General features: G+C 58.1%; 189 protein-coding genes, 6 tRNA genes, 5 pseudogenes and 1 riboswitch (2 of these 201 cut by a window edge). Of the genes and pseudogenes, 116 read left to right on the forward strand and 84 right to left on the reverse strand.

Features of this window, described 5'->3' with window-relative positions:
• Positions 1-92: the final stretch of a hypothetical protein gene (locus tag ICA16_RS06700; protein WP_042560686.1), read on the forward strand. 151 nt of this gene lie to the left of the window's left edge; only the last 92 of its 243 coding nucleotides appear in the window; its start codon lies off the left edge, out of view; its stop codon occupies positions 90-92.
• A 4-nt stretch (positions 93-96) separates the two neighbouring features.
• Here ICA16_RS06700 and ICA16_RS06705 read toward each other — a convergent pair whose 3' ends face one another.
• From ICA16_RS06705 to ICA16_RS06735, 7 genes are all read right to left on the reverse strand, one after another.
• Positions 97-726 carry a flavin reductase family protein gene (locus tag ICA16_RS06705; RefSeq protein WP_210700268.1) on the reverse strand — a complete coding sequence of 210 codons (630 nt, stop codon included), beginning with the start codon at positions 724-726 and terminating at the stop codon, positions 97-99.
• A gap of 238 nt (positions 727-964) precedes the next feature.
• Positions 965-1,219: a hypothetical protein gene (locus tag ICA16_RS06710; RefSeq protein WP_210700269.1), complete on the reverse strand. Its 255-nt coding sequence runs from the start codon at positions 1,217-1,219 to the stop codon at positions 965-967.
• A 311-nt stretch (positions 1,220-1,530) separates the two neighbouring features.
• The gene (locus ICA16_RS06715) at positions 1,531-2,850 is read right to left on the reverse strand and encodes an MFS transporter (RefSeq protein ID WP_150601687.1); all 1,320 of its coding nucleotides are present in this window, start codon (positions 2,848-2,850) and stop codon (positions 1,531-1,533) included.
• Between the two features lie 272 nt (positions 2,851-3,122).
• Entirely contained in the window at positions 3,123-4,451 is a 1,329-nt protein-coding gene (locus ICA16_RS06720; RefSeq protein WP_210700270.1) for a sigma-54-dependent transcriptional regulator, read from the reverse strand.
• The gene (locus ICA16_RS06725; RefSeq protein ID WP_210700271.1) at positions 4,451-6,211 is read right to left on the reverse strand and encodes an ATP-binding protein; all 1,761 of its coding nucleotides are present in this window, start codon (positions 6,209-6,211) and stop codon (positions 4,451-4,453) included. Before ICA16_RS06725 ends, ICA16_RS06720 begins: the two co-directional genes overlap by 1 nt.
• A gap of 69 nt (positions 6,212-6,280) precedes the next feature.
• Positions 6,281-10,771: a SpvB/TcaC N-terminal domain-containing protein gene (locus ICA16_RS06730; protein WP_210700272.1), complete on the reverse strand. Its 4,491-nt coding sequence runs from the start codon at positions 10,769-10,771 to the stop codon at positions 6,281-6,283.
• A gap of 314 nt (positions 10,772-11,085) precedes the next feature.
• Complete coding sequence (locus tag ICA16_RS06735; RefSeq protein WP_042560679.1) at positions 11,086-12,609, reverse strand: fumarate hydratase; 1,524 nt, start codon at positions 12,607-12,609, stop codon at positions 11,086-11,088.
• A 533-nt stretch (positions 12,610-13,142) separates the two neighbouring features.
• Here ICA16_RS06735 and ICA16_RS06740 point away from each other — a divergent pair.
• The 3 genes from ICA16_RS06740 (at position 13,143) to ICA16_RS06750 (ending at position 16,184) form a co-directional block, all read left to right on the forward strand.
• On the forward strand, positions 13,143-14,249 hold the full coding sequence (locus ICA16_RS06740; RefSeq protein ID WP_150616188.1) for a GGDEF domain-containing protein: 1,107 nt from the start codon (positions 13,143-13,145) through the stop codon (positions 14,247-14,249).
• A complete protein-coding gene (locus tag ICA16_RS06745; protein ID WP_210700273.1) occupies positions 14,242-15,177 on the forward strand; it encodes an iron-sulfur-binding ferredoxin reductase in 936 nt (311 codons plus the stop codon). Before ICA16_RS06740 ends, ICA16_RS06745 begins: the two co-directional genes overlap by 8 nt.
• 257 nt (positions 15,178-15,434) lie before the next feature.
• A complete protein-coding gene (locus tag ICA16_RS06750; protein WP_210700274.1) occupies positions 15,435-16,184 on the forward strand; it encodes an enoyl-CoA hydratase-related protein in 750 nt (249 codons plus the stop codon).
• 204 nt (positions 16,185-16,388) lie between these two features.
• On the opposite strand, the gene pyk is transcribed toward ICA16_RS06750, so the two are convergent.
• Positions 16,389-17,840: a pyruvate kinase gene (gene pyk, locus ICA16_RS06755; RefSeq protein WP_150601679.1), complete on the reverse strand. Its 1,452-nt coding sequence runs from the start codon at positions 17,838-17,840 to the stop codon at positions 16,389-16,391.
• Positions 17,841-18,012: 172 nt separating this feature from the next.
• Here pyk and ICA16_RS06760 point away from each other — a divergent pair, with 172 nt between their 5' ends.
• Together ICA16_RS06760 and ICA16_RS06765 are read left to right on the forward strand one after the other, a co-directional pair.
• On the forward strand, positions 18,013-18,399 hold the full coding sequence (locus ICA16_RS06760; protein WP_210555055.1) for a tetratricopeptide repeat protein: 387 nt from the start codon (positions 18,013-18,015) through the stop codon (positions 18,397-18,399).
• A 240-nt stretch (positions 18,400-18,639) separates the two neighbouring features.
• Positions 18,640-18,999, forward strand: coding sequence for a PilZ domain-containing protein (locus tag ICA16_RS06765; RefSeq protein ID WP_150616184.1), 360 nt, complete (start codon positions 18,640-18,642; stop codon positions 18,997-18,999).
• Between the two features lie 94 nt (positions 19,000-19,093).
• On the opposite strand, the gene ICA16_RS06770 is transcribed toward ICA16_RS06765, so the two are convergent.
• Positions 19,094-19,471, reverse strand: coding sequence for a DUF6124 family protein (locus ICA16_RS06770; protein WP_150601676.1), 378 nt, complete (start codon positions 19,469-19,471; stop codon positions 19,094-19,096).
• Between the two features lie 457 nt (positions 19,472-19,928).
• On the opposite strand from ICA16_RS06770, the gene ICA16_RS06775 reads away from it, so the two are divergent.
• The 5 genes from ICA16_RS06775 to ICA16_RS06795 all read left to right on the forward strand — a co-directional run bounded on the left by ICA16_RS06775 (position 19,929) and on the right by ICA16_RS06795 (position 35,759).
• Entirely contained in the window at positions 19,929-23,024 is a 3,096-nt protein-coding gene (locus tag ICA16_RS06775; protein ID WP_210700275.1) for a hypothetical protein, read from the forward strand.
• A 140-nt stretch (positions 23,025-23,164) separates the two neighbouring features.
• Positions 23,165-26,860, forward strand: a complete 3,696-nt coding sequence (locus tag ICA16_RS06780) for a Tc toxin subunit A (RefSeq protein ID WP_210700276.1) — start codon at positions 23,165-23,167, stop codon at positions 26,858-26,860.
• 50 nt (positions 26,861-26,910) lie between these two features.
• Positions 26,911-30,984, forward strand: a complete 4,074-nt coding sequence (locus tag ICA16_RS06785) for a Tc toxin subunit A-related protein (protein WP_210554159.1) — start codon at positions 26,911-26,913, stop codon at positions 30,982-30,984.
• Positions 30,977-34,714: a hypothetical protein gene (locus tag ICA16_RS06790; protein WP_210700277.1), complete on the forward strand. Its 3,738-nt coding sequence runs from the start codon at positions 30,977-30,979 to the stop codon at positions 34,712-34,714. The genes ICA16_RS06785 and ICA16_RS06790 overlap by 8 nt, the downstream gene beginning before the upstream one ends.
• Positions 34,715-34,781: 67 nt before the next feature.
• Positions 34,782-35,759 (forward strand): hypothetical protein, encoded by a 978-nt coding sequence (locus ICA16_RS06795; protein ID WP_210700278.1) that lies wholly within the window; start codon positions 34,782-34,784, stop codon positions 35,757-35,759.
• A gap of 195 nt (positions 35,760-35,954) precedes the next feature.
• On the opposite strand, the gene ICA16_RS06800 is transcribed toward ICA16_RS06795, so the two are convergent.
• The 6 genes from ICA16_RS06800 to ICA16_RS06825 all read right to left on the reverse strand — a co-directional run bounded on the left by ICA16_RS06800 (position 35,955) and on the right by ICA16_RS06825 (position 42,793).
• Positions 35,955-37,286: a DUF58 domain-containing protein gene (locus ICA16_RS06800; RefSeq protein ID WP_210700279.1), complete on the reverse strand. Its 1,332-nt coding sequence runs from the start codon at positions 37,284-37,286 to the stop codon at positions 35,955-35,957.
• Positions 37,287-37,401: 115 nt separating this feature from the next.
• Complete coding sequence (locus ICA16_RS06805) at positions 37,402-38,403, reverse strand: AAA family ATPase (RefSeq protein ID WP_210700280.1); 1,002 nt, start codon at positions 38,401-38,403, stop codon at positions 37,402-37,404.
• Entirely contained in the window at positions 38,400-39,563 is a 1,164-nt protein-coding gene (locus tag ICA16_RS06810; RefSeq protein ID WP_210700281.1) for a DUF4350 domain-containing protein, read from the reverse strand. Before ICA16_RS06810 ends, ICA16_RS06805 begins: the two co-directional genes overlap by 4 nt.
• The gene (locus ICA16_RS06815; protein WP_210700282.1) at positions 39,560-41,107 is read right to left on the reverse strand and encodes a DUF4129 domain-containing protein; all 1,548 of its coding nucleotides are present in this window, start codon (positions 41,105-41,107) and stop codon (positions 39,560-39,562) included. Before ICA16_RS06815 ends, ICA16_RS06810 begins: the two co-directional genes overlap by 4 nt.
• The gene (locus tag ICA16_RS06820) at positions 41,094-42,071 is read right to left on the reverse strand and encodes a stage II sporulation protein M (protein WP_210700283.1); all 978 of its coding nucleotides are present in this window, start codon (positions 42,069-42,071) and stop codon (positions 41,094-41,096) included. The genes ICA16_RS06815 and ICA16_RS06820 overlap by 14 nt, the downstream gene beginning before the upstream one ends.
• The gene (locus ICA16_RS06825) at positions 42,068-42,793 is read right to left on the reverse strand and encodes an RDD family protein (protein WP_210554152.1); all 726 of its coding nucleotides are present in this window, start codon (positions 42,791-42,793) and stop codon (positions 42,068-42,070) included. The genes ICA16_RS06820 and ICA16_RS06825 overlap by 4 nt, the downstream gene beginning before the upstream one ends.
• Before the next feature lie 181 nt (positions 42,794-42,974).
• Between ICA16_RS06825 and sbcB the strand changes: the two genes are divergently transcribed.
• Complete coding sequence (sbcB, locus tag ICA16_RS06830) at positions 42,975-44,405, forward strand: exodeoxyribonuclease I (protein WP_150616171.1); 1,431 nt, start codon at positions 42,975-42,977, stop codon at positions 44,403-44,405.
• 97 nt (positions 44,406-44,502) lie between these two features.
• On the opposite strand, the gene mvaT is transcribed toward sbcB, so the two are convergent.
• A complete protein-coding gene (mvaT, locus tag ICA16_RS06835) occupies positions 44,503-44,880 on the reverse strand; it encodes a histone-like nucleoid-structuring protein MvaT (RefSeq protein ID WP_007933316.1) in 378 nt (125 codons plus the stop codon).
• Between the two features lie 338 nt (positions 44,881-45,218).
• On the opposite strand from mvaT, the gene purU reads away from it, so the two are divergent.
• Together purU and ICA16_RS06845 are read left to right on the forward strand one after the other, a co-directional pair.
• Positions 45,219-46,067, forward strand: coding sequence for a formyltetrahydrofolate deformylase (purU, locus tag ICA16_RS06840; RefSeq protein ID WP_042560661.1), 849 nt, complete (start codon positions 45,219-45,221; stop codon positions 46,065-46,067).
• 102 nt (positions 46,068-46,169) lie between these two features.
• Positions 46,170-46,346, forward strand: a complete 177-nt coding sequence (locus tag ICA16_RS06845; RefSeq protein ID WP_210554150.1) for a hypothetical protein — start codon at positions 46,170-46,172, stop codon at positions 46,344-46,346.
• An 89-nt stretch (positions 46,347-46,435) separates the two neighbouring features.
• Here the strand turns inward: ICA16_RS06845 and ICA16_RS06850 are convergent, their stop codons facing one another.
• The 5 genes and pseudogenes from ICA16_RS06850 to ICA16_RS28400 all read right to left on the reverse strand — a co-directional run.
• Positions 46,436-47,431 carry a glucosaminyl phosphatidylglycerol flippase gene (locus ICA16_RS06850; RefSeq protein WP_150601665.1) on the reverse strand — a complete coding sequence of 332 codons (996 nt, stop codon included), beginning with the start codon at positions 47,429-47,431 and terminating at the stop codon, positions 46,436-46,438.
• Positions 47,428-48,204: an N-acetylglucosaminyl phosphatidylglycerol deacetylase gene (locus ICA16_RS06855; protein ID WP_210700284.1), complete on the reverse strand. Its 777-nt coding sequence runs from the start codon at positions 48,202-48,204 to the stop codon at positions 47,428-47,430. The genes ICA16_RS06850 and ICA16_RS06855 overlap by 4 nt, the downstream gene beginning before the upstream one ends.
• Positions 48,197-49,288 carry an N-acetylglucosaminyl phosphatidylglycerol synthase gene (locus ICA16_RS06860; RefSeq protein ID WP_210700455.1) on the reverse strand — a complete coding sequence of 364 codons (1,092 nt, stop codon included), beginning with the start codon at positions 49,286-49,288 and terminating at the stop codon, positions 48,197-48,199. Before ICA16_RS06860 ends, ICA16_RS06855 begins: the two co-directional genes overlap by 8 nt.
• 219 nt (positions 49,289-49,507) lie before the next feature.
• The gene (locus tag ICA16_RS28395; protein ID WP_390896373.1) at positions 49,508-50,272 is read right to left on the reverse strand and encodes a methyl-accepting chemotaxis protein; all 765 of its coding nucleotides are present in this window, start codon (positions 50,270-50,272) and stop codon (positions 49,508-49,510) included.
• Positions 50,273-50,365: 93 nt separating this feature from the next.
• A pseudogene (locus ICA16_RS28400) lies at positions 50,366-51,397 on the reverse strand (HAMP domain-containing protein); the annotation flags it as partial.
• Between the two features lie 188 nt (positions 51,398-51,585).
• On the opposite strand from ICA16_RS28400, the gene ICA16_RS06870 reads away from it, so the two are divergent.
• Positions 51,586-53,073, forward strand: a complete 1,488-nt coding sequence (locus ICA16_RS06870; RefSeq protein ID WP_210554147.1) for a helicase HerA-like domain-containing protein — start codon at positions 51,586-51,588, stop codon at positions 53,071-53,073.
• 104 nt (positions 53,074-53,177) lie between these two features.
• Here ICA16_RS06870 and ICA16_RS06875 read toward each other — a convergent pair whose 3' ends face one another.
• Positions 53,178-53,633, reverse strand: coding sequence for a DUF721 domain-containing protein (locus tag ICA16_RS06875; RefSeq protein ID WP_042560657.1), 456 nt, complete (start codon positions 53,631-53,633; stop codon positions 53,178-53,180).
• A 306-nt stretch (positions 53,634-53,939) separates the two neighbouring features.
• On the opposite strand from ICA16_RS06875, the gene secA reads away from it, so the two are divergent.
• The 4 genes from secA (at position 53,940) to ICA16_RS06895 (ending at position 59,881) form a co-directional block, all read left to right on the forward strand.
• The gene (gene secA, locus ICA16_RS06880; protein ID WP_150601660.1) at positions 53,940-56,675 is read left to right on the forward strand and encodes a preprotein translocase subunit SecA; all 2,736 of its coding nucleotides are present in this window, start codon (positions 53,940-53,942) and stop codon (positions 56,673-56,675) included.
• Positions 56,676-56,796: 121 nt separating this feature from the next.
• Entirely contained in the window at positions 56,797-58,014 is a 1,218-nt protein-coding gene (argJ, locus tag ICA16_RS06885) for a bifunctional glutamate N-acetyltransferase/amino-acid acetyltransferase ArgJ (protein WP_210700285.1), read from the forward strand.
• A gap of 293 nt (positions 58,015-58,307) precedes the next feature.
• Complete coding sequence (locus ICA16_RS06890) at positions 58,308-58,940, forward strand: glutathione S-transferase family protein (RefSeq protein WP_150616164.1); 633 nt, start codon at positions 58,308-58,310, stop codon at positions 58,938-58,940.
• Entirely contained in the window at positions 58,937-59,881 is a 945-nt protein-coding gene (locus ICA16_RS06895; protein ID WP_210700286.1) for a Nudix family hydrolase, read from the forward strand. Before ICA16_RS06890 ends, ICA16_RS06895 begins: the two co-directional genes overlap by 4 nt.
• Before the next feature lie 131 nt (positions 59,882-60,012).
• Here the strand turns inward: ICA16_RS06895 and ICA16_RS06900 are convergent, their stop codons facing one another.
• The 3 genes from ICA16_RS06900 to ICA16_RS06910 are packed head-to-tail and all read right to left on the reverse strand — an operon-like array spanning position 60,013 to position 63,600.
• Entirely contained in the window at positions 60,013-60,597 is a 585-nt protein-coding gene (locus ICA16_RS06900; protein WP_210554143.1) for a cob(I)yrinic acid a,c-diamide adenosyltransferase, read from the reverse strand.
• 3 nt (positions 60,598-60,600) lie between these two features.
• On the reverse strand, positions 60,601-62,637 hold the full coding sequence (locus ICA16_RS06905; protein WP_150601655.1) for an ATP-binding protein: 2,037 nt from the start codon (positions 62,635-62,637) through the stop codon (positions 60,601-60,603).
• A 45-nt stretch (positions 62,638-62,682) separates the two neighbouring features.
• Complete coding sequence (locus ICA16_RS06910; protein WP_210700287.1) at positions 62,683-63,600, reverse strand: putative 2-dehydropantoate 2-reductase; 918 nt, start codon at positions 63,598-63,600, stop codon at positions 62,683-62,685.
• Positions 63,601-63,739: 139 nt separating this feature from the next.
• On the opposite strand from ICA16_RS06910, the gene ICA16_RS06915 reads away from it, so the two are divergent.
• The gene (locus ICA16_RS06915) at positions 63,740-64,225 is read left to right on the forward strand and encodes a YajQ family cyclic di-GMP-binding protein (protein ID WP_042560649.1); all 486 of its coding nucleotides are present in this window, start codon (positions 63,740-63,742) and stop codon (positions 64,223-64,225) included.
• A gap of 72 nt (positions 64,226-64,297) precedes the next feature.
• The gene (locus ICA16_RS06920; protein ID WP_210554140.1) at positions 64,298-65,140 is read left to right on the forward strand and encodes a mechanosensitive ion channel family protein; all 843 of its coding nucleotides are present in this window, start codon (positions 64,298-64,300) and stop codon (positions 65,138-65,140) included.
• Positions 65,141-65,366: 226 nt separating this feature from the next.
• On the opposite strand, the gene ICA16_RS06925 is transcribed toward ICA16_RS06920, so the two are convergent.
• The gene (locus ICA16_RS06925) at positions 65,367-66,692 is read right to left on the reverse strand and encodes an OprD family porin (protein WP_150616159.1); all 1,326 of its coding nucleotides are present in this window, start codon (positions 66,690-66,692) and stop codon (positions 65,367-65,369) included.
• Between the two features lie 884 nt (positions 66,693-67,576).
• Here ICA16_RS06925 and ICA16_RS06930 point away from each other — a divergent pair.
• Together ICA16_RS06930 and ICA16_RS06935 are read left to right on the forward strand one after the other, a co-directional pair.
• Complete coding sequence (locus tag ICA16_RS06930) at positions 67,577-68,002, forward strand: HIT domain-containing protein (protein WP_210700288.1); 426 nt, start codon at positions 67,577-67,579, stop codon at positions 68,000-68,002.
• A gap of 3 nt (positions 68,003-68,005) precedes the next feature.
• Positions 68,006-68,212 carry a SlyX family protein gene (locus ICA16_RS06935; RefSeq protein WP_150616157.1) on the forward strand — a complete coding sequence of 69 codons (207 nt, stop codon included), beginning with the start codon at positions 68,006-68,008 and terminating at the stop codon, positions 68,210-68,212.
• Between the two features lie 71 nt (positions 68,213-68,283).
• Here ICA16_RS06935 and ICA16_RS28280 read toward each other — a convergent pair whose 3' ends face one another.
• Positions 68,284-68,886 (reverse strand): cold-shock protein, encoded by a 603-nt coding sequence (locus ICA16_RS28280; RefSeq protein ID WP_150616156.1) that lies wholly within the window; start codon positions 68,884-68,886, stop codon positions 68,284-68,286.
• A gap of 311 nt (positions 68,887-69,197) precedes the next feature.
• On the opposite strand from ICA16_RS28280, the gene ICA16_RS06945 reads away from it, so the two are divergent.
• From ICA16_RS06945 to nadA, 19 genes are all read left to right on the forward strand, one after another.
• Positions 69,198-69,668, forward strand: coding sequence for a Dps family protein (locus ICA16_RS06945; protein WP_042560644.1), 471 nt, complete (start codon positions 69,198-69,200; stop codon positions 69,666-69,668).
• Positions 69,669-69,849: 181 nt separating this feature from the next.
• The gene (locus ICA16_RS06950) at positions 69,850-70,188 is read left to right on the forward strand and encodes a ribbon-helix-helix domain-containing protein (protein WP_210700289.1); all 339 of its coding nucleotides are present in this window, start codon (positions 69,850-69,852) and stop codon (positions 70,186-70,188) included.
• A 131-nt stretch (positions 70,189-70,319) separates the two neighbouring features.
• A complete protein-coding gene (locus tag ICA16_RS06955; protein WP_042560642.1) occupies positions 70,320-70,541 on the forward strand; it encodes an FmdB family zinc ribbon protein in 222 nt (73 codons plus the stop codon).
• 108 nt (positions 70,542-70,649) lie between these two features.
• On the forward strand, positions 70,650-72,425 hold the full coding sequence (gene aspS, locus ICA16_RS06960; protein WP_210700290.1) for an aspartate--tRNA ligase: 1,776 nt from the start codon (positions 70,650-70,652) through the stop codon (positions 72,423-72,425).
• Between the two features lie 133 nt (positions 72,426-72,558).
• Positions 72,559-73,305: a YebC/PmpR family DNA-binding transcriptional regulator gene (locus ICA16_RS06965; RefSeq protein WP_150598218.1), complete on the forward strand. Its 747-nt coding sequence runs from the start codon at positions 72,559-72,561 to the stop codon at positions 73,303-73,305.
• Positions 73,306-73,455: 150 nt separating this feature from the next.
• Positions 73,456-73,983 carry a crossover junction endodeoxyribonuclease RuvC gene (gene ruvC / locus ICA16_RS06970; RefSeq protein ID WP_007912737.1) on the forward strand — a complete coding sequence of 176 codons (528 nt, stop codon included), beginning with the start codon at positions 73,456-73,458 and terminating at the stop codon, positions 73,981-73,983.
• Positions 73,984-74,098: 115 nt separating this feature from the next.
• A complete protein-coding gene (ruvA, locus tag ICA16_RS06975) occupies positions 74,099-74,707 on the forward strand; it encodes a Holliday junction branch migration protein RuvA (protein WP_042560639.1) in 609 nt (202 codons plus the stop codon).
• Positions 74,708-75,769, forward strand: coding sequence for a Holliday junction branch migration DNA helicase RuvB (gene ruvB / locus ICA16_RS06980; protein ID WP_150592864.1), 1,062 nt, complete (start codon positions 74,708-74,710; stop codon positions 75,767-75,769).
• Between the two features lie 127 nt (positions 75,770-75,896).
• On the forward strand, positions 75,897-76,364 hold the full coding sequence (ybgC, locus tag ICA16_RS06985) for a tol-pal system-associated acyl-CoA thioesterase (RefSeq protein ID WP_064119107.1): 468 nt from the start codon (positions 75,897-75,899) through the stop codon (positions 76,362-76,364).
• Positions 76,354-77,049, forward strand: a complete 696-nt coding sequence (tolQ, locus tag ICA16_RS06990) for a protein TolQ (protein WP_008080223.1) — start codon at positions 76,354-76,356, stop codon at positions 77,047-77,049. The genes ybgC and tolQ overlap by 11 nt, the downstream gene beginning before the upstream one ends.
• Positions 77,050-77,072: 23 nt before the next feature.
• A complete protein-coding gene (gene tolR / locus ICA16_RS06995) occupies positions 77,073-77,525 on the forward strand; it encodes a protein TolR (RefSeq protein WP_187679779.1) in 453 nt (150 codons plus the stop codon).
• Entirely contained in the window at positions 77,525-78,604 is a 1,080-nt protein-coding gene (tolA, locus tag ICA16_RS07000) for a cell envelope integrity protein TolA (RefSeq protein WP_150616154.1), read from the forward strand. The genes tolR and tolA overlap by 1 nt, the downstream gene beginning before the upstream one ends.
• A gap of 17 nt (positions 78,605-78,621) precedes the next feature.
• Positions 78,622-79,902, forward strand: coding sequence for a Tol-Pal system beta propeller repeat protein TolB (gene tolB, locus ICA16_RS07005; protein WP_210554172.1), 1,281 nt, complete (start codon positions 78,622-78,624; stop codon positions 79,900-79,902).
• A gap of 52 nt (positions 79,903-79,954) precedes the next feature.
• Entirely contained in the window at positions 79,955-80,452 is a 498-nt protein-coding gene (gene pal, locus ICA16_RS07010; protein WP_003178634.1) for a peptidoglycan-associated lipoprotein Pal, read from the forward strand.
• Positions 80,453-80,458: 6 nt separating this feature from the next.
• Positions 80,459-81,295 (forward strand): tol-pal system protein YbgF, encoded by an 837-nt coding sequence (gene ybgF / locus ICA16_RS07015; RefSeq protein WP_047302758.1) that lies wholly within the window; start codon positions 80,459-80,461, stop codon positions 81,293-81,295.
• A 178-nt stretch (positions 81,296-81,473) separates the two neighbouring features.
• A complete protein-coding gene (gene queE, locus ICA16_RS07020; RefSeq protein ID WP_047302757.1) occupies positions 81,474-82,121 on the forward strand; it encodes a 7-carboxy-7-deazaguanine synthase QueE in 648 nt (215 codons plus the stop codon).
• A gap of 1 nt (position 82,122) precedes the next feature.
• Entirely contained in the window at positions 82,123-82,815 is a 693-nt protein-coding gene (queC, locus tag ICA16_RS07025) for a 7-cyano-7-deazaguanine synthase QueC (protein WP_150601643.1), read from the forward strand.
• Positions 82,816-82,877: 62 nt separating this feature from the next.
• Positions 82,878-82,953 (forward strand) — tRNA-Lys (locus ICA16_RS07030).
• Positions 82,954-83,224: 271 nt separating this feature from the next.
• Positions 83,225-84,283: a quinolinate synthase NadA gene (gene nadA, locus ICA16_RS07035; protein WP_210700291.1), complete on the forward strand. Its 1,059-nt coding sequence runs from the start codon at positions 83,225-83,227 to the stop codon at positions 84,281-84,283.
• An 84-nt stretch (positions 84,284-84,367) separates the two neighbouring features.
• On the opposite strand, the gene ICA16_RS07040 is transcribed toward nadA, so the two are convergent.
• The 12 genes from ICA16_RS07040 to arcD (ICA16_RS07095) form a co-directional block, all read right to left on the reverse strand.
• Positions 84,368-84,856 (reverse strand): RDD family protein, encoded by a 489-nt coding sequence (locus ICA16_RS07040; RefSeq protein ID WP_210554138.1) that lies wholly within the window; start codon positions 84,854-84,856, stop codon positions 84,368-84,370.
• 97 nt (positions 84,857-84,953) lie between these two features.
• Positions 84,954-85,166: a cold-shock protein gene (locus tag ICA16_RS07045; RefSeq protein WP_003227496.1), complete on the reverse strand. Its 213-nt coding sequence runs from the start codon at positions 85,164-85,166 to the stop codon at positions 84,954-84,956.
• Between the two features lie 403 nt (positions 85,167-85,569).
• Positions 85,570-86,694, reverse strand: coding sequence for a glycine cleavage system aminomethyltransferase GcvT (gcvT, locus tag ICA16_RS07050; RefSeq protein WP_210700292.1), 1,125 nt, complete (start codon positions 86,692-86,694; stop codon positions 85,570-85,572).
• A 102-nt stretch (positions 86,695-86,796) separates the two neighbouring features.
• Positions 86,797-88,173, reverse strand: coding sequence for an L-serine ammonia-lyase (locus ICA16_RS07055; protein ID WP_150616151.1), 1,377 nt, complete (start codon positions 88,171-88,173; stop codon positions 86,797-86,799).
• 203 nt (positions 88,174-88,376) lie between these two features.
• Complete coding sequence (gene gcvP / locus ICA16_RS07060) at positions 88,377-91,229, reverse strand: aminomethyl-transferring glycine dehydrogenase (RefSeq protein ID WP_210700293.1); 2,853 nt, start codon at positions 91,227-91,229, stop codon at positions 88,377-88,379.
• 11 nt (positions 91,230-91,240) lie between these two features.
• Complete coding sequence (gene gcvH / locus ICA16_RS07065) at positions 91,241-91,624, reverse strand: glycine cleavage system protein GcvH (protein ID WP_042560627.1); 384 nt, start codon at positions 91,622-91,624, stop codon at positions 91,241-91,243.
• A gap of 417 nt (positions 91,625-92,041) precedes the next feature.
• Positions 92,042-93,550 (reverse strand): sigma-54-dependent transcriptional regulator, encoded by a 1,509-nt coding sequence (locus tag ICA16_RS07070; RefSeq protein WP_047302747.1) that lies wholly within the window; start codon positions 93,548-93,550, stop codon positions 92,042-92,044.
• Positions 93,551-93,759: 209 nt separating this feature from the next.
• Entirely contained in the window at positions 93,760-94,122 is a 363-nt protein-coding gene (locus ICA16_RS07075; protein WP_150601636.1) for a DUF5064 family protein, read from the reverse strand.
• Between the two features lie 62 nt (positions 94,123-94,184).
• Complete coding sequence (gene arcC, locus ICA16_RS07080) at positions 94,185-95,114, reverse strand: carbamate kinase (protein WP_150601635.1); 930 nt, start codon at positions 95,112-95,114, stop codon at positions 94,185-94,187.
• Positions 95,115-95,291: 177 nt separating this feature from the next.
• Positions 95,292-96,302 carry an ornithine carbamoyltransferase gene (locus tag ICA16_RS07085; RefSeq protein ID WP_150601634.1) on the reverse strand — a complete coding sequence of 337 codons (1,011 nt, stop codon included), beginning with the start codon at positions 96,300-96,302 and terminating at the stop codon, positions 95,292-95,294.
• Between the two features lie 69 nt (positions 96,303-96,371).
• Positions 96,372-97,628: an arginine deiminase gene (gene arcA, locus ICA16_RS07090; RefSeq protein ID WP_150592878.1), complete on the reverse strand. Its 1,257-nt coding sequence runs from the start codon at positions 97,626-97,628 to the stop codon at positions 96,372-96,374.
• A gap of 34 nt (positions 97,629-97,662) precedes the next feature.
• Complete coding sequence (gene arcD, locus ICA16_RS07095) at positions 97,663-99,090, reverse strand: arginine-ornithine antiporter (RefSeq protein WP_150592879.1); 1,428 nt, start codon at positions 99,088-99,090, stop codon at positions 97,663-97,665.
• Positions 99,091-99,679: 589 nt separating this feature from the next.
• Here arcD (ICA16_RS07095) and arcD (ICA16_RS07100) point away from each other — a divergent pair.
• Positions 99,680-101,107: an arginine-ornithine antiporter gene (gene arcD / locus ICA16_RS07100; RefSeq protein WP_150601632.1), complete on the forward strand. Its 1,428-nt coding sequence runs from the start codon at positions 99,680-99,682 to the stop codon at positions 101,105-101,107.
• A 156-nt stretch (positions 101,108-101,263) separates the two neighbouring features.
• On the opposite strand, the gene ICA16_RS28405 is transcribed toward arcD (ICA16_RS07100), so the two are convergent.
• From ICA16_RS28405 to gap, 8 genes and pseudogenes are all read right to left on the reverse strand, one after another.
• Positions 101,264-102,019 carry a methyl-accepting chemotaxis protein gene (locus tag ICA16_RS28405; protein WP_395599692.1) on the reverse strand — a complete coding sequence of 252 codons (756 nt, stop codon included), beginning with the start codon at positions 102,017-102,019 and terminating at the stop codon, positions 101,264-101,266.
• A gap of 102 nt (positions 102,020-102,121) precedes the next feature.
• A pseudogene (locus ICA16_RS28410) lies at positions 102,122-103,477 on the reverse strand (methyl-accepting chemotaxis protein); the annotation flags it as partial.
• 316 nt (positions 103,478-103,793) lie between these two features.
• Positions 103,794-104,189 (reverse strand): YbaN family protein, encoded by a 396-nt coding sequence (locus ICA16_RS07110; protein ID WP_210554130.1) that lies wholly within the window; start codon positions 104,187-104,189, stop codon positions 103,794-103,796.
• A gap of 149 nt (positions 104,190-104,338) precedes the next feature.
• Positions 104,339-104,935, reverse strand: coding sequence for a biliverdin-producing heme oxygenase (locus ICA16_RS07115; protein WP_150616145.1), 597 nt, complete (start codon positions 104,933-104,935; stop codon positions 104,339-104,341).
• 112 nt (positions 104,936-105,047) lie between these two features.
• Positions 105,048-107,606 carry a TonB-dependent receptor gene (locus ICA16_RS07120; protein WP_210700295.1) on the reverse strand — a complete coding sequence of 853 codons (2,559 nt, stop codon included), beginning with the start codon at positions 107,604-107,606 and terminating at the stop codon, positions 105,048-105,050.
• Positions 107,607-107,728: 122 nt separating this feature from the next.
• Positions 107,729-108,694, reverse strand: a complete 966-nt coding sequence (locus ICA16_RS07125) for a FecR family protein (RefSeq protein WP_210554127.1) — start codon at positions 108,692-108,694, stop codon at positions 107,729-107,731.
• A gap of 101 nt (positions 108,695-108,795) precedes the next feature.
• Positions 108,796-109,323: an RNA polymerase sigma factor gene (locus tag ICA16_RS07130; protein ID WP_150601626.1), complete on the reverse strand. Its 528-nt coding sequence runs from the start codon at positions 109,321-109,323 to the stop codon at positions 108,796-108,798.
• A gap of 229 nt (positions 109,324-109,552) precedes the next feature.
• A complete protein-coding gene (gap, locus tag ICA16_RS07135) occupies positions 109,553-110,554 on the reverse strand; it encodes a type I glyceraldehyde-3-phosphate dehydrogenase (RefSeq protein WP_047300149.1) in 1,002 nt (333 codons plus the stop codon).
• Between the two features lie 220 nt (positions 110,555-110,774).
• Between gap and edd the strand changes: the two genes are divergently transcribed.
• The 11 genes from edd (at position 110,775) to ICA16_RS07190 (ending at position 124,683) form a co-directional block, all read left to right on the forward strand.
• On the forward strand, positions 110,775-112,601 hold the full coding sequence (edd, locus tag ICA16_RS07140) for a phosphogluconate dehydratase (protein WP_150601625.1): 1,827 nt from the start codon (positions 110,775-110,777) through the stop codon (positions 112,599-112,601).
• Positions 112,598-113,557, forward strand: coding sequence for a glucokinase (locus tag ICA16_RS07145; protein ID WP_210700296.1), 960 nt, complete (start codon positions 112,598-112,600; stop codon positions 113,555-113,557). The genes edd and ICA16_RS07145 overlap by 4 nt, the downstream gene beginning before the upstream one ends.
• Before the next feature lie 179 nt (positions 113,558-113,736).
• Positions 113,737-114,468, forward strand: a complete 732-nt coding sequence (locus ICA16_RS07150) for a response regulator (protein ID WP_042560610.1) — start codon at positions 113,737-113,739, stop codon at positions 114,466-114,468.
• Positions 114,458-115,927 (forward strand): ATP-binding protein, encoded by a 1,470-nt coding sequence (locus tag ICA16_RS07155; protein ID WP_150616140.1) that lies wholly within the window; start codon positions 114,458-114,460, stop codon positions 115,925-115,927. The genes ICA16_RS07150 and ICA16_RS07155 overlap by 11 nt, the downstream gene beginning before the upstream one ends.
• A gap of 174 nt (positions 115,928-116,101) precedes the next feature.
• A complete protein-coding gene (locus tag ICA16_RS07160; protein ID WP_210700297.1) occupies positions 116,102-117,361 on the forward strand; it encodes a D-mannose isomerase in 1,260 nt (419 codons plus the stop codon).
• A gap of 119 nt (positions 117,362-117,480) precedes the next feature.
• Complete coding sequence (locus ICA16_RS07165; RefSeq protein WP_210554124.1) at positions 117,481-118,782, forward strand: ABC transporter substrate-binding protein; 1,302 nt, start codon at positions 117,481-117,483, stop codon at positions 118,780-118,782.
• A 242-nt stretch (positions 118,783-119,024) separates the two neighbouring features.
• A complete protein-coding gene (locus ICA16_RS07170) occupies positions 119,025-119,933 on the forward strand; it encodes a carbohydrate ABC transporter permease (RefSeq protein ID WP_042560606.1) in 909 nt (302 codons plus the stop codon).
• Complete coding sequence (locus ICA16_RS07175) at positions 119,926-120,771, forward strand: carbohydrate ABC transporter permease (protein ID WP_150616137.1); 846 nt, start codon at positions 119,926-119,928, stop codon at positions 120,769-120,771. The genes ICA16_RS07170 and ICA16_RS07175 overlap by 8 nt, the downstream gene beginning before the upstream one ends.
• Before the next feature lie 2 nt (positions 120,772-120,773).
• Complete coding sequence (locus tag ICA16_RS07180; RefSeq protein WP_210700298.1) at positions 120,774-121,934, forward strand: ABC transporter ATP-binding protein; 1,161 nt, start codon at positions 120,774-120,776, stop codon at positions 121,932-121,934.
• 192 nt (positions 121,935-122,126) lie between these two features.
• On the forward strand, positions 122,127-123,476 hold the full coding sequence (locus ICA16_RS07185) for a carbohydrate porin (protein WP_210700299.1): 1,350 nt from the start codon (positions 122,127-122,129) through the stop codon (positions 123,474-123,476).
• A gap of 352 nt (positions 123,477-123,828) precedes the next feature.
• Entirely contained in the window at positions 123,829-124,683 is an 855-nt protein-coding gene (locus tag ICA16_RS07190; protein WP_210554123.1) for a D-hexose-6-phosphate mutarotase, read from the forward strand.
• Between the two features lie 147 nt (positions 124,684-124,830).
• On the opposite strand, the gene ICA16_RS07195 is transcribed toward ICA16_RS07190, so the two are convergent.
• Positions 124,831-125,691: a MurR/RpiR family transcriptional regulator gene (locus ICA16_RS07195; protein ID WP_171057240.1), complete on the reverse strand. Its 861-nt coding sequence runs from the start codon at positions 125,689-125,691 to the stop codon at positions 124,831-124,833.
• Between the two features lie 226 nt (positions 125,692-125,917).
• On the opposite strand from ICA16_RS07195, the gene zwf reads away from it, so the two are divergent.
• From zwf to ICA16_RS07215, 4 genes are all read left to right on the forward strand, one after another.
• Entirely contained in the window at positions 125,918-127,384 is a 1,467-nt protein-coding gene (zwf, locus tag ICA16_RS07200; RefSeq protein ID WP_210700300.1) for a glucose-6-phosphate dehydrogenase, read from the forward strand.
• Complete coding sequence (gene pgl, locus ICA16_RS07205; protein ID WP_210700301.1) at positions 127,371-128,084, forward strand: 6-phosphogluconolactonase; 714 nt, start codon at positions 127,371-127,373, stop codon at positions 128,082-128,084. The genes zwf and pgl overlap by 14 nt, the downstream gene beginning before the upstream one ends.
• Before the next feature lie 17 nt (positions 128,085-128,101).
• Entirely contained in the window at positions 128,102-128,767 is a 666-nt protein-coding gene (locus tag ICA16_RS07210; RefSeq protein ID WP_150616133.1) for a bifunctional 4-hydroxy-2-oxoglutarate aldolase/2-dehydro-3-deoxy-phosphogluconate aldolase, read from the forward strand.
• A gap of 312 nt (positions 128,768-129,079) precedes the next feature.
• Positions 129,080-129,805: an intradiol ring-cleavage dioxygenase gene (locus ICA16_RS07215; protein WP_210554121.1), complete on the forward strand. Its 726-nt coding sequence runs from the start codon at positions 129,080-129,082 to the stop codon at positions 129,803-129,805.
• Between the two features lie 5 nt (positions 129,806-129,810).
• Here the strand turns inward: ICA16_RS07215 and ICA16_RS07220 are convergent, their stop codons facing one another.
• On the reverse strand, positions 129,811-130,992 hold the full coding sequence (locus ICA16_RS07220; RefSeq protein ID WP_210554120.1) for an aminotransferase class V-fold PLP-dependent enzyme: 1,182 nt from the start codon (positions 130,990-130,992) through the stop codon (positions 129,811-129,813).
• A 31-nt stretch (positions 130,993-131,023) separates the two neighbouring features.
• A complete protein-coding gene (locus ICA16_RS07225; protein ID WP_003227425.1) occupies positions 131,024-131,260 on the reverse strand; it encodes a DUF3820 family protein in 237 nt (78 codons plus the stop codon).
• A 204-nt stretch (positions 131,261-131,464) separates the two neighbouring features.
• Between ICA16_RS07225 and ICA16_RS07230 the strand changes: the two genes are divergently transcribed.
• Positions 131,465-131,932, forward strand: a complete 468-nt coding sequence (locus ICA16_RS07230; protein ID WP_150601613.1) for a PA2169 family four-helix-bundle protein — start codon at positions 131,465-131,467, stop codon at positions 131,930-131,932.
• Between the two features lie 87 nt (positions 131,933-132,019).
• Here the strand turns inward: ICA16_RS07230 and ICA16_RS07235 are convergent, their stop codons facing one another.
• Positions 132,020-132,490, reverse strand: coding sequence for a MaoC family dehydratase (locus tag ICA16_RS07235; RefSeq protein WP_003227420.1), 471 nt, complete (start codon positions 132,488-132,490; stop codon positions 132,020-132,022).
• A 42-nt stretch (positions 132,491-132,532) separates the two neighbouring features.
• Positions 132,533-133,477: an alpha/beta hydrolase gene (locus ICA16_RS07240; protein WP_210554119.1), complete on the reverse strand. Its 945-nt coding sequence runs from the start codon at positions 133,475-133,477 to the stop codon at positions 132,533-132,535.
• Between the two features lie 199 nt (positions 133,478-133,676).
• Here ICA16_RS07240 and fadD2 point away from each other — a divergent pair, with 199 nt between their 5' ends.
• Both fadD2 and fadD1 read left to right on the forward strand, forming a co-directional pair.
• Positions 133,677-135,365 (forward strand): long-chain-fatty-acid--CoA ligase, encoded by a 1,689-nt coding sequence (gene fadD2 / locus ICA16_RS07245; protein WP_210554118.1) that lies wholly within the window; start codon positions 133,677-133,679, stop codon positions 135,363-135,365.
• Positions 135,366-135,713: 348 nt separating this feature from the next.
• Positions 135,714-137,411 (forward strand): long-chain-fatty-acid--CoA ligase FadD1, encoded by a 1,698-nt coding sequence (fadD1, locus tag ICA16_RS07250; RefSeq protein ID WP_150601610.1) that lies wholly within the window; start codon positions 135,714-135,716, stop codon positions 137,409-137,411.
• A gap of 220 nt (positions 137,412-137,631) precedes the next feature.
• On the opposite strand, the gene ICA16_RS07255 is transcribed toward fadD1, so the two are convergent.
• Positions 137,632-138,009 carry a hypothetical protein gene (locus ICA16_RS07255; protein WP_150601609.1) on the reverse strand — a complete coding sequence of 126 codons (378 nt, stop codon included), beginning with the start codon at positions 138,007-138,009 and terminating at the stop codon, positions 137,632-137,634.
• A gap of 195 nt (positions 138,010-138,204) precedes the next feature.
• Between ICA16_RS07255 and ICA16_RS07260 the strand changes: the two genes are divergently transcribed.
• The 3 genes from ICA16_RS07260 (at position 138,205) to def (ending at position 140,053) form a co-directional block, all read left to right on the forward strand.
• The gene (locus ICA16_RS07260; protein ID WP_210700302.1) at positions 138,205-138,396 is read left to right on the forward strand and encodes a CsbD family protein; all 192 of its coding nucleotides are present in this window, start codon (positions 138,205-138,207) and stop codon (positions 138,394-138,396) included.
• A 164-nt stretch (positions 138,397-138,560) separates the two neighbouring features.
• The gene (locus ICA16_RS07265; RefSeq protein ID WP_150601607.1) at positions 138,561-139,511 is read left to right on the forward strand and encodes a YihY/virulence factor BrkB family protein; all 951 of its coding nucleotides are present in this window, start codon (positions 138,561-138,563) and stop codon (positions 139,509-139,511) included.
• 2 nt (positions 139,512-139,513) lie between these two features.
• Complete coding sequence (gene def / locus ICA16_RS07270) at positions 139,514-140,053, forward strand: peptide deformylase (protein ID WP_150616128.1); 540 nt, start codon at positions 139,514-139,516, stop codon at positions 140,051-140,053.
• A gap of 82 nt (positions 140,054-140,135) precedes the next feature.
• Here def and ICA16_RS07275 read toward each other — a convergent pair whose 3' ends face one another.
• Positions 140,136-140,552 carry a GNAT family N-acetyltransferase gene (locus ICA16_RS07275; protein WP_210700303.1) on the reverse strand — a complete coding sequence of 139 codons (417 nt, stop codon included), beginning with the start codon at positions 140,550-140,552 and terminating at the stop codon, positions 140,136-140,138.
• A 279-nt stretch (positions 140,553-140,831) separates the two neighbouring features.
• Entirely contained in the window at positions 140,832-143,741 is a 2,910-nt protein-coding gene (locus ICA16_RS07280) for a hypothetical protein (RefSeq protein WP_210700304.1), read from the reverse strand.
• A 594-nt stretch (positions 143,742-144,335) separates the two neighbouring features.
• Between ICA16_RS07280 and ICA16_RS28415 the strand changes: the two are divergent.
• Together ICA16_RS28415 and ICA16_RS28420 are read left to right on the forward strand one after the other, a co-directional pair.
• Positions 144,336-145,109: pseudogene (locus ICA16_RS28415) on the forward strand (PAS domain-containing protein); the annotation flags it as partial.
• Positions 145,110-145,229: 120 nt separating this feature from the next.
• Positions 145,230-145,655 (forward strand): annotated as a pseudogene (locus ICA16_RS28420) (methyl-accepting chemotaxis protein); the annotation flags it as partial.
• 122 nt (positions 145,656-145,777) lie between these two features.
• Here ICA16_RS28420 and ICA16_RS07290 read toward each other — a convergent pair.
• Positions 145,778-146,218, reverse strand: a complete 441-nt coding sequence (locus ICA16_RS07290; protein ID WP_150601600.1) for a PACE efflux transporter — start codon at positions 146,216-146,218, stop codon at positions 145,778-145,780.
• A 122-nt stretch (positions 146,219-146,340) separates the two neighbouring features.
• On the opposite strand from ICA16_RS07290, the gene ICA16_RS07295 reads away from it, so the two are divergent.
• Complete coding sequence (locus ICA16_RS07295; protein ID WP_150601599.1) at positions 146,341-147,213, forward strand: LysR family transcriptional regulator; 873 nt, start codon at positions 146,341-146,343, stop codon at positions 147,211-147,213.
• A gap of 222 nt (positions 147,214-147,435) precedes the next feature.
• Here ICA16_RS07295 and gntR read toward each other — a convergent pair whose 3' ends face one another.
• The gene (gntR, locus tag ICA16_RS07300; RefSeq protein ID WP_210554114.1) at positions 147,436-148,467 is read right to left on the reverse strand and encodes an HTH-type transcriptional regulator GntR; all 1,032 of its coding nucleotides are present in this window, start codon (positions 148,465-148,467) and stop codon (positions 147,436-147,438) included.
• Positions 148,468-148,683: 216 nt separating this feature from the next.
• On the opposite strand from gntR, the gene ICA16_RS07305 reads away from it, so the two are divergent.
• The 3 genes and pseudogenes from ICA16_RS07305 to ICA16_RS07315 all read left to right on the forward strand — a co-directional run.
• Positions 148,684-149,217, forward strand: a complete 534-nt coding sequence (locus ICA16_RS07305; RefSeq protein WP_150592911.1) for a gluconokinase — start codon at positions 148,684-148,686, stop codon at positions 149,215-149,217.
• 82 nt (positions 149,218-149,299) lie between these two features.
• A complete protein-coding gene (locus ICA16_RS07310) occupies positions 149,300-150,652 on the forward strand; it encodes a GntT/GntP/DsdX family permease (RefSeq protein ID WP_042560582.1) in 1,353 nt (450 codons plus the stop codon).
• 218 nt (positions 150,653-150,870) lie between these two features.
• A pseudogene (locus tag ICA16_RS07315) lies at positions 150,871-151,017 on the forward strand (GntT/GntP/DsdX family permease); the annotation flags it as partial.
• 177 nt (positions 151,018-151,194) lie between these two features.
• Here ICA16_RS07315 and alaC read toward each other — a convergent pair.
• Entirely contained in the window at positions 151,195-152,412 is a 1,218-nt protein-coding gene (gene alaC, locus ICA16_RS07320) for an alanine transaminase (RefSeq protein WP_150616125.1), read from the reverse strand.
• A gap of 139 nt (positions 152,413-152,551) precedes the next feature.
• Here alaC and ICA16_RS07325 point away from each other — a divergent pair, with 139 nt between their 5' ends.
• The 3 genes from ICA16_RS07325 (at position 152,552) to ICA16_RS07335 (ending at position 154,581) form a co-directional block, all read left to right on the forward strand.
• Positions 152,552-153,214, forward strand: a complete 663-nt coding sequence (locus ICA16_RS07325) for a LysE family translocator (protein ID WP_210554112.1) — start codon at positions 152,552-152,554, stop codon at positions 153,212-153,214.
• A gap of 68 nt (positions 153,215-153,282) precedes the next feature.
• The gene (locus ICA16_RS07330; protein WP_210700306.1) at positions 153,283-153,768 is read left to right on the forward strand and encodes a GyrI-like domain-containing protein; all 486 of its coding nucleotides are present in this window, start codon (positions 153,283-153,285) and stop codon (positions 153,766-153,768) included.
• 324 nt (positions 153,769-154,092) lie between these two features.
• The gene (locus ICA16_RS07335) at positions 154,093-154,581 is read left to right on the forward strand and encodes a GNAT family N-acetyltransferase (protein ID WP_210554110.1); all 489 of its coding nucleotides are present in this window, start codon (positions 154,093-154,095) and stop codon (positions 154,579-154,581) included.
• Between the two features lie 161 nt (positions 154,582-154,742).
• Here ICA16_RS07335 and ICA16_RS07340 read toward each other — a convergent pair whose 3' ends face one another.
• Positions 154,743-155,348, reverse strand: coding sequence for a pyridoxamine 5'-phosphate oxidase family protein (locus ICA16_RS07340; RefSeq protein WP_210700307.1), 606 nt, complete (start codon positions 155,346-155,348; stop codon positions 154,743-154,745).
• 18 nt (positions 155,349-155,366) lie between these two features.
• Entirely contained in the window at positions 155,367-155,852 is a 486-nt protein-coding gene (locus ICA16_RS07345; protein WP_150616121.1) for a GNAT family N-acetyltransferase, read from the reverse strand.
• A gap of 141 nt (positions 155,853-155,993) precedes the next feature.
• Here ICA16_RS07345 and ICA16_RS07350 point away from each other — a divergent pair, with 141 nt between their 5' ends.
• The 3 genes from ICA16_RS07350 to ICA16_RS07360 are packed head-to-tail and all read left to right on the forward strand — an operon-like array spanning position 155,994 to position 158,041.
• Entirely contained in the window at positions 155,994-156,419 is a 426-nt protein-coding gene (locus ICA16_RS07350; RefSeq protein WP_210554108.1) for a YybH family protein, read from the forward strand.
• Between the two features lie 40 nt (positions 156,420-156,459).
• Positions 156,460-156,804, forward strand: a complete 345-nt coding sequence (locus tag ICA16_RS07355) for a YciI family protein (protein WP_008081988.1) — start codon at positions 156,460-156,462, stop codon at positions 156,802-156,804.
• Positions 156,797-158,041, forward strand: coding sequence for an RNA polymerase sigma factor (locus tag ICA16_RS07360; protein WP_210700308.1), 1,245 nt, complete (start codon positions 156,797-156,799; stop codon positions 158,039-158,041). The genes ICA16_RS07355 and ICA16_RS07360 overlap by 8 nt, the downstream gene beginning before the upstream one ends.
• Positions 158,042-158,172: 131 nt before the next feature.
• Here the strand turns inward: ICA16_RS07360 and ICA16_RS07365 are convergent, their stop codons facing one another.
• A complete protein-coding gene (locus tag ICA16_RS07365; protein ID WP_210700309.1) occupies positions 158,173-159,027 on the reverse strand; it encodes a LysR family transcriptional regulator in 855 nt (284 codons plus the stop codon).
• Positions 159,028-159,116: 89 nt separating this feature from the next.
• On the opposite strand from ICA16_RS07365, the gene ICA16_RS07370 reads away from it, so the two are divergent.
• On the forward strand, positions 159,117-159,554 hold the full coding sequence (locus ICA16_RS07370; RefSeq protein ID WP_150616117.1) for a multidrug/biocide efflux PACE transporter: 438 nt from the start codon (positions 159,117-159,119) through the stop codon (positions 159,552-159,554).
• 249 nt (positions 159,555-159,803) lie between these two features.
• On the opposite strand, the gene ICA16_RS07375 is transcribed toward ICA16_RS07370, so the two are convergent.
• Positions 159,804-160,562, reverse strand: a complete 759-nt coding sequence (locus ICA16_RS07375; RefSeq protein ID WP_210700310.1) for an SDR family NAD(P)-dependent oxidoreductase — start codon at positions 160,560-160,562, stop codon at positions 159,804-159,806.
• Positions 160,563-160,683: 121 nt separating this feature from the next.
• On the opposite strand from ICA16_RS07375, the gene ICA16_RS07380 reads away from it, so the two are divergent.
• Positions 160,684-161,580 carry a LysR family transcriptional regulator gene (locus ICA16_RS07380; protein ID WP_210700311.1) on the forward strand — a complete coding sequence of 299 codons (897 nt, stop codon included), beginning with the start codon at positions 160,684-160,686 and terminating at the stop codon, positions 161,578-161,580.
• A 112-nt stretch (positions 161,581-161,692) separates the two neighbouring features.
• On the opposite strand, the gene ICA16_RS07385 is transcribed toward ICA16_RS07380, so the two are convergent.
• On the reverse strand, positions 161,693-163,306 hold the full coding sequence (locus tag ICA16_RS07385) for an inorganic phosphate transporter (RefSeq protein WP_210700312.1): 1,614 nt from the start codon (positions 163,304-163,306) through the stop codon (positions 161,693-161,695).
• Between the two features lie 179 nt (positions 163,307-163,485).
• On the reverse strand, positions 163,486-164,508 hold the full coding sequence (locus ICA16_RS07390; RefSeq protein ID WP_210700313.1) for a transporter: 1,023 nt from the start codon (positions 164,506-164,508) through the stop codon (positions 163,486-163,488).
• A gap of 274 nt (positions 164,509-164,782) precedes the next feature.
• Here ICA16_RS07390 and ICA16_RS07395 point away from each other — a divergent pair, with 274 nt between their 5' ends.
• Positions 164,783-166,405 carry a methyl-accepting chemotaxis protein gene (locus ICA16_RS07395; protein ID WP_210700314.1) on the forward strand — a complete coding sequence of 541 codons (1,623 nt, stop codon included), beginning with the start codon at positions 164,783-164,785 and terminating at the stop codon, positions 166,403-166,405.
• Positions 166,406-166,514: 109 nt separating this feature from the next.
• Positions 166,515-166,949: a hypothetical protein gene (locus ICA16_RS07400; RefSeq protein ID WP_210700315.1), complete on the forward strand. Its 435-nt coding sequence runs from the start codon at positions 166,515-166,517 to the stop codon at positions 166,947-166,949.
• Positions 166,950-167,255: 306 nt separating this feature from the next.
• Here ICA16_RS07400 and ICA16_RS07405 read toward each other — a convergent pair whose 3' ends face one another.
• Both ICA16_RS07405 and ICA16_RS07410 read right to left on the reverse strand, forming a co-directional pair.
• Positions 167,256-167,561: a PepSY domain-containing protein gene (locus ICA16_RS07405; RefSeq protein ID WP_150592925.1), complete on the reverse strand. Its 306-nt coding sequence runs from the start codon at positions 167,559-167,561 to the stop codon at positions 167,256-167,258.
• A gap of 151 nt (positions 167,562-167,712) precedes the next feature.
• Positions 167,713-168,840, reverse strand: a complete 1,128-nt coding sequence (locus ICA16_RS07410; protein WP_210700316.1) for a glycerophosphodiester phosphodiesterase — start codon at positions 168,838-168,840, stop codon at positions 167,713-167,715.
• Positions 168,841-169,062: 222 nt separating this feature from the next.
• On the opposite strand from ICA16_RS07410, the gene ICA16_RS07415 reads away from it, so the two are divergent.
• A complete protein-coding gene (locus ICA16_RS07415) occupies positions 169,063-169,389 on the forward strand; it encodes a DUF2025 family protein (RefSeq protein WP_210700317.1) in 327 nt (108 codons plus the stop codon).
• 133 nt (positions 169,390-169,522) lie between these two features.
• Here the strand turns inward: ICA16_RS07415 and ICA16_RS07420 are convergent, their stop codons facing one another.
• Positions 169,523-169,828: an antibiotic biosynthesis monooxygenase family protein gene (locus ICA16_RS07420; RefSeq protein ID WP_210700318.1), complete on the reverse strand. Its 306-nt coding sequence runs from the start codon at positions 169,826-169,828 to the stop codon at positions 169,523-169,525.
• A complete protein-coding gene (locus tag ICA16_RS07425; RefSeq protein ID WP_210700456.1) occupies positions 169,828-170,526 on the reverse strand; it encodes a CTP synthase C-terminal region-related (seleno)protein in 699 nt (232 codons plus the stop codon). The genes ICA16_RS07420 and ICA16_RS07425 overlap by 1 nt, the downstream gene beginning before the upstream one ends.
• Before the next feature lie 184 nt (positions 170,527-170,710).
• Here ICA16_RS07425 and ICA16_RS07430 point away from each other — a divergent pair, with 184 nt between their 5' ends.
• Positions 170,711-171,589: a LysR family transcriptional regulator gene (locus ICA16_RS07430; protein WP_338049913.1), complete on the forward strand. Its 879-nt coding sequence runs from the start codon at positions 170,711-170,713 to the stop codon at positions 171,587-171,589.
• Here ICA16_RS07430 and ICA16_RS07435 read toward each other — a convergent pair whose 3' ends face one another.
• From ICA16_RS07435 to ICA16_RS07445, 3 genes are all read right to left on the reverse strand, one after another.
• Positions 171,590-172,120, reverse strand: a complete 531-nt coding sequence (locus ICA16_RS07435; protein ID WP_210700320.1) for a DUF1003 domain-containing protein — start codon at positions 172,118-172,120, stop codon at positions 171,590-171,592.
• Positions 172,121-172,303: 183 nt separating this feature from the next.
• Positions 172,304-173,623, reverse strand: coding sequence for a methyl-accepting chemotaxis protein (locus tag ICA16_RS07440; RefSeq protein WP_210700321.1), 1,320 nt, complete (start codon positions 173,621-173,623; stop codon positions 172,304-172,306).
• A 304-nt stretch (positions 173,624-173,927) separates the two neighbouring features.
• Positions 173,928-174,536: a TetR/AcrR family transcriptional regulator gene (locus ICA16_RS07445; protein WP_210700322.1), complete on the reverse strand. Its 609-nt coding sequence runs from the start codon at positions 174,534-174,536 to the stop codon at positions 173,928-173,930.
• 217 nt (positions 174,537-174,753) lie between these two features.
• Between ICA16_RS07445 and ICA16_RS07450 the strand changes: the two genes are divergently transcribed.
• Positions 174,754-175,809, forward strand: coding sequence for an MBL fold metallo-hydrolase (locus ICA16_RS07450; RefSeq protein ID WP_210700323.1), 1,056 nt, complete (start codon positions 174,754-174,756; stop codon positions 175,807-175,809).
• 140 nt (positions 175,810-175,949) lie between these two features.
• Here the strand turns inward: ICA16_RS07450 and ICA16_RS07455 are convergent, their stop codons facing one another.
• Positions 175,950-176,267, reverse strand: coding sequence for a helix-turn-helix domain-containing protein (locus tag ICA16_RS07455; protein ID WP_210554092.1), 318 nt, complete (start codon positions 176,265-176,267; stop codon positions 175,950-175,952).
• A 60-nt stretch (positions 176,268-176,327) separates the two neighbouring features.
• A complete protein-coding gene (locus ICA16_RS07460; protein ID WP_210700324.1) occupies positions 176,328-177,128 on the reverse strand; it encodes an AraC family transcriptional regulator in 801 nt (266 codons plus the stop codon).
• A 112-nt stretch (positions 177,129-177,240) separates the two neighbouring features.
• Between ICA16_RS07460 and ICA16_RS07465 the strand changes: the two genes are divergently transcribed.
• The 3 genes from ICA16_RS07465 to ICA16_RS07475 all read left to right on the forward strand — a co-directional run bounded on the left by ICA16_RS07465 (position 177,241) and on the right by ICA16_RS07475 (position 180,108).
• The gene (locus tag ICA16_RS07465; protein ID WP_210700325.1) at positions 177,241-178,056 is read left to right on the forward strand and encodes a sulfite exporter TauE/SafE family protein; all 816 of its coding nucleotides are present in this window, start codon (positions 177,241-177,243) and stop codon (positions 178,054-178,056) included.
• 48 nt (positions 178,057-178,104) lie between these two features.
• The gene (locus ICA16_RS07470; RefSeq protein ID WP_210700326.1) at positions 178,105-178,779 is read left to right on the forward strand and encodes a DUF6933 domain-containing protein; all 675 of its coding nucleotides are present in this window, start codon (positions 178,105-178,107) and stop codon (positions 178,777-178,779) included.
• Between the two features lie 132 nt (positions 178,780-178,911).
• Positions 178,912-180,108, forward strand: a complete 1,197-nt coding sequence (locus ICA16_RS07475) for a hypothetical protein (protein WP_210700327.1) — start codon at positions 178,912-178,914, stop codon at positions 180,106-180,108.
• Between the two features lie 3 nt (positions 180,109-180,111).
• On the opposite strand, the gene ICA16_RS07480 is transcribed toward ICA16_RS07475, so the two are convergent.
• The 3 genes from ICA16_RS07480 to ICA16_RS07490 all read right to left on the reverse strand — a co-directional run bounded on the left by ICA16_RS07480 (position 180,112) and on the right by ICA16_RS07490 (position 182,692).
• Complete coding sequence (locus tag ICA16_RS07480; RefSeq protein ID WP_210700328.1) at positions 180,112-181,101, reverse strand: hypothetical protein; 990 nt, start codon at positions 181,099-181,101, stop codon at positions 180,112-180,114.
• Positions 181,102-181,373: 272 nt separating this feature from the next.
• The gene (locus tag ICA16_RS07485; RefSeq protein WP_210700329.1) at positions 181,374-181,883 is read right to left on the reverse strand and encodes a BRO-N domain-containing protein; all 510 of its coding nucleotides are present in this window, start codon (positions 181,881-181,883) and stop codon (positions 181,374-181,376) included.
• A gap of 389 nt (positions 181,884-182,272) precedes the next feature.
• The gene (locus ICA16_RS07490) at positions 182,273-182,692 is read right to left on the reverse strand and encodes a very short patch repair endonuclease (RefSeq protein WP_210700330.1); all 420 of its coding nucleotides are present in this window, start codon (positions 182,690-182,692) and stop codon (positions 182,273-182,275) included.
• Positions 182,693-183,074: 382 nt separating this feature from the next.
• Here ICA16_RS07490 and ICA16_RS07495 point away from each other — a divergent pair, with 382 nt between their 5' ends.
• The 5 genes from ICA16_RS07495 (at position 183,075) to ICA16_RS07515 (ending at position 192,320) form a co-directional block, all read left to right on the forward strand.
• The gene (locus tag ICA16_RS07495) at positions 183,075-184,559 is read left to right on the forward strand and encodes an ATP-binding protein (protein ID WP_210700331.1); all 1,485 of its coding nucleotides are present in this window, start codon (positions 183,075-183,077) and stop codon (positions 184,557-184,559) included.
• Positions 184,549-187,296 (forward strand): Z1 domain-containing protein, encoded by a 2,748-nt coding sequence (locus tag ICA16_RS07500; protein WP_210700332.1) that lies wholly within the window; start codon positions 184,549-184,551, stop codon positions 187,294-187,296. Before ICA16_RS07495 ends, ICA16_RS07500 begins: the two co-directional genes overlap by 11 nt.
• Complete coding sequence (locus tag ICA16_RS07505) at positions 187,289-188,257, forward strand: PD-(D/E)XK motif protein (RefSeq protein WP_210700333.1); 969 nt, start codon at positions 187,289-187,291, stop codon at positions 188,255-188,257. Before ICA16_RS07500 ends, ICA16_RS07505 begins: the two co-directional genes overlap by 8 nt.
• On the forward strand, positions 188,250-190,313 hold the full coding sequence (locus ICA16_RS07510; protein WP_210700334.1) for an AIPR family protein: 2,064 nt from the start codon (positions 188,250-188,252) through the stop codon (positions 190,311-190,313). The genes ICA16_RS07505 and ICA16_RS07510 overlap by 8 nt, the downstream gene beginning before the upstream one ends.
• A gap of 300 nt (positions 190,314-190,613) precedes the next feature.
• Complete coding sequence (locus tag ICA16_RS07515; protein WP_210700335.1) at positions 190,614-192,320, forward strand: DNA cytosine methyltransferase; 1,707 nt, start codon at positions 190,614-190,616, stop codon at positions 192,318-192,320.
• A gap of 96 nt (positions 192,321-192,416) precedes the next feature.
• On the opposite strand, the gene ICA16_RS07520 is transcribed toward ICA16_RS07515, so the two are convergent.
• The gene (locus ICA16_RS07520) at positions 192,417-193,667 is read right to left on the reverse strand and encodes a ribonucleotide-diphosphate reductase subunit beta (protein ID WP_150604290.1); all 1,251 of its coding nucleotides are present in this window, start codon (positions 193,665-193,667) and stop codon (positions 192,417-192,419) included.
• A 550-nt stretch (positions 193,668-194,217) separates the two neighbouring features.
• Positions 194,218-194,478: a DUF2790 domain-containing protein gene (locus ICA16_RS07525; protein WP_150604289.1), complete on the reverse strand. Its 261-nt coding sequence runs from the start codon at positions 194,476-194,478 to the stop codon at positions 194,218-194,220.
• A gap of 449 nt (positions 194,479-194,927) precedes the next feature.
• On the opposite strand from ICA16_RS07525, the gene acs reads away from it, so the two are divergent.
• The 7 genes from acs (at position 194,928) to argR (ending at position 202,951) form a co-directional block, all read left to right on the forward strand.
• Positions 194,928-196,883, forward strand: coding sequence for an acetate--CoA ligase (gene acs / locus ICA16_RS07530; protein ID WP_150604288.1), 1,956 nt, complete (start codon positions 194,928-194,930; stop codon positions 196,881-196,883).
• Between the two features lie 685 nt (positions 196,884-197,568).
• Positions 197,569-198,342, forward strand: coding sequence for an ABC transporter substrate-binding protein (locus tag ICA16_RS07535; protein ID WP_150604287.1), 774 nt, complete (start codon positions 197,569-197,571; stop codon positions 198,340-198,342).
• Between the two features lie 91 nt (positions 198,343-198,433).
• On the forward strand, positions 198,434-199,123 hold the full coding sequence (locus ICA16_RS07540; RefSeq protein ID WP_007912702.1) for an ABC transporter permease: 690 nt from the start codon (positions 198,434-198,436) through the stop codon (positions 199,121-199,123).
• Positions 199,120-199,818 carry an ABC transporter permease gene (locus ICA16_RS07545; protein WP_042560548.1) on the forward strand — a complete coding sequence of 233 codons (699 nt, stop codon included), beginning with the start codon at positions 199,120-199,122 and terminating at the stop codon, positions 199,816-199,818. Before ICA16_RS07540 ends, ICA16_RS07545 begins: the two co-directional genes overlap by 4 nt.
• A gap of 1 nt (position 199,819) precedes the next feature.
• Entirely contained in the window at positions 199,820-200,932 is a 1,113-nt protein-coding gene (locus ICA16_RS07550; RefSeq protein WP_210700336.1) for a M14 family metallopeptidase, read from the forward strand.
• 27 nt (positions 200,933-200,959) lie between these two features.
• Entirely contained in the window at positions 200,960-201,724 is a 765-nt protein-coding gene (locus ICA16_RS07555; RefSeq protein ID WP_042607206.1) for an ABC transporter ATP-binding protein, read from the forward strand.
• A 246-nt stretch (positions 201,725-201,970) separates the two neighbouring features.
• On the forward strand, positions 201,971-202,951 hold the full coding sequence (gene argR / locus ICA16_RS07560) for a transcriptional regulator ArgR (RefSeq protein ID WP_042560546.1): 981 nt from the start codon (positions 201,971-201,973) through the stop codon (positions 202,949-202,951).
• A gap of 16 nt (positions 202,952-202,967) precedes the next feature.
• On the opposite strand, the gene ICA16_RS07565 is transcribed toward argR, so the two are convergent.
• Positions 202,968-210,737, reverse strand: a complete 7,770-nt coding sequence (locus ICA16_RS07565) for a dermonecrotic toxin domain-containing protein (protein ID WP_338049914.1) — start codon at positions 210,735-210,737, stop codon at positions 202,968-202,970.
• A gap of 307 nt (positions 210,738-211,044) precedes the next feature.
• On the opposite strand from ICA16_RS07565, the gene ICA16_RS07570 reads away from it, so the two are divergent.
• From ICA16_RS07570 to astE, 7 genes are all read left to right on the forward strand, one after another.
• Positions 211,045-212,265, forward strand: coding sequence for an aspartate aminotransferase family protein (locus tag ICA16_RS07570; protein WP_150604284.1), 1,221 nt, complete (start codon positions 211,045-211,047; stop codon positions 212,263-212,265).
• A gap of 237 nt (positions 212,266-212,502) precedes the next feature.
• Positions 212,503-213,522, forward strand: coding sequence for an arginine/ornithine succinyltransferase subunit alpha (gene aruF, locus ICA16_RS07575; RefSeq protein ID WP_042560545.1), 1,020 nt, complete (start codon positions 212,503-212,505; stop codon positions 213,520-213,522).
• Positions 213,523-213,574: 52 nt separating this feature from the next.
• A complete protein-coding gene (gene astA / locus ICA16_RS07580) occupies positions 213,575-214,600 on the forward strand; it encodes an arginine N-succinyltransferase (RefSeq protein WP_150604283.1) in 1,026 nt (341 codons plus the stop codon).
• Positions 214,597-216,066, forward strand: a complete 1,470-nt coding sequence (astD, locus tag ICA16_RS07585) for a succinylglutamate-semialdehyde dehydrogenase (RefSeq protein WP_210700457.1) — start codon at positions 214,597-214,599, stop codon at positions 216,064-216,066. Before astA ends, astD begins: the two co-directional genes overlap by 4 nt.
• Positions 216,067-216,229: 163 nt before the next feature.
• On the forward strand, positions 216,230-217,576 hold the full coding sequence (gene astB / locus ICA16_RS07590) for an N-succinylarginine dihydrolase (protein ID WP_150604281.1): 1,347 nt from the start codon (positions 216,230-216,232) through the stop codon (positions 217,574-217,576).
• Between the two features lie 57 nt (positions 217,577-217,633).
• A complete protein-coding gene (locus tag ICA16_RS07595) occupies positions 217,634-217,924 on the forward strand; it encodes a topoisomerase II (protein WP_150604280.1) in 291 nt (96 codons plus the stop codon).
• 12 nt (positions 217,925-217,936) lie between these two features.
• A complete protein-coding gene (gene astE / locus ICA16_RS07600) occupies positions 217,937-218,947 on the forward strand; it encodes a succinylglutamate desuccinylase (protein ID WP_210700338.1) in 1,011 nt (336 codons plus the stop codon).
• Between the two features lie 179 nt (positions 218,948-219,126).
• Here astE and ICA16_RS07605 read toward each other — a convergent pair whose 3' ends face one another.
• The gene (locus tag ICA16_RS07605) at positions 219,127-219,636 is read right to left on the reverse strand and encodes a 6,7-dimethyl-8-ribityllumazine synthase (protein WP_210700339.1); all 510 of its coding nucleotides are present in this window, start codon (positions 219,634-219,636) and stop codon (positions 219,127-219,129) included.
• Between the two features lie 103 nt (positions 219,637-219,739).
• Positions 219,740-219,912, reverse strand: a riboswitch (FMN riboswitch).
• Positions 219,913-220,110: 198 nt separating this feature from the next.
• Here ICA16_RS07605 and ltaE point away from each other — a divergent pair.
• The 8 genes from ltaE to ICA16_RS07645 all read left to right on the forward strand — a co-directional run bounded on the left by ltaE (position 220,111) and on the right by ICA16_RS07645 (position 226,224).
• Positions 220,111-221,115 (forward strand): low-specificity L-threonine aldolase, encoded by a 1,005-nt coding sequence (gene ltaE, locus ICA16_RS07610; protein ID WP_210700340.1) that lies wholly within the window; start codon positions 220,111-220,113, stop codon positions 221,113-221,115.
• Between the two features lie 146 nt (positions 221,116-221,261).
• Positions 221,262-223,880 (forward strand): alanine--tRNA ligase, encoded by a 2,619-nt coding sequence (alaS, locus tag ICA16_RS07615; protein WP_150616090.1) that lies wholly within the window; start codon positions 221,262-221,264, stop codon positions 223,878-223,880.
• Between the two features lie 92 nt (positions 223,881-223,972).
• Positions 223,973-225,214: an aspartate kinase gene (locus ICA16_RS07620; RefSeq protein WP_042560536.1), complete on the forward strand. Its 1,242-nt coding sequence runs from the start codon at positions 223,973-223,975 to the stop codon at positions 225,212-225,214.
• A gap of 187 nt (positions 225,215-225,401) precedes the next feature.
• Positions 225,402-225,590 carry a carbon storage regulator CsrA gene (csrA, locus tag ICA16_RS07625; protein WP_002554426.1) on the forward strand — a complete coding sequence of 63 codons (189 nt, stop codon included), beginning with the start codon at positions 225,402-225,404 and terminating at the stop codon, positions 225,588-225,590.
• 62 nt (positions 225,591-225,652) lie between these two features.
• Positions 225,653-225,743 (forward strand) — tRNA-Ser (locus ICA16_RS07630).
• Positions 225,744-225,850: 107 nt separating this feature from the next.
• Positions 225,851-225,927 (forward strand) — tRNA-Arg (locus tag ICA16_RS07635).
• A gap of 71 nt (positions 225,928-225,998) precedes the next feature.
• Positions 225,999-226,075, forward strand: a tRNA-Arg gene (locus ICA16_RS07640).
• A gap of 72 nt (positions 226,076-226,147) precedes the next feature.
• Positions 226,148-226,224: transfer RNA gene (locus ICA16_RS07645), tRNA-Arg, on the forward strand.
• Between the two features lie 19 nt (positions 226,225-226,243).
• On the opposite strand, the gene ICA16_RS07650 is transcribed toward ICA16_RS07645, so the two are convergent.
• Positions 226,244-226,762: a cell envelope protein SmpA gene (locus ICA16_RS07650; protein WP_210700341.1), complete on the reverse strand. Its 519-nt coding sequence runs from the start codon at positions 226,760-226,762 to the stop codon at positions 226,244-226,246.
• A gap of 320 nt (positions 226,763-227,082) precedes the next feature.
• Between ICA16_RS07650 and mgtE the strand changes: the two genes are divergently transcribed.
• Complete coding sequence (mgtE, locus tag ICA16_RS07655; RefSeq protein WP_150592956.1) at positions 227,083-228,525, forward strand: magnesium transporter; 1,443 nt, start codon at positions 227,083-227,085, stop codon at positions 228,523-228,525.
• Positions 228,526-228,647: 122 nt separating this feature from the next.
• On the opposite strand, the gene ICA16_RS07660 is transcribed toward mgtE, so the two are convergent.
• Positions 228,648-228,974 (reverse strand): Arc family DNA-binding protein, encoded by a 327-nt coding sequence (locus tag ICA16_RS07660; RefSeq protein ID WP_003178899.1) that lies wholly within the window; start codon positions 228,972-228,974, stop codon positions 228,648-228,650.
• A 388-nt stretch (positions 228,975-229,362) separates the two neighbouring features.
• Here ICA16_RS07660 and phnN point away from each other — a divergent pair, with 388 nt between their 5' ends.
• Positions 229,363-229,932 (forward strand): phosphonate metabolism protein/1,5-bisphosphokinase (PRPP-forming) PhnN, encoded by a 570-nt coding sequence (gene phnN / locus ICA16_RS07665; RefSeq protein WP_210554078.1) that lies wholly within the window; start codon positions 229,363-229,365, stop codon positions 229,930-229,932.
• Here the strand turns inward: phnN and ICA16_RS07670 are convergent.
• Together ICA16_RS07670 and ICA16_RS07675 are read right to left on the reverse strand one after the other, a co-directional pair.
• The gene (locus tag ICA16_RS07670; protein WP_042560533.1) at positions 229,907-230,086 is read right to left on the reverse strand and encodes a PA3371 family protein; all 180 of its coding nucleotides are present in this window, start codon (positions 230,084-230,086) and stop codon (positions 229,907-229,909) included. The two genes, phnN and ICA16_RS07670, sit on opposite strands and share 26 nt — an antisense overlap.
• A gap of 20 nt (positions 230,087-230,106) precedes the next feature.
• The gene (locus tag ICA16_RS07675; protein WP_210554077.1) at positions 230,107-230,343 is read right to left on the reverse strand and encodes a hypothetical protein; all 237 of its coding nucleotides are present in this window, start codon (positions 230,341-230,343) and stop codon (positions 230,107-230,109) included.
• A 295-nt stretch (positions 230,344-230,638) separates the two neighbouring features.
• On the opposite strand from ICA16_RS07675, the gene ICA16_RS07680 reads away from it, so the two are divergent.
• A tRNA-Arg gene (locus tag ICA16_RS07680) sits at positions 230,639-230,686 on the forward strand; it runs 29 nt beyond the window's last position.

A 230,686-nucleotide genomic window follows, 5' to 3' on the forward strand; every position in this document is an offset into this window, starting at 1 on the left:
TCTTCCCCGGCGCCATCGCAGCCGATGAGGCCGCCATCAATGAGCTGGACCGCCTCAAGGGCGTCACCGAAGACGCCGAGTTGATCTGGTAAGTCGTTACTTCGCCGCGCCCGGACGCCACATCTTGAACAGGGCTTCAGGCCCCAACTGGAAATAATCCGCCGGCCCGCCGCCGCGCAGAATCGGTTCTGCCGCGGCGGTGTCGTAGACCCCGTCTTTCAACAGCCACTTGGCGATATGCACGGCGACCACTTCGCCGAGGATCAGCCAGCTCGGTACTGTCTCGCCATCAGCGCGCTGCAATTGAATGATCTGCGTGACCTTGCACTCGAAGGACACCGGGCTTTCGGCGACGCGTGGCACGGAAATCACTTTCGACGCCACGGTCGTCAGGCCTGCCAGTTCAAACTCGTTGACCTCTGGCGCGACCATCGCGCAGCTCTGGTTCATCTGCTCGGCCAGCGGGCGAGTGGCGAGGTTCCAGACGAATTCGCCGGTCTGCTCGATGTTGTTGAGGCTGTCTTTGCGCCCCACGCTGGAGAAGCCAATGATCGGCGGAATGTAGTTGAAGGCATTGAAGAAGCTGTACGGCGCCAGGTTCAACCGGCCGTTGGCATCCTGCGAGGAAATCCAGCCGATGGGGCGCGGGCCGACGATGGCGTTAAACGGATCGTGCGGCAGGCCGTGGCCGTTGGCGGGTTCGTAGAAGTGGATGTCATCGGGCATGGCGTGTGTTCCTGAGGCTGGATTTTTGAATGAAGCCATAGTGCAAGCCTGCACCGCGCATTTCCAGTCAGAAGAAGATCCCGTGTAGGAGCTGCCGCAGGCTGCGATCTTTTGATCTTGTTTTTTACAAGCAAAGTCAAAAGATCGCAGCCTGCGGCAGCTCCTACAGAGGGCATTTAAGCGGCTCTAGAAATGACTAAGCCCGGCCGAAGCCGGGCTGTGCGCTTTACAGCGGCGCTTAACTGATGGAAGCGGATTGAGTACGGTCGTAACCGTCGGCAGCGAAAGTCGCGGAACCGGTACGGTCATAGCCATCTTCAGCAACAGTGGCGGAACCAGTGCGGTCGTATCCGTCAGCAGCAACAGTAGCGGAGCCAGTGCGGTCGTAACCATCGGCGGCAACGGCCGAGCCGGTGCGATCAAAACCGTCGGCAGCAAAGGTGTTGGCGGCCAGTACGGACAGGGTCAGGGCGAGGATCAGTTTGGTTTTCATGTTCGTTACTCCAGATTCGTTGGCGGGTGTGTCTTGCATGGGGTTCATGCTACGCCAACTAAATTGATTAAAAAGCGCAAAATAATGCTAAAAACTATCGATTAACTAGATGTTAAGGGCGACGCATTTAATGGCTTCCATCATCAGGAGCGAACGTCGCGCAGGTAATCGACCAGGTAGGCACAGGATGCCGAGGCAGAATTAACCGGTGATTAATCGCCGGAAACAAAAAAATCGCAGCCTCCGACAGCCCCTGTAGGAGCTGCCGAAGGCTGCGATCTTTTGATCTTGCGTGACGTTCAGTCAGTCAATCAGTCAGTGACGATCCGCGAATGCTTCTGGGTGTCCTTCATGGTGATGTACACCAGCAACGACACAGCGATGCACGCCGTCACATACCAGTAGTAACCGGTTTCCATGCCAATGCTCTTGAACCACAGCGCAATGTATTCGGCGGTGCCGCCGAAGATCGATACGGTCAGTGCGTACGGCAGGCCGACGCCCAGGGCGCGGATTTCAGTCGGGAACAACTCGGCTTTGACCACCGCGTTGATCGAGGTGTAACCGCTGACGATGATCAGCGCCGCCATGATCAGGAAGAACGCGCCCCACCAGCTCTGGATGGTGTGCAGAGTCATCAGGATCGGCACGGTGAAAATCGTGCCCAGCACACCGAAGGCGATCAGGATCGGACGACGACCGATCTTGTCCGACAGGCCACCGATGATCGGTTGCAGGCACATGAACAAAAACAGCGTGGCGGCAGAAATGGTCGTCGAGTCGGAGATGCTCATGCCGACGGTGTTCACCAGGTATTTCTGCATGTAGGTGGTGTAGGTGTAGAACGCCAGCGTGCCGCCCATGGTCAGGCCGACCACGGTTGCCAGTTCCTTGGGGTGACGCATCAAGGTGCGCATTGCGCTTTCCTTGGACTTCTCTTTCTTGGTGAACGACTCGGTTTCTTCCATGCCGCGACGCAGGTACAGCGCAACCACTGCGCACAGCGCGCCGATGGCAAACGGAATGCGCCAGCCCCACGCGTACAACTGCTCGGTGGTGAGTGTCTGCTGCAGCACGATCAATACGCCGAGGGCGATGAGCTGGCCGGAAATCAGGGTCACGTACTGGAAGCTGGAGAAGAAGCCGCGACGCTCCTTGGTCGCCATTTCCGACAGGTAAGTAGCGGAGGTGCCGTACTCACCGCCGACCGACAGGCCTTGCAGCAGGCGGGCGAAGATCAGCAGGATCGGTGCGCCGATGCCGATGGTTGCGTAGTTGGGGCTCAACGCGATGATCAGCGAGCCGAAGCACATCAGGTACACCGAGGCCATCAACGCTTTCTTGCGCCCGACTTTGTCGGCGTACAGGCCCATCAGCCAGCCCCCAATCGGGCGCATCAGGAAGCCCACGGCGAAGATCGCAGCAGTGTTCATCAATTGTGCGGTGGAGGAGCCAGCAGGGAAAAAGCTCTTGGCGAAGTACAGCGAGAAGGCGGCATAGACGTACCAGTCGTACCACTCGACCATGTTGCCAACGGAACCGCTGAAGATCGATTTGATCCGGCTGGCGGTGGTTCTTTCTTTGGCCGGCGCGGCAGCCGACCCAAGTGGCAGGGCGTTGGAGTTATCCATTGAAGGATCCTTCATTTAATTGTTTTTGTGGAGCGCGTTAAAACGCAGCCTGCGGGAGCTATAGCAGGAGCTGTGCCAACGGGGAGAGGGGCGGTTTAGAAGGGGTAGCGGGTTTTGATGAGCGAAAATCCGCTTATGTTGGGTGGGTGTTGAGCGGATTTTCGCTTAAAAGATCGCAGCCTGCGGCAGCTCCTACAAGTTCAGTGTCATGCGCAAATGATGCGGACACCGGAGCTCTGTAGGAGCTGCCGCAGGCTGCGATCTTTTGCTCTTCAAGGGCCGACAAACATCTCCCGACTCAACCCATGCCGCTGCATCTTTTCATTGAACGTACGCCGCGGCAGTTGCAGCTCTTCAAGCACTGCTTTCACATCACCCTTGTGCCGCGTCAGTGCCGCGCGCAAGCACTGCGCCTCGAAAGCTTCCTGCTGCGCCGCCAGCGACTGCCCCGGATCAATTCCCGGTGCCGGTTCATCCAGACCCAATACCTGACGCTCGGCGACGTTGGCCAGTTCGCGCACATTGCCCGGCCAGTCATGGCACAGCAGATGACTCAACTGCGCCCCGGTCAACGGTGGAAAGCTGCGACCCAGACGCTGCGCCGCACTCTGGGCGAATGATTCGAACAGCAACGGAATGTCTTCGCGGCGTTCGCGCAGCGGCGGCAAGCGCAGTTCGGCAACGTTGAGGCGATACGCGAGGTCTTCGCGAAAACGCCCGGCACGCGCCTCGTCGAGCAAGTCCGGTTTGGTCGCCGCGACAATCCGCAAATCCACGCGAATGCTCTGGTTCGACCCCAGTCGTTCAAGCTTCTGCTCTTGCAATACCCGCAGCAATTTCACTTGCTGGGCCAGCGGCATGCTTTCGATTTCATCGAGAAACAGCGTGCCGCCATCGGCGTATTCCAACTTGCCGATACGCTTGCCGGAGGCGCCGGTAAACGCGCCGCTCTCATGGCCGAACAGTTCGGCTTCAAACAGCTGTTCAGGGATCGCCGCGCAGTTGAGCGCCACGAATGGTTTGTCCGCACGGGGGCCGAAGTCATGCAGGCAGCGCGCAACCAGTTCCTTGCCGCTGCCGGTCTCGCCACGGATCAACACATTGACCGGCAGCGCGGCCAGATCCAGCACCTGCCGGCGCAAAGTCTGCAAGCCACGGGACACGCCGAGCAACGTCGAATCGAGTTTGGCGCGGTTGTCGGCCTGCTCGTGCAGGGCGCGGTTTTCCAGGACCAGTCGGCGTTTCTCCAGCGCCCGGCGCAGGCTGCCGAGCAAGGTCTCGGGGCTGAACGGTTTTTCCAGAAAGTCGTAGGCGCCGTCGCGCATCGCTTCGACCGCCATCGGCACATCGCCATGACCGGTGAGCAGAATCACCGGCAGATCGGCGTCGCGGCGCTGCACCTCGGCCAGCAGTTCCAGGCCACTAAGGCCGGGCATGCGCACGTCGCTGAGGATCACCCCGGGAAAATGCGCGGGCAGGGCGACGAGGCATTCTTCGGCGCGGCTGAACAGCTGCACCTCGAATCCCGACAGGCTCAGCCACTGCTCGACAGCACTGCGAATGCTGCTTTCGTCATCGACCACCATCACCGAGTTGAGCATCAGATGTGTGTCTCCAGATCAATCGGCAAAGTCAGGGTGAATGCCGCACCGCCGTCGCCGTTCTCGACGCTCAGACGACCGCCGGATTCGTGCACGATGGCAAAAGATACTGCCAGCCCCAGGCCAAGGCCGTCACCTACAGGTTTAGTGGTGAAGAACGGGTCGAACACCTGCCCCAGATGTTCTTCGGCAATGCCGCCGCCATTATCGATGACGCTCAGACGCCACAACTGCTCGTCGGCTTGCAGACGAATTTCCAGGCGCTTGCACGGTTTGCCCTGCATGGCATCGAGGGCGTTGCGCAGCAGGTTGATCAACACCTGTTCGAGACGGATCGCATCACCGCGCACCCATGCCGGGCGGGTCAGGTGCAGCACCAGGCTGACCTGCTCGTCACGCAGGCGAGCGTCGAGCAATTGCAGCGATTGATCGACCACCGTCGCCAGATCCAGACGCTCGCGCAAACCACCGGGGCTCTTGCGGGCGAAAGTTTTCAGGTGGCCGGTGAGGGCGGCCATGCGCGTGAGCATCTCGTCCACCGGTTTCAGGGCCTTGTAGGCGTCATCGACGCGGCCATGGTCGAGCAGCAGGCGCAGTGTCGCCAGTTGCATGCGCTGAGCGGTCAGCGGTTGGTTGATTTCATGGGCCAGGGCGGCGGACATCTGGCCGAGGGCGGCGAGTTTTGCCGACTGCACCAAGCCTTCTTGCGCAGTGCGCAGTTCGCGGGTGCGTTCTTCGACCAGTTGTTCGAGTTCTTCGCGATTGCGTTGACGGACCTTCGACAGGCGCCAGCGCTGATTGAGGAACAGCAACAGAAACACCAGCGCCAGCCATACGCCGGCAGCCGCGAGGCCAGCGTTGCGCAGGTCTTCGAAAGCCACTTGCGGGTGGCGCAGCAGATGCAGGGTCCAGCCTTCGGTGGTCAGTGGCAGCGACTCCCACAGATAATCCGCCGTCCCTTGCGGGCCTTCGACGCGGCGCAGATCGCTGTTGTCATCGAAGCGGCGCAGCGACAGATGGGTCAGTGGCGTCAGCGACTGTTTGTCGTATTGGCGCGTCGTCTTGATCTCGGCCTGATCGCTGGCACTCAAGGGGCGCAACAAGCGATAGCGCCAGCCGGGCTGATTGGCGATAAAGACGATGCCGCGCGCATCGCTGACCAGCAAGGTGTCGTTGCCCTGGCTCCACTCGCGCTCCAGTTCGGGGAACTCCAGTTTGACCACCATCGCCCCGAGGAACTGGTCGTTGTCGCCCAGCACCGCACTGGAGAGAAAGTAACCGGGAATGCCGCTGGTCACGCCCACCGCGTAAAAACGCCCGGTGCCCTGGGTGCGGGTCTGGCTGAAGTACGGCCTGAAGCCGTAATTGTGGCCGACGTAGCTGCTGGGCAAACGCCAGTTGCTCGCGGCTACGGCGAGGCCGGTGTGATCGAGCAATTCAAGGGTCGAGGACTGCGCCGCACCGTTGATCTTTTCCAGTTTCAGATTCAGCGCCGTTTGTACCTGGGCATCAACGGGGCCGGCCAGTGCCGAACGCAATTGCGGGTCCAGCGCCAGTACGGCGGGGAGGGCGCGATAGCGGTCGATCAGGGTGTGCAGCGAATTGGCATAGAGCGCCAGTTGCTGGTTGGCCCGGGCCGCGTCCTCTTCCAGCGCCTGACGTTCGGCGTGGCGGATGGCAAGCGTTGCGGCAAGCGCAGCGCCGGCGACGATCAGCAGTGTGTACAACGACAGACGCAGGGTACGGGAAGTCGGCGGCATGCTGGGCAGATGGATGGCTGGTCGGGCCGGCACGATAACACGCGGCCATACAGGTTTCAGTGCTTGCGGTCACGACCGTAATGATCGTTTTGGCGATACTGACTCAGCGGTGTCGTTGAAGTCTTCGCTGGTGTGATACCAGGGATGGTAAGCCTCGCGGGAGAAATCGCCTTTGGCGTTGATCAGTTTGATCGGACGGCCCAGCGGGTCGTAGAACAGTTGATCGAAGTAGCCCAGTTCGTGCAGCGACTGGTCGTTGACGTAACCGTGGGTATCGGCAAAGTACGGTCGGAACTGGCGAATCGGCAAGCCCTTGTTGTTGTATTCGACCCGCTCGCTGATTCTCCACCGTGAGTCGGCGTACACCTCGACATACTTGCCGTCTTCAATGACGAGCGAACCATCCACCACCTTGTACGCCATCCCCGGGTCAACCAACTGCTGGGTTTGCAGCGCGCGGCCAAAGCCGTCGACACAGGTCTTGATGATCTGGATTTGCGCCTTCACCTCGTCGTCTGGATAGCGGTCGGCGCTGAGCACGACGCTGTGCACCGGCTCGCGTCGGACACTGGCGATGGCTGAGCGCAACGCTTGTTCCGCCGTGGTCAGTGTGTTTAACCGGGCCAGTCGCCGACGAGCGCTGGCACGAATATGGCCGCTGGGCAGCAGATAACCGCTGGCGATCCATTCGTCGCTGGAGCTGTCGCCGACGGGGAGCTGCCCCATCCAGCTGAACAGGTCTTTGCGCAGGGTACTGGCCGCTTTTTGTATGGCCACTTCAGGATCTTCGATAGCCGGATCAGGGCGATGATCCTCGGGGCGCCGGTATTCGCTCAACGGTGCGAAACCCACCGCCAAGCCGTTTTCAGTGCCGTGGAAACTGGTCGCCAGCGGCTGGCCGGAGGGTTCGTAAATCACTTCTTCGATATTGTCGTTGGCATCGACGATGCGCATCGGTTGCAGCGCGTGATAGTCGTAGGTGATTTGGGTGGTGCAGCCATCCGGCAGCTCGACGCTGGTGACTGCCAGTCGATAATCGTCATATACCGCGTGGGTCACGCCATGGCTGGGCGTTTCGTTGTAATCGCGCACTTGATAAAAACCGCGGAGGTCAGCGTACCGGGCGTAACCGAACGACGACGACCACAAGTTCTCTTCAGCATCGACCGACGGTGAGGGCTCAAACAGCAGCGGCATGGCCGTGTAGCCGATCTTTCGCAGCTCGTCACGGATGTTGAAAGGCGCCGGCAGCACGTCGTATGCGTCCAGTGCGGTCTTGTCCAGCTGCGCCATTTCCAGCGGGCCAGCCAAGGCTTCGAAGCTGGCATCTCCTTCGTCCAGCAGCGTCCCGTCGACCGTCACATAGCGTTGCACCGATTGCGTCGTAAGCACGCGTTGAGTCTGCCAGTGTGCGCTGTCCTGATGCGTTGTCAGCGATTCGAATGACACCTGCTCAGGATCAAGGCCAGTCGGCAGCGTGCCTTTGGGCAATACCAGTGCGTTGCTGCGTTGCTGATAAGGCAAACCCAGGCGCCAGTGCTGTGGATCGGTATCCAGATCGATGAAAGCGGCGCGGGTTTCGCTGATGTAAAACGACTGCTGCGCTTCGTCGTGAGCGTCGCGCCACCACTGTTGCTCATCAGGATCGGCAAACGGCGGCGTGTCCTCGCCGGTACGCCTGCGTGCGTAGCTCACCGTCATTGCGTGGGTTGGCAGACCGAAAGCGTTCCAGCGCAAGTTGAGGTCGTGACGGCTAAGCGGATCATTGATGATGCGGTCGTACTGGTAGCTGATTGTTTCCACCACCAACGGCAGCAACACGGCCGCCGCGTATTGGCCCTGAGGCCTGACCTCACGCACCAGATAGCGCAACTCTTCAACCGCATAGGGCAGGGCGTCGGTAGAGGCGAAATCCGCATCGGCATAAGTTTCGATGCGGGTGATCGAGCCGACCAGCGCTCGCGAAATCTGGTATTCGCTCTCGGAATTGTGTGGCGGTATCGGCTCATCCTGTTCGTCGGCAGCGTGGTAGCGGCTGAACAGGGTTTTACCCAGCGCAATCGCCTCGGCGTCCCGATTGAAATAGTGGTCGCGGGGGCGATCCAGCGCTTGTCCGGTGTGAAACCAGCTACACACCCGCACTGGCGCACTGAACCCGACGTCGTCATCGCCGCTTGCACTCTCGCTGTCGGTTTGCTGCAAGTAACCGAAGCCGCGGAACTCGCGTTCCTTGCCGTCGTAAACACCCTCGCGCCAGACGAACGCCTGAGTCAGGCAGTTGCCGGTGATTTCATCCAGCTGTTGTTGTTTTTTGACCACAGCCACCGGGAAGGGCAAGTGCGAAATCGGCAGCCGATTCAGCTTGAGTACCTGCTGTTTCTCATCCAGCCATTCCTGCGCCGAACCGCGATAGACCACGCTGGTGCTGCAGCCCATGTTGTTGTTACTGGCCGTCAGCAGATACGGTTTGGCTGTGACGAAATCGTAGCGCCAGTGCTGCGGCTTTGTGTGCGTTACGGTGAGTATCAGGCTGGCGCAACCCAGCCCTTGCAAATCGGCGAAGCTCACCTGGCTTAAACGGTCGTAACGCACACCTTCGGGCCATGGCACGCTGATTGGCGCTTGCTCCAGGCCGTTGCCGCCACGGTTCAGATAGATCTCGAAAACATCGCTTTTGAGGTAGATCAGCGCCGATGCGCCGGAGCCGTCGAGGTCGGCGAGACGCACTCGCGAAGAATCGAATTGCTCGTAGGCGAAGGGCAGGTCACTGATCTTGCGGCCTTCACCAAAACGGCCGTGACCGAGATTGGGCCAGCAGCGGATTTCGTTGTGTCGAATGCGGCACAGCTCGGGCATGTCACTGCCCAGCAGATTGCCGAGCAGCACCAGTTCAGTGGGCGTGTTGCTGAACAGCGGCAAGCGGTCATTGGCCGGTTCGTGCGGCACTTCTTCGGCCGGGGCGAAACCCTGTTCGCGTCGGTTGGCGTAAAGCCTCACCGAGTTCGGGCCAATCATCGCAATCGAATCCAGACCATCACCACTCAGGTCGCCCAAGGTCGATAGCGTGTGGAAAAACTCCAGGGGAAAGGCATTGAAGGTAAGGTAGTTGGCGAATTTCCCCTTCTCATCAAGCGTGCGGAAACCGGCGCTTGCGGGCTGTGCAGTGACCCAGTCGAGGCGCCCGTCGCCCGTCAGGTCGGTGAGCAGTTGCTGCACCGCGCTGTTGCGATTGGCCACCGGAATCTTCTCCAGCGCCGTCCACGGGCCATAGCCGATTTCATCGCCGCCCGCTTCCGCGCGCAGCGGTTCGCGGTAGTACCAGCTCTGGTCATAGCGGCACAGAAACCCCGGGACGCCTTCACCATAGAGGTCTACGCACTGATAAAAACCGTCGTCTTCAATTCCCGGTTGGTGATCGTTCTCAAGCAGACGTGTAGGGATTTTGTTGATCTTGAACGATGAATAATCGAACTCCACCGGCGGGGTGTTTTCCACCATGCCACTGGCATCGAAGGCCTGGTAGTGCGCGGCACAGATCTGGCTGAACGACCAGTGCGCAGTGACGTCGCTGTGTTCCAGCAGCAGACGTCGCACCAGTACCGGTTTATCCCCTTGGCTGGGCGGGAAGTGATGAAACATCAGCATTTGCCGACAGAGACGGCGGGTACTGATTTCAAAGCCCTGGCCGTAGGTCGAGAAGAGATCTACCCGCGCGGGCCACGGCTGTAGCGTTTCGCCGTCGTAGGCCGGTACCTCGGTTAGCGAGGTGGTTCGCTCACCGTAGTCGAACAGCAATTGGAAATGCCAACCCGGATCGGCGAGGTTTTCGACTGTCCAGGCGTAAAGGTCTTTGCTCGCCGTAAAATTGCCGTAGCACACCCGCTCCACATAGCGCTGGGCGCGGAAATCGTTTATCGGGTCGGGATCCTGGTCGTCAGCCTTGTAGACATAAGCGATGTGCTCGCCGCGCGCGTTCATGCTTTCGCACAGCAGCCAGGCGCTAACGCGTAGCGGATCATCCGGATCGGCAAGACGTGAAGCCGGGGTTTTGCCGTAGAGGTGCAGCGAGCCATCCGCGCCATGCACCAGCCAGAAAGGTGGTTGGTCGCTCGTCGACTGCCAGCGCTCACGCAGGGCAAAGTCGCTTTCTACTCGCGGCCAGTAGCGCACCACGTTGTGCGGGCCAATGGCGACGCCGTCGTAAGTGGATTCGAGGCGCGACTTGATACTCCCGTCCGCCTTGAGCTCGGGCATCCACACCTCGCCGTCGGCCCCGACGATTTCGTCATGCTCGGTATAACGCGGCACGCCCTTGTGAGTGCGCAGGCTGATCTGACTCAGGCCCAGGCTCCAGCCGACACCGAACGGCCCGTTACCGGTCTGGCTGCTGTAACTAAGGGACAGTTGAGGGGCCCAACCTCGCCCGGCGGAAAGCGGGATTGGCAGCTCGAACGATGCGGCTCCGGTCGGGCCGACGCTGCCCCAACTCTTGCCGATGGTGGCGATCGTCGCGCTTTTGGCGATGGACGGAGTAACGATGCTCAGTTCTTGGTCAGCCATGATTGCGTCCGGTGCAGTTGCAGTGGCGTAGGTGAATCGACGCTACCAACAATGGCTCGGGGCGTAACCTGTCAGATGTGACAGGTGCACAAGATCGATTTGTGTGCTTTGCCAGGATTCTTATCGCGATACCACATTCGCAACGTGCAGGAGCTGCCGAAGGCTGCGATCTTTCGACCTGATTTTTTTCAGGCAAGATCAAAAGATCGCAGCCTTCGGCAGCTCCTGCAGGGGGGAGGCGGATACAGGGGCGGACACAAAAAAGGCCGGCCCGTCGTATGACGGGCCGGCCTCTCTTTACAGCGGTAAAGCGCTTACTGCACTTCTACTGCCAGGCTCTCGCTGATCTTCTTTTGCCAGATCGCAGGACCGGTGATGTGTACCGACTCACCTTGGCTGTCCACCGCAACGGTGACCGGCATGTCCTTGACCTCGAACTCGTAGATCGCTTCCATGCCCAGCTCGGCGAACGCCAGTACCTTGGACTTCTTGATCGCCTGGGCGACCAGATAAGCGGCGCCGCCGACAGCCATCAGGTACACGGCTTTGTTGTCCTTGATCGCTTCGATCGCGGTCGGACCGCGCTCGGACTTGCCGATCATGCCCAACAGGCCGGTCTGCTCAAGGATCTGACGGGTGAACTTGTCCATCCGCGTGGCAGTGGTCGGGCCAGCCGGGCCAACCACTTCGTCACCGACCGGATCAACCGGGCCGACGTAGTAGATGAAGCGACCTTTCAGGTCTACCGGCAAGGTTTCGCCCTTGTTCAGCATCTCGACCATGCGCTTGTGCGCAGCGTCGCGACCGGTGAGCATCTTGCCGTTGAGCAGGACGGTTTCGCCCGGCTTCCAGCTCTGCACGTCTTCCGGGGTCAGGGTGTCGAGGTTGACGCGACGAGCCGAAGGGCCGGCTTCCCAGACGATTTCCGGGTAGGCGTCCAGCGGTGGCGCTTCCAGCGAGGCCGGGCCGGAACCGTCGAGCACGAAGTGCGCGTGACGGGTGGCGGCGCAGTTCGGGATCATGCACACCGGCAGCGAGGCCGCGTGAGTCGGGTAGTCCATGATCTTCACGTCGAGCACGGTGGTCAGGCCACCGAGGCCCTGGGCGCCAATGCCCAACTGGTTGACCTTCTCGAACAGCTCCAGACGCATTTCTTCAATGCGGTTGGACGGGCCACGCTTGATCAGCTCGTGAATGTCGATGGATTCCATCAACACTTCCTTGGCCATCACCGCTGCTTTCTCGGCGGTGCCGCCGATACCGATGCCCAGCATGCCCGGTGGGCACCAGCCGGCGCCCATGGTCGGAACGGTCTTGAGTACCCAGTCAACGATCGAATCGGACGGGTTGAGCATGGCCATTTTCGACTTGTTCTCGGAACCGCCGCCCTTGGCCGCCACGTCCACTTCCACGGTGTTACCCGGGACGATGGAGTAGTGAATAACGGCCGGGGTGTTGTCCTTGGTGTTTCTACGAGCGCCCGCCGGGTCGGCGAGGATCGAGGCACGAAGGACGTTTTCCGGCAGGTTGTAAGCCTGGCGCACGCCTTGGTTGATCATGTCGTCCAGGCTCATGGTGGCGCCATCCCAGCGCACGTCCATGCCTACACGTACAAACACGGTGACGATGCCGGTGTCCTGGCAGATCGGGCGGTGGCCAGTGGCGCACATGCGCGAGTTGATCAGGATCTGTGCCATCGAATCACGGGCCGCTGGCGATTCTTCGCGCAGGTAGGCTTCGTGCATCGCCTGGATGAAATCCACCGGGTGGTAATAGGAAATGAACTGCAGGGCGTCGGCAACGCTCTGAATCAGGTCGTCTTGCTTGATCACGGTCATGAGTCGCGCTCCTCTATAAGACGGGAACATTCAATAAGGTGCCCGCGGCTTGGGTGTCTCGGTCGGTCGCAGACACCTTTCAAGGCACGCCGGGGCTGCTGGCGCGACGCTAAAAAGGCGCGGCAGTATACCGCGCCTCGGTGGGGCATACACGCGCCGGCAGTCATTCGTTGGTCGCATGGGTGGGCGGGTTGACGAGGATTGTATTTGCAACTTGAAATCCTTTCCCCCTCACCCCAACCCTCTTCCCCAAGGGGGAGAGGGGGAAAGGGAGCCGATCTATGCGGTTTCAACGTTTGAGTTCGGCTCGGTATTTCAGGTCGGCGCAGCGTGTGAGAACAACGCGGTCAGTTCCCTCTCCCTCTGGGAGAGGGCTAGGGTGAGGGCTTCTGGCGATGCATGCAGGCCACACTTTTGACGTCAAATTTCGAGCCCGAAAATCGGTGGTCATTTATCGACTACGCCACTAAAGTGGCAGCCGGTCTGTAGGGTAGGACACTCGGTCAGCCTCCAATCGCACGGTGAGTCAACGATTGACCCATAACGCCATTCAACGTCTTTTGCTCAAACGCTTTGCCCTCGCTGCAGCCACCTACGGATTGGCTTTGCTGCTGCTGTGGCTGGCGTTTTTCACCGGGCATTACGACCAATCCTTGAGCACTATTGCTGTCGGCAGCGCGCTGGTAGTCATCAGTCAAGCCATCCTGTTTGGCCTGTTCTGGTCGGGTTGCAACCAGCGTTTTGACGATCCAAGCCTGACCGAAACGCAAGTGCTGCTCGGACTCGGTTGGCAGACCTGGCTGATCGCTCATCTGGACGAAGCGCGCGGCGCCTTTCTGGTGTTCTACGTGCTGATCCTGCTGTTTGGACTGTTTCACCTGAGCCGGCGGGCGTTCATCCGCTGTGCGTTGCTGGTGTTCTTCAGCTTCTGTGTTATCACCCTGTGGGATGCTTACCACTTGCGCTTGCCGGAGCCTGCGCTCGCGGCTTTACAGGTGTGTATTCTGGCGATGGTGCTGGCGTGGCTGGTGCTTTACGCGCGTTTCGTTCAGGTGTCGCGCCAACGCATGCGTCAGCGCCGGTTTGCCTTGCAGGCGCATCAGGACACCCTGCGCGGAATGATGCGTCAGCTCGAGGATCTCGTGGCCACAGACGAACTGACCGGCCTGTTCAACCGTCGGCACTTCCTGCGTCTGGCCTCGCGTGAACTGAACGCGATGGACAGTGATGCCGTGCACGGTCTGGCGCTGATCGACCTCGACCACTTCAAACGCATCAACGACTTCTACGGGCACGCTGCTGGCGATCAGGTATTGCAGGCGTTCGCCGGTGTCGCCCAGGCGTGCCTGCGCGACGGCGATGTGCTGGCGCGCTATGGTGGCGAGGAATTCGTCGTCTTGCTGCCCGACTGCGACGCCGAGCGTCTGACGGCCTGCTGTGAACGTCTGCGCGTTGCTTTTACCGATGTTGAACTGGTTGGCCTGAATGTGCGTAATCTCAGTCTGTCGGCTGGCATGACGCTGCTGGCCTTGGGTGATGACCTCGATGACGCCCTGCACCGTGCCGATCAGGCGCTTTATCGGGCCAAACGTGACGGACGCAATCGCTGTGCGGCCGCGTGGGAGAACGTCGATGCCTGAACTTCGCGTCGGTGACCGGCTATGGTCGGTGGCGGCGGGCAGCAATTTGCTCGACGCCCTCAACCAGAACGGCGTGGCCGTGCCCTACAGTTGCCGCGCCGGCAGTTGCCATGCGTGCCTGGTGCAGTGCGTCCAAGGCTTGCCGGCGGATAATCGCCCGGACGCCTTGAGCGCCGAGCAGCGCCAGCAAGGTTGGCGGCTGGCGTGCCAGTGTCAGGTCACCGAGGATTTGCAGGTGCATACCTTCGATCCTCTGCTGGATGGCCGGCCGGCCGTCGTCGAAGCGTTGGACTGGCTCAGTGACAACGTTCTGCGTCTGCGCCTGACTCCGCAACGGCCGTTGCGCTACAGCGCCGGACAACATCTGGTGCTGTGGATCAATCACATCGCGCGGCCGTATTCGCTGGCCAGCCTGCCGGAAGAGGATCGCTTCCTCGAATTCCACCTCGATTGCCGTCAGCCCGGCGAGTTCAGCGATGCGGCGCGACGCCTGCACATCGGCGACCCGATCCGCCTCGGCGAATTGCGCGGCGGTGCGTTGCATTACGACGCCGACTGGCACAACCGACCGTTGTGGTTGCTGGCCGCCGGTACGGGGCTCGGGCCATTGTTTGGTGTGCTGCGCGAAGCCTTGCGCCAGGATCACCAAGGCGCCATCCGCGTCATTCACCTGGCCCATGACGCCAGCGAGCACTATCTGGCCAAACCCCTGGCGGCGCTGGCTGCCCAGCGTGAAAACCTCAGCGTCGACCTGTGGACGGCGGCCGAGTCAGCCGCCGCTTTGGCGCAACTGCGCCTTGTTTCCCGGCAAACCCTGGCCTTAGTCTGCGGCTCAGCGACCAGCGTCGACGCCTTCGCCAAGCGTTTGTACCTGGCCGGACTGCCGCGCAATCAACTGCTGGCCGATGTGTTTGTGTCACGCGGTTGAGTGCAGATTTTCATTGGTTCGAAGATCTTTATGATGAAAGGATTCTTGGGGTGAAAGGATTTCAGAGCTGAGCGGAACTCTGTGGCGAGGGGATTTATCCCCGATGGGCTGCGCAGCGGCCCTAAAAGTTTGTGAGCGCTGCGCACTCAGTCGGGGATAAATCCCCTCGCCACAAATAACCATCACTACACAGTCCTTTCATCACAGAACCCCTCACCACAGTTGTTCTTCGTGAATCGACACTGCTGAGACCCACCATGACCGAAGCCATCCTGCTGGAACGCGAACGCGGTCTGCTGACCCTGCGCCTGAACCGTCCCGACAAGAAAAACGCCCTGACCCGGGCGATGTACAGCCGTCTCGCCGAGGCGTTGAAGCAGGCCGACAGCGACCCCGAAATCAACGCCGTGCTGATCACCGGCAGCGCCGAGTGCTTCACGGCCGGCAACGACATCGCTGACTTTATCCAGCAGCCGCCTGGCGATCTCGACAGCCCGGTCTTCCACTTCATGCTCAACCTGCTCGAATGCCGCAAACCGGTGATCGCTGCAGTGGCGGGGGCGGCGGTGGGGATTGGCACGACACTGTTGCTGCATTGCGATCTGGTTTATGTCAGCCGCGATGCGCGACTGCGCATGCCGTTCGTCAATCTTGGTTTATGCCCCGAGTTCGGTTCCAGCCTGATTTTGCCGCGTATGCTTGGGCACGCAAAAGCGTCTGAACTGCTATTACTCGGCGAAGGGTTCAGCGGTGAACAGGCCGCCGACTGGGGCATCGCGACAGAGGCGCTGGGCAGTGGCGCGGCCGCACTGGCCAAGGCTCGGGAGATGGCGTCGCGCTTTGAAGAGCTGCCACCGGAAGCAGTGCGCATCAGCAAGCAATTGATGCGGGCGCCGGATCGCGAGTTGATCCGTAAAGTGATCGAGGAGGAGGGCGCCTTGTTCACCCAGCGGCTGCGTTCGCCGGAAGCGTTGGCGGCGTTGACCGGGTTTATCAAGCGGCATTGAAATTTCGCTGCCCTGGCCGGCCTCATCGCTGGCAAGCCAGCTCCCACAGGTTCTGTGTTGGCCATTCATATTGTGAAAAACACCAAATCCTGTGGGAGCTGGCTTGCCAGCGATGGGGCCCGACAGCCACAACACCTGCTGGATCAGAATGTAAAAAGCCCCGCCATTCACATGGCGGGGCTTTTTATTTCAGCGCCTGAGCACTCAGACCTGCGGGTCGCCCACGTGCAGGATCTTCATGCCGTTGGTGCCGCCGGTGGTGTGGTAGCTGTCGCCCTTGGTCAGGATGACCCAGTCGCCTTTCTCCACAACGCCGCGCTTGACCAGCTCGTCGATCGCCTTCTGGCTCACTTCGTGCGGCGGTAGCGATGCCGGGTCGAACGGCACGGTGTACACGCCACGGAACATGGCCGCGCGGGCCTGGGTTTCGCGGTGCGGGGAGAACGCGTAGATCGGCACCGAAGAACGGATGCGCGACATGATCAACGGCGTGTAGCCACTTTCGGTCAGGGCGATGATCGCTTTGACGCCCGGGAAGTGGTTGGCGGTGTACATGGCCGCCAGCGCGATGCTCTGGTCGCAGCTTTCGAACACTTTGCCGATGCGGTGGCTGGAGGTCTTGCCGGTCGGGTGCTTTTCAGCGCCGACGCAGATACGCGCCATCGCCTGCACAGCTTCCAGCGGATACAGACCGGCAGCGGACTCGGCGGACAACATCACGGCGTCGGTGTAGTCGAGCACGGCGTTGGCCACGTCGGACACTTCGGCGCGAGTCGGCATAGGGTTCTGGATCATCGACTCCATCATCTGGGTCGCAACGATCACAGCTTTGTTGTGGCGGCGTGCGTGCAGAATGATTTTCTTCTGAATGCCTACCAGCTCGGCGTCGCCGATTTCCACACCCAGGTCACCACGGGCAACCATTACCGCGTCGGAGGCCTGGATCAGACCGTCGAGGGTTTCGTCGTCGGCCACGGCTTCGGCGCGTTCAATCTTCGCCACCAGCCAGGCAGTGCCGCCGGCCTCGTCGCGCAGTTGACGGGCGTAGTTCATGTCGGCGGCGTCACGTGGGAAGGACACCGCGAGGTAGTCGACTTCCATTTCAGCGGCGAGCTTGATGTCGGCCTTGTCTTTTTCAGTCAGGGCCGGTGCGGTCAGGCCGCCACCGCGACGGTTGATGCCTTTGTGGTCGGACAGCGGGCCGCCGATGGTCACGGTGCAGTGCAGCTCGGTGGCAGTGGCGGTATCAACGCGCATCACCACGCGGCCGTCGTCGAGCAGCAGCTCGTCGCCTACGCCGCAGTCCTTGACCAGATCCGGGTAGTCGATACCGACCACTTGCTGGTTGCCTTCGGTCAACGGATGGCTGGTGGAGAAGGTGAACTGGTCACCGATCTTCAGCTCGATCTTCTTGTTGGCGAATTTGGCGATACGGATTTTCGGGCCTTGCAGGTCACCCAGCAGGGCGACGAAACGGCCGTGCTTGGCAGCGAGGTCACGCACCAGCTTCGCGCGAGCCTTGTGCTCGTCGGGGGTGCCGTGGGAGAAGTTCAGACGGGCAACGTCCAGACCAGCCAGAATCAGCTGTTCGAGAACTTCCGGCGAGTTACTGGCCGGGCCAAGGGTAGCGACGATTTTGGTACGACGGACGGACATGCAAAGACTCCTGAGTTCAAGCGCAGGCAGAGGCTACTATGCTCCGAGGGTGTAGTCATTGTTCGTTTGCACTACTTATTGTTTTCTTTATTGAACCCGGCAACTTTGGGACAAACGCACCTGAAGATTTCCGACCATGGGTCGATACAGAGCTCAAGACAGGAGAACCCCCATGCGATTGTTGCCCATTGCCGCCCTTGCCCTCAGCGTCCTCGCCGTGACGGGCTGCACCCGTTGGTCGATGAACCATCATTTGAACAACGCCTACAGCGCCTATGACCGGGGCAATTGCGAGCAGGTGATGCTCGAACTGTCCAAGGTCGAACGCGCCAGCCGTGCCCGCCCGTATGTGTGGCCGGAAGTGTCGATGATGCGCGGCCAGTGCCTGGAACGACAAAAAATGTTTGTCGACGCGGCGCAGACCTATCAGTTCATCATCGCCTCGTACCCCTACAGCGAATATGCCTACCGCGCCCGTGCGCGCCTGGAAACCCTGCAGAGTCTGGGCCACTACCCGACGCGCAGTGCGGCAGCCGTGGTGCGCCCAACCCGTTTCTGATGGTAGTTGTCATACAAAATCTGGCCGGTTGTACAGCCTGAGCTATAGTCGAATGATCCGGTTTTAGAGCCGAGTCTCTATTCCGGGGCAACACCTGCGACTGGTCAGTTGTAAGGTGGCGGCGATGTAGCGACCGTCACACCGGAAGCGGGGAGAGCGCGCCTGTGTCGTATCTGTCGTACGGCGCGTTCCGAAGCAAAAGTGCGGCTCTGTGATGGAGCCTTGCATGGCGAACTGCGCATGTTTACCGACCGCCGGATCGAACGGCATCAACTGCCGTATTTCCTCAGAGTGTTCAACAGCATCACCGACAAACCCATCGGCTTTCTCGGCAATGTGTCCGCAGACGGGCTGATGTTGATCAGCCAGTTACCGATGATGATCGGCGTGGATTTCAATCTGCGCCTGAAAATCCCCGGCTGCGATGGCTGCCAACAGGTGATCGACCTCACCGCGTGTTGCCTGTGGTGTCACGAAGACGCGACACCGCTGCACTACGACGCTGGCTTCAGCCTGCATCGACCGCCGCCGGAATACGGGCAACTGGTTGAGGCGCTGCGCCAGTACTTCAGTTTTCAGCCGTTGCCGGCCTCGGCCTGAACCTCAATAGCAAAAGATCGCAGCCTGCGGCAGCTCCTACACGGGATTGATGTTCATTCTGTAGGAGCTGCCGCAGGCTGCGATCTTTTGATCTTCAGCCAGAAATACTGATAGCCCGCTCGTTATCCAGCGCCTTCTCCGCCAGCAACAACCCCATCTCGCTCAACTGATAAATCGCCATCGCCAGATGCCGCGGTTTGTCTTCGAGGCTGTCCGCCAGGTCGAGCAACAGAATGTTCACCGACGAAAACGTCTCGTACGTCTGAATGGCCACGGCTTCGGGATTGAGATCGGGGGCGATCATGAACATCTGCATGCCGCGATCCACGGAATTGCGCGAGGGCGGCGCTGCGGGTTTGAGGTAATGGTCGAGGGCTTTTTCGGCAGCCTCGTGGAGTTTTTTTGAATCGGCGGATTCGTAGGGGGAAACCGAGTCGCCGGTTTCGGGGGGATTTGGGGTGTCCTTGAACATGATCGCGTTTCCTTTTAATGGGGCTGCCACCGTCTCGCGACTAAACGAAGGGGGTGGCGGCTGAACGCAGGTTAGTCGACCGGGAGGAACACGAAAAAACCGGCGCGCCCGAGGGCGCCCTGCGCACAGCCACCATCGAGTGCGGGGATAGGGAGTACCCGACTTGATGACGCTTATGCACCTTCGTATACCTACCGGGCGACTAAACCCGACCACTGATTGGCAGCGGCACGGACCAAGTTACGGGGCATCAGCAAAGCGCACAAGCCGGCGGATTCTGAGGGATGTGTAGGCAAAGGCGCAAGGCAACGTAGCCGCGTTTTTGTAGCTGAAGGACGCCGCCGGATTGTGTTGTGGGAATAGTTACCGTTGGTCGGGACTGTCAGATTTTACAGGTAGGAATTGCGAGTGGGAGCAATGTAAAAAGTGAAGGGCAGACATTGAGAGGATAACGGCTGTGGATAATAACGATGACGAAAGGCGAGCACGGGACACTAACTCACACTCCGCTGCTCCTGAGCTGAGAGCGGTGCTGAATTCCGAAGAATCGCAAGACGCCAAGGGGCCGGCTGCTCCCACTTTCCCCTCTTCATTTGCGGACTCCGCGCAAAAACTTCCCTTCAAGGTTCAAATGACATTTCCTTTCTCAGCGAACGGAGAGTGGTGGGCTACGCTTAAAAATCCTCCCGTCCCCAATCAGTGGGAGTATCACGGCAGACATTCAGGCCATTGGTATGAGGTTGAAATAGGCAGTGCTGCTGGAGTCGAGTGTCGTTTAACGACAGCCTACACAGCAACTGGTTACGGCTCGGATCATGCCTCCGCCCGTTTTTACGCTGTTCAGAAGCCATTGATCACTAGTCGCGGACTATTTTTCGGACTTACCCCCACCATTGAAGGAGTCGGTGCCGTTCCAAATGCGCAAGTGACGCTGTACAAAAATGGCACGCAAACTTCTTACGGTACGAAGAGTGCCGGCCCCGATGGTAAATGGAGTATTGAATCTCAGGGTATGACGCTTGGTGAGAACACTTTGACTTGTCGACAGACATTCAAAAACGTGACATCCGATAATGCGGATCCCGTGAAAGTAATACTTCTTCCACCTGCAACTATCTTGTCGCCTTCAAATAATGCAGTGATCTTTCCTGCGGATTTGCTTTTCAACGGTACTTGTCAGCCAGGCTCTTCCATCATCGTGGTTAATGCGCAGGACCATTATGTTGAATATAGCGAGCGCGAGACCTTTCAAACCGATAATTGGCAACTTTCACTGAAGACGGGAGCGACATTATCCAGTGGGTCCTTGACGATTGAGGCACAGTACCTGTTTCCGGACGTGCCTCATGGTTACTCGCCACCGGTTACCTTTCATGTGCTGGGCCTTCCTCTCATAACCGCACCTGCCGGGTCTTCAATTCAGGATCGAACCTTTACCCTTAAAGGTAATAACGGGCTCAGCGATTTAAACAGCAGGGTCGAGGTATTCGTTGATGCGCAAATGGTCGGAAGTGGAACAGTGGGAGCGGCCGGCATTTGGGAAGTGCAGGTCACGCTCAAGCCAGGCAATCATTCATTAGCGGTTGAGCAGATTGCCTCGGGCAAGAGAACCGAACGTGGTGCACCTCGTGCCTTCAAAATCCGCCCCGCCAAAATTGACGAGGTCAAAGTCGACATTATCGACAAATCGATAACCTTCTCCGGGATCGGCTACCCCGGTGCAACGGTCGTGATCACCATCTCCGGTTGGCCGGTCACGCTGCCACAGACGGTTGTAGCAGAGGGGGGCGAGTGGGAAGTAAAGGCGACAGGTCTGGCCCTTGGCAAGCACCGCGCAAGCGTCCTGCAAAAGGTCCCCGACAATGCCAACGGCTGGATCGAGTCGTTGCCATACACTTTCGAGGTCAACAATTCACTCCCTGACGTGTATGCCGTGAGCTCCACTGATGATTATCAGCCGACCTTCCGCGGCAAGGGTTTCACCGGTGCCACCGTGAAGCTTTTCAACCCCGGCGGCGCTAGTCAGGCTGCCCCCGAGGTGGTCGTGCGCAATGGGGAATGGCAGAGCAAAGCCAGTCAACAGTGGGGGCCGACGCTCAACCGGGAAGTGCATATCAAGCAGTTTCTGGACGAGCATCAGTCGCTTAATTGGGTCAAGCATCCCGTCACCATCGCGCCGCTGGCGCCGACGATTGAAGTGCCAGTCGATGACGGTCTGTCGCCGACCTTTCGCGGCACCTGCTGGCCGGGTGCCGTGGTGGATGTCAGGTTCAGCGACGACTCCGTTACTTACAAAGCGACGGTGACTGCAGGCACCTGGATCTGCAGGCGGCCCATCGCTTTCGAGCCCGATAAGCTTTATACGATCACTGTCACGCAAACCGTGGCAACCCAGACCTCACCTGCTGCGACGAAATCCTTCACGGTTTCAAGACCGATGATCAAACCGGTCATCACGCTACCGGCCGAAGGCAGTAACGTCGGCCACGAGGTCACGATCAAGGGCACCGGCGGTATGGAAGACGCCACGATACAAGTGCGTGATGCGGTGTACGACAAGGATTTGTCCGCCTCCCAACTGCTGAAAGCGGATGGGGATTGGGAGATAACTCTCAAAGACCTGAGCATCAGGCCCTACGGCGTCATTGCACGCCAGACTCATAAAAATCGCGACTCCAACAGTGATCGGCTCAACTTCAACGTAGTGGTGTTGGCGCCGCAGATCACTCAGCCGACAGAGGGTGGCAACCTGCCGCGCACCGCAAAGATTAAAGGGTGCGGCAGGCGCGGAGGGTGGGTCGAGGTTTGGGAGGTGGGTGCCACCGAGCCTCTACTCAAGGACATTGTCGTGAACGGGGACGGTGATTGGGAGGGTGAGGTGACCTTTGCGGTTGGACTCAAAACCCTTCGGGCCCGGCAGAGCTTCATCGAAGAAGGAAAAACCCACTGGTCGGAATACTCGGCTGCTGTGCAATACAGCGTCGTTCCGGCTGCGCCTTTTGTCGAGACGCCTGTTGCGGGCCAACACATCGGGCAACGGGTGGTGGTCTCCGGGTTCGGTGTGCCGGGTGACAGTGTCACCGTGAAACTCGGCGCCGTACAAGCCAGTGCAGCAGTCATGGCGGATCGCACTTGGTCGGTAAAGCTTGCACTCACTCAGACCGGGGGAGCGCACAGCTTTGAAGTAACAGCGGCGCTAGATGATTTCGAATCTGAAGCCACGCAATGTCCAGTGCTGCTGGGCACGTATCTTCCCTCCTTCAATAGTCCGGCGGGAGGGCATCGGGTGGAGAATCCGGTGCTGTTCGCAGGGCAGGGGCGCACAGGTGTCGGGCAAGTGGTGAGCTGGTTCGACCCGGACCAGAAGTGGCTTGCGCCTGTTGCCGTCACCGGTAACAAATGGCAAGGCCAGGCCGCGCAGTCATTACGCCAGGGGGGGCAATGGGCACTGTTCAGCCAGACGCTGACCGGAGGAAGTGAGGGGCCACATTCGGCCTGGGTGGTCAGCTCGCGTTTCGAAGTGGAGCCCGTCACACCGAAAGTCGATCTGTAAAACCGACGAACGGTCACAAAACCTGTCAGTTCTGACAGTAGATCTTAGCCCCGATTCGGCGCCAAATCTTAACCAAGACTTTGCAGCCTGACACCATCGTCAGGCTGCTGCGGCCGGTTATCGACTCAAGGATTCTGATCATGGCTCAAGGCACCCGCCCCTCAGTGCAACTGTACGAGCAGTTGTTCAGTGGAGATCAACAGGCACAGGAAATCTCTCTTCAGAAGCTCAAGACATACCTTGAGCAAGGCGGTTCGATTTTTCCACTGGTGCAGAAGGGAGTGCCAGGCCTCGCCAGGGAGTACGGCTTGAGCACTGAGGCAGCGCAGCAGTTTTTGCGTCGGGCCAACAGCATGGCCACGTATGTGCGCCGCCAGTTTATCGAGCACACCCTTGTCACTGACCAAAGTGCGCCGGGCGATCCCTCTTCAGGGCTGTTGTCGATGGTCACTGGCCCGAAATACGAAGACATTTTCAAAACCGCATTTAAAAAAATGAGCCCTCCGGACGCGCTCGAGTCGTGCATTTCACCGGTGGCGTACCTGACCGATTTGTTGTGGTGGGTTATCGAAAAGATCGAGCCTGAGGGCGATCAGACTCAGCTCCCGCTCCATGTGCGTCGTACCGACTTGAAGAAGTTGTCGGTCGATTTCAATGCGGTGTACCAGTCGGTGTCCTCGGTGGGCATCACCACGGCGGTATTGGAAGCCTATATCACCGCACACAATCCGGAAATCGACATTGAGCAAGCCTTGATCACATCGCGATACCCCAATGGCCTGCCTTATTACCAGCACTGGGTGACGATTGATGGCATCGCCCAGCTCAACAAACGGTCGGTGGGCGACTTTCATGACAGCGTGGACTTGTCCTACCCCTATTTTTCAAGCGGATCCAGTGCTGTCCGACCCGGGCAGGCCTTGGCACATGCTTCGCGCCTGGGCCCCTATCAGCGAGCGTTGCTGACGGAGGCTATGCCAACCGGCGCTGAGGGAGAAAATGAATGGGCAGAATTCTATCGCGTCAACTTCGGTGCAACGGATGCGCAATGGAAGGATCTGCACCACGTTCCAAACTTCGCCACGCAAACAAAACTCGACACTTTGATGCTCGAAAGCCTGTTATCAGTCCAGGCATTCGCCCCCATGCGCTCGCCCAACGTGACCTATGACTCGGAGACGGCGGGGGGGGCTGAAAGCGCTCGATCCGGCTCGGTTTATATCAATGCCAATATTCACCCTGGCGTATCTATCGAAACCGATGCATCGTCAACGTCTTCGCCTTTGAATCGACTGTCCGTGGAGCCCGATCGTGCACAGGGACGGGTTACCTTCGACCGGATGAACCGCAAGTTGCGCCTGGACAACTGGCTGCAACTGCCCAGCGATCAGGTGGACGCTTTGCTGGCGGCCGCGATGCGTGCTGAGGCACGGGCCAGTTCCGGGGTTGCCAACAAATGGCTCATCTCGGACAACGTCGTGCACGCACTCGGGTTGTTCCAGGTTTTGCGCGAACGCTACGCCTGTACCGCGGCAGACTTTGCGGTGTTCCTCGATGACCTGTCGGTTTACGGTCGCGGCGAAGCGCTTTCGCAGTTTGATCAGGTGTTCAACGCTCGAGCGGACTATCGCCAGCCCATGAAGCTCGATAACGGGACGTTCCCGGTAATACCGGAGCCGGGGGCGGACGACCTGACGATCAGCCAACTGTGTGCAGGCCTGCGGATCGACCTGCAGACTTACCGGCATCTGGCGGTAGCGGTGGCCAGCGCACACAAGATTACCGGCAATGCGTTGCACCGAAGTCTGCCGATCATCTCGAGTTTTTGTCGATTGGTGTGGTTGCCACGGCTGTTGCGCATAACGCCGGTCGAAGGTGTGCTGCTGTTGCAGTTGCTGGGCGGCGACGACTGGGTCAAGGGTTTTGCAGGTCAGCCGTTGATCAAATCTGCAGCCGACGGCGCTCCCGATGTGCTGACGCTCATTAGTGCCATGGATGCCTGCGTGCGATGGTGTAAGCAAAGCGAGCTGCCGGTGCTGTGGGTGGTGCAGCACGCGGTTGAGTTTTCACCGGGGCGAGAGATGTCAGAGCGCGATCTGGCACTCTTCGAACAACTGCGCAATTTGCTCCCGAGCGCGCTTTTCTCCAATGCCGGTTTGTTGATGGCCGGCCTGCCTTCTGCGGGAGCCGCCGACTGGCTGGACTTTTTGACGCAGACCGTCGCTCTGCCGCTGCCCGATGGTAAGTCCGAGTCGTTGGGACCGATTGTTGATGCCAGCGGCTTGGTGCTGGCGCCTGTCGGCACGCCGGACGAATACCTGATCTTCGCGCGTAAACGGCTTGGCTGGGCGGTCGATAACGCGCTGGACGCAACCTGGACCCCGCAACGTGACGCGCTGGTTGGCAGCATGCTCAATGTGCTCCTGGAAGCCCGGGACGCGCAGGTGTCGGTGGTAAAGGAAACGCTGGCGGTCTATGCCGGCGTTGCAGTGGAACTGGCGATTCCGGTCATCAACTGGGCTGGCACAACGGTTTTCCGTTTGTTGCAGCAGTTGCTCCAGCGCATCGCTTTGACGGATGACGGCGGGGAGCGCAGGCGCACGAATGAAACCGACCCGTTGATCGATTTGTTGGCCGATGTGCGGCGGCGCAGTGCGGTGGTTTCGACGCTGGAACTCAGTGCTGTGTTGTTGCAGGACTATCTGGATTACGGCCATCTGGCCTGGCTCGGTCAGACCGATAAATACACGATATCGCTGAACACGCTGTACTACCTGTCACTGTTCAAACGCGCCTTTGCGCTCAGCGAACTACCACAGCAGAAACTCCTCGACTACCTGCGCCAGGTCAATGCACTGCCAAACCTTTCGGTTGATGCCAAAACCCTGGCGCACGAGGCGTCGACCATCAAGCTGGCCGAGCTTTTCGGCTGGAGCGTGCAGGAAGTTCGCGAGTGTGTCAGGCGCATTGACCCTGATCTGCCGATACTCAAAAACCTCAGACAACTGGATCTGTTGATGCGGGTCCGAGTGCTGTCCACAACGACTGGCATGGATGCCCTGACGATTTTCCTGCTCGGTACCTTGCCTGCGACAGTGGGCGACGACGCGTCCAGAAAGGCTTATGCCAGTGCAGCCGAGCGCGCCTTGTTGAGCGAAACCGGTGAGCAAGTGTCGCGTGTCGAGATGGCGGGGGATCTGCAACAGCTGGTCACTACAACGTGTGTTGTCGATCGCACGGAGGTGATTGCCAGGAAACCCGGCGAAAAAGCCACTTTCACGATGACGATCAAGAACTCCACAGGGCAGGCACTGGAGGGTGTCACTGTTTACTGGGAAGCCAGGCTGGGCACTGTCGAGAACGGCATGACCGACGCCAGAGGCACGTTGAAGGCCGTGTACACGCCCGGCACGACGATGGGGGCCGAGACGCCGAAGTACTGGCTCGATCTGTTCGACCCCGAATACGCCCCGACCATCAACATCATTTCCGAGGCCACCAGCATGGAGTTCCCGCTCTTCTACAGATCCCCCGTGCCATCGGAGGTGGTGCCAATCGGGGAGGAGGTCGAGCTCTACGCCACGATGATGGACAAGTATGGAAACCTCGGCCGGGAGATGCTGGTGGACTGGTTCGTCGAACCCGTCGACGTAGTCAAACTACCTGTTGCGATTGTCCGGCCTTCGCAGGGGTTCACCAATCAGGAAGGGCTCACACGGGTTTTCGTTTCCAGTTTCACTGGCGGAACCTTCGTGTTCAGTGTGCTTGGCCACGGCAGTGAACAGACCGCCGTGTTCCTCCCTATTACGTTCGATGGCGAGCCGATGTCGGAGTGAGCGGTTACCTCAACAAGCATTTGTCTCGGTTTCCCCAAGGAGCAAGGATCATGGCACTGAGTGACATTGGCGTTCTGATGGAAAAGCGTCGTTATGCACTGCTTGAGTACAGCATCGGTCAAGTCAATAAGCCGGCATTTGACTTTGTGAAGTCAGCCGCCGATTTGTTCGAACTCTTGCGCACGGATCCGCTGGACACGTTTGCGGTGCAGAACTCCTGGGTGGCCGAGGCGACCAGTTGTGTGCAGCAATATATACATGCGGTGTATCGCAAGCTGGAGCCCGGTTTTGCCACGCACCAATTCCCCCCACATGAATTGGCCCAATGGCAGCTATACAACAACTACCCGGACTGGGCGGCGGTGCAGTTGATTTCGATCTACCCGGAAAACTACATCAACCCCTTTGTTCGGCAACGCAAGTCCAGCCTGTTCAAGAACCTTGAAAACGACCTCAACCAGAGCCGCCTCAATAACGATTCGGTGCAGTCTGCGTTGCAGGGGTATTTGCATACTTTCGAGCAGACCTGTGATCTGGACGTCCTCAGTTGCTACATGGACGGTGCCACGCCTGACCTGGCCGATTACTACTTTGTCGGACGCCAGCGCGTGCAGCCGTTCCAATACTACTGGCGCAAGGCCGGGATCGAGCTCACGCCCACCTGCGTTGGCGTCAATCCGGCAGCCTGGAGTGAATGGCAAGCGGTGGACATTCAGCCGGCCAATCGGGTGCTGGATATGCGCCCGGTGTTCTGGAACGGTCGCTTGTGTCTGGTCTGGGCGCAATGGCGCGACAAAGTAAGCGGCAAAGATCCGAAGGAGTTCATACCGGCCAGGCTGGAAGTCCACCTGGCGTTCATGACACAGAGTGGTCAGTGGTCGGCACCGCTGGATATTTACAGTGCCGATTTCGATACTGCTGCTGAACCGGTGAACTTTCGCTTGATTGCCTCGGTGCTGATGGAGAGCCCAGCGTCCAAAGGCAAGCTGGGGATTCTGATCACGGCGGATCAAACACCGGATGATCTGAGGGTGCAAAAGATTTTCGATGTGTTGATGCGCCCCGACACAATTGACGCCGGCACTTGGCTGGATGCGGCAAGGGAGCGATTTGCCACGGCGGAAACTGTTCAGCATTCATTGAGCAATCAGGTAACGATGACTAGCGCGGGCAACCCTGAGGGGTCCATGTCACCTTTCCTGAGTTTGCAAGCCACGGCTGTGCGTCTCGGCGGCAGGGACGTGGTGACAGTGATCGGTTTGTGCGAGCCGACAGGGTTGCCCGACGCCCCGCAATCGCTTCCTTTTGCAATGGGGTTGGTGAACAAAACGGTGGACGATCGCGAACTGAACGTTGACCTTTCCCCCGTCGGTGGCTGGACAACCGAACCGCTGACGTTGAGTCGCAGTAAAGGCTCATGGCCGCAGCCCACCGCGTTCAAACTCGTCACGCAAACGGCCGGGTTTGGCGGTCGAGAGTTCAAGCTGACGATTGCCAATCTTTCGGACTTCACGCCGCCAACACTGCTGAAAAACAGCACTGACGCGGCGCAGTTTCTTTCCTTCAACCTGCCGGCGCCGTATCTGCGGCACACCCGCCTGAACTCACTGTTCGGCCCGGAACTGGTGCAGCTTTCCAATATTGGCGTGGATGCAGTTCTGGACTGGAGCACTCAGTTCAAAACTGAACCGCCGCCGGCTGCTGACCCGGCTTTCAAGGAAATCAACGGAGCGTTCGACGGGGCCAACGGGCTGTTTTTCTGGGAGCTGTTTTTCCATTTGCCGCATTTGGTGGCCACGCTCCTGCGCAACGAAGAGCGCTTTGCCGATTCGCAGAACTGGCTGCATTACGTGTTCGACCCACAGGCGGCCGCGGATGAGTCCGACATCAATGGCAAACCGCTTTACTGGCGCTGCCGGCCGCTGGCCAAAAACCAGGGTAATCCGGGCTGTGAAGCCTTGGCACCCATCGACCCGGACGCTATCGGCTATTCGAAACCGGAACACTTCAAGATCCGGATTTTCTGCGATTACGTAATAAATCTGATGGAACAAGGGAACGGGCTTTACCGGCAACTGACCCGCGACAGCCTTGTGGCGGCCAAGCTCTGCTACGTGCAGGCAGGATTCCTGATGGGCAAGGCACCCACCGCCCTCACGGTTTCGCGCTGGCAGACCAAGACGGTTGGCGAATTGCTGGAGGAATGCAAAAGCCGTCCAGAGCTTGAAGCGTTTGAACAGACGCTGAACTTCAGCCTGGCCGATGTTCCGTCCGGCTCCGACGCGGCGCCTATGCTGGGCATGCTGGCCTGCGGGCCGTTCAAGGCGCCGATCAATCAACCATTGCTGGATCTGTTTGCGGCGCCTGAGCAACGTCTGCACAACCTGCGCAACAACCTCACCATTGACGGCAAACCGCTGGACATCCCGCTGTTCAGCCCACCTACCGATCCGAACCAGTTGCTGCGTGACCTGGCTGCCGGCGGTGCTGCTGGCCCGCGGTCGATGGGCGGAACGCTAGTGGTTAATGCGTTTCACTGGCGCTTGAGCCACGAAGTGGCATTGCGCTCATCGCAGGTACTGGAGGAGCTCGGTAGCAAGGTGCTGAGCATGCTCCAACTGCGTGATAACGCCGAGCAGGAAGTATTGCAGCAAACCCATCTGGTGGAATTGGGCGATTACGCCAAAACCGTGCAGGAACAGTCCATTGCGCAACTGGAAGCCAGCGTGACGGCACTCGAGCAGAGTCGTGCAGTGGCGCTGCAACGCGCTGAGACGTACGCACAGCATTATGACCAAAACGTATCGGCAGTCGAATACGAAGTCTTGAGCAGCCTGTACTTGTCCAAAATGCTCTCGCTGGCGTCTTCAAGCATCCAGCCTGCGGCGGCGGCGCTGGCTGCTCTGCCAAATATCCTAGGTCTTGCCAATGGCGGGCATCGCGTGGATCGGGCGCTTGAGGCCGTCAGTTTCGGATTGGGCGTTGCTTCGTCGGTGGCGCAATTGGACGCCGACAAGCAGGCAACCACCGAAGCCTATCGTCGACGCCGTGATGATTGGCAACTGCAGCGCGACCAGGCGTTGCTGGAAGTCGATGCCATCGATGCGCAGATCGAGGCGCAACGTCATGCTGTCACCGCTGCCCGAACCAGCCTGGCGCAAACCCTGCGTGCCAATGGCCAGGCGTTGACGATCTACAACTACCTGAAAAAACGTGCGACCAACGCGGAGCTGTTCGGCTGGATGCTCGGCCAGCTCAAGGCTTTGCATTACCAGGCTTACGACGCGGTCATCAGTCTGTGCCTGACCGCCCAGAACTCGATGAATGCTGAAACCGGTGATTACGATAAGCAAATCCCTATGCCCAAGGTATGGCTTGACCAGCGCCATGGTTTCACGGCGGGCGAGCACCTGCGTGGGTATTTGCTGCAGATGGAACGCGAATATCTGCAACGCTTTGAGCGACGGTTGGAACTGACGAAAACGGTGTCTCTGCGCAAGCTCTTCGACGACACGGTCGATCCGCAGAAAAGTGCCAGCGACTGGGCAGACGCACTTAAGCAGTTGCGGCGCACAGGCTCGCTGGAGTTCAGCCTGCCGCAGTTACTCTATGACCGCGATTATCCGGGGCATTTCTGCCGCCAGATCAGTTCGGTTGAAGTCAATTTGCCGGTTCTGCTTGGCCCCTACGAGGATGTGAAAGCCACGCTGGTGCAGTTCAGCAGCATGACGGCAACCCGGGCCACCACGCAATCGGTGCAGTACCTGCACAATCCGCAAGGAGTAGCGCCTTCCGATGTGCTGTTCAATTTGCGCAGCGGCCAGCAGATTGCCTTGTCGTCGGGCATCGCCGACAACGGTATGACGGCGATGAAACCCGATGAAGGCCTGCTCAACCCGTTCGAAAACACCGGCGCCGTATCCAAATGGAAACTGAGCTTCCCGTGGCCTTCCAAATCACCGCAGTCGGACGTGATGGGAACGCTTACCGACATCATCCTGGTCATCAACTTCAGGGCCAAATCCGGCGATGCGACGTTTGTCAGCAAGGTAATGGATCTGGTCACCGCCATTGAAAAACCCGAACCAGACAAGCTGGGCAAAGGAGCGCGCAATCATGGATGAGCCCGTTATTCAAGCGAATGAAAGTCTGGTGCTGAATGGGGACTTCACCAATCTGAAGCACTGGGAGATGCGGGGGCTGATCGGCACTTCAGTGGATTGGTACGAATCGGAGCGGGTTAATCTTCTGGAGGCTTCAAACGGTGGATGGGTTCGGCAGATTATCAAAATCCCCATGGACCCAGGCCTCAATGCGCGATATCGGTTGAGCTTTCTCTGTGAAGTGCGACATAACCAGTCAGGCTGGATGCGCGTCTTCAGAGGGACGCAAGAGTTGCTCGCTATCGAGCTCAAACCCTCTGGCTCGAACCGCCAGGTATCCGTTTCTTCATCTTCGACAAGCGAGGAGCCGCTGGACTTCCTGCCGGATGAATACAATCAGGAGCTGGTGTCGGTTGCTCAGGGTGATGAGCTGACCCTCGAGATCATCAGTCCGAAGAATGCCCCTTCGGACAGGCAGTCGCATATCCGCATTACCCGCGTCAAAATGCTGCTGCATCTGATGCCGTTAACGCTGCAAAAGATGCAACTCGATGACCAGGTGCTGCCACCAGGCGAGCTGTTATACCTGTGTTTGGGCACGAAAGAAGCTGGCAGCCCGCATGAACTGAGATTCGTACCTGAAGCTGAAAATATCTGGCTGGGCAGCGACGCTTCGCTGAACGTTGACGGTAATCCGCTGGAGGCGGTGACTGTCACGCCAGGCTGGGGAGTTAATCAGCCAGTGGAATCACCATGGCTGATCGACAGCCCCATGATCAACGATCAGCAACGCGATGAGTTCCAGTTGATCCTGCGTAACCGATACACCGCCGACCCTTATGTCATCCCCGTGTCGCTGGGGCATCACCGTCTCAAATTGGTGGATGAGCGAGTAGCTGCCCATTACCCGGTGCTGGAGTACGCGCAGAGTGTAGGGCTGGGGGTGCGAGTGGTGTCGTATTACACCGGTCAGCCGATGGCTGGCCAGACAGTCACCTGGTCGGTTGAAGGACAGGACGAGACAGACACGGCGGTCACTGACGATAGCGGCTGGAGTGGCTACATCTATCGACCAACGGCTGCCGGCGATTTTGTCGCGACCGCTTCGGTTGCCAGCCCCTATTACGAGATTGGTGTGGTTACCCGAGATTTTCAGGTCAAGGTACTGGAGACAGATCCGTGGCCAGATTTAAGGGCCGTTGTGGATGGCAAGTTGACGGCCTGGGAGGCGCAAGGTTATCCGAACCGGGGTAGCGACCATCCGGTTCAACTGCGATTTGCTGCGGACAGTCCCTTGGTGAATACCGAACTTTCGTTGCACTGGAGCGGTGATCTTGCCGACCAGCTCGGCGTTGAGGTCAGCCCGGCGCTGGAGACTCCGGTGCCCGTGACAACTGACGATCTGGTGTGGACGCTGACCAGTAAAGATCAACTCGACGGTCGGTTCAAGCTGACACTGCGCTGCTCGAAACTGTTGGAACCCTCGCCGGCCAAACCAATGTCGCTGGCGCGCAACCGGGTCAAAATCGGCGAGGTGCGAGAGGCCAACAAGTCGCCGATAGTGGACGAAGACGAAAGTGTGCTGCTGCGGTTGCAGGTGTTGTATGACACCTCTCTGGGCGATGGCGCCCCGGTCATTAATGCGCTGGTGGACTGGCGAACACCTGAAGGTGAGGTCATTGAGAGCGTGACCGGTGCCGATGGCTGGTCGAGCTTGTTGTACACGCCGAAAACCGCAGGCGAGGTTGTCGTCACGGCCAGCATCAAGGCGCATTCCGAGGCGGTCCCGATCGAACGAAACTTCACCTTCCACGCCATTGCGACCAGTCCCTGGAAAAGTCATGTGCGGATATTGCTCGACGGCGAGACAGTCGATCTGAAAACGGTGGGGGTGCTCTGCCTGCATGGGCAGACACATACCCTGAAGGTCGAGCCAGTGGTCAACAGCCCCTGGATCGGCAAATACATCAGTCTGAATTGGCGTGGCGGTGACCCGGGCATCGGGTTGACTCCCTCTGACCCCGGACAATGGCAGGTTATCCGGGAAACAGGAGCGGAGTGGACGCTGGATTCTGCGGCAAATAACAGTATCAGCAGTTTGTTCGATCTGGAGTTGCGCCTTAATGGAGAGGCGACAGTTCGAGCGCTGCCCGGTAGGTTGCTGGCGGCGAATCTGAACAAGGAAGTGCAACTGATGCTCGATCAGGTTCGGGCGCAGTTAAACGAAGAATTGCTTTATCCGTGTCTGGGTGCCATTCACCATTTCAAAATCCTGCCTAACGCTCTGAGTCCGTTGGTGGGCCTGAAGACCGAAGTGAAATGGACGGGAGATACCGCCGAGGAGCTGGGAGCAACGATTGAGCCGGCGCTGGATGTTGCTCGAACCTTGGACGATGGGGGCGTGGTCTGGACGCTAAATTTCTCCAACAGCGAGCAACGGGGGCGATTCGAACTGACCCTTGTCTTGCCTGAACTGGGCATTGAAGCTGTCGCCAAACCGATGGAGCTGTTTCACAACAAAGTCAGGATTCAGACCCTGCTCGAATCGGCTGTGGATCCGGTCGTTGACCAGGAACCGGTGTGGTTGTGGGCACGGATCTTTTCGCAGTTCACCGACCAACCGGTGGGGCAAGTCAAGGTGAAATGGTCGGACGGCGCCGACGGTGGCATCGAGCCGACCGATGATGACGGCTGGAGCAGATTCCCCTTCGCGCCGAAAACTGCCGGCGAGCATTCGGTGATCGCATCGGTAGACAGCCACTTCGATAAGTACGCAGACTCGGGCGAGTTACGGGTCAAAGCGCTGGCGAGTGATCCGTGGGACGATCTTATGGTGTGTTTTGAAGATCAACCGGAACAGCCGTGGGGTGAAAAAACCTACTTCCCGCGGCGTAAAGGCACTTACGCGTTCAGGCTGACGGCGAAGGAAGACAGCGAGCTGTGCAACCACCAGCTTGCGCTGGGCATGACGGGCACTGGGCCTGCGCAACTCGGCATACGCTTCCTTGACCCAGGACTCGGCAAGCCCATGTCATTCAGCGAGGGGTTCCATTATCAATTTGTGGTCAATAGCACTAACGATGGCAGCTTCGGCTTGTGCTTCGCCTCCAATCGACTGGCGAACCTGTCCCCGGTAAACGCGATGTCCCTGGGTGAAGGCTCGCAGCTGGTAAAGATTGCCGAGCGTCAGAGGGTCAACCATACCTTGTTCTGGGGTGACGAGGTGTTTGAGCAGATCACGGTAGTCTCTTCGGTTACCGGTAATCCCATGATGGGCATGACCGTGACCTGGCGCAGTTCCGACCTTGGGGAAGTCACGACGACCAGCGATTTTTATGGTGTCGCGAGGACTCACTTTGTTCCCGTTACACCGGGGGTGTTTGAGTTGACCGCTACTGTTGGCGATGCTTTGTACTCGGAGTCGCTTTCGTTGCAGTTTTTCCTCAATCAACCTCGGGAAATTCACTCTTTCACCAGTCCCAAGCCCAGTGGTCATCTGGGAGAGCGGGTTAGCGCTGTCGTCAATGTCGTGTCAGCCCTTACCGGCGAGCCTCTGCAGGACGTCGAAGTCGAATGGGAATACCCCGACAGAATTCTTTCTCCAACCACAACAGACGCCAACGGTAATGCCCGGGTCGAGTTCAGATTGCCCGGTATAAAACGTGCCTGGCTCAAAGCCTCCATAAAAGGTGGACTTGCCGGATGGCAAGTTCAATCTCTCGAATTCGAATTGGTGGCAACTGATATTTAATTGATTGGAAGAGCGTATGCCTGTGTTTGATTGGCGTACTTTAACGTGTGTAGAAGGAGTCATAAGTATGAAAGCTCATGAGGTGCCTAACTCGCGTACTTGGTTGCAAGAGTTCACACCCTATGTAAATGGTCAGCGAGTGAAGTGGCCTGACCTGGCGCTGAATTTATCGGAGAGCGACGAATGCACACTGACCCTGGACTATGAATACAGTTGGCTGATCGACGAGCCGGCCGCCCTTATTGCTATGCAGTATCAGTATGGTAAAGAGGGGCACGGTCTGGTATTCGATCCTCCGCTGGGGAAGACGCGTGACATGACCGAAGGACCCACTTCTTTGAGTTGGACTATCAAAACGGATGGCGCACCAAGCGGTACTTTTGGATTGGAATTTTCCATTCCTTTAATTGTTGACCTGCCGGTGTCACCACCAGTGCCGGGAACGATACTGAATCTGGCGCAGGAACTGGAGGTAAAATTTGACGAGTTTGATGTTGCCTTCGCAGGTAGAGCTTTTCCATGTCTTGGTGCAAAGCACACATTCACCGTTCGACCCACACCTTCAAGCAAATTGCTGAATAAGCCTATAAAGCTAGTGTGGGAAAGGGAGCCTGATGCAAATATCGGAGTGGTGATTACACCTGCCCTTGGCGAAGAGGAACTGCTGACGCTGGAGGGGAAAACGTGGGAACTGGATTGTCTCAACAGTGCCCGTTCAGGGGATTTCTCCTTGCAATTGACGTTGGTCGAATCGGGACTGGTGACATCGCCATTAGCAATGTCGATGGCCCATAACCTTGTGAAGGTTGAGCGTTGGCAGGAGGAGCATTGGGCATATCCAGCCGAAATATGGTTTTCGCATCATATTCGTGCTACGTCCGTTTTTTTGAATGAGCCCGCTGACGGTGTTCAGGTAAAGTTAGTCAGAAATGGCCACGTCAGTTACTTGAGCGCAAACTCGAATGGCGAAGCTCAGGTGAGTAATCGTGATGGCGCGAGTGTTGGATTATCTGTTTTTAATCGCTATGACGGGGTGGAAGTATAGTTAAAGAATACGCCGTGCTTGATGCTGAGTTTATTTCAAAGCGCCAATTCTATGGAGAGGCTGCTATATCGCTTCATCAGTCGGGGGGCGGCTGGAAATTCACAACCGATATGACGGAACTCTCGTTTGACGCGGCCTGTCGGGGTGCTAGGCAATAAACACCTTTTCACTGAGATAAGGTGTTTTTCTCACCGCCTATAAATCTCCAGCCTTTTTTAATGCCAGATACCGTGACACTAACCCAACCCCTAGTTCAAAGGGCCGGGAATCCAGAAGCTGGATTTCATGAGCACTCAACCGCTCATGCACTTCTGCCCGTTCGTTCAAATAGCTCACGGTGCCGCAATAGGCCAATGCCTCGGGTAGCGTTTGCACTGGCGCCTTACGCAAGGTGTCGAGTGTGTCCTCGCGCAGGCTCGCCACCAGCACTCGGTGTTGCTTGCTCAGGCGCTTGACCGCGTTCAGCAGTTCTTCATCGTCGTCATCGCGCAAATTGGTGACCAGCACCACCAGTGCCCGGCGTTTTTGTCGGGCCGATAGTTGGTTGATGGCGGCTTGGTAATCGGCAGGGCGTTGCGTGCTGTCGAGGTCATAGACGCTATTGAGCAGTACGTTGAGTTGGCCGTTGCCTTTCACCGGCGCGACGTAGCGCGGTTGATCACTGGCGAAGGTACTTAAACCCACTGCATCGCCCTGGCGCAGGGCGACGTAACTGAGCAACAGGCAGGCATTGAGCGCGTGATCAAAGTGCGACAACTCATCGTCCTGACTGCGCATGCGTCGTCCACAGTCGAGCATGAAAATGATCTGCTGATCGCGTTCGTCCTGATATTCGCGGGCAATCGGTGTGCGTTGGCGGGCGGTGGCTTTCCAGTCGATTTGACGCAAGCTGTCGCCTTCGCGGAATTCACGTAACTGGTGAAACTCCAGCCCTTGGCCGCGACGTTGCCGTTGACGCACCCCGAGCTGGCTGAGCCAGTTGTCCACCGCCAGTAATTGGCCGCCGTAGAGTCGCGCGAAATCCGGGTAAACCCGGGTGCTGTCGATAACGCTGAGCAGGCGTTTGCCCGACCATAAACCCAGCGGACTTGGCAGACTGATTTCGCAGTGCTCAAAGCTGAAGTGTCCGCGTTTGAGCGGGCGCAGGCGATAGCTGATCTGGCTGTGCTGACCGGGTTGCAGCGCAACATTTAGCGGCAGGTTTTCGAAACTCAGGCCATCGGGCACATGGTCGAAAATCTGAATGTTCAATGGCTCGGCAAAATCATGTTCAACCTTGAGCTGCACCTCTCCCCAACGTCCTAATGCGAGGCTGCCGGGCATCTGTCGCGTGATCCGCACGGTGGGCAAACGCTTGAGGCGCAACGCGTCGAGCATCGCCAGCGCCAGCAGTGCCAGCAGCAACCCCCAGTTGATCGACAGCAGACTGGTCGGGAGCTCGATCTGCAAGGCCTGCAAAGTGCCGAGCACGATGCCGATGGCCAGCAGCACGGCGACCCAACTCAACAATAGTTTTGAGGGTTTCATGATCTGACACCATGTTGTCTGCAGAAAAGATCGCAGCCTTCGGCAGCTCCTACAGAGGAATGCGCTCGATGTAGGAGCTGCCGAAGGCTGCGATCTTTTGACCTTTTCAGGAGTGTCACAGGCGCGGCGCCGGAATCTGATCGAGCAGTTGTTGCAGCACCTGATCGACTTGCAGGCCTTCGATGTCCAGCTCCGGGGCAATGCGCACGCGATGGCGCAACACCGCCAGCGCGCAGCCCTTGATGTCATCCGGAATCACGAACTCACCGCCGCGTAACAAGGCCCGGGCGCGGGCGCAACGTACCAGTGCAATCGAGGCGCGTGGCCCGGCACCGAGGGTCAGGCCCGGCCAGGTGCGGGTGCCGCGCGCCAGACGTACGGCGTAATCGAGCACCTGATCGTCCAGCGGCAAATCACTGGCAATGCGCTGCAAGGCCTGCACGTCCTTGGCTTGCAGCACGGTGCGCAACGGCTGTACATCAAGCATGTCGGCGCGGGTCGAACGACTGACCTGACGCACCATGTTCAGTTCCTGTTCCGCATCGGGGTAGTCCATGCGCACCTTGAGCATGAAGCGGTCGAGTTCGGCTTCCGGCAGTGGGTATGTGCCTTCCTGTTCGATCGGGTTCTGCGTCGCCAAAACCATAAATGGCTGAGCGATCGGCAGGGCGCGGCCCTCCAGAGTGACCTGGCGCTCCTGCATCGCTTCGAGCAGCGCTGCCTGGGTTTTCGCCGGGGCGCGGTTGATCTCGTCGGCCAGCAGCAGATTGGTGAACAACGGGCCTTTGCGCAGCTTGAATTGCTCGGTGTGCAGGTCGTACACGGCGTGGCCGGTGACGTCGCTGGGCATCAGGTCGGGAGTGAATTGAATGCGTGCGAATTCGCCGCCAAAGCAACGCGCCAACGCCCGCACCAGCAAGGTCTTGCCCAGTCCGGGAACGCCTTCGAGCAGCACGTGGCCGCCAGCGATCAACGCCGTCAGCACGTCGTCGATGACTGCGTCCTGGCCGATTATCGCTTTGCGCAATTCGCTGCGCACCGCTTGCGCCAGTTGACTGGCGCGCTGGCGTTGCTGGGCGGCGTGGCTGGCGCTGCCGGGCTCGATCTGTTCAGTCATAGCGTGTTCCTCAAGGTTTGCAGGTGGGCGACCTGGCGGCAGAAATCGGCGCTGGACATCCGCCGGTTCGGCACCGGGCTCAAGGCCTGGCTGATGGCGCGGGTGGGTTGTCGGGTCAGGCGCGACAACGCCAGCCATTGTTCGGCAACGTTCAATTGATCAAAACCGGGATGGCGGCGACGGGCGCGGCGTAATACGTCTTGTTGCAGAGCCTGCAACAGCGCTTGCTGACCGTTGTGCCGAAGCATGAAATCGGCACTGGCGCGCAAGTGTTCCTGCAACTGCCGGCGGCCATTCGGGGCTGGCGCCTGAAGCGGGCCATGGCGCACGCCGGCCTGCCAGAGCCACAAACCGATCAGCGCAAGCAGAGCGACGATGGCTTGCGGAAAATAGCGCCAGAGCAGCGTCAGCAAGCCATCGTGCTCGGTGTTGTAGATCAGCGTGACGTCGGTGTCGGCGCTCAGATACCAGAGCAGCCAGGCGTTGTCGTACTGGGCGATCGCCGTGGTTTTCCACAGCTCGGCATCGGTGACCACTGTGATCGAACCGAGGCTGTAGGCCAGTTGCATCATGTGCGTAGCCTTGGCGCTGTTGGCCCAGGCTTGCGCAAGATTCTTCGGGTCGTCGAGGTGGAAGTCGGTGTCGAACCCGGCGTAGGCCGGGGCGTCTTCGTCCTCCAGATACAACCTGGTCAATTTCGGGTACGGATCCTTCTCTTGATCGGCGGGCGAATCCTTCAGATCCTTGCTCAGTGATTGATGCAGTTGCACCCGATCCAGCAACAGGTCGTTGCTTTGTTTTGCCTGTTCATCCCACAACGATTCGGCAACGAACACCAGCCGTCCGCCAGCCCGCGTCCAGTTCAATACTTGATCGACCTGACGCGGAGTCATTCGAGAGCGGTCGTTGAACAGCAGCAGGGTGTGCCCGTGCGGTTCGATATCCGGCAGCACCGCAAGGCTTTCGGCATGGCTGACGTTGATGCCGCGCTCACGCAAGAACATTTCCGCCGCCAGATAGGGATTGGCCTGTGCGGCGGGCGATGGGCCGTGATCGATCTGTTCCTGATAAGGCTTGGCGGCAAGGAAGAGAAAAACCCCCAGCGCACTCAGCAGCGCGATGATCAATGCGCCGACCCACCACAGCGTGCGCCGAGTCAACGGGACGCTCCATGGCCGAATAACGCGCGCCAGCCATCGCACAATTCCTGTTGCAGGTGCACCGCCGGTACGCGATGCCCGTAGGCCATGTTCTGCCAATGGGTGGTCAGGGTGCGGCTGAACGCAAGCAGCTCCGGACGCTGGAGTTGTTCGACCCGCGCCAGCACCTGATTTTCGGTGTCGGCGGCTTTCAGGGTCAGATCAAAGTCGTGGAGCAAGTGGCTGAGCAATCCCCGATAGAGCAGGCTCAGGGCCGCGCGTGGCTGACTCTGCCAGAGTTGTTCGGCGTGGGCGGCGATATCGTCGGGCAAGGTGTCGCGGTTCAGATCCAGGCCGAAGGCTTGCTGCGGCGCGGGCCGTTTTGCCCGGGCGGGCAGGGCCGGACGGCGGCTGACGAACGCTTGCAGAAAATCGCGATAGCGCCAGATCAGCCAACCAAGCGCAGCGATCAATGTGCCCCACAGCAATACTTCGATGATGGTGGCCAAGGCGTTGAAGTGCTGGCCATCCAGCCAACCCAGCAGGGTTTTGAGCCACTGTGGGGCTTCACCGGGTTGTTCTTCTTTGGCAGTGTTTGCCGGGTCATCGCCAAAGCGGTAACGGGTGACGGATTCCGGGTTCTTGAAGGGCGGTTGTTCGAGCAGTGCCTTGATGCTGTCGCGTGATGCCTGACTGGTCAGTGGCTGATTCAACAGACGTGGAGCGTCAGGTGCATCAACGGGCTCGGCAGCCCAGATCGATTGAACATTCGGCAGCAACAGGCACACCGCCAACAACACGCCGAGCACGCTGCTGTTCAGCCGTTGGCGCAAGCGCCGGAACACCAGTTCAATGTCCCACGCTTCCAGTTGCGTGCGCCGGTTCAGATAGAGGCTGAACCCGCAGGCCACGTAGATTGGCTCCCACACCACTAGCACCAGCGCATAAAAGACATTGGTCAGATGCTCCAGCCAGCGCCAGTCGTTATCCGCCGCGAGAATCAGTGACTGCCAGTCCCAATCGGTTTCAATCTGCTGCGGCAACAGCAGGTAGAACAGCACCAACAGGCCGATCCACAGCGCCGTTTCCAGATGCACGCCGATGATGGTCAGCCACTGCGCGGCGCCGGCGTTACGTTGCAGCAGCACTTGCAGACGTTGTTGCCGTGCACTGCCGTCCAGGCCTTCGAGTTGCACCACGGGCATCAGGAAACTGCGGCTGAAACTCAACCGTCGCCAAGTCAGGCTGGCCAGCAATTGCGGCTTGAGCAGCCGCGGCCACTCGCGCAGGGCCTGCTTGAGCGTCGGGGTTTCGCCGAACAGGGCTTTGGACAGTATGTACAGCGGCAGGCGTTCGTAGGCCGGCTTCAGCCACCAGAAGATAAACACCGCCAGTGACGGCGAGTCCCATAGCAACACGCTCAACAAGGCGAACAGCGGCAGGGTGACGATTGCCCAACTGGTCATCAACAGGCGCCGGTGTTGCTGGCTCATGAGCACGCCCAGATCCATGGCTTCCCAAGTGCTGCGCGGGCGGATCACCACGGTGGCGTCACTCAGGCGCATGACGGGTCCTTCCGGCGAACAGCAAATAGATCGCGACCAATATCCACAGACCGGCGCCGACCAGGTATTTGGTGAGCGGCGTGACGCTGGTTTTCGACGACCAGTACGCTTCGATGAACGCTGCGATCAGCAAGAACAGCATGACCCCACAGATCAGCAACACGCTCTTGCGTGCGGCGCGTTTCAACGCTTCGGCGCGGGTCAGGCGCCCCGGTGCAATCAATGCCCAGCCCAGTTCCAGCCCCGCGGCGCCGGCCAGGGCGATTGCCGTCAGTTCAAAAGCGCCATGAGCGATGACGAATGACCAGAAGGTCTGGCCGAAACCGATTTCGCTCAGGTGCCCGGCCACAGCGCCGATCACCAGACCGTTGTAGAACAGGAAAAACGCGCTGCCCACGCCCATCAGCAAACCGCTGGCGAACGTCTGAAAGGCAATGCCGATGTTGTGCATCACGTAATACCCGAACATCATCCAGTCTTCGCTGGCAGCCCGCTCGGCCGGGCGCCCGAGGTGGCCGGCCACCGGGTCATACATGCCTTGCATTTCACGCACTTGATCGGCGGGGATGAGGTTGTAAACCAACTCGGGGAAAACGTAGACCAGCACGCCGACGCCGATCAGGCTGCCAAAAAACAGCAGGCCGGCAACCAGCACGAAGGGCCATTCGCTGCGCACCAGTCGGGGGAAGTCGGCGAGGATGAAGCCGATCAGGTTGGCGCCCAGTCGACTGCGATGCCGGTAAAGTTGTTGATGGCCGCGCAGCACCTGTTGTTGCAGAGAGTCGATGAGAAAACTGCTGTAGCCGCGTTCCTGCGCCAGCGCCAGGTGTTGGCAAAGGCGTCGATAAGCCTTGGGAAAACCCGCCACTTGCGAGGTTTCCTTGCCCCGTTCGAAGCGTTCAAGGGCCAGCGCAAAGCGCTCCCATTCGGCCTTGTGGCGACTTTCGAAAAGACTTTGCTTCATGCCGGGCCCAACAAACCGCGAGCGATCCCGTTGAGTTCGGCGACGGCTTTGGGGGCGGAAATATGCAGCGGCTGGGCCAGCAAACCGGCCAGTTCATTGACCCGTGCGGGTGTCAGTTCACCTTGGCGTTCCGCAAACCCGAGCACGGCACGTTGCTCGCTCAGGGTGAGCGGCACAGGCGCACGGCGGGGTTCGGCGTCGGGTAATTGCGGGCGGGTCAGCGGGCGTTCGCTGTACACCACCAGCGTGCCGGCGGCGATATCGCCCAGACGTTTGAAGGTCGGGTGTTGCAGGCAACTGATAGCGCCGAGGAAGTAGCCGAACGGCAGCAGGTCGACAAAGCGCAGCAGGTTGCGCAGCAAGGAGGCCGACCAGCCGATGGGGGTGCCGTCGTCGTGCACCACCCGCAACCCCATCCATTGTTTACCCGGCGAGCGTCCCTGACGCAGCACTTCGAACAGCACCATGTACCACCAACTGATCGCAAACAACAGCAGCGAGCCAAGGCCCATGCCGAGTCTGCCGAGCAACGCCAGCACGATAAACAGCACGCCCATGATCAAGCCACGAATCCCCAGATCGATCGCGAATGCGATGGCCCGCACCATCAACCCGGCCGGACGCAACGGCAAGTCGATACCCTCCGGCGTTTCGACCTGGTGCCGCGTATCCAGTGGCGGGGCCAGCGGTGCTTTCCTTGGCGGTGCTGTGGGCTCGAGCATGGGCTTCCTGATGTTCGCCTGTTCGGGATGCAAGTGGGGCCGATGCTAGCAGCCTCTCGGGGGAAAACGACATAACTATGTATTGCACATCGTGTGTCGCCCGGTGGTTCAATGACGCGAGGCTGGCCGCGAGCGCGGTTGAACGCCTAGACTTTGTCGATCTTCAGTTCAGGAACCGCCCGTGACTTCCATCTTCTGGTACGACTACGAAACCACCGGCATCAATCCCCGTTGCGACCGGCCGCTGCAGGTTGCCGGGATTCGCACCGACCACGAGCTCAACGAAATCGACGAGCCGGTCAATCTCTACTGCCAGCCCAGCGAAGACATCCTGCCGCACCCGGCTGCGTGCGCGATCACTGGCATTACCCCGAGCCAGCTCGCCGAAAAGGGTTTGAGCGAAGCCGATTTCATGACCCGGGTACACGCGCAACTGGCCGCGCCCGGCACGTGTGGCGCGGGTTACAACACCTTGCGTTTCGACGACGAGATGACGCGCTACAGTTTGTATCGCAATTTCTTCGACCCGTACGCGCGCGAATGGCAGGGCGGCAACAGTCGCTGGGACTTGATCGACGTGGTGCGTGCCGCGTATGCCTTGCGTCCGGACGGGCTGGTCTGGCCGACCGATGACGAGGGGCGGGTGACCCTCAAGCTCGAGCGTCTGACAGCCGCCAACAACATTGATCACGGGCATGCCCACGAAGCGTTGTCGGACGTGCGCGCAACCATCGCGCTGGCGCGGTTGATCCGTGAAAAGCAGCCAAAGCTGTACGACTGGCTGTTTCAGATGCGCAGCAAGCAAAAAGTCATGGATCAGATTCGCCTGCTTCAGCCGATGGTGCATATCAGCGGACGCTTCTCCGCGGCGCGCAGTTATGTCGGTGTGGTGCTGCCGCTGGCCTGGCACCCGAAAAACCGCAACGCCTTGATCGTCTGCGACTTGCACCTCGATCCGCAGGGCTTGCTCGATCTGGATGCGCAAACCCTGCGCCAGCGCCTGTACACCCGCCGTGATGATTTGCTGGAAGGCGAGTTGCCGGTACCGCTCAAGCTGATTCACATAAACCGTTGCCCGGTGGTGGCACCGCTGACGGTATTGCGTGCCCAGGATCAGCAAAGGCTGGGTCTGGACATGGCGCTTTATCAGGAACGAACGCTGCGACTAACTGACGCACAACAAGTTTTGAAAGATAAAGTTGCGGCGATTTATGCCAGTGAAGATTTCACCCCGAGCGAGGATCCGGAACAACAGTTGTACGATGGATTTATCGGTGACCGCGACCGGCGTCTATGTGAGCAAGTCAGAGCGGCTGATCCTGCTCAATTGGCGCAAGAGCAATGGCCTTTCGATGATGAACGTTTGCCTGAATTACTTTTTCGATATCGAGCACGCAACTTTCCAGAGACGTTGAATCCTGAAGAGCAGGCGCGCTGGCAAATATTCTCTCGGCAGCGTTTGTCCGAGCCTGAATGGGGTGCACCCAATACCTTGAAATCTTTTACGCAGGCCGCAGAGCAATGGTTGCTAAGTGCGACACCGATGCAGAAAGAGGTGCTCAATGAATGGCAGAATTATGTCCAGGCATTACGCAAACGTTTGAATCTTTGAAATCGAACATGCCCGGGAGCAAATTCCAGGCATAAAAAAACGCCAGCATTCGCTGGCGTTTCTTTTTTCGCGGATCGCTCTGCGAAGGCGTTGCGGCTTAGCCCAGCAGGGTAGCCCAGCCTTCAACCACGTCACCGCCCCACTTGGCTTTCCACTCTTTCAGAGTTTTGTGGTTGCCACCTTTGGTTTCGATGACTTCGCCGTTGTGCGGGTTTTTGTATTGTTTAACTTTGCGAGCACGCTTGGTGCCGGTAGTTTTTACTGCGCCGCCGCGTGGTGCTTTGGTTTTCGATTCCGGATCCAGCAGCGCGATGATGTCACGCAGGGATTTGGAGTATTCGCCCATCAGGGTGCGCAGTTTGCCTTCGAATTCCAGCTCGGTTTGCAGTTTGTCGTCTTGCGACAGGTTCTTCAAACGGGCTTGCAGCTCTTTGATTGCTTCTTCGGTGGCGCGATATTCGTTGATCAAGGACATGATTACTACCTTAGTAGAGTGCTGAATTGCAGGGGACAGTGGCGCAATAATAGTCAGGCTGTTTCATCAAGTAAACATTTAACCGGGTTTTTTATTTAAATGAGTTACAAGAATTAGCAGCGAATTGAATGTTCAGTTAAATAGTGTGATGCAGTCATCACAGATATTCACAGTGCCCTGCACAAAAGGAGTCATTGATTTGTCGTCAAGTTGACGGTGGGCCCGTCAAAAAAAGCCCTGCTGCGGGGCCGGACGCACGCCCGCGTTCATCAATACTGCAGTTTTCCTGCGCAGTCGCTAGAATGGCGGCCTTTGCGAAGTTCTGGAGTTACCCCCTCATGCGCACTTTTCGGCTGGTGATTTCTTGCCCGGACCGCGTTGGCATCGTTGCCAAAGTCAGTAATTTTCTGGCATCCCACAACGGCTGGATCACCGAAGCGAGCCACCACTCGGACAATCAGGTTGGCTGGTTCTTCATGCGTCACGAGATTCGTGCCGATTCGCTGCCGTTCGGTATTGAAGTATTGCGCGAGAAGTTTGCGCCAATTGCCGAAGAGTTCTCGATGGACTGGCGCATCACCGATACCGAGCAGAAGAAACGCGTGGTGTTGATGGCCAGCCGCGAATCCCACTGCCTGGCTGACCTGCTGCACCGCTGGCACAGCGATGAGCTGGACTGCGAAATATCCTGCGTGATTTCCAATCACGACGACCTGCGCAGCATGGTCGAGTGGCACGGCATTCCTTATTACCATGTTCCGGTCAATCCGCAGGACAAGGAACCGGCCTTCGCCGAAGTGTCACGTCTGGTCAAACAGCACGACGCCGAAGTTGTAGTGCTGGCGCGCTACATGCAAATCCTGCCGCCGGCGCTGTGCCGCGAATATGCGCACCAGGTCATCAATATTCACCACAGCTTCCTGCCGTCGTTCGTCGGCGCCAAGCCTTATCACCAGGCGTCCCTGCGTGGCGTGAAGCTGATCGGCGCGACCTGCCATTACGTGACCGAAGAGCTGGACGCCGGCCCGATCATCGAGCAGGACGTTGTGCGCGTCAGCCACAGCGACAGCATCGAAGACATGGTGCGTTTCGGTCGTGACGTCGAGAAGATGGTTCTGGCGCGCGGTCTGCGTTATCACCTCGAAGATCGAGTGCTGGTGCACGGCAACAAGACTGTGGTGTTCTGATCGAACTCACGCATGCTTGAAAAAGGAAGGGCCTGGGCGTTCAATCGTCCAGGCCCTTTTTTGTATAAATCCCTTTGCCGTTTTTTGATCCGAGGAAAAGCCATGAGCGATCCACTGGACAAAGCCACTTCCAAAGCACCCGCTACGTTGGGCGAGGGTTGTTTGAGTCGCTATGACCCGGATGACATGAGCCCGGAGGATGGCACCGAGTTTCCCGGTGCGGCCGAGTTGTGGGAGCAGTTGCAGGATGAGTCCGAAGTTAAGGACGGGAAGAGCTGAAAGATCGTCCGAACGCGGCCCGAGCCCTCAGCAGCTCCTACATTTGAAATGTGATCCCCCTGTAGGAGCTGCCGAAGGCTGCGATCTTTTTAAGCTTGACGCACCTTCATCAGCTTCCTCAGCAACGGTCGCCCCAGCATCATCAGAAACACCGGCCCACCGACCACCAGATAGAAATAAAACGTCACCACCCGCCAGATCAGAATCGCCGCCGCTGCTGTCGATTTGCCGACCATGGGTGCCAGCAGCGCCGCCGAGGTCAACTCCGCAGCGCCCGCGCCACCGGGCAACAGACTGAACTGCCCGGCGCCCAGCGAAAGCATCTGCACCAGAAAACTCCAGGCCCACTGCAAGTCCGCTCCCAAACCGCGCAATGCCAGATACAGCACGCTGTAGCGCAGCAGCCAATGCACACAGGTCAGGGCGAAGACTTTGCTCAAGGTTTGCCATGGCAATTTCAGCGTATCGATGAATGCCGCAAGAAAATGCAGCAGCTTGCGTGCCCAGCGGCGACGGGTGTCGGCGCGCACGTTCATGCGCGCCAGCAACCGGCCGCTCAGGCGAATCAGTCGGCGATGGTAGCGCGCAAGCAGCACGCAACTGCACAACCCGCCGAACAACGACACGGCGCTGATAATCAGCAGCCATTCCATACGGTCACTGAGGTGTTGAAACAGCGCGTAAATCAGAATGCCGCTCAGGGCGCAGAGAAAAAACAGCAAATCGCTGAGTTGATCCATGGCAAACACTGCGCTGCCTCGGGCCGGCCGTACGCCGCAGCGGGCCAGCAGCGCCATGATCGTCAGCGGTCCGCCGCTGCCGCCGGGTGTCGCGCAATAGGCGAACTCGGCCGCCATGACCACGCCCAGGCTTTTCAGCGGCGTGACGCGGTCACGTTGATCGCCGAGCAACAAACGCAGGCGCAAGGTGTTGATGCCCCAGCACAGCAGAATCATGCCGAACATGATCAGCAGCCATTGCAGCGGAAAGCTGTGCAGGCGCGCCCAGATTTCACTGCCTCCGAGCAGCAGCGGAATCAGCACTGCAGCGAGCAGGCCGACCAACAGCACAATGCCGCGGTTCATGCGGCGCGTTCCAGTTGACCGCTCTGTTGGGCCAGCCAGTTGATTTTGGTCATCGGTACTCGTCCATCCGTCAGTAACCGTTCGAGGGTATTAAGCCAATAATCGCGGGAGAACCCGTGGCGCATGTCCACCGGGTGCAATCCTAGCCGAATCACCGGCGCTTGGCGCCAGCGCTGTTCACGTTGCTCGCTGAGGATTTTTGAAAGGCCACGACGCCAGGCGCTGCGGGCACTCCAGACCAGACCTGGCGCGTCGATCGGGGTGAAATCCGGCAGACGATACAGATGCTGGGGATCACTGGTATAGCGCAACGGTAATGCGGCCAGCGCCTGGCGCGTGCCTTCGCTCATCAACCAGGCCGGGGCGACGAAACCGTGCAATGGCCAGTCGTAGCGCTGGAACATTTCAATGCCGGCGCGCAGACGGGCGAGGGCGGCCTCGTGGGACAAACGATAGAACTCGCCTTCATGGGTATAGACGCGGCGCATGAACCAGTCGCGCGGCGTACGCGGTCGAGGCTCCTGGTCATCATGGAAAAAACCGTGAAGGGCCAATTCATCGCCACGGGCGACGCGCTCGCTCAGAAGCCGACGAAAATCCGCGTGTGCGTCGAGGTTGTCGTGGCGATGAAAATCCGGCACCACCAGCCAGGTCATCGGCACGTTGCCCAGTGCATCGACTGCCTCGACAAACGGTTGGTAATCCGCCCAGGTCGATGGCGCCACGTCGTGCAATACCAGCAGTACAGCGGGGCGGTTCAGGAGATCAGCCATTCGCCACCCGAGGGATCGTGTGGCCGAGGACAGCGTGGTAGTGACTCAGCAGGCTGTCGACCACGGTGTCCCAGGCGTAATGGCGTTCGACATGTTGGCGCGCCTGAGCACCGAGTTTGTTAACGCCGCGACTGAACAGTTCGCGCACGGCATTCGCCATCGCCTGAGGGTTATTTGGTGCGCAGAGCAGGCCGCAAGACTCGGCGACGATTTCTTCAAACGCCCCGGCCGCCACCGCCACGACGGGAATGCCGCAAGCCATGGCCTCAAGGATCACCAGGCCGAAAGTTTCCTGATCACCGGCGTGCAGCAGCGCATCGGCACTGGCCATCAGTCGCGCAACGGTCGGTGCCGTGCAGAATTCATTGATGACACTGACGTTGTCCGGCACCACAGCGGGCATCGACGAGCCGACCAGCAACAGGTGATAGCGTGGGCCAAGGCGTTGCATGCACTTGAGGAGCACCGGCAGGTTTTTCTCTTTCGAACCACGCCCGGCAAAGATCAGCAGACGCGTGTCTTCGTCGATCCCCAGTTCGGCGCGCAGGCCTGAATCACGGGCGTCAGGGTTGAAAGTTTGCAGATCGACACCCAGCGGTTGCACGAAGACGTTACGCACGCCGAGGCCGATAAGCTTGTCTGCCATGACCTGGCTCGGCGCGAGAACCCGGTCAAAGTTGCCGTAGAGCTTGGTGACGTAAGCCTCGATGTTCGGCGTGACCCATTGGCCCATGCGGTTACTGACCAATAGCGGCAGGTCGGAATGATAAAAGCCGATCACCGGCACATCCAGTTGTCGCCGGGCATCCAGAGCGGCCCACGCCGTGAGGTACGGATCGCCGACTTCGATCAGATCCGGCTGCAAATCCTGAAGGACATTTCGCCACGGGGCCAGGCGTACCGGAAAGCGATAACCCTTGCCGAAGGGCAGGGCGGGAGCGGGAACCGTGTAGACACCATCGTGCTCGCCGAATTTTGCCCCGGGGATCAGCAGGCTATGGCGAATCCCGGACTTGATACCCAGCCGACGGTGCTTGGCATCGAGATAAGTGCGCACGCCGCCGCTGGCCGGGGCGTAGAACATGGTGATGTCGGCAATGTGCACGGTGATGGTCCCTGCGCTGTTGTTCTCCCTTGGTTGACCTTTATCCGCAAGGGATGTTCGGTCGGGATTGCTGGCAGGGGTGTCATTGAGGTTTTGAGGCGTTTGAAAGGACGCCTTCGCGAGCAAGCTCGCTCCCACAGGGGAATGCATTACAACTGTGGGAGCGAGCTTGCTCGCGAAGAGGCCGGCAGGTGCGCCTTAAATACGGAAACTGCCCACCAATTGCGTCAACCGCGAAGCCTGCTGCTCCAGATCCGAACACGCACGCAACGTTGCGTGCAGGTTCTCCACGCCTTCCTGGTTCAGCGTGTTGATCTCGGTGATGTCGACGTTGATCGACTCGACCACCGCGGTCTGCTCCTCGGTCGCGGTCGCCACCGACTGGTTCATCCCGTCGATCTCGCCAATCCGTTGAGTCACGCTGTTAAGACGCTCACCGGCAAGGTTGGCGATCTCGACGCTGTCTTGGCTGTGGCGCTGGCTCTCGCTCATGGTGCTCACCGACTCCCGCGCGCCGACTTGCAGTTCCTCGATCATGGTCTGCACTTGCTGCGCCGATTCCTGCGTGCGGTGCGCCAGATTACGCACTTCATCCGCCACCACGGCGAAACCACGACCGGCCTCACCGGCACGCGCTGCTTCAATGGCCGCGTTGAGCGCAAGCAGGTTGGTTTGCTGGGAAATACTGGTGATGACTTCGAGAATCTGCCCGATGTTCACTGTTTTGCTGTTCAGCGACTCGATGTTGCTGCTCGACGCACTGAGCATGCTCGACAGTTGATTCATCGCCTTGATGCTGCGATCCACCACTTGCTGGCCGTCTTCGGCGAGGCCGCGGGCGTCGCTGGCCTGATTCGAGGCCTGGGCGGCATTGCGGGCAATTTCCTGTGCGGCGGCGCCGAGCTGATTGATCGCGGCAGCGACACTGCTGGTGCGCGAAGCCTGCTGATCGGAGTTGTACATCGACGAATTCGACGCAGCGACCACGCGCAGGGCGACTTCGTTGACTTGGCCGGTGGCCGACGACACTTCGCGGATCGAGCCGTGAATCCGCTCGACGAAGCGGTTGAACGCCGTACCCAGCACACCAAATTCATCGTTATTGACGATGGTCAGACGCTTGGTCAGGTCACCTTCGCCATCGGCGATGTCTTCCATGGCGCGGGTCATGACGTGCAGCGGCTGGATCAGGATGCGGATCAACATGCCGAGCAGGGCAAGGATGATGCCGACGGCGATGATGGTCGCAATGACTGCCGAGGCGCGGAATTCGCTGAGCATCGCGAAGGCCTGGTCCTTGTCCACCGACAGGCCGATGTACCAGTTCACCGACGGCAGGCCTTTGATCGGCGCGAAGGTGACGATGCGGGTTTTGCCATCGACGGTGACTTCACTGAAGTCGCTGCTGATGCGCGGGGTGTCCTGTGGATAAGCTTCCTTGAGTGATTTCATCACCAGGGCTTTGTCCGGGTGCACCAGAATCTTGCCGTCGGCGCTGACCAGGAACACATAACCCATGCCGTCGAAATCCCGGGCGGCGAGGGTGTCGACCAGTGATTGCAGGCTCAGGTCGCCGCCGACCACGCCGACGCTCTGGCCGGATTTTTTCGAGGCGGTGGCGACAGATATGATCAGTTGGCCGGTGGCCGCGTCGATGTACGGTTCGGTCAAGGTCGAGGTGCTGCTGCTCTCGGCACCTTTATACCAAGGGCGAACCCGCGGATCGAAACCGTCGGGCATCTTCACGTCCGGGCGGATGGTGAAGTGGCCGGTGGCATCGCCCAGATAGGTGGCCATAAACGTCGAAGTCAGGGTTTTCTGTTCCAGCAAACTGGCGACGTTGGCGGGTTCGGGGTTGATGGCAATGTTCTGGGCGGCGTTTTCGACCAGCATAATGCGGCCGCTGAGCCAGGTCTGGATGCTGCCGGCAGTGACTTCGCCCATCTCATTGAGATAGTTGTCCAGGTCTTCACGAATCGCGTTGCGCTGTAGCCAGTCGTTGTAAAGCGTAAACGAGGCAAAAGCGGCGATGACGATGAGGGCGGCGGCAAGCAAAATTTTATGGCTGAAGCGCAGATTTTTGTTCATGGCTTGGGGTTCCGCTAAGGTCTTAATGTCCTGGGCGTGCTTTTATAAAGACGCGCAATATGGGCAAAGGTGAATAAAAGCTGATATTTCCGTCTCTCCTTAGGGAAATGTCCTACCGACTTTTCAGTCAGGTCTACGCCTTTATCTATCGGCCATCGCGCATTAAAGATTAACCATTGGGTGACAAAATGCCTGACTCATCGCAACTCGTAATCGGCGCCGATCTCGCCGGGCAACCGATCGCACAGGCCATGCGCCTGGCAAACCGTCACGGCCTTATCGCCGGCGCCACCGGTACCGGTAAAACCGTGACCTTGCAGCGCCTGGCCGAAGCCTTCAGCGACGCCGGCGTCGCTGTATTTGCGGCCGACATCAAGGGCGACCTGTGCGGCCTCGGTGCTGCGGGCAACCCTCAGGGCAAGGTCGCCGAGCGCATCGCCGGGATGCCTTGGCTCAATCATCAGCCCCAGGCTTATCCGGTGACGTTGTGGGATATCCACGGCGAGTCCGGTCATCCATTGCGCACTACGTTGAGCGAAATGGGCCCACTGTTGATCGGCAGTCTGCTGGAGCTCACCGACAGTCAGCAGTCGGCGCTGTATGCCGCATTCAAGGTCGCGGATCGCGAAGGGCTGTTGTTGCTGGATCTGAAGGATCTGAAAGCGCTGCTCAACCACCTCAAGGACAACCCGCAGTTGTTGGGCGAAGATGCGGCGCTGATGACCACCGGTTCCAGTCAGGCGCTGTTGCGCCGTCTGGCAACCCTGGAGCAGCAGGGCGCCGAGGCCCTGTTCGGCGAGCCGGCGCTGCAGCTCGAAGACATCCTGCAACCGGCCGCCGATGGCCGTGGGCGCATTCATCTGCTGGATGCCAGCCGTCTGGTGCACGAGGCGCCGAAGGTGTATGCGACGTTCCTGTTGTGGCTGCTCGCCGAATTGTTCGAGCAGTTGCCGGAGCGCGGCGATGCCGACAAACCGCTGCTGGCGCTGTTTTTCGATGAGGCGCATTTGCTGTTCGGCGATACCCCGAAGGCGTTGCAGGAACGGCTGGAGCAAGTGGTGCGGTTGATCCGTTCCAAAGGCGTGGGTGTGTATTTCGTCACTCAATCGCCAGCCGACTTGCCGGACGATGTGCTGGCGCAGTTGGGCCTGCGCGTTCAGCACGGCTTGCGCGCGTTCACCGCCAAAGAGCAGAAATCCCTGCGCGCGGTGGCGGACGGCTTCCGGCCGAATCCGGCATTTGACAGTCTGTCGGTGCTGACCGAGTTGGGGATCGGCGAGGCGCTGGTCGGCACGCTCACGGAAAAAGGCACGCCGGAAATGGTTCAGCGCGTACTGGTGGCGCCACCGCAGTCGCGAATCGGGCCGCTGACGGAAACCGAGCGCACGGTGCTGATTGCCGGGTCACCGTTCAAAGGGCGCTATGACAAACCGATTGATCGCGAGTCGGCTTATGAAATCCTGATGGGGCGTAAAGGGTTGGCGCCGGATGCAGAGGCACCCGCGGGCAAACCAGCGGCCGAGGAACCGAGCCTGGCTGATCGTGCCGGGGAGTTTCTCGGCACGGCGGCGGGCCAGGCGTTGAAATCGGCAATGCGCCAGGCAGCCAACAACCTGGGTAAACAACTGGTGCGTGGCTTGATGGGCTCCCTGCTCGGCGGCAGCAAACGCCGCTAAAAGCAAAGATCGTCCGATCGCGGCCCGAGCCTGCGGCAGCTCCTACAGGGGATTGCATTCCAACTGTAGGAGCTGCCGCAGGCTGCGATCTTTTGATCTTGCTTTCAGGTTTTGTCTTTGGCGTGCGCCGCCAATCGCTCCAGTGCCGCGCGCAAGCCCGGGTCACTGATGCCGTCCGCCGTGGCCTGAATGGTCGCCGCCGCGTTCGTCGACAGGTCCATCGTGTGCCCGGTCGCCCCGCGCTGAACCGTCGGCGGCTGCACCTTGAACAGAATCCGCGTCAGGCTGGCGAACTCATCGAACATCTGCAATTGCCGCTGCAGGCGTTTTTGCTGATAACGCAGACGCGTGGCCCAGTGGCCATCGGTCACGATCAACAGCAGATTGCCTTCACGCCACGACGCCACATGGCAATGTTCGCGGGCGGCGGGTTGCAGTTGGCTTTCGAGCAGGCGTTGCAGATGACCCAGTCGATGGGCATGGCCGAGGATGGCTTTGAGCGGCTTGGCTTCGCGTAGCAAAACGGCGGGTGCTTTGGCCGTAAGAGGGCGAAATGCCATGATCGAACACCTGAAGTAACAGAAGCGCCATGGTAGCAGAAAGCACCGAAATCACTCGCCCATTGCTTTTGCCCCTGCTTTACCCATTAAATCAACGACTAACTTCTTTCCCTTGTGGGTTGAAGTTGAGCAAAACGCCCTTATTTTAAGTGAGCCCCGTCAAAGCGCAGTGCCAGCATCGTGGAACATCGCCACTTTCCTCACCACCGTTTCCGGGTAGAATGCTCGTTCGCATGCGGCCATGAGGGCTGCTCGGGCGACTCACGGGGCCGCCCTCCATCCCTTTAGTGTGGAAGATCTGCCGATATGTTTGCGCCTTTGTTAAAGAAACTTTTTGGAAGCAAGAACGAGCGTGAAGTCAAACGCATGCTCAAGACGGTACAGAACGTCAATGCCTTCGAAGAGCAAATGGTAGCCCTTTCGGACGATCAATTGCGCGCCAAGACTGAAGAGTTCAAAGCCCGCATCGCCAAAGGGGAAACCCTCGACAAGCTATTGCCAGAAGCCTTTGCGGTTGCCCGCGAAGCCGGCAAGCGTGTCATGGGCATGCGCCACTTCGACGTGCAACTCGTCGGTGGCATGACCTTGCACGAAGGCAAGATCGCCGAAATGCGCACCGGTGAGGGTAAAACCCTCGTGGCGACCCTGGGTGTTTACCTCAACGCACTGTCCGGCAAGGGCGTGCACGTTGTGACGGTGAACGACTACCTAGCGCGTCGTGATGCCAACTGGATGCGCCCGCTGTATGAATTCCTCGGCCTGACCGTCGGCGTCGTGACGCCGTTCCAGCCGCCGGAAGAGAAGCGCCAAGCTTACGCTGCGGACATCACCTACGGCACCAACAACGAATTCGGTTTCGACTACCTGCGCGACAACATGGCGTTCAGCATGGAAGAAAAATTCCAGCGCGAACTCAATTTTGCCGTGATCGACGAAGTCGACTCCATCCTCATCGACGAAGCACGTACCCCGCTGATCATTTCCGGTCAGGCCGAGGACAGCTCCAAGCTGTACACCGAGATCAACAAACTGATCCCGCAGCTGGAACTGCACGTTGAAGAAGTCGAAGGCGAAGTCACCAAGGCTGGCCACTACACCGTTGACGAGAAGACCCGTCAGGTCGAACTCAACGAAGCCGGTCACCAGTTCATCGAAGACATGCTCACCCGCGTCGGCCTGCTGGCTGAAGGCGAGAGCCTGTACTCGGCACATAACCTGGGCCTGTTGACCCACGTTTATGCCGGTCTGCGTGCGCACAAGCTGTTCAATCGCAACATTGAATACATCGTGCAGGACGGCCAGGTCGTACTGGTCGACGAACACACCGGTCGTACCATGCCGGGCCGTCGTTTGTCCGAAGGTCTGCACCAGGCCATCGAAGCCAAAGAAGGCTTGAACATTCAGGCCGAGAGCCAGACCCTGGCATCGACCACGTTCCAGAACTATTTCCGTCTGTACACCAAGCTGTCCGGCATGACCGGTACCGCTGACACCGAAGCGTTCGAATTCCACCAGATCTATGGTCTGGAAGTGATGGTCATTCCGCCGAACAAGCCGTTGGCGCGTAAGGACTACAACGACCTGGTGTTCCTGACTGCCGAAGAGAAGTACGCGGCAATCGTTACCGACATCAAGGAAAGCATGGCTGCCGGTCGCCCGGTGCTGGTGGGTACTGCGACCATCGAAACTTCCGAGCACATGTCCGCATTGCTCGTGAAGGAAGGCATCGAACACAAGGTTCTGAACGCCAAGTTCCACGAAAAAGAAGCCGAGATCATCGCGCAGGCCGGTCGTCCGGGCGCACTGACCATCGCTACCAACATGGCCGGTCGTGGTACCGACATCCTGTTGGGCGGCAACTGGGAAGTTGAAGTTGCTTCGCTGGAAGATCCGACCCCTGAGCAAATCGCCCAGATCAAGGCCGACTGGCAGAAGCGCCATCAACAAGTGCTGGAATCCGGCGGCTTGCAGGTTATCGCGTCCGAGCGTCACGAATCCCGTCGTATCGACAACCAGCTGCGCGGCCGTGCCGGTCGTCAGGGTGATGCCGGTTCCAGCCGCTTCTACCTGTCGCTGGAAGACAGCCTGATGCGCATTTTCGCCTCTGATCGGGTGAAGAACTTCATGAAAGCCCTGGGCATGCAGCCGGGCGAAGCGATCGAGCACCGCATGGTGACCAACGCGATCGAGAAGGCGCAGCGCAAGGTTGAAGGCCGTAACTTCGACATTCGCAAGCAACTGCTCGAGTTCGATGACGTCAACAACGAACAGCGTAAAGTGATCTATCACATGCGTAACACGTTGCTGGCCGCTGACAACATTGGCGAGACCATCGCTGACTTCCGTCAGGACGTACTCAACGCCACCGTCAGCGCGCACATCCCGCCGCAATCGCTGCCAGAGCAGTGGGACGTCGCCGGTCTGGAAGCTTCGCTGCAGAGCGACTTCGGTGTGGCGCTGCCGATCCAGCAGTGGCTCGACGAAGACGATCACCTGTACGAAGAAACCCTGCGCGAGAAGCTCATGACCGAGCTGATGGCCGCGTACAACGAGAAAGAAGATCAGGCCGGTGCCGAGGCACTGCGCTCCTTCGAGAAGCAAATCGTTCTGCGCGTGCTGGATGATCTGTGGAAAGACCACCTGTCGACCATGGATCACCTGCGTCACGGCATCCACCTGCGTGGCTATGCCCAGAAGAACCCGAAGCAGGAATACAAGCGCGAGTCGTTCACGCTGTTCTCCGAGCTGCTCGATTCGATCAAGCGCGACTCGATCCGTGTGCTGTCGCACGTTCAGGTCCGCCGCGAAGATCCGGAAGCCGAAGAGCAACGTCTGCGTCAGGAAGCCGAAGCATTGGCCGCCCGCATGCAGTTCGAACACGCCGAAGCGCCGGGTCTGGAGCAACCGGAATTGCTCGGTGAAGAGGTTGATGTGGCCCTCGCCACCGCCCCGGTTCGCAACGAGCAGAAGCTGGGCCGCAACGAACTGTGCTACTGCGGTTCGGGCAAGAAATTCAAGCATTGCCACGGGCAGATCCAGTAAAACCCGTTCCAATCGCTGAAATACCCGCGCCGCGACCGGCTCCTGCCGTCGCGGCGTTTTGCCATTTAAACCACTGCCTGCAAATGGGCGGTGCAGACATCATTGAGTAAGGAGCGCATTCATGGCTGTTGGTCTTGGTCCTTTGCCAACGTTGCACCCGGTTGCCGGTTTTGAACTCGGTATCGCCTCGGCCGGCATCAAGCGCCCCGGGCGCAAAGATGTCGTGGTGATGCGCTGCGCCGAAGGTTCGACGGTGGCGGGCGTGTTCACGTTGAACGCCTTTTGTGCAGCACCAGTGATTCTGGCGAAGAAGCGCGTGCAGAACCCTGTGCGCTACTTGCTGACCAACACCGGTAACGCCAACGCCGGTACCGGTGAGCCAGGCCTGGCCGCCGCCGAGCGCACCTGCGCGAAGCTCGCCGAGCTGACCGGCGTCGATGCAAACCAGATTCTGCCGTACTCCACCGGTGTCATCGGCGAGCCACTGCCGGTCGAGAAGATCGAAGGTGCACTGCAAGCGGCACTGGACGATCTGTCGGAAAACAACTGGGAAGCGGCCGCCACCGGGATCATGACCACCGATACGTTGCCCAAGGGCGCCAGCCGCCAGTTCCAGCATGACGGCGTGACCATCACCGTCACCGGCATCAGCAAAGGCGCGGGCATGATCCGCCCGAACATGGCGACCATGCTGGGCTACATCGCTACCGACGCCAAAGTCTCCCGTGACGTCTTGCAAAACCTGATGCTCGACGGCGCCAACAAGTCGTTCAACCGCATCACCATCGACGGCGACACTTCGACTAACGACTGCTGCATGCTGATCGCCACCGGTAAGGCTGCCCTGCCGGAAATCACCCGCGCCGAAGGCGAGCTGTTCGCCAAACTCAAACAAGCGGTGTTCGAAGTGTGCATGGACGTGGCCCAGGCCATCGTGCGTGACGGCGAAGGCGCAACCAAGTTCGTCACCGTTGAAGTGAACGGCGGCGGCAATCATCAGGAATGCCTCGACGTTGGCTACACCGTGGCGCACTCGCCGCTGATCAAGACCGCGCTGTTCGCCTCCGACCCGAACTGGGGCCGTATTCTGGCGGCTGTCGGTCGTGCCGGCGTGCCGGATCTGGACGTAAGCAAGATCGACGTGTTCCTCGGCGAAGTGTGCATCGCCAGCCGTGGCGCCCGCGCCGCGACCTACACTGAAGCGCAGGGCTCAGCGGTGATGCAGCAGGAAGAGATCACCATCCGCATCGAACTGGGTCGTGGCGATTGCAGCGAAACCATCTGGACCACCGACCTGTCGCACGAATATGTGAAGATCAACGCTGAGTACCGGACCTGATCTAACCTGAGACCGAGTCGCCTGCATCACCAGCAGGCTGGCTCCCACAGTAGTTTTGTGAACGACACAGATCCCTTGTAGGAGCTAGCCTGCTAGCGATAGCGGAGTTTCAGGCAACATCAACGTTGAATGTTCCGGCCTCTTCGCGAGCAAGCTCGCTCCCACAGGGCTCACTGGTGTACACAATATTTGTGAGTATCCGGGATCACTGTGGGAGCGAGCTTGCTCGCGAAGGCGGTAGCCCAGACACTACGAGTCCCAAAGCTGTCCCCCTGACGAAAAGGCGCCACACCATGTCCTTGCACCTGATCATCGGCGACAAACTGCTTTCCTCTTGGTCCTTGCGCGCCGCGTTGGCGCTTGAGCTGACCGGCGCGCCCTACACCGAAGAGTTGATCAAACTCGGCAAGCCTGACACCCGTGCGCTTTTGCTCAAGCATTCGCCGACTGCCAAGGTACCGCTGCTGAAAACCGCACGCGGCACTGTTGCCGATTCGCTGGCGATTGCCGAATACCTGGCCGAGCAGTTCCCTTCCGAGCAACTCTGGCCAACCGATATCGCCGCCCGCGCCCAGGCCCGATCAGCCTGTGCGCAGATGCACAGCGGCTTCTTCGCCATGCGCAACCACATGCCGTTCAACCTCAGCCACGACGCGCCGCTGAATCCGGTGCCGCCAGAGGTTAAGGTCGATATCGAGCGCATGCTCGCGCTGTGGGCAGAATGCCGTGCCGTCGCCACCGAGTCCGGGCCGTACCTGTTTGGCCGTGTGAGCCTGGCCGATGCGTTTTTTGCGCCGATCGCCGTGCGCCTGCGCACCTATCAGGTGAACTTGCCGGACGCCGACGAAGCCTATGTTGAAACCGTCTACCAATGGCCCGCCTTCAAGGCGTGGCAAAAGGCTGGACTGGAGGAATTGAACCCGTGAAACGCGTACACGTCGCCGCCGCCGTCATTCGTGACAGCAGTGGCAAAATCCTTATCGCCCGCCGTGCCGACACTCAACATCAGGGTGGTTTGTGGGAGTTTCCCGGCGGCAAGGTCGAGGCCGACGAGTCGGTCGAAACCGCGCTGGCCCGTGAGCTGCAAGAAGAGTTGGGCATCGTCGTTGGCGCCGCTCGGCCGTTGATCAAGGTGCGTCACGATTACCCGGACAAGCAGGTGTTGCTGGATGTCTGGGAAGTGTCGAATTTCAGCGGCGAGCCGCACGGTGCCGAAGGCCAGCCATTGGCCTGGGTGACGGCGAAGGAGCTGGCGAACTATGAGTTCCCGGCCGCCAACCAGCCGATCGTCGCAGCGGCACGTTTGCCTGCCGAATACCTGATCACGCCGGAAAATCTGGAAACCCCGGCCTTGCTGCGCGGGATTCAGAAGGCGATTGCCGGCGGGATCAAATTGATCCAGCTGCGCGCACCGAATGGCTATGACCCGAAGTATCGCGATCTGGCGGTGGACGCCGCGGGGCTGTGTGCGGGCAAGGCGCAATTGATGATCAAGGGACCATTCGAGTGGCTCGGTGATTTTCCGTCTGCGGGGTGGCACATCACTTCCGCGCAGTTGCGTAAATACGCAGCGGCGGGGCGCCCGTTGCCGGCGCAGCGCTGGCTCGCGGCTTCTTGCCATAACGCCGAGGAACTGGCGCTGGCCGAGCAGATGGGCGTGGATTTCGTGACCTTGTCGCCGGTGCAGCCGACCTTGACCCATCCGGATGCGCAGCCGCTGGGCTGGGAGCAGGCTTCGACGTTGATCGAGGGCTTCAGCAAACCGGTGTTTTTGCTGGGTGGAGTTGGCCCGGCGGAGCGCGAAAAGGCCTGGGGTGTTGGTGCGCAGGGTGTGGCGGGGATTCGGGCGTTCTGGCCTGAGGCTTGATCATGTAGAGCGGCCACCGGCCTCATCGCTGGCAAGCCAGCTCCCACAGGGTTTTGTGTCGTTCACAGATGTTGTGTACACCAATGGAACCTGTGGGAGCTGGCTTGCCAGCGATGGCGTCCTGTCAGACGCTATTTATCTGAAGGCTTCACCGCCGGCTGCCACAAAATCTCCGCAATCCCCTGGCGCCGCGCAATCACCCGTGCCGCGACAAACAACAAATCCGACAACCGATTGATATACGCCAGGCCAACCCCGGCCAAGGGTTCTTCAGCATTCAAATGCTGACAGCGCCGCTCGGCACTCCTTGCCAGACTCCGGCACACATGCGCCTGAGCAATCAGCATCGAACCGCCCGGCAGAATGAAATTCTCCAGCGGCCCCAACTCTTCGTTCCAGACATCAATCGCCGCTTCCAGCCGTTCGATTTCCGCCACGTTCAGTGCCTGATATTCCGGCATCGCCAACTCGCCCCCGAGGTCGAATAGCCGATGCTGACAGGGCGCCAGCACCTCGATCAGCTCATTCAGCCCCGGATACGTCTCACGCTCGGCAATCAAACCGGCCAGTAACACGCCGACCTGACTGTTCAGCGTATCGACCTCGCCAATGGCCTCAATGCGTGGGTGATCCTTGGGCACGCGGCGGCCATCGCCCAGGCCGGTTTCGCCTTTGTCGCCGGTGCGGGTGTAGATTTTCGACAGGCGAAAGCCCATGGGTTACCTCGTCAGTTGATTGGTTTCAGCAGCGATGGGCAGTGGTTGGGCCAGCGGCAGGCGCAACGTGAAACACGTGCCTTGCCCCGGCGCCGACTGCACTTCCATCTGCCCTTTGTGATTATTGGTGATGATGAAGTACGACACCGACAAGCCAAGACCGGTGCCCTGGCCAATTTCCTTGGTGGTGAAAAACGGTTCGAAGGTGCGCTTGCGCACGTTCTCGCTCATGCCGATGCCGTTGTCCTCGACCTGAATCTCGGCCCACGGCGGATTGAGTCTGGTGCGCAGAATGATCCGCCCTGGCTCGCTGTCCTCCTCGCGCTGATGAATGGCTTGCGCGGCGTTCTTCAACAGGTTGAGCAGCACTTGCTCCAGCTCGTTGGCAGTGCCCGGTACCGGGCCGAGCGCCGGGTCGAACTGGCGGATGATCGCCTGACCCTTGAAGTCAAAACCGATGGCCAGGTCGAAGTCGTTACCGGCGATTTCCACCGCTTGATCAATCAGTGCCGGCAGATCGCACGGCGCCATCTGCCGCGTGCTGCGACGGCTGAAGCTGAGCATGTGGGTGACGATTTTCGCTGCCCGCGCACCAGCCTGTTGAATACCGTCGAGCAGTTTCGGGACTTCCCGGCCTTGCAGGTAGCGGTTGACCGTGTCCAGCTCAATACCCAGTTGCTCGGCGGTTTCGAGATTCTTTGGCAGGTCTGCGGACAGGCGCCGGCGGATGTTCTGCACGTTGTGCAGGATCGCACCGAGCGGGTTGTTGATTTCATGGGCCATGCCCGCCGCGAGGCCACCGACCGAAAGCATTTTTTCTGACTGCACCATCATTTCTTCCAGCGACAGGCGCTGGGTGATGTCGTCGATACGGATCACCACGCCACGCCCGGTACCGCCCATCAGCGGGTAGAAGGTCAGCGCGTAATGTTTGGGCTCCTCGTCCTTGAACCATGTCACCCGTTCGATTTTCGCCACGGTGTGCTGCTCGACCGTTTGCTTGAGCTGCGGCAAAAACGGTTTCAGCGGTTCGAACGCGAGGAAGATCGGCTGGTTCAGTGCTTCGTCCAGGCGCGTCCCGGAGAGGGCGCTGGCTTCCTGGTTCCATTGGGTGACGTAGAGCTGCTCATCGAGCGCGATCAGCGCCGAAGGCATCGAGTCGATGATGCTGTTGAGGTAATTCTGGAAACCGGTGAGTTTCTTTTCGATCTTGCTGCGCACCTGAACTTCCAGCTCAAGCTTGCGGTTGGTGTGGCGCGTTTCCTCGGCCAGCCCCTGAGCCTGATCGTAAGCGGCTTGCGAGTCATCGCGGGCGCGTTTGAGTTGTTGCTCACGGGCTTCGATACGCGACAGCATGGTGTTGAACGCTTCGGCGAGACTGCCGATTTCGTCGTGGTTGCCCCGCGAGGCACGCAACGCGTAGTTCTCTTCGCGGGTGACCTGGCGCGAAAGCTCTTCCAGTTCATGGATCGGGCGGGTGATCAGCCGTTTGATCTGCCGGGCAATCACCAGCCACAACAGCACGCTGAAAATCAGGATGCCGAGGCTAGCCGTGAGCGTGCCGGTGTAGAACGCCATCGGCAGTTCGCTGCTGGCGACCAGCAGCAGATGACCCGGCTCGGTGCCGGGGCGGGGCAGGGTGATCACCTGGTTGGTGCGAAATTCGGTGAGTTGCCAGGCTTCGATGTGCCGGTAACGTTCCGGCAGGTGGAGTTTGTCGCTGTGTTGTAACTGCGCGAGCCGTTCGCCCTTGCCGTCATACAGGGCGGCGGCGCGCAGTGGTGAATAACTGTCGAGTTCCTTGAGCAGGCGTTCGGCGCTTTGCGGTGATTGCAGGGCTTCACTGACCAGGCTCGGGTTGGCGATCAGGCGGCCGATGGTCTGCAAGGCCTGCGGGGCCATGCTTTCCTGGGAGATGTAATAGGCGGCGCTGATAAACGTCAGGTTGGCGACCAGCAACACAGTGGTCAACAGCACCAGCAGGGCGGCCAGGAGTTTCTGGCCGACCGGCAGGTTTTCGAGGCGCTGGCGCAATGGCATCGGGTTTTTCGCAGCAAAGGAACAAGTCGCCAGCGTAGCCGCTGCTCAGTCGCTGGGCAATCCGAGGCTGCGCAGATGAGCGATCAGGCGTTGCTGCAATTGACTGAGGTGCGGCAGGTTTAGCTGGTGGCGTGCGGCGACTTTGCAGGCGTGGCCCAATAGATAACTGATTTCGGTGCGGCGCTGGTTGGCGACGTCTTGATACATCGATGAGTAATTGGCCGCGGTGGCCTGGATCACCCGTTCGACTTCCTGTTGCAGATTGTCCGCCGCCGCAGGTTGACCGCAGCGCTGCAGCAGTTCGGCGAGCTCAGCGCAGAGCGTGGCGACTTCGCAATGATGCGCCTGCAAGCCACCGTTGCGGCAGTTGTGGAGCACCGTCAGCGGATTGATCGCGCAGTTGAGCGCCAGTTTGCGCCACAGCCGTGTGAGGATATCGGTGCTCCATTCGTGGGGGATTTTCGCCGCCTCAAGATCATCCAGCCAGATCGGCGCCACCGGATGAGCGGCATCACCGAGCCAGGTAAAACCGTGGCCGGCGAACACCACACGCCAGTCGCCGTCGCGGAACGCCCCTTCGGTACTCGAAGCACTGATGCAGCGTGCATGCGGCACTTGCGCGGCGACAGCGTCCTGACTGCCGAGGCCGTTTTGCAGCAGAATAATTTCCGCATCGGGCGTCAGGCGCGGGGCGAGGCGCGCCACCGCGTTTTCGGCGTCGTAGGCCTTGCAGGCCACCAGCAGGCGCCGGATCGGTTCAGGGCTGTCCGGGGTTTCGCCGGGAACTGCATAGGTGTTGGCTTGTCCGTTTTCTACAAGGGTCAACCCGCCGGCTGCGTTATAGCTGTGCAAACGCGTCACGTCGCGCACGATCAGCCTCACCGGCAGGCCGGCCCGAGCCAGCCGTGTAGCCCAGAGTGTGCCGAGACTGCCGGCGCCGAGAATGTGCCAAGGGGTAGACATCAGTTTTTTGCTCGATTGAATACAGGCATGCTCGGCTCGCGTGTCGACAGGAAAAGACCCGTTATAATGAGCCCGATTTTAACCGCAAGCCAAGCGCGCTCCATCCACATCGGGCGCGCCTTTTTATTGGAGAGATTACATGCCGTCGTTCGACGTGGTATCCGAACTGGACAAACACGAACTCACCAACGCGGTCGAGAACGCCGTGAAGGAACTCGATCGTCGTTATGACCTGAAAGGTAAAGGCAGTTTCGAGTTCAAGGAAAAGGACCTGACTGTCAGTCTTACCGCTGAAGCCGGATTCCAGCTGGAAGCGATGATCGAAATCCTCAAGCTGGCCCTGGTCAAGCGCAAGATCGACGTGCAGTGCCTTGAAGTCAAAGATGAGTACGCCTCGGGCAAGCTGATGAAGCAGGACGCCGTGCTCAAGGAAGGCATCGACAAGGAACTGGCGAAAAAAATCGTCGGCCACATCAAGGACGCCAAACTCAAGGTGCAGGCCGCCATTCAGGGCGAGCAAGTGCGTGTGACCGGCAAGAAGCGTGATGACCTGCAAGAAGCCATCGCGGCCTTGCGTGCCAAGGAATTCGGCATGCCGCTGCAGTTCAACAACTTCCGCGACTAAGCGTTATCCGTTGAAACTGCTGCCACATTTATTTGTGCACCTCCCGGGTAGCCGGAAATCAGGAGATAGAACATGGATTTGAATGCTGAAGTAGACCACTTGGTCAAGGCATCCCAAGCGTGGATCCCGATGATCATGGAATACGGCAGCCGCGTGCTGCTGGCAGTGATTACCCTGGGGATTGGCTGGTGGCTGATCAACAAGGTCACGCAAAAACTCGGTGGTTTGCTGGCCCTGCGTAACGCTGACCTGGCACTGCAAGGCTTTATCAGCAGCCTGGCCAACATCATTCTCAAGGTGTTGCTGATCGTCAGCGTGGCCTCGATGATCGGTGTCGAAACCACCTCGTTCGTTGCAGCGATCGGTGCTGCGGGTCTGGCCATCGGTCTGGCGTTGCAGGGCAGCCTGGCGAACTTCGCTGGTGGTGTGCTGATTCTGCTGTTCCGCCCGTTCCGCATCGGTGACTGGATCGAAGCGCAAGGCGTGGCGGGTACGGTCGACAGCATCCAGATTTTCCACACCGTACTGCGTACCGGCGACAACAAAACCGTCATCGTGCCAAACGGCAATCTTTCGAACGGCATCATCACCAACACCAACCGTCAGCCAACCCGCAAGGTTGTGTTCGATGTGGGCGTGGATTACGAAGCCGATCTGCAAAAGGCCCGTCAGGTGCTGCTGGATCTGGCCAAGGATGAGCGTGTTCTGCAAGATCCTGAGCCGCAGGCAGTGATTTCGACACTGGGCGACAGTTCGATCACGGTGTCCCTGCGTGTGTGGGTTAAAACTGCAGACTATTGGGATGTGATGTTCATGTTGAATGAACAATCCCGCGATCGTTTAAAAGCTGCAGGCATTGATATTCCGTTTCCGCAACGGGTGATTCGCGTAGTTCAGGAAAGCGCTGTTCAGTAACAACATTGATACCTGGCTTTACGGTCAGTTAATTAATGCCAACCCAAGAGGTGTTCACACTCTTGGGTTTTTTTATGTCGGTGCGAAAGTTTGCTGGCTAATAGATAGCTGGCTAATGTTTTTCAGTTGTACGAAGTTTCTCGCGCATAAAAAAACCGCCCACCTGAATCAGGTGGGCGGTTCTTGTTAGAGCAGTGCTCTACAGTACGTCAGCTGTTCATCCCTATTAGAGGATGTTCAGTGGGTACTCAACGATCAGACGGGTGTCGTTGTTGTCAGACGAATAGCCGCTGTACGCGCCGTTGGAGCGGTACATGGCGTAGCGCAGACGGAACGACAGGTCTTTGGCTGGACCTTCCTGAATCACGTACTTGGATTCGGCGTTCCACTCGTTTTCCTTGCCTTCGCCCAGGCCGTTGGTGGTGATGTGGTCACCCATCACGTAACGGGTCATGAAGCTCAGGCCAGGAACGCCGTAGGTTTTCATGTTCAGGTCGTAGCGAGCTTGCCAGGAGCGCTCGTCGCGGCCCACGAAGTCGGAGATCTGAATGGAGTTGGCCACGAAGATGGTGCTGTTGCCGTCAACGCCATAGTAGTAAGCGTTGTCGCCGCTGGAGCGCTGGTGAGCCAAGGTGAACTTGTGAGCACCGATGCTGTAAGCAGCAGCCAGGGACCACAGGTTGTTGTCCACGCCGGTGGTGCCGTCGCCGATGGCATCAACCAGATCGCCACGGCTGTCGCCTTTGGTGTGGTAACCGTTGAAGTCGAAGTTCAGCGACTGCTCGTCGTTGATCGGCAAGGTGTAGTTCAGGTTGACGTAGTACTTCTTGAAGTAGTCGTCAGCGTCGGAGGCGGCCAGTGCACCGGTAAAGTTGTCGGTGAACGAGTAGCTGGCACCGAAGATGTTGATGTTGGTCAGGCCTTTGCCGCCATTACCGTTCTCATCAGGCAGACCGCCGATGCTGTCACGGCCCATACCGGTTTGCTTGCTCAGGGAAGTGAAGCGACCTGCGCTCAGTTCCAGACCTTTGATCTCTTTGGAAGTGATCAGGGTACCGGTAGCGACTTCTGGCAGCATACGGCTGTCGTCAGTGGCGAAAACCGGGCTGGCAACGAATTGCTGGCCGTATTTCAACACGGTGTCGGATACGCGGAATTTGACTGCGCCGCCGATTTTACCCTGGGATTTTTCCGGGTTGCCGTCGCTGTCGTTGGCGAACAGACCGTTACCACGGTGGCCCGAGCCGCCGTCGAGTTTGACTGCGCCCATTGCCATGGCGTCGAGACCGAAGCCTACGGTGCCTTGAGTGAAGCCCGATTCGTAGGACAGCAGTTGGCTGACGCCGGTGTCCTGACGATAGCCGGCAGTGCCGGAAGTGCTGTTGCCTGCACCGTTTTTAAAGTCACGGTTCATGTATTCCATACGAGTCTTCAGTTTCAGACTCTGGTCTTCCAGGAAACCTTTGGCTTCGTCCTGAGAAGAGGCCATTGCGAACTGCGAGGTGCCTGCTGCTACAGCCAGGGCGATCATGCTCCACTTCATCACGCGCATCGTGATTTGCTCCTTTGGTTTTTAGAAGAGTACTGCCGTCCCACCTGTTTTATTATCTGGGCGGCTCTTTCTTTTTGTGTCGGCGCAAACTTATATCACGCCGACATTGTTGGCGATACTTGCGAATCTAACCTTTCACCTTCTTTACGACGCTGTCGCAGATGGCTTTGTAGATGTCGCAAATTCACAGTACCGATGCAATCGGACCGACAACTTTCTCGCTGTTTTTCTAGCCTTTTGCATCGCTAAAAAAGAGTCCCTGGCAAAACACTTGAATCTCCATCGGGCAGCCCTGCCACTATTTTTTTCGGGCTTAAGGCTCCCACTTCCCGTGGTGCGCTTATAGTCCATATGAGTACGAATGCAACAAGCGTGCACAAACTGCAATGTCGGTGCGGTTATTTTTCAGAACGCCTGTCGTTACCTGTAAAAACCTCATAAATACGGGGCGCCAAGCCACTTTCTGTCGGGGCTTGACGCGATTGTTCGTATGGTGTTGTTACACCGTAATCGACGCGTGACAACCAAAAACGTTACCGGTTCACCCCGGCAGTGAGTATTCGGCGGATGCCCGACGCACTGAGCGTAGACGCACTGTGCGGTTTTGGTGCAAAAAATTTACGCGCTGTACCGGATTCATACAGATCTGCCTGCGGGCGATCGTGAGCACCTCAGGGTTTTCGGTCATTTCAGTGTGGTTCGGGTTCCGTACTGGTGCGGGGTGTCTCAAAATGTCACATGTCGGGGCGCCCGGAGAATGGCAAGGGCACAGTCGTCGTGAAGACGGGCGCATTCGCAGGTATGCTGCGGTTCTGTCGCTTGGTGTGCTGCCTGTCGGGTGGGCCGCCAAGCTGAATTATGTAGATCAGCCGGGAGTGCGCGCAGTGTTTGCTTTAGATTCACGACTACAACAGGACACGCTGACCATCGGCGACTTTCCGCTCTGCCGACTGTTGCTGTCCAACGACGCCAACTACCCGTGGTTCATCCTGGTGCCACGCCGCAACGATATCAGCGAATTGTTTCAGTTGGATGTCGCCGATCAGCAGCAGTTCTGGCTCGAAACCACCGCGCTGGCCGAGTTGCTTAAAGACTTGTTCGACGCCGACAAAATGAACGTCGCAACGCTGGGTAACGTGGTCAGTCAGATGCACATGCATGTGATCGTGCGCAAACGCGACGATGCAGCGTGGCCGGCGCCGGTCTGGGGCAAGCACCCGGCCAAGCCTTATGACAGCGAGCAGGTGGCGGCCATTCGCGCGCAGTTGCGTGTGGTGCTGACCGAAGATTTCACCTTTGTGGAGGGCTGATTCATGACCCTGGAAGAGCGCGTTAACGATCTGGAAAGCCGTCTGGCGTTTCAGGACGACACTATCCAGACGTTGAACGACATCCTGGTGGCGCAGCAGCGGGTGGTCGAGCGCCTGCAATTGCAAATGGCTGCGTTGCTCAAGCGCCAGGAAGAGATGGTGGGGCAGTTCGAATCCTTCGAGGAAGATGCACCGCCGCCGCACTATTGAGGTGGAGGCTTTTCATCAGGCGTAAAAAAACCGCGAACAGCACGCTGCTCGCGGTTTTTTTATGCCTCGGATCAGCGACGCGGCAGCGCGGCGATCACGTCCTCGGCTTGCAGGCCTTTGTCCCGGTTCATCACCGAGAACTCCACGCGCTGGCCTTCAACCAGAACGCGATGGCCTTCGCCACGGATCGCGCGAAAGTGCACGAAAATGTCATCACCGGAATCCCGGGAGATAAAGCCGAAGCCTTTGGAGGTGTTGAACCACTTGACGGTGCCGGTATCACGGTTGGTCATGTCGTAGCTGGTTGGCGTGGCAGCCGGTGAAGATCGATAAAAGCTGACGGCCAGGTGCAGGACCACGGCAACCAGGGCAATCACCAGGCTGAACAACACGGCTGGCTGGCCGGCGATGACTGGCATCGGCGCGATCAGGGTCAAGGTTTGCAGGACGACAGTCAGCACCAGAAGAGCGCTGACCAGATTTTGCAGATGCTGGCGCGGGCCTTTGTTCCAGTAAGGAATCACTGGGGCAATGACCAGGTTCAGCAGGCCGAAAAAGGCCAGGTAAAGTGCATCGGGTTGTTGCAGGTAGGGAACGGCTTCGGATTTCAAGCTAGGTATGAACGACAGCAGCAGTGCCGCTGCGCCCATTAGCAGGTGGACGATTTTCAACATTTTGATTGGCTCACGTTATTAACGGCTCACAAGGAAGAGCTGAAGGCGCACGGTTCGCTTCGGAACAAAATAAGAGGCGGTGGACACGGACACAGCATCAGCCTATGCGCAAATCCCCGGAAAATGGGGCATGGCGACACACTGCCTATTTAACAGCAAAGCCTGCAGCTACTCAAATCAGGCCGGCCAGCGGCAGCAAAGTGGTCGATTTGTCGCAGTGCGAGCGTCGATTCGAGGCTGCGAGGTATCGACAGCCTTGCTAGAGTGGGGCGGTACCTTGGATGAATCCAAATCGCCGTTAGGGGGTAAACATGGCAATCGATATCGGTATCAGTGAAGAAGACCGCAAGTCCATCGTCGAGGGGCTGTCGCGTCTGCTGTCGGACACCTACGTGCTGTATCTGAAAACCCATAACTTCCACTGGAACGTCACAGGCCCGATGTTCCGCACACTGCACCTGATGTTCGAAGAGCAATACAACGAATTGGCGCTGGCCGTCGATTCGATCGCCGAGCGTATTCGCGCGCTGGGTTTTCCGGCGCCGGGCGCTTACGCCACTTATGCGCGGCTTTCTTCTATCAAGGAGGAGGAGGGCGTGCCAAGCGCCGAGGACATGATCAAACAACTGGTCGCCGGTCAGGAAGCCGTGACCCGCACCGCGCGCGGCATTTTCCCGCTGCTCGACAAGGTCAGCGATGAGCCGACGGCCGATCTGCTGACCCAGCGCATGCAGGTTCATGAAAAAACCGCGTGGATGTTGCGCGCATTGCTCGAAGCCTGACCCCAGTGCGCGGGCATGCCTTGAGGATGCCCGCGCTGTCCGAAGTCTTACTTCTATCGTTGGCTTATCCTACGGGGATGGTCAATTAGTCATCTGGATATAACTTTGCGTCTGCGCTTTTATAGAAGTCACAGGATGTGACTTTGAAAACACGCAGAGATGGCAAAGGAGTGTCACCGATATGATAGAGGGAGACAGGCGAGGCGACAGGATTGTCGGCTTGCAGCATGAATTGAAGTTCGATCCGTTCGTCAACGAATTCGACATGTCATTGGTACAGCCGCTGTCCCGATCCGTGCGTTTGAACGGATACGCGACGTGCCTGCGGCTGGAGCAGGTGTACTGGAACATCCTCGGCGCCATGGCCAAAGACAACTGCTGTTCGATCAGCTCACTGTTATCCCACGTTGACCGTGAGGTACATCTGCGTCACGGCGGGGTGAAAAATTTCAGTGCGCTGGTACGAGTGGTGTGTGTCATGAACGGGGTCAAAGCCACTGAACCAGTGAAATCGCTCTGAAACAGCGGTTGCAAAGGAGGTTGCAGCCTGTGCAGTCTTACGGCTGCACAGGCCGCATTTAATGGATATAATCCCGCTCTTTCGCCGCAAAGCCCTGCGCGCGGTGGCAATCTGATCGCCGAGACACCTCCATGCCGATGTACGATTATCAATGTGCTTCCTGTGGTCATCAGTTGGAAGCCATTCAAAAGATCAGCGATGCACCGCTGGTCGACTGCCCTGCCTGCCAGGCGCCAGAGCTCAAGAAACAGCTGTCCATGCCCGGCTTTCGCCTCAGCGGCAGCGGTTGGTACGAAACCGATTTTAAGACCGGAACCAAGAAGAATCTGGCCGGTAGCGACAAATCTGACTAGGGTTCAAGCCCAGGTCGAACGACACGCGTGAGTTTCCACACGTCGCACAATGCTTGAGTGCGACGGGATCTCCACCGAATTTCGAATTACGAGAAGCGAACCACTACCATGATGCGCAGCCACTATTGCGGCCAACTGAACGAAAGCCTGGAAGGTCAGGAAATTACCCTTTGCGGATGGGTTCACCGTCGCCGCGACCACGGCGGGGTGATTTTCCTCGATATCCGTGATCGTGACGGTCTGGCCCAGGTGGTGTTCGATCCGGATCGCGCCGAGAGCTTCTCCGCCGCCGATCGCGTGCGCAGCGAGTACGTCGTGAAGATCACCGGTAAGGTGCGTCTGCGTCCGGCCGGTGCAACCAACGCCAACATGGCGTCGGGCATGATCGAAGTGCTGGGTTACGAACTGGAAGTGCTGAACGAGTCGGAAACCCCGCCGTTCCCGCTCAACGAATACTCCGACGTTGGCGAAGAAACCCGCCTGCGCTATCGCTTCCTCGACCTGCGTCGTCCGGAAATGGCCGAGAAGCTGCGTCTGCGTTCGCGCATGACCACCAGCATCCGTCGCTTCCTCGACGAAAACGGCTTCCTCGACGTTGAAACGCCGATCCTGACCCGTGCAACTCCAGAAGGCGCACGCGACTATCTGGTGCCGAGCCGCACTCACGCCGGTTCGTTCTTCGCGCTGCCGCAATCGCCGCAGCTGTTCAAGCAACTGCTGATGGTGGCCGGCTTCGACCGTTACTACCAGATCGCCAAGTGCTTCCGCGACGAAGACCTGCGTGCCGACCGTCAGCCGGAATTCACCCAGATCGACATCGAGACCAGCTTCCTCGATGAAAAAGAGATCATGGGCCTCACCGAGCAAATGATCCGCAACCTGTTCAAGGAAGTGCTGGGTCTGGAATTCGGCGAATTCCCGCACATGACTTTCGAAGAAGCCATGCGTCGCTACGGTTCCGACAAACCAGACCTGCGTAACCCGCTGGAACTGGTCGATGTTGCCGATCAACTAAAGGAAGTCGATTTCAAGGTCTTCAGTGGCCCGGCCAACGATCCGAAATGCCGTATCGCCGCACTGCGCGTTCCAGGCGGGGCGAGCATGCCGCGCAAGCAGATCGACGACTACACCAAGTTCGTCGGCATCTACGGTGCCAAGGGCCTGGCGTACATCAAGGTCAACGAGCGCGCTGCCGGTGTTGAAGGTCTGCAATCGCCGATCGTGAAAAACATCCCGGAAGACAAGCTGAACGTGATCCTCGATCGCGTTGGCGCAGTCGATGGCGACATCGTGTTCTTCGGCGCCGACAAGGCCAAGATCGTCAGCGAAGCCTTGGGTGCACTGCGCATCAAGCTCGGTCACGACTTGAAGCTGCTGACCTGCGAGTGGGCGCCAATGTGGGTCGTCGACTTCCCGATGTTCGAAGAAAACGACGACGGCAGCTTCTCTGCGCTGCACCACCCGTTCACCGCACCGAAGTGCACGCCGCAAGAGCTCGAAGCCAACCCGGCCGCTGCTCTGTCCCGCGCGTACGACATGGTGCTGAACGGTACTGAGCTGGGTGGCGGTTCGATCCGTATCCACCGCAAGGAAATGCAGCAGTCGGTGTTCCGTCTGTTGGGCATCAACGAAGCGGAACAGGAAGAGAAATTCGGCTTCCTGCTCGACGCCCTGAAGTACGGCGCACCGCCGCACGGTGGTCTTGCCTTCGGTCTGGATCGTCTGGTCATGCTGATGACCGGCGCCCAGTCGATCCGTGAAGTGATCGCCTTCCCGAAAACCCAGAGCGCTGCCGACGTCATGACGCAAGCTCCGGGTGTGGTGGATGCCAAGGCATTGCGCGAATTGCACATTCGTTTGCGCGAAACGCCAAAGGCTGAGTAAGACGGGCCTGAAGGCGCATCTTCGGATGCGCCTTTTTTCTTTCTTATGGTTTCAAAGCTGTTCAAGATTTTTTGTTTGCCGGCCGCTGCAATAGCAGGGCGGGCAACGTTTCAAAGAGAATTCGGAGCGAGTTATGGCGGGTCATTCCAAGTGGGCGAACATCAAGCACCGCAAAGAACGTCAGGATGCCAAGAAAGGCAAAATCTTTACCAAGTGGATTCGTGAGCTGACCGTCGCTGCCCGTCAAGGTGGCGGTGATCCCGGTTCCAACCCGCGTTTGCGTCTGGCGCTGGACAAGGCCCTCGGTGCGAACATGAGCCGCGACATCATTGATCGCGCGGTTGCTCGCGGTGCCGGTGCCGCCGACACCGACGACATGGTCGAGCTGAGTTACGAAGGTTACGGCCCGGGCGGCGTGGCGGTGATGGTCGAGTGCATGACCGACAACCGCAATCGCACCGCAGCAGCCGTGCGCCATGCGTTCAGCAAGTGCGGCGGTAACCTGGGCACCGACGGTTCGGTCGCGTACCTGTTCGAGCGCAAGGGCCAGATCTCCTTCGCCCCGGGCGTCGATGAGGACGCTCTGATCGAAGCGGCGATGGAAGCCGACGCCGATGACGTGGTTACGAACGAAGACGGTTCGATTGACGTGTTCACTTCGTTCGCCGGTTTCTATTCCGTGCGTAACGCCTTGGAAGCCGCCGGTTTCAAAGGTGATGACGCGGAAATCGTCATGCTGCCGACCACCAGCGCCGAACTGGATCTGGAAGGCGCGGAGAAAGTGCTCAAGCTGATCGACATGCTTGAAGACCTGGACGACGTGCAGAACGTTTATTCCAACGCGGATATTCCGGAAGACGTCGCCGCCCAGCTCGGTTGATGCACTACAAAGATCGCAGCCTTGAAAGCTCTCTGTAGGAGCTGACGAAGGCTGCGATCTTTTGATTTTCTGCTGTTTATTTAAAAGATCGCAGCCTGCGGCAGCTCCTACAGTTATCCTCAGGCGAATGCGATCTCTCTTGCAGGCGTTATGACTTTAATTCTTGGTATCGACCCCGGTTCGCGCATCACCGGTTACGGCATTGTTCGCGATACCGGACGTGGCGGCTGCATCTACGTCGCCTCGGGCTGTATCCGCACCGGCGCTGGCGAGCTGCATGAACGACTGCAAATCGTCTATCGCGGCGTGCGTGAAATCATTCAGACCTACGGCCCGGTTACCATGGGCATCGAAAAAGTGTTCATGGCGAAAAACGCCGACTCGGCGCTCAAACTCGGGCAGGCCCGTGGCGCGGCGATTGTTGCCGGTGCCGAAGAAAGCCTGGAAATTGCCGAGTACACAGCAACCCAGGTCAAGCAAGCCGTGGTCGGCACGGGCGCGGCCAATAAAGAGCAGGTGCAGATGATGGTCATGCACATGCTGAAGTTGACCAGCAAACCGCAAATCGATGCTTCGGATGCCCTGGCCATTGCCATTTGCCACGCCCACACGCGTTCCAGTCTGCTGCCGCATGGCCTGGGAGCAGCACGCAGTCGTGGCGGGCGCCTGCGTCTCTGATAGCATCAGCAATCAAATTTTCCGGAATGCGGGTTTCGCGCCTGGGTCGTCGGCCTGAAGCACGCCTTCCGTCAGTCGCCAGCCCACGGCTGGCCAACGCTCAAGGATCTGAAACGTGATTGGACGCTTGCGCGGCACCCTGGCTGAGAAACAGCCGCCGCACCTGATTCTCGATGTAAATGGCCTCGGGTATGAGCTGGAAGTGCCCATGACCACCCTCTACCGACTGCCGCCGGTCGGTGAACCGCTGACCCTGCACACGCACTTGGTCGTACGCGAAGACGCGCAGTTACTCTATGGTTTCGCCGGCAAGCGTGAGCGAGACTTTTTTCGCGAGTTGATCCGTCTCAATGGTGTCGGGCCGAAATTGGCCCTGGCATTGATGTCGAGCCTGGAAGTCGATGAACTGGTGCGCTGCGTGCAGTCGCAGGACACGTCGGCGCTGACCAAGGTGCCGGGTGTTGGCAAGAAAACCGCCGAGCGTTTGCTCGTCGAGCTGAAAGATCGCTTCAAGGCCTGGGAAACCTCGCCGGCCATGTTCGCCCTGGTGCCAAACCAGCCGGACGGCCCGGCGCCGGTCAACACCGCCGAAAACGATGCGGTCAGCGCGCTGATTTCCCTGGGCTACAAGCCGCAGGAAGCGAGCAAGGCAATTTCGGCCATCAAGGACAAGAATTTGAGCAGTGAAGACATGATCCGCCGCGCCCTGAAGGGAATGATTTAAGTGATTGAAGCTGATCGTCTGATCGCCGCTGCGCACATTCCGCGCGAGCGCGAAGAAGTCCAGGATCGGGCCATTCGTCCGGTCAGTCTGGCCGATTATATTGGCCAGCCAACGGTGCGCGAGCAGATGGAACTGTTCATTCAGGCTGCTCGTGGCCGCAGCGAATCCCTTGATCACACGTTGATCTTCGGTCCGCCGGGGCTGGGTAAAACCACGCTGGCCAACATCATCGCCCAGGAAATGGGCGTGTCGATCAAGAGCACCTCGGGCCCGGTCCTGGAGCGTCCGGGTGATCTGGCGGCATTGCTGACCAATCTTGAGCCGCATGACGTGCTGTTCATCGATGAAATCCATCGTCTGTCGCCGATCGTCGAAGAAGTCTTGTACCCGGCGATGGAAGATTTCCAGCTCGACATCATGATCGGTGAAGGGCCAGCAGCACGCTCGATCAAACTCGACCTGCCGCCGTTCACCCTGGTCGGGGCGACTACTCGCGCCGGCATGCTGACCAACCCGTTGCGTGACCGCTTCGGTATCGTCCAGCGTCTTGAGTTCTACAGCACCGCGGATCTGGCGACGATTGTCGGTCGTTCGGCGAATATTCTTGGCCTGCCACTCGACCCGGAGGGCGCCTTCGAAATCGCTCGACGTGCCCGTGGTACGCCGCGAATTGCCAACCGATTGCTGCGCCGTGTGCGCGATTTTGCCGAAGTGCGCGCCAAGGGCCACATCACCAAGGCGGTGGCGGATCTGGCGTTGAACCTGCTGGATGTCGACGAGCATGGTTTCGATCATCAGGACCGGCGTCTGCTGTTGACCATGATCGAGAAGTTCGATGGCGGGCCGGTCGGTATCGACAGCCTTGCAGCAGCGATCAGTGAAGAACGCCACACGATTGAAGACGTGCTGGAGCCGTATCTGATTCAGCAGGGTTACATCATGCGCACGCCGCGGGGCAGGGTGGTGACGCGGCATGCGTATCTGCATTTCGGTTTAAACATTCCGTCACGAATGGGTGAGACGCCCGTGGTAGACGAGTTTCTCGATGCCGTGGACGATTAATACACATTTGTTGTCGATTTATTCAGGGTTTGTACTGTCAGAGGACGGTACTTTTGCAGTAAAGCCCTGAAACAACGAAAAACAGTTGTCTAGCCGGATTGGCAACATGAGGAGTAAGCACTAGAGTATGCGCGCGCAAAACGGGCTTGAGCCGTTCGCACATCGTTGTCGCGTTTATTACGAGGACACCGATGCGGGCGGCATCGTGTATTACGTTAATTACCTCAAGTTTATGGAACGGGCTCGAACCGAGCGGCTCCGCGAACTGGGCTTTGCCCAATCGCAGCTTGCCGGGGAGGACCTGTTGTTTGTCGTGCATTCCAGCGAAGCGCGTTACCACGCGCCGGCGCGACTGGACGACGAGCTTCTGGTAAGTGCTGAAGTAATCGAATTGAACCGTGCCAGCCTGCGTTTCAAACAGCAGGTCAGGCGGGCAACGGATAATGTGCTGCTCTGTGAAGGGCAGTTTTTGGTGGCCTGTGTGCGCACTAACAGTTTGAAACCCCGGGCCCTTCCCGAAGACTTGCGTGCGGCTTTCGCCGACGCGGTCGGCCCGGGTACACACTCAAAGCAGGAGATAAAGCGTGGAAGCTAACGTCGTCGACCATTCCTCCATGTGGAGCCTGGTCAGCAATGCCAGCATCGTGGTGCAGTTGGTAATGTTGACTCTGGTGGCCGCATCGGTGACCTCATGGATCATGATCTTTCAGCGCAGCAACCTGCTGCGTGCCGGTCGACGCGCCCTGGAGAGCTTCGAAGAGCGCTTCTGGTCGGGTATCGATTTGTCCAAACTGTACCGCCAGGCCGGCAGCAACCCTGATCCGGATTCGGGCGTCGAGCAAATCTTCCGCGCCGGTTTCAAGGAGTTCTCCCGTCTGCGCCAGCAGCCAGGTGTCGATCCTGAAGCGGTGATGGAAGGCGTGGCCCGTGCCATGCGCGTTGCCATCTCGCGCGAAGAAGAGAAACTGGAGCAGAGCCTGCCGTTTCTCGCCACTGTTGGTTCGGTCAGCCCGTACATCGGTCTGTTCGGTACCGTATGGGGCATCATGAACTCCTTCCGCGGTCTGGCCAGCGCCCAGCAAGCAACCCTGGCCACCGTGGCTCCGGGTATCGCTGAAGCACTGATCGCTACGGCGATCGGCCTGTTCGCGGCAATCCCTGCCGTAATCGCTTACAACCGTTTTGCTGCTCGCAGCGAAACCCTGCTGGGCCGTTACTACACCTTCGCCGATGAATTCCAGGCGATCCTGCACCGCAAAGTGCACACCAGCGAAGAATAAGCAGGTAATTTCCAATGGCTTTAATCGCTCGAGCTCGCAAAAAGCGCAAGCCGGTCGCCGAGATGAACGTGGTGCCATACATCGACGTGATGTTGGTGCTGCTGGTCATTTTCATGGTGACCGCGCCGATGCTCAATCAGGGCGTGAAAGTTGATCTGCCCAAGGTTTCCAGCGAAGCCTTGCCGCAGGACAACAACACTCAGGTCCTGACCATTTCGATCAAGGCTGACAAGACCTATTACTGGAACCTTGGCAGCGAAGTCGACACCGAGAAGCAACAGGACAGGGCCATGACCCTGCCGCAGATGACCGACGCGGTGACGAAAATCATCGCGGCCGGCAACGGTAACGGCAAGCGTACCCAGGTCTTCATCCGCGGCGACAAAACCGTCGACTATGGTTCCGTCATGGGCGCCATGGGCGGGTTGCAGAAAGCCGGGGTCGGTAACGTTGGTTTGATTACCGAGGCCCCCTGATGCAGCCACTGCGAGAGCCGTCTGCCTCGGAAAGCTACTTCTGGCCTAGTGTTCTGGCGATTGTCCTGCACGTGCTGGTATTCGGCATGCTGTTCGTCAGTTTCGCCTTTACACCAGAGCTGCCGCCGGCCAAGCCGATTGTCCAGGCGACCCTGTACCAGCTGAAATCGAAAAGTCAGGCAACCACCCAGACCAATCAGAAGATTGCGGGTGAGGCGAAGAAATCCGCCGCGCGTCAGACTGAAGTCGAGCAGATGGAACAGAAAAAGGTCGAGCAGGAAGCGGTGAAAGCTGCGGAACAAAAGAAAGAAGAAGCGGCTCAAAAGGCCGAGGAAGCCAAGAAGGCCGACGAGTCGAAAAAAGCGGACGAGGCGAAAAAGGCTGATGAAGCCAAAAAAGCCGATGACGCGAAGAAGACCGCCGAAGCCAAGAAGGCAGAAGAGAAACAATTGGCTGATATAGCCAAGAAGAAATCTGAAGAAGAAGCCAAAAAGGCTGCTGAAGAAGAGGCCAAGAAAGCGGCCGCTGAAGAAGCGAAGAAAAAGATCGTCGAAGACGCGAAGAAGAAAGCCGCCGAAGACGCCAAGAAGAAATCTGAAGCTGAAGAGGCGAAGAAGAAAATCGCCGACGAAGCGAAGAAGAAAGCTGCTGCCGATGCTGCGAAGAAGAAAGCGCAGGATGCGGCACGTAAATCTACCGAAGACAAAAAGGCTCAGGCCTTGGCAGATTTGCTTTCCGACACGCCGCAGCGTCAGCAGGCCTTGGCCGATGAGCAGGGCGACGAAGTTGCGGGCAGTTTCGATGACCTGATTCGTGCGCGGGCAGCGGAAGGCTGGGCTCGTCCACCTTCGGCACGCAAAGGCATGACGGTCGTGTTGCAAATCGGCATGTTGCCGGACGGTACGGTGACCTCGGTCAGCGTGGCCAAATCCAGTGGCGATGGTCCGTTCGATGCTTCGGCAGTAGCGGCGGTCAAGAATATTGGACGTTTGACAGAAATGCAGGGAATGAAGCCGAGCGATTTCGCTCCGTATCGTTCATTCAAGATGACATTCACACCTGAGGATCTAGCCTTGTGAGAAACCTTCTTCGAGGAATGCTGGTCGTGATCTGCTGCATGGCAGGGATCGCGATGGCTGATGAAAAGAACATTCTGGTCACCAGCGGCAGCGATCGGGCTACTCCGATCGCTGTTGTACCGTTCGGTTTGCAGGGCGGCGCCGTCCTGCCGGACGACATGGCTGAAATCATTGGTAACGATTTGCGTAACTCGGGCTACTACTCGCCGATTCCAAAGCAAAACATGATCAGCCAGCCAAGCCAGCCGAGCGAAATCATCTTCCGTGACTGGAAGGCGGTCGGTGCTCAATACATGATGGTCGGCAGCATCGCTCCTGCGGGCGGCCGTCTGCAGGTGCAGTGGGCACTGTTCAACGTGGCCACCGAACAGAAAGTGGCTGACGGCAGTGTTTCCGGTACCACCGAGCAGTTGCGCGACATGGCGCACTTCATCGCTGACCAGTCGTTCGAAAAACTCACCGGTATCCAGGGTGCGTTTTCGACCCGTCTGTTGTACGTAACGGCTGAACGCTTCTCCGAGAAGAACACCCGTTACACCCTGCAGCGTTCGGACTACGACGGTGCTCGCGCCGTGACTCTGTTGCAATCGCGCGAGCCGATCCTGTCGCCGCGTTTCGCACCGGATGGCAAGCGCATCGCCTACGTGTCGTTCGAGCAGAAGCGTCCGCGGATCTTCATGCAGAACATCGACACCGGTCGCCGTGAGCAGATCACCAACTTCGAAGGCCTGAACGGCGCACCTGCCTGGTCGCCGAATGGTGATCGTCTGGCGTTCGTGCTGTCGAAAGACGGTAACCCGGATATTTACGTGATGAACCTGGCTTCGCGTCAGATCAATCGTGTAACCGCGGGCCCGGGCATCAACACCGAACCGTACTGGGGCAAGGATGGTTCGACCATCTACTTCACCTCGGACCGTGGCGGCAAGCCACAGATCTACAAAACCAGCGCCAGTGGCGGCGGTGCCGAGCGTGTGACGTTCGTAGGTAACTACAACGCCAACCCGAAACTGTCGGCAGATGAAAAGACGCTGGTGATGATCCATCGCCAGGATGGTTTCACCAATTTCAAGGTGGCAGCCCAGGATTTGCAGCGAGGTAGTGTAAAGATTCTCACTGATAGCACTCTGGACGAGTCGCCTACTGTTGCGCCCAACGGCACCATGGTAATCTACGCCACCCGCCAACAGGGCCGGGGAGTCTTGATGCTCGTGTCCATTAATGGACGCGTTAGGCTCCCGCTTCCTACCGCTCAAGGCGAAGTCAGAGAACCGTCCTGGTCCCCTTACCTGAAGTGAGCGGGCGCTACACGTTTTACTTAACACACTGGGGTTCATTAGGAGTTTCACGATGGAAATGCTGAAGTTTGGTAAATTTGCTGCGCTGGCTCTGGCCATGGCTGTAGCTGTAGGTTGCTCGTCCAAAGGCGGCGACAACGCCGGTGAAGGCGCTGTTGATCCAAACGCTGGTTACGGCGCAAACACTGGTGCCGTTGACGGTTCCCTGAGCGAAGAAGCTGCTCTGCGCGCAATCACCACCTTCTACTTCGAATACGACAGCTCGGACCTGAAGCCAGAAGCCATGCGCGCTCTGGACGTTCACGCCAAAGACCTGAAAGCAAACGGCGCTCGCGTTGTTCTGGAAGGCAACACCGACGAACGTGGTACTCGTGAGTACAACATGGCACTGGGCGAGCGTCGTGCGAAAGCCGTTCAACGCTACCTGGTACTGCAAGGTGTTTCCCCAGCTCAGCTGGAACTGGTTTCCTACGGCGAAGAGCGTCCAGTTGCTACCGGCAACGACGAGCAGTCCTGGGCTCAAAACCGTCGCGTCGAACTGCGTAAGTAATTCGATATGCGAACGTGCCGTCGTGCTGTAACTGTTCTGGCTCTCAGCCTCGCACCGCTTGCGGTGTGGGCTGCGGTTCCTGTGGTCGATGACAACTCCGGTTATAACAATAGCGGGAGCAGTTATCCGCCTGCGGGTTACGGTACGAACGGCGCCTATGCCGGGGGAGCGGCTTCGGCCCCTGCCTCGGCACAAGGCATGCTGTTTAACCAACTGCAACAGATGCAGGATCAGATATCGCGCCAGCAAGGTGTGATTGAAGAACTGCAGAACCAGGTTGCGCGCATGAAGCAAGAATCCCTGGAGCGATACCAGGATCTTGATCGGCGCATAGGATCCGGCGTTGCACCTGCCGCGACTCCTGAGAATTCTTCTGCCGGTGGCGATGCAAGTGCTGCTGCCGGTGCTGCCGCTGGCGCCGGGGCTGCTGCCGCCCAGGCTCCTGCTGCGGGTAGCGAACCGGCTGATCCGGCCAAGGAAAAGCTGTATTACGATGCCGCTTTCGACCTGATCAAAGCCAAGGATTTCGACAAGGCCAGCCAGGCTTTCTCGGCATTCCTGCGCAAATACCCGAACAGCCAATACGCGGGCAACGCCCAGTACTGGTTGGGCGAAGTGAACCTGGCCAAGGGTGATCTGCAAGGTGCAGGTCAGGCTTTCGCCAAGGTTTCGCAGCTGTATCCCAAGCACAACAAAGTGCCGGATTCGCTGTACAAGCTGGCTGATGTAGAGCGCCGCCTCGGTCATACCGACAAGGTAAAAGGCATTCTGCAACAGGTGGTGGCCCAGTATCCGGGTACCTCCGCCGCTCAGTTGGCCCAACGCGATTTGCAGCGCATGTAAGCCTGAGCTTTTCAGGTTTGCACCCGTTTAGAAGAAACCCGCGCCTGTCGCGGGTTTTTTCGTTAGAATTCACGCCCTTTTTCTGAAACACGCTTCTTGTGATCCGCGCGTTGGCGCGATTACCTGAAGTGCCTGACGGAGGCGGACAGCCTGTTTAGCTGTTACGCCCGTGGCGACTATGCAAGACACATTGAGAATTACCGAAGTTTTCTACTCTTTGCAGGGGGAAACGCGGACTGCCGGGCTGCCCACTGTTTTTGTGCGCCTGACCGGTTGCCCATTGCGTTGCCAATACTGCGACAGTGCCTACGCATTCAGTGGCGGCACCGTGCGCACCCTCGACGATATCCTCGAGCAAGTGGCCGGATTTCGTCCGCGTTACGTCTGTGTCACCGGCGGTGAGCCGTTGGCGCAGCCCAACGCTATTCCCTTGCTCAAACAGCTATGTGATGCCGGATATGAGGTCTCGCTGGAAACCAGCGGTGCCCTCGACATTTCGGCGGTCGATCCGCGCGTTAGTCGCGTGCTTGATCTGAAGACACCGGGTTCGAAAGAAGCCCATCGCAACCTTTACGAAAATATCGAATTGCTGACTCCCAACGATCAGGTGAAGTTTGTCATCTGCTCGCGGGAAGATTACGACTGGGCGGTTTCCAAACTGATCCAGTACGGGCTCGACCGGCGTGCCGGCGAAGTCCTGTTTTCTCCAAGTCACCATGACCTCAACGCAAGGGATCTGGCGGATTGGGTGGTGGCGGACAACCTGCCAGTGCGGTTGCAACTGCAGCTGCATAAATATCTATGGAATGATGAGCCGGGGCGCTGAAATGACTGAACAACTGAACACAACCGAAAAACGTGCGGTGATCCTGCTGTCCGGTGGTCTGGACTCGGCAACGGTCGTGGCCATGGCCCGCGCTGAAGGCTACGCCTGCTACACCATGAGTTTCGATTACGGCCAGCGCTCCCATGCCGAATTGCATGCCGCTGCGCGCGTCGCTCGCGACCTGGGTGTGGTCGAGCACAAGGTGATCGGCATCAACCTGAACGGCATGGGCGGTTCGGCACTGACCGACACCAGCATTGATATCCCTGAAGAGCTGGGTGAGGGCATCCCGGTCACTTACGTGCCGGCGCGCAACACGGTGTTCCTGTCTCTGGCGTTGGGTTGGGCTGAAGTGCTCGGCGCTCGTGACATCTTTATTGGTGTGAATGCGGTGGACTACTCCGGCTATCCAGATTGCCGTCCCGAGTTCATCGAGTCGTTCGAGCGTATGGCCAATCTGGCGACCAAGGCTGGCGTCGAGGGTAATGGCTTCCGCATTCAGGCGCCGTTGCAGAACCTGAGCAAAGCGCAAATCGTTCAGGCGGGCGTGAAGCTCGGCGTTGATTACGGTCTGACTGTTTCCTGCTATCAGGCCGACGATGAAGGCCGTGCCTGCGGTAAATGCGACAGCTGCCGCCTGCGCGCAGAAGGCTTTGCAGCGGCCGGCGTGAGCGATCCAACACCTTATTTTTGATTATTTTCAAAAAGGTGTTGAATAGTCCTTAAAAATCAGTATTATACGCGCCACCACACAGCGGGTCGTTAGCTCAGTTGGTAGAGCAGTTGGCTTTTAACCAATTGGTCGTAGGTTCGAATCCCACACGACCCACCATTTTTGGCGGTTTAGAAAATCCGGAAGGCCCACGCAAGTGAGGATTTCCGGGTTTTTTTTTGCCTGTGATTTGGGCGTGCGTTGTTCCAGTGCAAGTTGCGCTGACGCAGGTCAGAATCATCTTTTGTATCCCCGGGATATTCTGTAGCCTTGCGCAGCTTCAACGCTGTCCGTGCCTGATAAAACTCACTCTCCCGGCGGTACCCTCAAGCGGTCCGGAGCCGGGTGTATACTCGACTTTCGCGCGAAAGCGCCTGCAGGTCTTGCGAACATGACGCAGATTTCCGAACGCCTTCTGGTTCAAGCCCACCTCGACGCCAAACAGCCCAAACCGCTGACTGCCGAGGAAGAGGCTTATTACCGTTCCGCCATCGCCGCCGAGCTCAAGGCTCAGGACGCGGTTCTGGTTGCCCACTTCTATTGCGATCCGGTGATTCAGGCCCTGGCCGAAGAAACCGGTGGCTGTGTATCCGACTCCCTGGAAATGGCCCGCTTCAGTAATGCCCATCCGGCCAAGACCGTGGTGGTCGCCGGCGTGAAGTTCATGGGTGAGACTGCAAAAATTCTCAACCCGGAAAAACGTGTGCTGATGCCAACCCTCGAAGCCACGTGTTCGCTGGACCTGGGTTGCCCGGTCGACGAGTTCTCGGCGTTTTGCGATCAGCACCCGGAGCGCACGGTCGTGGTCTACGCCAACACCTCCGCTGCCGTCAAAGCCCGGGCCGACTGGGTGGTGACGTCGAGTTGTGCGCTGGAAATCGTCGAAAGCCTGATGGACAACGGCGAGACCATCATCTGGGGGCCGGACAAGCATCTGGGCACCTACATTCAGCGCAAGACCGGCGCCGACATGCTGCTGTGGGACGGAGCCTGCATCGTCCACGAGGAGTTCAAGTCCAAGCAGCTCGAAGACATGAAGGCCTTGTACCCGGACGCCGCGATTCTGGTGCACCCCGAATCGCCGACTGCCGTGATCGAACTGGCAGACGCCGTGGGCTCCACCAGTCAATTGATCGCCGCTGCGCAGTCCCTGCCGAACAAGACCCTGATCGTTGCCACCGACCGCGGCATCTTCTACAAGATGCAGCAGTTGTGCCCGGACAAGGTCTTCATCGAGGCGCCAACCGCCGGTAACGGCGCCGCGTGCCGCAGTTGCGCACATTGTCCGTGGATGGCCATGAATACCCTTGAGCGTACGCTCAAGAGCTTGAAGGAAGGGACGAACGAGATCTTTGTTGATCCGGCGTTGATTCCGCAGGCGATTCGGCCTTTGAAGCGGATGCTGGATTTCACCCAGGCGGCGCGGATGAAGCTGGCCGGTAACGCTTAAAAAGCAAAAGATCGCAGCCTTCGGCAGCTCCTACACTGATACCTGTAGGAGCTGCCGGAGGCTGCGATCTTTTTTTGTGGGTACTTACTTCGTCTTCTTCGGAACCCGCACCACGCAGGTATCCGAATAGATGTCATGCCACGTGCGCTTCTGTTTGTCATACAGCGACCAGAAGAATCCCAGCCCCACACAAAGCCACGACGCAATCGACACCATAAACCGCAGCAACGCCTGCCACAGGCTGATTGCGGTGCCATTGGCGTTCTGCACGCGAATGCCCCACACCTGCATGCCCAGCGTCTGCCCACCATGGGTCCAGAACTTGGCGAAGAATCCGAACAACACCAACAGCAGTACGGTCGAGTACAGCGGATCACCGTCGAGCTGTCCGGCGTCGGTCATCACCCGCAGGCGTTCTGCACCGATGATCAAACCCTGAATGAGCTTGTAAACGAAGCCGGTCACGATCAGCAGGGCGGTGCACAACAGAAAGTCGTAGAACATCGCGGCCAGCCGACGGCCAAGGCCAACGGCAGGAAAATCGCCCTGGGGAGTGAGCAGGTTCTTCGACATGGCAGCCTCTGGACGCTTGAAGGAACCGCCATTTTACGGATTCGCGCGGACAAAAAAGCCCCTGATATCAATATCAGGGGCTTTTTCGTTACACAGATCAGGCTTCTGCTTGTACTTCGTCAGCCTGCATGCCTTTTTGGCCTTGCACTGCAACGAAGGTCACCTTCTGGCCTTCTTTCAGGCTCTTGAAGCCGTTGCCCTGAATGGCGCGGAAATGCACGAACAGATCCGGACCGCTTTCTGGAGTGATAAAACCAAAACCTTTCTCGTCGTTAAACCACTTGACGGTACCGCTCTGACGTGTGGACATTTCTTATTCCTTTGACGCAATAAATTAATGACAGCCTCTTTCTCATGAAAGAGTACTGGGGCTGGTTGCAGGAGAGTAAGAAGACGTCGAACGGGATGTAGCTAACTTGTAGGCTACTGCCCAGGTCACGATTCCAAGCTGACCCATGCAAACACAGTGAGGAAACTCTACGCCAACTACCGGAGAAAAAACAAGCCCCTTGCAGGCCCGGTTTTGCTGCGCTTGAAGGCACTTAGTCAATCCGCTAGTGCAGGCTTAGACGATTAGCTTGTTCAAATGTTTTCGAACGTTATAAGCAAAGTTCATATTCGAAACGGTTGTTAGAAACTGCACTGTTTTATGGCGATTGCGTTACACATTAGTGCACGCATAACGCAATCGCGTTACTTATAGAAACAGTCAATCAACCACGGTAGTAGCGTTGTGGAACAAATGGCATTTTGCTTACAAGCATTTGCACCTTTTTCCCACGAACAATTGCCCACACTGGCGTATCGAGAGTGACGTAAGCACTGTCGAGGTAACCCATTGCCAATGGCCCACCCAGTGTCGGACCGAAGCCGCCACTGCACACGCTACCGATGATGTCGCCGGCCTCGTTGACGATTTCCGCGCCTTCGCGCACCGGCGTGCGTTCCTGCGGGAGCAGGCCGACGCGCTTGCGTGCGACGCCATTTTGTTGTTGGGCGAAGATATGCTCTGCCCCCGGGAAACCCCCGGCCCGTGCGCCATCGGCGCGGCGCGGCTTGGACATTGCCCACAGCAGGCTGGCTTCGATGGGCGTGGTTTCGGTGTTCATGTCGTGGCCGTACAGGCACAGGCCGGCTTCAAGGCGCAGCGAATCGCGAGCGCCGAGGCCGATGGCCGCTACTTCAGGTTCGGCGAGCAGGGCGCGTGCGAGTTTTTCTGCGTCGGCGGCCGGCACCGAAATTTCGAAACCGTCTTCACCGGTGTAACCGGAACGGCTGACGAAGCAATTCACGCCGAGCAGCTGCACGCGATTGAACTGCATGAAGGTCATCTTCGCCACTTCCGGAGCGAGACGCGCCAGTGCTGTTACCGCCGCAGGACCTTGCAACGCGAGCAGTGCGCGCTCCTCGAACAGCGCCGTAATGGTGCACTGATCGCCAATGTGTTTTTGCAGATGCGCGAGATCCTGATCCTTGCACGCGGCGTTGACCACGAGGAACAGTTCGTCGTTGCCCAAGTTGGCAACCATCAGGTCATCGAGAATCCCGCCGTGCTCGTTGGTGAACATCGCGTAACGCTGCATGCCCACCGGCAGGTCGATGATGTCTACCGGCACCAGGGTTTCCAGGGCTTTGGCGGCATTCGCGCCGGTCAGGTGGATCTGGCCCATGTGCGAGACATCGAACAACCCGGCCTGCTCGCGGGTGTGCTGGTGCTCTTTCATCACGCCGAGGGGGTATTGCACCGGCATGTCGTAGCCGGCGAACGGCACCATACGGGCGCCGAGTTCGATGTGCAGAGCGTGCAGCGGGGTTTTCGACAGTTGTTCGGTGGACATGCGTGGCTCCTTGAATGGGTGGTTGGGGATGGCGCTCAAGATCAAGGTCAAGAGCCCCTCACCCCAGCCCTCTCCCGGAGGGAGAGGGAGTTAATTACGTGATCAGCATTCGATAATGTTGACCGCCAGGCCGCCGCGGGCGGTCTCTTTGTATTTGCTTTTCATGTCGGCGCCGGTCTGGCGCATGGTGCGGATGACCTTGTCGAGGGAGACGAAGTGCTGGCCGTCGCCACGCAAAGCCATGCGCACCGCGTTGATCGCTTTCACTGAGCCCATGGCGTTGCGCTCAATGCACGGCACTTGCACCAGCCCGCCAATCGGGTCGCAGGTCAGGCCGAGGTTATGTTCCATGCCGATTTCGGCGGCGTTCTCGACTTGCTGAACGCTGCCGCCGAGCACTTCGCACAAAGCCCCTGCCGCCATCGAGCAGGCCACGCCGACTTCACCCTGACAACCGACTTCGGCCCCGGAGATCGAGGCATTTTCCTTGTACAGAATGCCGATTGCCGCCGCGGTCAGCAGAAAACGCACGACGCCATCGTCATTCGCACCGGGGATAAAACGGATGTAGTAATGCAGCACGGCCGGGATGATTCCCGCCGCGCCGTTGGTTGGCGCGGTGACCACGCGCCCGCCATTGGCGTTTTCTTCGTTGACGGCCAGCGCGTAGAGGTTGACCCAGTCGAGTACCGACAGCGGATCACGCAGCGCGGATTCGGGGTTCTTGCACAATTGCCGATGCAACGCCGCCGCGCGCCGTTTGACCTTCAATCCGCCCGGCAGGATGCCTTCGTTGCGGCAGCCGGCGGTCACACAATCCTGCATCACCTGCCAGATTTTCAGCAGGCCTGCGCGGGTTTCCGCCTCCGGGCGCCAGGCGCTTTCGTTGGTCAACATGACCTGGCTGATCGACAGGCCATACGTGCTGCAATGTGCGAGCAAGTCCTTGGCGCTTTTGAACGGGAAAGTCAGCGGGGTGGCGTCCTCGACGATGCGGTCGGCGCCGGCCGCGTCCTCGTCGACAACGAAACCTCCGCCGACCGAGTAGTACTCGCGGCTGCGGATTTGCAGGCCCGCCGCGTCGAAGGCGCGAAAAATCATGCCGTTGGGATGATAGGCCAGCGGCTTACGGATCATCGCCAGATGTTCTTTCTCATTGAACGCAATGCTGTGTTCGCCGAGCAGGTTCAGGCGTCCGTTGCTGCGAATTTCTTGCAAACGCGCGGCGACGGTTTCGGTATCAACGGTGTCCGGGTGTTCGCCTTCGAGGCCGAGCAACACGGCTTTGTCGCTGCCGTGACCTTTGCCGGTGGCGCCGAGAGAACCGTACAACTCGACGCGAACGCTGGCGGTTGCGCTCAACAGGTTTTCACGACGCAAACCCTCAGCGAAGCGCGCAGCTGCGCGCATCGGGCCGACGGTGTGGGAACTGGAGGGGCCGATGCCAATCTTGAACAGGTCGAACACGCTTAACGACATGAGTGGTTCTCCGGTTTCTTGTTATAGGAATTGGCGAAACATCAGGCTTGATGCATTTCCCTGTAGGAGCTGCCGAAGGCTGCGATCTTTTGATCCTGATCTTTAACAGAAGATCAAAAGATCGCAGCCTTCGGCAGCTCCTACAGTTGGCTCAGGTGAACCAGGTGAATCGTTCGGGGCGGGTGAACCCGCCCCTCATTCGTTTAAGCGTAGCTTTCGATCGACGGGCAGGCGCAGACCAGGTTGCGGTCGCCGAACACGTTGTCGACGCGACCGACCGGTGGCCAGTATTTGCCTTCGATCAACGAGGCCACCGGGTACACGGCTTGCTCGCGGCTGTACGGGTGAGTCCACTCGCCGACCAGTTCCGCTGCAGTGTGCGGAGCGTTTTTCAACGGGTTGTCTTCCTTGTCCAGCGTGCCGTTTTCCACAGCGCGGATTTCTTCGCGGATGCGGATCATGGCGTCGCAGAAGCGGTCGAGTTCTTCCTTGGATTCGCTTTCGGTCGGCTCGATCATCAGCGTGCCGGCCACCGGGAACGACATGGTCGGAGCGTGGAAGCCGAAGTCGATCAGACGCTTGGCGACGTCATCAACGCTGATGCCGCTGCTGTCTTTGAGCGGACGCAGGTCGAGGATGCATTCGTGCGCCACCAGACCGTTGCTGCCGGTGTACAGCACTGGGTAGTGCTCTTCGAGGCGACGGGAAATGTAGTTGGCATTCAGAATCGCTAGTTGCGAAGCGCGCTTCAGACCCGCGCCGCCCATCATGCGGATGTACATCCAGGTGATCGGCAAAATGCTTGCGCTGCCGAACGGTGCCGCGCAGACCGCGCCTTCCTTGCGTTCCATGTGGCCGTGGCCTGGCAGGAACGGCGTCAGGTGCGATTTGACGCCGATCGGGCCGACGCCCGGGCCGCCACCGCCGTGGGGGATGCAGAAGGTTTTGTGCAGGTTCAGGTGCGACACGTCGCCGCCGAACTTGCCTGGTGCGCAGAGGCCGACCATCGCGTTCATGTTGGCGCCGTCGATGTACACCTGGCCGCCATTGTCATGAATGATCCCGCAGATTTCGCGGATGCCTTCTTCGAACACGCCGTGGGTCGACGGGTAAGTGATCATCAGCGCGGCGAGGTGATCGCGGTGCTCGATGGCTTTGGCGCGCAGGTCTTCGATGTCGACGTTGCCACGAGCATCGCACGCGGTCACGACCACGCGCATACCGGCCATGTTGGCAGTAGCCGGGTTGGTGCCGTGGGCGGACGACGGGATCAGGCAGATGTCGCGACGGTCATCGCCACGGCTCTGGTGATAGGCGCGGATCGCCAGCAGACCTGCGTATTCACCTTGCGAACCGGCGTTCGGTTGCAGCGAGATTGAGTCATAACCGGTCGCGGCGCAGAGCATCGCTTCCAGTTCATCGGTCAGTTGCTGATAACCGGCACTTTGTGCGGCTGGTGCGAACGGGTGCAGGGCGCCGAACTCGGCCCAGGTCACCGGGATCATTTCGCTGGCGGCGTTGAGCTTCATGGTGCACGAGCCCAGCGGAATCATGGTGCGATCCAGGGCCAGGTCCTTGTCTGCCAGTTTGCGCAGGTAGCGCATCAGCTCGGTTTCCGAGTGATAACGGTTGAACACCGGGTGGCTGAGAATCGGCGACTGGCGTACCAGCGCAGCAGGAATGGTGCTCTGCACGGTGGCGGCGAGGGCGGCGAAGTCCGGCAGGGTTTTGCCGTCGGCGAAGACGCTCCACAGGGTTTCGATATCAGCCTGAGCGGTGGTTTCGTCAACCGACAGACCCAGACGCTGGGCGTCAATGACACGCAGGTTGATCTGCTGGGCGTGAGCCTTGTCGTGCAGCGCAGCGGTTTGCGCGCCGGTAGCCACGGTCAGAGTGTCGAAGAAGCTTTCCTGCTCGACATTCAGACCCAGCGCAGTCAGGCCCTTGGCCAGAATCGCGGTCAGGTGATGGATGCGGTTGGCGATCTGGGTCAGGCCTTTCGGGCCGTGATACACGGCGTACATGCTGGCGATGTTGGCCAGCAGCACTTGCGCGGTGCAGATGTTCGACGTGGCTTTCTCGCGGCGGATGTGTTGCTCGCGGGTCTGCATCGCCAGGCGCAGCGCTGGCTTGCCGAAACGGTCAACCGAAACGCCGACCAGACGGCCCGGCATGTCGCGCTTGAACGCATCTTTGGTGGAGAAGTAAGCCGCGTGCGGGCCACCAAAGCCCAGCGGCACGCCGAAGCGTTGTGCGGAACCGATCGCAACGTCAGCGCCGAACTCGCCCGGGGCGGTCAGCAGGGTCAGGGCCAGCAGGTCGGCGGCTACGGCAACCAAGGCGTTGGCGGCGTGGAAGCGCTCGGTCAGTTCGCGGTAGTCGAACACATCACCGTTGCTGGCCGGGTATTGCAGCAACGCGCCGAAGAATGGCGTTACATCGGTCAATTCGCGCTCATCGCCCACGACCACTTCAATGCCCAGCGGCTCGGCACGGGTGCGCAGCACGTCGAGGGTTTGCGGGTGGCTGTGGATCGAGGCGAAGAATTGATGGCTGCCCTTGTTCTTGCTCAGGCGTTTGCAGAAGGTCATCGCTTCGGCAGCGGCGGTAGCTTCGTCGAGCAGGGAGGCGTTGGCGATCGGCAGGCCGGTGAGGTCGCTGATCAGGGTCTGGAAGTTCAGCAGCGCTTCGAGACGGCCCTGGGAAATTTCTGGCTGGTACGGGGTGTAAGCGGTGTACCAGGCCGGGTTTTCCAAAAGGTTGCGCAGGATCGGCGACGGCGTGTGGCAGTTGTAATAGCCCTGACCGATGTAGGTCTTGAACAGCTGATTCTTGCCGGCGATGCCCTTGATCATGGCCAGTGCATCGGCCTCGCTCAGGCCATCGTCCATGCCGAGCACGCTGGTGCCCTTGATGCTTTCCGGGATGACGCTGGCGCTCAGGGCTTCGAGCGAGTCGAAGCCGAGGCTGTTGAGCATGGCTTGCTCGTCACCGGCGCGCGGGCCGATGTGACGGGCGATGAATTCGTTGGCGGTGCCCAGGTTTACTTGTGTCATGTCGGCTCTCCTCAGGCTTCGGCTTGGGCTTTGATCAGACGGTCGTAAGCGTCTTGATCAAGCAGTTTGCCGACAGCGGCGGCGTCGCTTGGTTTGAAGCGGAAGAACCAGCCTTGGCCCAGTGGATCTTCGTTGACCAGCTCAGGGCTGTCTTCCAGCGCCGGGTTCACTTCCAGCACGTCACCGTCGAGGGGCATGTAAACGCCGCTCGCGGCTTTCACCGATTCCACGGTGGCGGCTTCGGCGCCTTTTTCGTAAGCCTGCAGTTCAGGCAGTTGCACGAACACCACGTCGCCCAGGGCGTTCTGCGCGAAAGCGGTGATGCCGACAGTAACGCTACCGTCAGCTTCGGCGCGCAGCCATTCGTGATCTTCAGTAAAACGCAACTCGCTCATGGAAACTCCTCAGGGGCCAGACTCGTCTGGTGGACGCGGTGGAAGGCTTGGGCAGGGAAGCCCTTATTTATGAGGGGTTGATTAGCAAGATCGCGGCCAATGTAGATTTGTCGTTATAAAACAATGGCTTGTGGATTTTTTAAGTTAAGGCTGAGGGTGTGCGTGTAGCGAAATCGCTACAGCGTGGGGCAGGGAAAAAAGCTGAACGGGATCAAAGCCTTGCACGGCGGTGACTGGAGGAGGGTGTAGCGATATCGTTCCGCTGTAGCGCTTTCAGTACAGGTGGAGGTCGCTTTTAAAGCAGATAGGCCTAGTGTAGGAGCTGCCGAAGGCTGCGATCTTTTGGCTGTGTTTTTTTGCAACATCAAGATCAAAAGATCGCAGCCTTCGGCAGCTCCTACAGGGGATTTGGGTGAGTCAGGGTTTATTTGGGATGCCGTATTTGCGCAAACGATGGGCGATGGCGGTGTGCGAGGTTTGCAGGCGGCTGGCCAGTTGGCGGGTCGAGGGGTAGCTGGCGTAGAGTTTTTCCAGCAGCGATTTCTCGAAGCCTTCGACCGCTTGTTCAAGGCTGTCAACGTCGCTGTCGGCCTGACGCGCAACGGAAGTGCCGGCAATGTCGAGGTCGCCAATGTCCACCAGACTGCTTTCGCAAATCGCAGCGGCGCGGAAGATCACGTTCTGCAATTGGCGCACGTTGCCCGGCCAGCGATTACCGAGCAGTGCCGGGTAAGTACCGGGTGCGAGACGGCAGACCGGGCGCTGAATCTGCGCACAGGCCTGCTGCATGAAATAACGCGCCAGCAACAGAATGTCCTGACCGCGTTCGCGCAGCGGCGGCACCTCGACATTGAGCACATTGAGGCGATAGAACAGGTCTTCGCGAAACGAACCTTCGCTGACCATTTTTTCCAGGTCGCGGTGAGTTGCGCTGAGGATCCGCACGTTGACCTTCACCTCACGATCACCGCCGACCCGACGGAAGCTGCCGTCGTTGAGAAAACGCAGCAGCTTGGCCTGCAAGTACGGTGACATCTCGCCGATCTCGTCGAGAAACACCGTGCCTTGGTTGGCCAGTTCCATCAGCCCCGGTTTGCCGCCACGCGCCGCGCCAGTGAAGGCGCCGGGGGCGTAGCCGAACAGTTCGCTCTCGGCAAGGTTCTCCGGCAGCGCTGCGCAGTTCAATGCCAGGAACGGCGCACTGTGCCGCGCACTGATCGCGTGGCAGGCACGGGCGACCAGTTCTTTACCGGTGCCGGTTTCGCCTTGAATCAGTAGGGGCGCATCAAGGGCGGCCACACGCTGCGCACGGGCCTTGAGGGTGCGGATCGCCGGGGATTCGCCGAGCAGCGCATCGAAACCTTCAGCGTGGTCGTGGTGCAACGCCGAGAGCTGTTCGCCGATGCGGTTCGGTTGATACAGCGTGAGCAGGGCGCCAGCGTCGGTGATCGGCGTAGCGTCGAGCAATAGCGTCTGGCCGTTGACGGTGATCTCGCGCAACGGCAGGCGAAAACCGTGTTCGAGCAGGGTTTCCAGCAGGCCGGGATCGTTGAACAGCTCAGAGACGCCTTCGCCCGCCGGCTCACGCCCGTACAACGCGATCAATGCCGGGTTGGCCAGCAGCACTTTGCCCGCACTGTCGAGGGCCAGCACCGGGTCGGTCATCGCCGCGAGCAACGCATCGAGTTGCAAGTGCCGACGCTGGCCGGGGAGGATGTCGACCACCGTTACCGCTTCCACGCCGAGCACGCGAAACAGTGCATCTTTGAGTTCTTCGAGTACTTGCGGGCTCAGGGTCGGGGCGTCGATGTAGACGTTCGGGGGGATCATCTCCACGGCATCCAGATTAAGGTTGCGCCCACCGAGAATGGCCAGGACTTCCTGGGTGATGCCGACGCGGTCGATGAAGCTGACGTGGATACGCATGGGGGCGGTTCAGTGTTCTGCAGTGCGGAGGGGGGCAAGTATGCCTTGGGGCGAGGGCAGAGGTGAAATCCGGTGCAGGATTTCAGGCCGACATCGAACCCTGTAGGAGTGAGCCTGCTCGCGATGACGGTGAGTCTGACGACATAAATGTTGAATGACAGACCGCTATCGCGAGCAGGCTCACTCCTACAGGAGGTGTCGTGTTCTGATTATTCGAAGTGCTCGAGGTTAACCGGATCGCCGGATTTCATATCCAGCTGCTTGCGGATGTCTTCGAACATCATGTCGTAATGCTTGTGAACCGAGCCAATCTGGCTGTGAGTCTTTGGAATGCCGTACTTCTCAGCGATTTTCGTCACGTTGTTGGCAAAGTTGTAGGCCTCCTCCTTGGGCAGGAAGAATGTCTCTTTCATATCCTTGCCCTGAAGGTTGCCATGCATCGTGAACTGGATGCCCTTGCCCTTTTGAGGATCGGTGAACAATTCGTAGTCGAGGTGCACGTTGTAACTGACGTCGTCCGGGGTCAACGCGTGCCGCTCAATGTGCAAATGACCAGGTTCAAACTGGGCCATGGATTTCTCCTTTCAAGGCATGGGAGAAGGGCAGACCCTGGGCCTGCCCCCGGCGTTTCTGATTATCGATAGGTGATACCGGGTTTCGCCGTGCTGATCCGCGTACCGGCGGTGCCCTGGACAATCGCTTCGATGTCCGCCAGCGAACCGATCACCGCGACCTTGCCAGTATGGCGCGCGAATTCGCAGGCTGCCTGAACCTTTGGTCCCATGGAGCCCGCGGCGAAGCCCAGGCGTTCGAGTTCGTCCGGATGAGCCTCGGCGATGGCTTTCTGTGTCGGCTTGCCGTAGTCGATGAACGCGGCGTTGACGTCAGTGGCAATCACCAGCAAATCCGCCTCAAGCTGTTCTGCCAGCAGCGACGAGCACAGATCCTTGTCGATCACCGCCTCGATGCCCTTGAGGTTGCGATTTTCGTCGTACATGGTCGGAATCCCGCCGCCACCGGCGCAGATGACGATGCTGCCCTTGTCCAGCAGCCACTTGATCGGACGGATTTCGAAGATGCGTTTTGGCCGTGGACTGGCCACCACACGACGGAATTTGTCGCCGTCGGGGGCAATGGCCCAGCCTTTTTCGGCGGCGAGTTTTTCTGCTTCGGCTTTCTCGTAGACCGGGCCGATCGGTTTGGTCGGGTTCTTGAAGGCCGGGTCATTGGCGTCGACTTCAACCTGGGTGAGCAGGGTGGCGAACGGCACTTCGAAGTCCAGCAGGTTGCCCAGTTCCTGCTCGATGATGTAGCCGATCATGCCTTCGGTTTCGGCACCGAGCACGTCCAGCGGGTAAGGGGTGACGGAGGTATAGGCCGCCGCTTGCAGCGACAGCAGGCCGACTTGCGGGCCATTGCCGTGGGCGATGACCAGTTGGTTGCCGGGATAGATTTTGGCGATTTGCTCGGTGGCGATGCGGATGTTGGCGCGCTGGTTGTCAGCGGTCATCGGCTCACCACGGCGGAGCAGGGCGTTACCGCCCAACGCTACGACGATACGCATGGTGCAATCCTTTCTGAATTCGATAACCCTGTAGGAGCTGCCGAAGGCTGCGATCTTTTGATCTTGATTTCAAAAAACAAAGATCAAAAGATCGCAGCCTTCGGCAACTCCTACAGGTCAGTGATCAATCAAAATGATCAGCCATGACAGGTCAGTGGTTGATCAAGCGATCAACCGTTAAATATCCGCCAACGCCGACACGATAATCGCCTTGATCGTGTGCATGCGGTTTTCCGCTTGCTCGAAGGCGATGTTGGCCGGGGATTCGAAGACGTCTTCCGTTACTTCGACGCCATTGGCCAGGTGTGGATAGCGCGCAGCGATATCTTTGCCGACCTTGGTGTCGCTGTTGTGGAACGCCGGCAGGCAGTGCATGAATTTCACCCGTGGATTACCGGAGGCTTTCATCATCTGCGTGTTGACCTGGTACGGCAGCAGTTGCTCGATGCGCTCGTCCCACGCTTCCACCGGTTCACCCATCGACACCCAGATGTCGGTGTGGATGAAGTCGACACCCTTGACCGCTTCTTTCGGGTCTTCGGTGATGGTGATGCGCGCGCCGCTTTCTTCCGCGAACTCTTTGCACTGAGCGATGAAGTCAGCGTGTGGCCACAGGGCTTTCGGCGCAGCGATACGCACGTCCATGCCGAGTTTGGCGCCGATCATCAGCAGCGAGTTGCCCATGTTGTAGCGGGCGTCGCCGAGGTAGGCGTAGCTGATGTCATGCATCGGCTTGTCGCTGTGTTCGCGCATGGTCAGCACGTCGGCAATCATTTGCGTCGGGTGGAATTCAGCGGTCAGGCCGTTGAACACCGGCACGCCGGCGTACTTGGCCAGCTCTTCGACGATTTCCTGTTCAAAGCCACGGTACTCGATGGCGTCGAACATCCGGCCGAGGACGCGGGCGGTGTCTTTCATGCTTTCTTTGTGGCCGATCTGGGACGACACCGGGTCGATGTAGGTGACGTGAGCACCCTGATCGTGGGCTGCGACTTCGAACGCGCAACGGGTGCGGGTCGAGGTTTTTTCGAAGATCAGCGCGATGTTCTTGCCTTGCAGGTGTGGACGCTCGGTGCCGGTGTACTTGGCGCGTTTGAGGTCGCGGGACAGGTCGATCAGGTAATTCAGTTCGCGAGTGGTGTGGTGCATCAAACTCAGCAAACTGCGGTTGCGCATATTAAAAGCCATGATGGATCTCCTTCGGTATCGGTTATCCCCCTGGCCGCACGCTGTAAGTGCAGGCCAGGGCTCAGAGGTTTAGTAGTCGATTGGGTCGCGGATGATCGGGCAGGTCATGCAGTGGCCGCCGCCACGGCCACGGCCCAATTCACCGGCGCTGATGGTGATGACCTCCACACCTGCCTTGCGCAGCAGGGTGTTGGTGTAGGTGTTGCGGTCGTAGCCGATGACCACGCCCGGTTCCACGGCCACCACGTTGTTGCCGTCGTCCCATTGCTCGCGTTCGGCGGCGAAGCTGTTGCCGCCGGTTTCCACCACGCGCAGCGCCTTGAGATTGAGCGCGGCCGCCACGGTGTCGAGGAAGCTGGTTTCTTCGCGGCGAATGTCGATGCCGCCCTGTTTGCTTTCATCAGGTCGCAGGGTGAAGGCGACGATCTGGTTGACCACTTCCGGGAAAATCGTCACGAGATCGCGGTCGCAGAAGCTGAACACGGTGTCCAGGTGCATCGCGGCGCGAGACTTCGGCAGGCCGGCAACGATGACTTTCTCCACGGCTTTGTTCTTGAACAGATTCAGCGCCAATTGACCGATGGCCTGACGGGATGAGCGCTCGCCCATGCCGATCAACACCACGCCGTTGCCGATTGGCATGACGTCGCCGCCTTCAAGGGTGGAGCTGCCGTGGTCCTTGTCCGGGTCGCCGTACCAGATCTCGAATTCGGCGTTGGTGAACTGCGGGTGGAATTTGTAGATGGCGGTGGTCAGCAGGGTTTCCTGACGACGCGCGGGCCAGTACATCGGGTTCAGCGTCACGCCACCGTAGATCCAGCATGTGGTGTCGCGGGTGAACTGAGTGTTCGGCAGCGGCGGCAGAATGAAGCTGGAGTGGCCGAGGAAATCGCGATACATCTCGATGATCTTGCCGCCGAAGCTGTCCGGCAGATCGTCGGCGGACACGCCGCCAATCAGGAATTCGGCGATGTGACGCGGCTCGAGGCTTTTCAGCCAGGATTTCACTTCGCTGATCAGGCCCAGGCCCACCGAATCGGCGGTGACCTTGCGATCGAGAATCCAGTCCAGCGCTTCCGGGATGGCGACGATGTCGGTCAGCAGGTTGTGCATTTCCAGCACGTCGATCCCGCGTTCACGCATCTTGGTGACGAAGTCGAAGTGGTCGCGCTTGGCCTGGGCGACCCACAGTACATCGTCGAACAGCAGTTCATCGCAGTTGTTCGGGGTCAGCCGCTGGTGGGCCAGACCTGGGGAGCAAACCATGACTTTGCGCAGTTTGCCGGCTTCGGAATGGACGCCGTACTTAACTTTTTCCGTGGTCATTGCAGTGATCCTCCAGAGATAAAATGTTTGGCAATTACAGAGTCAGGAAGCCGTCATACAGTCCGTAGGCAGCCACCAGGGCGCCCACGACCACTGCGGCGAAAATCAGCTTCTCGACGTTGGTGAAAACCGGTTGTTTGAGTTCGAGCTTGGCCTTGGCGAACAGGATCGCGCCGGGCGCATAGAGCAGGGCCGAGAGCAGCAGGTACTTCACGCCGCCGGCGTACAGCAGCCACACCGCGTAGATCAGGGCAATGCCGCCGATGATCAGATCCTTGCGCCGCTCGGCCGCGAAACCTTCATAACTTTCGCCGCGCACCGCCAGCAGCAGGGCGTAGGCCGCCGACCACAGGTAGGGCACCAGAATCATCGACGTGGCGAGATAGATCAGCGACAGGTAAGTGCTGGCCGAGAACAGGGTGATGACCAGGAAAATCTGCACCATCGCGTTGGTCAGCCAAAGGGCGTTGACCGGTACGTGGTTGGCGTTTTCCTTGCGCAGGAACTCCGGCATGGTGTGGTCTTTGGCGGCGGCGAACATGATCTCCGCACACAGCAGCACCCACGACAGCAGCGCCCCCAGCAGTGAGATGATCAGACCGACGCTGATCAGCGCTGCGCCCCACGGACCGACCACGTGCTCAAGCACGGCAGCCATCGACGGGTTCTGCAATTTGGCCAGTTCTGGCTGAGTCATGATGCCCAGCGACAGCACGTTCACCAGCATCAAAAACAGCAGCACGGTGATGAAGCCGATCACGGTGGCTTTACCCACGTCGGAGCGTTTTTCGGCGCGGGCCGAGAAAATGCTCGCGCCCTCGATGCCGATGAACACCCACACAGTGACCAGCATCATGTTGCGTACCTGGTTCATCACGCTGCCCAGGTCCGGGTTTTTCAGGCCCCAGATGTCGGCGGTGAAGATGTCCAGTTTGAAGGCGAAGACGGCGATCAACACAAACAGCACCAGCGGCACGACTTTGGCCACGGTGGTCACGAGGTTGATGAACGCCGCTTCCTTGATCCCGCGAAGTACCAGGAAATGCACCGCCCACAACAGAATCGAAGCACCAATGACCGCAGCAACCGTGTTGCCTTCACCGAAAATCGGGAAGAAATAACCGAGGGTGCTGAACAGCAGAACGAAGTAACCGACGTTGCCCAGCCAGGCACTGATCCAGTAACCCCAGGCGGACGAGAAACCCATGTAATCGCCGAATCCGGCTTTGGCGTAGGCGTAGACACCGCCGTCCAGGTCAGGCTTGCGATTGGCGAGGGTTTGAAAGACGAAAGCGAGGGTGAGCATGCCGACAGCGGTGATGGCCCAACCGATCAGCACTGCACCGACGTCGGCACTGGCGGCCATGTTTTGTGGCAAGGAGAATATCCCGCCACCGATCATTGAACCGACTACCAATGCAACCAGTGCACCGAGTCGTAGTTTTCCGGGAGCTTCAGACATTGCATGACTCCATTGCAGGAAGAGATCACAGCGTAGTTCTGTTGTCTGTTCAAACAGCTGACTTGGATCAGTTCATGGTCACATTCCATTGTTAATGAATGACTTAAGGAGTCGCTTGAGGCATAAAGCGACCGTCTGCGAGGCCCGTTCCAGAACGGTTTTTCGCTATGTGGTTGGGAATGGCTATTATTGCTTTCGAGTTATGACGCTAGTTCTTTTTACGGGTTTGGCAAATTTCCCCACTCTGTTTTCAGTACAGAATTGATTTATCAGGATCAGCGCACAAAACTGTCTTAACGTGGTAGGCGTTAGCTTTATCCGCTATATACAAAGGCTATTGTTTGGCTTTATTCGACAGGCGTTCTTACTCTTGATCCGTTTAATTAATAACCAGAATATGACGAGCCTTGTGGCGAGGGGATTTATCCCCGTTGGGTGGCGAAGCCGCCCCAGATTCAGTCAACGCGATATATAAGACAGATCGAGTTCTCAGGTTTTGGGGCGGCTGCGCCACCCAGCGGGGATAAATCCCCTCGCCACAGGTGTAAACAGGTTTCGAGAACGGGTAGTCAGGAAGAGGGAGACTGGAATGTCGCAACCGACGCAAAAGCTGCGCCTTGGTGCGTTGATCGCCCTGGTGGTGGGGTCGATGATTGGCGGCGGAATTTTCTCGCTGCCGCAGAACATGGCGGCACGCGCCGATGCGGGAGCGATCCTGATCGGTTGGGGGATTACTGCCATTGGCATGCTGACCCTGGCCTTCGTGTTTCAGACCCTGGCCAACCGCAAGCCCGAGCTGGATTCTGGCGTCTATGCCTACGCCAAGGCCGGGTTTGGCGACTACATGGGCTTCTCGTCCGCCTGGGGTTACTGGATCAGTGCCTGGCTGGGCAATGTCGGCTACTTCGTTCTGCTGTTCAGCACCCTCGGTTATTTCTTTCCGGTATTCGGCCAGGGCAATACGCCGATCGCCATTGGCTGCGCCTCGGTGCTGCTGTGGGCTGTGCACTTTCTGGTGATGCGCGGGATCAAGGAGGCGGCGTTCATCAACCAGGTGACCACCGTGGCCAAGATCGTGCCGCTGATCATGTTCATCGTCATCGCCGCTGTGGCGTTCAAGGCAGACATTTTCACCCGCGACATCTGGGGCCGCAGCAACCCGAGTTTCGGCGGGGTGATGGATCAGGTGCGCAACATGATGCTGGTGACGGTGTTCGTCTTCATCGGCATCGAGGGCGCCAGCGTGTACTCGGCGCGAGCGGAAAAACGCAGCGATGTCGGGCGTGCCACGGTGATCGGATTTATCGGCGTACTGGCGCTGCTGGTGCTGGTCAACGTGTTGTCACTGGGGATCATGAGCCAGCCGGAACTGGCCAACCTGCAGAACCCGTCGCTGGCGGCGGTGCTTGAGCACATCGTCGGGCCGTGGGGGGCGCTGGCGATCAGCATCGGTTTGGCGATCTCGCTGCTTGGGGCGTTGCTGTCGTGGGCGTTGCTCTGCGCCGAAATCCTTTTCGCCACGGCCCGGGACAAGACCATGCCGGCGTTCCTGAAAAAGGAAAATGCCAACCATGTGCCCGTCAACGCGTTGTGGCTGACCAACGTGATGATTCAGATCTTCCTGCTGATCACGCTGTTCTCGGAGGGCACCTACACCAGCCTGATTTATCTGGCGTCATCAATGATTCTGGTGCCGTACCTGTGGTCGGCGGCGTACGCGGTGTTGTTGAGCGGGCGCGGCGAAACCTACGAACACGCTTCGGCCGAACGCACCAAGGATCTGCTGATTGGCGGCATCGCCCTGAGTTATGCGGTGTGGCTTTTGTATGCCGGCGGGGTGAAATATCTGCTGCTGTCGGCGCTGTTGTATGCGCCGGGAGTGATTCTGTTCGCCAAGGCCAAACATGAGCAGGGTGAGCCGCTGTTCACCCATGTCGAGAAGGGCATTTTTACGTGCGTGATCATAGGCGCGGGGCTGGCGGCTTATGGTTTGTACAGTGGTGTTTTGTCGTTGTGAGGTTGTCGGGTGCATTTTGAGTCGGGGGGGAGAGGGGGCCTTTGACCCTGTGGGAGCTGGCTTGCCAGCGATAGCGGTGTGTCAGTCGACCCCTGTATCAACTGATCCACCGTCATCGCTGGCAAGCCAGCTCCCACAGGGACTTGAGGTGATCCACTAGACGCGGAACTGATCCATCAATTTCATCTGTTGGCTGGCCAGCGCATTGAGCTGGCTGCTGATCGCCGCCGACTCTGTGGCTTGCCCGGTCAAGGTTTCAGTCACCGTACGAATCGCCGAGACGTTGCGGTTAACCTCTTCAGCCACTGCGCTCTGCTGTTCGGCGGCGCTGGCGATTTGCAGGTTCATGTCGCTGATCACCGTCACCGCGTCGCTGATCTTGCCCAGCGCATCCACGGCCTGGCGGATCTGCCCGGCGTTGTTGTGGGCCTGGGTCTGGCTTGAATGCATGGTCGCGACCACGCCGCGAGTGCCAGTCTGAATTTTCTCGATGACGATGCGGATTTCTTCCACAGAATCCTGCGTGCGCTTGGCGAGGTTGCGCACTTCGTCCGCGACCACGGCAAAACCGCGACCGCTTTCCCCGGCGCGGGCGGCTTCGATGGCGGCGTTGAGCGCCAGCAGGTTGGTTTGCTCGGCGATGCTGCGGATCACTTCCAGAACCGAACCGATCTGCTCGCTGTTGACCGCCAGTGCTTCAACTTCGGTCACCGCTTTACTGACTTCATCGGCCAGTTGATTGATGTCGCGGGTGCTGCGCTCGATGATCGACATGCCGTCCTTGGCTGACTGGTCGGCACCTTTCGCGGCGTTGGCCGCGTTCGATGCGCTGTTGGCGACATCGTGGGCGGTGGCGCTCATTTCGTTGGACGCGGTGGCGACCTGGTCGATTTCGCGGAACTGCACCTGCATGCCTTCGCTGGTCTGACGGGCAATTTCCGAAGACTGGTCGGCAGTGCCGCGAGCCTCGGTGATGCTCTGTTTGATCTGCGCGATGGTCGGTTGCAGCTTGTCGAGGAAGCGGTTGAACCAGTTCACCAGTTCGCCCAGCTCATCCTTCTTGCTGTAGTTCAGGCGTTGGGTCAGATCACCTTCACCGCTGGCGATGTTTTTCAGCATCTCGGCGACGCTGTTGATCGGGCGAGTGACGCCGGAAGCAGTGAGCCATATCAGCAGCAGGCCAATCAGCCCCGCGACCACAGCTACTGCCAGCGCCGTGAACACACCGGTTTCCTGTGCTTCGTCGAGCACCGCTTGCAGCTTGACCGAGTCGGCCAGCAGCACTTGTTTGGGCAGGTCGATGACCACGCCCCAGGCGCGCGAGTTGCCAATCGGGTCGACCGGATACACCGCCCGGATCAGGTCGCCCTGTTCGAGGATTTTCGGCGTGCCGCTGCCGAGCAGTTGCAGCACGTCTTTGCCCTCGGCGCCGAGGGTGTCGCTGATCTTCTTGCCGACTTTGGTAGCGTCGGAGCTATCGGCAGCCAGCACGCCGCTACCGGAGACAATGAGCATATGCCCGGCGTTGTTGAACAGGTTGCGCTGGGATTCCACCGTTGCGGCTTGCAAGGCATCGAGGGCGATGTCGACACCGACCACACCGATGGCTTTGCCGTCGACGATCAACGGTACGGAAATGGTCGTCATGAGCATTTCCTTGCCGCCGACGGTGTCAGCGTACGGGTCGAGCAGGCAGGTGCGTTTGTTGTCGCGAGGGCAGGTGTACCAGCTGTTATAGGGTGTACCGCTGACGCTGAGGGTGGTTTTGGTCAAATCATCTTCTACCATGACCGTGTTCAGCGAGGCACCGCCGGCGCGGCTCCAGTACGCGGCGAAACGTCCGGCTTCGTTGGACTGGCGGGCGGCGTCGTTGGCGAACTCGCTGTCCTTGCCGTCCAGGCTATTGGGTTCGAAGGCGAGCCAGATACCGAGCACTTTGTCGTTGCGCTCGAAGGCAGTTTTCAGGCTCAGGTTCAACTCTTCACGCAAGGCGCCGGCGTCCAGCGAACGCTTGGTGGCCATCACGCGCATGTCCTTGATCTGGTCGGCCAGCGCGGTGATCACCACCAGGCTTTCGCCGAAGGTTTTCTGCACTCGCACCGCTTGTTCTGCGGCTTTGGCCTGCAGCAAGTCTTGCACACTGGCGGTGAGCATCTTGCTGCTGGAATGGCTGACCAGTTCGTCGTTCTGGTTGGTCTGGTAAATGTTCATGCCGACGATCAGCGCAACCACACCGAGCAGGCACAGACCGGAGAGCAGAACGATTTTCAGGCGAATGGAAAGAGAGTCGAACATGGGGCGATCTCGCGAATGAATAAACGGGGGCTGTGGGTACGAGGTACCCGAATCGCCAAATCCATTCAGCGCCATTCAATGCTCATCGGCGTGGAACGAGAGCGCATGAGGTGTTTGCCGACGGACGGTCAGCGCTAAACGTTTGCGCAGGGGAATGTGCTGAAAAGGGGATTAATTACAGGGATGTTTCAGGGTTGTTGCAGGAGGCTGGATGCAGGTAGATGCTTTTGTGGCGAGGGGATTTATCCCCGATGGTTTGCGCAGCAGACCCAAAATTTGACAACCCGTTTTGGCTGACACTACGCGGGGTCTGATTTGTGGCTGTTGCGCAGCCAATCGGGGATAAATCCCCTCACCACAGAAGCTCCTTTGACCAGGGGGTTATGGGCAGTCAGGAAGGGGTGGCGATAGTTTCCGGTCGCGACCAGATCCATAGATTGCCCATGGCCATCCCGGCCATCGCCAAATAAATCGGCCAGCCGTGATCGAGCATCACCAGCATCAACGTCGCACACAGCAACATGCTCAGCGTGGCGCTGACTTTGGCCTTGCGCGCGATGATCTTGCCGTTGCGCCAGTTGCTCAGGATCGGCCCGAACAGCCGATGATTTTCCAGCCAGGCACTCAGGCGCGGTGAACTGCGGGTGGCGGCCCAGGCGGCGAGGAGGATGAACTCGGTGGTCGGCAATCCGGGTACGACAATGGCGATCAGGCCGATGCCGAGGCTGACGTAGGCCAGCAGACCGAACAGCAGACGGGCGAGTTTGGAGGAGGCTGGTTGCGGCATGGGCTCAGCGGGCGGCTTCTAGAGCGGAACGGGGATCTTACAGACTTACTCTGTCCCCTGTAGGAGCTGCCGCAGGCTGCGATCTTTTGATGTTGTTTTCAGGATCAAAAGATCGCAGCCTGCGGCAGCTCCTACAGGGAGAGTTTCTATCAGGCAGGCTCGGCTTCTGTCGCGTAAGCCTGTTCCAGCAGCACGGTGAAGCGGTTGAACGCGTCAATCGCGCCTTGCTCGACTTCGGCTTCTTCCTCGGCGCTGAATTGCAACGCGTCGAGGGTTTTGACGAAGCGCTTCCAGCCTTCGGCGCGGCCACCTTCAGGTTCGCCCAAATGGCGGGCACCAAAGGTTTCACTCAGCTCCAGCGCCACGGCGCGTTTGATCAGGAATGCCGCACCAAGCTTCGAACCTTCAGAAACGAAGATCCAACCGAGCGCTCGGGCCTTGCTCGGGTTTTTCACCGCGCCGGCCACCGGTGCCGGCACTTCGGTGTCGAGATCGGCCAGATCAGCCTTGGCTGCATCAGCGCGGCAGCGAGCCGGCAGGTCAGGCACGATCGCAGTCAGTTCGGCATCGTTGTACAGCTCGACCAGTTCCGACTGGAACAGGTATTGCGCGACCACGAAACGGGCGAAGTTGGCGCGGGTTTCAAACGGTGCATGGGCCTTGACCAAGGTGTCGAGTTTGCTGTGCGGCTCGTGGGTGATCTGGTTCAGGCGTTGTGAACGCAGGGCTTTTTCCGAAGAGGTCATGACGTGTCCTTGATAAATGAGGCGCTTGATAACAAGACGAACGGGCAAGCGCCGGACAGTAAAAAAAGCCTCACGGCGCGTTGCGTATACACGCGCAGCGAGGCCGGCGGGGTCAGATGTCCCACACCAGATTGATTGCGAAGTTACGACCCGGTTGGGTCAGGCGATCAAGGTTGGCCGGTTGTGTAACCGAGGCTTCGCCGACGCTGTCGTAACCGCGCACGTCATCCCACTGCCAGTATTTCTTGTCGGTCAGGTTGTAGAGGCCGGCGTTCAGGGTCACGTCGTCGGTAACCTTGTAGAAGCCCGCCAGGTCGAGCACGCCATACCCCGGCGTCTTGAACTGGGAACTGGTGCCGTCCGGCGTGTTGAAACTGCTGCTGTCGACACGGTCCTTGCGCTTGACCAGCGTCCAGCTCAGCAGGGCACCGTAGTTGTCCTGGTCGTAACCGAGGCCGAACACGCCGGTCAGCGGATTGACGCTGTTCAGCGGTTGCCCGCTGTCATCATTGCGACCGTAGAGATAGGCCATCGAGCCTTGGGTGTAGAGGCCGGTCGGCGCGCCGAATGCATCAAGGTTCAGACGACCCTTGAGCTCCACTCCCTTGATGGTCGCGTGCTTGATGTTATTGCTCTGGAAAGTGGTCTCCGAGTAACCGGGGGTGATGGCGTTTTCGTCGATGAAATCACGGTACTTGTTGTAGAACACCGCCACGTCGAACGTGCCTGCCTCGAACTGACCGCGCAGGCCGGTTTCATAGCTCTTGCTCTTTTCCGGGTCGAGATCGGGATTCGGCGCGACCTGATAGCCGCCGGCGAGGTTTTCAAAACGGCCATACAGGGCTTTCGCGGTCGGCGTGCGGAACCCTTCAGCGTACTGGCCGTACCAGGTGTAGTTGTCGTTGAAGCTGTAAGTGGTGCCGAACTTGGGCGACAGACGATGCCAGGTTTTGGTCTTGTCGCTTACCACGCCGTTGCCGCTCTGGTCGGCAGTGACCAGGAATTCGTCGGTGATGTGTGGCTTGAGCTGGGTGTAGTCGTAACGTGCCCCCGGCAGGAAAGTCCAGTTGCCCCAACTGATCTGATCCTGGGCAAACAGGCTGTAGCTGTTGATGGTCGGATCGGGGAAGTCGCTGGCAGGTGTCAGGGTATCGGCAGCGCTTGGCGCGCCGATCACACGGCAGGCACCGGCCACGGTCAGGCAAGTGCCGCTGCCGGTGCGCAGACCGGTGACTTTGTCTTGTTTGATCGTGGTGCCGTAGGTGACAACGTGGTCGGTGTCAGCAATGGCGAAGGCCTTGTCAGCCTGGGCATCGAACACCCATTGGCGATCTTTGTAGGTGGTCTCGCGTTCGCGCAATACAGTGCGCGAAGGTGCGTAGATTTCTTCGGTGCTCTGGTCGGTTTTCGCGATCTGGTAATTGAGCGACCACTTGATGTTGTCAGCCAGCGCGCTGTCGAGACCAAAGCTGTGTTCCAGGCCAAAACGCTCGCGCGTGACGGTATCGTTGCCCGTGCGGGATTTGTAGAAACCGAAACCCCGTCCAGCGTTGAACGGCCCGCCGACAGCGCTCAACTGGTTAGTGTCGCGGTCGTCCTTGTAATGTTCGTAGGTCAGCCCGAAGCGCGCATCGTCGGCGTAGTTCCAGCCCAGTTTGGCCAAAACGTTGGTGGTGCGTACATCCTCGGGATTGGCCTCGGTGCGGTTCAGGCCGGTGCCACCGGTTTCCCCATAAGATTCGGTTTCATGGCCATTGCGCTGGCTCAGGTGCAGCAAACCGTCAAAATCGCCATTGCGGCCAGCGACCGTGCCGGAGGTCAGCCAGCTGTCGTCAGCGGAGCTGTAACCGGTTTTCAACCGCGCGCCGACGTCCTTGCCAGGTTTGATGATGTCGTCCGGGTCGAGGGTGTAGTAGCTGACGGCGCCGCCGATGGCGTTGCTGCCGTAGAGCACTGATGCCGGGCCGCGGAGAATTTCCACGCGTTTGACGATTTCCGGGTCGACGTAATTGCGATTGGTCTGGGCGTAGGGGCCATTGAAGAAGCTGTCCGGCACTTGCACGCCGTCGATCTGCGTCAGGACGCGGTCGCCATCGATACCCCGGATGTTGTAGCCAGTCAGCCCGGCGCGCTGACCGGCGCCGCCGACCGACACGCCCGGCTCATAGCGCACCAGATCCTTGATGGAGTTGACGTTGTTGCGATCGAGTTCTTCACGTGTTTGCACGGTGACGGTGCTTGGCACGCTGTTCACCGACTGTTCCTGGCGGGTGGCGCTGATGGTCACCTGATCCAGATTCAGTGCACCGCTGCTGCTGCGCTTCTCCAGCACGACGTTGTTGTTGCTCAGCTTGCGGAAGCTCAGGTTGGTCCCCACCAACAGGCGCTCCAGGGCTTTTTCCGGTGGCAGCGAGCCGCGCACACCCGGCGACGAGATGCCCTGACCCAGTTCTGCCGGCAGGCCGATCTGCCAACCGGTCACGGAGGTGAACGCGTTGAGCGCCGACACCAGCGGCTGCTGACTGATAGAGAAAGAGTAATCACCCATGTTGCGCGCTGGTTGCTCGGTCGCAGCCATCAGTGGCGCGGTGCCGGCCATGAGGATGGCCGCGGTCAGCAGCGACAATACGCGGGAAGGGGAAGAGGTCTGGCGGGTAAGGCGAAGGGACATCGATAGCGCTCCGTGTCGCACGAATCTTTATAGTTGCTGACGCGTATCCGAGGATGCGAATCAATTGCATTGGCTATAACTAGACGAACGCGCTCACGCTATCGAGTAAAAATAATTCTCATTTAGTTCAGGATGACCAGCGCCGGGAATTCCTGCAGGCGCGCCGAGGTGATGTGCGCGAGAGAACGCACCACATCGAGCGGCTGATCGAGGCGGTAATTGCCGGTCACGGCAACGCCGGCCAACTGCTCGTTGTTGTTGATGATCCAGCCCGGATAGTAACGGCGCAATTCGGCCAGCACCTGATTCAGCGGGCAGTTCTCGAACACCAGTCGGCCTTGCACCCACGCCAGATCGGTATTGGCGTCGAGCTTGGCCGGGCGATCGAAACCGTTGGGGCCGATGCGGATACTTTCCCCGGCTGACAGGCGCACCCGCGCATCGTTGTGGGTGGCGCGCAAATCGACATCGCCACGCTGCACATTGACCTGCGCGATTCCGTCCAGATAGCGCACGGCGAACGCGGTGTCGCGCACGCTGGCCTTGACCGGGCCGGCGTCAATTTCCAGCGGTTGATTGCGATTGGCTGCGACCTCGAAAAACGCTTCGCCCTGATACAACCGCGCGACGCGCTGCTGATCATCGATGGTGCTGGAGAACGCCGAGTTGGTGTTGAGCAGGACTTGCGAGCCGTCCTCCAGTTGCAGGCGCTGACGTTCGCCGACCACGGTCAGATGATCGGCCTGCAAACGCATCGGCAGATTGCTGAAACTGAACAGACCAAGCACCAGCACGGCGGCGGTGGCCAGCGGTTTCCAGTGTGGACGCAGCCGTTGGAGGAAGGTGACTTTCGCGGGTTTTGAAGCCAGGTTTTGCGCGCACTGGGCGATTTGCGGACCGTCCCAGATTGCCTGAGCCTTGGCGAACGCCTCGGCATTCAATGGATCCGCTGCCAGCCAGGCATGGAACTGCCGGGTCTGCTCCTCATCCGGACTGCCGAGCACGATGAGCCAGTCCAGGGCCTGGTCCATTGCACTTGCAGCGTCCTGCGCCGACGCGGGCGAAGGCGAGCGATGGGTGTCCGTCACGGTGTTTCCTCGGGCTTCTGGCGAAGCAGTTTCAAGCTTCAAGCTGCGAGCTGCAAGCCAGATGCGTGTACTGCTTTTCGTTTTTACTTGGAGCGTGAAGCTTACAGCTTGCCGCTGCTGTCGTGTCGTTCGGCGACGCCGATGCAAATGCTCATGATCAATTTGAGTTCTTTCTGCACGGTGCTGAGGGACACACTCAGTTCTTCGGCGATTTCCTGATAACTGTGCCCGTGCAGGCGGCTGAGGATGAAGATCTGCTGCTGGCGCGGGCTGAGTTGACTGAGACTCACGTTCAAGCGCTCCAGCATCTGTTCGGCGTGGGCGGCGTCTTCGGCGCTGCTGGCAGGGGCGGCGATGCTGTGCACGATTTCCTGCGGCACGTCATCGACCATGGTCCGCGAATGAATCTTGCGCGCACGCAGATGATCGAGCGCCAGGTTGCGCGCGGTCTGGAAGACAAAGGGTTCGAGGTGATCGATGGCCCGCTCGTTCAGCGCCCGCGCCACGCGCAGATAGGTCTCCTGCAGCAGGTCTTCAGCGGTGCTGTGATTGTTGACCATCCGTTCCAGCGTACGCAGCAGCGAAATGCGCTGGGTGAGGAAGACGTGGTTGAAGCGCGATTGACTCACGGGAGGACCTGATCCATTTCAAGCGAATGATAATGATTGTCATCTAGCTGAATGGTCAAGCATTGATTTGTCAGAGATCGGTAAAGGTCTGGATTGCACCGAGATAACTGTAGGAGCTGCCGTAGGCTGCGATCTTTTGATGTTGTTTTTATAACAAGATCAACAGATCGCAGCCTTCGGCAGTTCCTACAGGGAGAGTCAGTCAACTACCGGAAGCTGTAATGAAAGCTTACTCGGCGTTACACAATGCCAGGCAGTTATCCAGCATGCGGTTGGAGAAGCCCCACTCGTTGTCGTACCAGGCCAGTACTTTCAGCAGTTTGCCGCTGGATTTGGTGTGGTTGGCGTCGAAGATCGACGACAGCGGGTTGTGGTTGAAGTCGCTGGAAACCAGCGGCAACGTGTTGTAACCCAAAATTTTCGAATGTTGGCTGGCAGCCTTGAGCAGTGCGTTGACTTCCTCGGCCGTGGCTTCTTTCTTCAGTTGTACGGTCAGATCCACCAGCGACACATTGATCACCGGCACCCGCACGGCCATGCCGGTCAGTTTGCCCGCCAGTTCCGGCAGCACCAGGCCCACTGCTTCAGCGGCGCCGGTCTTGCTCGGGATCATGTTCTGCGTGGCCGAACGCGCGCGGTACGGGTCGGTGTGGTAGACGTCGGTCAGGTTCTGATCGTTGGTGTAGGCGTGGATCGTGGTCATCAAACCGCTTTCGATGCCCAGCTCACGGTGCAGCACTTGCGCCACCGGTGCCAGGCAGTTGGTGGTGCACGAAGCGTTGGAGATGATCTGGTGCGACTGGCGCAGAATGTCGTGGTTCACACCGTAAACGACGGTGGCATCGGCACCTTTGGCCGGGGCCGAGATGATCACTTTGCGCGCGCCGGCAGTAATATGCGCAGCGGCTTTGGCTCGGTCGGTGAACAGACCGGTGCATTCGAAGACTACATCGATTTTTTCCGCAGCCCATGGCAGCTCGGCCGGGTTGCGAATGGCGCTGACCGCAATGCGGTCGCCGTTGACGGTCAGGCTTTCGTTGTCGTGCGCCACTTCGGCGTCGAACGTGCCATGAACGGTGTCGTATTTGAGCAGATGCGCGTTGATCGAGCTGTCGCCCAGATCGTTGATGGCGACAATCTGCAGATCCTGTCGATAGCCTTGGGTATACAGTGCGCGAAGGACATTACGGCCAATGCGGCCAAAACCATTGATTGCAATTCGAAGAGTCATGGAGCAGCGCCGCCGTCGTTTTGTTGTTGGAATTACAAGATTATTCGCATAAAAATAGAAAACAAGCCTTTTTAGTGGCAATATTTTGTTTTATCTACAACGAGTGACCTGAATCAACTGGTCCGAATGATCAAGAAAACCGTCCGTCATCCCGAATGCGCGGGCCCTTGGTCAGCATAGACAATCAGGTCGCCATATCCGTTAGCCTGGAGTTCTAAACATGCATCCCCGCGTCCTTGAGGTCACCGAACGGCTTATCGCCCGCAGCCGCGCCACGCGTCAGGCTTACCTTGCGCTGATTCGCGGCGCTGCAACTGACGGCCCGATGCGCGGCAAGCTGCAATGCGCCAACTTCGCTCACGGCGTGGCCGGGTGCGGCACTGAAGACAAGCACAGCCTGCGGATGATGAACTCGGCGAACATCGCCATTGTTTCTTCATATAACGACATGCTCTCGGCGCATCAGCCGTACGAAGTCTTCCCTGAACAAATCAAAAACGCCTTGCGTGAAATCGGTTCGGTCGGCCAGTTCGCTGGCGGCACTCCGGCGATGTGTGATGGCGTGACCCAAGGCGAACCGGGCATGGAACTGAGCCTGCCGAGCCGCGAAGTGATCGCGATGTCGACGGCGGTGGCGTTGTCCCACAACATGTTCGACGGCGCGCTGATGCTCGGCATCTGCGACAAGATCGTGCCGGGCCTGATGATGGGCTCGCTGCGTTTCGGTCATCTGCCGACAATCTTCGTGCCGGGCGGGCCGATGGTCTCGGGCATTTCCAACAAGGAAAAAGCCGACGTTCGGCAGAAGTACGCCGAAGGCAAAGCGACCCGCGAAGAGCTGCTGGAATCGGAGATGAAGTCCTACCACAGCCCGGGCACCTGCACGTTCTACGGTACCGCCAACACCAACCAGTTGCTGATGGAAGTCATGGGCCTGCACTTGCCGGGCGCCTCTTTCGTCAACCCGAACACGCCGCTGCGTGATGCACTGACCCGCGAAGCGGCGCATCAAGTCACGCGCCTGACCAAGCAGAACGGCAACTTCATGCCGATCGGCGAAATCGTCGACGAGAAGTCGCTGGTCAACTCGATTGTCGCGCTGCATGCCACTGGCGGCTCGACCAACCACACCCTGCACATGCCGGCCATCGCCATGGCAGCGGGCATTCAACTGACCTGGCAAGACATGGCAGACCTCTCCGAAGTCGTCCCGACCCTCAGCCACGTCTATCCGAACGGCAAAGCCGACATCAATCACTTCCAGGCAGCGGGCGGCATGTCGTTCCTGATCCGCGAACTGCTCGGTGCCGGCCTGCTGCACGAAGACGTCAACACCGTGCTCGGCCACGGCTTGAGCAAGTACACCAAAGAGCCGTTCCTCGATAACGGCGAACTGGTATGGCGCGAAGGCCCGGTCGACAGCCTCGACGAAAACATTTTGCGACCGGTGGCACGCGCGTTCTCGCCGGAGGGTGGTCTGCGGGTGATGGAGGGCAACCTCGGTCGCGGTGTGATGAAGGTGTCTGCGGTGGCGCTGGAAAACCAGATTGTCGAAGCGCCGGCCATGGTGTTCCAGGATCAACAGGATCTGGCCGACGCGTTCAAAGCCGGTTTGCTTGAGAAGGATTTCGTCGCCGTGATGCGCTTCCAGGGCCCGCGCTCCAACGGCATGCCCGAGTTGCACAAGATGACGCCGTTCCTCGGCGTGCTGCAGGATCGCGGCTTCAAAGTAGCGTTGGTGACGGACGGGCGCATGTCCGGCGCCTCGGGGAAAATCCCGGCGGCAATCCACGTCAGTCCGGAAGCTTATGTCGGTGGTGCTTTGGCTCGTGTGCAAGAGGGCGATATCATCCGCGTCGATGGCGTCAAAGGCACTTTGGAACTTAAAGTGGACGCCGACGAATTTGCAGCGCGCGAACCCGCCAAAGGCCTGTTGGGCAACAACATTGGCAGCGGTCGCGAACTGTTCGGTTTCATGCGCGTGGCCTTCAGCTCGGCGGAGCAGGGCGCCAGCGCCTTCACTTCTGCCCTGGAGACGCTTAATTGAAACTGGCTTTGGTCGGTGACATCGGAGGCACCAACGCACGGTTCGCGTTGTGGAAAAACCAGCAACTGGAATCGATTCAAGTGTTGGCCACGGCGGACCATGCCAGCCCGGAAGAGGCCATCAGCCTCTACCTGAGCGGGCTCGGTCTGGCGCCGGGCGCTATCGGTTCGGTGTGCCTGTCGGTGGCCGGCCCGGTGAGTGGCGATGAATTCAAGTTCACAAACAACCACTGGCGGCTGAGCCGCAAAGCGTTCTGCAACATTTTGCAGGTCGAGCAGTTGTTGCTGGTCAACGACTTCTCGGCGATGGCGCTGGGCATGACCCGTTTGCAGCCGGGCGAGTTTCGGGTGGTGTGCGAAGGCACGCCAGAGCCGTTGCGTCCGGCAGTGGTGATTGGTCCGGGCACTGGCCTTGGCGTCGGCACTTTGCTCGATCTGGGCGAGGGCCGATTTGCGGCGCTGCCGGGCGAGGGTGGGCACGTTGATCTGCCGTTAAGCAGCCCGCGTGAAACACAGCTCTGGCAGCATATCCACAACGAGATCGGCCATGTCAGCGCCGAAACTGCGTTGAGTGGTGGTGGTTTGCCGCGTGTCTATAGGGCGATTTGTGCGGTGGATGGCCATGAGCCGACGCTCGAAACGCCAGAAGCCATTACTGCCGCAGGCCTTGCAGGCGATCCGATTGCGCTGGAAGTGCTGGAGCAGTTCTGCTGCTGGCTCGGCCGCGTGGCGGGTAACAACGTGCTGACCACTGGCGCACGGGGTGGGGTGTTTATCGTCGGTGGGGTGATTCCGCGCTTTGCCGACTTCTTCCTTGAAAGTGGTTTTGCCCGCAGTTTTGCCGACAAGGGCTGCATGAGCGATTACTTCAAAGGCATTCCGGTGTGGCTGGTGACGGCACCGTATTCCGGGCTTATGGGCGCGGGTGTGGCCTTGGATCAGTCAATCCCGACCTGAAATGCAATCAAACTGTAGGAGTGAGCCTGCTCGCGATAGCGGTATGTCAGTCAACCAATGTGTTGAATGTAAGACTGCTATCGCGAGCAGGCTCACTCCTACAGTTGTTTTGTGGTGTTTGTAAAATCAGTGCTTAAGGCATAATCCGCCCCAATTCCAACAACAAGGATGCCTTCGAAGTGAGCTCAGTCAACAAGTCGATATTGTTGGTCGATGACGACCAGGAAATACGCGAGTTGCTGGAAACCTATCTGACCCGCGCCGGGTTTCAGGTAAGGGCCACAGCCGATGGCGCCAGTTTCCGTCAGGCCCTCAACGAGGCACCGAGCGATCTGGTGATCCTCGATGTCATGCTGCCCGACGAGGACGGTTTCAGTCTGTGCCGCTGGGTGCGTCAGCATCCGCGTCAGGCGCAGGTGCCGATCATCATGCTCACCGCCAGTTCCGACGAGGCCGACCGGGTCATCGGTCTGGAGCTCGGCGCCGACGATTATCTCGGCAAACCTTTCAGCCCCCGCGAATTGCAGGCGCGCATCAAAGCGCTGCTGCGCCGTGCACAATTCGGCCAGGAACGCAGCGGCAGTGAAGTGCTGGCGTTTGACGATTGGCGACTGGACATGGTCAGTCATCGGCTGTTTCACACCGACGGCGAAGAAGTGATTCTGTCCGGTGCCGATTTCGCTCTGCTGAAACTGTTCCTCGATCACCCGCAGGAAATTCTCGACCGCGACACCATCGGCAACGCCACCCGTGGCCGCGACTTGATGCCGCTTGATCGCATTGTCGACATGGCCGTCAGCCGCTTGCGCCAACGTCTGCGTGACACGGAAAAGCCGCCACGGCTGATTCGCACCGTACGCGGCAGCGGCTATCAACTGGCAGCCAACGTGGTTGCCGGCAATGGTCACTGAGTCGCTGCGCAAGCTCGCCGCCAAGGTGCCCGTGCCGCGTTCGCTGCTGGGGCGGATGTTATTGCTGACCCTGTTGGCGGTACTGTTTGCGCAGACCTTGTCGAGTGTGATCTGGGTTTCGCAATTGCGCGCCACCCAGCTCGAAGGCCTAGTCACCAGCGCCCGCAGCCTTGCCCACTCGATGACCGCCAGCGTCAGTTATTTTCGTTCGTTGCCGGTGGCCTATCGGCCGCTTGTGCTTGATCAATTGCGCAGCATGGGCGGCACGCGGTTTGTCGTAACACTCAACGACAAGCCGCTGGGCATGGACGTGTTACCGGTCACGCCGCGTAAAGCCGCGGTGATGAAAGCGGTCGACGAAGTGCTGCGTCAGTCCCTCGGGCACGACACCGACATCTCGGTGTCTTTCGTCAGTCCCGAGGATCTGCGCATCTTCAACGCCGGGCTGAAACTTGATGAATTGCCGCGCTCCTGGGCGCACTACGCGCTAACCCTTGAGCCGGTGAATCCGCCAGTGCTGGTCACGCAGATTCAGATGGCGCCGGGCGAATGGCTGTACATCGCCTCGCTGTTGCCCGAGCCCTACACCAGCCTTGAAGAGCAAGGCCTGCCGTCGCAGCAAGTGTGGTTCATCGTCCTCACCAGCGGTTTTCTGCTGCTGTTCATCGGTGTGCTGGTGCACTGGCAGAGCCGGCCGCTCAAGCGCCTGGCCCGGGCCGCGCGGGATCTGTCGCTGGGCGCCGACGTCGAACCGGTGGCGGAGGGCGGCGGCAGTGAAGTGGTCGAGGTCGGCCGCGCGTTCAACACCATGCGCGAGCGCATCAGCCGTTACCTGACCGAACGCAGCCAATTGTTCAGCGCGATTTCCCACGACTTGCGCACGCCGATCACCCGTCTGCGTTTGCGCGTCGAACTGCTCGAAGACGAACAGCTGCAAATCAAGTTCGGTCGTGATCTGGATGAGTTGGAGCTGCTGGTCAAAGGCGCGTTGCAATGCGTGAAAGACACTGACATCCACGAAAACATCGAACCGGTCGATCTCAATCATGTGCTCGATTGTCTGGTGGAGCCGTATCTGGCGCCTAACGGCAATGGTCGCGTGACCCAGCATGGGCGGGCGCTGGCGGCGTATTCGGGCAAACCTCTGGCTTTGAAGCGCTGCATCGGCAACCTGATCGACAATGCGTTGAAGTACGGGCAGAACGCCCATCTGCACATTGATGACGATGAAAGTGCGTTTGTCCTGCACGTCGATGATGAAGGGCCGGGCGTGCCGGAGCAGCGGCTGGAGCAGGTGTTCGAGCCGCACTTCAGGTTGGCGGGGCAGCAGCAGGGGTATGGGCTCGGCCTCGGGATTGCGCGCAATATCGCTCATAGCCATGGCGGTGAGGTGACGTTACAGAACCTGCGTGAGGGTGGGTTGCGGGTAACGTTGCAGTTGCCGCGGTCGGTGGATTGAAGATCAAAAGATCGCAGCCTTCGGCAGCTCCTACACCGATCCCTGTAGGAGCTGCCGAAGGCTGCGATCTTTTTCATGTCACGGATCAGTGACAAAACCCGTCCCCTTCGTTACAAGCCCACCCCGGCCCGTTGTTTAGACTCCCCGCAGTCATAACAACAAAAAAGGCCCCCCATGGATCACTTCGACCCCGGCTTCAGCAGCTGGCTCAATGCCCCCGCGCACCAGCAATGGCTAGCCGCCGAAGGCCTGCGTCTGCTGGATTTCGCCAAGGCATCACGCCTGCCTGAAGGCTTCGGCAACCTCGACGAACGCGGCCGTTTGCCGGCGAACGCACGAGCCGAAACCATGAACACCGCGCGCATGACCCACAGCTTCGCCATGGCCCACATTCAGGGGTTGCCGGGATTTGCCGAACTGGTCGATCACGGCATTGCCGCCCTGCGCGGGCCGTTGCGTGATGCGCTGCACGGCGGCTGGTTTGCGGTGGCCGAGCATCGCGATGACAACACGGGCAAGAACGCTTACTTGCACGCCTTCGTTGCACTGGCGGCGAGCTCGGCGGTGGTCGCGCAACGTCCCGGCGCGCAGGCGCTGCTCGATGATGCGATCGACATTATCGACACGTATTTCTGGAGCGAAGAAGAGGGCGCCATGCGCGAATTCTTCAATCGCGACTGGAGCGAAGAGGAAGCCTATCGCGGCGCCAACAGCAACATGCACGCGACCGAAGCGTTTCTCGCCCTCGCTGATGTCACCGAAGACCCACGCTGGCTGGTGCGCGCCCAGCGCATCGTCGAGCGAGTGATTCACGGCCACGCAGCCGCCAACGATTATCTGGTCATTGAGCACTTCGACCGCGACTGGCAACCGCTGCGCGAGTACAACCATGACAATCCCGCCGACGGCTTCCGTCCTTACGGCACCACGCCGGGCCACGGTTTCGAGTGGGCGCGGCTGTTGCTGCACCTCGAAGCGGCGCGGGTGCAGGCCGGCATGCTCACCCCCGGTTGGCTCGCTACCGACGCGCAGAAACTCTTCGAGCAAAACTGCCGTTACGGTTGGGATGTCGATGGCGCGCCGGGCATCGTCTACACCCTCGACTGGAACAACAAAGCCGTGGTCCGCCATCGCTTGCACTGGACGCATGCCGAAGCCAGCGCTGCAGCCAGCGCTTTGCTCAAACGCACCGGCGATGAGCAATACGAAACCTGGTACCGACTGTTCTGGGATTTTTGCGACGTGAATTTCATCGACCGTTGCGATGGCAGCTGGCATCACGAGCTCAATCCGCAAAACACTCCAAGTGCCGATATCTGGCCGGGCAAACCCGATCTGTATCACGCCTGGCAAGCGGTGCTGATTCCGCGCCTACCCTTGGCGCCGAGCATGGCCACTGCGCTGGCACAGTTGTCCCAGAGCATTCCTGTGTAACCATGTGGTGACATTCGCGCGTCCCTTCGTTACCTGCGAGGGGAATCGCCCTGTTTAAACTCCTGTGCAGCGCAAGCACCAGACTTGCAACGCATAACAACAAGAAAGGTACATCTCAGATGAATGCGATTTCTCGCCTCGCTACTGTCATTTCTGTCGCCTCCCTGTTCCCGCTCGCAATTCTGCCTCTCAGTGTTTCCGCTGCCGAATCCAAAGGTTCGGTGGAAGTCGTGCACTGGTGGACCTCCGGTGGCGAAAAAGCTGCCGTTGATGTGCTCAAGGCCCAAGTCGAAAAAGACGGTTTCACCTGGAAAGACGGCGCAGTCGCCGGTGGTGGCGGTGCGACTGCCATGACCGTGCTGAAAAGCCGTGCAGTTGCCGGCAACCCGCCAGGCGTTGCCCAGATCAAAGGCCCGGACATCCAGGAATGGGCGTCGACCGGCCTGCTCGACACCGACGTTCTGAAAGACGTTGCCAAGTCGGAAAAGTGGGACAGCCTGCTCGACAAGAAAGTCTCCGATACCGTGAAGTACGACGGTGATTACGTGGCCGTGCCGGTGAACATTCACCGTGTGAACTGGCTGTGGATCAACCCGGAAGTCTTCAAGAAAGCCGGTATCGAAAAAGCCCCGACCACCCTCGAAGAATTCTACGCCGCTGGCGACAAGCTCAAGGCTGCGGGCTTCATCCCGCTGGCTCACGGCGGTCAGCCTTGGCAGGACAGCACCGTGTTCGAAGCCGTTGTGCTCTCGGTCATGGGTGTTGATGGCTACAAGAAAGCCCTGGTCGATCTGGACAACGCTGCGCTGACTGGCCCGGAAATGGTCAAGGCGCTGACCGAGCTGAAGAAAGTCGCGACCTACATGGACGCCGACGGCAAAGGCCAGGACTGGAACCTGGAAGCGGCCAAGGTCATCAACGGCAAGGCCGGCATGCAGATCATGGGCGACTGGGCCAAGTCCGAATGGACCGCCGCGAAGAAAATCGCCGGCAAGGATTACCAGTGCGTAGCTTTCCCGGGCACCGACAAGGCGTTCACCTACAACATCGACTCGTTGGCCGTGTTCAAGCAGAAAGACGCGGGCACCGCGGCTGGTCAGCAGGACATCGCCAAAGTCGTGCTGGGTGAAAACTTCCAGAAAGTCTTCAGCATCAACAAAGGCTCGATCCCGGTACGAATCGACATGTTGAACGACATGGAGAAACTCGGTTTCGACTCCTGCGCACAGACGGCTGCCAAAGACTTCCTGGCGGACTCCAAGTCCGGCGGCCTGCAGCCAAGCATGGCGCACAACATGGCGACCACGCTGGCCGTGCAAGGCGCGTTCTTTGACGTAGTAACCAACTACATCAACGACCCGAAAGCCGACCCGGCCGACACCGCCAAGAAACTCGGCGCGGCGATCAAGTCGTCCAAATAGTCCTTGGCATCGCATGCCCCTCCTGTGGGAAAGGGCTTTTGTGGTGAGGGGGGTTATCCCCGATGGGCCGCGCAGCGGCCCCAAAAAAGTTGCAATGGGTGGGTATCAGAAACACCGTGTGCAATGGTTTTGCGACTGCTTCGCAGCCGATCGGGGATAAATCCCCTCGCCACAAGAGTCCGCTCCCACATGGGAAGGGAATGCACAACAAGTAGTCCTTTTCTCTAGTACTGGATTTCCCCATGAGTTCTGTTGCTGTGTTCAGCAAGGCCTCGCCGTTCGATGCATTGCAACGCTGGCTACCCAAACTGGTGCTGGCGCCGAGCATGTTCATCGTGCTGGTGGGCTTCTATGGCTACATCCTGTGGACGTTCGTCCTGTCGTTCACCACCTCGACATTCCTGCCCAACTACAAGTGGGCCGGTCTGGCGCAATACGCGCGGTTGTTCGACAACGATCGCTGGTGGGTCGCGAGCAAGAACCTCGCGATGTTCGGCGGCATGTTCATCGGCATCACCTTGGTGATCGGCGTGTTGCTGGCGGTGTTCCTCGACCAGCGTATCCGTCGCGAAGGCTTTATCCGCACCATTTACCTGTATCCGATGGCGCTCTCGATGATCGTCACCGGTACCGCGTGGAAATGGCTGCTCAACCCGGGCATGGGCCTGGACAAATTGTTGCGTGACTGGGGCTGGGAAGGCTTCCGTCTCGACTGGCTGATCGACCCGGATCGCGTGGTCTACTGCCTGGTGATCGCCGCTGTGTGGCAAGCCTCGGGCTTCATCATGGCGATGTTCCTCGCCGGCCTGCGCGGGGTTGATCAATCGATCATCCGTGCCGCGCAGATCGATGGCGCGAGCATGCCGCGCATCTACTGGAAAGTCGTGCTGCCAAGCCTGCGTCCGGTGTTCTTCAGTGCCGTGATGATTCTGGCGCACATCGCGATCAAGAGCTTCGACCTGGTCGCGGCGATGACGGCCGGTGGTCCGGGTTACTCCTCCGACCTGCCAGCGATGTTCATGTACTCCTTCACCTTCAGTCGCGGCCAGATGGGCATGGGCTCGGCCAGTGCGATTCTGATGCTCGGTGCGATTCTCGCGATCATCGTGCCTTACCTGTACTCCGAGCTGAGGACCAAGCGTAATGACTAGTCTCGCTGCCAAATCCCCCATCAGCCTGAGTCGCATCGCGATCTACGCGGTGCTGATCCTCGCGGTGTTCCTGTATCTGGTGCCGCTGGTGGTCATGCTGCTGACCAGCTTCAAGACCCCGGAAGACATCGGCACCGGCAACCTGCTGAGCTGGCCGACCGTGGTCACCGGCATCGGCTGGGTGAAAGCCTGGGCCACCGTCGACGGCTACTTCTGGAACTCGATCAAGATCACCGTCCCGGCCGTGATCATCTCCACCGCCATCGGCGCGCTGAACGGCTATGTGCTGTCGTTCTGGCGCTTCCGTGGTTCGCAACTGTTCTTCGGCCTGCTGCTGTTCGGCTGCTTCCTGCCGTTCCAGACCGTGCTGCTGCCGGCCTCGTTCACCCTCGGCAAGATGGGCCTGGCGAGCACCACCACCGGCCTGGTGTTCATCCACGTGGTTTACGGCCTGGCGTTCACCACGCTGTTTTTCCGTAACTACTACGTGAGCATTCCTGATGCGTTGGTGAAAGCCGCACGTCTGGATGGTGCAGGGTTCTTCACCATTTTTCGGCGGATCATTCTGCCGATGTCGACGCCGATCATCATGGTCTGCCTGATCTGGCAGTTCACCCAGATCTGGAACGACTTCCTGTTCGGTGTGGTGTTCTCCAGCGGTGATTCGCAACCGATCACGGTGGCGCTGAACAACCTGGTCAACACCAGCACCGGCGCCAAGGAATACAACGTTGATATGGCAGCGGCGATGATCGCCGGCCTGCCGACCCTGCTGGTCTATGTGGTCGCAGGCAAGTATTTCGTGCGCGGGCTGACGGCCGGCGCGGTCAAGGGGTAATCATGGCAACGCTCGAACTTCGCAACGTAAACAAGACTTATGGCCCCGGCCTGCCGGACACCCTGAAGAACATCGAACTGTCGATCAAGGAAGGTGAGTTCCTGATCCTCGTCGGCCCGTCGGGCTGCGGCAAGTCGACCCTGATGAACTGCATCGCCGGGCTGGAAACCATCACCGGCGGCGCGATCATGATTGGCGATCAAGACGTCAGCGGCATGAGCCCCAAGGATCGCGACATCGCCATGGTGTTCCAGTCCTACGCCTTGTACCCGACCATGAGCGTGCGCGAGAACATCGAGTTCGGTTTGAAGATTCGCAAGATGCCGCAGTCGGCGATCGACGAAGAAGTTGCTCGCGTGGCCAAGCTGTTGCAGATCGAACACTTGCTCAACCGCAAGCCGGGCCAGCTCTCCGGTGGTCAGCAACAGCGTGTGGCGATGGGCCGTGCGTTGGCGCGTCGGCCGAAGATCTATCTGTTCGACGAACCGCTGTCCAACCTCGACGCCAAGCTGCGCGTCGAGATGCGCACCGAAATGAAACTGATGCACCAGCGCCTGAAAACCACCACGGTGTACGTGACCCACGACCAGATCGAAGCGATGACCCTGGGCGACAAGGTTGCGGTGATGAAGGACGGCATCATTCAGCAGTTCGGCACGCCGAAAGAGATCTACAACGACCCGGCCAACCTGTTCGTGGCGAGCTTCATCGGTTCGCCGCCGATGAACTTCATCCCGCTGCGTCTGCAACGCAAGGACGGTCGTCTGCTGGCGCTGCTCGACAGCGGCCAGGCCCGTTGCGAATTGCCGATGGGCATGCAGGACGCCGGTCTTGAAGACCGCGAAGTGATCCTCGGCCTGCGCCCGGAACAGATCGTTCTGGCGAACGGCGAGGGCAATGGCCTGCCGAGCATTTGTGCTGAAGTGCAGGTCACCGAACCGACCGGTCCGGACACGCTGGTGTTCGTCAATCTGAACGACACCAAGGTCTGCTGCCGTCTGGCGCCAGACGTGGCGCCGCAGGTAGGCGAGAGCCTGACGCTGCAATTCGATCCGTCGAAAGTGTTGTTGTTTGATGCCAAGACTGGCGAGCGGTTGGGCGTTGCGGCGCAGCCGAAGACCGAAGCGCACAGCGCCAACGTCGCCCAGTTCAAGGGCCGCTGAAGATCAAAATGTAGGAGTGAGCTTTTGTGGTGAGGGGATTTATCCCCGATGGGGTGCGCAGCACCCCCAGCTTTTTGGGGCCGCTTCGCGACCCATCGGGGATAAATCCCCTCTCCACAAGGGCTGCTCTCACGGCGATGTAAACCGCGTTAGATAAAAACAGTTAATAACAATAAAGACGAGGATGTAGGGATGAAAATGAAACACGTCAATGCCCGGTTGATCTGCCAAGTGTCAGCTGCGGCAGCACTGGTGCTGGCCGGCAATGCGATGGCGGCGGATGCTTTCAGCTCCGACTCCAAATGGATGACCGGTGACTGGGGCGGCGAGCGGACCAAGCTGATCGAGCAGGGTATCGACATCAAGGCCGACTACGTTGGGGAAGTCGGTGGCAACCTGAACGGTGGCTACAACGACGACAAGACTGCGCGTTACGCCGACCAATTCGGTCTGGGCGTGGCACTCGATCTGCAAAAGCTGTGGGGCTGGGACAACACTCAGGCCAAGATCCAGCTGACCAACCGTAACGGCTACAACATCTCCAACGACCGTGTTGGCGATCCGCGTGCCGGCACCTTGAGTTCGTCGCAGGAAGTCTATGGCCGTGGCCACATGGTGCGTCTGACCCAGTTGTGGATTCAGCACCAGTTCTTCGATAACAAACTCGACGTCAAGGCCGGTTACTTCGGTGAAGGCGAAGACTTCAACACCTTCCCGTGCGACTTCCAGAACCTGGCGTTCTGCGGTTCGCAAGTGGGTAACTGGGCGACCAACATCTGGTACAACTGGCCCGTCAGCCAGGCCGCGATTCGTGTGAAGTACAACATCAATGATGAGCTCTACGCTCAGATCGGTGCGTACAACCAGAACCCGTCGCAACTGGAGCACGGCAACGGCTTCAAACTCAGCGGCAGCGGCACCAAAGGCACCGTTTTGCCGGTCGAACTGGTCTGGTCGCCGAAGGTTAACAGCCTGCCGGGCGAATACCGCGTCGGTTACTACAAGAGCACGGCCGATGCTGATGATGTTCGTGAAGACATCAATGGTTTCGACGCTGCGACTACTGGCGACGCCTACAAGTCTCACAGCAGCAAAAGCGGCTACTGGTTCGTGGCGCAACAGCAACTCACCAGCCACAACGGTGATGCCTCGCGCGGTCTGAACATCGCGGCCAACGCCACGTTCCACGACAAGGACACCAACTTCATCGACAACTACCAGTCGGTGATGTTTGTCTACAAAGGCCCGTTCGACGCACGTCCCAAGGATGACGTCGGTATCGGCGCGGCGCGTATCCACGTCAACGATGACGTGAAGAAAAACGCCGAGCTGCTCAACGTTTCCAACGGTGTTTCGGACTACGACAATCCGGTGTTCTCGCCGATTCGTGAAACCGAATACAACTACGAGATCAACTACGGCTTCCACGTCACCAACTGGCTGACCGTGCGTCCTAACCTGCAATACATCACACACCCGGGCGGTGTTGATGAAGTGGACAACGCTCTGGTCGCCGGCTTGAAAATTCAGTCGGTGTTCTAACGCGTCTGCGATAAGCTCCTCTCTATGTGCGCATATTTGCGGACAGCCAAGGCTGTCCGCTTTTTTTTGCCGAGATGTGTCGCGGACTTTTTGCACTGTTGAAATTTGATGTGGTGCTGGGACTTTTTGTGCTGATGAGATTTGATGTTTTGCTGGGATTTATTGTGGCGAGGGGATTTATCCCCGTTGGGCTGCGAAGCAGCCCCAAATCCGGTAAATACAATCTGGCTGACACACCTCGGTGAATGGTTTCAGGACTGCTTCGCAGCCCAGCGGGGATAAATCCCCTCGCCACAGTGTTCACTGGATACAAAGGTAATTGAGTACCCCATGATTTTCAGGACCGTGGCCCATGCATGAGCATCCGCTACAACGCTTCTTCAAATCCTTGCGCGAACAACCGGTGTTCGCCTGGGAGCGCTATCAGATGCGCGACGTGTTGGTGATCGATCATCCGCTGTGTCAGGCGGTGTTCAGTCGGCAGGGCGCGCAGTTGCTGCATTTTCAGCCGCGCGGGCAAAAGCCGTGGCTGTGGTGTGCGGCGAAGTGGCCACATGTGGGTGCGATCCGTGGTGGTGTGCCGGTGTGCTGGCCGTGGTATGGCCGCCATCCAAGCGAAAACGCCTGGCCCTCCCATGGTTGGGCGCGCCTGCTCGACTGGAAGTTGCTAGACAGCAGCAGCTGCGAAGACGGCGTGCGTCTGCACTGGCAATTGCAACTGTGCGACTGGCAGGTCGACCTGCACGCGCACCTTGGCGAACGCATGGAACTACGCCTGAGCACCGAGCATCAGGACGACATGCCGTGCCAGTTGAGCCAGGCTTTGCACGCTTACTGGCGTATTGGCGATGTCGGTGAGATAGCGCTGTCTGGGCTCGAAGGCGCGCAAGGTTATGACCAGTTGAACCGCCAGGTTTGCCAGCAGGAAGGCGAGTTGCGGGTCGATGGTGGCTGTCAGCGGGTGTTTCAGCACGATGGTGAATTGCAGCTCAAGGATCACGCCTGGCAGCGCGAGTTGTGCATCGATACGGGTGACAGTGCAGACACGGTGGTGTGGCATCCGGGCTCGCGGCCGTTGTTGGGCGTGAGCTGGGATGAAGTGTTGGAGTTTGTGTGTGTGGAAGCGGCGGCGGGTGGGACGGATAGTCTGCATCTGGCGCCGGGGGAAAAGGCGCATTTGAGTTTGCAGGCGTGGGCGGCTGCCTGAGTTTGTACTGTTGCTGCTGGCCCCATCGCTGGCAAGCCAGCTCCCACAGGTTCGGTGGTGGTCATCGATTTTGCTTACGACACCGACACTGTGGGAGCTGGCTTGCCAGCGATGATGCCGGATCATTCAATAAAGAATCATCAGCGATCAGTTGAATTCATCTCCAACCGGATACCGGCTCGCATTCAAGCTCTCTTTGATCTTGCGCAGATGCGGCTGGAAATCCACCCCGCGACGCAGCGTCATCCCGGTCGCCAACACATCCAGCACGGTCAACTGAATGATCCGCGAAGTCATCGGCATATAGATGTCGGTGTCTTCCGGCAATGGAATGTTCAGGCTCAAGGTGCTGGCCTTGGCCAGCGGCGAATTCTCGGCGGTCAAGCCCAGCACCGAAGCACCGTTCTCGCGAGCAATGCGCGCCACTTCCACCAGTTCACGGGTGCGGCCGGTGTAAGAGATGATCACGAACAGCTCACCGGTGTGCGCCACCGAAGCAATCATTCGCTGCATCAACACATCGGCATGCGCTGTCACCGCCAGGTTGAAACGGAAAAACTTGTGCTGCGCATCCAGAGCCACCGGCGCCGAAGCCCCGAGGCCGAAGAAGTGAATCTGCCGCGCCTGAATCAACAGGTCGACGGCACGGCTGATCAGGTTCGGATCAAGCGCCTGACAAGCGCTGTCCAGCGAGGCGATGGCGCTGCCGAAAATCTTCTGCGTGTACGCTTCGGGATTGTCATCAGCCTCGACCGCCCGGCTGACGTACGCCGCGCCGCTGGCCAGGCTCTGCGCCAGTTGCAGCTTGAGCTCGGGGTAGCCGCTGACGCCGAACGAACGGCAGAAACGGTTGACCGTCGGCTCACTCACCGACGCTGCCTGGGCAAGGGCGGCGATGCTGAAGCGGGTGGCCTGCTGCGGGTTGAGCAGGATCACTTCGGCGACTTTGCGTTCGGCCTTGTTCAGGTCTTCAAGGCGACTCTGGATCTGTTCCAGTAAATTTCGCACGCGATCCATATGGAATTCCTAATTCACCTGCGCAAAGGTGCGCCGGGCTATGCAAATTGGGCCTTTGATATCGCCCGTAACGGTGGCCTATCCTACTGATGGCTCCGACCGACCACCACACGGAATCTGTATTTTGCGAAAATGTTGTGGTTATTACTACATTTTCCCTTGAGTGATGCCTTGAAAAAAGGTATTTGTAGCTTAACTTGATAAAAGAACAAACATCATGCCTTCGATTACGGTTGAACCGTGCACCTTTGCCTTGTTCGGCGCTCTTGGCGATCTGGCCCTGCGCAAGTTGTTTCCTGCCCTTTACCACCTCGATGGCGCTGACTTGTTGCACGAGGACACGCGCATCATCGCGCTGGCCCGTGAAGACGGCAGCGAGCAGCAGCACCTGGCGTTCATCGCCGCCGAATTGCGCCGCTATGTCGGCAAAGAGTTGAACGAGGCCGTCGCCGAACGTTTTCTGGCGCGCCTGACCTACCTGCACGTCGACTTCCTCAAGGCTGAAGATTACGTCGCGCTGGCCGAAATGGCCGGCAGCACGCAACGAATGATTGCTTACTTCGCCACCCCGGCGGCGGTGTACGGCGCGATCTGCGAGAACCTGGCGAAAGTCGGCCTAGCAGAAAACACCCGCGTGGTCCTGGAAAAACCGATCGGCTCCGATCTGGAATCCTCGCGCAAGGTCAACGACGCCGTGGCGCAGTTCTTCCCGGAGAACCGCACCTACCGCATCGACCATTATCTGGGCAAAGAAACCGTTCAGAACCTGATCGCCCTGCGTTTCGCCAACAGCCTGTTCGAAACCCAGTGGAACCAGAATTACATCTCCCACGTGGAAATCACCGTGGCCGAGAAGGTCGGTATCGAAGGCCGCTGGGGCTATTTCGACAAGGCCGGCCAGCTGCGCGACATGATCCAGAATCACCTGTTGCAGCTGCTCTGCCTGATCGCCATGGACCCGCCGGCCGACCTGTCCGCCGACAGCATCCGTGACGAGAAAGTCAAAGTGCTCAAGGCACTGGCACCGATCAGCCCGGAAGGCCTGACCACCCAGGTCGTGCGCGGCCAGTACATTGCCGGTCACAGCGAAGGCAAATCCGTACCGGGCTACCTCGAAGAACCGAATTCCAACACCCAGAGCGACACCGAAACCTTCGTCGCCCTGCGTGCCGACATCCGCAACTGGCGCTGGGCCGGCGTGCCGTTTTACCTGCGTACCGGCAAGCGTATGCCGCAAAAGCTGTCGCAGATCGTCATCCACTTCAAGGAACCGTCGCACTACATCTTCGCCCCCGAGCAGCGCCTGCAGATCAGCAACAAACTGATCATCCGCCTGCAACCGGACGAAGGTATTTCCTTGCGCGTGATGACCAAAGAGCAGGGCCTGGATAAAGGCATGCAACTGCGCAGCGGTCCGCTGCAACTGAATTTCTCCGACACCTGGCGTAGCGCGCGGATCCCCGATGCCTACGAGCGGTTGTTGCTGGAAGTGATGAACGGCAATCAGAACCTGTTTGTCCGTAAAGATGAAATTGAAGCCGCGTGGAAATGGTGTGACCAACTGATCGCCGGGTGGAAAAAATCCGGTGACGCGCCCAAGCCGTATGCGGCCGGGTCGTGGGGGCCGATGAGCTCCATTGCATTGATCACGCGGGACGGGAGGTCGTGGTATGGCGATATCTGATGTGAAACTGCCGGCGGGCGTGAATGCCCACGAGTTCAAGAGCCCGGTGCTGTTGGCTGAAGGTCTGGCGCTGAATGTGGCCAAGCAACTGAGCGATGCCATCGCTGCACGCGGCAACGCGGTGCTGGTGGTGTCCGGCGGTCGCAGCCCGGTGGCTTTTTTCCAGCACTTGGCCAAGCAGGAGCTGGACTGGTCGAAGGTCATCGTGACCCTCGCCGACGAGCGCTGGGTGCCGGTTGAACATGCCGACAGCAATGCCGGTCTGCTCAAGCAGTATCTGCTCAAGGGGCCTGCGGCCAAAGCGCAATTCCTCAGCCTCTACAGCGCTGCGGCGAATGTCGAGCAGGCTGCCGAACAGGCTGACCGTTTGCTCGCTGAACTGCCGCCAATCGATGTGCTGGTGCTGGGCATGGGCGATGACGGCCACACCGCGTCGCTGTTTCCCGATAGCCCGAACCTGGCCGAAGCGCTGCAAACCGACGGCACGCGTCGTTGCTGGCCGATGCTGGCGCCGAGTGTGCCGCGTCAGCGCCTGACCATGAGCCGCGCGCTGCTGGCTTCGGCCGAACACAAGATTCTGTCGATTTCCGGTCAGTCGAAACTGACCACCCTGAATGCCGCTCTGGCATCCGATGACGTCGCGGCCATGCCGGTGCGCGCGTTTCTGCAACCTACGTTAGAGATCTACTGGTGCCCATGAGCCAAGGAACAGCCGCTATGACAACCCCATCCCCGACCGTTTCCATGGCGGACAAAGTTGCCCTGATCGACAGCATCTGCGCCAAGGCACGGATCCTGCCGGTGATCACCATCGCCCGCGAACAGGACGTGCTGCCACTGGCTGACGCCCTCGCTGCCGGTGGTCTGACCGCGCTGGAAGTAACCCTGCGTTCGCAGTTCGGCCTCAAGGCTATCCAGATCCTGCGCGACCAGCGCCCGGAACTGATGACCGGCGCCGGCACTGTGCTGGATCGCACCATGCTCGCGGCTGCTGAAGCGGCCGGCTCGCAATTCATCGTCACCCCAGGCATCACCCGTGATCTGCTCGAAGCCAGTGTCGATAGCCCGATTCCGCTGTTGCCGGGCATCAGCAACGCCTCCGGCATCATGGAAGGCTATGGCTTGGGTTATCGCCGCTTCAAGCTGTTCCCGGCTGAAGTCAGCGGCGGTGTGGCGGCGATCAAAGCCCTCGGCGGCCCGTTTGGCGAAGTGAAATTCTGCCCGACTGGCGGCGTCGGCCCGGCCAACATCAAGAGCTACATGGCGCTGAAAAACGTCATGTGCGTGGGCGGTAGCTGGATGCTTGATCCGGAGTGGATCAAGAACGGCGACTGGGCCCGCATTCAGGAATGCACCGCCGAGGCGTTGGCGCTGCTGGACTGATCAATACCTGACACTTCGTTGTGTGTTCTACGGCTTTACGGTGCGCTTGGTCGGTGCACCGTTTTTTTTTGCCTGTAGAAAACGGGCGCTCCCTTGTTTAAGAACAACATCAAAAGATCGCAGTCTGCGGCAGCTCCTACAGGAAGCGTGACAGTTTTTCTGTAGGAGCTGTCGAGTGAAACGAGGCTGCGATCTTTTGATCTTGCTTCTAATGAAGCAGGTCATCGGTTACTCAGCGATACATAGTTACCGCACGGCGATTTTTCCGTGGCGCTAACCTTGCGTTCATCTTATGGAAGAGAGGACGTACTCATGGAGCGAGATCTCGCATCAGCCTCACAGCAGTCTGTGTATCAACTGGCCCCCGAGCAAATCGCCGGGCCCTTCTTTCGCAACCCCAAACTCTTGCGGCGCAACATCAGCGAAGGTGCTGAAGGGATACCGCTGGTCCTGCGCCTGACCATCGTTGATGCCATGACCGGTGAGCCCGTCAACGGTGCGTTGGTGGATATCTGGCATTGCAACGCACGAGGCGCGTACTCAGGCTGGAGCCGACTCAATCCGGACATGGAAGTCGATGTCGCGGCCATCGGCTCGATTCCGCGCACGGACGATGACACTTACCTGCGCGGCAGCCAGTTCTGTGATCACTTGGGGCGCGTGCGGTTTACCACCGTCTATCCCGGCTTCTATGCCGGGCGCGCGCTGCACATTCATGTGGCGGTGCGCATCGTCGCCGGTAATGAATACCTGGAGGAGCGCAATGTCGCCTGGGTCGGCCAGCTGTATTTTCCCGAGGTGATTTCCCGTTCAGTGCTCAATGCCCGAGCCTATCGCGGGCGAGCGTCATTACCGCTGAACAACGCCGAGGACGTTCTTTTTGCCCGCCAGAACGGTGAAGCCTCGACGCTGACGGTCTGGCCGATCGGTCGAGAGTCTCACGAGGACGGTTTTTTCGGCCACCTCACCATCGGCATCGACACCTTCGCGGTGTCGTCGCAGATCAAACCCGAGGACTTCGACAAGTACACGGTTTAAGCCAGTCAACGCAGCTCGTTGAGCGCGCGGGTCAGTAACTGCATGTCGGTGGCGGTGGTGGTCACCCCCGGCGTAATGCGGATGCATGACCCGCACGCGGCGCCAGTGCGCACCACAGTGAAAAGCTTGTATTCATTAAGCAGGCGCTCGGCCATCAACTGTTGATCGTCATGGCGGGTGAAGCGCATCGCCGTGATCCCGCAATACAGTCGCGGATCATCCGGAGTCATGACTTCGATACCTGGCAAGTGGCGCACGGCGCTGACCCAAAGATTGCGCAGGTAATTGAGCCGCGCACCTTTGGCCGCAGCGCCGCCGAGTGAACGGTGTTCCTCGAACACCAGCGGCAGGGTCATCAGCGCCGGGATGTTCGGCGTGCTGTACGACGTGCGTGCGCGGATATCGTTGCCTGGGTAATGTATCTCGCCCATGTCCGGATCGATATCGGCCAGGCGTTGCGGGGCAATATAGAGAAAGCCGAGGGTCAGCGGCGCGCCGATCCATTTGTGCAGGTTATAGCCGGCGAACGCGATGCCCATCGCTTCGAGATTGAATTCGAGCTGACCCAGCGCATGGGCGCCGTCGAGGATGATATCGACGCCATGTTCCTTGGCCAGCGCGGCAATCGCCTGTACCGGCATCACCAGGCCGGTGCGGTGGGTAACATGGGTCAGCGCCATCAACTTGAGTTTCGGGTGGCGAATGAACGTCTCGCGATACGTCTCCAGCAGGCTGTCGAAGCTGGCCGGATGCGCGTGGGCAATCTCGATCACCTCGACGCTGCGATGCTTGCCCAGCCAGCGCATGGCGCCCTTGACCGTGTCGTATTCCAGATCGCAAATAAGCACCTGATCGCCCGGTTGCAGGCGATTGTAGTTGCGGATCAGCGATTGCAGGCCTTCGGTGGCGTTGCGGGTGAACGCGACACTTTGCGCACGCACGCCGATCAGCTCGGCCAGTTGCGCTCGGATATCGAGGTTGTCGTGCTGTTCGAAGCGTTGACGCACATATACCGAATTGCTGTTGTTAATCAGCTCGATGTTGCGCTGATACTCCTCGATCACCGTGCGCGACATGCGCCCGAAGTAACCGTTCTCCAGGTTTATCGGCGCGGATTGAGCGTCGTAGCGATTGCCGAACGTTTGCCAGAATTCTTCATCACGGGCGCGGCGGGTGTTATCAGGCATGGTCGACTTAACTCTGATAGAGAAGGGCGCTTCAGTGGCGCGGGGCAGGTTTGCCGTGTTTGGCGCGCAGTGGTTCGAGCAAGTCCGAGAGGCCGTTGTGGTCGATCTCCTGCATCAATGCCAGCAAGCCACCGAGTTCGCCGTGAGGAAATCCCTCACGGGCAAACCAGTTAAGGTAAGGGCCCGGCAGGTCGGCAATGATTCGGCCCTTGTATTTGCCGAAGGGCATTTCGCGGGTGATCAGCAGTTCGAGTTTTTCTGGGTTCATCGGTTTTCGTCTGGATTCAAATCAGATTGAAAAATACAGGCATTCTGCATGCAGGCCAAATGACAGATCATGCAAATTACCGAGATACAGATAGTTCATTTATCTTTAAGTTGTTGATTTATAACGATTATTTAAAAATAAAAAAGCTGGCACGCACTCTGCAATATCCCTTGCATCTTTCATCAACCCGCAAGGAATTGAAAAATGACCGACGTAAATAAAGAAGCCATCTCTGTACTGAACGACCTGATCGAAACCAGCAAAGACGGTCAGGAAGGGTTCAAGACTTGCGCTGAAGACATCAAGCATCCAGAACTGAAAACCCTGTTCGTGACTCGCTCTGCCGATTGCGCCGCTGCCGCTGCCGAGCTGCAAGCTGAAGTTCGCAAGCTGGGTGGCGATCCGGAAACCTCCACCAGTGTCAGCGGTGACCTGCACCGTCGCTGGGTCGACGTCAAAGCCATGTTTACCGGCAAAGACGAAGAAGCAGTGCTGAACGAAGCCGAGCGCGGTGAAGACCATGCACTGAAGGCTTACAAAGAAGCCCTCGAAAAAATCAACAAGCACAACCTGGTCGGTATTCGTGATCTGGTTGAACGCCAGTACCACGGCGTACAACGTAACCACGACCAGGTGAAAGCCCTGCGTAACCAGGCTCGCGCACGTTCGTAAGCGTTCGTAGGCTGTATAAAAAACGCCAGATAGTCTGGCGTTTTTTTATGTCTGGGGGGAAAGATTTTCCTGACACAGCGCAACCAATCAGCCAATGCTAATCGCCGGCAACGTCGGCAACGTCACCGTCTGCTGCTTGCGCGGCGCCAGAATCTCGGCCTCGCCATCCACTACCAACTCATCACGCTGGTTGAACACGCGAGTGGCAATGCGCACGCGAAACTTCGGCAGCTTCTCGAGAATTTCCAGACGCACCGTCAAGGTGTCGCCAATCTTCACCGGTTTCTGAAAGCTCATCTGCTGACCGATATAAATAGTGCCCGGTCCAGGCAGTTCGCATGCCACCGCCGCACTGATCAATGCACCGCTGAACATGCCGTGGGCGATGCGCTCCTTGAACATGCTGGCGGCGGCGAATTCGGCGTCCAGGTGCACCGGGTTATGGTCGCCTGACATCGCGGCGAACAGCTGAATGTCACGCTCTTCGACAGTCTTGCTGTAGCTGGCGGTCTGGCCGACTTCAAGGGCTTCGTAAGGGATGTTGGTAACCTGGGTCATCGGTCTCGATTCCTGTGATGGATTGGATCAATCCACAAAAAATTATTCGCTGCGCTGAGGGCGTGGATGGCTCAGGGTCTGGTCGATCCAGGCCAGCACATCGGCGATCACTTCGTCGCGATTGGTTTCGTTGAACAATTCGTGCCGCGCCTGCGGGTAGATCTTCAGTTGCAGGTTCTGGCTGCCGGCCGAGCGCAATGCATCAGCCAGGTCTTTCAGACGTTTGCCATCGCTCACCGGATCACATTCACCACCGATTACCAGCAATGGCAGGCCCGGAGCGATCTGGGCGAGATTGGACGCTTTGCTGATTTGCTGCAAGCCGCCGAGCAAGTCGATCCACAGCTGATTGGTGCAGCGAAAACCACACAGTGGGTCGCTGGCGTACTTGTCGACTTCAGCCGGGTCGCGGCTCAGCCAGTCGAACGGTGTGCGCACCGGTTTGAATTTGTTGTTGAACGAGCCGAACGACAGCCACTCGATCAGCGCGCTGCGTCCTTTGCCGCCCTGGCGCAGCTTCTCCACACGGGCGATCTGCCGCGCCGCGCCATAGAGCGCCACCGGTTGGAAGTTCGAGCCACTGAGAATCGCCCCGTGCAGGCTGGCGCTGTGGTGCAGCAAATAACCCTGGGCGAGGTAGCTGCCCATGCTGTGCCCGAGCAGGATGATCGGCACGCCGGGATGCTGCTGGCCGATGTGCTGGTTGAGACTGGCCAGATCACCGACGACTTTGCACCAGCCGTCGTCATCGGCGAAATGGCCGAGGGTGCCGTTATCGGCGGTTTTGCCATGTCCACGCAGATCCGGGGCGTACACGCCATAACCTTTGTCGCAAAACGTGTCGGCTAATCGGGCGTATCGAGCGCTATGTTCGGCCATGCCGTGGGCCAGCAGGATCACCGCTTTGAGCGGCCCCAGCGGCAGCCAGCGATTGACGTACAGGCGGCTGCGGTCACTCGCGTCCAGCCATAGGGTGTCGTGGGTCATGGCGATTCCTTTGCTCAGAGTCGGCACATTGTATAGCGCGTCTGATCAGCCCACGCCACGGCACGAAGATTCACACGATCAATGAGGACCTCGCCCATATTTGCCTGAATGGCCATAACTGCTAGTGTCCGTGAAGCTCCGCTTTTTCAGAAATGACAGAAAGCGGCCCGGATCGGCTCAGGTAAAGAGGACAAGAACAATGCAACCTGATTTCTGGAATGACAAACGCCCCGCCGGCGTACCGCTGGACATCGACATGGGGGAATTCAAGTCGGTGATCGAGGTGTTCGAGCGTTCCTGCAAGAAGTTCGCGGATCGCCCGGCGTTCAGCAACATGGGCGTGACCTTGACCTACGCCGAGCTTGAGCGCCAGAGCGCAGCATTCGCCGGTTACCTGCAAGCGCATACCGATCTGGTGCCGGGGGATCGCATCGCGGTGCAGATGCCCAACGTCCTGCATTACCCGATTGCCGTGTTCGGTGCGTTGCGCGCCGGGCTGATCGTGGTCAACACCAACCCGCTGTATACCGCGCGGGAGATGCGCCACCAGTTCAAGGATTCCGGTGCGCGGGCGTTGGTCTACCTGAACATGTTCGGCCAGAAAGTCCAGGAAGTGCTGGCCGACACCGACATTCAATACCTGATCGAGGCGAAGATGGGCGACCTGATGCCCACCGCCAAAGGCTGGCTGGTCAACACTGTGGTCAGCAAGGTTAAGAAAATGGTCCCGGCATATTCACTGCCGCAGGCGATCTCCTTCAAGAGCGCGCTGCGCATGGGTCGCGGTCTGGGCATCAAGCCGCTGAAGGTCGGCCTCGACGACATCGCCGTGCTGCAATACACCGGCGGCACCACAGGCCTTGCCAAGGGTGCAATGCTCACTCATGGCAATCTGGTGGCGAACATGCAGCAAGTGCGCGCCTGCCTTGCGCAACTCGGCCCCGATGGTCAGCCGCTGTTGCGCGAAGGCCAGGAAGTGATGATCGCGCCGCTGCCGCTGTACCACATCTATGCATTCACCGCGAACTGCATGTGCATGATGGTCTCGGGCAACCACAACGTACTGATCACCAACCCGCGGGACATTGGCGGGTTCATCAAAGAACTGAAGAACTGGAAATTTTCGGCGCTGCTGGGGCTCAACACCCTGTTTGTCGCGTTGATGGAGCACCCGGATTTCAAGACCCTGGATTTCTCCACACTGAAACTGACCAACTCCGGCGGCACGGCGCTGGTGAAGGCGACCGCCGAACGCTGGGAGCAGATCACCGGTTGCCGCATCACTGAAGGTTACGGCTTGACCGAAACCTCGCCGGTGGCTTGCACCAACCCGTACGGCGACCAGTCGCGTCTGGGCACAGTCGGTTTGCCAGTGCCGGGCACGCTGTTGAAAGTGATCAACGATGACGGCGTCGAGCAGCCCATGGGCGAGCGTGGCGAACTGTGCATCAAAGGCCCGCAGATCATGAAAGGCTATTGGAACAAACCCGAAGCCACCGCTGAAGTGCTGGATGCCGAGGGCTGGTTCAAATCCGGCGACATTGCGGTCATCGATCCGGACGGTTTCGTGCGTATCGTTGATCGCAAGAAAGACATGATCATCGTTTCCGGTTTCAACGTGTATCCGAATGAAATCGAGGACGTGGTCATGGCCCACCCGAAAGTCGCCAACTGCGCGGTGATCGGTGTGCCGGACGAGCGTTCGGGCGAGGCGGTGAAGTTGTTCGTGGTGGCGCGGGAAAATGGCGTCAGCCTTGAAGAGCTGAAGGCTTACTGCAAGGAGAATTTCACTGCATACAAAGTGCCCAAGCACATTGTGTTGCGTGAGTCGTTGCCGATGACGCCTGTCGGGAAAATTCTGCGACGTGAGTTGCGCGATATCGCATAAAGAGCAAAAGCGCAAAGATCGCAGCCTTCGGCAGCTCCTACAGGAAACGCATTCACATGTAGGAGCTGCCGAAGGCTGCGATCTTTTGCTTTCAAGCCCCGGAATTCAGGGGCCTTAGAGGTGTTCTAGGATTTTTGCTCTAAAATGACTGCTAGAAAGTCTTGAGTCACCAATGTGACTGTGGAGGCCGCTTTTGGCTCTAGTCGACCCTCGGCAAAGCTGCTACTCTCGGCGCGCTTTGTGACTTCTCGGCCTATATACAAGCCAGATTCACCAATACAAAACACACACCAATAATAATCGCATCAAATGCGGTGAAGAATTCGCGTTGCTGAGGAGTGGGCTTCCATGATCGAAGACTTTTGGAAGGATAAGTACCCGGCTGGAATCGCTGCCGAGATCAATCCAGACGAGTATCCGAACATTCAGGCAGTGTTGAAGCAATCCTGCCAACGCTTCGCCGACAAACCGGCTTTCAGCAACCTGGGCAAGACAATCACCTACGGTGAATTGTACGAATTGTCCGGTGCGTTTGCCGCGTATCTGCAACAGCATACCGATTTGCAGCCCGGTGATCGAATCGCCGTGCAACTGCCCAACGTTCTGCAATACCCGGTGGCCGTTTTCGGTGCCATCCGCGCCGGGCTGATCGTGGTCAACACCAACCCGCTGTACACCACGCGGGAAATGGAACACCAATTCAACGACTCCGGCGCCAAAGCGCTGGTGTGCCTGGCGAACATGGCGCACCTGGCCGAAGCCGTGGTACCGAAAACCGGCGTCAAACACGTCATCGTCACCGAAGTCGCCGACCTGCTGCCACCGATCAAGCGCTTGCTGATCAACAGCGTCATCAAGTACGTGAAGAAAATGGTCCCGGCTTATCACTTGCCAAAAGCCGTCAAGTTCAACGACGTGCTGAGCAAGGGCCAGGGCCAGCCTGTGGCTGAAGCCAACCCGGACAGCGGTGATGTGGCGGTGCTGCAATACACCGGCGGCACCACCGGCGTGGCCAAAGGCGCAATGCTGACCCACCGCAACCTCGTCGCCAACATGCTGCAATGCAAGGCGCTGATGGGCTCCAACCTCAATGAAGGTTGCGAGATCCTGATCACGCCGCTGCCGCTGTACCACATCTACGCGTTCACTTTTCATTGCATGGCGATGATGCTGATCGGCAACCACAACATCCTGATCAGCAACCCGCGCGACCTGCCGGCGATGGTCAAGGAACTGTCGAAGTGGAAGTTCAGCGGTTTCGTCGGCCTGAACACACTGTTCGTGGCGCTGTGCAACAACGAAGGTTTCCGCAAGCTGGATTTCTCGGCGCTGAAAGTCACTCTGTCTGGCGGCATGGCCCTGCAACTGGCCGCTGCCGAACGCTGGAAAGCGGTCACCGGTTGCGCCATCTGCGAAGGTTACGGCATGACCGAAACCAGCCCGGTGGCCACGGTCAACCCGATCCAGCACATCCAGATCGGCACCATCGGCATTCCAGTGCCATCGACCTTGTGCAAAGTAATCGACGATGCCGGTGTCGAGCAGCCGCTGGGTGAAATCGGCGAGCTGTGCGTCAAGGGCCCGCAGGTGATGAAGGGTTACTGGCAACGTCAGGACGCCACCGATGAAATGCTCGACAGTGACGGCTGGCTGAAAACCGGTGACATCGCGCTGATCCAGCCGGATGGCTACATGCGCATTGTCGATCGCAAGAAAGACATGATTCTGGTCTCCGGTTTCAACGTCTACCCGAACGAACTGGAAGACGTGCTGGCGACCCTGCCGGGCGTGTTGCAGTGCGCAGCCATCGGCGTGCCGGACGAGAAGTCGGGCGAGGCGATCAAGATTTTCATCGTCGCCAAGCCTGGTGTGACGCTGACCAAGGAAACGGTGATGGAGCACATGCGCGCCAACGTCACCGGTTACAAGGTGCCGCGCTCGGTGGAGTTCCGCGATGCGCTGCCGACCACCAACGTCGGCAAGATCCTGCGCCGCGAACTGCGCGACGAAGAGCTGAAGAAGATCAAGGCGAAGAACGCCGCGTAAACAAGAAGCCCCGCAGATGCGGGGCTTTTTGATTCTATGCCTTTGTAGCGAGGGGATTTATCCCCGATCGGCTGCGCAGCAGTTGTAAACCCGATGAATGCGGTCTGCCTGACAGAACCTGGGTGGCAGTTTTGGGGCTGCTCCGCAGCCCATCGGGGATAAATCCCCTCGCCACAGAGAACCGCCAGGCCACAGGGATCAGGCTCTGCGCGAGAGTTGGTTACTGCCGAAACGGCGCAAAGTTCACGTTAGTCCCCGCCGGACGCATGTCCTGCAGATACGAATCCTTGTCCGCACTCAATTCCAGGCTCAACGCAGCCTTGCGCTTGCCTTCATTACGAATCACCAGCCCTTCCAGCTTCTCACGCAGGAACACCGTCGGCACTTTCAGGTGCAGCAGTTCGTCGGTGTCCGGTGTGTGCATCAGCAGGTGAATCCACTCGTACTGACCAACGGCCAGACGCGCCACCGGCAGATCGAACCACCAGATGTTGCGGTTGCGGTTCAGTTCGGCGAAGTGGCAGTTGTTGGTGCCGAGCACGGCACCGCCCAGTTCCTGGTTTCTACGGGCAATGGCCTGCTTTTTATCGAGTTTCATGACATTCCTGCGGGATCGGTTATCTGGCGCACGGCGCCCATAGGTGCGCATTCTCGGGGCTGGGCGAGCAAACATAAAGCCCAACCTGCACGCCGCGACGAAATGAGCCGCTAAAAATAAATGAAACTTGGCGCAAACGCGGCCAGTCAATCATTACGTACTGACTTTCCCCTAATTGCACCAAGGAGAAACACCATGAGTAGCACAGGCGATAAAGTAAAAGGCATGGCCAACGAAGCGGTCGGCAACGTCAAGCAAGGCGTCGGTAAAGCTACCGACAATGAAAAACTGAAAGCCGAAGGCAAAATCCAAGAGAAAAAAGGCGAAGCCCAGCAAGCCGTTGGCAAAGCCAAAGATGCAGTGAAGAACACCGTAGACAAGGCGTAATCCGGCCTTGAACGAAAGACACGAGCGGCCATCCAAGGATGGCCGTTTTTGTGTCAAAAGCCTGCGGTTATCCTGCAAGGGTCGCCAAACAGGCTACCGTGATGTAAAAAACGGCCCCTGAGTCGCCACGACTTCAACCTGTATTGCGGCGAAAGGAGACGCGAATGATTTTTCCGGACATGAAAGGTCTGCCCCTGCACCGGGTGATGGTGCGCACGGTCACTGAATTCATCGACGACGAGATGTCGACGTACGCCTCGGCACTGGCCTATCAGATGCTGTTCTCGCTGTTCCCGTTCATCCTGTTTCTGATCGCCCTGATCGGTTTCCTGCACCTGCCGGACTTCTTCTCCTGGCTGCGCCTGCAATCGGAGCTGGTGCTGCCACCGCAAGCGCTGGAGCAGGTCAACCCGGTGATCGATCAGCTGCAGCAGTCCAAGGGCGGCTTGCTGTCGGTGGGTATCGTCATTGCCCTGTACACCGCGTCTGCCGGCGTGCGCCTGATGATGAGCGCAATGAACGCCGCCTATGACGTTGTTGAAGGCAGACCTGTCTGGAAGCGCTTCCCGCTGTCGATCGTCTACACCGTCGGCATTGCCGGCATGTTGCTGGTGGCGGCGGCCCTGATGGTGCTCGGGCCGCAGGTGATGGGCTGGATCGCCGCCCAGGTGGGGCTGGAGGAATTCATCGTCACCCTATGGACCATCGCGCGCTGGCCGGTCATCGTGATTCTGATGATGGTCGCCGTGGCACTGATCTACTACGTGATGCCGGACGTCAAACAGGAATTCCGCTTCATCACGCCGGGTTCGGTTTTGGCCGTGGTGGTGTGGATCATTGCCTCGTTGGGTTTTGCGTTTTACGTCAAAACCTTCGCCAACTACAACGCGATGTATGGCAGCATCGGGGCGATCATTGTGCTGTTGCTGTACTTCTACATTTCCGCTGCCGTGCTGCTGCTCGGCGCGGAGATGAATGCGGTGATCGAACACATGTCGAGCGAAGGCAAGGACGCGGGCGAGAAAGTCCCCGGCGAACTCGATGAACATCCCAAACAACACGTCTCGGGCCTGGGTCGCGATCACTCGATCAAGCCGGACACTGATGAAGCCTGACCATGATTCGTGAAATTCTGAAAATGGGCGACGAGCGCCTGCTGCGTATCGCCCCGCCGGTTCCGCCGGAAATGTTCGACAGCCCGGAGCTGTGGCAACTGATCGACGACATGTTCCAGACCATGGAAAGCGTCGGCGGCGTCGGCCTGGCCGCGCCGCAGGTCGGTGTCGATCTGCAACTGGTGATCTTCGGTTTCGAGCACAGCGAACGTTACCCGGACGCCGAAGCGGTACCGCAGACCATCCTGATCAATCCGCTGATCACGCCGCTCAATACGTTGACGGAAGAAGGTTTTGAAGGCTGCCTGTCGGTGCCCGGTTTACGGGGTGCGGTGGATCGCTTTCAGCTGATTCGCTACGAAGGCTTCGATCCGAAGGGCGAGCCGATTGTGCGCGTGGCTTCAGGTTTCCATGCGCGGGTGGTGCAGCATGAATGCGACCATTTGATCGGCCGGTTGTACCCGTCGCGGATCACCGATTTCAGCAAGTTCGGTTTTACCGAAGTGATGTTTCCGGATCTCGATCCAGGCGCAGACGACTAAAGCCAAATCAAAAGATCGCAGCCTTCGGCAGCTCCTACAGAGATCCGTGTAGGAGCTGCCGAAGGCTACGATCTTTTGATCTTTATTGCCCTGCATTCAACCCCATCGCAATCATCGGCTTGCTCCGCGCATACCGGCTCAACCGCTCCGCCATCGCCTGGGGCAGGGCAGGGTCGGCACTGAACCCGCGTCGCTCATAAAACCCGCGCAAATCCGGATGGCAGAACAGCCACACCGGCTCTGTCACATCCTTCACCGCCATGCTGATCAACTGCGCAGCAACCCCCTGCTCACGACACGCAGGATCAACAAACAACCCCGTCAACCACAGCCCACCCGCCACCGGCCGCAAACATAGCGCCGCAACAATGTCGCCACGCCGAGCCACCCACAACTGCGCCTCGCGCACGGATTTCATCGAGGATTGGTGGCTGCGGTAGAACTTGTTCATCAACGGCCATAACGACTCGTCGAGCAGGCTGTACTGGGTGTCGGGCATGGGATCTGACTGGCGGTGGGGGAGGCGGCGATTATAAAAGAACGCGCGTCACTGGATAGGTGTATACCTGAGCCTACAGCCCTGTGAGTGGAGTATTTGACATGTCCAAAGGTATGGATTCAAAGAAAGCCGCGAAGAAGAAACCGGCCAAGACCGCGATTGAGAAGCGGGCGGAGAAGAAGGCCAAGAAAGTGGATGTTTTTGGGCATTGAAAGCCAATAACAGCCATTACGGGATACCGTAATGGCTGATCAGGTTTGGCGGGTAGTAGCTGCTAAGTTAGTATTTTCTTATCCGAAGGTTATCTACCTTAATAACATTGTCTATGGTGTGTCCAATATAAACGTACACGATAATTTGCGAAAACGCTGCGAGAAATATGCTAGACCTGGACTGCCATTTAGTGGTGGCCGGAAGAATGTCTTTGTAAATCTGGTAGGGCTGTGTAATGAGAGCATTTACGTCAACTGCGCATTGGTAGTCAAAGCTAAATATATACGGTTCACCACTATCAACCTCAAATGTTTTTTTCAAAGCTACATAATAAGAGGGAGGGCTACTGCTGCTTGGGATTGACTGAACGAAGAATTCCCCTTCTTCTTCACATATCTCTGCTTTGGGAAAATTTTCAATCAGTGTCCACCGATGCCAATCGTACCCTGTGAAAGTTGATAGTTCATCCAACCCCGCCTTCACCGTATAAACCCTGGCCTCACACTCCACCGCATCACTCACCATAGCCTCTCTAAAAAATCCCACCTTCAACACAATCGCAACCGTCGAATCCGCCTTGCACTCACGCAACCACGCCACCTCGGCCGTATAACTCAACCCGGCTCCCTGATCATGCGCCGTACCCACAAACTGATCTTTGGAACGTGAAGTCCCGTCGGTTCTTTGTTCCTTGTAACTTAACCAGATCGGCAGGCCGCTGCGCTGGAACGGCCACTTGTCGCACAGCACCTTAGTAGCATTCGTAATCAAACTCATTTGCAGAACTTCTCCCGAGAACCCTTCCAACAATGGTTTCGGCATGCTCCGTTGTAACAGTTCACCAATACGCAACTCCAGCGTTTGCGCAGGTGTAGGCGCTCGGGTATTCAGCACTTTGTATTCAATCAAAACACTGCGTTTTAAATTGGCGCCAGTGATAGCTGGCGCAATATTGAAATCAACGCGCTGCTGGCCGTTGACCGGTTTACGCTGTGGCGTGGTCGAGCCGTCTGCGGGGCGGCCGGTGATTGTCAGTTCGATCTCGCTGCCGGGTGGAACTTCGGCGGAATTGAACCTGACGGTAAAGCCGTGCTGGTGTTGATTGGGATCAAGTATGAGATCGGGTGCTTCAACGACTTCGGGCGGTGGCAGTTCGGCCTGTGGCTTGCCGATATTCAACTTCAGTTCGGCCGAGGTCCCCATCATTTGGCCATTGCGCTGCAGGGTGTAGCTCGCCATCACCGTGCCATTCAGGTTGTTGATCACATACGTTTTGGGCACAGTGAATTTCACCGGTTTTCCCACCGTGTGCGACGTCAGTTCGATGAAGTCACTGGTGCTTCCGTCAGTGGTCGAGCCGCGCCACCGATAGGTCACGCAATCCCCCAGGATTGTGTTGGTATGTGGCACAACCAATGTGGCGCCCGTCGGTGGAACATGGTCCGGATCGAGCGTGCCGTCCTGCCCGGCTTCTTCTACGTGCGGCCGCTCAAACTGGGGCAGTGACACACCTACCTGCATGTAAAACACCTGCGAGTCGCGCACATCAAGCAGTACAGCGTCATCGTTCGCCACCCGATAAAACACCTTCACGCGCAACCCGGTGAACCGACGAATTACGGCGTTGCTGACGCTGCGCAGAATAGGCTCGTTCTCGGGGACATTACCGACTGGCCGCGAATCGTCGTAATAAACGATGGTGCCATTGGGGTGTCGCGCCTCCATGATCAGCGTCAGTTGATCGCTACCCTTGCGGCCCGGATATGCAGCGATCTTCGCCGTTGCCCAAGGTTCATCGGGATCCAGAATGCCGCCCGGCGCCTCAACTACCGAGGGCGCCGCCAGATGGTTGATCTGCCCTTCAACAGTCACGCTGGTATTTTTCGACGGCCTGTCCGCCACGCCCGCTCTTTGCAGTATGTAACCCACTGAAGCCCAGCCTTTGGCGATGGCTTTGACCGAGGCGTTGGGAATGACGAAATCGCAATGGAACGGCACATATTCGACTGTCTGCTCCAGTGGCCCGACGATGATCGGCTGACCGTTGGGCGCCGTGCCGGTCCAGGTCATGACGACCTTGTCGCCTACGGCGAAGTCATTTTCCGGGGTATAGATCCAGACGATGACGTTGATATCCCCCAGTTTCGCAAGATCAATGGTCGACACCGGTTTGCCATCGACCAGCACCAGCGCTGCATTCAAGCGATTGCCTTTCAGGTCCACCAGTACACGGGTGATTTTCGCCCAGGGCGCACGCTCGTCGGGGTAGTTGCCGACGCGGTCGATCACTTGATAGGTCACCGGGACGTTGGCGCCATCGCCGTGTTTCTCGATGGTTGCTTTGTCGAAGGTGACGATAATCGGGTGGTTGGCCGGGTCGTCGATCTGCTGCTGGGTCACGGGGTAATAAGTGACCTGCTGGCTCCCCCAGCGGCAAATGATGCAATCAAACGTCGCCATGTTTTCGTAGGGCTCGATGCGCATCTGGATTCCGCGCTCGGCCATGCCGGGATCCACCCCGTTGGACAAGTCCGGTATGAGCGTGTAATTGAGGCCGGAGTGGCCTTCTTCAGGGCTGTCATCGAAGCCGCCCGGGCGCGTCGTCTTGACCAGCATCGTCAGCACCGGCTGGTAACTTTCCTCGGCCTGGCCCACGCGCGTTACGCTGTAAAACATCTGCGCGTCACCATCGATAACAAAGCCTTGGGGAATGGTGATGACGACCCGTTCCCCCACCTGGTTTTCGTCTTCGATAATGATGCTGCGCACCGGCGTCGAGAGATTGCCCCAGAAACATTTGAGCTCATCGCCAATGCTCATCACCAACCAGGGATTGAAGATGATTTGTAAATCGCCCTCGAGCGCGCGTACCGGGATACCGCCGTCGTAGTGCTCTGGTGTGCTCAGATCGGTACTGCCGACAATGAAGGGGCGATGAAGCGCGAGCGGATTGTTTTCATCGTGCGGCTTGATCATGGCGACGTTCCTTCGTGTGTGGCTGCGAGTAAAAGAGCAGCTGGAGCTCTGATCAGAAGGGAATGGTGCCGTTACGACAACTGTCAGGTCTGACAGGTAGAGGCTGGTTTCCGACGAATGGTGGCGCTTGACTCTGGATAGATATTTTTTGAGACGTCTTCGCTGAACCGTTTCTTGTGCAAAAAGTGCCAGATACTGGCCGACTAGTGGCCTTGCGCAAGACTTCGCGCTGGCTATGCTGACACCTAACTAACTATGTCGACCGTCATGCCAAAGCGTGCCGAGTCCATAGGGTTAGTACGTGATTCATGCTGCCAGAGTGCGCAACCCGAGGCACCGACACCGAACCAACAAGGAGCGACACCTAAATGGACTTTCTTCAACACGTTAGGGCTGGCCCTCAACCGGGCTATCAAGAGAAGGATGTCTTGATTAGAGCGTTGCTGCATGGACGTTCCGATTGATCATCATTTATCACCTGACAACTTCCTCCCATGGAGGAAGGCGTGTGCCTGTTCTGTGGAACGTAGTGGTGGATTCTGAAAGACCTGAACTTTCATCAAATCAAAAGAACGCGCGGAAGGTGATACAACCATGTTCAACCTACATCACAAGGCTGACCTGAAGGAAATCGAGCGCTTCAGCTGCGCCTTGACTGAAACCAATGCCAAGTTGGCGGCGATCAGCCGTTCGATGGCGATGATCGAGTTCAGCCCCGATGGCATTGTTCTGGATGCCAATGAAAACTTTTGCAAGACCATGGGCTACGGTGCCGAAGAAGTGCGCGGCAAACATCACCGGATCTTTTGCGAAGAAGCGTTTTATCGCAGCGAGGATTACGCGAAGTTATGGCGTGACCTGGCTCGGGGCGAGCCGATCAGCGGGACGTTCCTGCGTTTGAACAAGAGCGGCAGGGAAGTCTGGCTAGAAGCCAGTTACATGCCGGTCTATGGCCCGGACAAACAAGTAAAAAGTGTGATCAAAGTGGCGGCGGACATTACCGCGCGGATCAACAAGGAACATGAAGAGGAAAGCATGCTCGCGGCGATTGGTCGCTCGATGGCGGTGATCGAGTTCACGCCGGAGGGCAATGTGATTACCGCCAACGAAAACTTCCTCAAGACCACGCAATACACGCTCAACGAAGTTGTCGGCCACCACCACAGCATGTTCTGCCATCGGGCCGAAGCCGAGTCGGTGCAATACAAGGCATTCTGGGCTTCGCTCAATCGCGGCGAATATCACTCCCATCGCTTCGAGCGCAAGAACAAGTCCGGGCAGATGGTTTACCTCGAAGCTTCGTATAACCCGTTGTTCGACGCCAAGGGCCGCTTGTACAAAGTGGTCAAGTTCGCCAGCGACATCACCCGCCAGATGACCACGTTGCAGAATGCCGCGGAATCGGCCCACAGCACTTCGGTACAAAACGACGCCTGCGCGCAAAAAGGCTCACAGGTCGTGCAGCAAACGGTGCAGATCATTCAGGACATTTCCCGCGACCTCAACGAAGCGGCGGTCAGCATCGATGCGGTCAGCAAGCAGTCGGACATCATCGGCACCATCGTCCAGACCATACGCGGCATCGCCGATCAGACCAATTTGCTGGCGCTGAACGCGGCCATCGAAGCAGCGCGGGCCGGCGAACATGGGCGGGGTTTTGCGGTGGTCGCGGATGAAGTGCGCAGTCTTGCTGCGCGCACCAGTCAGGCGACGCTGGAGATTGTTGAAGTGGTGCGCAAGAACCATGACTTGTCGTTGAGTGCGGTTTCGAGCATGCAATCGAGTTTGAGCCGCACCGGGCTTGGGGTTGAACTGGCGAATGAGGCGGGGGAGGTGATCCTGGAGATTCAGCAAGGCTCGCGGCATGTGGTAGATGCGATCAGCCAGTTCAATGAGACCCTGCAACTGAACTAGCACCGCATAGCAACTGTAGGAGCTGCGGCACGCTGCGATCTTTTGATCTTTTAAATTCAAGATCAAAAGATCGCAGCGTGCCGCAGCTCCTACATCATGTTTCCATTGCAGTGGCTGACGATTTATGCCGCCGCAGGGGAATCCGGCAACGCCGAGGCAGGCAGACCAAACACCCGATCAAACAGCCAGTTGAACGCAAACGTGTAGCAAGGGATGAAGATGATCAGCGCCAGATCCAGCAGGAACGCCTGCACCAGACTGATATTCATCCACCACGCGATCAACGGAATCAGGAACACGATCAACGTCAGTTGAAAGCCGATTGCGTGGGCGATGCGTCGTTTTACGGTGCGGGTGCGTGACTGCTGACGACTCTCCCAGTGCTCGAACATCGAGGTATAGATGAAATTCCAGGTGACGGCGATGGTGGTGATGATCACCGCCAACGGCCCGGTGCTGCCCGGCGAGGTGCCCGACAACAGGGCCAGACCGAGGGCGGAAAAGGTCATGCCGATCACTTCGTAGAGCGATACATAGACCAGTTTGCGTTTGACGCCTTGCATGCAGATTTGCCTCTTTCTTGCCATTTGTTGGCCAGTGGGACTGGCGGAGGCGGCGAAAGATAGCTTCAATAGGGCTGACAGAAAAAGTCAGAAGCTTTCAGTTCTATTGATAGGTTGACCCATTGAATTTCAACAGCGACAGCATTGAACTGTTCCTTGCGGTGATTGAACGCGGCTCGTTTTCCGCTGCCGCCCGCGCATTGGGCAAAGTCCCGTCGGCAGTGAGCATGGGCATCGGCAACCTTGAAGCCGAACTCGGTTATTCGCTGTTTGATCGCAGCCATCGCGAACCGCAACCGACGGCGATGGCGCTTTCTCTGGTACCGCACGCACGGCTGATTGCCGGGCAGCTCAAGCAACTGCAAGTGCACGCGGTGGAGTTGTCGTTGGGGCTGGAGAGCAAGTTGTCGATCGGCGTGGTCGCGGACATCGACCGTCGGCGTTTGCTGGCGGCGATCAAGGCTATTGCCGAGCGCCATCCGCTGCTCGACATCGAAGTCCTGACGGCGCCGCAGGATGATGTGCTGGCGATGCTGCACAGCGGTCGCGTCAGTGTATGCCTGGCGTTCGCCGGGTTGAGCATGAACGTGCTGGAGCGCTTTCAGTTTGTCGGCAGCGAACGGATGATCGCGACGCTGGCGGCGGACAGTCCGTTGTTGCAGGGACAGGATCTGTTTCTTGAAGACCTGGTGCACGTACGGCAGATCTTCGTCGCCAGTCGTGACTTGCCGATCAGTGAGACGCGGCCGTTAGTGGCTGAATCGCACTGGCGCACCGATACCCTGGAAACCGCGATGGAAATGGTCGAGGCGGGATTGGGCTGGGGTAATTTCCCGCTGTCGGTGGTGCAGTCGCGACTGGATGCCGGGCGTTTGAAACGGCTGAATTTTCGCAACATCGAAAATGGCCTGGTACTGCCGGTACACGCGGTATGGCTCAAGAGCCAGCCGTTACAGAAGGCTGCATTGGCGTTGGTCGAATTGCTCGGCCACTAAGCCCCGCACAAATTGCGGGGTAAACCTTGGGCTTGTGTGCGCCACAGAAACCTGTGGGAGCTGGCTTGCCAGCGATAGCGGTCTGTCAGTCAATAATGTATCGACTGACGCACAACCCCCCTGTAGGAGCTGCCGAAGGCTGCGATCTTTTGATCTTGATCTTTAACAACAAGATCAAAAGATCGCAGCCTTCGGCAGCTCCTACATGGACCCGAGGCAGGCTCAGGTGCTTTCGCGGATCTTCAGTTCGAAGCCCATGTCTTCCACCGGCCGTGCCACGTTGTTGCCCGCCATCAACGTCAGCATCTGCTCCGCTGCGCGCCGGCCAATCGCCTCACGCGGGGTGTTGATGCTGCTCAGGCGCGGCACCATGTGCTCGGACATCGGCAAGTCGTTGAAGCCCAGAATTGCCACTTGCTCAGGGATTTTGATGCCGTGGCGCAGCGCCTCCAGCAATGCACCTTGTGCCAGGTCATCGTTGCCGAAGAAGATCGCATCGACATCCGGGTGCGCCGCCAGCAATTGCAGAAACAACTCGCCACCCAATCCCACCGACGAAGCACGCGGCGTCAGCATTTCCAGATCCGGGTCATAACGCCCGGCCTTCTGCAACGCTTTGCGAAAACCTTCGCCTCGCAGCAACGTGCGCTGATCAAGTTGCGCACCGATGTAAGCCAGACGTTTGCGCCCACGGGAAAGCAAATGCTCTGCCGCCGTTTCGCCGGCGCTGAGCTGGGAGAAGCCGACGCAATTCACGCCCGCAGCGCTGTCCAGTTCCATCATGTACACGCAGGGAATGTTGCTGGCCTCGATCATTCGCCGCGAACTTTCGGTGCGATCAAAACCGGTCAGCAGAAACCCGCGCGGCTGATAAGCCATGTAGTTGCGCAGCAGGTTTTCTTCTTCATCACGGGAGTAGTGGAAGTTGCCGATCAGTACTTCGAAGCCCTTGGGCGTCAAAACCCGATGAATGGCTTCCAGCGTATCGATGAACAACAGGTTGGACAGTGACGGCACCAAAACCACTACAGAATGGCTCTGCGCCGAGGCCAAAGCACGGGCGGCAGGGTTGACCACGTAGTTGAGTTCTAGGGCGGCCTTGCGGACTTTTTCCACCAGTTCGGTGGCCACGGTGCTGACCCCGCGCAAGGCACGGGATGCGGTAATCGGGCTGACGCCGGCAAGGCGAGCAACTTCATTGAGGGTGGGACGGCCGGTGGTCCGGGTATTTTTATCGTTTTTAGGAGTGGTCATCGGGCGGCTTGCCAAACAAAAATCAAGGCACTAAGGTAGCGCTGTCCTGATGCAGCTGCAAATGCGTAAGCGAGGTCCTGCCTGATCTTCGCTTTTTGGTGTTGGGAACAAACCTGCTGCAACCCAAAAAAACGACAAGAAGGCGTCGGCAACTTCTATCTGTGCACTAGAGTCATAGCTTGCAAAGGTAGCGCTGTCTGCGCGCTGAGGTGTTTCATGAATCATCCCATCACCGCCCTGGTCATCATGGGCGTTGCCGGTTGCGGCAAGACGTGCGTCAGCGAGGCCCTGTGCCAATTGAGCGGCGCCACTGCCATTGAAGGCGATACTTTCCATCCGGCCGCGAACATCGAAAAGATGAGCGCGGGGATCCCCCTGAACGACGACGACCGTGCCGGCTGGCTCGACAGCCTGTGCGAGGAGCTGCGCCGCGTTGACGCCACGGGCCAGCGCCCGGTGCTGACCTGCTCGGCCCTCAAACACAGTTATCGCGAAATCCTGCGCAGTGCCTTGCCGGGCCTGGGCTTCGTGTTCCTTGAGTTGACCCCTGAAGTTGCCGCCGAGCGTGTGTCTCATCGTCCGGGCCACTTCATGCCGGCCACGTTGATCGAAAGCCAGTTCGCCACCCTCGAATCGCCCAAAGGCGAGCCGTTGACCCTGGCGTTGAACGCTTCGATCCACAGCGTCGAAGAACTGGCAGAGCAAGCTCACGTCTGGTGGCAGGCCAATGGCCTGAAACAGGCGGTATGAGTGTGTTCATGCAGATAGCGCTGTCCTTACGACTTCTGATTAACCCGCTTTAATAACAACAACAAACCAGGAGACACCCCCAATGTTTGGCATGTCCCACGACGCCTACCTGCTGCTTGATGCAGTGGTCACGGTGATCGGACTTATCATCCTGATCACCAAGTTCAAGATTCACCCCTTCATTGCCCTGACCATCGCCGCCGCATTCCTCGGCCTGACGTCCGGCATGCCGATCGGCACCATCATCAAAGCGTTCCAGGACGGCTTTGGTGGCGTGCTCGGTTTTGTCGGCATCATCCTCGCGCTGGGCACCATGCTCGGCAAAATGATGGCCGAATCGGGCGGGGCAGACCAGATTGCCCAGACCCTGATTCGCGCGTTCGGCAAGGACAAAGTCCAGTGGGCAATGATGTTCGCCGCGTTCCTGGTGGGCATTCCGTTGTTCTTCGAAATCGGCTTCGTGCTGCTGATTCCGCTGGTGTTCATCGTTGCCCGCCGCACGGGCGTGTCGATCATCAAGATCGGTATCCCGCTGCTCGCCGGCCTGTCCGCCGTGCACGGTCTGGTGCCACCGCACCCGGGCCCGCTGCTGGCCATCGGCGTATTCGGTGCTGACATCGGCAAGACCATTCTCTACGGTCTGATCGTTGCGCTGCCGACTGCAATCATTGCCGGGCCGATCTTCGGTACGTTCATCGCCAAACATATTCCGGGTCACCCGAATCAGGAGCTGGTCGATCAACTGGCCCGCGAAAACGATACCGCTGTCCTGCCGAGCTTCAGCATCACCCTGATCACCGTGCTGCTGCCGGTATTCCTGATGCTGCTGAAGACCTTCGCTGACGTGGCGCTGCCGGACGGTAACTTCTTCCGCACCTGGATGGACATGATCGGTCACCCGATCTCGGCACTGCTGCTGGCGTTGCTGCTGTCGCTTTACACCTTCGGTTACAAGCAGGGCATCGGTTCCAACCAGATCCTCAAGTGGCTGGATGCGAGCCTGGCGCCGACCGCCGCGATCATCCTGATCATCGGTGCCGGCGGTGGCTTCAAGCAGATGCTGGTGACCAGCGGCGTGGGCGACGTGATCGGCCACATGGCGGTCAGCGCGCAGATCTCGCCGATCCTGCTGGCATGGCTGGTGGCGGCGGTGATCCGTATTGCTACCGGTTCGGCAACGGTCGCGACCATCACTGGCGCGGGCATTGTGGTGCCGGTGGTCGGGATGGTTCCGGGCGTTAACCGTGAGCTGCTGGTGCTGGCCACCGGTGCCGGTTCGTTGATCCTGTCCCACGTCAACGACGCCGGTTTCTGGCTGGTGAAGCAATACTTCAACATGACCGTGGCTGAGACGTTCAAGACCTGGACGGCGATGGAAACCATCCTCTCGGTGGTCGCGTTGGGCTTTATCCTGCTGTTGTCGATGTTCGTTTAACAGTAAACGCCAGACACAAAAAAACCGCAGCGATGCGGTTTTTTTGTGGGTGAAACCTTAAGGCTGAACACATCCCCCTGTAGGAGCTGTCGAGTGAAACGAGGCTGCGATCTTTTGATCTTTGAAAATCGACAGCAAAAGATCGCAGCCTTCGGCAGCTCCTACAGGAGATCTACGTTAGCTGCTGGATTTCGGGGCTAACCCATCCGCCCGGAACATCCCGCGAATCCGACGCCGGTTTCTGGCTGGTGAAGCAATACTTCAACATGACCGTGGCTGAGACGTTCAAGACCTGGACGGCGATGGAAACCATCCTCTCGGTGGTCGCGTTGGGCTTTATCCTGCTGTTATCGATGTTCGTTTAACAGCAAACGCCAGACACAAAAAAACCGCAGCGATGCGGTTTTTTTGTGGGTGAAACCTTAAGGCTGAACACATCTCCCTGTAGGAGCTGTCGAGTGAAACGAGGCTGCGATCTTTTGATCTTTTTAAATCAACGTCAAAAGATCGCAGTCTTCGGCAGCTCCTACAGGAGATCTACGTTAGCTGCTGGATTTCGGGGCTAACCCGTCCGCCCGGAACATCCCGCGAATGCCGCGCACAGCCTGGCGAATGCGGTCCTGGTTTTCGATCAGCGCGAAGCGCACGTGATCATCGCCATACTCACCAAACCCCACCCCCGGCGAGACGCAAACCTTGGCCTCGGCCAGCAGTTTCTTGGCGAATTCCAGCGAGCCCAAGTGCGCGTAAGCCTCGGGAATCTTCGCCCAGACGTACATCGAAGCCTTCGGGTTTTCAACCATCCAGCCCAGCTCATGCAGTCCCTTGACCAGCACATTGCGGCGCTGGCGATACTGCTCGGCGATGTCTTTCACGCACTGCTGATCGCCTTCCAGCGCAGCAATCGCGGCGACTTGCAGTGGGGTGAAAGTGCCGTAGTCGTGGTAGCTCTTGATCCGCGCCAAGGCGTTGACCAGTTCCGGGTTGCCGACCATGAAACCGATGCGCCAACCGGCCATGTTGTAGCTCTTGGACAGGGTGAAAAACTCCACCGCGATGTCCTTGGCGCCCGGCACTTGCATGATCGACGGGGCTTTCCAGCCGTCGTAGACGATGTCGGCGTAGGCCAGATCGTGGATCACCAGCACGTCGTACTGCTTGGCGAGGGCGATCACCCGTTCGAAGAAATCCAGTTCCACGCACTGCGCGGTCGGGTTCGACGGGAAGCCAAGGATCATCATTTTCGGCTTGGGGATCGAGCCGCGAATCGCCCGTTCCAGTTCGGCGAAGAAATCCACACCCGGCACCAGCGGCACCGAACGCACCTGGGCGCCGGCAATCACCGCGCCGTAGATGTGAATCGGGTAGCTCGGGTTCGGCACTAGCACCGTGTCGCCCTGATCCAGGGTCGCCAGCATCAGATGCGCCAGGCCTTCCTTGGAACCGATGGTGACAATGGCTTCGCTTTCCGGGTCGATATCGACTTCGTAGCGCTGCTTGTACCAATTGGAAATCGCCCGACGCAGGCGCGGAATGCCCTTGGACGTGGAATAACCGTGGGTGTCGTCACGCTGGGCGACCTGCACGAGTTTTTCGACAATGTGCGGCGGCGTGGCCCCGTCGGGGTTGCCCATGCTCAGGTCGATGATGTCTTCACCACGACGCCGCGCGGCCATTTTCAGCTCGGCGGTGATGTTGAAAACGTAAGGGGGGAGTCGATCTATGCGCGCAAAGCGGCGCGGCGAACCTTGTTCAGCCATTGTTGCCTCGGATAACGTAAGCGCCCGGAACCGTCCGAGCGACGCTGGTCACTGCGGTGACCTGTTGGCGAAGATAAGGGCAGGGATGGCAGACTGTCCAGCCTGTGCGTAAACAAATTTTTCCCAAGGAAATCGGTTGATGGAATTCACCAGCGGCTTTTTGCTGAGCCTTTCGCTGTGCCTGGATATCGGCGTGGCCAACATCGCAATGATCACGTTGGCGATGCAGCGCGGGTATTTTCAGGGCTTTGCGCTGGGCCTCGGCACCTGTGTCGGCGATTTGATCTACGCGGTGCTGGCGCTCGCCGGGATGACCGTGTTGCTGCAATACGAAACCGTGCGCTGGGTGCTGTGGATCGGCGGTTCGGCGCTGCTGATCTATTTCGCGGCGAAGATGATCTATTCGGCAATCCATCACGATGCGCTGTTGGCCGAGACGGCTGAGGTGGGGCACAACTCCCATCGCAAGGAGTTCCTGCGGGGGATCTTCCTTGCCATGTCATCGCCGAGCGCGATTCTCTGGTTCGCTGCGGTAGGCGGCACGTTGATCGCCCGTTCGGGTGGCGGCGGGCCTTTGAGCTCGGCGTTGTTCCTCGCCGGGTTTCTGTGCGCCGGGCTGGTGTGGTCGGCCGGTTTGTGCTTCGCTGCAAGCCATGGCGGCAGGCTCTTGGGCGATAAACTGCTGCGCTACTCCTACATGGCATCTGCAGCGATCTTCTGCTATTTCGCGGTTTACGTGATCGTATCTGGCTATAACGAGTTTGTCGGGTCGGGTGCGGCCGAGGCCCTGCATACGCTGTAATGTTGCGAATCGGGTTTGGCTTCTATACTCCCAGCCGAACCCACTTTTTTCGTTCCAGGAGTCGAGTCATGGATGAGCAAACACGCGTTGAAGTGGCAGAACCTCGCTTCGAACATGGACACTTCCTGCTGATCGCAGGGCTTGGCGGACGATTTACCCAGGACACCACCGATGGCATCCCCGCGCTGTGGGAAAAATTCATCCCGCATCTGGGCAAGATTCCCGGGCAAAAAAGCGAAGTGACCTTCGGCGTCTGCTGCAATGCGGACGGCAAGGGTGGTTTCGAATACATCGCCGGTGTCGAGATCAGCAAGCTCGATGACCTGCCGGAACAGTACCGTTGGATCGAGGTGCAACCGCAGGATTACGCGGTGTTCGAGCACAAAGGTTCACTGGATCAGTTGCCAGAGACCTTCCAGTACGTCTGGAAAACCTGGCTGCCGCAATCCGGTCGCGAAGCGGCGGATGCGCCGGAGTTCGAGCGCTACAGCGAAGACTTCAATCCCAAGTTGCATACCGGCACGCTGGAAATCTGGCTGCCGCTCAAGGTGTGACGCACGTTGATGGACGGATCAGCGATCCGTCCAGTCAACGCTTTCAACCACGCTTGCCCTTGCCCACACGTCGCGCCCGCAACAGGTCGATGCCCAGGGTGATAAAGCCGAACGTACTGATGCCCAACACCATTAACAGGCCGATTTCTACGCTGCTCATAAACGGGTTCCCCCAAGGGTAATCAGAGACACGCCACAGAAATAGCCGCCCGCGAGGCGCAAGAAAAGCGCTTATACGCAGGCTTTACGCTGCCCGCGCGGATCGATATGCACTCCTTATTCCTTTATGCTTTGCGCACTTTTCCCGCTGATTTCCGAGCTGCCATGAACACCGTTATCCGCAACGTCACTGCCACTGACCTGGATCGCTGCTACGCCATCGAAACCGTTGCCTACGAAGGCGATGAAGCCGCCACCCGTGAAAAGATCGCCACACGCATTGCGACCTGGCCGGATGGTTTCATCGTTGCCGAGGTGGATGGCGAGGTCGCCGGGTTCGTCAACTCGGGCGCGGCGTTCGATGTGCAGATGTCGGATGAAGCGTTCAAGGAACTGATCGGCCATGATCCGGCGGGGCCGAACGTGGTGATCATGTCGGTGGTGGTGCACCCGGATTCTCAGGGGCAGGGCCTGGCCAAGCGTTTGATGGCCGAGTTCATCGAGCGCATGCGCGGGATGGATAAAGCGACAATTCATTTGATGTGCAAGGAACAGCACATTGCGTTGTATGCCGGGTTTGGTTTTGCCTACATCAAGCCGTCGGAGTCCGACCATGGCGGGATGGCGTGGCACGAGATGATTCTGACCCTCTGACCCTCTGACCCTCTGACCCTCTGACCCTCTGACCCTCTGACCCTCTGGATCATTACCCCTGTAGGAGCTGCCGAAGGCTGCGATCTTTTGATCTTGCTTGTAAAAAACAGGATCAAAAGATCGCAGCCTTCGGCAGCTCCTACACGGGGGGGCGTGGTGCGTCAGTAAAGGCTATCGCGGACCCTGGTCGGCGCTTCGCGGTCGTACGTGTCGGCGTCGAATTGCCCATCGTTCAGACGTTTATGAAAGGCGCCAGCCGTGGGCAACGCCGAACGCGGCAGATGCGTTTCAGGGTTCCACGCATCCGAACGCACAAACGCCTTCGAACAGTGGAAAAACGCCGCCTCCACCGTCACCAGCAACACCGTTTTCGCCGGTTTGCCGTTTACCGAAAAACTCTCCAGTAACGCCGGTTCATCACTGATCAACGCCGTGCCGTTGACCCGCAACGTCTCGCCAATCCCCGGAATGATGAACAACAGTGACACCCGTGGATCGTGCAGCACATTGCGCAAGGTATCGATGCGGTTGTTGCCCGGGCGGTCTGGCAGGGCCAGCGTGCGTTCATCGATGATCCGCACAAACCCCGGAGCATCACCGCGCGGCGAATTGTCGAGACCATCGGCCCCCACCGAGCTGACGATTACCAGCGGCGAGACCCGCACCATCGCCTGATAGTCTTCGTTGAGAAAAGTGATCTGCTTGCGCACCGCACGTTCGTGGGGCAAACCGTAAATAGCTTCCAGTGCTTCAATTGAATCGATCATCGTGCATCCCTCGATGACTTAGAAAAATAGCCCCATGCGCCGCTCGTAACCGATTCGGCCCTTGTACGCTTCGCCGCTGTCGACGTAGCCGTGTTTGGCGTACAGCGCGATGGCGGCATCGTTGTCGGCGTCCACCGACAGTTCCAGCCCCTTGATCTCCGGCCATGCCTGGCGCGCAACCTCGGGCAACGCTTGCAGACACGCCTTGCCGTAACCCTTGCCCTGCGCCCGGCGATCGACCTGCAACGCATGCAGCGTGGCGCTGTGTTCATCGGCCCATGCCGGTAACACCGGCGGACGCTTGAGCAGCAGGAACGCCACCGGCACATCATCGGCCAGCAGTGCAAAACCCTTCACGCCAGGGCCGGGTTTCGACAGCAAGGTGTGCAGGGCGCCGTGGATGTCGCCGGAGAACTTGATTTGCTCGGGGTGGATTTCAATCGCCTCGACTTGCTCACGCTGCTGGGCGTTCAGGCTGTCGTACGGCACGAGTTGGGCTGACACGGGAATTTCCTTTTTCCTACAAAGATGAGTCTCGGATTCTAGCGACTTTGCCTCCTGCGGAATTTTTTTGTTTCAGTTGTCGATCGACCGATGCGCCGAACGACTAAGGGTGTCTTCACAACAAAAAACACGGAGAACACCATGAGCGCACAGTCTGAAATTCAAACCCTGATCAATACCTACCGCGACGCCGTCATGACCAAGGACGTGGAGAAAGTCATGGCGTTGTACGCCGATGACATCGTCTCGTTCGACGCGATCAAGGCCCTGCAATTCAAGGGCAAACCGGCCTACCGCGCGCACTGGGTGGATTGCATGCAAATGTGCCCCGGCCCGCACATCTTCGAGTTTCAGGAAGTCGTCATCGAAACTGCCGACAACATCGCCTTCGCCCACTGGGTCGCCAATTGCGGCGGCACCAACGAGAAGGGTGAAACCCAAAGCTGCTGGATGCGCGTCACCGCGTGCTATCGGCAGGTCGGCGGCGCGTGGCGGATTGCCCATGAACACTGGTCGGCACCGTTTGATCCGATGAGCGGCGCCACGCTGTTCGATGTGCAACCGTGATCTTCAGCCATAGTTGATCCGTTCGAATCAGGAGCACGCCATGAAATATCTATGCCTGGTCTACAGCGATGAACGCCTGCTGCATTCGTCGCCCGACAGCCCCGAAGACGCCGAATGCTGGGCCTATGCCGAGTCAATTCAGGGCAGCGGGCGGATGGTTGCCGCCGAGGCGCTGGAGTCGGTGCAGACCGCCACCACGGTACGTATGCGCAACGGTAAATTGTCGATCACCGATGGGCCGTTCGCGGAAACCAAGGAGCAACTGGCCGGCTTCTACCTGATCGACGCCAAGGATCTCAACGAAGCGATTCAGGTCGCCGGGAACATCCCGGCGGCCCGGGTCGGCAGCGTTGAAGTGCGCCCGGTGCGGCAGTTGAATGTCTGAGGTCCGGACGCGGGTCGAGCAGGTCTATCGCGAAGAGTCGCGGCGGATTCTGGCGACATTGATCCGCCTGCTCGGCGATTTCGACCTCGCCGAAGAAGCCTTGCACGAGGCGTTCTTCGTCGCGGTCGAGCGTTGGCAGCGTGACGGCGTGCCGGACAATCCGCGCACCTGGCTGGTGTCGACCGGGCGCTTCAAGGCAATCGACGTGTTACGCCGCCGCGCACGCTTCAAAGCCTCGCAGCCATTGTTACTGGCGCAACTGGAAGAACTCGAAGATGCCGACTGGAGCGACGAAGACGTGGAAGACGATCGCCTGCGGCTGATCTTCACCTGCTGTCACCCGGCGCTGGCGGCGGATGCGCAAGTGCCGCTGACCTTGCGTGAAGTCTGCGACCTGACCACCGAGGAAATCGCCCGCGCGTTTCTCTCGGCCCCGGCGGCGATTGCCCAACGCATCGTGCGCGCCAAAGCAAAAATCCGTGATGCAAAAATCCCCTATCAAGTGCCGAGCCTGAGCGAACTGCCCGAGCGCCTCGACAGTGTGCTGCGGGTGATTTATCTGGTGTTCAACGAAGGGTATTCGGCGTCGATGGGTGCTGAGCTGACCCGCGAAGATCTGACCCGTGAAGCGATCCGGCTCGGGCGATTGCTGATGGAATTGTTGCCGGAACCCGAGGTGATGGGGTTGCTGGCATTGATGCTGCTGCACGAGTCCCGGCGCCCGGCGCGCACCTCGCCCGATGGCGAGTTGGTGCTGTTGGATGACCAGGATCGCTCGCAGTGGGATGCTGAGTTGATCGCTGAAGGTTGTGCGTTGGTGGAACGGGCGCTGACCACACGACGATTTGGGCCGTATTGCCTGCAAGCGGCGATTGCCGCCGTGCACGCCGAGGCGCCAACCGCTGAGGAAACCGATTGGCAGCAGATCGTCGGGCTGTATGACGTGCTGTTGCGGGCGATGCCGTCTCCGGTGATCGAGTTGAATCGCGCGGTGGCGGTGGCCAAACGGGATGGGGCGTTGGCTGGGTTGACACTGATCGAAGGGATTATGGATCGCGGTGAGTTGCAGGATTATCACTTGGCGCATTCGGCGCGGGCGGAGTTTTGTCGGCAGTTGGGCAGGGTGGAGGAGGCGCGGGTGGCTTATTCGCGGGCGCTGGAATTGACGCGGCAAGAGCCTGAACGGCGGTTTATCGAGGCGCGCTTAAACCAACTACCGACACCCAACCCCCTGTAGCAACTGCCGACGGCTTCAATCTTTTAACGTTGATTTTCTTCAATCAACAACAAGATCAAAAGATCGCAGCCTTCGGCAGCTCCTACATGGGTTGTAACTGTAGGAGCTGCGGCACGCTGCGATCTTTTGATCTATTCCAGCATCTTGCCCAACAACCAGCTCCCCGCCGGCCCCGGCGGATATAGCCGCGACCACAAGGCATCGACAAACACCGGTTTCGGCCAGCCGCGCACTGTCAGCTCTACCAGCGTGCCATTGCCGAAACGCCCCACCAGCCAGCGCGGCAGCGGCGCCCAGCCGAAACCCATTTCGGCCATTTCCATCAGCATCAGATAACTCGGCGCCGACCAGACGCGACCCTTGGCGCGACTGTCGTAGGGGTTGACGATCGTCGCCAGACGCAACTCGCGATGCTGCTCCAGGATTGGCTGATCGACGTGCTCCAGTGTCGCCAGCGCATGTTCGCGACTGACGAACAGCGCAATATCGGTGCGCTCAGCCACAGTCGAGGTCACCAGATCCGGCGGGTAATTGTCCTGCATCTCTGCAAACGCCAGATGCGCCCGACCGCGCTGCACCAGTTCGATCAAGTCATCGCATTCGGCGATCAGGCATTCGAGTTCCAGATCCGGATAGCGCTGTTCAAAACCGAACAGCGCCGCTTCGAAACGCGCGGATTGATAGGTGTCGGAAATCGCCACGGTCAATTTCGGCTCAACACCTTGGGACAATTGCCGTGCAGTCATTTCCAGACGACTGTTGGCCGTAAGAATCGCCTCGGCGCGTTGCAGCATCACATGGCCGGCGGGCGTCAACGTCGGTTTGCGGCTGCTGCGATCAAACAACACCAGGTCCAGATCAATCTCCAGACTCGCCACCGCCGCACTGATGGTCGACTGACTGCGCCCGAGTTTGCGCGCCGCCGCCGAAAACGATCCTTGGGTCGCCGCTTGGACAAACGCCAAAAGCACTTCTTGCGAGGCCATGAACTATCGCCTTGATCGATGGTTATTGGTTTTGAAGTATCGATGCGAGGGCAGATCATGGCAACCATCTTCACTCAAGGACTCAGGCCATGACTGCCCAAAAATCCATCACTGAACGTATCTTCCAGGCTGTCGGTTTCGAATTGCTGGCGATTCTGATCTGCACGCCGTTGCTGGCGTGGATCATGAAAAAACCGATGCTTGAAATGGGCGCGGTGACGGTGCTGATCGCGATGCTGGCGCTGGGCTGGAACGTGGTGTTCAACCGGTTTTTCGACCGCATGCTCGAGCGCATGAATGTCGCCCATAACGCTTGGGTGCGGGTGGTTCACGCCTTGCTGTTCGAGGGTGGCTTGATCGTGATGGGCGTGCCGCTGATTGCCTGGTGGCTGTCGGTCAGCCTGTGGCAGGCGTTTTTGCTCGACATCGGCGTGTTGCTGTTTTTCCTGCCCTATACCTACGTTTATCACTGGGGCTACGACGTACTCCGCGAGCGCTTCTTGATGCGCAACGCCTGCCAGGGCTAACCCTCATTTGCGTGTAGGAGCTGTCGAAGGCTGCGATCTTTTGATCTTGAAAAAGCCAAATCAAAAGATCGCAGCGTGCCGCAGCTCCTACAGTTAGAACGTATTTCAAACGGAATGCACCCAAACAACTGGAACGTATTTCAAACGCATTGCACCCAAAAAACTGAAACGCATTTCAAACGGATTGCACCCAAACAACTGGAACTCATTTCAAATGTAGGAGCTGGCGAAGCCTGCGATCTTTTGATCTTAGAGAAACATCCCCCCCGACGCCTCAACCCGCTGACCATTGATCCACTGCGCGCCCGGCGACAGCAACAACGCCAGTGCTCCGCCGATATCATCCGGCTGCCCCGCACGGCCCAGCGCGGTGTTCTCGGCGACCATCGCATTCACCGCCGAATTGTCGCGCACCGCACCGCCACCAAAGTCGGTTTCGATGGCGCCGGGTGCCAGGGTATTTACGGTGATCTGGCGTGAGCCCAACTCCTTGGCCTGATAGCGGGTCAGCACTTCCATCGCGCCTTTCATCGCCGCATAGGCACTGGCGCCCGGGATGCTGAACCGCGCGAGACCGCTGGACACGTTGATGATCCGCCCGCCGTCGTTAATCAGCGACAGCAGTTGCTGAGTCAGGAAGAACGGCCCTTTGAAGTGCACGTTCATCAACATGTCGAATTGCTCGACGGTGGTCTCGGCGAAGCTCACATGCAGACCGACCCCGGCGTTGTTGATCAGAAAATCGAAACGCTGACGTTCGAACTGCTGCTGCAATGCCTGCTCGACCTGCGTACCGAATGCGCCAAAGCTTTCGCTGCGGCCGACGTCCAGTTGCAGCATCACGGCTTTTGCGCCGAGTTTTTCCAGTTCGACGACCAGCGCCTGCGCTTCGTCCACCCGGCTGTGATAAGTGCCGATGATGTCCACGCCCTGAGCGGCGAGGTGCAGTGCTGCGTTCTTGCCCAGGCCACGGCTGGCGCCGGTGATCAATGCGATTTTGCGGCTCATGTGAAGTCCTCGATTGCGGTGAGTGGTGATGGATCAAAGTTTATTTATCCGCCATGGGGTGATAAACAGGCTTAAACCGGAATCACTGGTCGGTTAAGTCGAACAATCAAAGAGCTCCCCCATGAACAAACTGGAACTGCTGCGCACCTTCGTCCGGGTCAGTGAGTTATCGAGTTTCACCCTCGCCGGGGAAAGCCTCGGGCTGCCACGTTCGACGGTGTCCGAACAGGTGCAAGCGCTGGAAGCGCTGCTCGGCACGCGCTTGCTGCAACGCACCACGCGTAAGGTGCAGGCGACGCAAGACGGTTTGGTGTTGTACCAACGCAGCAAGGATCTGCTCTCGCACATGGACGAGATCGAAGGCTTGTTCCGGCAGGACGAGGCCTCACTGACGGGGCGTATTCGCGTCGACATGCCGAACATTCTGTCGCGGCGTCTGGTCATGCCGCGGCTGCCGCAGTTCATGGATCGTCATCCGAATCTGGAACTGGAAATCAGCAGCACCGACCGCCGCGTCGACCTGCTCAGCGAGGGTTTCGATTGTGTGGTGCGTATCGGCGCGCAACCGGATCAATCCGTGGTGGCGCGGCACCTTGGCGACTTCCCGATGATCAATTGCGCCAGTCCCGCGTATCTCGCGCGCTATGGTGTGCCGCAGACACTGGAAGATCTGGCGCAGCATCGCCTGGTGCATTACGTCGGCGTATTGGGTTCGCGCTCGGAAGGGTTTGTCTACGAGCAGGACGGTCAGGTTCGGCGCTTGCCAATGGCTGGCAGCGTGACGGTCAACAGCACCGACGCCTACGAGTCGGCATGCCTGGGCGGCTTCGGTCTGGTACAGGTCCCGCGCACGGGGATGCAGCCGCATCTGGACAACGGCGAACTGGTGACCATGTTGCCGCAATTCACCGCGCCGTCGATGGGAATTTCGTTGCTGTATGCGCGGCAACGGCATTTGCCGTTGCGGGTGCGGGTGTTCATGGATTGGCTGGGGGATGTGATCCGCTCAACCCTCTGACCCACCCTGGCCGACTGTAGGAGCTGCCGAAGGCTGCGATCTTTTGATCTTTTTTTAGATCAAGATCCAAAGATCGCAGCCTTCGGCAGCTCCTACAGGGGGATTATTTTGGTCAGAAGATTTGGGTGAACAGCCAGTAGAGGCTACCCGACAGCAGGATCGCCGCCGGCAGCGTCAGCACCCACGCCATCAGCAGATTACGGATGGTCCTCATCTGCAACCCGCCGCCATTGGCGACCATGGTCCCGGCCACGCCCGAGGACAGCACATGCGTCGTCGACACCGGCAAACCGAACATGTCCGCTGCACCAATGGTCAGCATCGCCACGGTTTCCGCCGAGGCGCCTTGCGCGTAGGTCAGGTGGGTGTTGCCGATCTTCTCGCCGACCGTCACCACGATGCGTTTCCAGCCGACCATGGTGCCGAGCCCCAGCGCAATTGCCACGGCGATCTTCACCCACAGCGGGATAAACCGTGTGGCGTTGTCGATCTGTTGCTTGAAGAGTTGCAGCTTGCCAGTGGTGTCGGCGTCGAAGTTGCCGACCTTGTTCTTGTCCATCAGGCGAATCGATTCGCTGGCCAGGTACATGTCGTTGCGCACGTTGCCCATGGCTTCAGCCGGGACTTTCGCCAGTGAACCGTAGCCTTTGACTTCCTCGCCGATGTGCCCGGTGAGGGCGGCGAGGGCGGGGATCAGTTGCGGCGTGGCTTCCTTGCTGCGCATGTACTCCGTGAGGATCGGGCGCGGATCGGCAGGTGCCGGCTGCGGCGCACTTTTCACCAAGGCTTGTTGGGTGACTTGCGCCACGGCGGCGAACTGCAGCGATTGTTCTTCAGGCATGGTGCGGTTCAATGCATAGGCCATCGGCAAGGTGCCGACCAGAATAAGCATGATCAGGCCCATGCCTTTCTGGCCGTCGTTGGAACCGTGGGCGAACGACACGCCGGTGCACGTCAGGATCAGCAGACCACGAATCCACCATGGCGGCGGAGTGTTGCCTTTCGGTGCCTTGTACAGCGCGCGGTTCTTCACGAATGCGCGCAACGCCAGCAGCAACAGCGCCGCACAACCGAAACCCACCAGCGGCGAGAGCAGCAACGCGTAACCAATCTTGGTGGCCTGCGCCCAATCGACACCGCTGGTGCCGTCGCGGCCATGCATCAAGGCATTGGCCACGCCGACGCCGATGATCGAACCGATCAAGGTGTGCGACGACGAGGCCGGCAAACCCAGCCACCAGGTGCCGAGGTTCCACAGGATCGCTGCGATCAACAGGGCGAAGATCATCGCGAAACCGGCGGACGAACCGACCTGCAGAATCAGCTCCACCGGCAGCAGCGCGATGATGCCGAATGCCACCGCACCGCTCGATAGCAACACGCCGAGGAAGTTGAAAAAACCCGACCAGACCACCGCCACATTCGGCGGTAGCGAGTGGGTGTAGATCACCGTGGCCACGGCGTTGGCGGTGTCGTGGAAACCGTTGACGAACTCAAAACCCAGCGCAATCACCAAAGCCACGCCGAGCAGCAGAAATGGCGTCCAGGTGGTGACCGTCGTGCCGAGTTCCTGCATGTCGTGCATCAGACTGTAGGCGGTGAACAGCATCCCCATGGCCAGCACTGCGAAAAACAATACGTAGGTGAACGGGCTGGTTTTCTTGTCGAGGGCGGGCCTGCCGCTGGCGGCGGACGCTGGGCTGGCGGTCAGGGAGGGAGTAGCCATGAGAGGACAATCCTGAGCGAGGGAAGGAATGTCGCCCATGATCGTTGCAGAATGTTACAGAGAGACTGCTTCAGGTCAGTGTTTGGATGAATCGCTAGAGGCAAAGTCAAAAGATCGCAGCCTTCGGCAGCTCCTACAGTGGCAGTGTAGGAGCTGCCGAAGGCTGCGATCTTTTGATCTTAATAATCTCCACGCTTACGAAACGCCCACCGCCCCGCAATCACCGTAAATGTCGCCACCAGCGCCACCAATATCCAGAACCCATGCGCGTCCTGCGACAGCGGCACGCCGCCGACATTCATCCCGAAGAAACCGGCAATGATGTTGATCGGCAGCGCCAGCACCGTCACCACGGTCAGGGTGAACAGCGTGCGGTTGCTCTGTTCGTTGAGGTTGGCGGCGATTTCTTCCTGCAACAGTTTGATGCGCTCGCCGAGGGCTGTGAGGTCATTGATGATCAGCGCAAACTCCTCGGTGGATTTGCGCAGTTCCTTGACGTCCTCCTTCTGCAACCACGGCGGCGGGCGGTTGAGCAGGCGTAGCAACGAACCCGGCTCCAATGCCAGCAGCCGTTGCAATCTCACCAGCACTCGGCGGTTGGCACCGAGTTCGGCGCGGTTGGTCGACAGGCGTGAGGAGAGCAACTCGTCTTCGACCGTATCAACACTCAGGCTGGTCTTGCGCACGATCTGCGTCAGCACTTCGCCCTGATCGCGCAGCAGGTGCACGAGCAATTCCGAGGGCGAACGAAAACGCTCACCGGCCTTCACCGACGAACGCAACTTATCCACCGAGTGCAGCGGTTGCAGGCGCGCACTGACGATCAGTTTGCTGCGCACGCACACCCACAACGTCGACACATCCGACGACACCATGCTGCTGAGGTTGAACACCACATCGTTGACCACTGCCAGCAACGCCGAGTCGACGTGCTCGATGCGCGTCGAACGCGAACCCTCGTGCAGCGCCTCGAAAAATTCTTCGGGCAGTTGCAGATGGCTTTTCATCCAGCGCTCGCACGCGGCGTGGGCCAGATTCAAGTGCAGCCAGAGGAATTCACCGCTGTCGCTGTCGTCCTGCAAACAACGCAGTGCCGTCGCAGAATCGACTTCGCGGCCACGTTCCCCAGGCAGGAAACGAAAACCGTAGAGCAAACCAAACAGGTCAGGATCGCGATGGCTGATATCGAGGCTGTGGTTCATGGAGGCTCGCTGCGAGGAGGGCGCTGGGCGGGATTTTCAGATTCACCTGTGCCGGATCATCGCAATGTCACATGACGTTTGTGTGACGGCAAAATGACGTCAAATCATAGCGTTACCGGCGGTCGGGAGTTCTTCAAGAAACGCTCTGGCGCGCCGATCTCAGGTGAGTTAGGTTGCGCGCCATTGGCCGTTGGCCAAGGTTCGCCGACAGGGAAGTCAGGCCACTTTTCACGCCTTTTCCTGGCGTGCCTCATCCCTGTCCTGAGTACCTGCGATGCTGCAAAAATCCCTGAGAGCGCAAATTCTCGCCCTGCTGAGCGGTAGCCTGCTGGCGGTCTTGTTGATCGCGTTGGCCTGTTTTCATTTCCTCTCCAACGGCGTGCAAAGCTACAGCCAATTGATCGCCGGCCCGTTGCACACTTCGCAATTGATCGATGAAGCCAACCTGCAATTCAAGGTGCAGGTACAGGAATGGAAAAACGTCCTGCTGCGCGGCAAGCAGCCGGCGGATCTGGCCAAGTACTGGGGCCAGTTTGAAGATCGCCAGCGCGATGTGCAGAGAATCCTCGGCGAACTGGCCAGCCAGAAAGGCATCGAGCCAAGCCTGAAAACCCGCATCGAGCGCTTGCGTGAAGAGCATCGTCAGTTGGCCGGCGCCTACCAGAAGGGCCGTGATGCCTACGTCGCCGCGGGTGGCGATTCTGCTGCCGGTGACGCAGCTGTCAAAGGTGTCGATCGCGCTGCCAGCGATCAGATGAGCGAACTGGTCGCCGAATTGCGCAAGCAGGGCACCGAGCAGTCGGCGTTGATCAGTGCCGAGGCCGATCGCACCGTATGGCTGGGGCTGTTGGTGATGCTCGCTTCGGGTCTGTTGATCGGGCTGTTGAGCCTGTGGCTGGTCAACCGCAACCTGATCGAGCCGATCCGCAAACTCATCGATTACGTCACCCAACTGAGCCGCGGCAAACTGGCCGAACGGGTGGTCAGCGACCGTCAGGATGAGCTGGGTAACCTCGCCGCAGCCGCCAACACCCTGCGCGATTTTCTCGCGGATACGTTCACTCGTTTGCAGCGCAGCGCCAGTGATCTGGACAGCGCCAGCGGCGAGTTGAACGCCATCGCCACGACCATGGCCGGCGGCACCAACGAGCAGTTCAACCGCACCGACCAGGTAGCCACGGCGATGAACGAAATGTCCGCCACCGCCCAGGAAGTCGCGCGTCACGCCGCCGATGCCGCGCGAGCTGCCGACGATGCCGACCAGTCCGCCCAGCAGGGTGAAAAGGTCATGCAAAGCACCATCCATTCCATCACGCTGATGCGCAGCGAAATCGCCAACACCGCCACGGTCATTCGTCGTCTCGAAGCCGACAGCGGCCGCATCGGCAAGGTGCTGGAAGTGATTCGTGGCATCGCCGAACAGACCAACCTGCTGGCGCTCAACGCGGCGATTGAAGCGGCGCGTGCCGGAGAGGCCGGGCGCGGTTTTGCGGTGGTCGCTGACGAAGTGCGCAACCTGGCGCAGCGCACGGCGGAGTCGATCATCGAGATCAACCAGATCATTCAGAGCGTGCAGACCGGCGCGGTAGACGCGGCGCAAGCCATCGATAGCGGCCAGACCCGCAGCGACGAAAGCGTTGAGCAAGTGACACAGGCGGGCGCCATGCTTGAGCGCATCACCCACGCGGTGGAAGCGATTCGCGACATGAACCGTCAGATCGCCACGGCGGCCGAAGAGCAGACGTCGGTCGCCGAGGACATCTCGCGCAACCTGACTGAGATCACCTCGATCGCCAGCACTAACCTCGACAACGTGCAGCGCACCGAAAGCGCCAGCCAGAATCTGCACGGCCTGTCCGGGCAACTGAACGAAGTCACCGCTCGCCTGAGCGCGTGATCCGTTGACTGTGTACCGATTCGGATACCGAGTCGGTACACAGTCGATCTCAATTTGACGCGACCATGGCCGATGTCCGGGGATCTATAACCGGCATTGGAGCACTCCCATGGTCAGCCTCACCTCTGTTTCGATCACTCAACCTGTGGCCACCTCGGTCAGCAAAGCCTCGGCCAGTGAAGACACCTCGACCACCGCGACTGCCAGCACCGGCGATACTGGCGATACCAGTAAAGTTGCCGCAGGCGGCGGGGCTGCACCGGCGGGTGGCGGCAGTTCCAGTAGCTCAGAATCGGACACGGTAAAAGAACTGCGCAAGCAGATCGCCGAGTTGCAAAAGCAGTTGCAGGAACAGCAACAAGCGCTGCAAGCGGCACAGGCGAAGCAGCAAAGTGCCGATGCGAAAGCGGCAGATGTTGCGGCGGCACAAGCGCAAGTCACGGCAACTTCGGCCTCGCTGCAAACGGCGACGGCAGGGTTGTTGCAGGCGTTGCAGGATTCGGATTCGAGCACGTCCGGTTCGTTGGTCAGTACTTCTGCCTAAACCCTCAACTGCGATATCTATGTAGGAGCTGCGGCACGCTGCGATCTTTTGATTGTAAAAAACCAGATCAAAAGATCGCAGCCTCGTTTCACTCGACAGCTCCTACAGGGTTCTAGCCAGCCGCACAATGTTGTGGCCGACGCGGTCATTGTAGGAGTGAGCCTGCTCGCGAAAGCGCTAGCCCCGCCAGGATTGATGTCGACTGACACTACGCATTCGTGAGCAGGCTCACTCCTGCAACGATTTACTCCAGACGTAAAAAAGCCGCACGATCTTTCAATCGTGCGGCTTTGGTTAAACGGTGTATCAAGTGTCTTGCTTGTCGCTCAGCACTTTGCCAGTGGTAGCGTCAAAGTCCACATCGAACTCTTTGCCATCAGCCGTTTTCAATTCAACTTCATACTCGTAACCGTTGAAGTGGTTGTCCAGGTCGGTGTCAGTGATGGTCGCACCCGGATGCAGTTTCAGTGCAGCCTCGTTCATCGATTCCAGCGACTTGATCTTGCCGGACTTGACCAGCTCAGGGATCTGATCGACGCGTACATCAGCCTGAGCGATACCCGCGGTGAGGGTCAGGGCAGCAGCAGTAAACAGGGCAGTCAAAGTTTTCATCGGTTCATTCCTTCGTTTGTTTAAGTGCGTGTTCTGTTGAAGTGAGTTCAGATTAGCCAACGCAACTTAATTCACCCTTAAAACCCCACATCGCGTGCAGGGCTCTTGTAGGAGTGAGCCTGCTCGCGATGCGGACAACCCGGTTTAACGATCAGAACCCGTTGTTCTTCAACACCTGATCAACGCTCGCGGCGGCTGGGCGTTTATAGAACTTCAACAGTTCGCTGGCGCGGTTGGTAAAAATGCCATCGACGCCTGCGGCCATGACTTTGTCGAAGTCCACCGGCTCATCGACGGTGTAGACGTGCACCAGCAGGCCCTGATCGTGGGTGTACTGGTTCATCCACGGCTGCACCAGATCCGAATAACTCTGGTCGCCACCTTGGTTGAGCTTCGCCGAAGGGCCTGTGCCGATAGCGCCCTGAGCCTTGGCGTAATCAACCCATTGTTTAAATTCGGCTTCGGATTTCGGTTCCTGCTTGCCGTAGAAAGCGTTTTTGTCTTTCTCGCCGGACTCGGCAAACGTCACCTTGGATTTCGGCTCGATGCTGCCTTCGCCGACCCACAGCAGCAGAATCTTCGGCACTTGCGGCATTTCCTTTTGCAGCAGTTCGAGGCTGTTCTTCTCGAAGGTTTGCAGGATCACCTTGCCTTTGCCCTGGCCGACACCCAGCGCACTTTTCGCCAGTTTCGAACCCGCCGGGCTGAGCCAGCCGCGATCCTGCAGTTTCTCCTTCAAGTCTTTCTCTAAACCGGGGAACAGCTGCGGCTCTTTGGTCTCGATGTACAGGCCAGGTTTGTGCTGCGGATTGGCCTGGGCGATGTCGATGACTTCATCGAGAGTAAGAATTTTCAGCCCGGCGTAGGATGGGCGCGCGCGGTCCGGGTATTTGGTGTTGAACCAACTGCCGGCATCGAGGGTTTTCAGCTCTGCCATGGTGAAGGCGTTGGCCGGGCTGTCCTTGCGATCCGGGAATTTGCTGGCGACGTCGGTGGTGCGCTGCAGATTGTCGTCGTGCAGGACGAACAGCACGCCGTCCTTGCTGCGCTGCAAGTCCATTTCCAGATAATCGGCGCCGAGGTCACGGGCCAGTTTGTAGGCCGCGGCGGTGGATTCCGGTGCATCGAATGATGCGCCACGGTGGGCGATCACCGCCGGGTGCGGGATGCCGTGAGCTGCAGCCACGGCGTTCGGATCGCTGTGAGTGGCGGCATGCGCCTGACTGAAACCGAGCAACAGGCTCAGCATGAGGGCGCTTTTGGTGAAAGTGGCGGGCATGGTCGAGTTCCTTTCGCAGGGCATTTTCAAAGACGTACCTTTTAACAACTGAATCGATTGCATGCTATCGCCAGACCGACATAAACCTATTAAAAGCGATATTTCCTGCACTTTTGTGGTGCTGTTTGCAGTACGCTTGCCCTCGGCAGACGTCCCGGCAGAGGGCGCGCCGTTCAGTTGCCCTGCGTGTAAACCATCGATCAACATTTCGTGAGGTTTACCATGCGCATCACCTCCCAACTCATCTGCCAGGCAGCCGACGACCTCAAGGGCTTTGTCGGCCTCAACCGCAAAACCGGCCAGTACATCGTGCGCTTCAGCGAAGACTCGTTCGGCATGGACGTGGCGGATGACGGCATTATCCCGACCAGCGAATTCGTCTGGTCCCAGATTTCGCCAACGACCATGACGTTGAAGCGTGAGCTGATTCAGTTGCTGCTGGATCAGAATGTTGACGACCGGATCAACATCACCGAACCGTTGCGGGTGTATATGAGCAAGCGTGAAGTGCCGGAGATTGAGGCGGTGCGGAGTTTGGTGCGGGGCTGAGGTTTTTGCTGTGGCTGTCAGGGCCTCATCGCTGGCAAGCCAGCTCCCACAGGTACGGCGTGATCTTCAGAGCAACACCTAACCTGTGGGAGCTGGCTTGCCAGCGATGGGGCCTGTGAGTACACCGCAATACTCACTGGCCAAATCGATATTCACGCTCCACCCGACACACCCGCGTATGAAACGACGAATACCAGGTCGACCGCCCATGCTGCTGAATCAGTCGATGCTCGGGATGCTGCCGCCACGCCAGAATCGCCGCTTCGCTCTCCCAATACGACACCGTGATCCCGACGCCATCCGTGCCTCGAACCGACTCAACACCGAGAAAACCCGGCTGTTCGCTCACCAATTTGGCCATGCGCTCAGCCGCTTCGGCATAACCGTTGTCACCCTCGGTACGGGTCGAGGTAAAAATCACCGCAAAACAAGACGTCATCAACGTGGCTCCGCGCAGGCTTCAACAAATGCTCGGACCAGCGGTGGCATCTGTCCCTTGAGTGCCGCGCGTTCCGGTTGAAACAACGTCGCGACGAAAAACGGATGGTTTTTCAATTCGATCGCCCGTAAATCCCCGGCCGAATCATGACCCACAGCCTGTAGCTGATGTTCTAAAAGCTGCGCTTCAAACTGCGGATTCACACCGAAGCGGCAGCGATAGCCTTCATGAATCTCCGACGTTTCGTACGCCTTGGCGATCAACGAACCGGGCAGTAGATGAATGCTGTCGATGGCTTCGACCAGCGAACAGGTAAGGGGTGTGAGCACTGCTCTTTCGGAGTCGGGCGAGGTTTCGCCATGTTCAGCATCCGTCCAGCCCAGCACATTGCGGGAAAATTCCAGTACCGCATGTTGAAAACCGCCGCAGGTGCCGAGGAAAGGGCGTTGCTGTTCGCGGGCAAAACGAATCGCCATGAGCGCGCCAGCTTCGCTTTTGTAAGGGCTGGCAGGCACACACCAGAAACCGTCGAACCTGTTTAAGGGTGTATCAGCGTGGATTTGATCGGTGGCCAACCATTCGAATTGCACGTGGCGATGGAGGTGTTCGGCGACCAGACCAAGGGCCACAGGTATGGCTTGGTGGGCAGTGACTTGCGGGTCGTAATCGCCGATCAGGGCAATGGAAATGGCGTCCATGGGATTTCCTTTGTGTGACGAAAGTGAAGAGTCGTTGTGGCGAGGGGATTTATCCCCGACCGACTGCACAGCAGTCGTCTCTTCTTGGGGCCGCTTCGCAGCCCATCGGGGATAAATCCCCTCGCCACAGGGTGGTGGTCACTATAGATTGGCGCTCACGCACTCAATATTGGCGTTTCCCCAAGTGATCAATGCACCCGCGCACTATCGACTCGATTACCCGGATCTGGCGCTGATCCTCGCCTTGGTACGCGGCGGCTCTCTGGCCCGCGCTTCGCAGCTGTTGAAGGTCGATGTGTCGACGGTGTTCCGCGCCGTCCGCCGTCTCGAAGCCGCGCTCGGTCAGCAACTGTTCGAAAAAAGTCGCGCCGGATACTTGCCCACAACTTTGGCGCAGACGCTTTCCGAGCAGGCTGAACGCGCAGAGCAGGCACTCGACGCGGCGCGGATCGGTGTGGAGCAGGGCGGCGAAGTGATCAGCGGTACGGTGCGGCTGACCTGCACCGATTCAGTGTTGCAAGGCTTGCTGCTGCCGGCGCTGGCGCAGTTCATGCCCAACTATCCGGCGCTGACCATTGAACTGAGCACCTCCAACGATTTCGCCAACCTCAGCCGCCGCGATGCCGACATCGCCTTGCGGCTGACGCGTACACCGCCAGAGCACTTGGTCGGACGGCAATTGGCGAAGGTTTCCTACAGGGTTTGCGCCAGTGCAGGTTATCTGCAAAACGTCGACACGGCGGATCTGGCTGCACTGACCTGGATCGCTCCGGACGACTTCCTTCCCGATCACCCGACCATCGCCTGGCGCCGCCAGCATTTGCCCGGCGTGACCCCGGGATATCGCTGCAACAGCATGCTGTCGGTCACGGAACTGGTGCGCGCCGGCCTCGGCGTGGCGGCGTTGCCGGATTTTCTTATCAACGATGATTTGCAGGCGCTGAGCGAGCCGTTGCACGGCTATGACACGGCGCTGTGGCTACTGACGCGTCCGGATTGCCGGGCGTTGCGCTCGGTGGTGACGCTGTTCGATGAGCTGGGGCGGGCGTTGCGTTTAGCCTGATCAACGCTGTGGGTTCTCGCGCATGTGCGCGTGCAACTCGCTGGTCAGGCCTTCGATGCGCTCCGTGAGGTTTTTCGTCATTTCGGTAAGTCGGGTGTTTTGTTCCAGCAACGCCAGCAATTGCGCGGAGTTCTTCGCCGCCTCAGCCTGACGTTCGGTATTGGCCTGTGCCAGCGCTTCACGGTGCTGCGCATCGGCGTCGGCCTGCGCCTTGTCGCGCGCGGCCTGACGGGTTTGCGCGAGCAGGATCAGTGGCGCGGCGTAGGCCGCCTGCAGGCTGAAGGCCAGGTTCAGCAGGATGAACGGGTAGACGTCGAATTGAGTCACGCCCCAAACGTTGAGGCCGATCCACACCGCAACAATCAAGGTTTGCGCGCCAAGGAACAGCGGCGTGCCGAAGAACCGCGCAAAGGCTTCGGCGCGCAAGGCGAAGGCGTCGTTACCGAAGGTCGTGTTCAGGTGGGCGTGGGGGCGGTGGAAGCGCAGGTGATCGACGGGGGCGGGGGATGTTTCGGGTTTTTCGTTGTTCATGGTGTGCTCGGCAGGACTTCGGACGTGCCGTCACTATAGCTCTGCGTTGTGGCGGCCGGCCTCTTCGCGGGCAAGTCCGCACAGGTTCAGCAGTCGTACACAGCATGTGTGATTGACTCATTCCCTGTGGGAGCGGGCTTGCCTGCGAAGGTCGCGACCCGGTCTATCGCCCCTGCACAACCCTCAATTCGGCGCCCGCTCATTGGCAAACATGCTCACCGCCTGCACTGCTTCACTGGCGCCATCACGAATCTGCAAGATCACCGTACCCGCCTGATCCGCCAGTTCCACGCCTTGGGCCGCGCGATCGCGGGTGCCGTCCATGCTCTTGATCGCCTGGCGGGTTTCGCTCTGGATCAAACCGATCATGTTGGAAATTTCCGCTGTGGAGCCGCTGGTACGCGCCGCCAGTTGCCGGACTTCATCGGCCACCACCGCAAAACCACGGCCCTGTTCACCGGCTCGCGCCGCTTCGATGGCAGCGTTGAGCGCCAGCAAGTTGGTCTGGTCAGCAATCGCGCGAATGGTGTTGACGATGGCCGTGATCTGCTCCGAGCGTTCACCCAGATGGGCGATCAGCGTCGAAGACGCGGCAATGTCCTCAGCAATTTCGCGCATTTCGCTGGCCGCTTGTTGAATGACCTGAGTGCCTTGTTCGGCGACTTTCCGCGTCTCGACCGAGATGTGATAGGCGGCGCTGGCACTGCGCGCGTCTTGCTCGTGTTGTTCGACCCGAGCGGTGACGTCCGAGGCGAATTTCACCACTTTGCACAAACGGCCGGAGGCGTCGTAAACCGGGTTGTAATTGGCCTCCAGCCAAACGGTCTGGCCGCGCTTGTCGACGCGTTCGAACTGGCCCTGAAAGAACTCCCCCTGATTCAACCGTCGCCAGAAATCCTGATACGCGCTGCTGTTGACCAATTCTGCGGTGCAGAACAAACGGTGATGTTTGCCTTTGAGCTCGGCGAGTGTGTAACCCATGCGCGTCAGAAAATTCTGGTTGGCCGTGATAATGCTGCCGTCGAGGTTGAATTCAATCACCGCCATTGCCCGGTCGATCGCCTCCAACTTGGCGTTGGCCTCGCTTTCCTGCTGCACCTTGGCCGTGACGTCCATCGCGTACTTGACCACTTTCACCACGCGTCCGGCGACATCCTTGATCGGGTTGTAACTGGCTTCGAGCCAGACCGACTGGCCTTTGCTATTGATGCGTTCGAACGTGCCGGACTGAAACTCACCTCTTTTCAGGCGTGACCACAACTCGCTGTACTGAGCACTGCGACCAAACTCAGGCGTGCAGAACAGACGATGGGGTTGGCCGATCGCTTGTTCGGCGCGGTAACCCATGGTTTTGAGGAAGTTGTCGTTGGCACTCAACACGACGGCGTCGAGATCGAACTCAATCACCGCCATTGAGCGGTTGATTGCATCGAGCAAGCCGTTCTGTTGAGTGAGGGTCTGTTGAAGGTCGTCGAGGGCGGATTTGTGGCGATTGAAGAACATGGCGCATACCTGGAAGTAGGGAAAGACTGGGTTTTGTCCCTGTTTCCGCGGGGGCAGGCCAAGCTGAGGGTTATTGGCATTGGCTGCAAAGTGCCAGCATCCAGGCTGGCCGACGAATCTTATACAGACTTATACGTCCTGTACAAGAAACTGCTGTTTCGAAATTGTACGAATGTGCTCAGATGCCGGTTCGCGATTCAGCTATTGCAGCACGGCATCGCCGTCGATATGCCGTAGCTGTCATTGATGAGCTTGAAATGATCGATGTCGATCAGCTGTTGTGCTGTTGCAGGGGAAGGTCGATCTAGCGCTGATAGTGCGCCAGAAACATCTCCAGCGCCGATTCCGCGACGGTGTTCTGTCTCTCGGCATCAAGCGGCGGCTGGCCCATGGAAATCTGCGGCCAGAAGCCGAATGACTTCAGCAATCCGTGCACCTGTTGCGCAGCAAAATCTGCATCCACGGGTTTCAACCGGCCATCAGCCTGAGCGGCACGAATCCACACCGTCAGGCCTTCCTCCCGCTCCCCCATGCGCGCGACCATGTTCTGTGCACGCTCGGGAGAGTGGATGGTTGCAGCAATCGCCACGCGTGCGAGTCCGAGGAAATTGTCGTCGGCCATTAATTGCAACTTGGCCAGCAGCATCTGCCGCAATTGCTCGCTCAACGGCTGATCCGCGCTATACGTAACGACTTGCTCAGCGCTGATCCGTGCCCACAGTTGGTTGAGAATTTCGGCGAAAAGCTCTTCTTTGCTGGGGAAATGGTTGTACACCGTGCGCTTCGACACACCGGCAGTCGCCGCGATTTTGTCCATGCTGGTGATATCGAAACCGTTGGCACGGAATTCGGCAATCGCCGCTTGAATGATGGCTTCGCGTTTGCGGTCGGTGAGGCGCTGTGGAGCTGTCATAAGTACGCTTCGGCAGGTGAGAGATGAAATTACACTTGGCAGTTTACTTGTCATCGACTTTGATGCAACCTAGGAAACTACACCGATCGGTGTAATGTTGCGTTAATCCTCGTAACCTAAAAACCAGACAGTTCGGCTGATGCGTGCGTGCTTTGGCCATTTATCGTCCCACCGAGGAAAACCGTGAATAGAGCGGGTTTTCTGGAGTCACTCAGTCATGGCCAATCCAGTTTCCGTTCCGGATAAAACATCCACGCCTGAAGCCTCTCGACAGGACCAAGGGCTGTTCCGCAATCATGCGCCGGTGCAACGCGAAGGCTTGCGCAAAATGCTGCGAATCATGTGGAACATGATCTTCCACAAACCCCGCAACACCCGACCAGCCGCGGCAATACCGGTGCAACCGCTGACCCGTGAAGATCTGCTGGCAGCGCCAAACCACAGCGTCTATCGCCTCGGTCACTCGACCCTGTTGCTGAAGATGCAGGACAAATTCTGGATCACCGACCCGGTCTTCGCTGAACGCGCCTCGCCAGTGCAATGGGCCGGCCCGAAGCGTTTCCACCAACCACCGATCAGCCTCGACCAGTTGCCACCGATCGAGGCAGTGATCCTGTCGCACAACCACTACGACCACCTCGATTACGAGGCGGTGCTCAGGCTGGCGGTCAAAACCAATCTGTTCCTGACCCCGCTGGGCGTCGGCGACACGCTCATCAAGTGGGGCATCGACGCGAACAAGGTGCGCCAGTTCGACTGGTGGCAAGGTACTGAAATCGCTGGTGTCCGCTTCATCGCCACGCCGTCGCAGCACTTTTCCGGTCGTGGCCTGTTTGACGGCAACAGCACCTTGTGGGCGTCATGGGTGATGATCGACGGCGACACACGAATCTTCTTCAGCGGCGACAGTGGCTACTTCGACGGCTTCCAACGCATCGGCGAACAGTTCGGCCCGTTCGACCTGACCTTGATGGAAACCGGTGCCTACAACGTCGAATGGCCCCACGTGCACATGCAACCCGAACAGACCCTGCAAGCCCACATCGACCTAAAGGGCCGCTGGCTATTCCCGATCCACAACGGCACTTTCGACCTGGCGATGCATGCCTGGCATGAACCGTTCGACCGCATTCTGGCGCTGGCCTGGGAGCGCAGCATTTCGATTACCACGCCGCAAATGGGTGAGGCCTTCAACATCACGCAACCGCAGCGTGGCAATGCCTGGTGGTTGGGGGTTGAAGGGGAGAGTGAGGGGGTGGTTCAGAACGCCTGACCCCAATGAGTGAATGCTGAATGAGTCTTGTGGTGAGGGGATTTATCACCGATGGACTGCGCAGCAGCCCTTGTTTGGGGGCCGCGTCGCGGCCCATCGGGGATAAATCCCCTCACCACAACTGCTTACTCAGCAAACGCTCACTCAGCCATCGCAAAATCCCCACGCCCCACTGATTCCGCAGCCACCCCGTTCAAACTCGCACTACGTCCCGGCGCAAACCCGGGAAAGAACACCAGCCCCCGCGACTCAAACCGGTACGCCAACGCCAGACGTGCCGCATCCGCCACCTCTTGCTGCGCTTCAAACCGTTGAATGTCGCCTACCGAAACTTCAGCCTCTCGCGATAGCTGTTCCACGCTCCAGCCCAGCATTACTCTGGCCTGCACGCAGTGCGTCGGGGTGAACTGGAAAAGGGCAATGCGTTCGAGGATGTGGTTCATCGCAAGAGAGGCCATGGTGTGCTCCGGGCTCAAGAGTGCTGATTGAAAATGTACTGTGTTTTTGTACAGTTGTTTTCAGCCGGGATCAAACGCATTTTTAGATTTGGCCTGATTTGTCGCCGCCAACCAGACGGACGGTGGCTGACCGAGGATGCGCCGGAACATTGTCGAGAACGCTGCCGGGCTCTCATAACCGAAGTCCAGGGCTATTCGCGTCACCGCTTCACCCGCCGCCAACCGTGCCAACGCGAGCACCACGCAGGCCCTTTGCCGCCATTGGCTGAAGCTCATTCCGGTCTGCTGGCGAAACACTCTGTTGAAGGTGCGTAAGCTTATGTGTAACTGGTCGGCCCACTGTTGTGGCGACTGATGGGCGTTGGGCTGATGGAGAAAGTTCTGACACAGCGCGAGTAGTTTTCCGTCAGTCGGCAAAGGAATGTGCAAGGGCAGCGGAGCACTGCGTGTAACTTCGTGCAGCAACAAATCGATAAGCGCACCGTCGCGCCCACTCGGGTCGTAGGCCAGCGGAACCTCCACCGCTTCCATGAGCAGATGGCGCATCAACGGTGACACATCGATCACCTGACAACGCTCGCCCAAATCTACCGCCCCCGGTTCGATGTACAAACTGCGAGTGCTCACCCCAAGCATCAACACCTCATGTGCCACTCCCGGCGGAATCCACACTGCCCGTTGTGGCGGCACCACCCAGTTGCCGTCATGGGTGCTGACCTGCATCACTCCCGTCGCGCCATAGAGCAATTGCGCTCGACGATGCGTATGAAATGGCAGCAGATGGCCGTGGGAATAATCCGTACCGATCGCCACCACCGGGCGCGGCGTGTCATCCAGCAGATTGATCGAAACGTTGCGCATCAAGTTGTGCTCAGTGGTTGGCGTAAACGCAAACATTATTGGCTGACTTGCTGAAGCAGGCCAAGTCCCGTCGCTTTATCGTCGACCGTTCCCTACAACCGGACGACCCACCATGTTCTATCTCCTGCTGACACTCTTCGGCTGCCTGACCGGTGTCACCGCGGTGCTCTTTGGATTCGGTGGCGGCTTCGTCGTTGTGCCGCTGCTCTACCGAATGCTCACCGCCAGCCACGGCGCCGACGACCCCATCGGCCAGTCAGCGATGCACATCGCCGTCGCCACTTCGACCTGCGTGATGATCGTCAACGCACTGATAGCCACCGACAAACACCGCCGCGCCGGCAATCTAATTCGGGATTACCTGTGGCCGTTGGGCGGATTCATCGGATTGGGCGCGATCATCGGCGCGGTAGCGGCGGTATGGGTCAGCGGCGAAGTGATTCGCTATGCGTTCATCGCCTACCTCGGTGTAACCATTGTTGATTGCCTGTTGCGCCGCGGATTTCTCACACACACCGAAGGCGCAGTCCTACGCCGATTAGGCAGGGTGGAAACGTCCGGCGGCGGTGTAGGCATTGGCGCTATCGCGACGTTTCTTGGCGTAGGAGGAAGCGTCATGACCGTGCCGCTACTGCGCCGTTGCGGCTTGAGCATGTCCCAGGCAACTTCGATGGCTAATCCGTTGAGCGTGCCGGTGGCACTGGCGGGAACGCTGACGTACATGGCGCTGGCGGGTTTTAGCGAGACAGATCTTGGGCCATGGTTTATCGGGTATGTGGATCTGCTGGCGTTCGCGTTGCTGACGGTGGGTTCGTTACTGGGGATTCGATTGGCGACGCGATGGATCGAGCGGATACCGGATCGAGTGCATGCGTGGGTTTATGTTGGATTGTTGATAGTCGTGATGCTGGGTATGGTGATCAGATAAGTGATTACTCGGCTCAGCTCAAGTTAGCCGTCTTAGCAGAGAACCAGGATGTTGATCTTCAATTGCACCGAAGCTGCCAGCAAGTTCTTTAGCCGCATCCATAAGGGCAAAAAGATTACGCCGGTGGACAACAAACCACCGTCGCCGGCCATCGAAGATGACGAGGCCAGCCGTTCTGTAGAGCAGTGGCTAGTCCATGCGGTCACTGTGCAACGTAAGCACGTATTGTTTGTTATCCATGTGAAAACCCGTTACTGCATGGTCTTCGCCGATGCGAAAAAGGCGGACGCAGAAGGTTTTGTTGCCTGGTTTGCAGATCGCTGGCGTGAAGGGTTGATCCGCGATGCGATCAACCACGGTCTTATGGATTGGGTCGATGCCGGCATCATGCCGGAGCGTATGGATCAAGTCTGTCGCGAGTACAGGTTTTATCGGCGCAGCCATCGCAGCGCACAAAAACACATTGATGAAATCGCCTGGTATTTCCAGGGCAGTGCAACTGAGTGGGGCTGTTTACCACAAGGTGAACGTGCAGCCATTGGTTTCGATGCCGCGATGAATGACACGCCCAGAAGCAGCAAAGGTCAGAAAGATATGTACTGGCCGAATGTTGAAATGGTCGCTCACTGGTTACGTGAATATTGCGCTGTTAATGAGTCGGGTATCGAAAGTGCCTTGGCGCGGCGTCTGGTGGCGTGGCGAGAGATCGAAGCTTTTCATTAAGCGCCAGGGTGAGGCCGAAATGTGCGGTTGCACTCGATTCTCTGGTTTAGCCTCGCCATAATCCGCCCCGACTTTCTGCGCGCCGGTGTGCAAACCTCAGGCGCAACCACCGACTCATTCAGGGATCGATCCATGCTCAAGGGACTGCTGCGCCTGGCGCCATACGCTGCTGCGCTATTCACACTGATTTCCACCGCGCACGCCGAAGATAATCGGCTGGTATTCACCGGCACGTTGGGCAAGATGCCGATCGTATTCGAAGTCGACACCAGTGACCCGGAGCAAGTCACCGGTCGCTACTTCTATGAGAAATTTCACCGCGATCTGGAACTCAACGGCACGTTGAAAAACGACGTACTGGTGCTCACAGAGGGCAGCAATCGTATGGAGCCGGACAAGCCGTTACCGACCCTCAAACTGCAACAGATTGATGGCGGCTGGAAGGGCGAATGGCAAAATCCAAAAGGCAAAAAACTGCCCGTACTGGTCACCGATACGCCACTTCCCGAAGTGCCAGCGAATGCATTGCCCTACATCGCCAAGTTGCCCAAGAGCGAGCCTTACGAATATCTGCGGCTTCAGGGACTGAAACTCAAACCCGGTAAAAAGCAGGACTTCATGGGCTACACCCTGCAATGGTGGGAAGAGCCTGATACCAAAATGTCCATGTTCAGCATCGAATCCGGTCTGCCCAAAGAAGATCTGCAACGGGTTAACCAGCAGTTGCTCGGGCGCTTGTGGGACGAGGCCATCAGTTACTACGGTTGCCAGTTGCGCGGTCGCGGCTATGCCGAATTCCTCCAGGACGTCACCCCGACGTTTATCTCGCCCAGTGTGATCAGCCTGAACATTTCCACCAGCTACGACTGCGGCGGCGCGCATCCGGACTTCGGCGATTCCCCACTCAACATCGATGTGAAAACCGGTCACCCGTTGTCGCTCGAAGACGTGCTCTGGGTGGGCGAGGGGCAGCCAATCCTTCACGCAGATCGCTACCGAGGCGGTGACCAGCCTTTGACCGAGGCCGAAGACGCAGCGCGCTCAAAGTACCAACGCGAAATCTTCAAGCCGTGGCTAATAAAGCAACTCACCGCGCTGTACCCGGATGAAATGAAGAAACCGGCGGAGGGTGATGAAGACAGTTGCGACTTCACCAGTGAAGACAACTGGAGCTATTCCAACTGGCACTTCACCGAAAAAGGTCTGTACCTGGGCGCGTACTTCGCCCGCGTAGAACGCGCCTGCGATTCACCCGACTGGTCGATCCTGCCGTACTCGCTAGTCAAACAACACCCTGGCGCCGTCAAACTGCAACTGCCTCAGGGTTAACCCTCACTCCAGACCCGGTGCTTCACGAATAATGAAGTGATCCAGGTTCTCGATATTGGCATTGAAGACCTCGAAAGGCTTTTCGGGGTTCTTCTTGCCTGGCACCTGCTTCAACTCCGGCGTCACGCCATAGAAGAAACAGAACAACGCCTTGTCGCTATCAGCAGCGTGCTTGATCTCCTCCAGAAACGCCTTGCGCTTGCGGTAGTTGTCGATCAGCTTCTTGTTCAGATAAACACTGACCGGGTACGGCTTCTTCTTACTGTCCTCGGGCTTCTTGAACCAGACCTTGTCTACGAAATCGATCCGGAAACTGGCGCCACTGTGGAAGTCCTCGATCTTCTTGATCCGCCCCCAGTAAATCAGCCCCTTGTTGTCCGTCAGATACTCAATCTTCTTGAAGAACGAACTGTACGGCGCCGAGTGTTCGCCGACCTTCAACGGCATCCGCTTGAGCAAATCCTTGTCGGCGAAGTTAGAAACAAAACACTCCACCGGATGCGCGAAAACACTGGTCTTGTCCGGCGCCGATTCACGACTCGCTGACTCTTTACCACTCACCGCCGCCGCCCGCACCGGATCATCGCGCAACACATCCGCCGCCACCGCAGGCGCGGCAGGCTTGCGCACATATTCACGGCGGGTGAGCAACAACTCTGATGGGAAGTGCTCCTCGCGACCGTCATCCGCCTCACCATCTGCCGTTTCAAGACCCGAGGCTGAAGCTTTCAAACTCACATAAGGACAACCCACCACATGCTGGGTCGTGGGCAGGTTCTTGAAGTGCGGCGTGCGCACGTAATTCACGTTCTTGGCGTTGAACGTACCCAACTCGTTGGAGGCCTCGAACGCAGAGCGGCAGGCATCGTTGGGGCACTGGAAGTGCTCCTTCGCGGAGTCGAACGCCACCGTCTCATCGAAATTCAAATCACGAACATCATAAATCGACAACTTGTCGTCGAGGCTGAGGCAGTAGGCGAGATCGAATTTCATGGTGGGGCTCGGATCCTTGAGTGGGGGAGGGGTATTAATAGCGGGAGGCGGCGCGGGTTGCACTGATTGTTTTCAGGATGATGCGGAATCTGTGGGAGCCAGCCTGCTGGCGATTGGTGGGATCCTAATCTCGAATCCAGACACCCACCCAGCAGCAACACATTGAATTGTGGTGAGGGGATTTATCCCCGATGGGCAGCGAAGCTGCCCCAAGGACTTTTGGCCACAAAAAATCCGCTGCTTGAAAACTCAAACAGCGGATTCTGAAGCCATCAGCCTCCACGCAACAATTGTGAAACCTTACGCCACCAGGACTCATGACGACTAAACGGATCATTCGCCAACAAACAAGGCATATCCCGCAACCGAATCCACGGCTCATCCTGCCAGTGCAGCGTGCTCAGCGACATCTGCGGCCAACTCAAAACACTCAATGTCGGACGCTCCGCCGAGCGCGTCGCACGCGCATCACGCAGCGCAGGCACAACTTCATGTGTCAGCCACTCACGAAGCTGGCGATACTCAGGACAGTAGTGATAGATCAGCAGTGCATACACACCGGACTCACTCACCATCATATGTTCCTCAGCTTCGCCATAGGTCTCCACGCACATCATCTGGCGCTGATCAGCATCGAGTTTGCGCAACTGGCGTTCATCAAGATGTTTCCCCATCAACCGGCCCAGCTCCTGGACACAGAGCCACGCCTGGTTCTCAACCAAAAGGGCGTGCAGGTGGGTTTTGTTGCGGGTGAAACGAGTCGGGAGAAGTGGTTCAGACATGGCATGCCTCCTGACCTGGAAGCACGGGATTCGAACGGTGGGTACAGCGAATCACCTTCATCATGAAGGTTGGATAGTCAGGCATTTCCATTTACCTCTGGCTGCTTTCTTAGGGCATTCGTTAAGGGTGTCGGGAGCTAAGAAACCCACCAGAGACGGGCCGGACATATTCCCCTTTCGGGTCTTGTATTCGCCCACTCCCGACATAACGGGATTTTTCGCAGACGTAGAGAAACCGCAGACGAAAAAAAGCCGCATGACTGTCGGGTGCGGAGAACCGCTCTGGTTGAGGCGTTTCTTAGGCGCCGAATTGAGAGCGTGGGGGGCAAAGGTATAAGGTCAACCTTTCAAAATCAGTCGGCTTTTTTCGGCGGAAAGCTCGTAGGTCCTCAATCATTCAAACCAAAGGCTTTTTGGATTTCAGTACGTAGGACTTCTCTGTTTTTTGTGTCGCATTCCCAAACGATCAGCACTCGCCATCCCAGCGAGAGCAGTGTTTGTTGGGCGTTGAGATCTCGCTCAACATTTCTTGCTAGCTTCGGTAACCAGAAATCAAGCCTACTCTTAGGCGTATACGCATATTTACACCCGGGATGCCGGTGCCAAAAGCAGCCGTTTACAAAAAGGCATATTCGGTTCTTGACGAACACTAAGTCTGGCGTTCCCGGCAGATCTCTTCTATGTAGTCGATAACGAAGTCCCAGCTCATGGCAAACCGATCTCACCATCATTTCAGGCTTTGTGTTTTTCCCTTTGATCATCGACATCATCTTGGAGCGGCGTTCAGGATTAACGTTATCAGCGCACATTCGAATTACCCTCTCGACCCAATAAAGAAGTCTGGCCGTAAATCTAGAAAAAGCCGTAAATACAAATATAGAAGCCTGTCACGTGGAGTTTCTTTCTCTCACTCATCACCTAAGCACATGTTTGAAAAGGATCTTTCAAAGCAATCAAAGGCTGTGTTTGGGCGAGGCTGCAGCTGCCCAAGAGGGTGGCAGCTTGAAAGTCCGTCTCTTAACGTGCAACGAAATCTCGTTTCCCTCATGGGGCTTCTTCACTGAAAACAGGGTTAATCATCGACGTGAACATCGCTGGCTTCAACTGATCGTTTACCCAGATCGGTTCTACGGATACAGTTGCAGTGGCCTGTTGCCATAATGCGCTTCTGAATGGGCTAAGGAGAGCGAAATGAGGATTACGAATCCCCCCCAAGCAAAGGATCTGATGGCGACTGCTCGAAGTTTCGGCAATTACGATCTATCAGCAGCTCTCGCCGACCTGATTGATAACAGTATCAAGGCCAAAGCTACTCGGGTAGACGTCACGTTTGAACCAGAAGACATCGATGTCGTGGTCAGAATTCGAGATGATGGGACGGGCATGGACTTGGAAACCCTGATAGTGGCTATGCGCCCTGCGAGCGCCAATCCGCAGGATGTACGCGAACCTGATGATCTTGGACGATTCGGTTGGGGTTTGAAGTCCGCTTCTCTGTCTCAGGCCCGAGTGCTTACAGTAGTTTCTTGGTGTGAAGGGACGATCAATGCCGCCCGATGGGATCTCGACGACATTGATGATTGGGGAATGGAGGTTTTAAAAGGATCTGACGCACAAAAATTGTTAAGTAAATCTCCAAAAGCCAAATCAGGTACGGAAATAATATGGACCCGTTCCGATCGGGTGCTTGAAAGAGATACCAGCCCTTCTTTCGATGATTCACTCACGTTTGCCATTGCACATGCTAGCCAGCGACTATCTTTAATATTTCACCGTTATTTAGCAGGAGAAGGTGAGCGTCGTTTGGCAATCTCAGTTAACGGTCGTCTACTTCGACCAATTGATCCGTTTATGATCGCACACAATGCGACGCAGACTTTAGATGCGGAAGTTATCAAAACGACAAACGGATCTGTTGTCAGTATTCAACCATATGTGTTGCCCCATTTCTCAAAACTGACAGTTGAGGAGCAAGAGAGAATTGGTGGTCCAGAGGGAATGGTCCGTAATCAAGGGTTTTATGTCTATCGAAACAAACGACTGATCATATTCGGTACTTGGTTTCGACTGGTTCCACATGGGGAACTCTCCCAGTTAACGAGGGTTAGGGTAGATCTCCCTAACACTGTTGATGCCGAATGGCGAATCACGTTAGATAAATCGGATGCTCAACTTCCGGTAGCCCTAAAACGCCGACTTCAGGAGGTCGTCAGGCGTTTTAATCGAAGATCGTACTCAGTACATAGGACAAAAGGTGTTTTACTGGATATTCCAACAATTCAGTCCGTCTGGCTTAGATATGTCAAAAATGGCCAGATCCATTACCGTATAAATCGAGCTCATCCTATGGTTATTAGTTTGATGGCCATGGATTCTACATCGGAAAATGCAGAATCCGTACTTCGATTGCTAGAGTCTTATTTTCCGACAGAAAAATTTCTTTCTGATGCAAGTAGTGGAGGGGTCAATCAATCTCCGACAACTACCGAGGAGTTTGAGTCTCTGGTCCATCAGTGTGTTCTGAACTTCATTCAAAGTAGTGATGGGGATTTGGAAGTTGATCGGTTTCTTGCGTTCATAAGAGATGTGGAACCGTTCTCGAGTCAGTGGACATACACTGAAAGCTACGTTCGAAAAAATACTGCTAAAAAATGGGGGATGAAAAATGGACTTTGATGCTGCTCTGAGTTTTCTCCGTATGGAGATTGATAAAGTTGTAAGGGGGCGATTTCCAGTTCCTCAAGGTTTTCTCGATAATCATGTCAAAGAGAGCTCAGGAATTTCAAAAATCCTCAGCGGAGATTTGGCTGAGAGACTGATTCGCCATCTTGAAACATTTTACGGAACTAGCCAAGGCGAAGGTCATGTCCTAAAGACTGATTTTGATGAGTGGTATCCTAAGCGTAAAGGCGAAATTAATTTCTACTTTTGGCGTAGATTACAAAAGTATTGGTTGGATCATTCAGTCCTCCCAGTACAAGTTGTTGGGTCGGTTGACAACGTTACTGATGAGATCGTTGGCTATCTAGGGAATCCTCAGGAGTCCAAATCATGGCGTCGTCGGGGGCTCGTGATGGGTCATGTGCAGTCCGGAAAGACTACCAACTATTCTGCACTTATCGCAAAAGCGGCAGACGCAGGCTACCGGGTAATTATAGTGCTCGCAGGTCTCACCAATTCCCTTCGGTACCAAACTCAAGTACGGCTTGATCAGACATTTGTTGGAAAGTCTTCACTTGGAGATTCTTTGGCATCAGAAATTTATCCGGTTTCTTTTGTTTTTAAGGGAATTGATGGTGAGAGTTCCGAAATACGCCATCCGTACTGTGGAACTACTCAGGCGTCCGATTTCAATGTCGGAAAAGCAACCGGTATAGGCGCGGCGGAAGGAAACTTTGCTGACCCAATTTTGTTCGTGACAAAAAAACATGACAAGGTTTTGGAACAGCTTGCTGGGTGGCTTAGGGATCTTCGCCAAGGTGGCCAGCTCGAGGGACCGATGCTACTGATTGACGATGAGGCTGATAATGCCTCCATAAATACGGCAAAGGATCCTAACGCTACTACCACAATCAATGCCCGTATTCGGGAACTCTTAGACTGCTCTAGGCGCTCAGCGTATGTTGGATATACAGCGACTCCATTCGCAAATATATTTATTGATCCAGATACAAATGACCAGATGCTCAAGGATGATCTATTTCCGGAGCATTTCATTAAATCCTTGGAGCCGCCGGAGAATTATGTCGGAGCCGATAAACTTTTCTCAGAGGGAGGTGAGCTCTACGATGTTTGCGTGAGGGCAATTCCTGATGATTATCACGATCTTTTAAAGCTCAAGCATAAGCCAGGAGATAAAGTCGAAGAACTCCCGCAAAGCCTCAAAGATGCCGTTTTCGAATATACATTGTTCCGGTGTCTGCGCACGCTTGCCGGAGAAGGAGATCGACACTCTTCAATGCTGGTGAATGTCAGCAGATTTAACGCAATTCAAAAACAAGTTCATGACGAAATTTATCGCCTACTTCAAGACTTGAAGGCAACTGCCGCGGTGTGGGCGACAAGCCCGTCGTGGGAGCGATCTGAGATTTTAAGTAACTTGCATAAAATTTGGCTTAGGGAATATGAGATCTATACTAACTTCACTTGGGACGAGGTTAGAGAAGTATTGCAGAGAGCACTATCGTCAATAGACGTGCGGCTGGTTAACATGCGTGGAGGGGGGCTGGACTATTCCAAGGCGCCTGAGACGGGGTTGCATCTAATCGCGGTCGGAGGCTTAGCTCTATCTCGCGGCCTCACTCTAGAGGGCCTCGCCGTTTCGTATGTACTCCGAAATGTCGGAGCTGCTGACACTCTCCTTCAGATGGGACGTTGGTTTGGCTATCGACCTGGATACGAAAAGCTCTGCAGAATCCACGCAACAAAAGGCATGCTTGGAGATTTTCGCGAAGTCAGTGATTCAGTTGAGGAGCTGCGAGATGATCTTGTTCGAATGGAAAGAATGGGGCTTACACCCGACCAATTTGGTCTAAAAGTTCGTCAAAGCTCGACCGGTATCGCTATCACGGCGGCGAACAAGATGCGGGCAGCAAAGCCTCTTTTGATTGCATTAGATCTATCAGCTCGTCACCTCCAAGCATACGAGTTGTTCAATAATAACGACCATAACTGCAAGCACTTTGAGGCTGTCACCTCTTTGGTGGCAACGCTAAACGCAAATTTTCCCGATAAACGTGTTGACGATGAGTCCGCGTTTGTCTGGTCAGGTATCCGCGTATCAGTCGTGAAGGAGCTACTGCAAGAATTCAAGTTGCCTCAGCTTGAGTTTGCGTTGGGAAATGAAGAAAGAAGCTTGGCTTTAGATTATATTTCTGACAGGGCAGCAAATGAGCTGGCTACTTGGGATATTGCAATTCCATTCAGAAGAAAGGGTACATCCAAATTTCCGTTAAAGATAGATGGAGCTGATACAGTCTTTTGTCGGGAGCGTCACAATGGAGTTTCAAAGTCAAATGATCCTGATGTGGTAAAAATTACTGAGAAGAACGTAGTTGCGGATGCTGCACCAAATGATCTTATGTATGGCGAGTGTAAAGATAGACTGAAATTAAATATCAAAAAATTTAGAGCGGAAGATCCGAAAATTAGTGCTGAGAAGGCTTGCTTACTTGCGAGAACTCGGCCCTTACTTCTAATACATTTGGTGGACTTTAAACTCGATGTGGATCGGGCGAATGGAAGAAGTCTTAAGTTTAAGAAGGGCTCTCCCGCCGTAACATTGAGTTTGGGTTTTCCTGATACTAATGTTCAGCCAAAACCGCGCGAATATGCTGTTTCTGTTCGAATGGCCCAGTTGCTGAAGCAGCAAATGGAAGAAACTCAAACCGATGAGGAACTGTTTGATGAGTAGTGACTTCAGCGGCAAGTGGGATGAAATTTCAACACTTGGTTATGAAGCGGGGCGCTTTCGTGTCTGTCCTGATCACCTAATTGATCTGTTCGTCGGTTTTTCGGTGGCGAGAGAGCGCGAGTTTACGTTTGAGTCTTCAATAACGAATTTTGAAGCGGAAGAGATTCCTGATTTCGAAAATCTGGAGGTGCATCTGACAGATGACCGGGGTAGAAAAAGCCTGACTTTACGATTGATGGATCGTGGGTTGACTGATCTTTTCTCGATTATATGTTGCGACCTTGCAGAAGCATCATCGGTAGCGACAACCGAAAGTGGTGCGATCCGAATATTTGTAGTTAGGCTGAGTCGGTGGGCTGAGCTGTTACGTCGTCGACGAGCCAATGAGCTTTCTTTTAAAGAGAGATTGGGGCTTCTTGGGGAGCTGAATATGTTGGTGTGGGCTATCGAAGAGTGTGGTGTCGATGCCATGTTGGCTGTTCGGGGGTGGCGAGGGCCAGAGGGCGATACCAATGATATAGGATTGAATAATTTACGCATCGAAGTTAAAGCGCAGCTTTCGACTCAACGGCAATCCCTGAAAATATCATCGTTGGATCAGCTGAACTGGGATGGTCGCAATCTATACATCGCAGCAAATCGATTCTCCCCATCTGATCAAGGGTTGAGTCTTGAATCGTTGTCTGCAGATATTTTCGTTAAGCTCGCAACCAATAGGTCTGGGGTGATGGAGTTTCAACGTAAATTGATCCTTGCTGGTTACGATTCTGATGCCAGTTACGCTGGTGATACGTACAATCTTGAAAAATTGAGTTTGTATCGTGTTACGGAGAATTTTCCACGTCTGGTGCCGAGTAATGTCCCGCATGGGGTTACCAAAGTCAGCTATGAAGTCTCCTGCGAACTAATAAGTGACTTTTTAGTACCACCTTCGGAGCTGGTGGGGCTGATCAATGATTGATATCCAAGAAGAGTACTCGCACCTACTTGAAGAGGTTCGCATAGGCAGTATCGCGGATCACGAACTTCAGGTGACGGAATTTTTTCGGATCTATTCAACTCTTGCTGCAGAGAACGGCGATACCCCGGATATGGAGTATTGTCCGATTCTCAAGGAAGGGCTGGGCGGCTACCGCATTGATGGATACGCACTTGATATTCTTGAAGGTGAGTCAACTGAGTCTGGTGATCTATATTTGGCTGTGTGTGATTACCGAAATAATGATAGTTTGCCTGCTATCAACAGCCGGGATGTAGATCGCGCTGTAGATGGGGTTGAGCGATTTTTCAAGCTTTCAACTAGTCGAAAGTTTATTGATAGCTTGGAAGAGGCTAGTCCGGCATATCAACTCGCAATTTTGATTCAGCAATATACTAGTAGGATTAGGCGGCTTCGTATCGTTTTACTCACTAATGGTCACCTACGGGTTCGCAAAAGGGTATTTGAAACGAGAGAGCTAGATAGCATGACAATGCATATCAATGTTCTCGACCTTGAACGCTACTCTAGGATTTCCTCGACTGGTGGAGAGCCCGTAGAAATAGATTTTGATGAGGATTTCGATGGGGCTGTCGAATGTCTCCCGGCTTCGGTAGGAGCTGATAATTATCAGAGTTATCTATTTGCGATCCCAGGTTCGGTATTGGCCGAAGTCTTTGCAGTGTTTAGTAATCGCTTGCTCGAACAGAACGTCAGAACCTACCTGCAGGCAAAGACCGGCGTCAATAAAGGTATCTTGCGCACTATCGCAGAAGAACCAGGGATGTTCTTCGCCTATAATAACGGGATTACTGCTACAGCGTCTTCTGTGCGGACTCGAAGGTTTGTTAATGGTGCGCTGGCGATTTCCCATATCAAGGATTTCCAGATTGTTAATGGGGGGCAGACCACTGCCTCACTGCTCTATGCCCGAGATGGCTTAGGAAGGAAGCTCGATCACGTATACGTCCAAGTAAAACTTTCTGTCGTTGATGAAGATCGGCTTGTTGATGTTGTTCCACGAATATCTGAGTATGCCAATACTCAGAACAAGGTTTCGTTGGCTGACCTTGCCTCCAATAGTCCCGTGCAAATTAGAATTGAGCGATTCTCCAAAGAGGTGTCCGTCCCACAGAAAGCAGGCGAGCTACATAGCAGTAAGTGGTTTTATGAGCGTACACGAGGGCAATACAAGAACCTCTTCTCCTACAAGATTCCGTCCGAACGAAAAAAGCTCGAACTGATGTATCCGAAGGTAAGGCTCGTTACAAAAACGGATCTTGCAAAGTATGAACTATCTTTTGATGAGCGCCCTCATCACGTCTGTGAAGGCGCTCAAAAATGTTTTAATCGCTACACGACATCTGTTCTTTCAAAGCTGGGAGATGGAACTTCGCTCAGTGAAACCTGGTTTCGTAGGGCCATGGCTAAAGCATTGTTATTCATTAGTCTGGATGAAGCCATTCAAAAGTCATCTTGGTATCAGGCTGACAGAGGCTACAAGGCTCAGATCGTCGCTTACGCTATAGCAGCATGTGCATATGGATTTCGGACTGAAAACCAGCAAATCGACTTAGATCGTATTTGGCGAGAGCAGGCTGTTCCTGCATCGTTACTCGGCTGGATGCTCGATGAGGCACGCTGCGTCGCGGATATTCTTAAAGCCCCTCCGGACAACGTCCGCAACATATCCGAATTTGCCAAGCGGGATTTTTGTTGGGATCAGCATGTTAAAGGAAAAGTAGGCTTGGTACGCGAGACGACCCTCCAGTACGGTGTTTCCATCGAGAATTTTGTCGACGAAACACGACAGGGTAATCGTGAGGCTTTTAGGAACCTTGAGGTTGACTTCGACGTTGGGTTGTTTGGCTTGGTGCCTCGAGCGAATGACATCATTATTAAGGCTAAACAGGGCGGTATTGCGTCTCCAAAGAACATAAGTGCATTGAACAAGATTGCGTCCGGTCGTCTGAATCTATCCAAAGGAGAAAAAACAGCTTTAAAGTACCTTCTAGAGCGACTGGAGATTGAATTGTGAGTACTGACGGGTGAGGCGATGGTCTTGATTTCCGGGAAGAAATAGCCGGAAAAAACGGGCGACGATACATATTTTTGATTACAATTCGGAAATGTTTCCAGAAGCTAGTCTATTTCTGCTTCCGGTGAGCACATCCCGTACTCACTAGCTCAACTGCTTGCTGATTTGCTTGAGCTGGTCGTCTCAGACGCAGATACTTGAAGCTTTGCGGATGTAACGTCGGGTTTTGATTTCCTGAGATGAATCGCTACCACGAATGCCAGCCACGTGCGAGACCTGACTTCTTTGCTGACTATGTCTATGAATGATTTCCAGATAAATCTGAATCTCCCTGAAGATGCGATTCCTGAACCTATCGGATTGCTTGCTGAGCCAATTCAGGTTGTAGATCTGTTCGCCGGGCCTGGAGGACTTGGGGAAGGCTTTACATCATCCGGCGGAGGCAATCGTTTCGAGATCGTCATTTCTGCGGAAAAAGATTCCAAAGCTTGGCAAACTCTTCGTTTGCGAGCCTTCTATCGACTGCTCAAAAAGCGCCGTCCAGATCTTCTTTTTGAATACTACAATTATTGCAACGACCCGAAAGCACCATCCATTTTCGTGCCATCTAGAGATACAGAACCCCTTTGGGACGAGGCTGCGATCGAAGCAAAATGTATTACTCTAGGCAGTGATCAAGGCAATAAAACTCTGGACGAGGCTCTGAACAATAGGCTGAAAAAAGATCGGCCGTGGGTGCTCATCGGCGGACCTCCATGTCAAGCATATTCGATCGTTGGCCGGTCGCGAAATCAGTCCAAGATCAATTACAAAGCAGAGGATGATCACCGGCATTTTTTATATAAGGAATACCTGCGCATCATCCGGGAGCGACAGCCTACGATGTTCGTGATGGAGAACGTTAAGGGTATCCTCTCTTCCAAGGTCAACAATGAGCGTATCTTTTCCAATATCCTGAGAGATCTATCAGATCCAGGACAAACTCTGCTCGAGGGGAGTGCGGAGAAAAAAAAATACCGTATCTACTCTCTTGTCACTGGTGCATCCTTCGGTCCTGGTGAGGATGTAGATAAGATAGATCCAAGAGCTTTTATTATTAGGGCCGAGGATTACGGCATTCCGCAAGCTAGACATCGAGTGATTCTATTAGGTATTGCTACAGACAGCCTGCCAGCCTCTATAGATAGGGTCAAGCTATCCACTGGAGAGTCAAAAGTGTCTGTCGGTGAGGTGCTAAGAAACTTACCTAGACTTCGAAGCGGGCTGTCAAAAACGGCGGATAGTCAAGAGGGTTGGATTGATGTTGTCCTAGAGCAACTGGATTATCTCCGAAAAAAAATCGACCCTGTTGACGTTGAGTTTTGGGGGGCGCTCCAAGATCTGTCGGAAAGCTTTGATTTTCCTAAGGCCCCGTTGAGCTCTGGCGGGAAAAGAGTGAAAAGAACGGAGGCGAGAGATGATGGCTCGACCGAAAACTCGAGTCTGGATGAATGGTATTTAGATAGAAATCTAGGTTATTGGCTCAATCATGAGTCACGCGGACATATGCCGACGGATCTGCGTAGATACCTTTTCGCTGCTGTTTACGCAAAGCTCAACGGAGTTTCACCAAAGGGGCATAAAGAGTTCTCTATAAAAGGGCTGGCTCCTGATCATAAGAATTGGAAGACAGGAAAGTTTAGCGATCGATTTAGAGTTCAGTTAGAGAATAGGTACGCAACAACGATTACCAGTCACATATCTAAAGACGGCCACTACTTTATTCACTACGATCCAACACAGTGCCGCAGTTTGTCTGTCAGGGAAGCTGCTCGTATCCAGACGTTCCCAGATAACTATTTTTTTCAAGGCAGTAGAACTGATCAGTTTCATCAAGTTGGAAACGCAGTTCCTCCATTGCTGGCGTCGAAAATTTCAAAGGTTGTGTTTGGCATTCTTTTTGATAAGGTGAAGAATTATGATGAGAGTCAAGCTTTGCAAAAACTAAGTGTAAAAGGTTCTGTCTAGGCTCGCTTGAAAATAGTTGCTGATATAAAAAAGCCCCGACAAGGTCGGGGCTTTTTAATCAAGTGGTGATTAGCAAATTGCTATTTATTCGAGTAATCAATCCCAGCTCAACGCCCCACCAGTCTGATACTCAATAACTCTCGTCTCAAAGAAATTCTTCTCTTTCTTCAAGTCCATAATCTCGCTCATCCAAGGGAACGGGTTAGTCGTCCCTGGATATTCCTCTTTCAAACCGATCTGCGACAAACGACGGTTAGCGATGAACTTCAGGTAGTCCTCCATCATCGCCGCGTTCATGCCCAACACGCCGCGAGGCATGGTGTCACGAGCGTATTCGATCTCCAGCTGCGTACCCTGCAGAATCATCTGGGTCGCTTCTTCCTTCATCTCGGCATCCCACAGGTGTGGGTTTTCGATTTTGATCTGGTTGATCACGTCGATGCCGAAGTTCAGGTGCATGGATTCGTCGCGCAGGATGTACTGGAACTGCTCGGCGACGCCGGTCATTTTGTTGCGGCGGCCCATGGAGAGGATCTGGGTGAAGCCGCAGTAGAAGAAGATGCCTTCCAGAACGCAGTAGTAGGCGATCAGGTTGCGCAGCAACTCTTTGTCGGTTTCGACGGTGCCGGTTTCGAACTTCGGATCGGAGATCGAGCGGGTGTATTTCAGGCCCCAGGTGGCTTTTTTCGCGACCGATGGGATCTCGTGGTACATGTTGAAGATCTCGCCTTCATCCATGGCCAGCGATTCGATGCAGTACTGGTAGGCGTGGGTGTGGATCGCCTCTTCGAACGCCTGGCGCAGGATGTACTGGCGGCATTCCGGGTTGGTGATCAGGCGGTACACGGCCAGCACCAGGTTGTTGGCAACCAGGGAGTCGGCGGTGGAGAAGAAGCCGAGGTTGCGCATGACGATGCGGCGCTCGTCGTCGGTCAGGCCTTCCGGGTCTTTCCAGAGGGCGATGTCGGCGGTCATGTTGACTTCTTGCGGCATCCAGTGGTTTGCGCAACCGTCCAGATACTTCTGCCAGGCCCAGTCGTACTTGAATGGCACGAGTTGGTTGAGGTCGGCGCGGCAGTTGATCATGCGCTTTTCGTCAACGGCGACGCGGGCGGAGGCGCCTTCGAGTTCGGCGAGGCCTTCGGCGACGTCGAGGGAGTTCAGTGCAGCCTTGGCGCGGGCCACGGCAGCCGAGTCACTGGCCGTCACGGCGCGTGCTTCGAGGGCGGCGGCACCGCCGGCGCTGTCGAGGCGGTCCATGTTGGCTTCAGTGGCGTGGCCGGCGTTTGCGCCTTTTGCCACGGCTACTTCACTGTCTTCTTTGTCGAATTCGTCCCAGCTCAGCATGACGTGTCGTCTCCTGCGTGAGGGCCAGATGCCCGTGTGAAAACTGAAAGGTTGGTTTTTCACACGGCCGTACTGGCCGCATTGGATCTAAAGGAATCGTTTTTTGCAGCAGCTATACGCAGGCATCAAACAGAAATTTGTACGGGGTTCCGAGAGCCTCTGATGGGCGCAGGCAACGTTGGACGCTGCTGCGGGGCTTCAGACTGGCTGTTCTCCCTGTAAGGGGATATTGCGGCCCGCTATAGGGCGGCATTATAGGGAAATTTTCACGCGCGTGGTGCGGCGAATCGGCTCACAGAACGGCCGAGAGGGGCGGTTTTTCGGTCAGAGCGAGGGTTTATGGGGCTTTGCCGGGCGAAGATTTTTTTTCGGAAATATCTCGCGAATGTCGATTTGGTCAAAAAACGAGCAAGAAATCTCGGTTTTTACTACATCTAGTGTTTTGCAAGCCTTTTGAGCACTCTCAGACACAACTGAGCCCGACCGAAGTCGGGCTGGAATTGCCCCTCGATGTTGCGCTGAGCGGTTCAATTCGGTGCAGTCTCAATCATCAATTGGTGCAGCCGTTGCCCATCACGCTGTAACGCAGGATATGACGCTGACCTTTGGAGTCGTCGTACTCCATTTTCGCCGGTACTACTTCGCAGACATTTGGAATCTCGCTCATCGATACAACGTTGGCGATGTCCAGGTGAGTCGAGTAAGTGTATTCCTCGATGATCGGTTGTTGCTGTGCGACATCAGTCGGGACCTCGTCTGCCATGGCGGTTGCGCACAGACTGCTGAGGGCCAGAACCAATAAAGCTTTCATTTCAAAGTTACCTTTTTGAGGTCGAGTGGGGTCACGCAACCTTTTTGGGGTTGCGTGTGGAGCTTGAGTAGTTGATGCATTACTTGGAGAGCTGGATTAACGGCCTTCGTGGGGGCTGTAACGTTGTTAATCGCTTTGCCTTGTTGGCGAGGTGAATTTTAGGGAGGTAGGGCAGGGGTAAACAGAGCGGGTTTTGATAAACACTTTTGGCAGATTTGGTAACAATCGCCAAAAGCCACCGCGATTCCCGTGTAGGAGCTGCCGCAGGCTGCGATCTTTTGAAGTTGCCTTTCAGGAGCAAGATCAAAAGATCGCAGCCTGCGGCAGCTCCTACAGGGGGTGTGGTGGTGGGGCGAGGGCTTGTTACTACCATCGTCGAATGGTTCTATGGCCCTCGCCCCGTTACAACAGGGTCATACAAAAACAACTATTACACCGAGGTAGGAAAGATGAGTGCGGCTTCTCTGTATCCCGTTCGTCCCGAGGTTCTGGCTAACACGCTGACTGACGAGGCGACCTACAAAGCCATGTACCAGCAGTCGGTCGTCAACCCTGACGGTTTCTGGCGCGAGCAAGCCAAGCGTCTCGACTGGATCAAACCTTTCACCACGGTGAAACAGACGTCGTTCGACGATCACCATGTCGACATCAAGTGGTTCGCCGACGGCACCTTGAACGTTTCCTACAACTGCCTCGACCGTCATCTGGCCGAGCGCGGCGATCAAATCGCGATCATCTGGGAAGGCGACGACCCGGCCGAGAGCCGCAACATCACCTACCGCGAACTGCACGAGCAAGTGTGCAAACTCGCCAACGCCCTGCGTGGTCAGGACGTACACCGCGGCGACGTGGTGACCATTTACATGCCGATGATTCCCGAAGCCGTGGTCGCCATGCTGGCCTGCACCCGGATCGGCGCGATTCACTCGGTGGTGTTCGGCGGTTTCTCGCCGGAAGCACTGGCCGGTCGCATCATCGACTGCAAATCGAAAGTGGTGATCACCGCTGACGAAGGCATCCGTGCCGGCAAGAAGATCCCGCTCAAGGCCAACGTCGACGACGCGCTGACCAACCCGGAAACCAGCAGCATCCAGAAAGTCATCGTGTGCAAGCGCACCGGCGGCGACATCAAGTGGAACCAGCATCGCGACATCTGGTACGAAGACCTGATGAAAGTGGCGGGCACCGTTTGCGCGCCGAAAGAGATGGGCGCTGAAGAAGCGCTGTTCATCCTTTATACCTCCGGCTCGACCGGCAAGCCGAAGGGCGTGCAGCACACCACTGGCGGTTACTTGCTGTACGCGGCGATGACCCACGAGCGCGTGTTCGACTATCGCCCGGGCGAAGTTTACTGGTGCACCGCCGACGTCGGCTGGGTCACCGGCCACAGCTACATCGTCTACGGCCCGCTGGCCAATGGCGCGACCACGTTGCTGTTCGAAGGCGTGCCGAACTATCCGGACATCACCCGGGTGGCGAAGATCGTCGACAAGCACAAGGTCAACATCCTCTACACGGCGCCGACCGCGATCCGCGCGATGATGGCCTCGGGTCAGGCAGCCGTTGAAGGCGCTGATGGCAGCAGCTTGCGTCTGCTGGGTTCGGTCGGTGAGCCGATCAACCCGGAAGCCTGGGACTGGTACTACAAGAATGTCGGCAAGTCGCGTTGCCCGATCGTCGATACCTGGTGGCAGACCGAAACGGGCGGCAACATGATGAGCCCGTTGCCGGGTGCGCATGCGCTGAAGCCGGGTTCGGCAGCACGTCCGTTCTTTGGTGTGGTGCCGGCGCTGGTCGACAACCTTGGCAACATTATCGAGGGCGAGGCCGAAGGCAATCTGGTGATTCTCGATTCGTGGCCGGGTCAGGCGCGTACGCTGTATGGCGATCATGACCGCTTCGTCGACACCTACTTCAAGACGTTCCGTGGCATGTATTTCACCGGTGACGGCGCACGTCGTGATGCCGATGGTTACTACTGGATCACTGGGCGTGTCGATGACGTGCTTAACGTGTCTGGCCACCGCATGGGCACGGCCGAGATCGAAAGCGCGATGGTTGCTCACCCTAAAGTTGCTGAAGCAGCGGTGGTCGGTGTGCCGCACGATATCAAGGGGCAGGGCATTTATGTTTATGTCACGTTGAAGAATGGCGAGGAACCGACCGAGCAATTGCGTCTGGAATTGAAAAACTGGGTGCGTAAAGAGATCGGGCCGATTGCTTCGCCGGACGTGATCCAGTGGGCGCCGGGGCTGCCGAAGACCCGTTCGGGCAAGATCATGCGCCGGATTCTGCGCAAGATTGCTACGGCGGAATATGACGGGTTGGGCGATATTTCGACCCTGGCGGATCCGGGTGTGGTGCAGCATTTGATTGATACGCACAAGACCATGAATGTCGCTTAAGTAGCAGGTCTGAAAAGCAGAAAGCCCTGTCCGGTTTTGCCGGGCGGGGCTTTTTGTTGGGGCAGATCAAAAGATCGCAGCCTTCGGCAGCTCCTACAGGTTCGGCGTTCATCCGCGAAAGGGGTGGCAACGCGGTCAATGTAGGAGCTGCCGAAGGCTGCGATCTTTTGATTCTGAATCACCCAACCAATAATTATCGATCTCCCCCGTAAGACATTTCCCACTGTTACCGGGCCAGATCCACGTAACCGAATGTGTAACCGCTTGCGCCGAACCGGGGCATAGGGAAACGCATCGCCCCGTTTTAGAGCCCTAAAACCCCCGGTGAAAAATAAGACATAACGCTGCGCTTGCCGGATTAGAAGGGTTTGCGAATAATAGGCCCGCAATTTGCAGCATAGATCGGTTCACAATCGTTCGCTCTTGCATGAAATTGCAGGGCTGTCAATGTGCCCAAGCGGGTTTCTCTGTGCATCTGTAATTAGTTGTCGCATTGAAGAAATATCGGCTTCGGGCCTGTCGTTAGAATGCCGATCACCCGCTCATCGTGGCTGACGTTGAAACCTGCGACGGTTTCAATGGGAAATTTCCCACCGATGCAGCAACCGATTTCCCGTTTCACCCATTCGCATATTGGGCTGTCGCTCACTCTGCCGTTTTTGCCCTTTACCGATGGAGTCCCAAGATGAAGAAACTTGTGCTGCTTGGCGCCCTGGCACTGTCCGTGCTGTCGCTGAATTCCTTCGCAGATGAAAAACCTCTGAAAATCGGTATCGAAGCGGCTTACCCTCCGTTCGCGTCGAAGTCGCCGGACGGCAGCATCGTCGGTTTCGACTACGACATCGGCAACGCCCTGTGCGAAGAAATGAAGGTCAAGTGCGTATGGGTCGAGCAAGAGTTCGACGGTCTGATCCCGGCACTGAAAGTGCGCAAGATCGACGCGATCCTGTCGTCCATGTCGATCACTGATGATCGCAAGAAGTCTGTGGACTTCACCAACAAGTACTACAACACTCCGGCCCGCCTGGTCATGAAGGCCGGCACTCAGGTCAGCGAAGGTCTGGCTGAGCTGAAGGGCAAGAACATCGGCGTGCAACGTGGTTCGATCCACGAGCGTTTCGCCCGCGAAGTCTTGGCCCCGCTGGGTGCCGAGATCAAGCCGTACGGTTCGCAGAACGAAATCTATCTGGACGTGGCCGCCGGTCGCCTCGACGGCACCGTGGCTGACGCAACCCTGCTGGATGACGGCTTCCTGAAAACCGACGCTGGCAAAGGTTTCGCCTTCGTTGGCCCGGCCTTCACCGACGTCAAATACTTCGGCGACGGCGTAGGTATCGCAGTGCGCAAGGGCGACGCCCTGAAAGACAAGATCAACACCGCTATCACGGCCATCCGTGAAAACGGCAAATACAAAGCAATCCAGGACAAGTACTTCGCCTTCGATATCTACGGCAAGTAATACGTCTCTGCGACAAGTCCGAAATGGCGCAAGCAACAGGATCTCTGAGGTTTGCGCCATTTTTTCATCCCAACTTTCGAGGACCTGAATCATGTTGAAAGGCTACGGGGCTGTCATCCTCGATGGCGCATGGCTGACGCTTCAGCTCGCCTTGTCTTCCATGGCCCTGGCCATCGTTCTCGGGCTGATCGGTGTCGCGTTGCGCCTGTCGCCGGTGCGCTGGCTGGCCTGGCTGGGCGATCTGTACTCCACGGTGATCCGCGGCATTCCCGACCTGGTGCTGATCCTGCTGATCTTCTACGGTGGCCAGGACTTGCTCAACCGCGTCGCGCCGATGCTGGGCTATGACGATTACATCGATTTGAATCCGCTGGCCGCCGGTATCGGCACCCTCGGTTTCATCTTCGGTGCGTACCTGTCGGAAACTTTCCGGGGTGCGTTCATGGCCATTCCCAAAGGCCAGGCCGAAGCGGGCATGGCGTACGGCATGAGCAGTTTTCAGGTGTTCTTCCGGGTGATGGTGCCGCAGATGATTCGTCTGGCGATTCCGGGCTTCACCAACAACTGGCTGGTACTGACCAAGGCCACCGCGCTGATTTCCGTGGTCGGTCTGCAAGACATGATGTTCAAGGCCAAGCAGGCGGCGGATGCCACCCGCGAGCCTTTCACCTTCTTCCTCGCAGTGGCGGCGATGTACCTGGTCATCACCAGCGTGTCGTTGCTGATACTGCGTCAACTTGAGAAGCGCTACTCGGTAGGCGTAAGGGCGGCTGATCTATGATCTTCGACTACAACGTCATCTGGGAGGCTCTGCCGCTGTACTTCGGCGGCCTGGTGACCACCCTCAAATTGCTCGCGTTTTCGCTGTTTTTCGGTTTGCTGGCAGCGTTGCCACTGGGCCTGATGCGCGTCTCGAAGAACCCGGTCGTCAACGGCGCCGCGTGGCTCTACACCTACGTGATTCGCGGCACGCCGATGCTGGTGCAGCTGTTTTTGATCTACTACGGTCTGGCGCAGTTCGAGGCCGTACGTGAGAGCTTCCTCTGGCCATGGCTGTCCAGCGCAACGTTCTGTGCGTGTCTGGCATTCGCGGTCAACACCAGCGCCTACACCGCTGAAATCATCGCCGGCAGCCTCAAGGCCACGCCGAATGGTGAGATCGAAGCGGCCAAGGCCATGGGCATGTCGCGCTTCAAACTGTACAAACGCATCCTGTTGCCGTCGGCCCTGCGCCGGGCGCTGCCGCAGTACAGCAACGAAGTGATCATGATGCTGCAGACCACCAGTCTGGCGTCCATCGTGACCCTGATCGACATCACCGGTGCGGCGCGTACCGTCAACGCGCAGTTCTATCTGCCGTTCGAGGCGTACATCACCGCTGGCGTATTCTACCTGTGCCTGACCTTCATTCTGGTGAAGCTGTTCAAGCTGGCCGAGCGCCGCTGGCTGAGCTACCTGGCCCCGCGGAAGCACTGATATGGAACGCATCGATCACGTATTACCGTGGAGCCATCTGGGCAGCGAGCGCAAGATTTCGGTGTTCCGCTTCGGCAAAGGCGAGCGCAAGGCCTACATTCAGGCCAGCCTGCACGCTGATGAATTGCCCGGCATGCGCACCGCCTGGGAGCTGAAAAAGCGCCTCGGCGAACTCGAAGCCAAGGGCTTGCTCAACGGCGTGATCGAACTGGTGCCGGTGGCCAATCCACTGGGTCTTGGGCAATTGCTGCAAGGCAATCACCAGGGCCGTTTCGAGGCGGGCAGCGGCAAGAACTTCAACCGTGATTTCGTTGAGCTGAGCGCGCCGGTTGCGGCAGCTTTGGCCGACAGCCTCGGTGATGATCCACACGCCAACGTTCGCCTGATCCGTCAGGCGATGGCTGATCATCTGACGGCGTTGCCTGCGGCGAGCAGCCAGTTGCAAGGCATGCAGCGCGTTTTGCTCAGCCATGCCTGCACCGCTGATGTGGTGCTCGACTTGCACTGCGACACCGAAGCCGCGCTGCACATGTACGCGCTGCCGCAGCACTGGCCGCAGTGGCGTTCGCTGGCCGCGCACTTGAATGTGAAGGTCGGCTTGCTGGCGGAAGATTCCGGCGGCAGCTCCTTCGACGAAGCGTGTTCGCTGCCGTGGTTGCGTCTGTCGCGGCAGTTCCCCGATGCGCAGATTCCATTGGCGTGCCTGGCGACGACGATTGAGCTGGGCGGGCAGGCCGACACCGGCCGCGCCGAGGCCGAGGGGTATGCTGAAGGCATTCTGGCGTTCCTCGCCGAGCAAGGTTTGATTACCGGCGAGTGGCCGAATGCGGCGCACGAAGCGTGCGAAGGCATGCCGTTTGAAGGCACAGAGTTGCTGTTCGCGCCCCACCCGGGCGTAGTGAGTTTTCTGCGTAAACCCGGCGAGTGGGTTGAAGCCGGTGACGAGATTTTTGAAGTGATCGACCCTGTGTCCGATCGGGTCAGCACGGTATGTGCTGGTACGTCCGGGGTGCTGTTTGCCATTGAACGGCTGCGCTATGCCCAACCCGGTTTCTGGCTGGCCAAGGTGGCGGGGCGCGAAGCGCTGCGTCACGGGCGCTTGCTCAACGACTGACTGACTGTTTTTGTGAGAACCGACCGCATGTACAAACTTGAAGTCCAAGACCTGCATAAACGCTATGGCAGTCACGAAGTGCTCAAGGGTGTTTCCCTGAAAGCGGCAGCCGGCGATGTGATCAGCATCATCGGCTCCAGTGGCTCCGGCAAAAGTACTTTCCTGCGCTGCATCAACCTGCTCGAGCAGCCGCACGCGGGCAGGATTCTGCTCAACAACGAAGAGCTGAAACTGGTCGCCAACAAGGATGGCGCGCTGAAAGCCGCTGATCCGAAACAGCTGCAACGCATGCGTTCGCGCCTGTCGATGGTGTTCCAGCATTTCAACCTGTGGTCGCACATGACCGCGCTGGAAAACATCATGGAAGCGCCAGTGCATGTGCTCGGCGTCTCCAAGGCCGAAGCCCGCGAGAAAGCCGAGCACTACCTGAACAAGGTTGGCGTGGCGCATCGCAAAGACGCGTTCCCGGGACACATGTCCGGTGGCGAGCAGCAGCGTGTGGCGATTGCCCGTGCGCTGGCGATGGAACCGGAAGTGATGCTGTTCGACGAACCGACCTCGGCGCTCGACCCGGAACTGGTCGGCGACGTGTTGAAGGTAATGCAGGCGCTGGCTCAGGAAGGCCGCACCATGGTGGTGGTCACCCACGAAATGGGCTTCGCCCGTGAAGTGTCGAACCAGTTGGTGTTCCTGCACAAAGGTGTTGTCGAGGAGAGCGGTAACCCGCGCGAAGTGCTGGTCAATCCGCAATCGGAACGTTTGCAGCAATTCTTGTCGGGTAGCCTCAAGTAAACGGGTCTGCCGCTTTGCACTGAAATAGTGCATGCTCCGCAGCCTGAAGGCTGGCTACAATTCCTGTGGGAGCTGGCTTGCCAGCGATAGCGGTGGGCCAGTTGGCATATCTGGTGCAGATACACCGCCATCGCTGGCAAGCCAGCTCCCACAATGGATCTGCGCCGGTTTTGCGATTTACGTTCATTTACGGGCTAGCATTGGCCCATGCCTTCATCACCGTTGTTCGTTTCGGATCGCCCACCCATGACTGCCCATCGAATTGGTTTCCTGATTTGGCCCAGCACTAAAGCGTTGACGCTGGCGCTGGCGGAGGAGGCCTTGCGTGTTGCCCAGCGTGTGCATCCGGACGTGGTCTACGAACTGTCGTTCTTGCAGGCCGAGCCGCCGAGCGACGGCGCCTGGCAATTACCCGGCGAACCGTGGGCCGGCAAGCTGGAAAACTTCCAGAAACTGTTTCTGGTCGCCGACGAGCCGCCGACGACCCTGGCCCCGGCACTCAGCAGTGCGCTCAAGCAACTGGTGCGTGCCGGTTGCGTGATTGGTGGTTTGTCCGCCGGTGTGTACCCGTTGGCGCAAATGGGTTTGCTCGACGGTTACCGCGCGGCGGTGCACTGGCGTTGGCAGGACGATTTTGCCGAGCGCTTTCCGAAGGTCATCGCTACCAGTCATCTGTTCGATTGGGATCGTGATCGCCTGACCGCGTGCGGCGGCATGTCCGTGCTCGATCTGCTGCTGGCATTGCTGGCCCGTGATCACGGTGCAGAGTTGGCCGGTGCCGTTTCGGAAGAACTGGTGGTCGAACGCATCCGCGAGGGCGGCGAGCGTCAGCGCATTCCGTTGCAGAATCGCCTCGGCTCCAGTCATCCAAAGCTCACGCAAGCCGTGTTGCTGATGGAAGCCAATATCGAAGAACCGCTGACCACCGACGAGATCGCCCAGCATGTGTGCGTGTCCCGTCGGCAACTCGAGCGGATCTTCAAGCAATACCTCAACCGTGTGCCGAGCCAGTACTACCTGGAACTGCGCCTGAACAAGGCCCGGCAAATGTTGATGCAGACCAGCAAGTCGATCATCCAGATCGGCCTGTCGTGTGGCTTCTCCTCGGGGCCGCACTTTTCCAGCGCCTACCGCAACTTCTTCGGTGCCACGCCGCGGGAAGATCGCAACCAGCGGCGCAGCAGCAGCCCGTTCGAATTGTCGTCGGTGCCGTCAGAGCGCGGCTAACCGTCCTCAGCCTCAATCATGCCGAGGGCTGCGAGGAGTCGATCGACATCGTCGACCCATCCGTTTCCGCGGAGGCGGATGACGATCCGGATGGCGGCGGAGCACGCTCTGCCAGTGCGACACTTCTTCTGAGTCGATAACTTTCCACGCGTTGCGCACTTTGCGCAGATAGCGGGTTGCCGCTGAAATCGAACTCGGTGGTGCTGGCGTCCCAGAAGTTTTCGGGTATCTCGACAATGGCATTGTTGGAGAAGTTGACGTACTCCAGCCGCTGCACGGGGAGTGTTGGTGGCAACTCGCTGATGCCCGTGTTGCTCAGATCCAGCCAGTACAACTTCTCCAGCCTGCCAACATCGGGAGTGAGGCCAAGCGGGTTGTTTCTTAGAATCAGCGCGTTGAGATTGCTTTTCGTGGCCAGCGCCTCGACGCTGGCCGGGGTCAGTGTGATATTGCAGTCCCGAAGGCTCAGTGCTGTCAGTTTTTCCATGGACAGTACGGCGGCTGGAATGTCGTTGAGTTGATAACCTTGAATTGCCAGTTTTTCCGCGTCAGGAAAGAGATTCAGGAACTGGCCGATGCGCGACGGCACCCCAGAGCCGTTCGCCATGATGATGGTGCGTACATGCGCAAAGTCCGCCGTCGGTGTGGGCAGATCACTCGTCAAAGGCACCTCTAACGTGAAGTCAAATTCGTCCTGCCCCTGCTCCGCGATACGGCGCCAGCAGTTTTCCAGGTTTTGCTTGAGAGACTGTCGGTTGACTTGTTCCTGTCGCAGGGCGTCCCCCGTCAGTGGACTGTGGCTGGACGGATCCAGCGGTGTCTCGTTGACCCAGGACTCAAGCTCTTGAGTCAGGGTGGCGAGCTCAGTGTTGCGACGCATCAGTTCGATACGGCCATCGGCCAGCGTGCCGGGCAGGCTGTAGACGAGCCCGCTGATTTGGCCGTCGGTCAACCTTGGGTAAAGCGTAAGGGCCAGTTCCCTGTCCATGGCTTCGACCGGCACGTTGAATGCGTAGCCATTGGTTTGGTAGCAGGTTTTGATCCGCTCCCGGGTAGCCGCAGAGACCGGGTTGTCATGCAAGTCGATACTCCAGCCGACGTCGTCGGGAAAGTTGAACAGATCATCGGGCAGTTCGCTGATGTTGTTCTCATTGAGCAATGCTTCCTCCAGATTGGGCAGGCTGGTGAGTCCCGGTGGTATTCGGTCGATCAAGGTTTTGGAGAGATCCAGGAACATCATTTCCGTCAGCGCCGAGACGTCTGGCACATCGACCAATGGATTGTTGTGCAGAACCAATGTCCTGAGTCGCGACAGTGAAGACAGCGCAGCCTGCCCATCGGCATCGAAAGTGATCCCGCAGTTGCGCAGCTTTAGCGATACGAGCGTGGGCATACGCCTTAAGGCCTGAGGTATTCGCCCCAAGGCAAAGTTATGCAGCTTCAATCTGTTCAGTCCACTGAAGCTGCGCAGAAATCCATCGGACATCTTGAGCGAGGGATTGCCCAGCAGTTTCAGTTGGGTGATGTGACTGAAATCAGCCGTCAAGCTCGGCAGGTCGCCGACAAAGTCGAGTCGCGTTTCCAATAGGTCGGGCGGCAGGTCGGTCGGGTCGACAAATCGGCTGCGCCATAGGCGTTTCAGTTTTGTGCCCAGATCCTTTCTGAGTGCCCGTTGTAGATCTCTTGCCTGAGTACTGTACAAACTCCCGGTGGACGGATTGCGCCTCGGTACGTTCCCGGTCCACAAGCGCAGGTCTCGCTTCAGGGTTGCCAGTTCCGCTTCCCAGTGCAGCAACTGCGCGCGGCCAGCCTCGAGAGTGCCCGGCAGTGAATAGATCATGTGGACGGCACCTTCGGTGCTCAGCGCCCGGAACATTTCCTGGGCTTTGGCGATGTCTGCCGCCTCCGGCAGCACGTTGAAATGGTTGGCGTCGCGGTAGTTGTCCTTGATTCGCTGGCGACTGGCTGCCGACAACGGATTGCGTGAGAGGTCGGTGCCCTTGCCAATATCAAAGTAAGCCTCAAGGAAAGTATCAGGCACATCGACTATCTGGTTGCCATCAAGCTTGAGGGTGCGCAGATTGGGATGATCAGCGACGCCGCTTGGCACGCTGGAAATCCCGGTGTCGGATAAGCGAACGTCGTTGAGATACGGCAGCGTTTCCAGATCGGGCGCCGTGCCCAGCGAGTTGAAGCGCAGGTCAAGCAGTTGAAGTTCGCCAAAGGATTCAAGCACGCTCTGACTGCCGGCTGTCATTGCCACGCCGCAGTTGTTCAAAGTCAACTCTTTGAGTTCCGGCAATCGTGAGAGGTTGTCCGGCACGCGACCCAGTGCGAAATCGCGCATCTTCAAAATTTGTGCATGAGGGAACAGGTCCAGGAATTCGCCGAGGTCTCTGATGGTCGCGTTGCCGGTGAAATCAAGCGTAAGCACGTGACTGAAGTCGGCCGTCAGATTTGGCATGTCACCTGAGAAACCCAGATTCGCTTCGAAGATATCGTTGCGCATGCCGGTGTCCGATCGGCTTTCCCATAATCGCAGCACCTGCTCGCGAAATTCCGATCGTGCCCGGTAGTCGTCGTAGAGCTCGAGGGGTGTTCGCTGTACGCCCGTCACCGGGTGAGTCGCCGAGCTCTGGGTGGTCCACGCAGAGAGCTCCGACCTCAGGGTCTCCCGCTCTGCTCTCCAGTGCCGTAACTGATTTCGGCCCTGCGCCAAGGTACCGGGCAGGCCGTAAATCATATCGCTCGCGCCTTGCTCATCGAGCGCTGGAAACAGTTGCCTGGCCAGTTCTATATCGAATGGATCCGCCGGTACTTCAAAGTCGTGACTGGTCTCGCGGAAGTAGGTTTTTATCCGGTTGCGCGATTCGATGGACAGTGGGTTTGCGGCGAAGTCGAACCCGCGAGTACGGCCCTGTGGTAACTCGAACATCGCCTCTGGCAGCTCAGTGATCAAGTTGTCGCGCAGCGTCGCCTTGTGCAGTTCTGGAAGGTCGAGAAATCCTGGCGGCACCTGGCTGATGTAGGTCGAGGACAAATCCAGAGTCTTGAGAGTGGGCAGCAGTTTCAGATCGAACAGGTAACCTATGGGATTGCCGCTCAAATCGAGCACCTCGATCTGGTTCATGGTGAGCAGTGCCGCCTCATTTTCAGGCGTCAGTACGAGGTCGCAATTTTTCAGCTCCAGCGTGGTGAGGCCTGACAGGTCGAGGCTGGGCAGGTCACTCGGTTCCAGATCGAAGGAGCGCAGTTCAAGAATTCTCAGATTGGGGAACCGCTGCAGGAATGGTGAGATCGCCGTGATGTTTTTGTTGCCGTTGAGCGTTAGGCGGGTGACATGACCGAAGTCCGCGCTGAGCACCGGCATGTCCCCCATGAACTCAAGGTTTGCTACCAGATGATTGTTTCTGGCGTTGAAATTGCCAGGCAACCGGCTGCGCCAGAAGCTTTCCATTTTTTCGGCAAATTCCTCCCTTGCCAGTAGCTCGCTTACCTGCTCGTTGAAACTCAACGTGCGGTCGCTGCCGGGGGAGCGCTCGGGAATCCGGTTTTTCCATTGCGCGAGCTCGCCGCGCAGCACCGTGACTTCGGCTTGCCATTCGCTCAGTCGGGTTCGCCCCTCAGCCAGGGATCCTGGTAATTCATAGAGCAGATGGTTGGCTTGATCTTCGGTCAGAGCGGGAAAGAGCTCCGTCATGCGCTGGAGGTCAGCTTGCTCGATCATCACCCCGAAGTTTTGCCGTGTCCGGTTGTAGACGGTCTTCACTGCCTCCCGGCTTACGGCCGAGAGCGGGTTGCCGGCAAAGCTGAATTCCCCGGTGACCGGGTCGGATGACGACAGCAGTTCCAGGGGGATTTCCGTGATCTGGTTGCCGTCAAATTTACCGGCAAAAAGACTCGGATGGCTGACAAGACCGGACGGCGCTGCGCTGATGTCGGTGTTGTCGAGGTTAAGGAAGTGCAATGAAGGCAGACCCTGAATGTCAGGTGCTATGCCCAATGGGTTGCCTTGCAGGTCGAGCACCGCAAGGTGTGACATGGCGGGGAAGCGGGGGGCGTCTGCACCGGAGAGGCTTATGCCGCAATTGCGCAACGTCAGATGTTGTAGCTGTGGCATGGCACTCAAGGATTGTGGCAGTCGGGGCATGTTCAGATCATGCAAGTCCAGGGAGCGCAGGGAGGGGAAATTCTGCAAAAATCGGTCAACGCCGAGAGTGCCTGGGCTGCCTTGTAAGGAAAGCAGGGTGACATGGCTGAAGTCGGCATCCAGTGTGGGCAGTTCGCCGATCAGCGGCTCTGTAATCTGCAACATGTTGCCGCCGGCGCTTCCTTCCCGGCGCCAGCAACGCTCGACGGCTTTTTTGAACAGGGCGCGGTTCTGCAGCAGGGCCCGCTGCTGGGTGTATGTCAGCGGTGGATCGGTAGCCGGAATCTCATTCAACAATGCGTCTCTCCAGAGTCGCAAGCCATCCCTGAGTTGAGTGAATTCCGTGCGCAAACGCGCCAGTTCGTTGCTCAGGCCTGCCGGTTCATGCTGGAACCGGGCTGCGAATACCCGCGCTTCTTCGGCGGTAAAGGCCGGATATATTGCCCGCACCCTTGCCACATCAGCCGCGATGCCAGTCGGCTCATAAGACGGATAATCCCCTAAAACGCCCACGGCTCCACGCTGACCGTCACGCCCCAAAAGGCGCAACGTGTCCAGGGGCGGTTCCGGGATCGGCTCCGGGAAAATCGCCAGACGCAGCTCGCTTCGTTCCATCGGTCGCTCGCGGATTGTCGCTTTGAGCCTGTCGCCCTGGCCAATCTGAATGTTCAGGTTTTGCCGCTCGCTGTCGGGCAGGGCGTACAGAATGCTCGAATAAAAATCAGTGGCCGAGTGCAGCTCCTGACCTAGATCGTCGAAAGGCTGGTACGTCCCATCGGTTTGCCGCACCAGAACCTTCAGAAAGGACGCATCCCCGTTTCCTGTGCTGTCGAGCAATCGTCCTTTGTAATGCCCGTCACGAATCTCCAGCCGCACGTCGCCACTCCAGCCGGGGACTCGTTTGAGACTGTGCAGCGCCAAGGTGTCAGCATCCGGATTGTTCACCGAGTCCAGTTCCAGCCCTTCAAAGGCGCGGGTGACACGCAGCTCTTGATTGGCCAGTTGCATGAGCGCCTGTTGGCGCGGGGGCAACTGCCCCTCGCTGATTTGCACAAGCTCGTCTCCGGTCGCGGTGTCGAGCAGTTCGCGGGTGACGCTGGCGGGTAAGCCCGAATCGTGTTGTGCGAGCAGGTTAGCCAGCGGATCGTCATTGCGCTGAAGGGCGTCGTAGCGGGATTCGAAGATTGAAGTTCGCTGCTGTGTGGCGATCTGTGCCAGCTGTCTTCTCAGCTTCTGGCTGCGCACATCCAGCGCCAGTGTCGGGCTGGCGAACGACTCACCGAGCAAATCCTTGACTTGCTGTTCGTCGAGGACGGAGAGCAGGGTCTTGAGCAGGTCGCCGTCCTTGAGGCTGTCTTGGCGAATGGTTGTCAGCGGCAGGCTCTCATCGCTGGACGACTGCCAGACGAGTTCGCCCTCAGGGTCGAGCAGGCGTAAGCGCTGGCCCTTCGGCCAACGTCCATGTTCGGCCAACAGTTGCAGCTGCAGAACAGGATCAGCGCGCAAATACGCCTCGGGCAATTCGCTGTGTAAATCATCGGAAAAGCGTTGCAGGTCCTGATCAATCTTGAAGCGCTGGATGCTGTCCGACAGCGGCGGGGGGATCGTTTCCTGATCGACGTGCATGGTGCGCAGGACTTCTTCGTCGAGGCCGCTGACCTGCAGGATCGTTTCACGCTGCGCCGCAGAAAATGATTCGACCGAGTGGCCGATCCGCCGCAGGGCTGTCGGCCTGTCCCACTCCTGCGGCTGTTCGATTTCGCTGTGCCAGGCACCTTCGCCGTTGTGGCGCACCTTGGGTTGATAGGCTTCAGGCCGGGTAGGATGGGCAATCCGGTATTCACCGGCATCAGCTGTTTCGCTCACGGCAAAATGCGCGTCATCAAGGGGCAGCATGTGCCGGCCCTCGTGTGCGTGCAAGCCCAGTTCATTCGGTGCGGAATTTGCGGCGGGCGAGGCTGTGTGCTCGTACCGGGTCAGGTCCGGTTCCCAGTATTTGGTCTTGCCGCTGGGCATTTCGACAGGCTTGAAGCGGTCGATGAATTCGACGATTTCCTTGGGCAGGATGTTGCGAAACTCGGCCGCGCCAATCGCCCCGCCGATGGCAAATGTGCCCAGCTGAATCAGTGATTCGAGTGTGCCCATCAGGTAGGTGAACGCTTCGGTGGTTCGCCCTTGCGCCCAGGCAAGGATGCCCTCGAACACTTCGTCGAGCATTTGATACGCCATGTAGGCCATCATCAACTCGCCCAGGCCGGGTACAAACGGCGCGACGATGAACGCGACGGTCTGCAGGATCGTCGAGACAATATTGACGACCGAATCCCAGAACGCCCAGCGTGCTTTCTGGTCGACCAAGGCGGTCGGCACGGCGATGGCCGCGGCATCATTGAGGATCTTGTTCAGCTTGCTCTGGTAGAGGTGTTGCCACAGTGGTGCGTTGATCGGCGTAACGGACAGTTGCAGTTTGGGCCGTTCGCGTGGGGAATCTCGCCATGGTGGTTCGCTGCTGCCGGCCACCGGTGCGTGCCACTTTACCTCGCTCAGTCGACTGTTAAGCGTGGCGAAAAAAATACCGTGCTGCTCAAGGTTGACGAACCGGCTGAAGAATTTTTGATAATCACGGGAACGCAGTTGACGGGTGAGCTCGATGAGCATCTCTATGGTCGAGGCATACTCCTTGATCGGGTGCTCGGTGTCATCCGGCACATAGGCGACCAGTCCTGCCGACGTCCGTGATTCCAGCAGGTCGGGAGCAAAAACGACAATGCCGGTCAGGGGCATTTCCAGCATCGTCATGTCGTAGCATTTCAGTCCTTGCCGATCAGGTTGTGTGTCCGGCGTTTCTTCGAGCAGGCCGCCGATCTCCAGGAAGTAGTCCTCGCTGATGTCACCGCTCATTCGTGCCCATTGCAGGGCGGCTTTCATCGCGGCTTTCTGGCTCTGGTCGATTTTCAGTCGCAGCACTGCTGCGCCGACGGGATTGGTGTTACCGAAACTCTCGCGCAGATAGGTCTGGTATTTGGCGCCTATATCCAGCTCCCGGCACAGCTTGGTAAACGCCGCGATGCTCAGCTTGGCGTTAAGCGACGGCAAGGTATCGAACTGTCCTCTGGCATCGGGTTGGGTGATGAAGGTCGACTCGGGGTCATAGGCGGTGTCTTCGGTTTCCGCTTCCTCGAAGTTGTGCAACGCCGCCTCAAGTAACGAGACCGTCCAGGCGCGGGCACCAGTCTTGATCGCAAACCATGGGGTTTTCGCGGGAATGTAAAGCCGCACGAAGGTTGTCCTGAGGTTCAGCTCCAGGTCGAATTTCTCTTTCAGCGCTGCCCCCAGCAACGGTTCGGCGAAGGCGCTGGCATCCTGCAGCTGCTCCAGGCGTTTCTCGACATCGTTTTGCGCGGTCCAGTGCGCAGCGTTCAAGGTCATGAGAGCCCGATGCTTGTCGTCCGTGGCCGTTTGCAGTTTGGGCGGCAGGAAGGGGGCCTGGCGCCCGAAGGCCTCGCGCTTGGCGGCAGACGCATTGCCGAGCCAGTCGGGGATGGCGGCTTTGAGCGGCAGATAATGGTTATCGGGGTGTTCGCGTTGGGGCGATTCGAGAGGATGCGCGGTTCGCCGTTCTGTGACTGGGTGCATGGGGGGCCATTCCTTGGCGTCTGGAAAGGCCCCAGCAAATCAGAATCATGCGATGGCGGTGCGGTACATATATATATCTGTGGCGCCGGGTTGAATTGATATCCTCCCGGGCCTGCCGCAAATCGGCGGAGGCAGTTTAAACTGCGCCTTTGCGACGTTATTTGTCGCATTGCCGTAAACCCGGAAAAATCCGGGGTTGGCGCTATAAGAAGTTGTCGCCTGGCGGCAAGGCCGGGCCGATAACTGTCCTTACAATCCCCCCATCGCTCGCCAGTTTCCGGCGGGTGGCCCTCATCAGGAGACTCCGATGTCCGTTGAGCACGCTGCGGTACAACGCGCCGATTTCGACCAGGTTATGGTTCCCAACTACGCGCCTGCCGCTTTCATTCCGGTGCGTGGCGCCGGTTCCCGTGTCTGGGACCAGGCCGGCCGCGAGCTGATCGACTTCGCCGGCGGCATCGCCGTCAACGTATTGGGCCATGCGCATCCGGCGCTGGTCGGTGCCTTGACCGAGCAAGCGAACAAGCTGTGGCACGTTTCCAACGTGTTCACCAACGAACCAGCCCTGCGCCTGGCGCACAAGCTGATCGACGCCACGTTCGCCGAGCGCGTGTTCTTCTGCAACTCCGGCGCTGAAGCCAACGAGGCCGCGTTCAAGCTGGCCCGTCGTGTTGCATTCGACCGTTTTGGCAGCGAGAAATACGAAATCATTGCCGCGCTGAACAGCTTCCACGGCCGTACCCTGTTCACCGTTAACGTCGGTGGCCAGTCGAAGTACTCCGACGGTTTCGGCCCGAAAATCACCGGTATCACCCACGTTCCTTACAACGATCTGGCTGCGCTGAAAGCCGCCGTTTCCGACAAGACCTGCGCGGTTGTGCTGGAACCGATTCAGGGCGAGGGCGGCGTGCTGCCGGCCGAGCTGGCTTACCTGCAAGGCGCCCGTGAACTGTGCGACGCGAATAACGCGCTGCTGGTGTTCGACGAAGTGCAAACCGGCATGGGCCGCAGCGGCAAGCTGTTCGCCTACCAGCATTACGGCGTGACCCCGGACATCCTGACCAGTGCCAAGAGCCTGGGCGGTGGTTTCCCGATCGCAGCCATGCTCACCACCGAAGCGCTGGCCAAACATCTGGTCGTCGGCACCCACGGCACCACATACGGCGGCAACCCGCTGGCGTGCGCGGTGGCAGAAGCGGTGATCGACGTGATCAACACCCCTGAGGTGTTGAGCGGTGTGAATGCCAAGCACGACAAGTTCAAGGCACGCCTGGAGCAGATCGGCGAGAAGTACGGCCTGTTCACTCAGGTGCGTGGCCTCGGTCTGCTGATCGGTTGCGTGCTGAGCGATGCCTGGAAAGGCAAGGCCAAGGACATCTTCAACGCCGCTGAACAAGAAGGCCTGATGATTCTGCAAGCCGGCCCGGACGTGATCCGTTTCGCCCCGAGCCTGGTGGTGGAAGACGCCGATATCGATGCCGGCCTCGACCGCTTCGAACGTGCTGCAGCAAAACTGACGCAAGCCTGATAGACCCTTCGGCGCCTGAACATTTCAGGCGTCGATCAAAATTTTTTAATACCGGTCCAAATCAATGTTGGATTGAACCTGTGGTGAGGGGATTTATCCCCGATGGGCTGCGCAGCAGACCCAGCCTTTTTGGGGGTGCTGCGCGCCCCATCGGGGATAAATCCCCTCACCACAACGGCTCACTCCTGCAACGTCCGGTGTTTTTTCTGTGAATTTATAAGAGAAAGGAGTGACACCATGCTGGTGATGCGCCCCGCGCAAATGGCTGATCTGGGCGAGGTACAGCGTCTGGCTGCGGACAGCCCGATTGGTGTCACTTCCTTGCCGGATGACGTGGAACGTCTGAGCGACAAGATCGCTGCGAGCGAAGCCTCGTTCTCTGCCGAAGTGAGCTTCAACGGTGAAGAGAGTTACTTCTTCGTTCTCGAAGATACCGCCACCGGCAAACTGGTCGGCTGCTCGGCCATCGTTGCTTCTGCCGGTTACTCGGAACCGTTCTACAGCTTTCGCAACGAGACCTTCGTCCACGCGTCCCGCGAACTGAAGATCCACAACAAGATCCACGTGCTCTCGCAGTGCCACGACCTGACCGGCAATAGCTTGCTGACCAGTTTCTATGTGCAGCGCGAGTTGGTGGGGTCGCCGTGGTCCGAGCTCAACTCCCGTGGCCGTCTGTTGTTTGTTGCCAGCCATCCGGAGCGTTTTGCTGATTCGGTGGTGACCGAGATCGTCGGTTACAGCGACGAGAATGGCGACTCGCCGTTCTGGGATGCCATCGGTCGCAACTTCTTCGACCTCAACTACGCTGCGGCTGAACGCCTGTGTGGCCTGAAGAGCCGGACGTTCCTCGCCGAGCTGATGCCGCATTACCCGATCTACGTGCCGCTGCTGCCGGATTCCGCCCAAGAGGCGATGGGGCAGGTGCACCCGCGTGCGCAGATCACCTTCGACATCCTGATGCGCGAAGGCTTCGAGACCGATCACTACATCGATATTTTCGACGGTGGCCCGACCCTGCATGCGCGCGTTTCGGGGATCCGTTCGATCGCCCAGAGCCGCGTCGTGCCAGTGAAGATCGGCGAGCCGGTCAAAGGTGCCGGGCGCCAGTATCTGGTGGCCAACGCGCAGTTGCAGGATTACCGCGCCGTGTTGCTCGAGCTGGATTACGCGCCGGGCAAACCGGTGACCCTGGATCTGGAAGCGGCCGAAGCCCTGGGCGTCGGTGAAGGTGCCAGCGTGCGCCTGGTGGCGGTTTAACGCCTTAGCGAGTTTTACGGGTGGCCGAAGGCGGCCCGTTTGAGGAGATAGCATGATTGTTCGTCCCGTACGCAGCAGCGATTTATCCGCGCTGATCGACCTGGCCCGCAGCACCGGCACCGGCCTGACCACGTTGCCGGCCAACGAAGAACGCCTGACCCACCGGGTTGGCTGGGCCGAGAAGACCTTTCGCGGCGAAGCCGGCCGTGGCGATGCGGACTACCTGTTCGTGCTCGAAGACGATGATGGTCGCGTGGTGGGGATTTCTGCCATTGCCGGCGCGGTCGGTCTGCGTGAGCCCTGGTACAACTTCCGTGTCGGCCTGACCGTCAGCGCTTCGCAAGAGCTGAACATCTATCGCGAGATTCCGACGCTGTTCCTGGCCAACGACCTGACTGGCAACTCCGAGCTGTGCTCGCTGTTCCTGCACGCCGATTACCGCAACGGTCTCAACGGTCGCATGCTGTCCAAGGCGCGGATGCTGTTCATTGCCGAGTTCCCGGAACTGTTCGGCAACAAGATCATTGCCGAGATGCGCGGCGTGTCCGATGAAGCCGGCCGTTCGCCGTTCTGGGAAAGCCTGGGGCGCCACTTCTTCAAGATGGAATTCAGCCAGGCCGATTACCTCACCGGTGTCGGCAACAAGGCATTCATTGCTGAACTGATGCCGAAATTCCCGCTGTACACCTGCTTCCTGTCGGAAGACGCGCGCAGTGTGATCGGCCAGGTTCACCCGGACACCGAACCGGCGCTGGCGATGCTCAAGAGCGAAGGCTTCAGCTATCAGGGTTACGTCGACATCTTCGATGCCGGCCCGGGAATTGAATGCGAGACCAGCAAGATCCGCGCGGTGCGTGACAGCGAAGCGTTGGTGCTGGCCATTGGTACGCCGGGCGATGACGCTACGCCGTTCATCATCCATAACCGCAAACGCGAAGATTGCCGCATCACCGCCGCGCCGGCCCGTCTGGCTGCCGGCACGCTGGTGGTCGATTCGCAGACTGCCAAACGTCTTCAACTCAACGCAGGCGACCAGGTTCGCGCCGTGGCGTTGTCCGCTGCTCGGGAGTCGAAATAATGAATTCGCTATACATCGCAGGTGAATGGCTGGCCGGCCAAGGCGAAGCCTTTCAATCGCTGAACCCGGTGACCCAGCAAGTGCTGTGGTCGGGGGAGGGCGCTACCGCCGCTCAGGTTGAGTCGGCGGTGCAGGCTGCACGTCAGGCGTTTCCGGAGTGGGCGCGTCGTACGCTGGAAGAGCGCATCAGCGTTCTTGAAGCGTTCGCCGCAGCGCTGAAAAACCACGCTGACGAACTGGCTCGTACCATCGGTGAGGAAACCGGCAAACCGTTGTGGGAAGCCGCGACCGAAGTCACCAGCATGGTCAACAAGATCGCGATCTCGGTGCAGAGCTACCGCGAACGCACAGGCGAGAAGAGCGGCCCATTGGGCGACGCCACCGCTGTATTACGCCACAAGCCGCATGGCGTGGTGGCGGTGTTCGGCCCCTACAACTTCCCCGGTCACTTGCCGAACGGTCACATTGTGCCGGCGCTGCTGGCCGGTAACAGCGTGCTGTTCAAGCCAAGCGAGCTGACGCCGAAAGTCGCCGAGCTGACGGTCAAGTGCTGGATCGAAGCCGGTCTGCCCGCAGGCGTGTTGAACCTGCTGCAAGGCGCTCGCGAAACCGGCATCGCGCTGGCCGCGAATGCTGGTATCGACGGTCTGTTCTTCACCGGTTCGAGCCGTACCGGCAATCATCTGCACCAGCAGTTCGCCGGTCGTCCGGACAAGATTCTTGCTCTGGAAATGGGTGGCAACAATCCACTGGTAGTCGATCAGGTTGCTGATCTGGATGCGGCGGTTTACACGATCATTCAGTCGGCGTTCATTTCTGCCGGCCAGCGCTGCACCTGCGCCCGTCGTCTGCTGGTGCCGCAAGGCGCGTGGGGCGACAGCCTGCTCAAGCGTCTGGTTGAAGTGAGCGCGACCATTGAAGTCGGTGCATTCGATCAGCAACCAGCGCCGTTCATGGGTTCGGTGATTTCCTTGGGCGCTGCGAAAGCGCTGATGGATGCTCAAGAACATTTGCTGGCCAGCGGTGCTGTGTCGTTGCTGGCAATGACTCAGCCGCAAGCGCAAGCCGCACTGCTGACGCCGGGTATTGTTGATGTGACCGCGGTCGCCGAGCGCCCGGACGAAGAACTGTTCGGCCCGCTGCTGCAAGTGATCCGTTACGCGGATTTCGAAGCGGCGATCAGCGAGGCCAACGACACCGCTTACGGTTTGGCGGCGGGTTTGTTGTCGGATTCTGAAGATCGCTACCAGCAATTCTGGCTGCAAAGCCGCGCCGGTATCGTCAACTGGAACAAGCAACTGACGGGCGCTGCGAGCAGCGCACCGTTCGGCGGTGTGGGGGCCTCTGGCAACCATCGCGCCAGCGCCTACTACGCAGCAGATTATTGCGCGTACCCGGTGGCGTCGCTGGAAACGCCGAGCCTGGTGATGCCTGCGACGTTGACGCCTGGCGTGAAGATGGCGTGATGCCCATCGCTGGCAAGCCAGCTCCCACATGGAATGCGTCGTACACAAAATCTGTGAACACCGCTAACCCTGTGGGAGCTGGCTTGCCAGCGATGGCCTCACCTCGGTCTCAAAGAATTGTTACTCGATGCCTATAACAACAGATTCTCGTGGAGCCTCGCTGATGAAATCCTATGAAGTCAATTTTGACGGTCTAGTGGGGCCGACCCATAACTACGGCGGTCTGTCCTACGGCAACGTCGCGTCCCAGAGCAACAGCCAGCAATCCTCGAACCCGAAGGAAGCGGCGCTGCAAGGCCTGGCGAAAATGAAAGCGCTGATGGAAATGGGCTTTCAGCAAGGCGTACTGGCACCGCAGGAACGTCCGGACGTGGCCGCACTGCGCCGTCTGGGTTTTAGCGGCACCGACGCTCAAGTGATCGAGCGTGCCGCCAAAGAAGCGATGCCGCTGCTGGTTGCCAGTTGCTCGGCATCGAGCATGTGGGTGGCCAACGCTGCCACCGTCAGCCCGAGCGCCGACACCGCTGACGGTCGTGTGCATTTCACCGCCGCCAACCTAAACTGCAAATATCACCGCAGCATCGAGCACCCGACCACCAGCCGCGTACTCGGCGCGATGTTCGCCAATCAGCAGCACTTCGCCCATCACGCGGCGCTGCCGGCAGTGGCGCAGTTCGGTGACGAAGGCGCAGCCAACCACACGCGTTTCTGCCGTGAATACGGTGAGGCAGGTGTCGAGTTTTTCGTGTTCGGTCGCAGTGCCTTCGACAACCGCTACCCGGCGCCGCAGAAGTACCCGGCGCGCCAGACTCTGGAAGCGTCGCAAGCTGTTGCGCGTCTGCACGGTCTGCGTGACGAAGGCGTGGTTTACGCGCAGCAGAATCCGAGCGTGATCGATCAGGGCGTTTTCCATAACGACGTGATTGCCGTGGGTAACGGCGAGGCGCTGTTCTATCACGAGGACGCGTTCCTCGACACCGAGCAGATGCTGGCCGAGTTGCAAGGCAAACTCGCCAGGGTCGGCGGCAATTTCCAGTCGATCTGTGTGCCGCGTTCGGCGGTCACCGTGGATGACGCGGTGCGTTCGTACCTGTTCAACAGTCAGCTGCTATCGCGTCCTGATGGCTCGATGCTGCTGATCGTGCCGCAAGAGTGCCAGGCCAATGAGCGGGTGTGGAATTACCTGCAAGGCCTGACCAGCTCCGGCGGCCTGATCCGCGAAGTGAAGGTGTTCGACCTCAAGCAGAGCATGCAGAACGGCGGTGGTCCGGCGTGCCTGCGACTGCGCGTCGCGCTCAACGAAACCGAACTGGCGGCGGTCAACCCAGGCGTTATCATGACGGCCCCGTTGTACGGTTCGTTGACCGCGTGGGTTGAAAAGCACTACCGCGACCGCCTGAGCGAAACCGATCTGGCGGACCCGCAATTGCTGCTTGAATGCCGGACGGCACTGGATGAACTGACGCAAATCCTTAAACTGGGCGCGGTTTATCCATTCCAGATCAATTGATGGCCGGCGCGTCGTCTGAACGCGGCGCGCGGCTTGTCTCCCCAAGAGAGTAAAAACATGAGCGATTCCCTGCAGCTGATCCTTGAAGACACCGACGGCACGCAACTGGAAACTTCCTGCACCCGCGTCGCGGTCCTGTGGCAAGGCAAAGAGCTGTGGATCCAGCAGGACGGCCGCGGCCAGCTGTTGATCGGCGTAGACGTTGAAGAAGGTGATGCCGAGTACGCCAACCTGCTGTTGCGCCCATTGGCGACTAATCTGGTAAGTCTGCAACTGGAAATGGAACCGGCCGAAGTCGGCGACGACGAAGATCACGTGCACGGCCCGGATTGCAACCACGACCACTAAGGAAACCGCTCTATGCTCGCCCTCGGCAAACTGCTTGAACTGACCCTCGCCGGCCGCGAACCGGCGGAGAAGACTCAACTGACTGTCGAAGGCGTGCGCATGCGCTGGTTGAGCGAGGGCGCGCTGGAAGTCCGGCCTCCCGAAGCTCGCGACAATGGCCTGGACCTGCTGCTGTCGGCAGGCATCCATGGCAACGAAACAGCGCCGATCGAGTTGCTTGATCGGTTGCTGCACGACATCGCTCGCGGCGATCTGAAGCCGCGCGCACGCATTCTGTTCCTATTCGGCAACCCCGAGGCGATTCGCAAAGGCGAGCGTTTTATCGAGCAGGACGTCAATCGGTTGTTCAACGGCCGTCATGAACAAAGCAGTGGCAGCGAAGCGCTACGTGCCTGTGAGCTGGAACGATTGGCGGCGGTGTTCTTCAGCCAGCCGGATCGCCAGCGTTTGCACTACGACCTGCACACAGCGATTCGTGGCTCGAAAATCGAGCAGTTCGCCTTGTATCCGTGGAAGGAAGGTCGCCAGCATTCACGTCTGGAACTGGCGCGGCTGCGCGCTGCCGGCATGGAAGCGGTGCTGTTGCAGAACAAACCGTCGATCGTGTTCAGCTCGTATACCTACGACAAGCTCGGCGCCGAGGCCTTCACGCTGGAGTTGGGCAAGGCGCGACCGTTCGGGCAGAACGATGGGGTCAATGTTTCGCTGCTGGAAACCCGTCTGAAGCAGATCATCGAAGGGACTGAGCCGGAGGTTGCCGCAGAAGGGCTGGACGGTCTGCAGCTGTTCAGCGTGGCGCGGGAAATCATCAAGCACAGCGATGCGTTCCGCTTGAACCTGCCGCAGGACATCGAAAACTTTTCAGAGTTGGAAATGGGTTACGTGCTGGCCGAAGACCTGGCCAATACCCGCTGGATCATCGAAGAGCCGGGCGCCCGGATCATCTTCCCCAATCCCAAGGTCAAGAACGGCTTGCGAGCGGGCATCCTGATCGTCCCGACTACCGACGAAAACCTCGCCTGAATTCAGCACATTCCCCCGTAGGAGCTGCCGAAGGCTGCGATCTTTTGATCTTAAAAGACAAGATCAAAAGATCGCAGCCTTCGGCAGCTCCTACAGGTGATGATCGTTCCCCGCGAATCGGTACGCAGAATGTCTATTGAGGCATTCCCGGGCGATGCATGGGAACGATCATTAGTGGTTTAGACCGCTACCGCACGCGGCTCACTGCGGCGCAGCGCACGCACCTTCATCAGTGTATCCGCACACGTCTTCGCCGCTTCCTGACCCTTGTGCACAAAGTGCTCGAAGAAGAACTTCTGGTGTTCTTCGCCGGCATGGAAGTGGTGCGGGGTGAGTGATACCGAGAACACTGGCACTTCGGTTTCCAGCTGAACCTGCATCAGGCCGCTGACGACCGACTGGGCGACGAACTCGTGACGGTAGATCCCGCCGTCCACCACCAGGGCTGCTGCAACGATACCGGCGTAACGACCGGTTTTGGCCAGCAGCTTGGCGTGCAGGGGCATTTCAAAGGCACCGCCGACTTCGAAGAAGTCGATGTCCGATTCCTGATACCCCTGAGCAAGCATTTCGGTGATAAAGCCTTTGCGGCTCTGATCAACGATTTCCTTGTGCCAGCAGGCCTGGATGAACGCGACGCGCTCGCCGTGAGGGTGTTTGCTTTTGCTGTCGATAGCGGTGGGTTGCATGTTCTGACTCCTGTTTGTGTGAAAAACAGGGCGTTATGAATCGAAAGGGATTCAAGGGTACGCACGCTTGCACGAATGCACGCGGACGGCCCTCTGGCGTTAATCCCGTTCTCTCTTCATCCGGACTATGACCGTCGGCCCCGGGATCACACCGGGTCTGCTGACCTTGCCGTCGATCACCGGCCAAAGCCGTGTTCGTCGTCAAGCGCTCGCGGGCTATGCGCGTTGCGCGCAATTACCGCCGGTGGGGAATTGCACCCCGCCCTGAGAACGTTTTTGCCGCCCCTTTTTGGGCGACGCAGCGTTTTTAACACAGATTGTGTATCCGTGCATTGCGCCTATCTGATGATTGTTATCGAGTTTTTTGAACGCTCGTGTGGTGTTTTCCTGCGCCAAGGGTTGATTAATCGCCGCGATGACCGCAGTAATTCACCCTCGCAAAGGGATTTCCCCTGCTGACTTGAGGCCAGGTTCATGAGTGTTATCGATCTTCGCAGCGACACCGTCACCCAACCGACTCCCGCCATGCTCGACGCGATGACCGCGGCAGACACCGGTGACGACGTCTATGGCGAAGATCCGACGGTCAATCGTCTGGAAGCGGAACTGGCAAAACGGCTGGGATTCGCTGCCGCGTTGTTTGTGCCGACGGGCACCATGAGCAACTTGCTGGGCTTGATGGCGCATTGCGAGCGCGGTGACGAATACATCGTCGGCCAACAGGCGCACACCTATAAGTACGAGGGCGGTGGCGCGGCAGTGCTCGGTTCGATTCAGCCGCAGCCGCTGGAAGTTCAGGCTGACGGTTCCCTGGATCTTGCGCAGGTCGCGGCGGCAATCAAACCCGATGACTTCCACTTCGCCCGGACCCGGCTGCTGGCGCTGGAGAACACCATGCAAGGGAAAGTGTTGCCGCTGGAGTATCTGGCCCGCGCGCGCAAATTCACCCAGGACAACGGTCTGCAACTGCACCTGGACGGGGCGCGTCTGTATAACGCGGCGGTCAAATTGGGCGTTGATGCCCGGGAAATCACCCAGCATTTCGACTCGGTGTCGGTGTGCCTGTCCAAAGGCCTTGGCGCGCCGGTTGGCTCGGTGTTGTGCGGTTCGGTCGAGTTGATCGGCAAGGCTCGGCGCCTGCGCAAAATGGTCGGCGGCGGTATGCGTCAGGCGGGACTGCTGGCGGCGGCGGGGCTGTATGCGCTGGATCACAACGTCGAGCGTTTGGCCGATGACCACGCCAACGCGCAATTTCTCGCCGAAGGCTTGCGTGGTGCCGGCTTCAGCGTCGAACCCGTGCAGACCAACATGGTTTATGTGCAGGCAGGCGACAATGCCGAGGCCATCAAGGCGTTTGCCGCCGAGCGCGGGATCAAATTGAGCGCCGCCGCACGTCTGCGCATGGTCACGCACATGGACGTCAATCGCTCGCAAATCGAACAAGTTATCGCGGCATTCGTCGAGTTTTCGCGCAAGTGACAGCGTTACCCGTCCAATTGACCGTTTCTATCGTATAAACACGCTGTACCCCGCGCGCAGGGCCGATATAATGCGGCCCTTTGCCGTCGCTTCGTCTGTTGACGTTTCGAACAGGCCTTTGGCCGCAGCCTCCGTGGAAGAACCTAATGAAAAGCGCAGAAATCCGTGAAGCCTTCCTTCGCTTCTTCGAAGAGCAAGGCCACACCCGTGTAGCCTCCAGCTCTTTGATTCCGGGCAACGACCCAACCCTGCTGTTCACTAACGCGGGGATGAACCAGTTCAAGGACTGCTTCCTGGGCCAGGAAAAACGTGCGTACACCCGTGCAACCAGCAGCCAGAAGTGCGTGCGTGCCGGTGGCAAGAACAGTGACCTGGAAAACGTCGGTTATACCGCTCGTCACCACACGTTCTTCGAAATGCTCGGCAACTTCAGCTTCGGTGACTATTTCAAGAAAGACGCGATCACTTACGCGTGGACCTTCCTGACCGGCGTTCTGCAACTGCCAAAGGAAAAACTCTGGGTCACCGTGTACGCCTCGGACGACGAAGCGTATGACATCTGGACCCAGCAAATCGGTGTGCCGGTCGAGCGCATGATCCGCATCGGCGACAACAAGGGCGCGCCTTACGCGTCCGACAACTTCTGGACCATGGGTGATACCGGCCCGTGCGGCCCTTGCACCGAGATTTTCTACGATCACGGCGACCACATCTGGGGCGGCCCACCGGGTTCGCCGGAAGAAGACGGCGACCGTTACATCGAGATCTGGAACAACGTGTTCATGCAGTTCAACCGCACCGCCGATGGCGTGTTGCATCCGTTGCCAGCGCCGTCGGTCGATACCGGCATGGGCCTGGAGCGGATCAGTGCGGTGATGCAGCACGTCAATTCCAACTATGACATTGACCTGTTCAAAAACCTGCTCAAGGCTTCGGCTGAAGCGATCGGCTGCGAAAATGGCGATCAGTCTTCGCTCAAGGTTGTGTCCGACCACATCCGTTCGTGCGGTTTCCTGATCGCCGACGGCGTAACACCATCCAACGAAGGTCGCGGCTACGTGCTGCGCCGGATCATCCGTCGCGCCTGCCGTCACGGCAACAAGCTGGGCGCCACCGGCAGCTTCTTCTACAAGATCGTCGCGGCACTGGTTGCCGAGATGGGCGATGCGTTCCCGGAACTGAAGAAGCAGCAGAGCAATATAGAGCGCGTGCTCAAGGCCGAAGAAGAGCAGTTCTCCAAGACTTTGGAGCACGGCCTGAAGATTCTCGAACAGGATCTGCTGGAACTCAAAGGCACCGTGGTGCCGGGCGACGTGGTCTTCAAACTCTACGACACCTACGGTTTCCCGATGGACCTGACCGCGGACATCGCCCGCGAGCGCAGCCTGACCGTCGACGAAGCCGGTTTCGAGCGTGAGATGGAAGCGCAGCGCGTCCGCGCACGTTCGGCCAGCTCGTTCGGTCTGGATTACAACACGTTGGTCAAGGTTGATGTGGCCACCGAGTTCACCGGCTACGCCGCGACCAGCGGTTCGGCCAAAATCGTTGCCATCTATAAAGAAGGCCAATCGGTCGACGTACTGAGTGAAGGCGAAGAGGGCGTGATCGTTCTCAACCAGACCCCTTTCTACGCCGAATCCGGTGGCCAGATCGGCGACTGCGGTTTCCTTCAGGCCGGCAACGCACGTTTCGATGTGCGCGACACCACCAAGACTGGCGGCGCGTTCCTGCACCACGGCGTGTTGGCGTCGGGCAGCCTGACCATCGGCGCGCCGGTTGAAACCCACGTTGATGCCGAAGTGCGTCACGCTACTGCGCTGAACCACTCGGCGACGCACTTGTTGCACGCCGCATTGCGTCAGGTGCTGGGCGAACACGTTCAACAGAAGGGCTCGTTGGTCGACAGTCAGCGCCTGCGCTTCGACTTCAGCCACTTTGAAGCGATCAAGCCTGAGCAAATAAAAGCACTGGAAGACATCGTCAACGCCGAGATTCGCAAGAACTCCGCGGTTGAAACCGAAGAAACCGACATCGAAACTGCCAAGAACAAAGGCGCGATGGCGCTGTTCGGCGAGAAATACGGCGACAACGTGCGCGTGCTGAGCATGGGTGGCTCTTTTTCCGTCGAGCTGTGTGGCGGTATCCACGCCAACCGTACCGGCGACATCGGCCTGCTGAAAATCATCAGCGAAGGCGGTGTGGCATCGGGCGTGCGTCGTATCGAGGCAGTTACCGGTGCAGCCGCACTGGCCTACTTGAACGCTGCAGAAGAACAACTCAAGGAAGCGGCCAGCCTGGTCAAGGGCAGCCGTGACAACCTGATCGACAAGCTGTCGGCTGTGCTGGAGCGCAACCGTCTGCTGGAGAAGCAACTCGAGCAGTTGCAGGCCAAGGCTGCCAGCGCTGCAGGCGACGATCTGTCGGCTTCGGCACTGGATGTCAAAGGCGTGAAGGTATTGGCCGTGCGTCTCGACGGTCAGGACGCCAAGGCGCTGCTGGCGCTGGTCGATCAGCTGAAAAACAAACTCGGCCGCGCAGTGATCCTGCTCGGCAGTGTCCATGAGGAAAAGGTCGTTCTGGTTGCAGGCGTAACCAAAGACCTGACTGGCCAACTCAAAGCCGGTGATTTGATGAAACAGGCTGCTGCGGCAGTGGGCGGGAAGGGCGGTGGTCGTCCGGACATGGCGCAGGGCGGCGGTGTCGACGCCGGCGCGCTGGATGGCGCACTGGCGCTGACCGTTCCATTCGTCGAGCAAGCTTTATAAGACAGTCCGTCGGCCCCGCAGTCTAGTGGCGGGCCCGACGGCTGTTTGAGTTGATTATTTGGGCGCCCTTCATGGGCAGAGGCGGCTTTGAAATGGCTTTGATCGTACAGAAATTTGGAGGCACCTCGGTCGGCACTGTCGAGAGAATCGAGCAGGTCGCCGACAAGGTTAAGAAATTCCGCGATGCCGGCGATGACCTGGTGGTCGTGCTGTCTGCAATGAGCGGCGAAACCAACCGTCTGATCGATCTGGCCAAGCAAATCAGTGGTGACGGTCAACCGGTTCCGCGTGAGCTGGACGTGATTGTTTCCACCGGTGAGCAGGTGACGATTGCCCTGTTGGCCATGGCGCTGATCAAGCGCGGTGTGCCGGCGGTGTCGTACACCGGTAATCAGGTGCGGATCCTGACGGACAGCGCACACAATAAAGCGCGTATCTTGCAGATTGATGACCAGAAGATTCGCGGTGATCTGAAGGCAGGCCGCGTTGTTGTTGTCGCCGGATTCCAGGGTGTCGACGAGCACGGCAATATCACCACGCTGGGGCGTGGCGGTTCGGACACTACCGGTGTGGCATTGGCTGCAGCGCTGAAAGCTGATGAATGCCAGATCTACACCGATGTCGATGGTGTCTACACCACCGACCCGCGTGTGGTGCCGGTGGCTCAGCGTCTGGACAAGATCACCTTCGAAGAAATGCTGGAAATGGCCAGCCTCGGTTCCAAGGTGTTGCAGATCCGTGCGGTGGAATTCGCCGGCAAGTACAACGTACCGCTGCGCGTACTGCACAGCTTCAAAGAGGGTCCGGGCACCCTCATTACTATTGATGAAGAGGAAACCATGGAACAGCCGATCATTTCCGGCATCGCTTTCAATCGCGATGAAGCCAAGCTGACCATCCGTGGCGTGCCAGACACCCCGGGTGTGGCGTTCAAGATTCTTGGTCCGATCAGTGCCGCGAACATCGAAGTCGACATGATCGTGCAGAACGTTGCGCACGATAACACCACCGACTTCACCTTCACCGTGCACCGCAATGACTTCCAGGCCGCACAGACCGTGCTGGAAAACACCGCTCGCGAGATCGGTGCCCGTGAAGTGGTTGGCGACATCAAGATTGCCAAGGTCTCGATCGTCGGTGTCGGCATGCGTTCCCACGCAGGCGTGGCCAGCCGCATGTTCGAATCGCTGGCCAAAGAAAGCATCAACATCCAGATGATCTCGACGTCGGAAATCAAGGTTTCCGTGGTCATTGAAGAGAAGTACCTGGAACTGGCCGTGCGCGCCCTGCACACGGCTTTCGAACTGGATGCTCCGGCCCGTCAGGGCGAGTAATTCCGCTTCTTGAAGGGCGCGGTCTGACCGCGCCCTTTATTTTTTGAATGGCGCGAGCCCTGATCTGTTCTTTTGCTCGCGCTGGTCAATACTCAGGCATGTAGGGCTACGATCGCTCTGGTTGTAGGTCGGGTGCCTTTTTTTTGCAGACTGTTGTCCCTGAACTGAATTGCGTAAGGAGAAAGGTATGCTGATTCTGACCCGTCGGTGCGCAGAAAGCCTGATTATCGGTGATGGCGAAATCACCGTGACCGTGCTCGGCGTTAAAGGAAATCAAGTGCGTATCGGCGTCAACGCCCCGAAAGAGGTTGCCGTGCACCGTGAAGAAATTTACCTGCGTATAAAGAAAGAGAAGGACGAAGAACCAAGCCATTAATTTTTATCGATTTTTATGTTTGCAAACGGGGAAGAAGCTGGTTAATATACGCCCCGTGTTGCGGAGAGCTGGCCGAGTGGCCGAAGGCGCTCCCCTGCTAAGGGAGTACACCTCAAAAGGGTGTCGGGGGTTCGAATCCCCCGTTCTCCGCCATTATTTGCTTAGTACGTCGTAATCTGGCTTTTTCGGTAAGTTGTTGAAATTACTAGAAAAAGTGGTTGGAATAGAGATTAGACGGGCTATAATGCGGCGCAACAAATGCACTCGTAGCTCAGCTGGATAGAGTACTCGGCTACGAACCGAGCGGTCACAGGTTCGAATCCTGTCGAGTGCACCATTTAAGAGTCAGTTACAGCAATGTAAGTGACTTGCTTCAACCAGGTGTGATCTGGTCTAAAAAACACAAATGCACTCGTAGCTCAGCTGGATAGAGTACTCGGCTACGAACCGAGCGGTCACAGGTTCGAATCCTGTCGAGTGCACCATTTAAGAGTTAGTTGCAGCAATGTAAGTAACTCGGTTTCAGCCAGTTGTGGTCTGGTCTAAAAACACAAAATGCACTCGTAGCTCAGCTGGATAGAGTACTCGGCTACGAACCGAGCGGTCACAGGTTCGAATCCTGTCGAGTGCACCATATACCGAAAAGCCCGCGTTTAACGCGGGCTTTTTGCTGTCCGGGATTTGGCTTTCGCCTTCACGCATCCTCTCTCATCAAAATCGACTTGAGCACTTCGGCCTCGTTTGAGGTCGTACCGATAGCTTGTCGTCGATGTCCGAATATTCACCTTGTCCGGTTTGCCGAGCGCGCTTTCTACATCCTGCTGACTCATGCCGGCAATCACGCGTCGATTGATGATTGCTTCGCGGCGTTGTCTGGCGTCGATCAGATTTCCGCATTTGTCTTCTGTGCGACCAACGATGCCCGGTTCGCGGCCTGTGTTTTTCATACCGGATATTTCTTCGTGGTTGTGCTCCGGCATGATTGCCACGACCGATCCGGGGAGGTAGGGGTGAACTTCCTGTACTGAAAGTTTTTCACCGTTCGCGCAACTCATTGACGTGAACGTGATGCTTCCGTCGGTTGCTTCGCAACGATGGAGGCTGGTTGCAGCCCCAGCAGGCGGCAGGCAGAGAAGGCTGGCGAGTAAAAAGCGGGATGGTTTCGATGGCATTCGATGTCCTCCATGACGATCTTGGTTCAAGGGTAGTCGCTGCAATCTTCTGCGCTGGTGTGTTTTCTTTTCAGGATGAGTCGTCGCACTTACATGGATCAGGATGGCGCTCAGGTTTGTCTCGCAAGCGCTTGTTTCAGCCACGATTTTTAACGTGTTAAACCGTCAGGCGGTGTATCATTGCGCCCGTCAGCCCCGCCGGGGCTTATGGAAAACCTCCATGGACTTACCCAGTAGCTACTCAGTACCCCGTTTTTCCAATCATGAATTGACTGATTGATCCTTCCGGCGTGCCCCGCTGCTGGGAGTGGAGTTCGCCTATGTCTGAAATCGAAGTAAAGAAAACACAGGAAAGCCTGCAGGACCGCCTGGCTCAGGTCGTCGAGTTGCTGCAGCGCCAACGGGTCGTCGAAGACCTGACTCACCGCCAGGAAGGCGCGCATCACGACCGGGTGGAAAACCTGGTTCACCGGCAAAATCTGGTCGAGCTGCAACGCAAGCTCGATGATCTGCACTCCGCCGACGTCGCCTACATACTTGAAGCCTTGCCGCTGGACGATCGTCTGACACTTTGGCAGCTGGTCAAGGCCGATCGCGACGGCGACATTCTTCTCGAAGTATCCGATTCCGTCCGTGAAACGCTGATCGCCGACATGGACGATCACGAGCTCCTGGCTGCTGCCAAGGACATGGACGCCGACGAACTTGCTGACCTGGCCTCCGAGCTGCCGCGAGACGTCGTCCATGGGCTCATGGAGAGCCTCGATAACCAGCAGCGCGAGCGTGTACGTTCGGCCCTGTCTTATGACGAGGACCAGGTCGGTGCGCTGATGGACTTCGAGATGGTGACTATCCGTGAGGATGTCAGCCTTGAAGTGGTTCTGCGGTACCTGCGTCGTCTCAAAGAGTTGCCGGGTCATACTGACAAGCTGTTCGTGGTCGATTACGACGGCGTGCTCAAAGGCGTGCTGCCGATCAAGCGTTTGCTGGTCAATGATCCGGAAAAGCAGGTTGCCGAGGTGATGGCCAGCGATCCGGTGAGTTTCCACCCGGACGAAGACGCCTACGACGCCGCACAGGCGTTCGAGCGTTACGACTTGATCTCCGCCCCTGTGGTCGACAAGACCGGCAAGCTGATCGGTCGTCTGACCATCGACGAAATGGTCGACCTGATTCGTGAAGAGAGCGAAAGCGAAGTTCTCAACATGGCCGGTCTGCGTGAAGAGGAAGACATCTTCGCCTCCGTGTGGAAATCACTGCGCAACCGTTGGGCTTGGCTGGCGATCAACTTGATCACCGCGTTCGTCGCCTCTCGAGTAATTGGCTTGTTCGAAGGCTCGATCGAGAAACTGGTAGCGCTCGCAGCGCTGATGCCGATTGTGGCGGGTATCGGCGGTAACTCCGGTAATCAGACGATCACCATGATTGTGCGGGCCATGGCACTGGATCAGGTCAGCACGGGCAACACTTCACGGTTGATGCGTAAAGAATTGGCAGTCGGGCTGATCAACGGTCTGGTCTGGGGCGGGGTGATTGGCGTAGTCGCTTACCTGCTTTATGGCAGTTGGTCGCTGGGCGTGGTGATGACGGCGGCAATGACGCTCAATCTGTTGCTCGCTGCACTCATGGGGGTATTCATTCCCATGACCCTGGCGAAGATGGGCCGCGATCCTGCAATGGGTGCGAGCGTGATGATCACCGCAGTAACGGACAGTGGTGGCTTCTTCATTTTCCTGGGGTTGGCAACAATCTTCCTGCTCTGATCTGCTGCAATGAAACAGCCCGCCAAATTGGCGGGCTTTTTTATATCTGTGAAAAACTGCCAAGCCAAATCCCAGGCAAAAAAAAGCCAGCAATCATGCTGGCTTGATATGTTCGATATGAATCAGGACGCGTCTGCGGCCATTTCGGCGTCGTGTGCAATCAAGGACACCAATGCGTTCTGTTGACGGTGAGACAGCTGGCGGAAGCGTTGCAGCAGTTCGCGTTCGTGCAACGACAGCTCAGGGCTGTCCAGGCGCATGCTCAGCTCTTCGCCCAATGCACCTTCCTGAATAAGACTCTGCTCAAGGCGCGCAATGATTTCAGAGTTCATGCTGCGATGATGATTGCGAGCCACCTCGGCAATGCGTTCACGCATTCCGTCTGGCAGACGTACGACAAACTTGTCAGCCGTACGGCTGGAATAAATTGCCTGTTTCAATGGGCGCATATATTTAACCGGTTAGTTCAGGGGAGCGGTTCTCGGGATTGGCCGCAGGATGTGTGGTAGGACACGCATTTGCGCCAAATGGTTCAACCTGAATTGTTAAGAGGCCCGCATCATGCCTCAAAATTGCCAGATCATTGGCGTCAATTCTGTGACAAATATTGATCCGGATAAAGGCTTAATGCCAGCACCAATTATCAGAAATGCGGACTGGTTTGAAAACTTTGTCCTGAGTTGCATCGCTGTTCGCCTCCTGACGCACAACCGTTGATGTCCAAAGACGTCAGAAGGTGCATGCTATGTGGCTTTCGATCCTTGTCCCTTATCTATACAGGATAGTGGCATTTTGCCGATTTACTAGCGCTGAAGCATGCCGGAGGGCGTTTTCGAGATGGATGGCAGGCTTATTTATCTGATGGGGCCGTCAGGTTCCGGCAAAGACAGCCTGATTGAGGCTGCACGTGAGCCATTGCGCATGCTCGGCTGCGAAGTGATACGCCGGGTGATTACGCGATCGGCCGAATCGGTAGGCGAGGATGCGATCGGCGTGACACCGCAAGAATTCGAAAGACGTCAGCGCGCAGGAGATTTTTCCCTGGCGTGGCAGGCCAATGGACTTGCCTATGGCATTCCTGCGCAAATGGATCAATGGCTCAAGGATGGTCGGCACGTGCTGGTAAACGGCTCTCGCGCCAACCTGCGACAAGCCCTGGAGTGCTATCCGACGCTGTTGCCAATTTTGCTGACAGTCAAGGATGAGGTGTTGCGTGAGCGCCTGCTTAGACGTGGCCGTGAGACGTCTGAGCAAATTGATGCGAGGCTGGCTCGCAACGCTCTGTTCAAGGACAGGCGATCAACTGACGACGTTGTTTACCTGATAGACAACTCGGGTGACCTGGCTGACGCGGTCAGCCATCTACTGGACTTGATCCGACTCAACGCAGAACCGGATCAAACTTGAATTTGCGCCCGGCCACCAGTGCCAATACGAACAACACCGCAAACACGCCACAGCCAACCAGAGGCAGGGTGATTTCGGTTTCCTCGAACAGCGAAAAATGCAATACGCCACTGACTAAGGCGAGGATCAGAAATCCTGCAGCTGATTTGGACATGCTGTACTCCTGAAGATATTTCAAAAAACCAGACGTTCGGTAGCGTGAGCTGACAATGCCTGCTCAGGCTCGCTGACCGCCTGTGGGACAAAACCGCGCTGATCGCTTAACACCGCCAACTGCGGAGCTCTTTGCACCTGCAGGTAATGCGGCATGCGTTGAGCCACCGACTCCGGCGCAGCTCGCTCGGGCAAAAAGTGAAAACCCATCAAAACCGCGAATGCAATTGCGTTTGCAAGCAAGAGAGTGCTGTTCATGGGACGGTGCTCCGGTTGTTCTTCTATAGAACAGACAAAGCAGTCGTCGTGCCAACAGTCTAACCGCTGTTAAGTCCTTTAAAAACAAGGATTTGAGAGGGTTTTTCAACCGTTGCGGGTTGCAATCTGCAATGCTGGCGTTTTGGGGTAGTGCAAAATGCACGGTAAAGCTTCCCGCAGCATTGCGAGGCGCTTGCCTACACTTAAAAAGCCCTACGGACGACATGACAAATCGGGGCCCTGCCGTTAACATGCACGCCGTCCGTCGCGCAGCGTCTGCTGCCGACAACTCAGTGTCTCAGTAGCTCAATTGGATAGAGCATCCCCCTCCTAAGGGGAAGGT

The sequence above is a fragment of the Pseudomonas anatoliensis genome, from assembly GCF_017976235.1.
Taxonomy (GTDB): domain Bacteria; phylum Pseudomonadota; class Gammaproteobacteria; order Pseudomonadales; family Pseudomonadaceae; genus Aquipseudomonas; species Aquipseudomonas anatoliensis.

Coding starts and splice junctions, on each gene's coding strand:
- ICA16_RS07160 (WP_210700297.1), top strand. CDS start 116,102: ATGGATCACTTCGACCCCGGCTTCAGCAGCTGGCTCAATGCCCCCGCG.
- ybgF (WP_047302758.1), top strand. CDS start 80,459: ATGCGAACGTGCCGTCGTGCTGTAACTGTTCTGGCTCTCAGCCTCGCA.
- ICA16_RS06850 (WP_150601665.1), bottom strand. CDS start 47,431: ATGAACCGCGGCATTGTGCTGTTGGTCGGCCTGCTCGCTGCAGTGCTG.
- def (WP_150616128.1), top strand. CDS start 139,514: ATGATTCGTGAAATTCTGAAAATGGGCGACGAGCGCCTGCTGCGTATC.
- csrA (WP_002554426.1), top strand. CDS start 225,402: ATGCTGATTCTGACCCGTCGGTGCGCAGAAAGCCTGATTATCGGTGAT.
- phnN (WP_210554078.1), top strand. CDS start 229,363: ATGGATGGCAGGCTTATTTATCTGATGGGGCCGTCAGGTTCCGGCAAA.
- ICA16_RS06730 (WP_210700272.1), bottom strand. CDS start 10,771: ATGGCTGACCAAGAACTGAGCATCGTTACTCCGTCCATCGCCAAAAGC.
- aruF (WP_042560545.1), top strand. CDS start 212,503: ATGCTGGTGATGCGCCCCGCGCAAATGGCTGATCTGGGCGAGGTACAG.
- gcvH (WP_042560627.1), bottom strand. CDS start 91,624: ATGAGCGAGTTGCGTTTTACTGAAGATCACGAATGGCTGCGCGCCGAA.
- ICA16_RS07155 (WP_150616140.1), top strand. CDS start 114,458: ATGGTCACTGAGTCGCTGCGCAAGCTCGCCGCCAAGGTGCCCGTGCCG.
- acs (WP_150604288.1), top strand. CDS start 194,928: ATGAGTGCGGCTTCTCTGTATCCCGTTCGTCCCGAGGTTCTGGCTAAC.
- ICA16_RS06725 (WP_210700271.1), bottom strand. CDS start 6,211: ATGCCGCCGACTTCCCGTACCCTGCGTCTGTCGTTGTACACACTGCTG.
- mgtE (WP_150592956.1), top strand. CDS start 227,083: ATGTCTGAAATCGAAGTAAAGAAAACACAGGAAAGCCTGCAGGACCGC.
- edd (WP_150601625.1), top strand. CDS start 110,775: ATGCATCCCCGCGTCCTTGAGGTCACCGAACGGCTTATCGCCCGCAGC.
- nadA (WP_210700291.1), top strand. CDS start 83,225: ATGACGCAGATTTCCGAACGCCTTCTGGTTCAAGCCCACCTCGACGCC.
- ICA16_RS06915 (WP_042560649.1), top strand. CDS start 63,740: ATGCCGTCGTTCGACGTGGTATCCGAACTGGACAAACACGAACTCACC.
- astB (WP_150604281.1), top strand. CDS start 216,230: ATGAAATCCTATGAAGTCAATTTTGACGGTCTAGTGGGGCCGACCCAT.
- ICA16_RS07445 (WP_210700322.1), bottom strand. CDS start 174,536: ATGACAGCTCCACAGCGCCTCACCGACCGCAAACGCGAAGCCATCATT.
- ICA16_RS06765 (WP_150616184.1), top strand. CDS start 18,640: ATGTTTACCGACCGCCGGATCGAACGGCATCAACTGCCGTATTTCCTC.
- ICA16_RS07170 (WP_042560606.1), top strand. CDS start 119,025: ATGAGTTCTGTTGCTGTGTTCAGCAAGGCCTCGCCGTTCGATGCATTG.
- ICA16_RS07440 (WP_210700321.1), bottom strand. CDS start 173,623: ATGTTCTTCAATCGCCACAAATCCGCCCTCGACGACCTTCAACAGACC.
- ICA16_RS07490 (WP_210700330.1), bottom strand. CDS start 182,692: ATGTGCGCTGATAACGTTAATCCTGAACGCCGCTCCAAGATGATGTCG.
- ICA16_RS07400 (WP_210700315.1), top strand. CDS start 166,515: ATGGTCAGCCTCACCTCTGTTTCGATCACTCAACCTGTGGCCACCTCG.
- ICA16_RS07470 (WP_210700326.1), top strand. CDS start 178,105: ATGTTGATCTTCAATTGCACCGAAGCTGCCAGCAAGTTCTTTAGCCGC.
- ICA16_RS07450 (WP_210700323.1), top strand. CDS start 174,754: ATGGCCAATCCAGTTTCCGTTCCGGATAAAACATCCACGCCTGAAGCC.
- ICA16_RS07330 (WP_210700306.1), top strand. CDS start 153,283: ATGGATGAGCAAACACGCGTTGAAGTGGCAGAACCTCGCTTCGAACAT.
- ICA16_RS07480 (WP_210700328.1), bottom strand. CDS start 181,101: ATGAAATTCGATCTCGCCTACTGCCTCAGCCTCGACGACAAGTTGTCG.
- zwf (WP_210700300.1), top strand. CDS start 125,918: ATGCCTTCGATTACGGTTGAACCGTGCACCTTTGCCTTGTTCGGCGCT.
- ICA16_RS07555 (WP_042607206.1), top strand. CDS start 200,960: ATGTACAAACTTGAAGTCCAAGACCTGCATAAACGCTATGGCAGTCAC.
- ICA16_RS06950 (WP_210700289.1), top strand. CDS start 69,850: ATGATAGAGGGAGACAGGCGAGGCGACAGGATTGTCGGCTTGCAGCAT.
- argR (WP_042560546.1), top strand. CDS start 201,971: ATGACTGCCCATCGAATTGGTTTCCTGATTTGGCCCAGCACTAAAGCG.
- ICA16_RS07425 (WP_210700456.1), bottom strand. CDS start 170,526: ATGGACGCCATTTCCATTGCCCTGATCGGCGATTACGACCCGCAAGTC.
- pyk (WP_150601679.1), bottom strand. CDS start 17,840: ATGTCCGTCCGTCGTACCAAAATCGTCGCTACCCTTGGCCCGGCCAGT.
- ICA16_RS06890 (WP_150616164.1), top strand. CDS start 58,308: ATGTCCTTGCACCTGATCATCGGCGACAAACTGCTTTCCTCTTGGTCC.
- arcA (WP_150592878.1), bottom strand. CDS start 97,628: ATGACCACGGAAAAAGTTAAGTACGGCGTCCATTCCGAAGCCGGCAAA.
- ICA16_RS06720 (WP_210700270.1), bottom strand. CDS start 4,451: ATGCTCAACTCGGTGATGGTGGTCGATGACGAAAGCAGCATTCGCAGT.
- secA (WP_150601660.1), top strand. CDS start 53,940: ATGTTTGCGCCTTTGTTAAAGAAACTTTTTGGAAGCAAGAACGAGCGT.
- ICA16_RS07380 (WP_210700311.1), top strand. CDS start 160,684: ATGAACAAACTGGAACTGCTGCGCACCTTCGTCCGGGTCAGTGAGTTA.
- ICA16_RS07510 (WP_210700334.1), top strand. CDS start 188,250: ATGATTGATATCCAAGAAGAGTACTCGCACCTACTTGAAGAGGTTCGC.
- ICA16_RS07460 (WP_210700324.1), bottom strand. CDS start 177,128: ATGCGCAACGTTTCGATCAATCTGCTGGATGACACGCCGCGCCCGGTG.
- arcC (WP_150601635.1), bottom strand. CDS start 95,114: ATGCGTATCGTCGTAGCGTTGGGCGGTAACGCCCTGCTCCGCCGTGGT.
- ICA16_RS07255 (WP_150601609.1), bottom strand. CDS start 138,009: ATGAAACTCGATAAAAAGCAGGCCATTGCCCGTAGAAACCAGGAACTG.
- ICA16_RS06910 (WP_210700287.1), bottom strand. CDS start 63,600: ATGTCTACCCCTTGGCACATTCTCGGCGCCGGCAGTCTCGGCACACTC.
- ICA16_RS07660 (WP_003178899.1), bottom strand. CDS start 228,974: ATGCGCCCATTGAAACAGGCAATTTATTCCAGCCGTACGGCTGACAAG.
- gntR (WP_210554114.1), bottom strand. CDS start 148,467: ATGACCACTCCTAAAAACGATAAAAATACCCGGACCACCGGCCGTCCC.
- purU (WP_042560661.1), top strand. CDS start 45,219: ATGCGCACTTTTCGGCTGGTGATTTCTTGCCCGGACCGCGTTGGCATC.
- ICA16_RS07115 (WP_150616145.1), bottom strand. CDS start 104,935: ATGACCTCTTCGGAAAAAGCCCTGCGTTCACAACGCCTGAACCAGATC.
- ICA16_RS07570 (WP_150604284.1), top strand. CDS start 211,045: ATGTCCGTTGAGCACGCTGCGGTACAACGCGCCGATTTCGACCAGGTT.
- ICA16_RS07210 (WP_150616133.1), top strand. CDS start 128,102: ATGACAACCCCATCCCCGACCGTTTCCATGGCGGACAAAGTTGCCCTG.
- pgl (WP_210700301.1), top strand. CDS start 127,371: ATGGCGATATCTGATGTGAAACTGCCGGCGGGCGTGAATGCCCACGAG.
- astE (WP_210700338.1), top strand. CDS start 217,937: ATGCTCGCCCTCGGCAAACTGCTTGAACTGACCCTCGCCGGCCGCGAA.
- ICA16_RS07165 (WP_210554124.1), top strand. CDS start 117,481: ATGAATGCGATTTCTCGCCTCGCTACTGTCATTTCTGTCGCCTCCCTG.
- ICA16_RS07405 (WP_150592925.1), bottom strand. CDS start 167,561: ATGAAAACTTTGACTGCCCTGTTTACTGCTGCTGCCCTGACCCTCACC.
- ICA16_RS07360 (WP_210700308.1), top strand. CDS start 156,797: ATGTCTGAGGTCCGGACGCGGGTCGAGCAGGTCTATCGCGAAGAGTCG.
- ICA16_RS06790 (WP_210700277.1), top strand. CDS start 30,977: ATGGATGAGCCCGTTATTCAAGCGAATGAAAGTCTGGTGCTGAATGGG.
- arcD (WP_150601632.1), top strand. CDS start 99,680: ATGTCGCAACCGACGCAAAAGCTGCGCCTTGGTGCGTTGATCGCCCTG.
- ICA16_RS07075 (WP_150601636.1), bottom strand. CDS start 94,122: ATGGCCCAGTTTGAACCTGGTCATTTGCACATTGAGCGGCACGCGTTG.
- ICA16_RS07120 (WP_210700295.1), bottom strand. CDS start 107,606: ATGTCCCTTCGCCTTACCCGCCAGACCTCTTCCCCTTCCCGCGTATTG.
- ICA16_RS07550 (WP_210700336.1), top strand. CDS start 199,820: ATGGAACGCATCGATCACGTATTACCGTGGAGCCATCTGGGCAGCGAG.
- ICA16_RS06870 (WP_210554147.1), top strand. CDS start 51,586: ATGCCTGACTCATCGCAACTCGTAATCGGCGCCGATCTCGCCGGGCAA.
- ICA16_RS06750 (WP_210700274.1), top strand. CDS start 15,435: ATGACCGAAGCCATCCTGCTGGAACGCGAACGCGGTCTGCTGACCCTG.
- gcvP (WP_210700293.1), bottom strand. CDS start 91,229: ATGACACAAGTAAACCTGGGCACCGCCAACGAATTCATCGCCCGTCAC.
- ICA16_RS06845 (WP_210554150.1), top strand. CDS start 46,170: ATGAGCGATCCACTGGACAAAGCCACTTCCAAAGCACCCGCTACGTTG.
- ICA16_RS07290 (WP_150601600.1), bottom strand. CDS start 146,218: ATGCAAGGCGTCAAACGCAAACTGGTCTATGTATCGCTCTACGAAGTG.
- ICA16_RS07350 (WP_210554108.1), top strand. CDS start 155,994: ATGAGCGCACAGTCTGAAATTCAAACCCTGATCAATACCTACCGCGAC.
- ICA16_RS07305 (WP_150592911.1), top strand. CDS start 148,684: ATGAATCATCCCATCACCGCCCTGGTCATCATGGGCGTTGCCGGTTGC.
- ICA16_RS07415 (WP_210700317.1), top strand. CDS start 169,063: ATGCGCATCACCTCCCAACTCATCTGCCAGGCAGCCGACGACCTCAAG.
- ICA16_RS06965 (WP_150598218.1), top strand. CDS start 72,559: ATGGCGGGTCATTCCAAGTGGGCGAACATCAAGCACCGCAAAGAACGT.
- gap (WP_047300149.1), bottom strand. CDS start 110,554: ATGACTCTTCGAATTGCAATCAATGGTTTTGGCCGCATTGGCCGTAAT.
- ICA16_RS06945 (WP_042560644.1), top strand. CDS start 69,198: ATGGCAATCGATATCGGTATCAGTGAAGAAGACCGCAAGTCCATCGTC.
- ICA16_RS07240 (WP_210554119.1), bottom strand. CDS start 133,477: ATGACCCACGACACCCTATGGCTGGACGCGAGTGACCGCAGCCGCCTG.
- ICA16_RS06760 (WP_210555055.1), top strand. CDS start 18,013: ATGCGATTGTTGCCCATTGCCGCCCTTGCCCTCAGCGTCCTCGCCGTG.
- ICA16_RS07410 (WP_210700316.1), bottom strand. CDS start 168,840: ATGCCCGCCACTTTCACCAAAAGCGCCCTCATGCTGAGCCTGTTGCTC.
- ICA16_RS06710 (WP_210700269.1), bottom strand. CDS start 1,219: ATGAAAACCAAACTGATCCTCGCCCTGACCCTGTCCGTACTGGCCGCC.
- alaC (WP_150616125.1), bottom strand. CDS start 152,412: ATGGCTGAACAAGGTTCGCCGCGCCGCTTTGCGCGCATAGATCGACTC.
- ICA16_RS06735 (WP_042560679.1), bottom strand. CDS start 12,609: ATGACCGTGATCAAGCAAGACGACCTGATTCAGAGCGTTGCCGACGCC.
- ICA16_RS06935 (WP_150616157.1), top strand. CDS start 68,006: ATGACCCTGGAAGAGCGCGTTAACGATCTGGAAAGCCGTCTGGCGTTT.
- ICA16_RS07375 (WP_210700310.1), bottom strand. CDS start 160,562: ATGAGCCGCAAAATCGCATTGATCACCGGCGCCAGCCGTGGCCTGGGC.
- ICA16_RS06770 (WP_150601676.1), bottom strand. CDS start 19,471: ATGTTCAAGGACACCCCAAATCCCCCCGAAACCGGCGACTCGGTTTCC.
- aspS (WP_210700290.1), top strand. CDS start 70,650: ATGATGCGCAGCCACTATTGCGGCCAACTGAACGAAAGCCTGGAAGGT.
- ICA16_RS28280 (WP_150616156.1), bottom strand. CDS start 68,886: ATGTTGAAAATCGTCCACCTGCTAATGGGCGCAGCGGCACTGCTGCTG.
- ICA16_RS06920 (WP_210554140.1), top strand. CDS start 64,298: ATGGATTTGAATGCTGAAGTAGACCACTTGGTCAAGGCATCCCAAGCG.
- ruvC (WP_007912737.1), top strand. CDS start 73,456: ATGACTTTAATTCTTGGTATCGACCCCGGTTCGCGCATCACCGGTTAC.
- ICA16_RS07055 (WP_150616151.1), bottom strand. CDS start 88,173: ATGTCGTTAAGCGTGTTCGACCTGTTCAAGATTGGCATCGGCCCCTCC.
- ICA16_RS07485 (WP_210700329.1), bottom strand. CDS start 181,883: ATGTCTGAACCACTTCTCCCGACTCGTTTCACCCGCAACAAAACCCAC.
- ICA16_RS07220 (WP_210554120.1), bottom strand. CDS start 130,992: ATGCCTGATAACACCCGCCGCGCCCGTGATGAAGAATTCTGGCAAACG.
- ICA16_RS06785 (WP_210554159.1), top strand. CDS start 26,911: ATGGCACTGAGTGACATTGGCGTTCTGATGGAAAAGCGTCGTTATGCA.
- ICA16_RS07310 (WP_042560582.1), top strand. CDS start 149,300: ATGTTTGGCATGTCCCACGACGCCTACCTGCTGCTTGATGCAGTGGTC.
- ICA16_RS07505 (WP_210700333.1), top strand. CDS start 187,289: ATGAGTAGTGACTTCAGCGGCAAGTGGGATGAAATTTCAACACTTGGT.
- ICA16_RS07325 (WP_210554112.1), top strand. CDS start 152,552: ATGGAATTCACCAGCGGCTTTTTGCTGAGCCTTTCGCTGTGCCTGGAT.
- ICA16_RS07235 (WP_003227420.1), bottom strand. CDS start 132,490: ATGACCCAGGTTACCAACATCCCTTACGAAGCCCTTGAAGTCGGCCAG.
- ICA16_RS06800 (WP_210700279.1), bottom strand. CDS start 37,286: ATGAAACCCTCAAAACTATTGTTGAGTTGGGTCGCCGTGCTGCTGGCC.
- ICA16_RS07355 (WP_008081988.1), top strand. CDS start 156,460: ATGAAATATCTATGCCTGGTCTACAGCGATGAACGCCTGCTGCATTCG.
- ICA16_RS06715 (WP_150601687.1), bottom strand. CDS start 2,850: ATGGATAACTCCAACGCCCTGCCACTTGGGTCGGCTGCCGCGCCGGCC.
- ICA16_RS07605 (WP_210700339.1), bottom strand. CDS start 219,636: ATGCAACCCACCGCTATCGACAGCAAAAGCAAACACCCTCACGGCGAG.
- ICA16_RS06855 (WP_210700284.1), bottom strand. CDS start 48,204: ATGGCTGATCTCCTGAACCGCCCCGCTGTACTGCTGGTATTGCACGAC.
- ICA16_RS07515 (WP_210700335.1), top strand. CDS start 190,614: ATGAATGATTTCCAGATAAATCTGAATCTCCCTGAAGATGCGATTCCT.
- ICA16_RS07335 (WP_210554110.1), top strand. CDS start 154,093: ATGAACACCGTTATCCGCAACGTCACTGCCACTGACCTGGATCGCTGC.
- ICA16_RS07385 (WP_210700312.1), bottom strand. CDS start 163,306: ATGGCTACTCCCTCCCTGACCGCCAGCCCAGCGTCCGCCGCCAGCGGC.
- ICA16_RS06860 (WP_210700455.1), bottom strand. CDS start 49,288: ATGTTCTACGCCCCGGCCAGCGGCGGCGTGCGCACTTATCTCGATGCC.
- ICA16_RS06875 (WP_042560657.1), bottom strand. CDS start 53,633: ATGGCATTTCGCCCTCTTACGGCCAAAGCACCCGCCGTTTTGCTACGC.
- ICA16_RS07275 (WP_210700303.1), bottom strand. CDS start 140,552: ATGCCCGACACCCAGTACAGCCTGCTCGACGAGTCGTTATGGCCGTTG.
- ICA16_RS07535 (WP_150604287.1), top strand. CDS start 197,569: ATGAAGAAACTTGTGCTGCTTGGCGCCCTGGCACTGTCCGTGCTGTCG.
- ICA16_RS07185 (WP_210700299.1), top strand. CDS start 122,127: ATGAAAATGAAACACGTCAATGCCCGGTTGATCTGCCAAGTGTCAGCT.
- ICA16_RS06705 (WP_210700268.1), bottom strand. CDS start 726: ATGCCCGATGACATCCACTTCTACGAACCCGCCAACGGCCACGGCCTG.
- ICA16_RS06900 (WP_210554143.1), bottom strand. CDS start 60,597: ATGGGCTTTCGCCTGTCGAAAATCTACACCCGCACCGGCGACAAAGGC.
- ICA16_RS07390 (WP_210700313.1), bottom strand. CDS start 164,508: ATGAACCACAGCCTCGATATCAGCCATCGCGATCCTGACCTGTTTGGT.
- ICA16_RS06815 (WP_210700282.1), bottom strand. CDS start 41,107: ATGCGCCTGAGTGACGCCACCGTGGTGATCCGCCCGCGCAGCACTTGG.
- ICA16_RS07085 (WP_150601634.1), bottom strand. CDS start 96,302: ATGGCTTTTAATATGCGCAACCGCAGTTTGCTGAGTTTGATGCACCAC.
- tolA (WP_150616154.1), top strand. CDS start 77,525: ATGCAGCCACTGCGAGAGCCGTCTGCCTCGGAAAGCTACTTCTGGCCT.
- ICA16_RS07620 (WP_042560536.1), top strand. CDS start 223,973: ATGGCTTTGATCGTACAGAAATTTGGAGGCACCTCGGTCGGCACTGTC.
- ltaE (WP_210700340.1), top strand. CDS start 220,111: ATGAGTGTTATCGATCTTCGCAGCGACACCGTCACCCAACCGACTCCC.
- ICA16_RS07565 (WP_338049914.1), bottom strand. CDS start 210,737: ATGCACCCAGTCACAGAACGGCGAACCGCGCATCCTCTCGAATCGCCC.
- ICA16_RS07370 (WP_150616117.1), top strand. CDS start 159,117: ATGACTGCCCAAAAATCCATCACTGAACGTATCTTCCAGGCTGTCGGT.
- argJ (WP_210700285.1), top strand. CDS start 56,797: ATGGCTGTTGGTCTTGGTCCTTTGCCAACGTTGCACCCGGTTGCCGGT.
- ICA16_RS07215 (WP_210554121.1), top strand. CDS start 129,080: ATGGAGCGAGATCTCGCATCAGCCTCACAGCAGTCTGTGTATCAACTG.
- ICA16_RS07475 (WP_210700327.1), top strand. CDS start 178,912: ATGCTCAAGGGACTGCTGCGCCTGGCGCCATACGCTGCTGCGCTATTC.
- arcD (WP_150592879.1), bottom strand. CDS start 99,090: ATGTCTGAAGCTCCCGGAAAACTACGACTCGGTGCACTGGTTGCATTG.
- gcvT (WP_210700292.1), bottom strand. CDS start 86,694: ATGTCCACCGAACAACTGTCGAAAACCCCGCTGCACGCTCTGCACATC.
- ICA16_RS07040 (WP_210554138.1), bottom strand. CDS start 84,856: ATGTCGAAGAACCTGCTCACTCCCCAGGGCGATTTTCCTGCCGTTGGC.
- ICA16_RS07465 (WP_210700325.1), top strand. CDS start 177,241: ATGTTCTATCTCCTGCTGACACTCTTCGGCTGCCTGACCGGTGTCACC.
- ICA16_RS28395 (WP_390896373.1), bottom strand. CDS start 50,272: ATGTACAACTCCGATCAGCAGGCTTCGCGCACCAGCAGTGTCGCTGCC.
- tolB (WP_210554172.1), top strand. CDS start 78,622: ATGCTGGTCGTGATCTGCTGCATGGCAGGGATCGCGATGGCTGATGAA.
- ICA16_RS28405 (WP_395599692.1), bottom strand. CDS start 102,019: ATGCAGGTGCAGTTCCGCGAAATCGACCAGGTCGCCACCGCGTCCAAC.
- ybgC (WP_064119107.1), top strand. CDS start 75,897: ATGCGCGCGCAAAACGGGCTTGAGCCGTTCGCACATCGTTGTCGCGTT.
- mvaT (WP_007933316.1), bottom strand. CDS start 44,880: ATGTCCTTGATCAACGAATATCGCGCCACCGAAGAAGCAATCAAAGAG.
- ICA16_RS06955 (WP_042560642.1), top strand. CDS start 70,320: ATGCCGATGTACGATTATCAATGTGCTTCCTGTGGTCATCAGTTGGAA.
- ICA16_RS07595 (WP_150604280.1), top strand. CDS start 217,634: ATGAGCGATTCCCTGCAGCTGATCCTTGAAGACACCGACGGCACGCAA.
- ICA16_RS07540 (WP_007912702.1), top strand. CDS start 198,434: ATGTTGAAAGGCTACGGGGCTGTCATCCTCGATGGCGCATGGCTGACG.
- ICA16_RS07365 (WP_210700309.1), bottom strand. CDS start 159,027: ATGGCCTCGCAAGAAGTGCTTTTGGCGTTTGTCCAAGCGGCGACCCAA.
- ICA16_RS07495 (WP_210700331.1), top strand. CDS start 183,075: ATGAGGATTACGAATCCCCCCCAAGCAAAGGATCTGATGGCGACTGCT.
- ICA16_RS07340 (WP_210700307.1), bottom strand. CDS start 155,348: ATGATCGATTCAATTGAAGCACTGGAAGCTATTTACGGTTTGCCCCAC.
- ICA16_RS06745 (WP_210700273.1), top strand. CDS start 14,242: ATGCCTGAACTTCGCGTCGGTGACCGGCTATGGTCGGTGGCGGCGGGC.
- ICA16_RS06805 (WP_210700280.1), bottom strand. CDS start 38,403: ATGACTGAACAGATCGAGCCCGGCAGCGCCAGCCACGCCGCCCAGCAA.
- queE (WP_047302757.1), top strand. CDS start 81,474: ATGCAAGACACATTGAGAATTACCGAAGTTTTCTACTCTTTGCAGGGG.
- fadD1 (WP_150601610.1), top strand. CDS start 135,714: ATGATCGAAGACTTTTGGAAGGATAAGTACCCGGCTGGAATCGCTGCC.
- astA (WP_150604283.1), top strand. CDS start 213,575: ATGATTGTTCGTCCCGTACGCAGCAGCGATTTATCCGCGCTGATCGAC.
- pal (WP_003178634.1), top strand. CDS start 79,955: ATGGAAATGCTGAAGTTTGGTAAATTTGCTGCGCTGGCTCTGGCCATG.
- ICA16_RS07650 (WP_210700341.1), bottom strand. CDS start 226,762: ATGCCATCGAAACCATCCCGCTTTTTACTCGCCAGCCTTCTCTGCCTG.
- ICA16_RS07180 (WP_210700298.1), top strand. CDS start 120,774: ATGGCAACGCTCGAACTTCGCAACGTAAACAAGACTTATGGCCCCGGC.
- ICA16_RS06925 (WP_150616159.1), bottom strand. CDS start 66,692: ATGCGCGTGATGAAGTGGAGCATGATCGCCCTGGCTGTAGCAGCAGGC.
- ICA16_RS07045 (WP_003227496.1), bottom strand. CDS start 85,166: ATGTCCACACGTCAGAGCGGTACCGTCAAGTGGTTTAACGACGAGAAA.
- ICA16_RS07455 (WP_210554092.1), bottom strand. CDS start 176,267: ATGGCCTCTCTTGCGATGAACCACATCCTCGAACGCATTGCCCTTTTC.
- ICA16_RS07280 (WP_210700304.1), bottom strand. CDS start 143,741: ATGATCAAGCCGCACGATGAAAACAATCCGCTCGCGCTTCATCGCCCC.
- ICA16_RS06795 (WP_210700278.1), top strand. CDS start 34,782: ATGAAAGCTCATGAGGTGCCTAACTCGCGTACTTGGTTGCAAGAGTTC.
- queC (WP_150601643.1), top strand. CDS start 82,123: ATGACTGAACAACTGAACACAACCGAAAAACGTGCGGTGATCCTGCTG.
- ICA16_RS07070 (WP_047302747.1), bottom strand. CDS start 93,550: ATGCGTATCCACGTCAGCTTCATCGACCGCGTCGGCATCACCCAGGAA.
- ICA16_RS07225 (WP_003227425.1), bottom strand. CDS start 131,260: ATGAACCCAGAAAAACTCGAACTGCTGATCACCCGCGAAATGCCCTTC.
- ICA16_RS06825 (WP_210554152.1), bottom strand. CDS start 42,793: ATGCTCGAGCCCACAGCACCGCCAAGGAAAGCACCGCTGGCCCCGCCA.
- ICA16_RS06780 (WP_210700276.1), top strand. CDS start 23,165: ATGGCTCAAGGCACCCGCCCCTCAGTGCAACTGTACGAGCAGTTGTTC.
- ICA16_RS07175 (WP_150616137.1), top strand. CDS start 119,926: ATGACTAGTCTCGCTGCCAAATCCCCCATCAGCCTGAGTCGCATCGCG.
- ICA16_RS07260 (WP_210700302.1), top strand. CDS start 138,205: ATGAGTAGCACAGGCGATAAAGTAAAAGGCATGGCCAACGAAGCGGTC.
- ICA16_RS07395 (WP_210700314.1), top strand. CDS start 164,783: ATGCTGCAAAAATCCCTGAGAGCGCAAATTCTCGCCCTGCTGAGCGGT.
- ICA16_RS07545 (WP_042560548.1), top strand. CDS start 199,120: ATGATCTTCGACTACAACGTCATCTGGGAGGCTCTGCCGCTGTACTTC.
- ICA16_RS07190 (WP_210554123.1), top strand. CDS start 123,829: ATGCATGAGCATCCGCTACAACGCTTCTTCAAATCCTTGCGCGAACAA.
- ICA16_RS06820 (WP_210700283.1), bottom strand. CDS start 42,071: ATGAAGCAAAGTCTTTTCGAAAGTCGCCACAAGGCCGAATGGGAGCGC.
- fadD2 (WP_210554118.1), top strand. CDS start 133,677: ATGCAACCTGATTTCTGGAATGACAAACGCCCCGCCGGCGTACCGCTG.
- ICA16_RS07435 (WP_210700320.1), bottom strand. CDS start 172,120: ATGAACAACGAAAAACCCGAAACATCCCCCGCCCCCGTCGATCACCTG.
- ICA16_RS07675 (WP_210554077.1), bottom strand. CDS start 230,343: ATGAACAGCACTCTCTTGCTTGCAAACGCAATTGCATTCGCGGTTTTG.
- alaS (WP_150616090.1), top strand. CDS start 221,262: ATGAAAAGCGCAGAAATCCGTGAAGCCTTCCTTCGCTTCTTCGAAGAG.
- ICA16_RS07230 (WP_150601613.1), top strand. CDS start 131,465: ATGACCGACGTAAATAAAGAAGCCATCTCTGTACTGAACGACCTGATC.
- ICA16_RS07670 (WP_042560533.1), bottom strand. CDS start 230,086: ATGTCCAAATCAGCTGCAGGATTTCTGATCCTCGCCTTAGTCAGTGGC.
- ICA16_RS07265 (WP_150601607.1), top strand. CDS start 138,561: ATGATTTTTCCGGACATGAAAGGTCTGCCCCTGCACCGGGTGATGGTG.
- ICA16_RS06905 (WP_150601655.1), bottom strand. CDS start 62,637: ATGCCATTGCGCCAGCGCCTCGAAAACCTGCCGGTCGGCCAGAAACTC.
- ICA16_RS07110 (WP_210554130.1), bottom strand. CDS start 104,189: ATGCCGCAACCAGCCTCCTCCAAACTCGCCCGTCTGCTGTTCGGTCTG.
- ICA16_RS07520 (WP_150604290.1), bottom strand. CDS start 193,667: ATGCTGAGCTGGGACGAATTCGACAAAGAAGACAGTGAAGTAGCCGTG.
- ICA16_RS07500 (WP_210700332.1), top strand. CDS start 184,549: ATGGACTTTGATGCTGCTCTGAGTTTTCTCCGTATGGAGATTGATAAA.
- ICA16_RS07420 (WP_210700318.1), bottom strand. CDS start 169,828: ATGACGTCTTGTTTTGCGGTGATTTTTACCTCGACCCGTACCGAGGGT.
- ICA16_RS07525 (WP_150604289.1), bottom strand. CDS start 194,478: ATGAAAGCTTTATTGGTTCTGGCCCTCAGCAGTCTGTGCGCAACCGCC.